Origin of the sequence: Mesorhizobium sp. M0016, assembly GCF_040324035.1 — a bacterium.
In the GTDB taxonomy this organism is placed as follows: domain Bacteria; phylum Pseudomonadota; class Alphaproteobacteria; order Rhizobiales; family Rhizobiaceae; genus Mesorhizobium.
The window spans coordinates 1-210,385 of record NZ_JAMYVM010000009.1 but is presented as its reverse complement, the minus strand read 5'-3'; the positions used below and the strand labels follow the sequence as shown (position 1 = coordinate 210,385).

General features: G+C 61.4%; 194 protein-coding genes and 3 pseudogenes. 92 read left to right on the top strand and 105 right to left on the bottom strand.

Annotated elements, in window-relative coordinates; genetic code table 11:
* The coding region (locus tag NKJ88_RS15995; RefSeq protein ID WP_352444668.1) for a beta strand repeat-containing protein at positions 1-4,687 on the bottom strand (4,687 nt) is incomplete at its 3' end.
* Positions 4,688-5,009: 322 nt separating this feature from the next.
* Between NKJ88_RS15995 and NKJ88_RS15990 the strand changes: the two genes are divergently transcribed.
* Entirely contained in the window at positions 5,010-5,948 is a 939-nt protein-coding gene (locus NKJ88_RS15990; protein ID WP_023696389.1) for a transglutaminase-like cysteine peptidase, read from the top strand.
* An 85-nt stretch (positions 5,949-6,033) separates the two neighbouring features.
* On the opposite strand, the gene NKJ88_RS15985 is transcribed toward NKJ88_RS15990, so the two are convergent.
* From NKJ88_RS15985 to NKJ88_RS15970, 4 genes are read right to left on the bottom strand one after another with little or no spacing between them, the layout of a single operon-like run.
* Positions 6,034-6,675 (bottom strand): ribbon-helix-helix domain-containing protein, encoded by a 642-nt coding sequence (locus NKJ88_RS15985; protein ID WP_023681069.1) that lies wholly within the window; start codon positions 6,673-6,675, stop codon positions 6,034-6,036.
* Positions 6,665-7,954: an HlyD family type I secretion periplasmic adaptor subunit gene (locus NKJ88_RS15980; RefSeq protein WP_023744453.1), complete on the bottom strand. Its 1,290-nt coding sequence runs from the start codon at positions 7,952-7,954 to the stop codon at positions 6,665-6,667. The genes NKJ88_RS15985 and NKJ88_RS15980 overlap by 11 nt, the downstream gene beginning before the upstream one ends.
* Before the next feature lie 43 nt (positions 7,955-7,997).
* Positions 7,998-10,130 carry a type I secretion system permease/ATPase gene (locus NKJ88_RS15975; RefSeq protein ID WP_023824761.1) on the bottom strand — a complete coding sequence of 711 codons (2,133 nt, stop codon included), beginning with the start codon at positions 10,128-10,130 and terminating at the stop codon, positions 7,998-8,000.
* Between the two features lie 37 nt (positions 10,131-10,167).
* Complete coding sequence (locus tag NKJ88_RS15970; RefSeq protein ID WP_023824762.1) at positions 10,168-11,616, bottom strand: TolC family protein; 1,449 nt, start codon at positions 11,614-11,616, stop codon at positions 10,168-10,170.
* A gap of 1,445 nt (positions 11,617-13,061) precedes the next feature.
* Between NKJ88_RS15970 and NKJ88_RS15965 the strand changes: the two genes are divergently transcribed.
* The 5 genes from NKJ88_RS15965 (at position 13,062) to NKJ88_RS15945 (ending at position 20,104) form a co-directional block, all read left to right on the top strand.
* On the top strand, positions 13,062-13,778 hold the full coding sequence (locus NKJ88_RS15965; protein ID WP_023687777.1) for a pentapeptide repeat-containing protein: 717 nt from the start codon (positions 13,062-13,064) through the stop codon (positions 13,776-13,778).
* A gap of 504 nt (positions 13,779-14,282) precedes the next feature.
* Positions 14,283-15,470, top strand: a complete 1,188-nt coding sequence (locus NKJ88_RS15960) for a magnesium transporter (RefSeq protein ID WP_352444664.1) — start codon at positions 14,283-14,285, stop codon at positions 15,468-15,470.
* Positions 15,471-15,947: 477 nt separating this feature from the next.
* Entirely contained in the window at positions 15,948-17,222 is a 1,275-nt protein-coding gene (locus tag NKJ88_RS15955; protein ID WP_023824763.1) for a tetratricopeptide repeat protein, read from the top strand.
* Complete coding sequence (locus NKJ88_RS15950) at positions 17,219-18,043, top strand: FecR family protein (protein ID WP_023687780.1); 825 nt, start codon at positions 17,219-17,221, stop codon at positions 18,041-18,043. Before NKJ88_RS15955 ends, NKJ88_RS15950 begins: the two co-directional genes overlap by 4 nt.
* A 90-nt stretch (positions 18,044-18,133) precedes the next feature.
* On the top strand, positions 18,134-20,104 hold the full coding sequence (locus NKJ88_RS15945; RefSeq protein WP_352444662.1) for a CHASE2 domain-containing protein: 1,971 nt from the start codon (positions 18,134-18,136) through the stop codon (positions 20,102-20,104).
* An 88-nt stretch (positions 20,105-20,192) separates the two neighbouring features.
* Here NKJ88_RS15945 and NKJ88_RS15940 read toward each other — a convergent pair whose 3' ends face one another.
* From NKJ88_RS15940 to NKJ88_RS15925, 4 genes are all read right to left on the bottom strand, one after another.
* Positions 20,193-21,167, bottom strand: coding sequence for a L,D-transpeptidase family protein (locus NKJ88_RS15940; RefSeq protein WP_352444660.1), 975 nt, complete (start codon positions 21,165-21,167; stop codon positions 20,193-20,195).
* Between the two features lie 314 nt (positions 21,168-21,481).
* Positions 21,482-21,736: a hypothetical protein gene (locus tag NKJ88_RS15935; protein WP_023704584.1), complete on the bottom strand. Its 255-nt coding sequence runs from the start codon at positions 21,734-21,736 to the stop codon at positions 21,482-21,484.
* Between the two features lie 224 nt (positions 21,737-21,960).
* The gene (locus tag NKJ88_RS15930) at positions 21,961-22,164 is read right to left on the bottom strand and encodes a hypothetical protein (protein ID WP_023667962.1); all 204 of its coding nucleotides are present in this window, start codon (positions 22,162-22,164) and stop codon (positions 21,961-21,963) included.
* Between the two features lie 290 nt (positions 22,165-22,454).
* The gene (locus tag NKJ88_RS15925) at positions 22,455-23,366 is read right to left on the bottom strand and encodes a LysR family transcriptional regulator (protein ID WP_023681081.1); all 912 of its coding nucleotides are present in this window, start codon (positions 23,364-23,366) and stop codon (positions 22,455-22,457) included.
* Between the two features lie 176 nt (positions 23,367-23,542).
* On the opposite strand from NKJ88_RS15925, the pseudogene NKJ88_RS15920 reads away from it, so the two are divergent.
* From NKJ88_RS15920 to NKJ88_RS15900, 5 genes and pseudogenes are all read left to right on the top strand, one after another.
* Positions 23,543-24,745, top strand: a pseudogene (locus NKJ88_RS15920) (MFS transporter).
* Between the two features lie 300 nt (positions 24,746-25,045).
* On the top strand, positions 25,046-25,873 hold the full coding sequence (locus NKJ88_RS15915; RefSeq protein ID WP_023691453.1) for a transporter substrate-binding domain-containing protein: 828 nt from the start codon (positions 25,046-25,048) through the stop codon (positions 25,871-25,873).
* A 144-nt stretch (positions 25,874-26,017) separates the two neighbouring features.
* The gene (locus NKJ88_RS15910; RefSeq protein WP_352444656.1) at positions 26,018-27,298 is read left to right on the top strand and encodes an NAD(P)/FAD-dependent oxidoreductase; all 1,281 of its coding nucleotides are present in this window, start codon (positions 26,018-26,020) and stop codon (positions 27,296-27,298) included.
* A gap of 19 nt (positions 27,299-27,317) precedes the next feature.
* Positions 27,318-28,289 carry an amino acid ABC transporter permease gene (locus tag NKJ88_RS15905; protein WP_023712239.1) on the top strand — a complete coding sequence of 324 codons (972 nt, stop codon included), beginning with the start codon at positions 27,318-27,320 and terminating at the stop codon, positions 28,287-28,289.
* A gap of 625 nt (positions 28,290-28,914) precedes the next feature.
* On the top strand, positions 28,915-29,478 hold the full coding sequence (locus NKJ88_RS15900) for a sigma-70 family RNA polymerase sigma factor (RefSeq protein WP_352444654.1): 564 nt from the start codon (positions 28,915-28,917) through the stop codon (positions 29,476-29,478).
* On the opposite strand, the gene NKJ88_RS15895 is transcribed toward NKJ88_RS15900, so the two are convergent.
* The 11 genes from NKJ88_RS15895 to NKJ88_RS15845 all read right to left on the bottom strand — a co-directional run bounded on the left by NKJ88_RS15895 (position 29,479) and on the right by NKJ88_RS15845 (position 38,451).
* Entirely contained in the window at positions 29,479-29,655 is a 177-nt protein-coding gene (locus tag NKJ88_RS15895) for a hypothetical protein (RefSeq protein ID WP_352444652.1), read from the bottom strand.
* 142 nt (positions 29,656-29,797) lie between these two features.
* The gene (locus tag NKJ88_RS15890) at positions 29,798-30,118 is read right to left on the bottom strand and encodes a hypothetical protein (protein WP_502904751.1); all 321 of its coding nucleotides are present in this window, start codon (positions 30,116-30,118) and stop codon (positions 29,798-29,800) included.
* Positions 30,090-31,097, bottom strand: coding sequence for a class I SAM-dependent methyltransferase (locus NKJ88_RS15885; protein ID WP_352444650.1), 1,008 nt, complete (start codon positions 31,095-31,097; stop codon positions 30,090-30,092). The genes NKJ88_RS15890 and NKJ88_RS15885 overlap by 29 nt, the downstream gene beginning before the upstream one ends.
* Entirely contained in the window at positions 30,997-31,974 is a 978-nt protein-coding gene (locus NKJ88_RS15880) for a GNAT family N-acetyltransferase (RefSeq protein ID WP_352444648.1), read from the bottom strand. Before NKJ88_RS15880 ends, NKJ88_RS15885 begins: the two co-directional genes overlap by 101 nt.
* Before the next feature lie 8 nt (positions 31,975-31,982).
* Positions 31,983-33,140 (bottom strand): glycosyltransferase family 4 protein, encoded by a 1,158-nt coding sequence (locus NKJ88_RS15875; protein WP_352444646.1) that lies wholly within the window; start codon positions 33,138-33,140, stop codon positions 31,983-31,985.
* A gap of 6 nt (positions 33,141-33,146) precedes the next feature.
* Positions 33,147-34,079: a glycoside hydrolase 5 family protein gene (locus tag NKJ88_RS15870; RefSeq protein WP_352444644.1), complete on the bottom strand. Its 933-nt coding sequence runs from the start codon at positions 34,077-34,079 to the stop codon at positions 33,147-33,149.
* Positions 34,072-34,833, bottom strand: a complete 762-nt coding sequence (locus NKJ88_RS15865) for a TIGR04290 family methyltransferase (RefSeq protein WP_023687791.1) — start codon at positions 34,831-34,833, stop codon at positions 34,072-34,074. Before NKJ88_RS15865 ends, NKJ88_RS15870 begins: the two co-directional genes overlap by 8 nt.
* Positions 34,834-34,836: 3 nt before the next feature.
* Complete coding sequence (locus NKJ88_RS15860) at positions 34,837-35,640, bottom strand: sugar phosphate nucleotidyltransferase (protein ID WP_352444642.1); 804 nt, start codon at positions 35,638-35,640, stop codon at positions 34,837-34,839.
* Complete coding sequence (locus NKJ88_RS15855; RefSeq protein WP_023699986.1) at positions 35,640-36,740, bottom strand: CgeB family protein; 1,101 nt, start codon at positions 36,738-36,740, stop codon at positions 35,640-35,642. Before NKJ88_RS15855 ends, NKJ88_RS15860 begins: the two co-directional genes overlap by 1 nt.
* A gap of 14 nt (positions 36,741-36,754) precedes the next feature.
* Positions 36,755-37,351 carry a histidine phosphatase family protein gene (locus NKJ88_RS15850; RefSeq protein ID WP_023667978.1) on the bottom strand — a complete coding sequence of 199 codons (597 nt, stop codon included), beginning with the start codon at positions 37,349-37,351 and terminating at the stop codon, positions 36,755-36,757.
* Positions 37,348-38,451 (bottom strand): inositol-3-phosphate synthase, encoded by a 1,104-nt coding sequence (locus tag NKJ88_RS15845; RefSeq protein WP_023736084.1) that lies wholly within the window; start codon positions 38,449-38,451, stop codon positions 37,348-37,350. The genes NKJ88_RS15850 and NKJ88_RS15845 overlap by 4 nt, the downstream gene beginning before the upstream one ends.
* A gap of 85 nt (positions 38,452-38,536) precedes the next feature.
* Here NKJ88_RS15845 and NKJ88_RS15840 point away from each other — a divergent pair, with 85 nt between their 5' ends.
* On the top strand, positions 38,537-40,351 hold the full coding sequence (locus tag NKJ88_RS15840; protein WP_352444640.1) for a hypothetical protein: 1,815 nt from the start codon (positions 38,537-38,539) through the stop codon (positions 40,349-40,351).
* Positions 40,352-40,359: 8 nt separating this feature from the next.
* Here NKJ88_RS15840 and NKJ88_RS15835 read toward each other — a convergent pair whose 3' ends face one another.
* The 9 genes from NKJ88_RS15835 to NKJ88_RS15795 form a co-directional block, all read right to left on the bottom strand.
* Positions 40,360-40,545: a hypothetical protein gene (locus NKJ88_RS15835; RefSeq protein WP_023667982.1), complete on the bottom strand. Its 186-nt coding sequence runs from the start codon at positions 40,543-40,545 to the stop codon at positions 40,360-40,362.
* 94 nt (positions 40,546-40,639) lie between these two features.
* On the bottom strand, positions 40,640-41,680 hold the full coding sequence (locus NKJ88_RS15830; RefSeq protein WP_023681096.1) for a UDP-glucuronic acid decarboxylase family protein: 1,041 nt from the start codon (positions 41,678-41,680) through the stop codon (positions 40,640-40,642).
* Positions 41,681-41,703: 23 nt separating this feature from the next.
* Positions 41,704-42,807, bottom strand: coding sequence for a CgeB family protein (locus tag NKJ88_RS15825; protein WP_023681097.1), 1,104 nt, complete (start codon positions 42,805-42,807; stop codon positions 41,704-41,706).
* The gene (locus NKJ88_RS15820; protein WP_023667985.1) at positions 42,804-43,898 is read right to left on the bottom strand and encodes a CgeB family protein; all 1,095 of its coding nucleotides are present in this window, start codon (positions 43,896-43,898) and stop codon (positions 42,804-42,806) included. Before NKJ88_RS15820 ends, NKJ88_RS15825 begins: the two co-directional genes overlap by 4 nt.
* Positions 43,895-45,025, bottom strand: coding sequence for a CgeB family protein (locus NKJ88_RS15815; RefSeq protein WP_352444637.1), 1,131 nt, complete (start codon positions 45,023-45,025; stop codon positions 43,895-43,897). Before NKJ88_RS15815 ends, NKJ88_RS15820 begins: the two co-directional genes overlap by 4 nt.
* Before the next feature lie 2 nt (positions 45,026-45,027).
* Positions 45,028-46,128 (bottom strand): glycosyltransferase family 4 protein, encoded by a 1,101-nt coding sequence (locus NKJ88_RS15810; protein ID WP_023681099.1) that lies wholly within the window; start codon positions 46,126-46,128, stop codon positions 45,028-45,030.
* Positions 46,113-47,405, bottom strand: coding sequence for a TIGR04295 family B12-binding domain-containing radical SAM protein (locus tag NKJ88_RS15805; RefSeq protein WP_023725527.1), 1,293 nt, complete (start codon positions 47,403-47,405; stop codon positions 46,113-46,115). The genes NKJ88_RS15810 and NKJ88_RS15805 overlap by 16 nt, the downstream gene beginning before the upstream one ends.
* On the bottom strand, positions 47,402-48,475 hold the full coding sequence (locus NKJ88_RS15800) for a GDP-mannose 4,6-dehydratase (protein ID WP_023696367.1): 1,074 nt from the start codon (positions 48,473-48,475) through the stop codon (positions 47,402-47,404). The genes NKJ88_RS15805 and NKJ88_RS15800 overlap by 4 nt, the downstream gene beginning before the upstream one ends.
* Positions 48,472-49,578 (bottom strand): NAD-dependent epimerase/dehydratase family protein, encoded by a 1,107-nt coding sequence (locus tag NKJ88_RS15795; protein WP_023681102.1) that lies wholly within the window; start codon positions 49,576-49,578, stop codon positions 48,472-48,474. Before NKJ88_RS15795 ends, NKJ88_RS15800 begins: the two co-directional genes overlap by 4 nt.
* 217 nt (positions 49,579-49,795) lie before the next feature.
* Between NKJ88_RS15795 and NKJ88_RS15790 the strand changes: the two genes are divergently transcribed.
* Positions 49,796-50,071, top strand: coding sequence for a hypothetical protein (locus NKJ88_RS15790; RefSeq protein ID WP_023667991.1), 276 nt, complete (start codon positions 49,796-49,798; stop codon positions 50,069-50,071).
* A 215-nt stretch (positions 50,072-50,286) separates the two neighbouring features.
* Here NKJ88_RS15790 and NKJ88_RS15785 read toward each other — a convergent pair whose 3' ends face one another.
* The 4 genes from NKJ88_RS15785 to NKJ88_RS15770 all read right to left on the bottom strand — a co-directional run bounded on the left by NKJ88_RS15785 (position 50,287) and on the right by NKJ88_RS15770 (position 53,614).
* Complete coding sequence (locus NKJ88_RS15785) at positions 50,287-50,613, bottom strand: low affinity iron permease family protein (RefSeq protein WP_023681103.1); 327 nt, start codon at positions 50,611-50,613, stop codon at positions 50,287-50,289.
* A 110-nt stretch (positions 50,614-50,723) separates the two neighbouring features.
* Entirely contained in the window at positions 50,724-51,206 is a 483-nt protein-coding gene (locus tag NKJ88_RS15780) for a DUF2269 family protein (protein WP_023824777.1), read from the bottom strand.
* Positions 51,206-52,492: an SDR family oxidoreductase gene (locus NKJ88_RS15775; protein WP_352444634.1), complete on the bottom strand. Its 1,287-nt coding sequence runs from the start codon at positions 52,490-52,492 to the stop codon at positions 51,206-51,208. Before NKJ88_RS15775 ends, NKJ88_RS15780 begins: the two co-directional genes overlap by 1 nt.
* 165 nt (positions 52,493-52,657) lie before the next feature.
* Positions 52,658-53,614: an NAD(P)/FAD-dependent oxidoreductase gene (locus NKJ88_RS15770; protein ID WP_352444632.1), complete on the bottom strand. Its 957-nt coding sequence runs from the start codon at positions 53,612-53,614 to the stop codon at positions 52,658-52,660.
* A 188-nt stretch (positions 53,615-53,802) separates the two neighbouring features.
* On the opposite strand from NKJ88_RS15770, the gene NKJ88_RS15765 reads away from it, so the two are divergent.
* The 8 genes from NKJ88_RS15765 to NKJ88_RS15730 all read left to right on the top strand — a co-directional run bounded on the left by NKJ88_RS15765 (position 53,803) and on the right by NKJ88_RS15730 (position 60,432).
* On the top strand, positions 53,803-54,144 hold the full coding sequence (locus NKJ88_RS15765; RefSeq protein ID WP_023696361.1) for a DUF768 domain-containing protein: 342 nt from the start codon (positions 53,803-53,805) through the stop codon (positions 54,142-54,144).
* Between the two features lie 157 nt (positions 54,145-54,301).
* Positions 54,302-55,336: an ABC transporter substrate-binding protein gene (locus NKJ88_RS15760; RefSeq protein WP_352444630.1), complete on the top strand. Its 1,035-nt coding sequence runs from the start codon at positions 54,302-54,304 to the stop codon at positions 55,334-55,336.
* A gap of 10 nt (positions 55,337-55,346) precedes the next feature.
* Positions 55,347-56,114 (top strand): ABC transporter permease, encoded by a 768-nt coding sequence (locus NKJ88_RS15755; RefSeq protein WP_352444628.1) that lies wholly within the window; start codon positions 55,347-55,349, stop codon positions 56,112-56,114.
* Entirely contained in the window at positions 56,114-56,785 is a 672-nt protein-coding gene (locus NKJ88_RS15750; protein WP_031238105.1) for an ABC transporter ATP-binding protein, read from the top strand. The genes NKJ88_RS15755 and NKJ88_RS15750 overlap by 1 nt, the downstream gene beginning before the upstream one ends.
* The gene (locus NKJ88_RS15745; protein WP_352444626.1) at positions 56,782-57,957 is read left to right on the top strand and encodes a lanthanide ABC transporter ABC transporter substrate-binding protein PedA1; all 1,176 of its coding nucleotides are present in this window, start codon (positions 56,782-56,784) and stop codon (positions 57,955-57,957) included. Before NKJ88_RS15750 ends, NKJ88_RS15745 begins: the two co-directional genes overlap by 4 nt.
* Positions 57,945-58,907: a PQQ-dependent catabolism-associated beta-propeller protein gene (locus NKJ88_RS15740; protein ID WP_023704603.1), complete on the top strand. Its 963-nt coding sequence runs from the start codon at positions 57,945-57,947 to the stop codon at positions 58,905-58,907. The genes NKJ88_RS15745 and NKJ88_RS15740 overlap by 13 nt, the downstream gene beginning before the upstream one ends.
* Entirely contained in the window at positions 58,904-59,629 is a 726-nt protein-coding gene (locus tag NKJ88_RS15735) for a lanthanide ABC transporter ATP-binding protein PedB/LutE (protein WP_023817814.1), read from the top strand. Before NKJ88_RS15740 ends, NKJ88_RS15735 begins: the two co-directional genes overlap by 4 nt.
* Positions 59,626-60,432 carry a lanthanide ABC transporter permease protein PedC gene (locus NKJ88_RS15730; protein WP_023681112.1) on the top strand — a complete coding sequence of 269 codons (807 nt, stop codon included), beginning with the start codon at positions 59,626-59,628 and terminating at the stop codon, positions 60,430-60,432. Before NKJ88_RS15735 ends, NKJ88_RS15730 begins: the two co-directional genes overlap by 4 nt.
* 1 nt (position 60,433) lies before the next feature.
* Here NKJ88_RS15730 and NKJ88_RS15725 read toward each other — a convergent pair whose 3' ends face one another.
* The 13 genes from NKJ88_RS15725 to NKJ88_RS15665 all read right to left on the bottom strand — a co-directional run bounded on the left by NKJ88_RS15725 (position 60,434) and on the right by NKJ88_RS15665 (position 75,609).
* Positions 60,434-60,850 (bottom strand): c-type cytochrome, encoded by a 417-nt coding sequence (locus NKJ88_RS15725; RefSeq protein ID WP_023712217.1) that lies wholly within the window; start codon positions 60,848-60,850, stop codon positions 60,434-60,436.
* The gene (locus tag NKJ88_RS15720; RefSeq protein ID WP_352444623.1) at positions 60,831-61,709 is read right to left on the bottom strand and encodes a cytochrome c oxidase assembly protein; all 879 of its coding nucleotides are present in this window, start codon (positions 61,707-61,709) and stop codon (positions 60,831-60,833) included. Before NKJ88_RS15720 ends, NKJ88_RS15725 begins: the two co-directional genes overlap by 20 nt.
* Complete coding sequence (locus NKJ88_RS15715; protein WP_023817816.1) at positions 61,706-62,047, bottom strand: hypothetical protein; 342 nt, start codon at positions 62,045-62,047, stop codon at positions 61,706-61,708. The genes NKJ88_RS15720 and NKJ88_RS15715 overlap by 4 nt, the downstream gene beginning before the upstream one ends.
* On the bottom strand, positions 62,047-62,652 hold the full coding sequence (locus tag NKJ88_RS15710; protein ID WP_023704607.1) for a cytochrome c oxidase subunit 3: 606 nt from the start codon (positions 62,650-62,652) through the stop codon (positions 62,047-62,049). The genes NKJ88_RS15715 and NKJ88_RS15710 overlap by 1 nt, the downstream gene beginning before the upstream one ends.
* The gene (gene ctaD / locus NKJ88_RS15705; RefSeq protein ID WP_023817817.1) at positions 62,649-64,619 is read right to left on the bottom strand and encodes a cytochrome c oxidase subunit I; all 1,971 of its coding nucleotides are present in this window, start codon (positions 64,617-64,619) and stop codon (positions 62,649-62,651) included. The genes NKJ88_RS15710 and ctaD overlap by 4 nt, the downstream gene beginning before the upstream one ends.
* Positions 64,616-65,629 (bottom strand): cytochrome c oxidase subunit II, encoded by a 1,014-nt coding sequence (gene coxB, locus NKJ88_RS15700; protein WP_352444620.1) that lies wholly within the window; start codon positions 65,627-65,629, stop codon positions 64,616-64,618. Before coxB ends, ctaD begins: the two co-directional genes overlap by 4 nt.
* Complete coding sequence (locus NKJ88_RS15695) at positions 65,626-66,159, bottom strand: c-type cytochrome (RefSeq protein ID WP_352444618.1); 534 nt, start codon at positions 66,157-66,159, stop codon at positions 65,626-65,628. Before NKJ88_RS15695 ends, coxB begins: the two co-directional genes overlap by 4 nt.
* Positions 66,156-67,025, bottom strand: coding sequence for a substrate-binding domain-containing protein (locus NKJ88_RS15690; protein WP_023754469.1), 870 nt, complete (start codon positions 67,023-67,025; stop codon positions 66,156-66,158). The genes NKJ88_RS15695 and NKJ88_RS15690 overlap by 4 nt, the downstream gene beginning before the upstream one ends.
* The gene (locus NKJ88_RS15685) at positions 67,006-68,883 is read right to left on the bottom strand and encodes a methanol/ethanol family PQQ-dependent dehydrogenase (protein WP_023681121.1); all 1,878 of its coding nucleotides are present in this window, start codon (positions 68,881-68,883) and stop codon (positions 67,006-67,008) included. The genes NKJ88_RS15690 and NKJ88_RS15685 overlap by 20 nt, the downstream gene beginning before the upstream one ends.
* Positions 68,880-69,662, bottom strand: coding sequence for a heme-binding protein (locus tag NKJ88_RS15680; RefSeq protein WP_023712209.1), 783 nt, complete (start codon positions 69,660-69,662; stop codon positions 68,880-68,882). Before NKJ88_RS15680 ends, NKJ88_RS15685 begins: the two co-directional genes overlap by 4 nt.
* A 273-nt stretch (positions 69,663-69,935) precedes the next feature.
* A complete protein-coding gene (locus NKJ88_RS15675) occupies positions 69,936-70,985 on the bottom strand; it encodes a chemotaxis protein CheB (protein WP_352444615.1) in 1,050 nt (349 codons plus the stop codon).
* Between the two features lie 135 nt (positions 70,986-71,120).
* Complete coding sequence (locus tag NKJ88_RS15670) at positions 71,121-72,089, bottom strand: manganese catalase family protein (protein WP_023681124.1); 969 nt, start codon at positions 72,087-72,089, stop codon at positions 71,121-71,123.
* Between the two features lie 367 nt (positions 72,090-72,456).
* Positions 72,457-75,609: a GAF domain-containing protein gene (locus tag NKJ88_RS15665; protein ID WP_023725513.1), complete on the bottom strand. Its 3,153-nt coding sequence runs from the start codon at positions 75,607-75,609 to the stop codon at positions 72,457-72,459.
* A gap of 221 nt (positions 75,610-75,830) precedes the next feature.
* Here NKJ88_RS15665 and NKJ88_RS15660 point away from each other — a divergent pair, with 221 nt between their 5' ends.
* The 4 genes from NKJ88_RS15660 to NKJ88_RS15645 all read left to right on the top strand — a co-directional run bounded on the left by NKJ88_RS15660 (position 75,831) and on the right by NKJ88_RS15645 (position 78,459).
* Positions 75,831-76,085 (top strand): hypothetical protein, encoded by a 255-nt coding sequence (locus NKJ88_RS15660; protein WP_023681126.1) that lies wholly within the window; start codon positions 75,831-75,833, stop codon positions 76,083-76,085.
* Between the two features lie 128 nt (positions 76,086-76,213).
* Positions 76,214-77,272 (top strand): alpha/beta fold hydrolase, encoded by a 1,059-nt coding sequence (locus NKJ88_RS15655; protein ID WP_023817821.1) that lies wholly within the window; start codon positions 76,214-76,216, stop codon positions 77,270-77,272.
* 20 nt (positions 77,273-77,292) lie between these two features.
* Positions 77,293-77,823, top strand: a complete 531-nt coding sequence (locus NKJ88_RS15650) for a DUF1003 domain-containing protein (RefSeq protein ID WP_023687817.1) — start codon at positions 77,293-77,295, stop codon at positions 77,821-77,823.
* Positions 77,824-78,066: 243 nt separating this feature from the next.
* A complete protein-coding gene (locus tag NKJ88_RS15645; RefSeq protein WP_352444612.1) occupies positions 78,067-78,459 on the top strand; it encodes a response regulator in 393 nt (130 codons plus the stop codon).
* 185 nt (positions 78,460-78,644) lie between these two features.
* Here the strand turns inward: NKJ88_RS15645 and NKJ88_RS15640 are convergent, their stop codons facing one another.
* The 3 genes from NKJ88_RS15640 to NKJ88_RS15630 all read right to left on the bottom strand — a co-directional run bounded on the left by NKJ88_RS15640 (position 78,645) and on the right by NKJ88_RS15630 (position 80,109).
* Complete coding sequence (locus NKJ88_RS15640; RefSeq protein ID WP_023687819.1) at positions 78,645-78,821, bottom strand: hypothetical protein; 177 nt, start codon at positions 78,819-78,821, stop codon at positions 78,645-78,647.
* A gap of 192 nt (positions 78,822-79,013) precedes the next feature.
* Entirely contained in the window at positions 79,014-79,250 is a 237-nt protein-coding gene (locus NKJ88_RS15635; RefSeq protein WP_023668023.1) for a DUF6894 family protein, read from the bottom strand.
* Between the two features lie 19 nt (positions 79,251-79,269).
* Entirely contained in the window at positions 79,270-80,109 is an 840-nt protein-coding gene (locus NKJ88_RS15630) for a Crp/Fnr family transcriptional regulator (protein WP_245274382.1), read from the bottom strand.
* A gap of 306 nt (positions 80,110-80,415) precedes the next feature.
* Between NKJ88_RS15630 and NKJ88_RS15625 the strand changes: the two genes are divergently transcribed.
* Complete coding sequence (locus NKJ88_RS15625) at positions 80,416-83,745, top strand: DEAD/DEAH box helicase (protein ID WP_352444610.1); 3,330 nt, start codon at positions 80,416-80,418, stop codon at positions 83,743-83,745.
* A 73-nt stretch (positions 83,746-83,818) separates the two neighbouring features.
* Here NKJ88_RS15625 and cyoD read toward each other — a convergent pair whose 3' ends face one another.
* The 5 genes from cyoD to NKJ88_RS15600 form a co-directional block, all read right to left on the bottom strand.
* Positions 83,819-84,229 carry a cytochrome o ubiquinol oxidase subunit IV gene (cyoD, locus tag NKJ88_RS15620; RefSeq protein ID WP_352444608.1) on the bottom strand — a complete coding sequence of 137 codons (411 nt, stop codon included), beginning with the start codon at positions 84,227-84,229 and terminating at the stop codon, positions 83,819-83,821.
* On the bottom strand, positions 84,226-84,903 hold the full coding sequence (locus NKJ88_RS15615) for a cytochrome (ubi)quinol oxidase subunit III (RefSeq protein ID WP_023748060.1): 678 nt from the start codon (positions 84,901-84,903) through the stop codon (positions 84,226-84,228). Before NKJ88_RS15615 ends, cyoD begins: the two co-directional genes overlap by 4 nt.
* Positions 84,900-86,900, bottom strand: a complete 2,001-nt coding sequence (gene cyoB, locus NKJ88_RS15610) for a cytochrome o ubiquinol oxidase subunit I (RefSeq protein ID WP_023817824.1) — start codon at positions 86,898-86,900, stop codon at positions 84,900-84,902. The genes NKJ88_RS15615 and cyoB overlap by 4 nt, the downstream gene beginning before the upstream one ends.
* A 2-nt stretch (positions 86,901-86,902) precedes the next feature.
* Entirely contained in the window at positions 86,903-87,832 is a 930-nt protein-coding gene (cyoA, locus tag NKJ88_RS15605) for a ubiquinol oxidase subunit II (RefSeq protein WP_245260110.1), read from the bottom strand.
* Between the two features lie 230 nt (positions 87,833-88,062).
* Positions 88,063-88,953: an MBL fold metallo-hydrolase gene (locus tag NKJ88_RS15600; protein ID WP_023668030.1), complete on the bottom strand. Its 891-nt coding sequence runs from the start codon at positions 88,951-88,953 to the stop codon at positions 88,063-88,065.
* Positions 88,954-89,252: 299 nt separating this feature from the next.
* On the opposite strand from NKJ88_RS15600, the gene NKJ88_RS15595 reads away from it, so the two are divergent.
* The gene (locus NKJ88_RS15595; protein WP_023824793.1) at positions 89,253-90,410 is read left to right on the top strand and encodes a hypothetical protein; all 1,158 of its coding nucleotides are present in this window, start codon (positions 89,253-89,255) and stop codon (positions 90,408-90,410) included.
* A gap of 69 nt (positions 90,411-90,479) precedes the next feature.
* Here NKJ88_RS15595 and NKJ88_RS15590 read toward each other — a convergent pair whose 3' ends face one another.
* Genes NKJ88_RS15590 through NKJ88_RS15580 form a run of 3 tightly spaced genes read right to left on the bottom strand, consistent with a single transcriptional unit; the run spans position 90,480 to position 93,366 of the window.
* The gene (locus NKJ88_RS15590) at positions 90,480-91,001 is read right to left on the bottom strand and encodes a ferritin-like domain-containing protein (protein WP_023687824.1); all 522 of its coding nucleotides are present in this window, start codon (positions 90,999-91,001) and stop codon (positions 90,480-90,482) included.
* A 47-nt stretch (positions 91,002-91,048) separates the two neighbouring features.
* Entirely contained in the window at positions 91,049-92,191 is a 1,143-nt protein-coding gene (glf, locus tag NKJ88_RS15585; RefSeq protein ID WP_023681140.1) for a UDP-galactopyranose mutase, read from the bottom strand.
* A gap of 2 nt (positions 92,192-92,193) precedes the next feature.
* The gene (locus tag NKJ88_RS15580; RefSeq protein ID WP_023729506.1) at positions 92,194-93,366 is read right to left on the bottom strand and encodes a glycosyltransferase family protein; all 1,173 of its coding nucleotides are present in this window, start codon (positions 93,364-93,366) and stop codon (positions 92,194-92,196) included.
* Positions 93,367-93,720: 354 nt separating this feature from the next.
* Here NKJ88_RS15580 and NKJ88_RS15575 point away from each other — a divergent pair, with 354 nt between their 5' ends.
* The gene (locus NKJ88_RS15575; RefSeq protein WP_023700021.1) at positions 93,721-94,638 is read left to right on the top strand and encodes a glycoside hydrolase family protein; all 918 of its coding nucleotides are present in this window, start codon (positions 93,721-93,723) and stop codon (positions 94,636-94,638) included.
* Between the two features lie 280 nt (positions 94,639-94,918).
* Here NKJ88_RS15575 and NKJ88_RS15570 read toward each other — a convergent pair whose 3' ends face one another.
* Positions 94,919-95,095, bottom strand: a complete 177-nt coding sequence (locus NKJ88_RS15570; protein WP_155922451.1) for a hypothetical protein — start codon at positions 95,093-95,095, stop codon at positions 94,919-94,921.
* A 139-nt stretch (positions 95,096-95,234) separates the two neighbouring features.
* Here NKJ88_RS15570 and NKJ88_RS15565 point away from each other — a divergent pair, with 139 nt between their 5' ends.
* On the top strand, positions 95,235-95,744 hold the full coding sequence (locus tag NKJ88_RS15565; RefSeq protein WP_023712198.1) for a pyridoxamine 5'-phosphate oxidase family protein: 510 nt from the start codon (positions 95,235-95,237) through the stop codon (positions 95,742-95,744).
* A 40-nt stretch (positions 95,745-95,784) separates the two neighbouring features.
* Complete coding sequence (locus NKJ88_RS15560) at positions 95,785-96,384, top strand: cupin (protein WP_352444603.1); 600 nt, start codon at positions 95,785-95,787, stop codon at positions 96,382-96,384.
* 1 nt (position 96,385) lies between these two features.
* Here NKJ88_RS15560 and NKJ88_RS15555 read toward each other — a convergent pair whose 3' ends face one another.
* From NKJ88_RS15555 to NKJ88_RS15530, 6 genes are all read right to left on the bottom strand, one after another.
* A complete protein-coding gene (locus tag NKJ88_RS15555) occupies positions 96,386-96,682 on the bottom strand; it encodes a SemiSWEET family sugar transporter (protein ID WP_023681146.1) in 297 nt (98 codons plus the stop codon).
* A gap of 14 nt (positions 96,683-96,696) precedes the next feature.
* Positions 96,697-97,107, bottom strand: coding sequence for a hypothetical protein (locus tag NKJ88_RS15550; RefSeq protein ID WP_050590551.1), 411 nt, complete (start codon positions 97,105-97,107; stop codon positions 96,697-96,699).
* Between the two features lie 90 nt (positions 97,108-97,197).
* Positions 97,198-97,974: an exodeoxyribonuclease III gene (xth, locus tag NKJ88_RS15545; protein WP_352444601.1), complete on the bottom strand. Its 777-nt coding sequence runs from the start codon at positions 97,972-97,974 to the stop codon at positions 97,198-97,200.
* Between the two features lie 68 nt (positions 97,975-98,042).
* Complete coding sequence (locus tag NKJ88_RS15540; RefSeq protein ID WP_245259911.1) at positions 98,043-98,255, bottom strand: hypothetical protein; 213 nt, start codon at positions 98,253-98,255, stop codon at positions 98,043-98,045.
* Positions 98,252-98,407 carry a hypothetical protein gene (locus NKJ88_RS15535; RefSeq protein WP_155923313.1) on the bottom strand — a complete coding sequence of 52 codons (156 nt, stop codon included), beginning with the start codon at positions 98,405-98,407 and terminating at the stop codon, positions 98,252-98,254. The genes NKJ88_RS15540 and NKJ88_RS15535 overlap by 4 nt, the downstream gene beginning before the upstream one ends.
* 63 nt (positions 98,408-98,470) lie before the next feature.
* Positions 98,471-98,998, bottom strand: coding sequence for a YciE/YciF ferroxidase family protein (locus tag NKJ88_RS15530; RefSeq protein ID WP_023681150.1), 528 nt, complete (start codon positions 98,996-98,998; stop codon positions 98,471-98,473).
* A gap of 423 nt (positions 98,999-99,421) precedes the next feature.
* On the opposite strand from NKJ88_RS15530, the gene NKJ88_RS15525 reads away from it, so the two are divergent.
* Complete coding sequence (locus NKJ88_RS15525; protein WP_023824797.1) at positions 99,422-100,822, top strand: phospholipase D family protein; 1,401 nt, start codon at positions 99,422-99,424, stop codon at positions 100,820-100,822.
* Between the two features lie 91 nt (positions 100,823-100,913).
* Here the strand turns inward: NKJ88_RS15525 and NKJ88_RS15520 are convergent, their stop codons facing one another.
* Together NKJ88_RS15520 and NKJ88_RS15515 are read right to left on the bottom strand one after the other, a co-directional pair.
* Positions 100,914-101,210 carry a hypothetical protein gene (locus tag NKJ88_RS15520; RefSeq protein ID WP_023668045.1) on the bottom strand — a complete coding sequence of 99 codons (297 nt, stop codon included), beginning with the start codon at positions 101,208-101,210 and terminating at the stop codon, positions 100,914-100,916.
* A 73-nt stretch (positions 101,211-101,283) separates the two neighbouring features.
* On the bottom strand, positions 101,284-102,276 hold the full coding sequence (locus tag NKJ88_RS15515; RefSeq protein WP_023748070.1) for a YihY/virulence factor BrkB family protein: 993 nt from the start codon (positions 102,274-102,276) through the stop codon (positions 101,284-101,286).
* 192 nt (positions 102,277-102,468) lie between these two features.
* Here NKJ88_RS15515 and NKJ88_RS15510 point away from each other — a divergent pair, with 192 nt between their 5' ends.
* From NKJ88_RS15510 to ligD, 3 genes are all read left to right on the top strand, one after another.
* Entirely contained in the window at positions 102,469-102,693 is a 225-nt protein-coding gene (locus NKJ88_RS15510) for a hypothetical protein (RefSeq protein ID WP_155921617.1), read from the top strand.
* Positions 102,690-103,028 (top strand): hypothetical protein, encoded by a 339-nt coding sequence (locus NKJ88_RS15505; protein WP_352444598.1) that lies wholly within the window; start codon positions 102,690-102,692, stop codon positions 103,026-103,028. The genes NKJ88_RS15510 and NKJ88_RS15505 overlap by 4 nt, the downstream gene beginning before the upstream one ends.
* A 115-nt stretch (positions 103,029-103,143) precedes the next feature.
* Positions 103,144-105,786, top strand: coding sequence for a DNA ligase D (ligD, locus tag NKJ88_RS15500; RefSeq protein WP_352444596.1), 2,643 nt, complete (start codon positions 103,144-103,146; stop codon positions 105,784-105,786).
* A 55-nt stretch (positions 105,787-105,841) separates the two neighbouring features.
* Here the strand turns inward: ligD and NKJ88_RS15495 are convergent, their stop codons facing one another.
* Complete coding sequence (locus NKJ88_RS15495; RefSeq protein ID WP_050590555.1) at positions 105,842-106,312, bottom strand: GFA family protein; 471 nt, start codon at positions 106,310-106,312, stop codon at positions 105,842-105,844.
* Positions 106,313-106,502: 190 nt separating this feature from the next.
* Between NKJ88_RS15495 and NKJ88_RS15490 the strand changes: the two genes are divergently transcribed.
* From NKJ88_RS15490 to NKJ88_RS15480, 3 genes are all read left to right on the top strand, one after another.
* Entirely contained in the window at positions 106,503-106,727 is a 225-nt protein-coding gene (locus NKJ88_RS15490) for a hypothetical protein (RefSeq protein WP_023712192.1), read from the top strand.
* A 290-nt stretch (positions 106,728-107,017) separates the two neighbouring features.
* The gene (locus tag NKJ88_RS15485) at positions 107,018-108,508 is read left to right on the top strand and encodes an alpha,alpha-trehalose-phosphate synthase (UDP-forming) (RefSeq protein ID WP_352444594.1); all 1,491 of its coding nucleotides are present in this window, start codon (positions 107,018-107,020) and stop codon (positions 108,506-108,508) included.
* 751 nt (positions 108,509-109,259) lie between these two features.
* Positions 109,260-109,523: a hypothetical protein gene (locus tag NKJ88_RS15480; RefSeq protein WP_023736053.1), complete on the top strand. Its 264-nt coding sequence runs from the start codon at positions 109,260-109,262 to the stop codon at positions 109,521-109,523.
* A 221-nt stretch (positions 109,524-109,744) separates the two neighbouring features.
* Here NKJ88_RS15480 and NKJ88_RS15475 read toward each other — a convergent pair whose 3' ends face one another.
* The gene (locus NKJ88_RS15475) at positions 109,745-109,921 is read right to left on the bottom strand and encodes a hypothetical protein (RefSeq protein ID WP_023681160.1); all 177 of its coding nucleotides are present in this window, start codon (positions 109,919-109,921) and stop codon (positions 109,745-109,747) included.
* Positions 109,922-110,037: 116 nt separating this feature from the next.
* A complete protein-coding gene (locus NKJ88_RS15470; RefSeq protein WP_023668059.1) occupies positions 110,038-110,604 on the bottom strand; it encodes a response regulator in 567 nt (188 codons plus the stop codon).
* 147 nt (positions 110,605-110,751) lie between these two features.
* On the opposite strand from NKJ88_RS15470, the gene NKJ88_RS15465 reads away from it, so the two are divergent.
* Entirely contained in the window at positions 110,752-113,865 is a 3,114-nt protein-coding gene (locus NKJ88_RS15465) for a CheR family methyltransferase (RefSeq protein ID WP_023736052.1), read from the top strand.
* Positions 113,862-114,278: a response regulator gene (locus NKJ88_RS15460; protein ID WP_023804850.1), complete on the top strand. Its 417-nt coding sequence runs from the start codon at positions 113,862-113,864 to the stop codon at positions 114,276-114,278. Before NKJ88_RS15465 ends, NKJ88_RS15460 begins: the two co-directional genes overlap by 4 nt.
* Before the next feature lie 180 nt (positions 114,279-114,458).
* On the opposite strand, the gene NKJ88_RS15455 is transcribed toward NKJ88_RS15460, so the two are convergent.
* The 3 genes and pseudogenes from NKJ88_RS15455 to NKJ88_RS15445 all read right to left on the bottom strand — a co-directional run bounded on the left by NKJ88_RS15455 (position 114,459) and on the right by NKJ88_RS15445 (position 116,589).
* Positions 114,459-114,704 carry a hypothetical protein gene (locus NKJ88_RS15455; RefSeq protein WP_023687844.1) on the bottom strand — a complete coding sequence of 82 codons (246 nt, stop codon included), beginning with the start codon at positions 114,702-114,704 and terminating at the stop codon, positions 114,459-114,461.
* Positions 114,705-114,794: 90 nt separating this feature from the next.
* Positions 114,795-115,197, bottom strand: a pseudogene (locus NKJ88_RS15450) (SDR family NAD(P)-dependent oxidoreductase); the annotation flags it as partial.
* 606 nt (positions 115,198-115,803) lie between these two features.
* Entirely contained in the window at positions 115,804-116,589 is a 786-nt protein-coding gene (locus NKJ88_RS15445) for an SDR family NAD(P)-dependent oxidoreductase (RefSeq protein ID WP_031199728.1), read from the bottom strand.
* A 524-nt stretch (positions 116,590-117,113) separates the two neighbouring features.
* On the opposite strand from NKJ88_RS15445, the gene NKJ88_RS15440 reads away from it, so the two are divergent.
* From NKJ88_RS15440 to NKJ88_RS15425, 4 genes are read left to right on the top strand one after another with little or no spacing between them, the layout of a single operon-like run.
* A complete protein-coding gene (locus tag NKJ88_RS15440) occupies positions 117,114-117,575 on the top strand; it encodes a hypothetical protein (RefSeq protein WP_245260111.1) in 462 nt (153 codons plus the stop codon).
* Positions 117,572-118,792, top strand: a complete 1,221-nt coding sequence (locus tag NKJ88_RS15435) for an NRAMP family divalent metal transporter (protein ID WP_023681168.1) — start codon at positions 117,572-117,574, stop codon at positions 118,790-118,792. Before NKJ88_RS15440 ends, NKJ88_RS15435 begins: the two co-directional genes overlap by 4 nt.
* Positions 118,789-119,151 carry a hypothetical protein gene (locus tag NKJ88_RS15430; protein WP_245260251.1) on the top strand — a complete coding sequence of 121 codons (363 nt, stop codon included), beginning with the start codon at positions 118,789-118,791 and terminating at the stop codon, positions 119,149-119,151. Before NKJ88_RS15435 ends, NKJ88_RS15430 begins: the two co-directional genes overlap by 4 nt.
* A 2-nt stretch (positions 119,152-119,153) precedes the next feature.
* A complete protein-coding gene (locus NKJ88_RS15425; RefSeq protein ID WP_023681169.1) occupies positions 119,154-119,486 on the top strand; it encodes a hypothetical protein in 333 nt (110 codons plus the stop codon).
* Positions 119,487-119,565: 79 nt separating this feature from the next.
* Here NKJ88_RS15425 and NKJ88_RS15420 read toward each other — a convergent pair whose 3' ends face one another.
* Positions 119,566-120,141 (bottom strand): GNAT family N-acetyltransferase, encoded by a 576-nt coding sequence (locus NKJ88_RS15420; protein ID WP_352444589.1) that lies wholly within the window; start codon positions 120,139-120,141, stop codon positions 119,566-119,568.
* Positions 120,142-120,343: 202 nt separating this feature from the next.
* Here NKJ88_RS15420 and NKJ88_RS15415 point away from each other — a divergent pair, with 202 nt between their 5' ends.
* The 5 genes from NKJ88_RS15415 (at position 120,344) to NKJ88_RS15395 (ending at position 124,184) form a co-directional block, all read left to right on the top strand.
* On the top strand, positions 120,344-120,664 hold the full coding sequence (locus NKJ88_RS15415) for a hypothetical protein (RefSeq protein ID WP_031194920.1): 321 nt from the start codon (positions 120,344-120,346) through the stop codon (positions 120,662-120,664).
* Between the two features lie 635 nt (positions 120,665-121,299).
* The gene (locus tag NKJ88_RS15410) at positions 121,300-121,710 is read left to right on the top strand and encodes a DUF427 domain-containing protein (RefSeq protein WP_023725490.1); all 411 of its coding nucleotides are present in this window, start codon (positions 121,300-121,302) and stop codon (positions 121,708-121,710) included.
* Positions 121,711-121,750: 40 nt separating this feature from the next.
* On the top strand, positions 121,751-122,170 hold the full coding sequence (locus tag NKJ88_RS15405) for an HD domain-containing protein (protein ID WP_023824804.1): 420 nt from the start codon (positions 121,751-121,753) through the stop codon (positions 122,168-122,170).
* A 331-nt stretch (positions 122,171-122,501) separates the two neighbouring features.
* On the top strand, positions 122,502-123,008 hold the full coding sequence (locus NKJ88_RS15400) for a YciE/YciF ferroxidase family protein (protein ID WP_023668075.1): 507 nt from the start codon (positions 122,502-122,504) through the stop codon (positions 123,006-123,008).
* A 129-nt stretch (positions 123,009-123,137) separates the two neighbouring features.
* Complete coding sequence (locus tag NKJ88_RS15395; protein WP_050590557.1) at positions 123,138-124,184, top strand: ATP-dependent DNA ligase; 1,047 nt, start codon at positions 123,138-123,140, stop codon at positions 124,182-124,184.
* 654 nt (positions 124,185-124,838) lie between these two features.
* Here NKJ88_RS15395 and ku read toward each other — a convergent pair.
* The gene (gene ku / locus NKJ88_RS33010; RefSeq protein WP_023681176.1) at positions 124,839-125,666 is read right to left on the bottom strand and encodes a non-homologous end joining protein Ku; all 828 of its coding nucleotides are present in this window, start codon (positions 125,664-125,666) and stop codon (positions 124,839-124,841) included.
* On the opposite strand from ku, the gene NKJ88_RS33005 reads away from it, so the two are divergent.
* The 5 genes from NKJ88_RS33005 (at position 125,565) to NKJ88_RS15370 (ending at position 135,571) form a co-directional block, all read left to right on the top strand.
* Positions 125,565-126,362: a DUF6894 family protein gene (locus NKJ88_RS33005; protein ID WP_460221764.1), complete on the top strand. Its 798-nt coding sequence runs from the start codon at positions 125,565-125,567 to the stop codon at positions 126,360-126,362. The two genes, ku and NKJ88_RS33005, sit on opposite strands and share 102 nt — an antisense overlap.
* A 23-nt stretch (positions 126,363-126,385) precedes the next feature.
* The gene (locus tag NKJ88_RS15385; RefSeq protein WP_023687850.1) at positions 126,386-127,006 is read left to right on the top strand and encodes a cysteine hydrolase family protein; all 621 of its coding nucleotides are present in this window, start codon (positions 126,386-126,388) and stop codon (positions 127,004-127,006) included.
* Between the two features lie 449 nt (positions 127,007-127,455).
* Positions 127,456-127,590: a hypothetical protein gene (locus NKJ88_RS15380; RefSeq protein WP_280790991.1), complete on the top strand. Its 135-nt coding sequence runs from the start codon at positions 127,456-127,458 to the stop codon at positions 127,588-127,590.
* 183 nt (positions 127,591-127,773) lie between these two features.
* On the top strand, positions 127,774-133,485 hold the full coding sequence (locus tag NKJ88_RS15375; RefSeq protein WP_031198412.1) for a HAMP domain-containing protein: 5,712 nt from the start codon (positions 127,774-127,776) through the stop codon (positions 133,483-133,485).
* A 49-nt stretch (positions 133,486-133,534) separates the two neighbouring features.
* Positions 133,535-135,571: a PAS domain-containing hybrid sensor histidine kinase/response regulator gene (locus NKJ88_RS15370; RefSeq protein WP_245261366.1), complete on the top strand. Its 2,037-nt coding sequence runs from the start codon at positions 133,535-133,537 to the stop codon at positions 135,569-135,571.
* Here the strand turns inward: NKJ88_RS15370 and NKJ88_RS15365 are convergent.
* The 7 genes from NKJ88_RS15365 to NKJ88_RS15335 all read right to left on the bottom strand — a co-directional run bounded on the left by NKJ88_RS15365 (position 135,568) and on the right by NKJ88_RS15335 (position 141,325).
* Positions 135,568-136,107, bottom strand: coding sequence for a GFA family protein (locus tag NKJ88_RS15365; RefSeq protein ID WP_502904750.1), 540 nt, complete (start codon positions 136,105-136,107; stop codon positions 135,568-135,570). The genes NKJ88_RS15370 and NKJ88_RS15365 overlap by 4 nt on opposite strands.
* Complete coding sequence (locus NKJ88_RS15360; protein WP_352444586.1) at positions 136,100-136,291, bottom strand: PPC domain-containing DNA-binding protein; 192 nt, start codon at positions 136,289-136,291, stop codon at positions 136,100-136,102. Before NKJ88_RS15360 ends, NKJ88_RS15365 begins: the two co-directional genes overlap by 8 nt.
* A gap of 26 nt (positions 136,292-136,317) precedes the next feature.
* A complete protein-coding gene (locus NKJ88_RS15355; RefSeq protein ID WP_352444585.1) occupies positions 136,318-136,635 on the bottom strand; it encodes a plasmid stabilization protein in 318 nt (105 codons plus the stop codon).
* Between the two features lie 269 nt (positions 136,636-136,904).
* Positions 136,905-137,876, bottom strand: coding sequence for an SDR family oxidoreductase (locus NKJ88_RS15350; protein ID WP_023687856.1), 972 nt, complete (start codon positions 137,874-137,876; stop codon positions 136,905-136,907).
* A 183-nt stretch (positions 137,877-138,059) separates the two neighbouring features.
* Positions 138,060-138,701: a hypothetical protein gene (locus NKJ88_RS15345; protein WP_023691383.1), complete on the bottom strand. Its 642-nt coding sequence runs from the start codon at positions 138,699-138,701 to the stop codon at positions 138,060-138,062.
* A gap of 455 nt (positions 138,702-139,156) precedes the next feature.
* Positions 139,157-140,137, bottom strand: coding sequence for a cell division protein FtsZ (ftsZ, locus tag NKJ88_RS15340; RefSeq protein WP_023702103.1), 981 nt, complete (start codon positions 140,135-140,137; stop codon positions 139,157-139,159).
* A gap of 318 nt (positions 140,138-140,455) precedes the next feature.
* Entirely contained in the window at positions 140,456-141,325 is an 870-nt protein-coding gene (locus tag NKJ88_RS15335) for a LysR family transcriptional regulator (protein WP_023668092.1), read from the bottom strand.
* A gap of 235 nt (positions 141,326-141,560) precedes the next feature.
* Here NKJ88_RS15335 and NKJ88_RS15330 point away from each other — a divergent pair, with 235 nt between their 5' ends.
* Together NKJ88_RS15330 and NKJ88_RS15325 are read left to right on the top strand one after the other, a co-directional pair.
* Complete coding sequence (locus tag NKJ88_RS15330) at positions 141,561-141,716, top strand: YjiS-like domain-containing protein (protein ID WP_023681184.1); 156 nt, start codon at positions 141,561-141,563, stop codon at positions 141,714-141,716.
* A gap of 141 nt (positions 141,717-141,857) precedes the next feature.
* Positions 141,858-142,994, top strand: a complete 1,137-nt coding sequence (locus NKJ88_RS15325; RefSeq protein ID WP_352444584.1) for a DUF930 domain-containing protein — start codon at positions 141,858-141,860, stop codon at positions 142,992-142,994.
* 83 nt (positions 142,995-143,077) lie between these two features.
* On the opposite strand, the gene NKJ88_RS15320 is transcribed toward NKJ88_RS15325, so the two are convergent.
* The 6 genes from NKJ88_RS15320 to NKJ88_RS15295 all read right to left on the bottom strand — a co-directional run bounded on the left by NKJ88_RS15320 (position 143,078) and on the right by NKJ88_RS15295 (position 149,667).
* Positions 143,078-143,821 carry a ribonuclease activity regulator RraA gene (locus NKJ88_RS15320; RefSeq protein ID WP_023702107.1) on the bottom strand — a complete coding sequence of 248 codons (744 nt, stop codon included), beginning with the start codon at positions 143,819-143,821 and terminating at the stop codon, positions 143,078-143,080.
* A 23-nt stretch (positions 143,822-143,844) separates the two neighbouring features.
* Entirely contained in the window at positions 143,845-145,008 is a 1,164-nt protein-coding gene (locus NKJ88_RS15315) for a mandelate racemase/muconate lactonizing enzyme family protein (RefSeq protein ID WP_352444582.1), read from the bottom strand.
* Between the two features lie 31 nt (positions 145,009-145,039).
* Entirely contained in the window at positions 145,040-146,137 is a 1,098-nt protein-coding gene (locus tag NKJ88_RS15310; protein ID WP_023729480.1) for an ABC transporter ATP-binding protein, read from the bottom strand.
* Between the two features lie 124 nt (positions 146,138-146,261).
* Positions 146,262-147,152, bottom strand: coding sequence for a carbohydrate ABC transporter permease (locus NKJ88_RS15305; protein WP_023729478.1), 891 nt, complete (start codon positions 147,150-147,152; stop codon positions 146,262-146,264).
* Positions 147,149-148,108, bottom strand: coding sequence for a carbohydrate ABC transporter permease (locus tag NKJ88_RS15300; protein ID WP_023824813.1), 960 nt, complete (start codon positions 148,106-148,108; stop codon positions 147,149-147,151). The genes NKJ88_RS15305 and NKJ88_RS15300 overlap by 4 nt, the downstream gene beginning before the upstream one ends.
* A gap of 80 nt (positions 148,109-148,188) precedes the next feature.
* Complete coding sequence (locus tag NKJ88_RS15295) at positions 148,189-149,667, bottom strand: ABC transporter substrate-binding protein (protein WP_023668101.1); 1,479 nt, start codon at positions 149,665-149,667, stop codon at positions 148,189-148,191.
* A gap of 205 nt (positions 149,668-149,872) precedes the next feature.
* On the opposite strand from NKJ88_RS15295, the gene NKJ88_RS15290 reads away from it, so the two are divergent.
* From NKJ88_RS15290 to NKJ88_RS15270, 5 genes are read left to right on the top strand one after another with little or no spacing between them, the layout of a single operon-like run.
* On the top strand, positions 149,873-150,583 hold the full coding sequence (locus tag NKJ88_RS15290) for a GntR family transcriptional regulator (protein ID WP_352444579.1): 711 nt from the start codon (positions 149,873-149,875) through the stop codon (positions 150,581-150,583).
* A 54-nt stretch (positions 150,584-150,637) separates the two neighbouring features.
* Positions 150,638-151,804 carry a mandelate racemase/muconate lactonizing enzyme family protein gene (locus NKJ88_RS15285; RefSeq protein ID WP_023681194.1) on the top strand — a complete coding sequence of 389 codons (1,167 nt, stop codon included), beginning with the start codon at positions 150,638-150,640 and terminating at the stop codon, positions 151,802-151,804.
* A 56-nt stretch (positions 151,805-151,860) separates the two neighbouring features.
* Complete coding sequence (locus tag NKJ88_RS15280; protein WP_352444577.1) at positions 151,861-153,219, top strand: mandelate racemase/muconate lactonizing enzyme family protein; 1,359 nt, start codon at positions 151,861-151,863, stop codon at positions 153,217-153,219.
* Positions 153,220-153,266: 47 nt separating this feature from the next.
* Positions 153,267-153,593, top strand: a complete 327-nt coding sequence (locus NKJ88_RS15275) for an NIPSNAP family protein (protein WP_023702115.1) — start codon at positions 153,267-153,269, stop codon at positions 153,591-153,593.
* Between the two features lie 8 nt (positions 153,594-153,601).
* Positions 153,602-154,804: a mandelate racemase/muconate lactonizing enzyme family protein gene (locus NKJ88_RS15270; RefSeq protein ID WP_023824814.1), complete on the top strand. Its 1,203-nt coding sequence runs from the start codon at positions 153,602-153,604 to the stop codon at positions 154,802-154,804.
* Between the two features lie 74 nt (positions 154,805-154,878).
* Here the strand turns inward: NKJ88_RS15270 and NKJ88_RS15265 are convergent, their stop codons facing one another.
* Positions 154,879-155,517 (bottom strand): MarR family winged helix-turn-helix transcriptional regulator, encoded by a 639-nt coding sequence (locus NKJ88_RS15265; protein WP_023824815.1) that lies wholly within the window; start codon positions 155,515-155,517, stop codon positions 154,879-154,881.
* 292 nt (positions 155,518-155,809) lie between these two features.
* Here NKJ88_RS15265 and NKJ88_RS15260 point away from each other — a divergent pair, with 292 nt between their 5' ends.
* Together NKJ88_RS15260 and NKJ88_RS15255 are read left to right on the top strand one after the other, a co-directional pair.
* Complete coding sequence (locus NKJ88_RS15260) at positions 155,810-157,162, top strand: MFS transporter (protein WP_352444575.1); 1,353 nt, start codon at positions 155,810-155,812, stop codon at positions 157,160-157,162.
* A 69-nt stretch (positions 157,163-157,231) separates the two neighbouring features.
* Positions 157,232-158,068, top strand: a complete 837-nt coding sequence (locus NKJ88_RS15255; RefSeq protein ID WP_023744515.1) for an amidohydrolase family protein — start codon at positions 157,232-157,234, stop codon at positions 158,066-158,068.
* Positions 158,069-158,123: 55 nt separating this feature from the next.
* On the opposite strand, the gene NKJ88_RS15250 is transcribed toward NKJ88_RS15255, so the two are convergent.
* Complete coding sequence (locus tag NKJ88_RS15250) at positions 158,124-158,909, bottom strand: SDR family NAD(P)-dependent oxidoreductase (protein ID WP_352444573.1); 786 nt, start codon at positions 158,907-158,909, stop codon at positions 158,124-158,126.
* A gap of 83 nt (positions 158,910-158,992) precedes the next feature.
* Here NKJ88_RS15250 and uxuA point away from each other — a divergent pair, with 83 nt between their 5' ends.
* From uxuA to NKJ88_RS15225, 5 genes are all read left to right on the top strand, one after another.
* Positions 158,993-160,177: a mannonate dehydratase gene (uxuA, locus tag NKJ88_RS15245; RefSeq protein WP_352444571.1), complete on the top strand. Its 1,185-nt coding sequence runs from the start codon at positions 158,993-158,995 to the stop codon at positions 160,175-160,177.
* A 201-nt stretch (positions 160,178-160,378) separates the two neighbouring features.
* Positions 160,379-161,668: a D-arabinono-1,4-lactone oxidase gene (locus NKJ88_RS15240; protein ID WP_352444569.1), complete on the top strand. Its 1,290-nt coding sequence runs from the start codon at positions 160,379-160,381 to the stop codon at positions 161,666-161,668.
* A complete protein-coding gene (locus tag NKJ88_RS15235; protein ID WP_352444568.1) occupies positions 161,665-162,837 on the top strand; it encodes an alanine racemase in 1,173 nt (390 codons plus the stop codon). Before NKJ88_RS15240 ends, NKJ88_RS15235 begins: the two co-directional genes overlap by 4 nt.
* A 79-nt stretch (positions 162,838-162,916) precedes the next feature.
* On the top strand, positions 162,917-164,629 hold the full coding sequence (locus NKJ88_RS15230; protein ID WP_352444566.1) for an aldehyde dehydrogenase family protein: 1,713 nt from the start codon (positions 162,917-162,919) through the stop codon (positions 164,627-164,629).
* A gap of 49 nt (positions 164,630-164,678) precedes the next feature.
* Positions 164,679-166,331, top strand: a complete 1,653-nt coding sequence (locus tag NKJ88_RS15225; protein WP_352444564.1) for an FAD-binding dehydrogenase — start codon at positions 164,679-164,681, stop codon at positions 166,329-166,331.
* Positions 166,332-166,569: 238 nt separating this feature from the next.
* On the opposite strand, the gene dgoD is transcribed toward NKJ88_RS15225, so the two are convergent.
* Positions 166,570-167,718, bottom strand: a complete 1,149-nt coding sequence (gene dgoD / locus NKJ88_RS15220; RefSeq protein ID WP_023714596.1) for a galactonate dehydratase — start codon at positions 167,716-167,718, stop codon at positions 166,570-166,572.
* Positions 167,719-167,725: 7 nt separating this feature from the next.
* Positions 167,726-168,466, bottom strand: coding sequence for a FadR/GntR family transcriptional regulator (locus NKJ88_RS15215; RefSeq protein ID WP_502904749.1), 741 nt, complete (start codon positions 168,464-168,466; stop codon positions 167,726-167,728).
* Positions 168,467-168,660: 194 nt separating this feature from the next.
* Here NKJ88_RS15215 and NKJ88_RS15210 point away from each other — a divergent pair, with 194 nt between their 5' ends.
* The 4 genes from NKJ88_RS15210 to NKJ88_RS15195 all read left to right on the top strand — a co-directional run bounded on the left by NKJ88_RS15210 (position 168,661) and on the right by NKJ88_RS15195 (position 172,998).
* On the top strand, positions 168,661-169,650 hold the full coding sequence (locus tag NKJ88_RS15210; RefSeq protein ID WP_023668118.1) for an arabinose ABC transporter substrate-binding protein: 990 nt from the start codon (positions 168,661-168,663) through the stop codon (positions 169,648-169,650).
* Positions 169,651-169,720: 70 nt separating this feature from the next.
* The gene (araG, locus tag NKJ88_RS15205) at positions 169,721-171,232 is read left to right on the top strand and encodes an L-arabinose ABC transporter ATP-binding protein AraG (protein ID WP_023833960.1); all 1,512 of its coding nucleotides are present in this window, start codon (positions 169,721-169,723) and stop codon (positions 171,230-171,232) included.
* An 11-nt stretch (positions 171,233-171,243) separates the two neighbouring features.
* Positions 171,244-172,194, top strand: coding sequence for an L-arabinose ABC transporter permease AraH (gene araH / locus NKJ88_RS15200; protein ID WP_023668120.1), 951 nt, complete (start codon positions 171,244-171,246; stop codon positions 172,192-172,194).
* Positions 172,195-172,218: 24 nt separating this feature from the next.
* A complete protein-coding gene (locus tag NKJ88_RS15195) occupies positions 172,219-172,998 on the top strand; it encodes an SDR family oxidoreductase (protein WP_023691358.1) in 780 nt (259 codons plus the stop codon).
* A gap of 62 nt (positions 172,999-173,060) precedes the next feature.
* Here the strand turns inward: NKJ88_RS15195 and NKJ88_RS15190 are convergent, their stop codons facing one another.
* Complete coding sequence (locus NKJ88_RS15190) at positions 173,061-174,008, bottom strand: GlxA family transcriptional regulator (RefSeq protein ID WP_023685300.1); 948 nt, start codon at positions 174,006-174,008, stop codon at positions 173,061-173,063.
* Positions 174,009-174,094: 86 nt separating this feature from the next.
* On the opposite strand from NKJ88_RS15190, the gene NKJ88_RS15185 reads away from it, so the two are divergent.
* From NKJ88_RS15185 to NKJ88_RS15155, 7 genes are all read left to right on the top strand, one after another.
* On the top strand, positions 174,095-174,802 hold the full coding sequence (locus tag NKJ88_RS15185) for a DJ-1/PfpI family protein (RefSeq protein WP_023691357.1): 708 nt from the start codon (positions 174,095-174,097) through the stop codon (positions 174,800-174,802).
* 121 nt (positions 174,803-174,923) lie between these two features.
* Complete coding sequence (locus NKJ88_RS15180) at positions 174,924-175,658, top strand: FadR/GntR family transcriptional regulator (RefSeq protein ID WP_352444560.1); 735 nt, start codon at positions 174,924-174,926, stop codon at positions 175,656-175,658.
* The gene (locus NKJ88_RS15175) at positions 175,655-176,851 is read left to right on the top strand and encodes a PLP-dependent transferase (protein ID WP_023824826.1); all 1,197 of its coding nucleotides are present in this window, start codon (positions 175,655-175,657) and stop codon (positions 176,849-176,851) included. Before NKJ88_RS15180 ends, NKJ88_RS15175 begins: the two co-directional genes overlap by 4 nt.
* Positions 176,852-176,877: 26 nt before the next feature.
* Positions 176,878-178,155 (top strand): ABC transporter substrate-binding protein, encoded by a 1,278-nt coding sequence (locus NKJ88_RS15170; RefSeq protein WP_023685297.1) that lies wholly within the window; start codon positions 176,878-176,880, stop codon positions 178,153-178,155.
* A 231-nt stretch (positions 178,156-178,386) separates the two neighbouring features.
* Positions 178,387-179,310: a carbohydrate ABC transporter permease gene (locus NKJ88_RS15165; protein ID WP_023685296.1), complete on the top strand. Its 924-nt coding sequence runs from the start codon at positions 178,387-178,389 to the stop codon at positions 179,308-179,310.
* Positions 179,310-180,158: a carbohydrate ABC transporter permease gene (locus NKJ88_RS15160; protein WP_023691354.1), complete on the top strand. Its 849-nt coding sequence runs from the start codon at positions 179,310-179,312 to the stop codon at positions 180,156-180,158. The genes NKJ88_RS15165 and NKJ88_RS15160 overlap by 1 nt, the downstream gene beginning before the upstream one ends.
* A 3-nt stretch (positions 180,159-180,161) precedes the next feature.
* On the top strand, positions 180,162-181,229 hold the full coding sequence (locus tag NKJ88_RS15155; RefSeq protein ID WP_023668129.1) for an ABC transporter ATP-binding protein: 1,068 nt from the start codon (positions 180,162-180,164) through the stop codon (positions 181,227-181,229).
* A 2-nt stretch (positions 181,230-181,231) separates the two neighbouring features.
* On the opposite strand, the gene NKJ88_RS15150 is transcribed toward NKJ88_RS15155, so the two are convergent.
* Positions 181,232-182,074, bottom strand: coding sequence for an AraC family ligand binding domain-containing protein (locus NKJ88_RS15150; RefSeq protein WP_081725414.1), 843 nt, complete (start codon positions 182,072-182,074; stop codon positions 181,232-181,234).
* 237 nt (positions 182,075-182,311) lie between these two features.
* Here NKJ88_RS15150 and NKJ88_RS15145 point away from each other — a divergent pair, with 237 nt between their 5' ends.
* The 6 genes from NKJ88_RS15145 (at position 182,312) to NKJ88_RS15120 (ending at position 191,329) form a co-directional block, all read left to right on the top strand.
* Positions 182,312-183,778 (top strand): alpha-glucosidase/alpha-galactosidase, encoded by a 1,467-nt coding sequence (locus NKJ88_RS15145; protein ID WP_352444556.1) that lies wholly within the window; start codon positions 182,312-182,314, stop codon positions 183,776-183,778.
* A gap of 98 nt (positions 183,779-183,876) precedes the next feature.
* A complete protein-coding gene (locus NKJ88_RS15140) occupies positions 183,877-186,012 on the top strand; it encodes an ABC transporter substrate-binding protein (protein ID WP_023696254.1) in 2,136 nt (711 codons plus the stop codon).
* Positions 186,013-186,114: 102 nt separating this feature from the next.
* The gene (locus tag NKJ88_RS15135; protein ID WP_031196982.1) at positions 186,115-187,122 is read left to right on the top strand and encodes an ABC transporter permease; all 1,008 of its coding nucleotides are present in this window, start codon (positions 186,115-186,117) and stop codon (positions 187,120-187,122) included.
* Positions 187,123-188,259, top strand: a complete 1,137-nt coding sequence (locus NKJ88_RS15130) for an ABC transporter permease (RefSeq protein WP_031204340.1) — start codon at positions 187,123-187,125, stop codon at positions 188,257-188,259.
* Positions 188,260-188,269: 10 nt separating this feature from the next.
* Complete coding sequence (locus NKJ88_RS15125; RefSeq protein WP_352444554.1) at positions 188,270-189,937, top strand: ABC transporter ATP-binding protein; 1,668 nt, start codon at positions 188,270-188,272, stop codon at positions 189,935-189,937.
* Between the two features lie 21 nt (positions 189,938-189,958).
* The gene (locus tag NKJ88_RS15120; RefSeq protein ID WP_031196984.1) at positions 189,959-191,329 is read left to right on the top strand and encodes an alpha-glucosidase/alpha-galactosidase; all 1,371 of its coding nucleotides are present in this window, start codon (positions 189,959-189,961) and stop codon (positions 191,327-191,329) included.
* A gap of 28 nt (positions 191,330-191,357) precedes the next feature.
* On the opposite strand, the gene NKJ88_RS15115 is transcribed toward NKJ88_RS15120, so the two are convergent.
* Together NKJ88_RS15115 and NKJ88_RS15110 are read right to left on the bottom strand one after the other, a co-directional pair.
* Positions 191,358-193,004: an acetolactate synthase large subunit gene (locus tag NKJ88_RS15115; RefSeq protein ID WP_023826427.1), complete on the bottom strand. Its 1,647-nt coding sequence runs from the start codon at positions 193,002-193,004 to the stop codon at positions 191,358-191,360.
* A 107-nt stretch (positions 193,005-193,111) separates the two neighbouring features.
* Complete coding sequence (locus NKJ88_RS15110; protein WP_023704666.1) at positions 193,112-193,999, bottom strand: AraC family transcriptional regulator; 888 nt, start codon at positions 193,997-193,999, stop codon at positions 193,112-193,114.
* 99 nt (positions 194,000-194,098) lie between these two features.
* Between NKJ88_RS15110 and NKJ88_RS15105 the strand changes: the two genes are divergently transcribed.
* Positions 194,099-194,803, top strand: coding sequence for a glutathione S-transferase family protein (locus NKJ88_RS15105; protein WP_352444552.1), 705 nt, complete (start codon positions 194,099-194,101; stop codon positions 194,801-194,803).
* Positions 194,804-194,928: 125 nt separating this feature from the next.
* Positions 194,929-195,489, top strand: coding sequence for an FMN reductase (gene msuE, locus NKJ88_RS15100; RefSeq protein ID WP_352444550.1), 561 nt, complete (start codon positions 194,929-194,931; stop codon positions 195,487-195,489).
* A gap of 160 nt (positions 195,490-195,649) precedes the next feature.
* Here msuE and NKJ88_RS15095 read toward each other — a convergent pair whose 3' ends face one another.
* The 9 genes from NKJ88_RS15095 to pcaQ form a co-directional block, all read right to left on the bottom strand.
* Positions 195,650-196,681, bottom strand: coding sequence for a hydroxyacid dehydrogenase (locus tag NKJ88_RS15095; protein ID WP_352444548.1), 1,032 nt, complete (start codon positions 196,679-196,681; stop codon positions 195,650-195,652).
* Between the two features lie 253 nt (positions 196,682-196,934).
* On the bottom strand, positions 196,935-198,380 hold the full coding sequence (locus tag NKJ88_RS15090; RefSeq protein WP_023741772.1) for an aldehyde dehydrogenase: 1,446 nt from the start codon (positions 198,378-198,380) through the stop codon (positions 196,935-196,937).
* Positions 198,381-198,469: 89 nt separating this feature from the next.
* Positions 198,470-199,255 carry a coniferyl-alcohol dehydrogenase gene (locus NKJ88_RS15085; RefSeq protein ID WP_023749942.1) on the bottom strand — a complete coding sequence of 262 codons (786 nt, stop codon included), beginning with the start codon at positions 199,253-199,255 and terminating at the stop codon, positions 198,470-198,472.
* Between the two features lie 2 nt (positions 199,256-199,257).
* Positions 199,258-200,322, bottom strand: a complete 1,065-nt coding sequence (locus NKJ88_RS15080) for a branched-chain amino acid ABC transporter permease (RefSeq protein ID WP_352444546.1) — start codon at positions 200,320-200,322, stop codon at positions 199,258-199,260.
* A complete protein-coding gene (locus NKJ88_RS15075) occupies positions 200,319-201,215 on the bottom strand; it encodes a branched-chain amino acid ABC transporter permease (RefSeq protein ID WP_023685279.1) in 897 nt (298 codons plus the stop codon). Before NKJ88_RS15075 ends, NKJ88_RS15080 begins: the two co-directional genes overlap by 4 nt.
* Positions 201,212-201,940 (bottom strand): ABC transporter ATP-binding protein, encoded by a 729-nt coding sequence (locus tag NKJ88_RS15070; RefSeq protein WP_023736026.1) that lies wholly within the window; start codon positions 201,938-201,940, stop codon positions 201,212-201,214. Before NKJ88_RS15070 ends, NKJ88_RS15075 begins: the two co-directional genes overlap by 4 nt.
* On the bottom strand, positions 201,937-202,611 hold the full coding sequence (locus tag NKJ88_RS15065; RefSeq protein ID WP_352444670.1) for an ABC transporter ATP-binding protein: 675 nt from the start codon (positions 202,609-202,611) through the stop codon (positions 201,937-201,939). Before NKJ88_RS15065 ends, NKJ88_RS15070 begins: the two co-directional genes overlap by 4 nt.
* Positions 202,612-202,700: 89 nt before the next feature.
* Positions 202,701-203,999 (bottom strand): ABC transporter substrate-binding protein, encoded by a 1,299-nt coding sequence (locus NKJ88_RS15060; protein WP_352444543.1) that lies wholly within the window; start codon positions 203,997-203,999, stop codon positions 202,701-202,703.
* Positions 204,000-204,273: 274 nt separating this feature from the next.
* Complete coding sequence (gene pcaQ, locus NKJ88_RS15055; RefSeq protein ID WP_023685275.1) at positions 204,274-205,191, bottom strand: pca operon transcription factor PcaQ; 918 nt, start codon at positions 205,189-205,191, stop codon at positions 204,274-204,276.
* A gap of 92 nt (positions 205,192-205,283) precedes the next feature.
* Here pcaQ and pcaD point away from each other — a divergent pair, with 92 nt between their 5' ends.
* Genes pcaD through pobA form a run of 6 tightly spaced genes read left to right on the top strand, consistent with a single transcriptional unit; the run spans position 205,284 to position 210,095 of the window.
* On the top strand, positions 205,284-206,093 hold the full coding sequence (gene pcaD, locus NKJ88_RS15050) for a 3-oxoadipate enol-lactonase (protein ID WP_023696241.1): 810 nt from the start codon (positions 205,284-205,286) through the stop codon (positions 206,091-206,093).
* Complete coding sequence (gene pcaC, locus NKJ88_RS15045; RefSeq protein ID WP_023685273.1) at positions 206,086-206,499, top strand: 4-carboxymuconolactone decarboxylase; 414 nt, start codon at positions 206,086-206,088, stop codon at positions 206,497-206,499. The genes pcaD and pcaC overlap by 8 nt, the downstream gene beginning before the upstream one ends.
* On the top strand, positions 206,489-207,244 hold the full coding sequence (gene pcaH / locus NKJ88_RS15040) for a protocatechuate 3,4-dioxygenase subunit beta (protein WP_023696240.1): 756 nt from the start codon (positions 206,489-206,491) through the stop codon (positions 207,242-207,244). Before pcaC ends, pcaH begins: the two co-directional genes overlap by 11 nt.
* On the top strand, positions 207,244-207,858 hold the full coding sequence (gene pcaG / locus NKJ88_RS15035; protein ID WP_023696239.1) for a protocatechuate 3,4-dioxygenase subunit alpha: 615 nt from the start codon (positions 207,244-207,246) through the stop codon (positions 207,856-207,858). The genes pcaH and pcaG overlap by 1 nt, the downstream gene beginning before the upstream one ends.
* A 12-nt stretch (positions 207,859-207,870) precedes the next feature.
* Positions 207,871-208,923: a 3-carboxy-cis,cis-muconate cycloisomerase gene (locus NKJ88_RS15030; protein ID WP_352444541.1), complete on the top strand. Its 1,053-nt coding sequence runs from the start codon at positions 207,871-207,873 to the stop codon at positions 208,921-208,923.
* Entirely contained in the window at positions 208,923-210,095 is a 1,173-nt protein-coding gene (gene pobA, locus NKJ88_RS15025) for a 4-hydroxybenzoate 3-monooxygenase (protein WP_352444539.1), read from the top strand. The genes NKJ88_RS15030 and pobA overlap by 1 nt, the downstream gene beginning before the upstream one ends.
* A 13-nt stretch (positions 210,096-210,108) precedes the next feature.
* Here pobA and NKJ88_RS15020 read toward each other — a convergent pair.
* Positions 210,109-210,282 (bottom strand): annotated as a pseudogene (locus NKJ88_RS15020) (3-oxoadipyl-CoA thiolase); the annotation flags it as partial.
* Between the last annotated feature and the right edge of the window lie 103 nt (positions 210,283-210,385).

Genomic DNA, 210,385 nt, shown 5'->3' with positions numbered 1-210,385 from the left:
TGGTGTAGTCGGCGCCGGTATCGTTGACGCTGCTCACCGCGATGGTGAACACCTGGTTGGCGGCCACGCTCGGGTCGGTGTTATGCACGTAGCCGATCAGCTGGCTGCCGACCCATGTCGTGTCGACCACAGCGCCGGCCAGCGTCTGCAGGCCCGTCGCATTGCCGGCCGTCGACAGCACAACGCCGCCGAGGGCGATATGGTCGGCGCCCAGCGTGTAGGCGATATGGCCGGTCAGCACCGGCGTGGCATCGCCTGTCGCCGTGTCGTGATTGCCGGCGGCAAGGTCGTCCTCGTCGGCGATCAGGTTCGCCGAAGCCGTCACATTGGTGATGCCGCTGTCGGAGACCCCGAACGTCACCTGCTTGGTGACCGTGTCGCCGTCCTTGTCGCTCACCGTGTAGCTGAACGTCTCGGTTACCGTCGTGGCGCTCGTCACGTGCGCCGGCGCGGTGTAGATCAGATGGCCGGCGCCGTCGATCGACAGCGTTCCGCCTGTCGCGCCCTGGTTGGCGAAGACCAGGCCTTGCAGCGTTCCCTGCAGGCCGTCGGCGCCCGCGCCGATGCCCAGAACCGTCACTGCATCACCGATGTCGTGCGCTCCGGTGCCCTCGACGAAGGTCGCTCCCGCATAGTTCTGCGCAACCGGACCATCATCCTGGAATTCGATGCTCAGGGCGACATGGGATATGGCAGTGCTGGTGTCGCCGTCGAAATCGGTGATGGTGGCCTTGACGTGCAGGTCGGCGGTGACGGTCGCGATGTCGTCAAATGCTGCGGTGCTTGAACCGTCGACATTGTGAGCGATCGGCTGATACTGCCCGATCCAGACCGCTCCGGTCGGGTCGACATAAACCTTGAACACGTCGACGTTGTTGGCAGAACCAACGAGAACGCCGTCCGAATTCGTCGAGAGCATGATCGCCGAGCCGTCGAGTGTCTTCAGGCCCGAATCGACGTTTGCTAGCGGCTTGCCATCCGCGTCGGTGACGGCAAACGAGAATGTCGCACCCTCATCCGCGCCAATCGAGGCATTGAACAGGCCGAGTTCGCTGGCTGCCGATTTTGCGTAACCGAGCGCGTCTGGCTCAGTGACCAGGGCTGGCGGGAGCAGTGCGGTGTCATCCGCCGGATTGGGATCGGCGGCGTTGTTGACGCCGGCGGATTCGTCGTGGCTGACTCGGAAGACCTCCGTCTGCGTGGTGACCGTCGTGACCTTGGCTTCGATGCCGAAGATCTTGAACGGGTTGCCGCCGGTCAGGGTCGCATCGGTCCCGCCAGCGTTGGAATCGAAGGTAAAATCGTTGTAGTTGCCCACCTTGAGCTGGTCGAACGGTGTGCTGCCCACAACTTCGACCGTCGCACCATCCGGCACGCCGGCGAAGGCATAGCCCACCTGCACGCCGCCTTCGAAAACAGCCGTACCGGCCGTCAGCACACCGTTGATGTTCACGGTGAACGGCTCGAACGTGCCACCGTCCTTGGCGCCGATGAAAAGAATGGCATTGTGAATCTGGTGAGCCTGGGAGACGTCGATCGTGAAGCTGACCGACGACACGTCATAGGAACCACCGTCGGTGTTGGTGGGGATATTGAGGTTGTTGACGAAGTCCATCGTCACGATTTCGGGGCCAGCAAGCGGTTGGGTTTCGTATCCGTCGATGATCTGGCCGTTGCCGACGCCGATCTTGGTGCCCGTGGTGTTGACCGAATCGTCGTTGTCGTTGATGTCGATGCCGCTGAGCTTGATGTCGTGATTGCCGGCGCCATCCATGCCGCGAACATCGGTGTTGCCGGCCTGCAGCGTATAGACGATCGTTTCGGTCGTGGTTGTGGTTGTCGTGCCCGCATCCCGCGCGACGATCTGCGGAACGTCGTCGAGCACCTGGACCTTGAACGTACCAGCCGCCAGTCCGATGGTGTCGCCGTCACCGTCCATGGCGATGACGAAGGCCGAAAGATCGATACCGCCATTGGCAAGCGTATTTTCGGTGTTATCGCCCGGGAGCGTATCCAGAGTCGGATGATCGATCTGGTCGATCAGGGTGAAGACATAGGAGCCGTCCGCACCGACGGTCAGGGTGAAAACGGGACGATCCGTGCCCGCCTGATAGCCGGCGCCGGCGCCTACATCGACATAGCCGGTCAGGGTCGTGCCGTCGGAGACGATGAGGACGTTGCCGCCTTTCGAATCAAATCCCGAATCCGATGGGGTGGTTTGGGTGACAAGGCCGAAGGCCGAGGTCGCATTCGGGCCGTCAGAGCCGAAGTCGACGATTGCATTCAATGCGCCGGCAGCACCGATGGCAACCGCGGAGTTTGTTCCGGTCACTTCGCCGTCGGGCTGGGCATTGTCGACATTCCCGGTGGACTGGCTGTTGTGCAGACCGTCTTCGTCGACATTCGCGGTGACCTGGGCGGTGCCAGTAACCTTCGGCCCGTCATCGTCGAAGGAGAATGCGGAGCCTTGGCCGTTGATCAGGTCGACGGTCGCCTTCTCTGTGATGGTGTCGCCGTCGCCATCCTGGCGCGTTACCTCATATTGCAGCTGAACCTGGCCGCCATTGGTCAGCGACAGATTGAGTTCGGAATCGAACTTGTTGCCGTCGGCGCCATGGTTAAGTGCCTCATAGAGCGTGGTCTGCAGCTGCTCGGCGCCAGGCGCCCCGGTGATCGCGATGGTCAGAACCTGATCGCCATGCGTGTCGCGGCCGACGATCACTCCTCCTTCGAGGAAGAGCGTGACGGCGCCGCCGTCGGTGGCGGTGAGATTCGTGGCAAGGCCACCGGCCGGAATGCCGGTAAAGCTCAGATTCCCGGTAACGGTACCAGGACCGTCCGAACCATAGCTGCCGCCGACAGTGAACAGATTGGTCAGTCCGCCTGCTACCGCGGTGTTGACCTGCGCCAGGCCCGGACCGGCATCATCCGTGTTGGCGTTGCCGCCGGCATCTTCGGTCTCGCCGATAGCGCCATTGTAGCGATCCGCGCCAACCGTCTCGTCAAGCTCGACGGAAAGCAGGCCAGCCGCTCCATCGTGGGCGCCGACCGTTAGGCTTGGCCCATCGTCGTCGAAGGAGAATGCGGAGCCTTGGCCGTTGATCAGGTCGACGGTCGCCTTCTCGGTAATGGTGTCGCCGTCGCCGTCCTGGCGCGTTACCTCATATTGCAGCTGAACCTGGCCGCCATTGGTCAGCGACAGATTGAGTTCGGAATCGAACTTGTTGCCGTCGGCGCCATGGTTGAGCGCTTCGTAGAGCGTGGTCTGCAACTGCTCTGCGCCGGGCGCGCCGGTGATCGCAATGGTCAGGACCTGATCACCCTGCGTGTCGCGGCCGACAATCTCTCCTCCTTCGAGGAAGAGCGTAATGGCCCCGCCGTCCGTGGCAATGAGATTCGTGGCAAGGCCACCGGCCGGAATGCCGGTGAATGCCAACTGCGCGGTCGTGCTGCCTGGCCCGTCGGCACCGTAGACGCCGCCAACGGCGAACAGCGAAGAAAGGCCACCCGCCAGGCCGGTCGTCACCTGGGCCAGGCCAACGCCGTCATCGGTGTTGGCGTTGCCGCCGGCATCTTCGGTCTCGCCGGCATTATAGCGGTCGCCGCCGACCGTCTCGTCGAGCTCGACCGAAAGCAACTGTGCCGCTTGCGCGGTTGCCTGGACCGAAAGCGTAGGGCCGTCATCCAGCACACCAATATTGAGGGTCGCGGTGGCCGGATCATTGTCTGTGTCTGTAACCACGACGGCAAAGCTGTCGGAAACCCCCTCGGTCGTTCCGGTCGATGACTTGTCGTGATGATCAAGAGTGTTGTCGGCAAGGGTATAAATCCAGCTATAGCCGTTCGTAGGATTGCCGGTGACCACGAGCGTGCCGTATTGCCCGGCAACGCTGCCGCCGTTGGTCACGTCCACACCGTCAATGACAAGCGTCCCGATGCCATCACCCGAGACGATGTTGAAGGTCCCTGAAACCTGCTCGGCGGTGCTGGCCGGGTCCGTCCCGTCGGAAAGCGCGGCCTCGTTGACGACAAATCCGGAGCCAATGTCGATTGTCGGCGTCGTATCTTCTTCCCTGACCCCGATCGTCAGCTCACGCGGCTCCAGCCGTCCAAATTGCAGGTCCGTCGGCGGCAACAATGCGGAAAGATCGAAGCCGTCGCCGATACCACCTGGGGGAATGGTGAAGTCGCCGCCGGCACTGCCTGGGGCGCCGCCCGGGCCGGCCGAGATCGAACCATCGGCACCGAAGGCGACATCGACGTGGCTCGCTTCAAGAGCGGCCAGCAAGGCCACGCGCGGAACTTCGACATCACCGATGATGAAGGTCGGCACGTTGAGCGCGCCATCCTTGATGAGGATGACTGAACCGTCGGCCTGTTCCAGCAACAGATTGTGGCCGTCGACCTTGATGTTGTCGATGGAGACGTCCGCCGGAAGTTTCACGATGTTGCTGGCGTCGGCCACGTATTCATGCGGCGCGGCTGCCGCCGGCGCTTTCGCCTCCGCGGGTGCTGCCGGCTGAACGGGTGCGCCACTGCCGACATCGACCGGCACCGGCTCGGCAGGCGCCGCCTGAGCGGCCTGCGCTACCTGGATGCCTGCCTGCGATGGCGAGCCGCCATGTTCATGTGAAGAGTGCTCGTCCCAAGAATTCGAGACGGTATCTAAATCGTTACTGGTCGTCATCGCCAAACCCCTCCGGCATTTCCCGGATAGAGACAGTGACGACTTCTGCTTTGCAACTGTCCCGCAATCAATTTCATATATCCCGGTATGCAAGTCTCGGCATTTTTTACGTGTGGTAAACCCGGAAGATATAATCTGATATACATTGACCGCGCCGCGCTTCGTTTATATCCGCCGGCTGAGCTGGATTGGTAAACAGAAGTATAAGTTTGAATAAAGTTTTACACAAAATAGGTATTCCCGATTGAAGGAAACTTATCCACCTTCCTTTCCAGTAATTTGAGACAAGATTGGTACCGTCCACAGTCAAGAGGTGGGCGTCATGAAAAAAGAAAAATCTGCCCTGGGAATAACCGGGCTCAGGCTCCTCCTGCTGGCAATGGCGATCGCAAGCCTGCCGCAGCCATCATCCGCGAAAGCAATTGCCGTGAATGCCGGCGCTGCCGCTGGAGTTCTGGCGGCGGTCGAAACCCCGTCCAGTCTCGGCGGCGTTTCGCTGGCTCGGCCGCAGCCATGGCAGCCGGTTTCAGCCTACCGGATCGGCATGATTTTCAGCAGCTCTGTTGCCGTTGATGAAAAGCGTGGTTCTTCGATCGCGCCGCCCGCCGCCGGGATCGACCTGATCCAGACGGCGGCGATCATTCCCGGCGTGTTCGGTTCTGTTGCCCTGTCGATGCGCAATTTCCCGGTTTCGGCGCGCTGGGCGCCGGTCTACAAGGCAATTGTCGACTGTACCGCGAGCAGCGCGTGCGAACGCAAGAACAGCGCCTTTGCCGAGATCGTCAAGGCAGCCGGGAACAAGCGCTTCATCGACAAGTTGTCCTTCGTCAACTCAAGTATAAATCGCGCCATCGCCTACAAGAAGGACAGCGTGGTTTACGGCAAGCTCGACTACTGGGCCAAGCCCCGGGAAATCCTTGAGCGGCGGGCAGGGGACTGCGAGGATTTCGCCATCCTCAAGATGGCCGCGCTGCTGCATGCAGGCATCCCGGCGCAGAGCATGTCGCTGGTCGTCTTGCAGGATCGCAAGCGCGGTTTCTTTCATGCCGTGCTGTCGGTCAGCACCGGCAGCGGCGTCTTCATTCTCGACAGTTTGAGCAATGTAGTTTCCCGCGACACAGACCTGCCGACCTACGTGCCGCTGTATTCGTTCAGCACCGATCGCGCGTGGATCCATGGCGCGAAGACCGGTTCTGCTCAAATAGCCGATATCAAGGGCGGCCTTTCGACGGTCGCGCCTGGTGAAGGTGTGCAGCCGTAAGCTCCCATCAGAGAGTCTTGAGCGCTCTATCTCTTGTTTGACGCAATTTTCCACGGAAACCGCTCGCACTTTTCCCGGAATTGCTCTAGCCGCCGAAGACGAACGCCATCAGCAGTTCCGGCTCGACCACCGGCGCCCGCACCGCGCTCAGTTGACCGCGGTAGCGGCGGTCGCCGGCGCCTATGACGAAACCGGTCGCGACCGGCGTCTCGCCATTGGCGTCGAGCCTAGCGAATATGTCGGCGACATTGAGGTCCAGCGCCAGCTTGAGATCCTGGCGCGCGTCCTCGTTCGGCGCCACCGGCAATTGCCGCCGCACCAGTTGCTGGAACGGCGCATTGAAGGTCAGGATCTTCTTCGACGATGCCAGGGCAAAGGCCGGCGAGGGACAGGCGACGAGAATGGCGCTGATGGTTTTGATCGACGCGAGCCTCTGCAAGGTGAGGTTTTGGTCGGCCAATCCACGCATGCAGGCTACGCGAATTGCCGATGTCAGGTTTCCGGCGTTGGCGTGGCTCTCTGCAATTTCCTCGATCAGTGTGCCGATCGTGCATTTGCGGCTTTCCGCCATCTGCTTCAGCGATGTCCAGAACGCCCGTTCCAGACGAATGCCGCGGCGCATGCCGCCACGCGCCACAACCCGGAACTCCAGTCCGAAATCCTCTGCCGCCAGCGGTGGCAGCAGCCGGTCGCGATCGGCAGGAAGGGAGACCGCGCTATCGCTCACTCATTGCCTCCTCTCGCGCCTTGTTGATCGGCTTCATAAGGTAGGTGAGAATCGTTTTGCGTCCGGTCTTGATGTCGACCGAACAGATCATGCCGGGGATGATCGAATAGGTCTTGCCGTCGCGTGTCAGGGTCGATTTGTCGGTGGCGACACGGACCTGATAATAGGGTTCGCCGGTCTTCTGGTCGACCAGGCTGTCGGCAGTGATGTTCGAGACCTTGCCTTCGATGCCGCCGAAGATCGAGAAGTCATAGGCGGTCACCTTGATCAGGGCATCCTGGCCCGGCCGGATGAAGGCGACGTCCCGCGGTGAGACCCGGGCTTCGACCAGCAGGGTCTCGGACGTCGGCACGATACCCGCGACGACCGCGCCGGGCTGGACGAAGGCGCCGACCGTGTTGATGTCAAGCGTGTTGACGATACCATCGACAGGCGAACGGATATCGGTACGCGCCACCTTGTCGGTGGCACCGCGTATCGTCTCGTCCACCACCGAGAGATCGGCCAGCGCCTGCGTCAGATCGCTGAGCGCTTCCTGTTGCAGCTGGAGGCCAAGTTCGTCGACCTGAAGCTTGGCTTCCGTGATGGCAGACCTGGCTTTCTTGATGGTCTCTCCGGCAAGCGTCAGCTGACCATTGAGCTCGGTCTGCTCGCGCTCGACGCGGAGCTGCTCGGTTCGCGCCATCAGGCCCTTCTTGACCATCGCTTCGACCAGCTTCGCCTCCTGGTCGCTGACGGCCAGGTTCTTGGTGAGGCGATCGGCATTGGCGTTGGCTTCGTCGAGTTCCTTCTCACGCTGATCGAGGCGCGACTTGAGAACCGACAGTTTGACTTCGAAGTTGTCGCGCCGCGCGATTAGCAGCTTCTGCTCGTTGTCGCAGATTTCCGGCGCCACCTTCTGGATCTCGGGCGGGCAGGGAAACGCGCCCTCTAGACTTCCGGTCTGTTCGAATTTGAGCCGTGCAATGCGCGTCTGCAATGCCCGCGCCTTGGCCTGCTGCTCGCCAAGGCTGGAAGTGTTGAAGGTGTTGTCGAGACGAATGATGAGGTCATTCTTCTTGACGACCTGACCGATCGTCACGGCGATTTCCTGAACCACGCCCGGCTCGCTGGCCTGGATGATCTGGGTCTTCGACGCCGGTATGATCTTGCCGTCGCCGCGTGCGATTTCATCGACCTCGGCGAAGGATGCCCAGGCTACCGAACTCGCAAAAAGCGCTCCGATAATGAATATCGAAGCCGACGCAAAAAGCGGCGGACGGTCTTCCCTGGCTAGCATTTACCACGTCCCAACGTGCTGTGTTCACGCATAATTCTGTTCGTCAGGCGCTTGTTTTCTGCAGCGCTTGTATCACCTGGTCTTTCGGTCCATCGGCAACGATCTTGCCCTGCTCGATGACGATCAGGCGGTCGGCCAGCTCGAGCATGCTGAAGCGGTGCGTCGATACGATCAGGGTCGTGTTGCGATCGAAAGCCACTTTGAGCTGCTTGATCAGCTGGCGCTCGGAAGCCAGATCCATCGAGCCGGACGGCTCGTCCAGGAACACGATTTTCGGTTTGGTCAGCAACAGGCGCGCAATTGCCATTGTCTGCCTCTGACCGCCCGAGAGATTGGTGCCGCGCTCGCCGACATTCATGTCGTAGCCTCGCGGATGGCGGGAGACGAAGTCGTCGACGCCGGCAGCCTTGGCCGCCTCGACGATCTGCTCATCGGTCGCCTCCGGGCACGCCATCAGGAGATTTTCCTTGATGGTGCCGGAAAACAGATCGTTGGCTTGCGCGACGATCCCGACCGCGGCGCGAACCTCCGATGGGTGGTATTGGCGGATGTCGATCCCGTCCAGCAGCAGCTCGCCGGAGGTCGGCAGGAAAAGCCTGCCGATCAGCCTCCCCATGGTCGTCTTTCCCGAGCCTATGCGGCCGATGATGCCAATCCGCTCACCGGGCTTCACCGAGAAATTCAGGCCGGTCAGCACTTCGTTTTCGGAACCCGGGTAGACAAAGCCGACATTCCTGAATGCCATTGCACCGTTGCGAATGGGGCGGTTGACGAAACCAACCGTGTCCGGCCGATCCTCAGGCTGCGCCATGATCGAATTCACCATTCGCAGGGACAGCATCGCCTGGCGAAGTCTGGACAAGGTGATCGCAATCTGCCCAAGCGGGGCCACCGCCCGGCCCGCCAGCATGACGGTGCCGATGATGGCGCCGGTCGAGACATGCCCTTCCGAAAAGGCATAGGCGCCGGCCACGATCAAAGCGACGGTGACCATCTGCTGGATGGCTTGCGTTATGTTGCCGGCGGCAGCCGAAAGCTGTTTGATCTTCTCGGACGTGTTGGATGCGTTCTTGGAATGCTCCGCCCATTTTCGCAGAAGGTACGCCTCTGCCCGCAGCGATTTGATCGTTTCCAGCGTGGAGATGGATTCCACCAGCAGGGCCTGGCGCTGCGAAGCCTCGTTCATGGAAGCGGCAACGCGTTTGCCGATGCGCCGTTGCGTGATCAGCCCGACGATCACCGAGGCGACAAAGGCAATGGCCGGTATGACGACCAGCCAACCGCCTATCGCATAGATGACAAGAAGAAAGACGAAGACGAAGGCTGTGTCGATGAAGACGCTGATGGTGTTCGACGTGAAAAACTCGCGCACGAACTCGTACTGGGTCACCCGATTTGCATATTCGCCGGTTGAGCCGGGCCTTGCCGACAAGGACGAGTTCAGCACCTTCTCGAAAAGCATATAGGAGATGCGAAGATCGGCCTTGCGCCCGGCATAGTCGATCAGTGACGCTCTGGCGGTCTTCAAGAGTAGGTCGAACAGAATGACCGCGCCGATCCCGATCGACAGCACCCAGAGCGTCGATATCGCCTTGTTCGGCAAGATCCTGTCGTAGACGTTCATGGTGAAGATCGGTGAGGCAAGAGCCAGCAGATTGATGAATACCGCCGACAGGATGACCTTCGAATAGGTGCGCCAGAACGGCCCCATCGTGCCGGTCAGCCAATGTCGCCGCTCGATCTTGGCCGCCGAACCGACGCTCATCGCCTCTACTGCGTTGGCATAGGTTATCGAGAACGAAACGCCGCCACTAATATAACTTCCGGAAAACTCGGATTTGCTGATTATCGTGCGGCCGTCTTCCTGGGGAGCGGTCGTAAATCCACCGTCCTCGGTCTGGGCAAGCAGCGCTACAGGCAACTGGCTGACGCGAAACAGAATGGCGGGAAGGTCGATGCGTCCGCGAAGAAAGTCGCGATGGCTGAATTCCGTGATTTCAAGACCGATGCGTTCGGCAAGATGCCGGATGGCGTCGATATCGATGCGGGTGTCTGACAGCGGCACGCCGGCAAACAGCACGGTCTCGGAACTCGGCCTGCCGAGGTACCCGGCAACAGCGGAGAAGCAGGCCTTGAACGCCTCTTTTGGGGAGAGGATTTTGGGTTGTGGGTTCACGATCGGCCCGCAGGACTATCGTTCGTCCTTGACCTTCCTACTTCTTTCTTACCGGTGCGAGGATGTCGAAAGGCAGATCGTTCGTCTGCTCCGACGGCGTGCGCGCATAGGTTTCGGTGTCGGCCGTTTCAGGCGCATTGAACTCGGCCTTGGCATAGGCGGTGGCCTGTTTTGCCGGCTGAAGATTCATGGTCTTCAGCAACTGCCCGGTTGCCGCCAGCAGCCGGTACTGCGCGAAAAGCGACGCGTAGGATGCGGTGTCGGCAAGCGTAGCTGTGTTGAACCGCGTGTTCTGCGCGTCGAGCACGTCGAGCAGCGAGCGCTGTCCGACCTTGAACTGCTCGCGATAGGACGCCACCAGCCTTTCGTTGGCGGCAGCCTGAAGCTTCAATGTCTTTGCCAGATCGGCCTGCCGGAAGCGGCGATCCCATGACGTACGGACGGCTTCCTCGATCTCGCGCAGAACCTGGTGCAGCACAAGGCGCTGCTCGCTGGTGCGGCGGACCTGCTCTTGCTCGTTGGCTTTGTCGATGCCGCCGCGATAGAGGTTCCAGCGCAGCACCAGCCGCGCCTGCAGGTCGCTAGCGTCGCCATTGTCGCCGTCGATGTCATAGCCGCCGCGGGCGCGGCCTTCGGCGATGACGGAGGGCCCGAATTTCGCCCGCGCCGCATCCACCAGGGAGGCGGCGGCGTCGATATCGCTGTTGGCCATGTGGACGCGCGGATTGTTCTGTCGCGCCAGCCCTAGCGCGTCGTCGAGCGACCTTGGCAGCGCGCTCGAGACATCGCCTGGCCTTGACGCGTTGGTCAGCGGCTTACCGACCGTCTTGAAGAACCGTATCTTGGAAGCCTCCAGTTCTTCGGTCGCCTCCTGCATACGTGCCTTGGCAGCGAACAGCCGCTCCTCGGCCTGCTGGCGATCAGCCTCGTTCAACGCGCCGCCTGCAATACCTTGCCGGATGTCGCCGAGGATTGCCTGGTGAAAGCCCAGATTCTTCTTCGCTTCCGAAACGATCGAAGCCTGCAGCATGTATTCGAGATAGTCCTGGACGACAGACAGTCCAATGAATTCAGACCGTTCCAGCACCCGGAACGATGCGCCGTCGACCCGCGACGCCTGACGGTTCAGTTCCGCCCGCCTTGCGCCGCTGTCATAAAGCGTCTGCGTGACAACGACATCGGCTTCCGACGGATAGAGCGCGTCATCCTCTATGGACAGCGAACGCCGGGAGGAATTGTCGAGACGACGAACCCCCGCCGACGCTTCGACATCGACGCTGGGAAGATAAAGTCCCTTCGCTTGGCGTAGCTCGAATTCGATTGCTTCGCGGTTTTCGATCGCTTGGCCAATTTCGGGGTTGGACTCCACCGCAACCGCCATCGCCTCCTGGAGAGTGAGCGCGCGAGCATTCCCACAACTCAATATGGCGACCGTCGTCAGCAGGCCGAGGCGCTTGCCTATCGCCGACATAGATGTCGTATTCATTTCACCCCACCCCAACGTTCCCCTGCGCCATTATTGCCAGGCGTTACAACTCAACCGTGATTGTTCACAAATTTGCAAAATATGGGAGCACTTATTGATTTAGTGACCGCTAAAACGCTAAATTCAAGCAAAATTCTATAGAATGTCGCAAAAATGGCACATAAAATACCCACTGCGGTTTTTGAGTAACAGCCGTCCGAGTTTGAACAGGCAAGCGAAACCGCTCCGGGAAGGAGGACTGCAAGGCCACCTTACGACCTATTTGCTCCTGATAGCTTGACTATTTCTGGGTGTATTTTTTCAGCGAGGTGACCGACAACATCTTGGTTGGCGGCTACAATCGGCAGGATAATCTTAGCCCGCTTGCCAGAGCCTGGAACCGACACCCCGGTCTTTCTTCGACCTGAAGCGTGGGCATAAATCCCTGAGCCGGCGAATAAAGGCCGACAACTGCTTCACTGGCCAGCGTGCCAGCATAGGGCTCATATGACGGCCGATCAACGACTCGGTCAACCGAAGAGGTGACGGTACTTTTTGAGGCGGTTCTGTAGGCCATCGAATGCCGCAAGGTCCAAAAATCGCTCCATTGAACCCGATAGCTGGTGAAACCTCAAAATAGTTCTTGCGGCGATTTTCCGTTAAAATCAAAAGCGCAATTTTTTTGACGGTTAGTGTCCGCCTTTTCGCAGCTCAGAAAAAAATCTGACTGGAATTGAGTCATACGCTGTTTAAACAATGCGGAACGAAGTGGTCGGTTGCGCCACCACTTTGCGGGACGACATACGAGAGTTGCAGGACGAGCGCGGTCAAACATCGAGGGCCGCCGGCTCGTTAGATACCACTACTCGTTCCTCCGCGCCATTCCAACAGGCTGAACTTCGAGGCAAGTGAGCCGGTCCTGGTCCGGCGCCTCGACTCGTAAATCCATTCCACCGATCACAACTGCCTGCAAGCTGCCGCTTGTTTGTTACTTCCCAAGTCTCATCGGCCATATCGAGGCGCTAGACCGTCAGCTGGTCGCGCGCTGTTGCCACAGCTGCCGATCTGCAACCGTCCCCATTTCCGCCGTTCTGGACCCTGTCTCCCAACGTTTGCAAAACGAGGTCAGCTATGGTCGGCAGTTTGGGGTCGCGGGAGCATACGGGATGATACGGGACCTTTCAGATTTTGGCCCACCAAAATCCAGCAAAATCAACAATTTCCGTTCGCCCTCCGTGCCCACCAATAACTCACGGCTTACGCCGAACTCTTTGTTTTGTGATCGCATCCGCGAAAAAGCACTCTACCGTCAAAGCTTTTCCCCACCTCTCGATAATTTCGCAAGCTGCCGCTGGCTATCGGCGGATCGTTGATGCGCAACTGTGACGGCGGTCGTTACCGTGGCTCGAGTGTCAGCAGATGTGGTAAGGCTGATTGTCGACGAGTAGCAGAGGGGTCCAGCAACAATGACTTTGAGACGAACCAGAGCTTACGGCGGATCCGGCTTGGTTCTGGCGGTTTGCACTGTATTGGCTTGGCAAAACGCCACCGCCGCTCAAGATTGCTACGCAGCCGCGACGCCTGGCGTCAATTGGCAGGAGTGTGACAAAAAGCTTCTCATCCTGGAAGGACAGGACCTGAGCGGGGCAAACCTGTTCGGTGTTGATTTCACTTCGACCGACCTCAGGAACAGCAATCTCCTTGCGGCAAATTTTGAGAAGGCAACGCTTGTGCGCGCTTCCCTGGCCGGCTCGACCGCCAAAGGCGCCCGGTTCGACAAAATCGAGGCGTACAGGACCGACTTCAGCCAGATGGACGCGCAGGGCGCTGTGTTTACGGGCGCGGAAGTGCAGCGCTCGAATTTCCAGAACGCCAATCTGGTCAATGTTGATTTCACAAAGGCGGAATTGGGGCGTGCACAGTTCCATGACGCCGATATCAGCGGCAGCCACTTTTCGTTTGCCAATCTCGCGCGGGCGGATTTCCGAGGAGCGAAGTTCACCGCACCGATAGACTTTGACGGCGCTTTTTTCTTTCTGACCCGTATCGAGGGCCTCGATCTATCCAATTCGGCGGGTCTGTCCCAGTGGCAGCTCAACATGGCTTGTGGAGACGCCCGGACCGAGTTGCCTTCTGGCATGACGAGGCCAGAAGATTGGCCCTGTCAATTCCAGCAGGAATAGCCCGCCCGTCCGCTTCCCGCCCAAAGGCTGCCGGGCGGCAAAGCGCCTCAATTCAGTCCTCGGCCGCGGGTCAAAGCACGACACTGCGGGACATTTCCGGCAATCTCATTTACCGGCGAACGACAACGACCAAATGGAGGACGGATGCCCAAGGTCAAAGGTGATACCGCTCTGGACAAGGAGCGCGCCAAAACAGAGAAGCTCCTCAAAAAGGTTGGATACACAGCCTTGAAGGAGGCCGGTGTGGTATCCAAGCGACCCGACCTCCCAAATCTAAAGATTGAAAAGCGAGGGAAGTAGCGCGGACACTCCCATGCTGACCTGACCGAAGGCACGCCCAAAATGTAGACGTCTGCTTTGCCTTCTCAAGCTAGGAGTGTGCAGGCGGCGCTTGCGACAACCACAAAGCGGACTGCTGGGGCCGGAAGAAGCTGTCGTATTTCCGCTACGGTGCGATCCGATACTTCACAACTTTTTCACTTTCCAATTGGGGGGCCATAGCAAATGAACGAAGAGACCGGCGTTCAGAAGTTGGTGCGCACGCTGCGTGCTCGAGCACCTGATGACGCAGCTGAATTGCTCGCTAGAGAGTCTCCCGAGTTCATCCGCGACACACTAAAGCTGTTGCCGGACGGGCACGCCCGTAAGGTGGCCGAGCATTTGCCACTGCATATGCGGCCCATCAGCTCTCATGACGGTGAGATGGGTTTCGCGATCCCCGAGTCGCTCGTCGACGTGATGGACCCGATCCCCGCCGGCGTTCCTGTCGGGACGACGGTTGCTGCCGCGGTGGAAGCTGTCAGAGGCGCCCAGGTGCCGACCGAGCTCACTTATCTCTACGTCACGGACGAGGGCAATAGACTGGTTGGCCTAGCGGTCCTGCGCGATCTGATGCTGAGCGAACCCGACGCGATTGTCGATCACATCATGCTGCCCAGGCCGTTCGCTCTTGATGTCGGTCTCTCTTTGAGTAACGCATGCAAGGCGGCGGTACGGCGTCACTATCCTGTCTATCCGGTGGTGGATGCGGAGAACCGGCTGCTCGGGCAGGTTCGCGGCTGGCGATTGTTCGAGCAGCAAATCATCGAGATTTCCGCCCAGTCTGGCCAGATGGTAGGCCTCCAGAAGGAGGAGCGCTCTTTTACGCCGCTGTTTTCAGCCTTCCTGAAGCGTCATCCGTGGCTGCAGTTGAATCTCCTGACGGCCTTCATGGCCGCATTCGTGGTCAGTTCGTTCACAGGCACGATCGAGAAGATCGTCGCTCTGGCGGCGTTTCTCCCGGTCTTGGCCGGGCAGAGCGGAAACACCGGCTGCCAGGCACTGGCTATGACGCTGCGTGGCCTTGCCCTGGGGGATGTGGACAAACGACCGAAGCTGCACTTGGTGATGAGAGAGGGCGCGCTCGCGGCCGCCAACGGCGTGCTCGTCGGCGTTGTTGCGGCTGCGGCGATGTGGTTCTATGCCTCGAGGCAACCGGCGTCGGCGGCGCAGGCGCCGATGCTGGCACTTGTGATCCTGCTTGCCATGTCCGGATCGTGCCTCATGTCCGGCATCTCCGGCGTGCTGATCCCGTTGGGCCTGCGCCGGGTAGGCGCCGATCCGGCGGTCGCCTCGGCGATCTTCCTCACCACCGTGACCGATATTGTAGGCATGGGCCTGATGCTGGGGCTGGCCACCATGCTCGTGCTGTAGCAAGCTGCGTGCGGTGACGCGTCCCTGGGCGTTGAGGCAATGAGCTGACCTCGCGTTCAACGAAATTGCAAGACCCGGGCCGAATCGCACACGCGTCGTGAGAAGCACCTTCCGGCAGCTCTCCGGCCCCTTGCGAAACGCGACGGAAGGCCTTTGGAGAAGCCGTGGGTGACCTTGAAGCCTGGTGACCAGATACGGAGAATCGCCCACCCAATATTAATCTTGTCGGCTGTGCGATCCACTACTGATGAGATTTGAGTTTGTTAAGCCTTGGGCCAAATACTTCAATCACGTGCAGCAATGTCGAGAAGAGTTTTTGACAATCAGCGCAGCCGAAATAGGAATAAACCCGATATCTTGTTGCGCAGCTGCAACAGCTGCTGAGGACTCGCATAAGTCCGGCGACCGTTCAGTCGCCTTTTTCTTGCAGTCGTGCTAAGTCTCTCGCACTAGTCGGGTTTGGGGTGGGTTCTCGGCATGCAATCTTCGTTTCGAACGATCTTCGGCGTCGCCGCAGCGCTGCTTTGTGCCGGCGTGTTGCCGGCCGGCGCACAAGGTCTTTTTGGGGCCTATGACGATGCGTTTGCGGCCCGCATCGCCAGTCCGGCCGACAATGGAACGCTCGCCCAATTCGTCACGGTTGCGGTCAACGCTGGGCAATACGATCAGGCGATCTCCTCGATCGAGCAGTATCTGATCCAGTACCCCCGCGATGCGCGCGCCCGGCTTGCGGCCAGCCGGTTGTATTACCATGTCGGGTCCTATGAATTGGCCCGGCGGCAGGTGCAGTACGGCATCGAAGTCGGGGGTCTGACCGCAAGTGAGCAACAGGAAGCTGTTCGCCTGCTCGCCCGCATCGAGCGCGCGTTGCGTGGCGTCACCTGGGAACTCGCCCTGACCGGCGGCGTATTCAGCGCATTCACCGATTTTGAGCCAGGCGGGGCGCAGGACGACGACAGCTTCGTCTCGCCTTACGGGCAGGCGGAAGGTTTTGTGCGGTGGGACCTCGGCACGCCAAGTGCCGACGCGCTCGTTCTTTCGGGGTCGTTGACCGCGACTGAGCGTCTTTTCACGGAAGACCTGTCGGTTCCGGGTGGCGAGAAGACTTTTATCCACGGCAACGCAGCGATAACCTGGGACAAGGGGCTGCCCAACAGCGGGATCGATTCGCTGCGCCTGCTGCTTTCCGCGTTCACCGTTACGGATCGTTTCGACAGCGACATTTACGAAACTGGTATCGGCCTCAGTGGACGTTTCGTCGTTCGCCCGACGGTCGAGACGACGCTCTTCGCCGGTGGCGGCTACATCGATCTAAGCGCCTCGCAAGGCATTTTCGCGGATAGCAGGGTCTTCTATGAGGCAGGCGGCAGCTACCGCTTCCGCAATGGCCAGGCGCTCGGCTTGCGCTTTGTCGGCTCGAATGAATTCGCTTCCGGATCGGGCGAAATCAGCCGCAGCTATACGGGCGAGGTCCGCTATGGCGGCCTGTTGATGAACGTACCGGATCTTTTCGCATGGTCGCACCAGATCGCCTTATCGGCCGGCCACAGCGACACTCCCGATCTGTCCGTCGGCATCGGCACAAATATCAAGAGCGACTTCTGGCGCATTGCCTCGGAAAGCGATTTTCAGCTGACGGAAGCGCAGAAGATCAGCGTCGATCTCGCCTACCGCAAAACCAACTTCGCCCTCGCCAACCGCGACCGAAAATCGTTCGAAATGCTCATGAGCTATACGTTGACGCTCAATTGAAAGAGGCCGCGATGAGGTATCATCAGATCGTCATTTTTATCGCCTGCCTCGCCTTCGCGGCACCATCCGCTGCTGAGACGGTCGGGTCGATGACGGCCTATCAGACCATCATCGTCCGCAATAACGGCGGGACGATGAACGTTGGCGCGGGCGTCGAACTCGGCGACCAGTTGCGCAGCAATCCCACCGGTCTCGGAATGCTGGTGTTCCGGGATGAATCGAGCGCCAAAATTGGTCCAAACACCAGCCTGACGATCGATGAGTTCGTCTACAATCCGGGCTCCGGGTCGGGAAAGATCGACATCGGGATGAACAGCGGCCTGGCACGTTTTTATGGCGGCCAGGTTTCGAAAGGGGGCGTCATGCAGGTTGCGACGCCGCACATGGTGCTCGGAGCGAGAGGCGGCATCATCGAAGTGCTGGTGGCAGCCGGCCAGACCGTCGGCATATTGCGCGCCGGCCGCATGACCTGCACGATCAATGGCAAACGGCTGGTCATCACGAACCCGGGCTACGCCTGCACGTCGGACGATGGCAAGCTTCTGGCCGGCTACGGCGGCATCGACGCCTTCCCGATCTTGGACAGTATCGACCGGATAGCGGGAACCGGCCTGCCGGGCGCACCGGGTCCTGGGTTGGACGTAAGCGCAATTTGTGCGTCGGCTCTAGGCTCCTCGCTCAAAGTCTGCGGGTCCAGGGACGGCGCACTGCCAGGAGTGGTCATGGAATTCCCTGACAGCCCAACGCCACCTGCGGGCAGCGGGGGGCGGCGGGGCGAGTGTGAGGGTGAGGGTTGCTGCTACTACTACAACTGCGATTAGGCCTGGCTGCACGAGATGAGCCACTCGGTCGGTAGGCGCTGGGCTGATTGGCGGCAAGCCGGCAGACGCAAAATATCCGGCCTTGTGGTCGTGCTCCTGCTGCTCGCTTGCCATTTGGCTTTTGACGGGCCGTTGTCGCGCCTGCGTGAGCGGACGTACGACTTCTATCAGTTTCTCGCCCCACGTCAGGCGACGAGCAATCCTGTCGTGATCGTCTCGATAGACGACGCCAGCCTCAAGGCACATGGGCGATGGCCCTGGAACCGTGGCCTCTTGGCCGATCTGGTCAATGGCATCACGCAGTCCGGTGCGGCGGTGGTCGGGCTTGCGCTGGTACTCCCCGAGGCTGACACCTCGCCTGAGGGCATGGCCGGAGACAAGCGCCTGGCAGCGGCGCTGTCCAAAAATCGAACGGCGCTTGCCGTCAGCCTGGGCAATGAAGCGACGGTTTCAGAAGCAGAACCCAAAGCCGGCTGGTCGATCGTCGGGCAAGTACCCGATACACTTCCCGGCTTCACCGGTCTTACCGGGTCGCTTGCCGAATTCTCGAACGCCGCCGCAGGCCTCGGCGTGATTCGCACCTTGCCCGATCTCGACGGCGTACTGCGCCATGTGCCGCTGCTCTGGCTTCGCAACACCCCTCAACGCGCGCAGCTGTGGCCGTCTTTCGCACTCGAGCTCCTGCGCCTTTACGCTGGACAGGACGGTTACACAGCCCGGATGAATGCAGCCGGGTTCGACGCACTCAGGATGGCAGGCGCCATTGTGCCGCTCGAGCCGGAGGGGAGCATCCGCCTCTGGGAAACCGCCACCGACACGCCTCGCCTGTCTGCCAGCACTATCCTTTCGGGCCATGGCGATCCGCGGCTGCGGGACGCCATCGCCATTGTCGACCTGTCGGCTGTGGGCCTGACGCAGTACCTGCCCACGCCGACGAGTCCAGCGCGACCAGGAGCGGAGATCCACGCCGATGCGATCGGCCAGATGCTTGCCGGGCGCTTCCTGGCAGAGCCAGCGCACGCGCGTATGCTCGAGCGGCTCTGGTTTCTCCTCAGTGCCGTCGTTTTCATCGGGGTTTCCGGAGTGCTCGCCGGGCGTGTCGTGCTTGGCGCCCTCTCCCTGGCGCTGCTGGCCGTCACGCCGTTCGTGTTCGGCGCTCTCGAGTACAGCCTGCAGGGTGCACTCTATGACCCGCTGCAGCCGGCGCTTGCAACCATCATGGTTGCGGGCTTCGAAGGCTATGTCCTCTACAGGCGCAGCGAGCAGCGCCGGTCCACCCTCACGCGACAGTTCTCCCAATATCTGTCGCCCTCCGTGGTGCAGCGCCTCGCAAGCTCGGACACCGAGGCAATCCTGTCCGGCGAGAAGCGCGAGATCACCATTTTGATCAGCGACATACGTGGCTTCACGACCATGAGCGAACAGCTCGACACCCAAGAGATCGCCAAGGTGGTCAACCATTTCCTCGGCATTGCGACCGATGAGATCCTCAAGCGCGACGGCACCATCGACAAGTTCATGGGCGATGCGGTACTGGCCTTCTGGAACGCACCGCTAGATCAACCCGATCATCGTGAGCGTGCGCTGGACGCGGGCCTTGCCCTTATCGAGCGGGTGAGGCGCGAAGACGCCGCCTTCACCGCGGATGGCCATCGATCCATCGAAATCGGCGTCGCCATCGAGACCGGCATCTGCTCGGTAGGCAATTTCGGCTCCGAACGGCGCTTCGATTACACCGCGATCGGCTCCCCCGTGAACCGCGCGGCACGGCTCGAATCGACGACCAAGAAGCTGGGCATCCCCCTGGTGCTTGGACCCGGCTTTGCGGCAGGAGCATCGATGCCGGTCGTCCAGGCGGGCGCCTTTGAACTCCAGGGTTTCAAGGGCGAGGTGCCGGTTTTCACCGTTCCGGAGATGCAAGCTGCTCAACAAGGTATGAGCCGCGAAGTAGAGAGCCAACGTGGTGAGCAATCTGGCGCCCCCGCCATGGTGGTTGGTTCGCCGCCATCCGTGCAAATGGCGCCGCTTGACCTGACACCCCGAACCCGGAGCATCCGCTGATCGGATCCAGCGGATCGCAAGATGCAATTGTCACGGGCACAGACGGACATCTTGTTTCGGCGACCATCGAGGGATGCGACGGCTTGCGTCACTCGTCCTTGAAAGTCACCTTCATATGTTTTTGGACCATCGAGGCGAGGTCCTCGGCATCCCAGTTCGTGAGCCTGATGCAGCCGTGAGAGAAGGTCTTCCCGATCTTGCCGGGTTCGGGCGTGCCGTGAATGCCGTAGCTTTCGATGGAGAGGTCGATCCAGATTGATCCCACGGGATTGTTAGGGCCGGCAGCAATGGTGAAGGGCCGCTTGGTTTTGACTCCCTTGAATGCAAAATCGGGATCGTAGTGATAGGTCGGGTTGTGCACCACCCTTTGGATCTCTGCCTGCCCACTTGGTGCCGGCTTCTCGTCGCTCCCGATCGAGGCAGGGTAGACGGCAAACGCTTTATTGGAGGGGTCGAGCACGCGCACCTGATGAGCGCCTTTGTCGACTTCGACGCCGGCAATGGTGGCGGGAGGTTCACCCCGGCCAACATCTGGTACCAGCAGCGTGGTTCCAGCTTTCCTGAATCCGGTGCCTGGGTTTAGCCTCCTGAGCAATGGTTCGCTCACATGGAAGCGCTCCGCCAGCTTCTCGATCGAGTCGTGATAGCCAAGCCTTCTCAGGCGAGCCATCCTCTCCATGCGCCCCGGAATGCGTTTGGTGAAGGGGCCGCGTACATCTTTGCGGGTCAGTTCATAGGTGATCAGAGCTGGGCTGGTGGAGGTTGCCATCAGCTTGTCCCAAGTCGCCTGGGTGAGCTTGCCATCTGGGGCCAGTCCGTTCGACGCCTGGAAGGCCTTGACCGCCTTGGCGAAGTTCTCTCCAAGGCGGCCGTCGATGAGCCCCGGTGAGAAGCGCGCACGATCCAAAAAAATTTGCGCCTTCAGCACGGCAGGATCGAGCCCTTTCGGATCGCCGGCGGAGAATTGCGCCTGATTTACAGCGGCTAGATCCAGCTTGGCCGCCTCCGTCCCGCCGCATGCGAAGGCGAATGCAATGGCGAGGAGGAGAAGGAGCCTGATCATCGATGTCACTCCTTGCGTTAAATCGCACCTGATCTGCTTCTATGACGCGCTGTGGCAGATCTGGTTCCATTCGCCGGTAGGAGGATCATAGGCAACCAGCCTTACGCCGCCGACCGGTCCGAGACGTTCGATGCCCATGCCTTGCCCCTCACGAGAGGCGTTGCTGGCCGCGCAGATCGGCAGTGTAAAAATGGTCTGGCCATGTTGACGTGAGCTTCTACCTTCAAACTGCCCACTACCTGGACCGGCAGTCAAATGGTCTCAGGGCAGCAAGTGAGGAGATGCGCTGGGAACCGGCTTGTCGGGCGGGTATTCTATTGATCTTCGGTATCGATAGATCCATGTTCCGTCGTCACTGTGATCGCGTTGTCGCCCGCGATTACTCTAGCGTATTCGAAGCGCTCCAACTTCTGTTCTGCCGATAGGCCTTTGAACATCGCGGTGGCCGAGTTCGTGATTTTGAAGTCGCCGCAACTCGGACAGCGAAACTCCCGGATGTCACCAACTGTCTCCGAATTAACGAGCGCCTGCTCATCTGTAATCGGGCAAATTGCGGCCATCCAAGCCATCGTGGTCCTCCGTCCTAAGGCCGTCCCCGATTACCCAAAAGGCATCGTCGAGTGCAAAATCCATTTCTGCCGACGCTCACCCCACCTGGAGTACTCCACCGAGTAGATTGCGCTCTCCACTCTCCAACCCAGAATGTGGATTAAAGCCAGTTCCTCGGCGAGCGATTTGCTGGTGAGCGGTAGGCGCTCTCGCTCTGGAGCCTCTCCCAAACGATCGGAGATGTTCATGTAGCGTCGGGCAGGACCGAAGGGCCGGAACGTGGCGTTTTCATCTCTTCGGCAATCACCAGTAGCGCCTCCAGAGCGACGGCGATCCCCGACATCACCGTACTTATGTCTGCGCTGCCGCCGAGCGTCGAAAGTTCGGCCGCTCGCGTTTGCATGCTTTGGCTCAGCTCTTGTAACTTCAGGCGCAGCTCGTCATCCATGGTATGTTCTCCAAGCTTGACGCTGGAGGAACGCGCCTGCTTACAACCCGTTCCGCCGGTGGCCGCAGAGAACCAGAGACACCGCAGATGCTACAACTTGCGCTGTGGCGGCGCTTAGGATGGGCGGTGGATTGAGCCTCAGCGAATGACCGTCGGCAAATAGCGGATGCTTCAGTCTCGAAAAGGTGCTGGACGGCTCGATATGCACCGCCCCTTGGCCCTGGGTGCTGGTCCCATGCACAGTAAGGCCGTGCAAGTGCGCGCGGCCTCTGGGCTCAACATTCCAGTCGTCATGGTCCAAAGTTGTCCCAAGGTGGGTTCTCACCAAAGTGGGCGGCGAGAAGCGTCACGAAGCTTTGAACTTTGGCGGAAAGATGCCTTCTTGACGGGTACATCGCGTAGATCGACCGGCTTACCGGCTTGAACTGGGGCATCACTGTCTCCAGCTGGCCCGAACGAATGGCTTCTCCAACAAGGAAAGTGGGGCAAAGTACTATGCCTGCTCCACCCAGCGCCGCATCGCGCAGGAGCTGCCCGTTCGTTGCCGTCATCCGTGCAGTGATTTTTACCGCCACTTGCCCCTTTGGTCCGTCGAACCGCCATTTTCCGCGGCTGGCGCGCAACGCGTAGTCCAGACAATCATGGTCGTGGAGATCCGACGGCTTTGTGGGACGCCCGCGTCTGTCCAGATAATCGCGCGAAGCGCAGACCACCTCGCGTGACGGCGCGATTCGGCGAGCAACCAGATTGGAAACCGTGAGTGGAGCGATGCGTACCGCGACATCCAGGCCCTCTTCCACGATGTCAACCACACGGTCGTCCAACACCAACTCAACCGACACCTCCGGGTAGACCGCGAGATATTCTGCAACGACTCTCCCAAGGTGCATCGCGCCGAAGGAGATCGGCGCGCTGACACGCAGTGAGCCGGTCGGACGTGTCTTGCTCTCGGCCGCGCTCGTACGAACTTCCTCGACATCCTCGATTATGCGCAGACTGCGCTCGTAGACGGAGGCGCCGAGCTCTGTCAGGCTGATGCGCCGGGTCGTCCGGTTGAGAAGGCGTGCGCCAAGCCACTCTTCCAGCATCTGGACATGCTTGCTCACAGCCGCTGGCGATAGTCGCATCCGCTTGGCCGCTCCAGCGAAGCTGCCTTCACCGACGACGTTGGCAAACACGGTCATGCTGGTCAGCCGGTCCAACTGCAATCACCTCTTTCATTCACGTTTCGTGAATTCACCATCCATATCTCCCTCGATTATCAATCCGCAGTGGACAGATTATCTGAAACCAGGCCGGGATCAATTGCCCGATCCGTCTCTCTAACGTTTGCCCGAAACGTTGGCGTCGAGTGCCTTCTCGCGGGCTGGAGGTGATCATGTCTCTGACCAAAGCAGCCCTTCGGGAGAAACAGGGAGCCACTTTTCGCATGTGGCTCTCCGTGCTCACTGTATCGCTGGGTATTTTTTCGATGATCACTGCGGAGCAACTCCCTGTGGGGCTGATTCCGGCAATTTCTTCCGAGTTGAATGTCTCTATTGGGAGTGGCGGTCTCACGGTGACGATACCCGGCGTAATTGCGGCGTTCGCTTCTATCGGTTTGCCGTTGGCAGTGGGGAGGCTCGACCGGCGTATTCTGATGGCGGGCCTGCTCGCGGTAATGGCTGCGGCGAGCGTGATTTCAGCGCTCGCAACGAACTTTCCCGTTCTGCTCGCGTCCAGGCTGCTCGTCGGGATCACCATCGGTGGCTTTTGGGCGATAGCCGGAAGCATCGCAGTACGCCTTGTTCCTGGACCGTCCGTGCCGCGCGCCATGACTATTGTCTTCGGCGGTGTAAGTGCCGCTGCGGTGCTGGGCGTGCCGGCCGGCACGATCATCGGTGATCTAGTCGGCTGGCGCGGCGCGTTCTGATCTCTCGCCGGCCTGAGCTTTGCCATACTGCTCGCCGCCCTGCTTGTGCTTCCGAAGCTGGAGGCGGCGCAGCCTGTGGAGGTGAAAGCCCTGCGTGCGCAATTGCGCAATCCCGCCCTCCTGTCGGGCGTGGTTGCGACCGCACTGCTGGTGGCTGCCCACTACGGTGCCTACACTTTCGTGAGCCCGGTGTTGCTGGAGGTCTCGGGCGTCACTGCAGGGAGCATAGGTTGGTTACTGTTGGGGTATGGCATTCTCGGAATGATTGGCAACGCCGTCGCAGGCGTCTGGGCCGCCAAATCCGTCGGTCGCACATTGGCCTGCATCGTCATTGGGCTCGGCGCCACGCTGGCTCTCTTCCCGTTGCTCGGGGTCACGCCGCTCACAGGAACCATCCTGCTGCTGGTGTGGGGCTTCGCGTATGGCGCGGCGCCCATCACGCTGCAGACGTGGGTGCTGAGTGCAGCACCAGAAAGCGCGGAGACCGCGACGGCCATCTACTGCTTCACTTTCAATCTTGCCATCTCCGTGGGTACCCTAGCGACCAGTCAGATCGTCGACACGATGGGCGTGAACAGGGTCCTCTGGGTCGACTCCGCCATCATCCTGCTGGTGCTGCTGCCGGTGTGCCGCGCACCCATGCTTAACCGGAACATCGGAAACTCGTAGACAGCAAGCCATCCTGTGCCGCCCATCTGGCAATGATGCTGTGTAGGTTGAAGTAGACCTTCGTTTCCTCTGTCTTGAAAGTCACGCGCATCACATCAAACGCGGGTTCCGCCGCACCGTGCGGGTGCCGATGCTTTGCGCCCCGGAGGACAACTGGCTACTTGAAAAAGGACTTGATCCCCTCGTCGATATGTGTGCTGATATGAGATCGATCTCATGCCGCGCTCTCAATTGCTGTTTCTCTACGGGAGCGCGCTCTGGGAAGCATATGTCTGAATGACGATGAAGAGGGAGGTTCAAGTGAGGAAATTGATCGCGTGGCTGGCCTTGGCCACTACCACGCTCGCGTTCGCGTCTGCGGCCTCGGCGGGTGAAACCATCAACCGGGTTACCTCGAAGAAGGCAATGGTGGTCGCCACAAACAGCGGTTGGCCGCCGCAGAGTTTCCTCGACGACAGCAATCAGTTGGTCGGCTTCGACATAGATGTCTCGAAAGAGATCGCAAGGCGCCTCGGTGTCGAGGTCAGTTTCGATACGCCGGACTGGGCGACGATGACGGGCGGCCATTGGCAGGGACGTTACGATCTGGGTGTCGGCTCGGTGACGCCGACCAAAGCGCGCGCCAAGGTGATCGATTTCGAAGGCATCTATTATTATAGCCCCTACGTTTACGTGGTTCACAAGGACAGCCCGGCCAAATCGGTCGCCGACCTGAACGGCAAGATCATCGGCGTCGAGACCGCCACCACGTCGGAGGATTTCATCCGCAGACAACTCGAGATCGATGCTCCCGGCCTGCCGCCCATCGAATACAAGCTGGAGCCCGGTGAGATCAGGACTTTCGCTGACTCAATGCTGCCGTTCGACGATTTGAGGCTCGGCGACGGCGTGCGCCTCAACGCGGTCATCGCACCAGAACAGACGGCTCAGAACGCGATAAAGAACGGCTACCCGTTGCGTGTCCTGGAAGGCGGCTATGCCTTCCGTGAGCCACTGGTGGTGATCGCGGAAAAAGGTGATGCCGAGTGGAATGCCAAGATCGGCGGCATTCTCGACGAGATGAAGAAGGACGGTACCCTCGCGAAACTGACCACCAAGTGGTACGGCAAGGATTACAGCTCTGACTGAGAGGCATCGTGGATAAAGCTTGAGCGGGGTGCATTCAATTGAACATCCCGCTCCATCTGTTTTGTTTCAGCCGCATTTCCACGACACCGGGCGGCTCCGCCTGCCTGCAAAATGCTCTAGTGCCGCCACCTCATCATATTGATCATGACATGTCCTGACACATATTACCGACGCACGCTTGCCGACAACACCATCAGACCGCCGCTGAGCGGCGTTTCCGAGTGCGAGACAGTCGTTGTCGGCGGCGGACTGGCCGGCCTGACGACGGCGTTGCAGCTGGCTCGCGCCGGCCAGCAGGTCGTCGTGCTTGAGGCGCAGCGGATAGGATTCGGCGCTTCCGGTCGCAATGGCGGCTTCGTTAATCCCGGTTTCGCCACCGGCACCGACAACATCGCCGCGATGGCCGGCGTCGACGCGGCACAAAAACTGCACCGCCTGTCCATCGAAGGCGTCGACTTCGTGCGGCAGACGATCCGCGATCTCGACGTCAAGGCGGCAGAGCCGCGCTCCGGTATATTGAGCGTGCTTCGCCACGATGGCGGCGCCGTGCTCAAGGCATATGCCGAGCAACTGGCGCGGGATTTCGACTACCGGCTCGACTATCTCGATCGCGACCAGGTGCGAGCGGTGCTGCATTCGGATCGCTACCACCAAGGCCTGCGCGATCCCAGCGCCTTCCACATGCATCCGCTTAACTATCTGCGCGCCGTTGCTGGCGAGATCGAGCGGCTGGGCGGCAGGATATACGAGAGAACGGCTGCCGTTGAAGCCAACCTTGACGGCGCCGAAAAGATCTTGCGTACCGACAGCGGCGAAGTGCGCGCCCGCCAGGCCGTAGTTGCCACCGGCGGATATACGGGGCCACTGGTCGGTCGGCTGCAGCGGGCATTCCTGCCGATCGCCACTTACGTTATGGTGAGCGAGGGGGCGCCTGACCTCATCGCCAAGGCGATTACGACGACCGACGCCGTCGGCGATAACCGTCGCGCAGGCGATTATTACCGTGTTGTCGAAGACGGCAGGCGGCTGCTCTGGGGAGGGCGCATCACCACCCGGGCAGCCTCATCGGGCGTGTTGGCGAGGCAATTGCGCCGTGAGATGGTCACCACTTATCCGCAGCTCGAACACCTCAAGACCGAACTCGCCTGGTCCGGGCTCATGTCTTATGCCCGGCACATGATGCCCCAAATAGGCCCGTTGCAGCCGGGCGTCTGGTACCTCACGGCTTTTGGTGGCCATGGCATCAACACCACGGCGATCGCCGGCAAGTTGATCGCCGAAGCCATACTGGGACAATCGGACCGCTACCGGCTGTTCACACCCTTCGGCCTTGCCTGGGCGGGCGGCCCGGCTGGACTTGCGGTTGCGCAACTCACCTACTGGAAGCTGCAGGCGCAGGATTGGTGGCGCGAGCGGACCCGCTGACCGCAGGGAGATCGAAGACGTGATCGGCCGACTATTGCTCAACCACCCGGACGCGGCGCGCCGCGTTGGCGTGTTCTTCGTGCTCGCCGCCATCGCCGCCGGCCTGTATGGGCTCGGCATCAAAGCCAGTTGGCTCGGCAAGCTCGTTCCGTGGTCGGTCGAGTGGCTCGCCGCCAACCCGGACGTCGGGCGGGCGGTCTCGGCGGTGCTGATCGCATTGATCTTGGTGGCGAACTGGAACGCGCTGCGGTATCTCAGCCGCAAACAGCAGATTGTGGCAGTTTGGATAGAGCTGTTCGTGTTGCTAATGTTGTTTTTCTATTCCTTCGACCTGTCCTTCGCGTTCATCGCCAAGAAGATCGGCTTCCTCGTCTCGAAGGGTGTGGTGACGACCCTCTACATTTCGGCCATTTCGATCGCCATCGCCACCCTCATCGCCTTCGTTGGCGCCATCGCCAAACTTTCCCGCAACGGCGTGGTCTATGGCTTGGCGACCTTCTATACCTCTCTGTTTCGTGGCTTGCCGTTGTTGATGCAGATCTACATCATCTATCTCGGCCTGCCGCAGATTGGCTACGTGATCGGCGCCGTGCCGGCCGGCATCATGGCGCTGTCGCTCTGCTACGGCGCGTACATGACCGAGATCTTCCGCGCCGGCATCGAAAGCATCTCGCGCGGCCAGACCGAGGGTGCTACGGCACTCGGCCTTAGCGCTAACCAGACGATGTTCCTGGTGATCCTGCCGCAGGCGATGCGGGTCATCGTGCCGCCAACCGGCAACCAGTTCATTGCGATGCTGAAGGATTCTTCGCTGGTCTCGGTGGTCGGGGTCTGGGAGATCATGTATCTCGCACGCACGCAGGGCCAGACCGAGTTCCGCCACATCGAGATGCTCATCACCGCCTCGATGATCTATTGGCTGCTCTCGATGGGGCTCGAGTTCCTGCAGTCGCGGATCGAGGACCGGTTCGGGCGCTCACTCAAGCGCTGATCGTCATCCGTGATTTTCGCCAACGCGAGTTGCACAGCACCGCAACAGCCAGCTTCGGAGAGCAGCTGCAGATTGTACGCCACAGCACGCCGTTCGGCGACGCCGTCAAGGGTGAATCAACCCGGTATTTCATCGGCTTAGCTTGATCGGAGGGCAGAATAGAGCAAGTGCTGGACGAGCATGTTCGTTGGCCGACTGCCCGGCAACTTCGACCGATTGCTGGATTTCACCCGCGCCAACAAATCGATAAAATCAACGACTTTAACATGTCCTCCGGGCCAACCATTATCGCTATGTATCGATGGTAGCCGAGTTCGCCACGTGGTTCGCCAATAGGTTTGTCAGGCAGTGGTTTGCGCGTTACCAGCCGCACGACTCGGTCCATGCCCTGCACAGCCAAACGCACCGGCGAGGTTCCCGGGAATGAAGCTCGGCATGGTGTTTCGTTCCTTTGAAGTGGGCGTGTTTGGGGGAAGACCGTAGTCGGCGTGTTCGCGCCCGGTGGAATTTTCGAAGAGTTGTTTCCAACGGCGGGAACGAACCAAACTTCCATGCATTTAGCTCTGGCTTCGTTCATTCACTCTTTCTTCTGGGAGCTGGACCATTGTCATCCGGAGGCTATCTCTTGGCCGACCAACAAACCAATGACGTTTCCATCGTTGATCTGATACCTGCCCTGCGGGCTTTCGCGCGCACCTTCTGCCGCGTTCCAGACGATGCCGACGATCTGGTGCAGGAAACGTTGACCAAAGGGCTCGCCAACATCGACAAGTTCGAACCTGGTACACGCATGAAGTCGTGGCTCTTCACCATCATGCGCAACACCTACTACACGCGGATCAAGATCGCTGCACGGGAAGCGCCAGGCCTTCTCGACTGCGCGTCTTCGAGACTGATTTCGGAAGCTACCCAGGAATGGACCGTTCAGAGCAAGGAAGTTCACGGCGCCATCCAAAAGCTGCCCGAACATCAGCGCGAGGTGCTGATGCTGATCGGCGTTTTAGGAGTGGGCTACGAGGAAACCGCCGAAATCTGCGGCTGCGCGGTAGGGACGGTCAAGAGCCGGCTGAATCGTGCCCGCGCCAACATCCTTGAGCTACTCGGGGAGAGCTCTCTGCAGACATTGATAGAGAGACGAAATCAGCTGTCGGATGGTCAGCTCGATATAGAGGTCGACAACCGCAGATAGTCAGCTCTTCACGTCTCGCCGACGCTTCTCGACGAGAGCGTTTTGCAATTTGATCGCCAGCTTGGACAGGCGGTCTGGTATCTTTTCCTGCTCTATGGCGGCCAGCAGGGAAGCAATCTCCCGATCCACTGCCATCTCGACAAGCAGATCCGTGGTATCGTCGCTCGAATGAGACATCACGTTCTCTTGATAGCATCCCTAGATCCAAGTCTGATGATGAGCGCTCGGCACTACAAGGCGTTGTCGACCGCCGAGAGGCTCACCGGCGGCCCTTGCACAGTTTTTCCTCCGTGCCGCGGCAAGACGCGGCGCGGTGGCGTCAGTCCTTCAGCAACCGGTTTGCGGCGTGATCCTGAAATTGATCGGACTTGATTCGATTACCGTCCAGCCCGCGCTCTCGGCCATGTTGCTTCCTGTCGCGGTTGCACAAAACCGCGTTTTCCTCGATCTTGTCCTTGTCCAAGGTGGTCATTGCGCCGGCGCCGGCACCTTTGCCTTGGCTGCCTTGTCCGAAATGCTTTTTGCTGCCGGATGCCACGATCTCCTCCTTCGAATCCAGGACACCGATCGGTGCCGACGCCCGAACCGGCATCGCGCTGTAATGTTCCGTCTCACCCAGCAAGCAGGAAGGCGTCGCCATCCCATGACCCAAACGGCTTCTCGCCGTCGATGACGACCCGCAATTGGTGAGCTTGCGCAAGACGGCCGATGTCGGCCCGGTCCAAAGAAAGCGATCCGCGATAAGAATAGTTCAGCAATGCGAGCCGGCCCGGCCGTTTGAGAACGCGCGCAATTTCATCGAAAAGCCGCTCAGCCATGCCGGCCAGGACCAGGTAGGGAAAGCTGTCGACCGCCAACACGCAATCGAAACTGTCGTCGTCGAAGTCGGCCAGATCGAGACCGGAGGTTTGGCGCAGTTCGACATTGCCGAGCGCTGCGCATTGCTCGGAGGCGATAGAGATCATCCGCGATGATATGTCGATGCCGACCATCCGCTTGAAGGAATTGGACAGCGCGCGCTCGAAACGTCCGATGCCGCAACCGATGTCGAGAATGTCTCGTTCAATTCCGGTGAATTCTCGCGCCTCGAGCCATTCAACGATTTCGTCGGTCATGGCTGTCAGCCGCTCGTCATCGCCAAGGGATCCTAACTGGACACTTGCGGCTGTCGAAATTGCTGCCGCGGCATCAAAACTCGAGGCCAGCCGCGTGACGACGGCAATATCCGTCTCGCCGTTACCGCGTTCATGCCGAACGGCGCCGCCTGTCGCTCGCAAAGTGGCAAGGACGCCCGGTCTGTGGCGCAGCAGTCCAGCGACCTTTCGCAGTCTTTCAGCATCGCCGGTATCCGCCGGACGGACTTTCAGCACGACCTTCGCCAATTCCGCCGCTTCAATTGTGGGTGGCAGGTGAAGCGCCAGCCTGACGAGAACAGCTTCGGCGCAGGCACCATCGGCCATACAATCTTCGACCGCCCGTCTGACCGATGTCCGGCGCTGCGCGTGCACACTCATGACATCAACTCCGCGTCCAGATCCTCCGCATCGTCCACCTGTCGACGGCGCCCCAGCCGTATTTGTAGGCCTCCTGGCCGCGCAGGAAGTCGAACTCGCGCGCATCTTCGCGGATCGACTCCGCGATCGCGTGGCCGATCAGGATCGCACCTGGGCTCTCCTCGGCATAAGCAGGATCGAGGCCGCCGAGATAGGCATAGGCGCGGCCGCGGTGGTGAAATCCGTAATAGGCGGCGACAGTCGTGCCATCGATCGCGAGCAACCAGCATCGGACCAGGCCGTGAGCATCGAGCAAGGGAAGTGAAAGCCCATGGAAGTGCTGCACGGCGGGGTCGGCCAATACACCACCTCCATGTCCAACCCAGCGTGCATGGTGCAGGCGGATCAATTGGTTCAGGAAGTTCTGATCGCCCCGGGCTGACGCCAACGCGAGCCGGCCGCGTCTGGACGCCGCTTGGCGCGCCCGGCGCAACTGGCGCCTGCGCCGAGCGGGAACGCAGCCGGCCAACGTGTCGTCGCCGGCAACAGCAAGCACGGGACAGGCTGCATGAATTACCGGCCTCTCGACCGTTAAACCGGGATGCGCGATCGTAAGACCGGCACTGTTTTGCGGCAGATCAGACAATATCCATTGTGACCACCCGACCGAGCAGATCGTTTCGGCAATGGTGGCGACAACCGCCGCCTCGATATCCTGGACAGCCAGGATGTCCAGATAATCACTGAGCGAAATGCCGACCGGAAGCAGCTTCGAACCGGCCGTTCCATGCTCGAGATAGAGTGGCGCCAGCCCGACCAGATCGCCGCCACGCCAGACCGCGACTGTCGCCAGTTCACCGGGTGCGAATGCGCGCCACCATGGCACCAGCCAGGCGGGGGATTGGAACGGCGTCGCAGAGGAACTCTGCTCCCACAGTTTCCACCAGTGCGGCGTCAAGGCATCGAATTTTACGGGGTCATCGATGATTTCGCTGCGCAACACTGCTTTTCTCACGGTGCCGCAGCGAAGCGCTGGCAATCTGTGCCAAGTTGTGCCAGCGCCTGATAGGCAGCCATATACGACGAGATCATCCGTTCCAGCGAAAACCGCCGTCGCGCCTCCACCCGGCACGCCTCGGCGTCCAGGCTGGGCGCCGCAAGAATGGCTTGGGCCATCTCGTCGACTGTGTTGACGAGAAAGCCCGTCCTGCCGTGCTCGATGACGTCCGCAAGCGCACCATTCGGGAATGCGACCACCGGGGTACCGCAGGCGAGGGCCTCCATGGCGACAAGCGAGCTTGTCTCGGCGGCGAGGCTTGGAATGACCAGACAGCGGGCTGCGTTGAGAAAGCGCCTCTTGGCGTTAAAACCGAGCGGGCCCAGGAAGCGGCGGCGAGCATCAAGACGGGATTGGACCTCGTCGCGAAAGTAGCGCGTATGTGTTTCGTAGGGATAGACCTTGCCGCCGATGACCAGGGGCACGCCCGCCTGTTTGGCCGCGTCCAGGGCCAGGTGAATGCCCTTTTCCGGGCAGACCCGGCTGAGAACCAGGGCAAAGTCTCGCTTCGGCTGCACCAGGTTCAATGATTCGATGTCAACGCCGTTGGGAATCGGCGCCACCAGTCTGGCCCCTGGTGGCGCCGTTTGCTGCTGGGTGGACGAGACCGCATGGAGCCACAGGTCGTCGCGCGTCGGTCGCAGAGCCTCGGCCGGATACCAGTCCAAGGGCAGGTGGAGGGTCACAAGGGTCGGGCCATCGTCGGGCAGATAGGCATCGAAATCGATGCCGTGCAGATGGACCACATCGACCGGCCATCGGGCGCGGGCAGCGGCGATCGCTTTGCGATGAGCCTGCTGCGCGCGGCTCTTCGCCGCCTCGTCGAGCACGCCGTCTTCAGCCGGTATTTCCACAAGGGTACCGCTCGCGCTGGAGCCGCGGCAGCCAATGACGATAGAGCGGTGGCCGGCGCGAACCAGCGCCCGATCGAGCATCGACAGAACCTGTTCGGCACCGCCGACAGCATCGGGTCCGACGGGTGCGAGAGGGTAGGCGACATTGAGGACAGTGAGCGCCGCGGCTGGTTGGGCCTCGGTCCCGTACGCCGCACCACCTGTCGATGGTGCCGCTAATTCGTCCAATGTGTCGGGCGTCTGATGCATCGGTAGCATGACATTTCACGCTGCCGAGGCCCGCCGCGTCGGGAGCGAATTGGACGCCATGCCGGGCGCATAGCGGCGGATCATGGTTGCGCAGAATTCCGCGAACTCCTCCGGCGCCAGTGGCGGGCTGGTGTGGTGGGGCATCATTCCGCGATGCTGCGGTGTAAAGCAAAAGGTGACCGTCACGTCGAAATCGGCGAGTGCCTCCATCTGCCGGTCGAACCAGTCCAGCGCGTTCGGCCGGAAGCTGTCTGCCCAGGAAAGCCCCGTGCGCATATTGGTGACGCCCAGCCGCTTCATCCAGGCGACGGCATCGTCCAGCCGGGGGTCCTCGAAATGAAACCACTGCACCAGCCCCATTGCGGGCGTGTAGCGCAGGAACTCCTCCAGCGCAGGTTTTGGCGTACCGTCCTGGCGCAGCAGCCCCATGTGGAAATGTCGATAGTAAGAAGAGCCCTCCGCCTCGCGATGCCGCGTCGTTGCTTCCCATTCGCGCGGAAGATCGTAGAGGCTGTACCACTGGATGCGTGGTGCGTTGCCAATCAGCAACTCGGCGGTGCGCTTGAGCCCCCAAACCTGGATTTCTTCCGCGCCGAAGGTCGATACGCCGACTTCGCTGACCCAGATGGGAAGGTTGGTGACGGTCGCGATCTCGCCGATCTTCTGTGGCCATTCGTGGATCTGCCACAGGTTCCAGTCGAGCGGAAAGCCGTGCACGGCGACGGCATCGACATGGTCCAGCACGCTGAATTCCTTCATGCGGGTGATAAAGCCCGGATCTATCGGCGAGATGCCACCGAGTACTTTCGTCAAAGACGGGTTCTCCGACGCGATTGCGTCAGCCGACAAGATCGCCATCCTGGCAAAGCGGCTCCAATCGGGATCGAGCTCTGGGTCCCAATGCGATTTGTTGTTGGGCTCGTTCCAGATCATGGCGGCTTCAATCATGGAGCTGTCCTTTCGAGGGGTAGATGGCGCCGCCGCCGGCCGGGTCCCCGGCTGCGCGGCAGAAATAGACCTCCTGCTCGGGGTGCAGAACGATCTCGAAACCGGCGCTGCGCAGCATCGCTTCGGTGCAGGCGCGGTTTGGAATCCACCAGTTGGTGGGATCGTCGGCATAGCGGTGCTCGATGAAATGCAGCTTGGGAAACTGCGGCTGGTCGAACAGGTCATGCGTCCAGAAATGATAGTTTTCCTCCAACTCGGGCAGATCCGCGCTGCCGCGCTGCATGGACTGGAAGATCATCAGGTCACGGGCGACATGTTCGCGGATCAGGTCGAGCGCGAGCAAGGGGTGGCGCAAATGGTAAAGCACCCCCATGAACAGCACGACATCGAACGTCTCGCGCAGCGACCCGACATCGTAGACCGAAAGCTTCTGGAATTCGATCTCGCAATCGGCAACCTCGGCGGCAAAGCGAGCTTGGGCCAGATAGGCGTCATCGAAATCGATGCCGAGGACACGGTCAGCACCTCGCCGCTTCATCTCGATGGAGTAAAATCCTGCATTGCAGCCGATATCGAGTACCGCCTTGCCCGTCAGATCAGCAGGAATGGCATTGGCAAATTTGCGCCATTTGATCAGCGGGTAGTTGCCCAGAAAATGGTTGGGAGCGGTTTCGACGCCGGCAAGTTCCATGTTGTGGAACCACGGGCCGAGCGCATCGATGCGGCGGCGGATTTCGGCATGGGAATGCAGCATGGCTCAGGCTCCTTCGCCAGGAACGACGGGTACATGCGACTGCGCGCCGGGCATGATCATGGTGGGCCGGCGCTGCGCGGATGAGGCGTCGTTTTCAAGCAACCGCAGAGCTGTTCGATAGCCGTTGAAAGTGCCGACATCGACATAGTCCGACCCAGCCCTGACACCAAAAGCTGTACCGCCGGCCGCAATATAGGCGTTGACCAAAGTGCCGATATATTCGTCACTGCGCTCGCGCTCACGCCAGAGTGCCGCAAGCTGATGCAGGATATGGCCCGGCATCTTGAACGCACCCCAAACCCAGTTCGTGGCGGCATCCTGTCGTTTGACCTGGATTTCGATCACGCGCTCGTGGACGTCGGTGACGACGGCGTCGAAGAATTCCGGCTGATCCACCGGGAAAAGCAGAAATGAGAGCTGATCGTCGGGCAAATGGCGGAAACCGTCCTCGGGAAACCAGATCGTATCGGGAAGGCCGACCAGGACGACCTCGTCGGGCGCGACGAGGGGCGCCGCCCGGAAGATCGCATCGCACAGACCGACGGGGTTCGGCTGCACCACGAAGAGAGCCGCCGCGTCACCGTAGCCGGCGGCGTAGTATTCAAGGATGTCGGATTTGCCCGATCCGATGATGAAGCAAATCTTGTCGACGCCGGCCTGCACCATGCGCCGTACCAGATACTCGCTCACGGCGCATGGACGCTCGATCTGTCCATCGATCCGGCTACCGACCGGCAGCAGCTCTTTCGAGAAGCCGAGCGGCTGAATGCGGCTGCCGCGCCCGGCAGCGGGTACGATGCCCAACATTAGACCGCTTCCCTCATCGGTTCGCCGGGAGATCTTTGAAAGGCCTCGTTCAGGATGCGATCCAGTTCCGCCGCGCGCCGTGCGGAAGTGTGTTCGCCCAAGACCCGGTCGCGGGCACGCCTTCGAATGCCGTCGAGCTCGCGCTCCGGCAATCGCAATGCGGCGACCACATCATCGGTGTCATGCGCCAACAAGATTTCGCGGCCGGGTTCGAAAAATTCGGCCAGGCCCGGCCATGCATCGGTGACGATGGCAGCCCCACACGCGGCCGCTTCGAAGAGCCGTCCCGACGGGCACCAGCCCTTTTGCGCCATCGCCTCCCGGGTGACGTTCAGTGTCAGGCGAGATGATGAGAAGAAAGCCGGATGGTCGGCTGGCGGAAGATGCCTGACAAAGAAGATGTTGTCGCTCCATGGGAATTCCTGCGGATATTGCGCGCCGCCAATGATGAAACGGTGGTCGGGCAGGCGCGCGGCCGGGCGGACCAGCAGCTTTTCGACGCCGGCCTGGCGATCCGCCGCGTAAGTTCCGAGATAGGACAGATCACCGGCGAATTCGGCCCGCTTCTCTGCCGGCCGGTGTTGGTCGGGATCGACATGCCCATAGAGAGGCACCACGTGACGCGCGCCTAAAACCGACTTAAGCGCCTCGATCGCAGAGCCGCCGGTGTAACTCAAAACGAGGTCGAAATCGGCAAGACCCTCAGGTCCGAAATAGGGCGGACGCTCGCCTTGCTCGATGCGGGCAAGCGTGACCGGAGTGTCGAGATCGTAGAAGACACGCAATCCGCGACCTGTCTGCTGCGCCAGCCGCGAGGCCTCCACGGCGTCGGCACAGTAGGAGGTAACGACGACGACATCCGCTTGCTTCATTGCCCGCTCCGCAACGCGACGGATGTCTTCCCAGTCCGGATAAATGACGACGTTGCCGCCATCGAGCCGATCGAGATCACGCGTCCCGGCATAGTAGGGGGTATCGCGTTCGAAGAAGGTGATGGACCATCCCAGCCGACCCAGGGCGCGGATCAGTCCGCGCCAGAGCGTGGCATGGCCGTTGCCCCATGATGATGTAACGGTGAGACCGAAAATGACCATCTGCATCCGGAAAGTCCTCGTCAGGCAGCTTCGTTCATTCGCAGGAGCTTGGAGCCCCAGTCACCCGACACGATCGTCGTGATCGAGGCTGGATCGATGTCGAAGCGGAAGCAGTCGCCGACCGGCAAGCCAAGCACCTTGCAGACGGCGGCTTTGATCACGTCGGCGTGGCTGACCAGGGCGACACACTGATTCGGATGCCGCTCGCGCACTGCGTTCATCAGTGCGACGATCCGCTCCTGGACATCCAGCATGGTCTCGCCGCTCGGTGTCCTGGCCTCCTGCCGCTGGTCGTTCCACGCCCGCCAACCGGCATCGCCATTCAACTCGTCGAAAGTCTTTCCCGACCAATCGCCGAAATCGATCTCGTCGAGTTCGGCGCAGATCGCGATTTCGCCGACGCCGCAGGCAAGCGCGATCGGCACGGCCGTCTCTTGCGTACGCTCACGCGGGCTGCACAAGATGGCTTCAATCGGCTCCCGGGCCATGCGGCCACCAAGATGCGCGGCCTGCGCCTTCCCAGCCTCGCCAAGGCAAACGCCGTCCATCCGTCCTGCAAGATAGGAGCCGACATTGTCGTGCGCTGCATGACGGATCAAAAAGAACGTTGTCGTCATTCCGCGGCATCCAGCAAAGGCTCGTCCTTGCCGGCGATGAAAGCGAGCGTGCGCTGCCGCGCTTCGGCGTCGGTGAACTGTTCGGGAGGCGACTTCATGAAATAGCTGCAGGGGCCGGTCAGTGCTCCCGCTATGCCACGATCGAGCGCAAGCTTGGCGCAGCGTATCGCATCGATCACCACGCCGGCTGAATTTGGAGAATCCCAGACTTCCAGCTTGAGTTCGGCGTTGAGCGGCACGCCGCCGAAGGTCGTCCCTTCCACCCGGATATAGGCCCATTTGCGATCGGTCAGCCACGGTACGTGGTCGCTGGGTCCGACATGAATATTGCCCGGCTCCAGGGGAACATCGAACTGGCTGGCCACGGACTGGGTCTTGGAAATCTTCTTTGATTCCAGCCGCTCGCGTTCCAGCATGTTGAGGAAGTCGGTGTTGCCGCCGAAATTCAGCTGATAAGTGCGATCGATGCGCACGCCGCGCTCGCGGAAGAGATTGGCCAGCAGGCGGTGAACGATGGTCGCCCCGACCTGGCTCTTGATATCATCGCCGACCAGCGGCAGCCCTCGCTGCTCGAAGCGCCGGCGCCATTCCGGACGTGAGGCGATGAAAACGGGTATGCAGTTGACGAAGGCGCAGCCGGCCTCGAGCGCGCATTCGGCGTAGAAGCGCGTCGCCTCCTCGGAGCCCACCGGCAGGTAAGAGACCAGCACGTCGGCGCCGCTGTTGCGCAGGATTTCGCTGACGTCGGCAACCGGCTCCGGCGCCTCCTCGATTTCGTCGCGCAAGTATTTTCCGATGCCGTCAAGTGTCGGTCCGCGCTCGACGCGAACGCCGTTTGCCGCCGCATCGGCAAAGCGGAACGTGTTGTTGGGGGCGGCGTAGATTGCTTCAGCGACGTCGAGGCCAACCTTGCTCCTGGCGACGTCGAACGCGCAGACAATCTCGACGTCGTCGACATGGTAGCCGCCGAGGTCGGCATGCATCAGCCCTGGGATTGGTTCGTTGCTTTTTGCGTGACGATAATAGGAGAGGCCCTGCACCAGGGAGGATGCGCAATTGCCGACCCCGACGATACCGACACGAACCTTTTTCGATCCCACGAAACTGCCGCCCTATGCTGTTCAAAGGTAAGTTCCTGCCGCCGAACCACCAGCGTGCCGGAATGTTCCTTGGCCTGCCGAAAAATTGCGCAAGACAGCATGGATCGAAGCAGCGCTCGCTGCGTTGCCGCAAGGCAAAGCATTGGAAAACCGATCGATGATCGTTTACGGCGACCAGAAGCGGAGGCAGAGCGCAGAACGGCTTCGCGAAGCTGCCAGCGAGATTGCTCAAAGTCTGGACCGCATGGCTCGTGGCCTCCGACGCCATGCCGCGTTGGTTGGACTATTCATCAGCGTATCGGAACTGGTTCGGGCGCTTGCCGATGTCGATTTCGAGACCAGCGGCATCGACATCTTTTCGCCGCGGCAACAGCAAGGCGCGAGATTGCTGGTTGGTCTTGCGGCCGAGGTGGCGAAGTCGTGGCGAAGCGGTTTCGCCGTGGGCGGTGGCATCGACCCAGGACTTCTCCAACTGCTGGACGGGTTGGATTGCGAGGCTGAGGTTCTGACCGGTTCTGCCGAGGGTTACGCGCATTACGCGCTTTATCCCGAAAGCTATTTGGGAGCGGCGCAGGAGTCAGGTCTCGATGCGAACACATGCGTGATCGGCATCCGCAGCATCGGCCTGGGGCTTGCCGCCATAGTGGCTGCCGCGATTGGCGCGCCGGCGCCGTTCAGCGTTCGTCCGGTCGGCCATCCTTTCCGCAGGCACATCAATGCCGATCCGCGCTCGATCGCTTCCTGGAAGAACAATCCATCGGCACGCTTCGCCGTTGTAGACGAAGGTCCCGGTCTGTCCGGCAGTTCGATGCACGCCGTCGTCGCGTGGCTGCGGGAACTGGGTATTGGTATGGACCGCATTCACCTGTTTCCCAGCCATCCTGGCGACCCGGGCATCGAAGCGTCACGGGAGGCCAGGGAGACATGGTCGCGCTGTCCGAAACATGTGGCGACGGCGCTCGAATGCACCTTCCCCGAAAGCTCGAACATTCCCACGCTTAGCGAATGGGTGGCCGAGGCGGTCGGCAGCCCCGAATTACGCCTGACCGAACTGTCTGGTGGCGAATGGAGGAGCGTCCACTACGTCGACGAAAAGCATTGGCCGCCGAGCCCGCGCGGCATCGAGCGGCGTAAATTCCTGGCGTCCGCGGGGTGTGGTCGCTGGCTCGTCAAATTCGCCGGCCTCGGCGAAACCGGACGGCGTAAGAGACGAGCCGCGGAAATGTTGGGGAAAGCCGGGTTCGGATCGCAAGTGGTCGGGCTTTGCCACGGCTTTCTGGTCGAACGGTGGATTGACGGCACCACGATGGACCAGGCGCCGCTGCCAAGAGGAAGGCTGGTCGCGGAGTTGGCGCGCTATCTAACCTGGCGGGCGCTCAATCTCCGAACCTGCGAACCGGGTGCATCATTGCTCGCACTCACGGAAATGGCTGTTTTCAATACATCTGAAGCTCTGGGCGAGAACCGAGCGGCGACGTTGCGCGGCTGGCTCTCGAAAAAAACCCCTGCGCATGTTCTGCAGCCGGTGGAAATCGACGGAAAGCTTCACGCGTGGGAGTTTCTCGTTTGTGCCGACGGCTCGGTGGTCAAGACAGATGCCGTCGACCATTGCCGGGCACACGATTTGATTGGCTGCCAGCCGATAGAGTGGGACATTGCCGGCGCCCGTGTCGAATATGGACTGTCCGACAGCGATGTGACGACATTGGTCGAGGGGATGGGGCTCGATATTGACAATGGCCACATCGATTTTTTCGAACCCTGCTATTTGGCGTTCCAAATCGGGCTCTGGAGCACGGCTGCGCAATCCGAAAATGGCCAGGAAAAAGCAAGGCTGGCCGCGACCGGAGACCGATACAGGGCGGGGCTGATACGATTCCTGGACGAATCTCAGGTGTAGCGTTTCGATCAATCCAGCCTTCGTAGCATGTCTGCTTCCTGCTCGAGAATAGCGGCCACTTCCTCGCGCTGCAGATGCGTCATCATCAGGCTGACGCAGCACTCGAGATAGGTGATCGAGGAGCGCCGCAGATAGGCAGCCGCCTCGCGTTCGGCAATCTTGTCGACATCCTTCGCGGGTCGCTTGGGTTGCATGAGGATGATCCTCCGTATCGGGTCCCTCCCGCCAAACTACAAGGTTGGATGGATGTTCCGAACGATCTCCGGGCAGGTCCGTCCGCGGCCCGCGTCATGCAGGAAGGTTCTGCAGCCCGCCTGCGGGTCTCCTTTTGGCAAGGCCTGTCATCTGATCGCCGATGCCGGTGCCTTCGAGCGCCGCGAAATAATCGATCGTCAGCTTGAGCCCTTCGTTGAGCGGCACTCTCGGCGACCAGCCGAGCAGCGTTTTCGCACGCGAAATATCAGGCTGCCTGCGCCGAGGATCGTCTTGCGGCAGGGGCAGAAATTTCAGATCCGACTTGGTGCCGGTCATCGCCTTCACCAATGCCGCCAGTCGCACGATGGTGAATTCTCCGGGATTGCCCAGATTGACCGGCTTGCCCGGATTGGGGTCGATGTTCATCAGGCGCATCAATCCATCAATCAAGTCGGAGACATAGCAGAAGGATCGCGTCTGCTGGCCGTCGCCGAATATCGTCAGCGGACGCTTCTCGAGCGCCTGCATGATCAAATTCGAGACGATGCGACCGTCGGCCGGATCCATTCTCGGACCGTAGGTGTTGAAGATGCGCGCGACGCGGACGTCGGCCTTGCCGGCCCTTAGATAGTCGAAGCAAAGCGTTTCGGCGGTGCGCTTGCCCTCGTCGTAGCAGGCGCGTGGGCCGGTGCAGTTCACATGGCCGACATAATCCTCCCTTTGCGGGTGTTGTTCCGGATCGCCATACACTTCGCTCGTCGAGGCCTGCAGCAGTCGCGCGTCATTGCGGACAGCGAGTTCGAGCAGGTTGAGGGTTCCGATCACGCAGGTACGCGTGGTGTGTATCGGGTCGGCCTGATAACGCGGCGGTGAGGCGGCGCAGGCCAGGTTGAAGATGTGATCCACGGGCTCGCCGAGATCCAATGGCCGGCAGATGTCCTGCTCGATCAACCGGAAACCCGGCCGGTCCATGATCGAGATGATGTTTTCCATGCGCCCGGTCAGAAAATTGTCGACGCAGATCACGCGCCAGCCGTTGCGGAGCAATACTTCGCAAAGATGCGAACCGAGGAAACCCGCGCCGCCGGCAACAAGCACCGTCTTTGCCCTGTGCGCCTTTCTTGTCTGTCGCATCGCTGTTTTCTCCTGTCTGCCGTTCATGCTGCACTTCCAATGTCGAGATCGAGGGCCGTCGCCGTTGGTTGGGTCAGCGCCGCCACGAATTCGCGAGCCCTGGCCCCACCGGTGTGGGAAGCGAGGACGAGTTTGCGAGCCCGGCCGGCCATGGCCAGGCGTGCGCGCTCGGACTCGCCAACGAGGATATCGATGACTTCGTCCGTCTCCGCGGCGGTGTGGATCGCCGATGCGGGAAAGAAGCTGTCGAGCCCTGGCCAGTGGTCGCTGACGATGGGCGTGCCGCAAGCCGCCGCTTCGAACAGGCGCACGCTGGGCGACCATCCTGCGGTGATCATGGAACTGCGTGTGACATTCAGCGTGTAGCGCTGACGGCTATAGAACGCGGCGTGATCGGCTGGCGGCAAATGTTCGATGCGTTCGACATTGTCCGGCCAGATGATGTCGGATGGATATTGGGAGCCGGCCACGACGAAACGGAGGTTCGGCATATGCCGTGCGGGCTCGAGCAGCAGAGCGTTCAGCGTTGTCTGCCGGTCCATGCTGTAGGTGCCGAGATAGCCGAGATCCCAGCGGATCGGATCTCCTGTCGGGTGATGCCGTTCTGGATCGACCGAACAATAGAGAGGTTCGGCATGACGCGCGCCGAAGTCTTGCGCCAGATGGTTGAGCGTTGGTCCGCCAGTGAAGGAGAAATAGACATCGAAATACGGAATTTGCCGCGAACTCAGATAATCGCAATCGTCGGCTGAAAGCTTGGCCAGGGTCACCGGGGTGTCGATGTCGTAAAAGCAGAGCTGCCCCTTGCAAAGCGAGGCGACGATGTCGATGACCTGGCGTCCTTCTGGAACAAAGGATCCGATGACGATGATGTCGGCCTGCTCCAGGCACTGTGCGTAGTCGCGTTGCAGCTCCGCAGTGGTTTCGTAGTAGCGCAAGGCGCAGAACTCCGGATCGCGCAGATCGCGGTGATTGGCGTACCAGGGCACGTTGCGCTCCAGAAAAGTCACCCGGTGACCGAGTCCGTGCAAGCCTTTCAAAAGACCCCGGAAAGTCGTGGCGTGGCCGTTTCCCCAGGATGAGGACAGCGACAGGCCGAGAAAGACGATGTCCAGTTTCTTGGTCATTCCGCTGCCTCCACGGCCCCGTGCTCGAAATGACGTTTGAAGACGGCATCCGCCACATCCGCCCGAAGCGCGTAGGTATGGTCCGCCAGCACGCGGTGAAGTGCGGCTTGGCCGATTGCCTTGGCCCGCCCGGGGGTCAGCGAGCGCATTATTTCGGCGACATCGCCGCCGTCACGCGCGACCAGGATCTCCTCGCCTGGTTTCAGGAACAGTTCCACGCCCAGCCATGCATCCGTGATGAGACAGGCGCCCGCGCCGGCCGCCTCGAACACTCGCGTGGCCGGTGAAAAACCGTTGGCGGCCATGCTGTCGCGGCTGATGTTCAACACGGCTTTTGGGGTGACATTGAAGGCGTTGTGATCGCGGGTGCCGACATGGCCGAGCCAGCCTACATTGGTGGGGAGCGGCTTGTCGCCCCAACCCGAGCCTCCGAGCAGGAAACGCTGTTTCGGCAGCTGGCTGGCGGGATCGAGGAAAAACGATTCGACACGCGCTTCACGGTCCGGCAGCCGGTTTCCGAGGAACGCCAGGTCGCAGGCAAAACGCGCTTTGCTGGCGACCGGATGGTGCGTTTCGGGATCGAGCGCATTGTAGATGGGCACGCACTCCTTGGCGCCCATGGCACGATAGGCCCAGACAACGGGATCGCCGCCACCATAGGTCAGCACGAGGTCGATCTCCTGCAGTGCACGATGGAGCGGGTGGTCCGGCTCGTCGCGCAACTGGGCAAGCGTGGCTGGCGCATCCACGTCCCAGAATACGACAAGCGCGTCGCTGCGGGCGTGGTCGAGAACGGCGCGAAGCAGCGCCTCGTCTTCGAAACCGACGCCACTCGCCTTGACGACGATGTCGGCGCCGGCGGCACGTGCCGCGACCTGCATCAGCGCATGCTGGGTCGCCTCATAAACGACGACAGTGCACCAGTCGGGAGCTTCGATGTCGCGGTTCTTCTGCCGGTCGTAGACATCGGGTTCGTAGAACGTGATCTCGTAACCCAATTGCGAAAGTGCCTTGAGCAAACCGCGATAGTACGTCGCGGCACCGTTCCAGTAGGACGACAAAAGGCTCGATCCATAGAATGCGATCTTCATGCGACGGCTTCCTTTGCGGTTGTCGGGACGGCGGTGTGTCGGTTCGCGCATTGCGTGAGCACGCCGAGCAACTCGTCGACGCGGTGGCGGCAGGTGTGCCGCGAGCGGATGGTCTCGAGACCCGAGGTCACCAGGGAGGCCGCAAAGTCCTCGTCGGACAACACCGTCCGAAGCTGTTGCCGCATTTGCGAGCCATTCTCGGCAAACAGGAAGTCGACACCGGGCCTGAAAAGCTGCTCGACATCGGACCATGGCGCTGAAATCAGCGGAATGCCGCAGGCGAGTGCCTCGAACATGCGGATCGTCGGGATTCCGGGCAACCTCTCGCGATAGGGGCGCCGTGGAACGTGAACGGTGACACGATGCGCGGCGAAGGCCTTCGGCACGTCGGCATTGGCGATCCACCCCTCATAGCGCAGTCCTGCGGTGGCCAGATCCGCAAGTGCGGTCTTGGGGTAGCGTACGCCGTGAACAGCGGCATCAAGGCCGAGATCGTGCACCGGCTCGATCAGAAACTCCTTGAGTTCGGCGGTCCGCTCATCATCGCCCCAGTTGCCGATCCAGACCAGATCGGAGGTGGGGTGGATCTCCGGGTGCGGCTTGAACAGGCGATCGTCCGCCGCTTCATGCCAAGTGAAGACGCGCTTGCCCCAGCCGGCGCGCAGATAGCTCTCGCGCAAGGTTTCGCCAAAGGCGAGAACGCCGTCATAGTGCTCCAGCCGGAGCGCCGAGAGTGCCTCGGTCGCAGACACGGCCCGGTGGTGGGTGTCGTGAAAAAGAAGGATGAAGTTGCCGCCGGCGGCCCGGGCACGGCCAATACGTGCGACAAGCTCCGGATCCGTCCACTCATGAACGATCACAACGTCGGCCTCGGCAATCCAGGCTTCGTGATCAAATCCGGCGTCGTAGGTCACCGGCATCAGTTCGGGAAAATCCTTGCGGAAGCGTTCGATGGCGAACGACCCCTTCTCAGCCAGCAGATTCGACCGGCTCCAGCCATTCGCCGGCTCCAGCGCAATAGTCTGATGCCGGCGCTGGACCAGCTCTCGCATGACGCCGCGCAGGAAATGGGCATTGCCATGGTTCCAGTCGGAAACGACCGAGTGGGTGTAAAACACAAAGCGCATGATCAGCGCTCCGCCATCGCTAAGGCCGCTTTGTCGTAGACGCCGCGCATAGCCGCTGTCTGCTTTGTCAGCCTAAACCTGCGGCTGCGTCGGATGGCTGCCTGGCCAAGCTCTCGCCGGAGCTCGGCATCGCTGGAGAGACGGTTGAGGCAGGCAGCGAGATCGTGCGGATCGCGCGCGTCAAAGAATATCGCGGCCCCGTCCCATAGTTCGCGATAGGTGGCGATATCGGAAAGCACCAGGGGCGTAGCCGACATGGCGGCTTCCAGCGCGGCCAGGCCGAATGGCTCGTAGAGCGATGGCGATACGAAAATACCCGCGCGAGCCATCAACGAACGCACCTCATCGGACGGCACTGCTCCCAGAGGAACAGCATGGCTGAAGCTGACATGCTCGCCGTTTGGGCCGTTCGTCGAACCGGCGGCAAACAGAGGCCATCGCGTCAGGGACGCCGCCTGATCGACCACCGCCGCATTTTTGCCCTCGTCCCACCAGCGGGCAGCGGCGAAGACGAGCGGTTGATGCTTTTCGGCCTTCGGCAGAGGACGGGCACCATTTGTGACCACACTCAAGCGCGCGATCGGGCCGTAGCAGGTCTCTAGCATGTCGGCATGGCTGCGGCTCGGCGCGATGACCGCGTCGGCCCGATCCATGCCGCGTCTGTTGCGCTCCTTCTGCCAGGCCCATGCCCCATCCGCCGCCTGTCCTCTGACCGCATGGAACCAGGTCGTCACGCAGGAATGGGAGACCACCACGACCGGGCATGGCGCGTCGAATCCCGCCGCCTGCGAAGGCGCGTTGAAATGGACAAGGTCGATGGCGTGGTCGCGCATGGGCGCATGCAACTCCCGCGGCAGCGCGTCGAGATCACCGCCGTTGCGGGTCATCCAATCCGGCGGCGTGTTCAGCCAGATCAGCTTCGCGAAAGCCTCCGCCTCGTCGGCCTGCTGCCTGGACGGTGGCGGACCGAGGCCGGCAAGCACCACGCTATCGCCGCCGTTGACAAGTTCCCTGGCCAGGTCGAGCGCATAGCGCCACACGCCGCCCACGGCGTCGACCGTCATCAGGATGCGCCGCGAGCGCGGCGTCAGTGTCCGCAACATGTCGCCTCCAGTTCCGCCAGCGGACGCGGGCGCCTTTCCTGGATGTCGCTGAACTTCTGGAATGATGCGAGATAGTGATCATGGGCGCGCTCCCAGGCGAGGTCGTCGGGTTCGCCCCAAAGCTCGCGATAGCTTGGCGAACTCGGATATGGATAAAGCGGTACGGGTTCATTGGCCCACACGCCGTTGTCGATCAGGTGCGTTCGCCAGTAGTCCACAAGGGCAGGGTCATCCTCGACGACGCCGATCAGATTGGCCTGTACGAACGGAACGTGACGCCTGGCATTGACGAGCAGCGCGGCAAGTTCCTCGGTACCCAGCCGGCAGCGTTTCGCCAGCATCGCACGACCTTCCACGGTCAGGCTTTCGAGGCCGGCCTCGATGGAGACACAGCCAGCCGCACCGAGCAGTTCCAGCAGCTCGGGCTTCCAAAGGTCGATGCGGGTCTGCACACCGAACTTCACGTCGCGATGGATCAACGCTTCCAGCAGCGCTTTTTGCGGCAGGAAGATTTCATCGATGAAATAAATGTAGCCGACCCCCTGGGCAATCAGCCCATCGATTTCCGCTATGACAGCCTCGTGGTTTCGGCGGCGATAGGCATCGCGGAAATCGATCTTGGCGCAGAAGCTGCAATTGTAGGGGCAGCCGCGCGATGCTTCGACCTCCGCGCCGAACCCAACCTGCTTGTCATCGAACCTGTGATGGTGATGCGAATGGGCTGCGATCCAGTCTGATGGCCATTGGAGTGGCGGATGATCGACAAACGAGCTGGCGTGGACGCCGCCGTTCAAAACCACCTTGGCGTCGCGCAGGTAAGCGGTCGAGGGGACCGCGCTCCAGTCGTCGCGCCGGGCAAGTTCCGCGACGATTTCCTCGCATTCGCCGCGCACAACAATGTCGACGCCAAGCTTGCGCAAGGTTGGCGCGGGCGTAGCCGAGCCATGCGGCCCGACCGCGACTGTGCGTCCACCGCGCCCGGCGAGACGGTTGAGGAAATCGGCCGGCACGCGCAACTCGGGTGGTGCGCAGCGCCAGAACAGATAAGTCGGGGCGGTACTGACGACCGTCATTGCAGGCGCGAAATCAGCCACACGCTCGGAGAGGTCCGAGTTGTCGAGCTTCTGCAATTGCCCATCCAGCATCAACACCTCATGGCCGGCTGTTTCGAGGAGGGATTTCGAATAGCCGAGTTCCAGCGGGAGATGTGGTTGGCGGCAGCCGAAATAGATGCTGTCGTCATAGGTCCAGAACGGGTTTACCAGGGCGATTTTCATGCGACGTACCTCACGACTTCGGGGCGAGGCTGGAGCCGGTGTTGTTGCAGCCAGTCTGCGAGATCGCGAATGCCTTCGCGCCATGAAACACGAGCTTTCCAGCCAAGCATCGCTTTGATCTTGCGGGTGTCGGCGACGAAGAAGGGCTGATCGCCGGTGCGTTCGTCATCATGGCGGATCGAAAGCTCATGGCCGGTCAAGCTACGGATCTCGCTCAACAGCATGCGCAGGCTGATCGCATTATCGGGGCCGCCGCCAAGATTGAATGCCTGGCCTTTGGTCGTCTCGATACGATCGAGCGTGGCCCTGTAGGCGGCGACCGCATCGGAGACATGCAGTATATCGCGCACTTGTCTGCCGTCGCCGTAAATGGTGATTGGACGTCCCGTCAGCGCACTCAGCAGGAAGTGCGCGACCCAGCCTTGATCCTCGGTTCCGAACTGGCGCGGCCCGTAGATGCAGCTCATCCGCAGCACCGCCGTGGGCATGCCGTAGGATTTGGCATAGTCGAGCACATATTGGTCCGCCGCGCCTTTGGAGCAGCCATAGGGCGTGCAGAAATCCAGGCCGTGGGTCTCGTCGATGCCATTCGCTTGGATGATGCCGTCGCAAGGCAGGTAACGATCGCCGTCCTCGCGCACCGCGACGTCGGGCAGGCTGCCATAGACCTTGTTGGTGCTGGCGAAGACCACCGGAACAAACTCACTGCTCAGCCGCGCCGCCTCGAGGACATTGAACGTTCCTCGAAGGTTGATGTCGAAATCCTCGTCCGGTTGGACCAGGCTCGTTGTGACGGCGGTTTGCGCGGCCAGGTGGAAGATCGCCTTGGAACTCTTCAGAACGGGCGCAAGCGCGTTGGCGTCGCGCACGTCAATCGTTTCGACCATGAGGCGGCTTCCGTGTTTCTGCGCCAGCCATTCAAGGTTCTGTTCGACGCCGGGGCGGCTGAGATTGTCGATCACCAGCACCGGCTCGCCATCCGACAACAGGCTGTCGGCCAGGTTCGATCCTATGAAGCCGCTGCCGCCGACAATGGCGACGGGCGCGTCGCGTCGATTGCGCGTATTCATGACACCAGCCCACGTTCTTCAAGCTCGCGTTTCATGTCGGCGCCGCGGTCGATGGCGGACGAGTTGCGCACCCAGGAAACGAAATCGGCGAGCGAATTCTCCAGTTGTTGCCTCGGCTCGAAACCGAGCAGCTCACGGGCCTTGGAAATATCGGCGAAGCAGTTGCGGATATCCCCGGAGCGCGCCTTGCCGAGCAACTCTGGCGAGCGGTCCGGCGTTCCCATGGCCTCGGCAAGTACCCGCGCGACGTCGCTGATAGCATAGGCTCGGCCGCTGCCGATGTTGATGACGTGACCCCTTGCCTGGCGTTGCTGCAGCGCAAGACGAAAGGCGCGGGCGACGTCATCCACATGGACGAAATCGCGTTTCTGTTCGCCATCCTCGAAGATCATTGGACGTTGGCCGTTGGCGAGACGCGAAGCAAAATTGGCCAACACGCCGGTATAGGGGTTCGATAACGCCTGGCCGGCGCCGAAGACGTTGAACAGGCGCAGCGCGACCGCATCGATGCCATAGGCTTCGCCGAAGATCAGCACGGCGCGTTCCTGGGCGTATTTCGTCAGTGCATAGATAGAGGCGAGATCGACCGGCTTTTCCTCGTCCGTCGGCAGGGGGGAGAGGGGTTCGCCTTCCGGCGACAGCGGATTCCACTGTCCGTTTTTGATGTCGCTCGCCTTGCGCCGGGCATTGTCGATGCGCCGGCCGTCCGATGTAGCATAGAGGCCCTCGCCATAGACACTCATCGATGAGGCGACGACAATGCGCTCGACCGGGTGTTTGATCAGCGCCTCAAGCAGCGTCGCGGTGCCGAGATCGTTGGTGCCGACATAGCGCGCGATCTCGTACATCGACTGTCCGACGCCGACTTCCGCGGCTAGATGAATGACCGCGTCAACGCCTTCCAGCGCCTTGGCGACCGCCTCCCGGTCCCGAATGTCGCCCTTGATCAGCTCGGCCCCGGCGGGAAGGGCGACTGTTTCGCCTGCGTGCACCTGCTCCAGCAGCACATCCAAAATGCGAACCGAATAATCCTGCTCGATGAGTTCCTGGGCGACATGCCGGCCAATGAAGCCGCAGCCCCCTGTAACCAATATCCGTTTCACGACCACTCCTCAGACAGGTAATCTTGGCGACCCGAACTTTTCGGCAAAAGGTTTGTTCCCTTGGCTTCAACAAAGTTCCTTTGGCCGGCTTCGTTCGGAAGCAGCCACATCGCGCTCGCCGCGCCGTGCCGGAACATTGCCGCGCTTGTGCTGTTAGGACGCCGGCAGCCCCGACGATGCCCGATGTTGGCAACGCCGATGATCAAAGGAGATTTCAATGTCCCAGTCGCAAACGACCACCAATCACGACGAAATCCGCAAATGGGCCGAGGAGCGGGATGGACGGCCGGCAGTGGTTCGCACCAAAGGGGCGGGCGGCATCCTGCGGATCGACTTCGGCAAACCCGAGGAAGCATTCGAGCCGGTCGAATGGGACGAGTTCTTCCGCATATTCGACGAGAACGATCTGGCCTTTCTTTACCAGTCCAAGACTGGTGACGGACAAACCAGCCGTTTCAACAAGTTCGTCGAGCGCAACCAGAAAGGCGAATGACGCACTTCGAGCCGGCCGATTTGCCTGACCTGGTTCTCGGGCAAATTTTTCTGGATGCAGTGGAACAATAGAGGGCTCCGATCCTTCGGTCGCTGAACCACAGCCGCAGCAAGGATCGAAGGCCTGGGCCTGAGCGCAGGAGGCGGCGGGGCTGGATAGGCGTCAAAAGCTGGAAACCCGCTACTCGTCCTGCCGTGAAACCAAAACGCCGCTCATCAGTCGTCCTGCTGCCTGCGGTGGCGGTGTTTTTCGATTTCCTCGGGCTCTTCATCGTCGATCCGCGTGATGTTCGAGGCATTGTGGTCTGATCGCAGGATCTCATCCAGTTTGGCGTGAATGGCCTGAGTGTCGCGGTGCTCGGCACGCTGGATGAACAGCGTCATGGCCCACGTAAACAAGGTAGCCGCTCCATGCCAGTCCAGGGTCTGTCGCTCGAAGATCATCCAAAGGATTGCGTAGACCAACAGGATCAGGAATGCCGCGGGGCGGGAGGTTAATGTGCCGATTGAGGTAAGCACGCCGGTGACGGGATGATTGGCCATGCGAAAGAACTCGCGGCAGTGACCGTGGTTCCCGACCGCAGTGCATCGCGCCGGCACGAGCCAGCTAGGCGCGACGGATGAATTCACGGCGCAGTGCTTGCCGATCGCAGCTAGAACGATGACCACTCGATTGCCGGGCGCGCAATCATCAGCCAGAAAATGGCGAGCACGGCGCCGAAAGCTGGGAAGCCGAAGACAAACCAGCGTCTGAACAGCTGATGGTAGCGCTCGGGAGGAGGTTGGTTGGAGAGTGCGGCCTGTGTGGCTAGATTTCGCATCTCGATCTGCATCCACACGACAGGCAGCCAGAACAGGCCCGTCAAGATGTAGAGCAGGATCGAGAGAACGATCCATCCTTCGGACAGCGAATACCCCGCAACCCTAGCGAGGCCCAGTCCGGTCAGAGGTTGTGCGATAACGGCCGTAGCCGTGAACAGGAAATCAGCCAGCACGACAATGCGGGCGACGGCTGCGATCGTCGCGGCATTCCCGGTCCGGTGTGCCAAAAGCATGAAAAAAGCAATGCCGGCACCAGTTCCGAGCAGCACAGCAGCGCCGATCACGTGCAGGTATTTAAGCACGAAGTACGTCATCAGCGTTCCTCCAGAATGGCCAGCGCTGCAAAATGCAGAACGAGGATCGGGAGGATTTTGATCAACGGCCCGAGTGGCTCAAGCCAAAGATCCGGCCGCAGAATGCTCCCAGCGATCGCATAGAAAAGCGATACCGCGATTGCGCCGAAAAGACCAAGCCGGCTGGTTGGGCGCCAGGCGATAAGCGCCCCGACGGCGATGTCAGCCAGCGCGCCGGCGACTACCGCCGGTTCGGCCAAGGGGCCGGCAGCAGTGCCAATCAGCAAATCAACTCCGCTGCGCCAGCCGGCAGTGAGGGAAATGATGCCCGTCATGACCCAGAAGAGCGGCAAGATGACAAAGAGCGCCGGCTTGACGAAGTAAAGACCGGCGAACCATCGCTCCTGCACCGCCGCAGGATTTAAACGCAGTGCAGATGTAAGACTTGATGGTTGAATGCCGGTCGCCGTCATCCAGGGTTGGGGATCGCCGACAGCGCCACGGGCAATCTCTTTTGCTGCATTGCTGCGCATCGGCGGGCGCCAGCCCAGCTGAGCCGCGGCATCCCCGAACCTGTACAAGATAGCTGCGGCCCAATTGGGCAAGATGAACTCCCGAGCACTGCTCCATCCGAACCAGCGGCGATAGCGACCCACGACCTCGCTCATCGAAAGTGCCTCGGGCCCAGCCAGGTCCAGCGTGAGGTGCGATGGGCTGCCGGGTTTGAGGAAGAACAGGACGGTGGAGATCACGTCATCGAGTTGGACGACTTGGAGACGGCCCGTGTCGGGCATCAACGGCAAGAGCGGCAACGCCGCGAGGCCGCGAAAAAGTGCACTTGCGCCGAAGGCCGGCCTTCCCAGTACTACGGAGGGGCGCAGGATGACCCAGTCAAGGCTACGTGCCATCAGTGCCTCATCGCCGGCGAGCTTGCTGGCGGAAAAGGCGGACGGCTGCTGGCGATCGACCCCGATGGCAGAAAAGTGGATCACCTTATTCACACCTGCGTGCTCACACGCGGTGAAGAGAGCCGAGGCGCCGGTAGAATGGACATGCCGGGTGTTTTCCCGGGCACTATCCTGCAGGACGCCGGCACAGTTTACGACGGCGTCCACACCGGCGAGATAGGGGGTCCAGTCCTGAGGTCGCAAGGCCCGCGCCATATCCAGGGAAACGGTTTGGATCTCCGGGTGGACGCCAGTGTCTGCGTGGTGAAGCACGCGGACCACTTCATGACTCTCGCCGGCCAGGCGCGCGCAAAGCGCGGTTCCAATCAGACCTGACGCGCCGGTGACGAGAATTTTCATTCCTTCCTCCAGCCGTTCGCCAGCGCGTGCCCGTCCATCAACCCAGCGGCTGCGCCTGGGAGAACTCTAGCAAAGCCGAAGCCGGTAGTCTCACGCCGGGTGGAACAGGTTCCGGGCATCAACGCAGCCAAAGGTGAGCCGGTACGGTGCGTTCGCATCTGCAGGTCAACTTCGCCGGAAGTTCGTCGCCGGCTCGGCGCAATCGCGGAGGTCGTTATGAATGTGAGTTGCAGCCTTGGCGGCGTCTCCGAACGCAACAGCAATTTGATTGAGCCCCTCGGCCACGTCGCCAATGGCATAGAGTCCTGGCGTTGAAGTCTCAAGGTGTCGGTTGACCAGGACATAGCCTTCTGCGTCACAGTTAGCCCCCAGAGCAACCGCGAGTTCGGAGCGTACGTCGCTGCCCATCGAAGGGTACACCACATCGATGTTGCGCATCGGGGCGCCCTCGGCCATGACGACATCGAACCCGGTTCGTCGAGGGATCAGGTCATCGACAGCGTCCCAGATTTCAACTCCGCCTGCCAAGGCGGCGCCGCGGGCAGCTTCGGAAACATCATCCTGGTTATTGGCGAGCAAGGCGACCTGACTGCCATATCCCTTCAGGAACAGAGCCTCCCTGACGGCGAGATGCTCCGGACCAACAACGCCGATGCGGCTACCCCGGGCCTCATATGCATCGCAAACCGGGCACAGTCTGACAATGCCGGTTGCGATCGCCTCCTCCAGTCTTTCAATGGGAGGTGCCTTGTCCACAATGCCCGTTGCCAGAATCACGCGCCTTGCTTGGACAATCCCGCAGGTGGTCGTCAGGACAAAAAAAACCTCGCGTTTTTCGGCGTGGCCTACGCAACCATGGACAAGGCTCGCGCCGTATAGCTGTGCCTGGGCTCGTAGGCGGCCGAGCAGTTCTTCCCCGCTGATGCCGTCGGGGAAGCCGGGACAGTTGCGGGATTTTGGGATGAGCTTGGCACGCGCATGCCCCGCGTCGAGCGAGATCACCGAACGCAGAAACCTGGCTAAATACATGGCTGCAGCGAGCCCCGCGGGGCCGCCGCCGACGATGGCAACGTCAAAAACTTGTTCGCCCGAAAAACTTGGTTCGCCCGAAAAGCTTGGCATAGGGCCTAACTTCAACTCAACAAGCTTGTTCCACAGGGTCGAAATGGACGCAATCAGGATGCACACTGCGCGATAAGAGTGAACTCCAATCGAGTCGTGAAGAGAAAGGCCACTGCCTCATCAAGCCTGCAAAAACCTCGTGGCACCCAACGCTGTGAGTACAGCGCCACTGGGAAAGTGAACGCATCATGGAACTTCGGCTCACCGTCGCGCTTAGTTTGGCGAAAGGGTGGTCTGAGATGAGCGCGACCAGAGAGTTTTTTCAAAACTGGCTACAGGAGAATGTCGGCACACTTCCTGGTCGAGAGGAAGTCAGCGTCGCGGTGCTCGCTCAGCAATTCGAGCAAGATGCCGAGGTGGCTGGTTATGGGCGTGAAGTAAGGGAGGACGAACTCGGAAACATCGAAGATGCTATCGTTCAAGCGATCGAGAACGCCGGGTCCGGGGTGCAGAGCCCGAGCTCCGAAAAGAGCGATCCGGCACCTGTAATGGACGCGTTGGAGGTCGATGATGCCAAGAGCGGACCGTAGCCCCTGACACCTTCTTCTGTTCGCCTGAACAAGCCCCCCGGGCTGCCATACGAGCTGAAAAACGGACCTTAGGTGCTTTCCCGTTAGTTCCATGCACCATTGAGGAACATTCCTGCCGCCACGGCGTTAGGAAAGTTCCTTCACACCCGGTGCGCCCGTGCTGACTGCTACCCTTCCAGGCGAATGGCTGACCCGGCATGATCAGGGTCACATCTCGCGGCGGGCCGCTCTTGCGGGTATTTGTTGCTGGCTATTGGGTGCTTCCGCAGAAGCCGCGCCACAGCCATCGCCGCTCGTGCGATTTGGCGTGCTGGGATTTGGCACCGCCGCCTGGGAAGTTGACGTCATGCGGCGACATGCGTTGGACACTGTGCACGGCGTATCAATCGAGGCTCAGCGGCTTGCCGGTACCGAAGCCGGTAAGACCGCATTGCTGGCGGGCAGCGTCGACGTCATCGTTTCGGACTGGGTGTGGGTCATGCGCCAGCGCAGCGAAGGCGCTGATCTGGTCTTCTATCCCTATTCTCGTGCCGTCGGCGCGCTGGAACTGCCGCAAGGCTCGCCCATTCGAACTCTTGCGGACCTCAAGGGCAAAAGGCTGGGGATCGCAGGTGGTCCGCTGGACAAAAGCTGGATCCTATTGCGGGCGCTCGGCCTCCGTCAGGTGAAGCGCGATCTTGCTGAAGAGGTGGAGCCAGTGTTCGGCGCGCCGCCTTTGTTGGAGCAGGAATTTCTGGCGGGGCGACTGGATGCACTGCTGACGTTCTGGAATTTCGCCGCCCGTCTCGAGTCAGAGGGGGCAAGGCCTCTGCTCAGTGTCGCGCAAATCCTGCAGGGGCTTGGCGTATCCGTGGACTTGCCGATGCTCGGCTACGTCTTCCATGAAAGCTGGGCGCGGGCCAACCCGATAGCCCTCGCGCGATTCACGAGCGCGACCGCGGCAGCGAAGTCGCTGCTCGAGTCTTCGGACGACGAATGGCGGGTGCTCGCGCCCCAATTGGGCACGGACGATCCTCACCTACAGGCGGCGTTACGCGCCGCCTATCGAGCCGGAATCCCTCGTCGGTTCGGCAAAGACGAACGTGATGGCGCGGCCCGGTTGTTTGCAATCCTGGCCGAACTGGGCGGCGAGGATCTGGTCGGCAAGGCGACGAGCCTCGATCCTGGTGTCTTCCGGGCCATACCGGCTTGAGCTCGCGCCAATGACCGATGTCCCAGCGTTCCCCATCACAATGCAGCGTTCGCAATCCACTGCGGCATTGCTGACCATGGTGCTCGTCTGGCAGATTGCATCATTGATCGCCGCCGATCGGCTGTTTCCTGGTCCGGTCCAGGTTGTTTCGGTTCTCCTGCACGAAGCGGTTCGGGGCGAGCTGTCATACCATTTGGGCATCTCGCTTGCGCGCGTCGTGGCAAGCCTCGGGTCGGCAATCGTCATCGGCGCGGCCCTTGGCTACGCGGCAGGCCGCTCGCACAGAGCCGACATATGGATGAGGCCTTGGATCGTGTTACTCCTCAACATGCCGGCGCTGATCACGGTCATTCTAATTTATATCTGGCTTGGTCTTGCCGAGACCGCGCTTGTCCTTGCGGTCGCGCTCAACAAGATCCCCAATGTCGTGGTGACTATTCGTGAAGGCGCCAGCCGGCTGGACAAGGACTTTGCCGAAATGGCTGAGCTCTATCGCTTCGGGCGTGCTGCAAAGCTGCGGCATCTCGTGCTGCCGCAATTGGCGCCGTTCTTTCTCGTCACCCTGCGCAGCGGGCTGGCACTAACGTGGAAGATCGTGTTGCTCGCCGAACTGCTCGGCCGCTCCAACGGCGTCGGGTTCCAGCTACAGGTCTATTTTCAGAACTTCGACGTCACCCACATCCTTGCCTATGCGATCAGCTTCGGCGTTGTGATGCTTGCCATCGAGTATGGACTGCTTGTGCCGTTGGAACGCCGTCTGTTCGCCTGGCGACGCTGATGCTGAGGATCAGGATCGAGGACAAGACTTTCCCCGGTGACGACGGCCAGCGCCGGACGATCTTTCGCGCGCTGTCGCTTGATATAGCCGACGGACAGGTCTGCGTCCTGACCGGCCCTTCCGGTGTCGGCAAGTCGACGCTGCTGTCGATCGTTTCGGGCGTCGACCGCGAATTTCGCGGCAGCGTGAGCGGACGACCGCTTCCGATAGGCATGCTGTTCCAGACACCGAGGCTGCTGCCCTGGCTCACCGCCTTGCGCAATGTAGAGATGGCCATCCCGGATCGCGCGCCCGATGCGGCCCGGTGGCTTGCCGCTGTCGGCCTGAAAGGCAATGAGAAGAGCTATCCGCAGCGACTCTCGGGCGGCATGGCGCGGCGCGTAGCGCTTGCCCGGGCGCTCGCCGTGGAGCCTGCGCTCCTGCTCCTCGACGAGCCATTCGCTTCACTCGACGAGGCGACCGCACAAGACATGCGCCGCCTGCTGCAGGATTGTTTCGCCAGTCGGCGGACTACCACGCTGCTGGTTACGCATGATCTCGCATATGCCTCGTCGCTGGGTGATCGGGTTATTGTTCTGGAGGGATCGCCGGCGCGCATCGTGCGCGATGTCGCAATCTCTGGTGGCGATGAAGCGGGATCGTCGCGCTTTGGGCTGGGGGCGACACAATGAGACTGTTGCTGGGCCTTCTCTTTCTTTTGCTGATCACCGGCCCTGGCGCCACCGAGCAACAGACGATGGTGATCGGGTATATCGGCCAGGAGCGCAAACCGGCTCTGCCCCTTGGACCCCTTGATGAAACCGTCACCGACGACGGCCTGCAAGGCGCTCGGCTGGGCATTGCCGACGACGAAAGCACCGGCCGGTTTCTTGGGCAGAAATTTCGGCTGGAGGAAAGAATATTGAAACCAACCGAAACGCCGGACGACGCGGTAAGACAATTCGCCGATGCCGGCATCGCCTTTGTCGTCGCCGATCTCGACGCCAGTCAGCTTCTACAGGCCAGTGCCGCGCCGGGTGCCGAGCAGATGACGTTGCTCAACAGCCGGGCGCCGGACGACGTGCTTCGCCAACAGGACTGCCGTCGGAACGTCCTGCACACGATCCCGAGCCGCGCCATGCTCGCCGACGGGCTGGCGCAATATCTCGCCTGGAAGCGCTGGCAGCGTTGGTTCCTGCTTGTGGGGCCGCATTCGCAGGATCAGGCGATGGCTGCGGCCTTTCGACGGGCGGCGGCTCGCTTCGGAGCCGAGATCACGATCGACCAGCCGTGGACATTCAGGCCCGCCAACGGACGTGCCGATACAGGGCATGTCACGCTGCAGACCGAAATACCGGCGGTCACGCAGGTCAGCGACTATGATGTGCTCGTGGTCGCCGACGAGGCGGATGAATTCGGCGCCTATCTGGAGGGCCGCACTGCGCTGCCGAGAATCGTCGCCGGCACGCAAGGGCTTGTCGCCATAGGCTGGAGCGCTGTCAGCGAGGAATGGGGCGCCACGCAACTGCAGGACCGTTTCCACAGGCAGGCAGGGCGCTGGATGTTGCCCAGCGACTACGCGGCCTGGCTCGCTGTGCGCAGTATCGGCGAAGCGGCGACGCGCCTGCACAGTCTCGATCCCTCGGCAATCGGCAGATATATACGCGGCGACGCGTTTCTTCTCGCTGGCTTCAAGGGGCAGGGGCTTAGTTTCCGTCCCTGGGACGGACAGATGCGCCAGCCCATTTTGATCGCCGGGCCTCGCCTCTTGATTTCCAGCTCACCGCAACCGGGTTTCCTGCATCAGCGCACGCCGCTCGACACGCTGGGCATCGACCTGGAGGAGAGCACATGCAAGTTCTGATGACGCTGTTGTTGGCAGCGTTCGCTCTTGCTGCTCCCGCCGCCGCCGAGACCATCTACGTTTCCAATGAGCAGGATAATACCGTCGCGGTCGTCGACGGCGTGACAATGACTTTGCTGGCGACGATCGATGTCGGCCGCCGTCCGCGCGGGCTGGCGCTGTCGATCGACAACAAGATGCTTTTCGTCGCGGAAGGCGACGACAACCGCATCGACGTGGTCGACGTCGCGAAGCGGCGGGTCGTCGGGGAACTGCCTTCGGGAGCCGATCCGGAATTCTTCGCAGTCCATCCCGATGGCAAGCGGCTGTTCGTCGCCAACGAGAATGACAATCTGGTGTCGGTGGTGGACATCGCCGCGGCCAAGGTCATCGGCACCGTGGATGTCGGCGTCGAACCGGAAGGAATGGCGGCCAGCGCCGACGGCCGCTATGTCGCCTGCACTTCGGAGACCACCAGCATGGTGCATCTGATCGACGCAGGCACGCTTGAACTCGTCGACAATCTGCTGGTCGATACCCGGCCGCGCGCGGCTTTATTCTCGCCGGACGGTAAGCAATTCTGGGTGTCCTCGGAGATCCGGGGCACCGTCACCGTCTTCGACACGGCAACGCGCGCGCAGACCGGCAAAGTCGAGTTCGAGGTGCCGGGTATACGACGCGAGGGTGTGCAGGCGGTCGGCATGGCGACGTCCCGCGATGGCACGACCGTCTATGTGGCGCTCGGCCCCGCCAACAGGATTGCGGAAGTCGATGTGAAAACGTTGACGGTCCGTCGGCTCTACCTTGTTGGTCAACGACCCTGGCACGTGGCGCTCTCCGGCGACCAGAAGCGCCTGGTCAGCGCAAACGGGAATTCCGGCGACATCTCCTTCATCGATCTGGAAAACCAAGAGGTGGTGAAATCGCTGCCGGTGGGGCGGGGGCCGTGGGGCGTCGTGATCGGGCCATGAACGCCTTGTCGGTCGAGAATCTGGGCCATAGTTTCGGAAACCGGCGGGTTCTCGACGGCGTCTCTTTCTCTGTGACCCAAGGCAGGATGTGCATCTTGCTAGGCCGCAACGGCGCCGGCAAGACGACGCTGTTCTCGCTGATCACCGGTCTTTATCACGCCCGCTCCGGCTCGGTGCATGTCTTCGACCAGGCGATGGATGTCAACCCGTCCGCCGCGTTGGCGCAGATGGGCGTCGTCTTCCAGTTGCCGACCCTCGATCTCGATCTGACAGCCGGCGAGAACCTGCGTTACCACGCGGCCTTGCATGGGCTTAGCCAGGCCTTGAGCAAGGAGCGCTCCATCCACGAACTCGGCCGGCTGGACGTGCTGGACAGGATCGACGATCCTGCCCGAGCGCTTTCCGGGGGGCAGCGTCGCCGTGTCGAGATAGCACGCGCTCTGATGCATAGCCCACGCCTTTTGCTGCTGGATGAGCCGACCACCGGGCTCGACGTGCCGGGCCGCCGCGCGCTCGAGCGGCACGTGCGGGAGCTTTGCCGCGAGCGCGGCATTGCCGTCCTGTGGGCAACACATTTTCTGGAAGAACTAACGGCGGATGACGATGTGGTGGTGCTGCATCGAGGCACAATGCGGTGGGCCGGCCGCGCCGATCGTCTGGCTGCCGATCTCGGTGTAGCGAGCACGGGCGAGGCCTTCGCGTCGCTGACGGAGTCCGAATGAAAACGTCTCACGCGGTGCGCGCGCTCAACGGCATCCTGCGCAGGGAGATGCTGCGCACGTTGCGGCAACGCGGTCGGCTGCTCTCGGCGATGGTGCGGCCGCTGGTCTGGCTGGCAATCTTTGCCGCTGGCTTCCGCTCCGTTCTCGGTCTGTCGATCACGCCACCCTACCAGACCTATGTTCTCTATGACGTGTATGTGGTGCCCGGGCTAGCGGCCATGATGCTGCTCTTCCATGCCATGGCGAGTTCGCTGGCCATGGTCTACGATCGCGAGATGGGCAGCATGCGCTTGTTGCTGACCGCACCATTGCCGCGCTGGTACCTGCTTGCGGCGCGCCTGCTGGCCAGCGTGATCGTTGGCGTGCCGCTGGTCTACTTGTTTCTGTTGATCGCGCGTTTCTGGGATGTGCGGCCGCCCGTTCTCGGCTACGTCGCGGTATTTCCGGCGCTCGTGCTGGCGGGCCTCATGCTTGGCGCGTTCGGACTGCTTGTCTCCTCGGTTTCGACACAGATGGAGAACTTTGCCGGTGTCATGAATTTCGTCATCTTTCCGGTGTTCTTTGCCTCGACGGCGCTCTATCCGCTGTGGCGGCTTGCCGAGGCGGGACCGGTGCTGGCAACAATCGCCGCCTGGAACCCGTTCAGCTCGGCGGTCGAGCTGATACGCTTCGCGCTCTATCTGCGGTTCGATCCTGTCGCGGCGATTGTGGTCCTTGGCTGCCTCATCGCCTTCTTCCTCGCGGCGGTCATCGGCTATGACCCCGGCCGGGGCTTGTGGTCCCGGCGCGGCGGCGAGGGCTGATTTACCTCAAAGCATAGAGATAAGCGGCGATGTCCCGCGCCTGTTGCTCGGTGATCCTCGTCGACGGCATGGCCGTGTGCGGATTGACTTCCCTCGCCGAGCGTATCCAGCGGATCATGTTCTCCGGATTGTTTGCCAGCAGGCCACCGATAAAGACCCTGTCGGCAAGGCCACCGTCCAGGCGGGGTCCGACCTGGCCTTGCGCACCCGGCACGCCGGGTATCGTATGGCAGCCGGAGCAGCCATTCGCCGTCATGATCGGAATGGCGCGAGCGCCTACGCCCCCGGTCGCCGCATCCGACTCGTGCCGGACACGGTCGCGCCGGTCGGACCACAAGGTCGCCGCTGCTACAGCCGCGGTCAGCAGCAGGATTGCGGCAAGGGCGCCCCCGATCAGCCTACCCAGGTCGGAGCGCATGTGTTGCCTCCCTGGTTGCGCTGCTGCTTATCCACAGGCCGGCGAGCAGCAGGGCGGCGCCGCCATAGATCAAGCCGGCCGGAACCCACATTACCAATCCGGCAAGTTGCTGGTCCTCGATCGCGGTCAGGCCCCACAACGCGGCGCCGGCGCCATTCTCCGGATACCAGAGTTTGGGCGACATCAGCAGCAGGACACCGAGCAGGCCGGTATGAAGCGAGGTGAAGAAAAGATGCATGACGGAGCTGCCATAGGTCTGCTGTCGACCGGGGCGCGGAAGGAGCGCCCACCAGAACAGCAAGGCTGTGCCGAGGAAGCTCGCATGCTGGGCATAATGAAGAAAGCCCTGCTGGAGCGCTGCCTGGAACAACGCCGGAATGTGCCAGATCCAGATGGCGACGCCGTGAATGATCGTCGCGCTGAGGGGGCGGATCACCAGGGCCCAAACCGATTGCAGCGTCTTTGCGCGCGTGAGCTTGCCCGTTCCGCGGCGAAGTGAGGCCGGCAAGGACCAGAGCAGGACTGCGCCTGGGCAAGCGGCGACAAGGAGGGGCGCCGCCACCGCCATCAGCAGTTCATGCTCGATCATATGGGCGGCAAACACCCGCTCGCCGAGCGCGTGGATGGGGCTGACCAGTGCTGCCGTCAGCACGCCCCAACCGGCGGCGAAAAACAACGCCTGCCGCATCCGCTCGGGACGGCCTCGGCTGCTGCGGCGCCACAACCGAGTCGCTCCGATGGAATAAAGGAAGGCAATCGCGGCCAGCGGAAACGTGATGGGAAATGCGAGCGTCCATCCGGCCTCGGGCGCGCCGGCGCCGTAGCAGATCGAGGTCGAGAAGAACGCGTCGAAGCTCATCGCAGGCACTCGTCGAGAATGAGAGCCGCGCTGCCTTGCACGATGATGACGAGGGCAAACAGCAATGCCGCAAGCATGCCGAGATCGGCGACGAACTGCTCGGTGCTGCGCGTGCGCTCAGGCTTGAAGGCGGCGCCGCCCTGCCGCTTCGCCCGCCATGACAAGGCACCGCCGAGCAGCGAAAGCACGGCGAGCACCAGTGCCACGGGAAGCACCACCGGCACCTGGCGGTTGCACTGCCATGGTACGAGTGCGTAGTTCAGCTGCGTCGAGATTGCCCAAGCCATCGGCCCCGACAGAAGACCAGCCCAGGACGTTCCCATTTTCAACGCACGCATCAGCCTAGCCTCGGCATCCAGTAGATGAGCAGATAGATCGGGATCCAGGTCAGCACCACGAAATCCCAATAGAAGACATTGTCGCCGACATCGCCGAAGCGCCGGCCGCTATAGCCATGGCGTGTGAACATCAGCACCGTCAAAACGATGGTGTCGCCGACATCGGTGATCAGGTGTGTGGTGTGCAGCCCGAGCAGCACCCAGAGCATCGAGCCATAGGCGTTCGTGTCCCAGTAGATGTTCAGCGCCGGGAATTCGAACCAGCGCACGACAAGCGGGGCCAGACCGAGCAGCGACATCACCACCAGCCCGATCCGCACCGGCACGATCGCGCATTGCTTGGCGTAGCCGTGGAGGATGTGGTTCGGCACCACGCTGATGATAAACAGGATGGTGACGATCGTCCCGGGCCAATGGTTGGGTTCCGGGGCGCTTAGACGCCAATTGGGCCACAAGGTCGCGAGATAGAGATAAGCGCCGGCGGCCAACGCAAAGCCCATGCCTTCCAGCGCCATGAAGCCGAGCGTTCCCCACCAGGTCGGGCTGCGCGGACCATGTCCAAAGGTTGGGAGGTCCGAAAGATCCAAGCTGGGACGCTCACTCATCCCTCATCCTCCGGGTCGTCCTTGGGCCAGAACCAGCCGATCAAGGTGATGGCGATCGGCGCGGCGCCCCAGACGATCGCCCAGGGCGTGAAGATCGAGTAGACAAACGTACTGCCGACGGCGATTGCCGCCAGCAGCGGCCAGATCGACGGTGTCGCCGATTTCTCGCGAATGTCGGGGTGGGCTTCCGCCACGGTTGAGATCAATAGCTCACGGACATCGACGCGGAGTCCGGTCGCCACAGGCAGCGCCTCCCGTTCGGCCCAGAGCGGCTCGACATGTGTGACAATCGGTATCCGCGCGAAATTATAGCTTGGCGGCGGCGAAGACGTCGCCCATTCGAGCGTACCGGCATCCCAGGGATTGTTTCCGGCCAGCGCGCCCTTCAACGCGCCGTGTACAAGATTGAAAGTGAACAGTACGAAGCTGAGGAAAAAGAGCACCGCGCCAGCGCTGATGAACATGTTGATGTTGCCCCAGCCAAGCTCGGCCGGATAGGTGTAGACCCTTCGTGGCATGCCCCAGAGCCCGACGAGATGCATTGGAAAAAAAGCCGCGTTGAAGCCGATGAAAGCCAGCCAGAAATGCCAGCGCCCGAGACGCTCGCTCATCATGCGGCCGCTGATCTTGGGGAACCAGAAATAGGCCGCGCCCAGCAGCGGGAAGACCGAACCGCCGATCAGCACGTAATGGAAATGGGCGACGACGAAATAAGTGTCGTGCACCTGGAGGTCCAGCGGCACCGAAGCGAGCATGACGCCGGTGAGGCCGCCGATGACGAAGATGAAAAAGAAGCCGAACACGAACAGCAGCGGCGTGCGGATCACCGGCCTGCCGTCCCACAAGGTCGCCAGCCAGCAGAAGATCTGAACGCCATTGGGGATGGCGATCAGCATGCTCGACGCGGTGAAGAAGCTGGCGCCGAGCTTGGGTAGCCCCGTCGCGAACATGTGATGGACCCAGAGGCCGAACGAAAGGAAACCGACGGCGATCAGCGACAAGACCAGCCCGAGATGCCCGAACACGGGACGCCGGGCGAAGACCGGGATGATCGCGGAGACCATGCCCGTCGCCGGCAGGAAGATGATGTAGACCTCGGGATGGCCAAAGAACCAGAACAGATGCTGGAAGAGCAGTGCGTCGCCGCCCTCGGCGGGGTTGAAGATATGTGTGCCGACCAGCCGGTCGAGGATCAGGAAGGTCGAGGTGATCATCACCGCGGGCATGGCGAAGACGACGACGAAGGAGGTAACCAGCATTGCCCAGACGTAGAGCGGAATCCTGTCCAGCGACATGCCGGGGGCTCGCTGCTTGAACACGGTGACGATGGTTGCCACCGCGACCGCCAGCGAGGATACTTCTGTATAAGTGATCATCTGGGCCCAGACGTCGGCCCGCTTGCCCGGCGCGAATTCGGGGCCTGACAGCGGCACATAAGCAAACCAGCCGACGTCGGGCGCCATGTTGAGCGCGAAAGACACCCAGGCAAATATACCGCCCGAAACATAGATCCAGTAGCTGAACGCGTTCAGGCGGGGAAAGGCGATGTTGCGGCTGCCGACCATCAGCGGGACGAGATAGATGCCTGTCGCCTGCACGATGGGCACGGCGAACAGGAACATCATGGTCACACCATGCATCGTGAACAGCTGGTTGTAGAGGTCCGGGCCGATCAGACCGCGCTGCGGCCCTGAGAGCTGGATGCGCATGGCGACAGCGTTGAGCCCGCCCAGGCACAGAAACACGAAGGCGGTGATCAGATAGCGCCGTGCGACGACCTTGTGGTCGACGCTCGACAGCGCGCCGATGATGCCGGGGGGCGTGCGCCATGTCCGCGCCAGCCAGCGATCCAGGCTGGCATCGTCCATGCCGGTGTCGCGCGGTCCGTCATGCTCGGGTGCGACGTCGCCTGTGGCGGGCGTTTCGCGCGGCAGGTCGCGTTCGCTTGTGAGGTCCGCGCTGCTCATTTAAGCGCCTCGAGGTAGGCGACCATGGCGTTGAGTTCGTCGCCGCTGAGCTCCACCACCGGCATGTGGGATCCGGGCTTGATGCCCTGTGGGTCGGCTATCCAGGCGGCGAGATTGCCGCGGCTCATCGTCAATGTCCCGGCGGCAAGCGTCTGCCGGCTGGCTATATGGGTGAGGTCAGGGGCGACCGTTCCTCCGGCAGGCGTGCCGCCTATTCTGTGACACATCACGCAAGGGCGCTTCAGAAACAGATCCTGGCCGGCCTTGGCCTCGTCCCCCGTCGGAGTAGCTGCCGGCTGCAACTGGTCGTTCCACCAGGCGTCGAACTTCGCACGCGGCTCGGCGATGATGAAGGTGCCCATGTTTGCGTGCTGCGCCCCGCAGAACTCGGCGCATTGACCTCGGTAAACACCAGGCTTGTCTGCCTTGAGGTCGAGCACGTTCATGTGGCCGGGAATGAGGTCGAGCTTGCCCGAAAGGCTCGGAATCCAGAAGGAATGGATGACGTCGGTCGAGGTCAGAAGAAGCTTCACCGGCTCCCCGGCGGGGATATGGATCTCGTTCGCCGTGGTCAGGATCCGGCTTGGCGTGGCATCCTCATAGCGCACCTCCCACCACCATTGATGGCCGGTGACCCGAATGGTCAGCGCGGCATCCGAGCCGATCGCGGCGAGCGTCCTGTTGGCGAAGAAGCTCAGCAAGGTCAGTCCGATCAGGACAATGGCGGTCAACCCGACGGCGGTCATCACCGCGCGCAGCTTCCGGTCGTCGGCGCCGGCCTTGATCGCGAGCGGCTCCGCCTGCGCGCGCGACCGCATCATCAAGGGCACGACGAGGGCGATCATCACCAGCACCCACACCACGGCGCAGAGCGCGGTGAAGAACCAGATCAGCCATGCCAGTTCGCTCGCCGCGGGACCTTTCGGGTCGAGGGCGGATTGCCAGCCCGCGCATCCCTGGAGCAACAGAGCCCCGGCGGTGGCGAACGCCATCGAGACGAGACGTTTCACGGCGACTTCCCCAGCGTGGCCGCGTCGGGCATGCGGTTTTCCGAAGGATGCGCCATCATGTCGTCATTGCGTTGCGGCGCGGCGGAAGACGGTGCGTTGCCGCTCAGCGAGCGCACGAAAGCCGCAAGCTCCCAGATCTGGTCGTCGGGAATCTTGTCGCGGAAGCTCGGCATGCCGTTTGGCCGACCGTCGCGGATCGTGGCATGGATGCTTTCGATCGAGCTGCCATAGAGCCACTTCTGGTCCATCAGGGCCGGCCCCATGCCGCCGCCGCCATTGGCGTGGCATCCCGAACAGTTGAACCAGCCGAAAAGCCTTTTCCCTTCGCTCATGTGGAAGGCGTTGGCCTCGAAGCTCGCCGCCTTGTTGTCGCTGGCGGGGGGCCGCTGTCCGCCGGGCTCCAGCGTGGTCACAGGCGTCAGCTGCTCGCCCGATCCGAGCCCCGATTGCGGGCGCGTGTCACGTTCCTCGCGCTGGCAGGCAGCGAGCGCCAGGACTGGAAACAGGAGCATGGCCACAACGGCTCTCATCGCACCGGGCTCCCCGAGGCATCGAGGCGCGGCACGCCATACTGTGACAGCAAGGCATCTATCTCGACCTTGTGCCTGGACAGGGCGCCATTGACATCGCCGCGCAGCGCATCGTCTTCGCGGCGGACGCCCATTGAGATGTCGTAGATCATCGGCAGTTGCGGTCCGTCGATGCGGGGCGCAACCGGCGTGATGCGGAGCGGCACCTTCTGCCTGGCGGCGAAGTAGCCGGCGAGGGGGCCCCAGACCACGGCAAGGTCGATCTCGCCACTCGCCACCGCTTCGACGATGCGCGCCGGCGGGTTGGGGGCGGAATAATCGCCATAGACCGGATAGCCAACGAGGTGCCCGACGATACCGCGGCGGCCAAGCGCCTGGACCGGAGGCGAATTGGCGCCATCGTCGCCGATGAGCTGAACACCGATCCGCATGTCGCGCAGCCGCGGATCATTGAACGATGCTACGTCGGGGCCGTCCCTGCGGGTGACGAAGACATAGGACGATCGGTAGTAGGGCGTGGTGGTGCGCAGCATTTCGAGGTTGCTCGGCGTGCCCGGCACGAGATCGCACAGGCCCGCCTTCAGCGTGTTGCGGATGAAGCCGCGACGCTGCGCCCACCAGGTATAGGTCAGCTTGGCGCCGAGATCGGACGCAACGATTTCGGCGATCCTGTTCTCGAAGCCCTGACCTGCCGCGTTGGAGAACGGCAGGTTGTTCGGATCGGCGCAGACCCTCAGCTCACGTGCGTCGGCTGTGGCCGTCAAGAACACGAAGGCGATCGCGGCCATGCCGATCGCCAGCCGTTGACACCCCTTTCGCGCCGGACCTACGGTCAAGTACAATCCATCAAGGCAGCCGGAACACATAAAGCGTGCCTCCCGAGGTTGTCGCGTTCTTCAGATCCTTCATGGCATTGACGAAACCGAGCGCGGCGGTGGCGTCACGCGGGTCAAGATCGCCCGATACAATGGCGCCGGCCCAGCCGCCGACACCTGAGAGGATGGCGACATATTGGTGCCCGTCGGGACCGCGATAGGTGATGGGCTGGCCGATGATCCCGGACGAGGTCTTGAACTGCCAAAGCAGGTCTCCGGTCTTGGCGCTAACCGCCTTGAACCAGCCTTCCATCGTGCCATAGAAGACAACGTCGCCGGCGGTCACCACCGCGCCGCTCCACACCGGGAAATTCTCCTTGAGGCTCCAGGCGGGTTTCTCCGCGGCGATGTCCCAGGCGGTGAAGGCGCCGCGATTACCGCCGGGCCCTGGTATCATGCGGACGTTCATGCCCACATAGGGCGTGCCGGCGATGTAGTTCACCTCGACGCCTTCTTCATCCATGCACAGATTGTTGTGCGGGATGTAGAGCAGGCCGGTCTTCGGCGAGAACGCGGAAGGCTGCCAGTCCTTGAGGCCCGACGCCGTCGGACAGATATCGCGAACGACCTTGCCGGTGCCGGTCTTCTTGTCCGGGTTTACGATCAGCCGACCGGTTTTCAGATCCACACCTTTGCTGGAGTTGACCGGACCAAACGGTTTTGCCGACAGCACCTCGCCGGTTGTCCGGTCGAGGATGTAGAGATAGCCGTTGCGCTCCGGCCGGATCAGCACCTTGCGCGGCTTGCCCTGCCAGGTCATGTCGAGCAGGATCTGCTCGTTGATGCCGTCATAATCGTGGAGGTCATGCGGGCTCCACTGATAGAACCATTTCGCCGCGCCGGTGTCGGGATCGCGCGCGAAAATGCCAGACGTCCACTTGTTGTCGCCCGGCCGCAAATCCGGATTCCATGGTCCGGGATTGCCGGTGCCGTGGAAAATCAGGTTCAGATCGGGATCATAGGAAATCCAGCCCCACATGTTGCCGCCGCCGATCTTCCAGGCTTCCGGCGGCCACGTCGTGACGCCAAGATCCTTGCCTTTGTCCATGTCGTAGTGCGGCTTGAAGTCCGATCCGATCAGCACGTCCTTGTCCGGCCCGGTGCTATAGGCGATCCAGACGACATGACCGTCGCCGGCGTCGAGCGCCTTTACCCAGCCGCGAACGCCCATCTCGCCGCCGGAATTGCCGACCAGCACTTTGCCCTTCACCACAAGCGGCGCCATGGTGATGGTCTCGCCGATGTTGATGTTGCCGACATGAGTGTTCCAGATCGGCTTGCCCGTGTTCGCATCAAGGGCAATCGTGTGGCCGTCCAGCGTATTGAAAAAGATGCGCCCGTCGGCGAATGCCACCCCTCGGTTGACGACGTCGCAGCAGGCCACCCCCTGTGCCGCCGGCTCGGGATTGGGTTCGTACTTCCACTTCATCGGGGCGCCGGGCTTGGAGAGATCGAGCGCATAGACGAAGTTGGGAAAGGGCGTCACGATATACATGGTGTTGCCGACGACCAGCGGCGCTGCTTCCTGGCCCTTGTTCACGCCTGTCGAGAACGTGAACGCGACCTGCAGGTTCTTGACGTTGCCTTCGTTGATCTCGGAGAGTTCGCTGAAGCGCGTCGACGCGTAGTTCTTGGCCGGCATCGTCCATTGGCCGTCATCGGGTGGCGAGGCTGCGGCTGGTGGTACGATCGCTGGTGTTTTAGGTGGCTCGGACGCAGCGCCCAAAAGCGGCAGGCAGGCGAGCAGCGTCACCAGAAGGATAGCGCCAAAGGAATTCCCGGCAGCCAATTTGCGGGTATGGCGTTCTACGTCAACGCGCGTTAATGCCAACTGCGGCATAGCTTTCATTTATTGATCGAGCCTCCCACGCCGGCGCCGAGTTCGGCCGCGATGTCGGCCTCCGTTCCGGCACAAAGCGGATGGCCCCAGCCCGAAGCGCTTTTGCCGCCGGGGTCCAGATCGTAGACAATGGCATCCTTGCGATTTGGATTGACGCCTGCCGGGACCTTGTCGAAGCCGAGCGCCGCGCGGATACGCCAGGCCACATTGTGATCGGCGCATGAGGAGTCGCCTGAAACGCCGAGGCCGCCGACAATGCTCTTGCCGTCGTAGAGGGCAAGCCCGCCGCCAAACACCACGACGCCTCCGATCGGCTTGCCGACGAGCGGGTCGCCGGCGCTTCCGAACGTTTTGGGATCGCCCGTATAGGCCGCGGCCTGGTTGACGGGATTGGTCTCCTGCAGGCCAAATAGCGGCCCGCCCGGCTGCACCCCCGCATAGAGATTGGCCGTAGAGAGGGCCATCTGAGCCAGGCTGAGACCGTTGGCCGTGTTGGCTTTCTCCGCTGCTATGAGCCGACTTCCCGGCCATTGCGAGTCGGGGGTGGGGCCGCTGAACGCAATCGCGCAGACAGTGCCGTCACGGGCAACGATGGCTGCCCATTCGTTGGTCTCAAAGCCGCCATTGGCTGGTCCGCCGCTTGCCTTCACGTTGGCTTTGAGGGCTGCAAGCAGCTTGTCGTGGTCGGCCGGACAGGGTTCCTGCGCCATGGCCTCGTGCCCGTGGAACAGGCCACCCATCAGCAACAGCAGGCCAAAAAGAGGTACGAAAAGCTGCGAGCGATACATTGTCCTGGCATTCGTTTACAAAACAAGGACCACCCAGGCAGACCGCAGAATGCGAGGATACGTCCAATGGGTCAGTGCCTAACTCGCGTAATGCTTCTATGTTCCTGCTTTGCATAAAATTCGTGCAGTTGGATTTGGGTGCAGGTGTTCAATCAAAGCATGGGACCTGGATACCCGTGGCCACAGGCCAAGCGGTGAGGCAACGCGGCTGATCCAGGAAAATGCGATCGGGATGGCGCAGACGCACCCGCCCTGACAAACGCTGTTGCCTTGTCACGGCGTTCGACGATGGATGATCTCTTCAATAAGTTTCGCGTCGGCTTCGTACTCCGCGGCCCGCGCAGCCATTTGGCTAGCCAGGCTGTGTCTTTCCCGCGCGGCTTCGCGTTTTGCCGTACGTTTCGCCAACTCAGCCCGCTGCTGGTGCGCTCTTAAAAGGCTCCAAAGAGCCTGTTCCGCATCGTCAGCCTGGGCCTGCATTAAAACGTCCGCTCCGAACGCATGTCCGGTGTGGCAGCGGTAACGGGTAATCGGCCCCTCTTCGATCTCCCATAGGGGGCCATGACATTCGGGGCAGACAAATGTCGAGGGGGCGCCAAGCTGGCCTTCGGTCAATTCCATTGTGCTGTGCTCCTGAGCTGCAATCGCTGCCTCAAGGCGGATGCCGGACGGGATTTCTGGTGTCGGTCCTGCGATTTCGGAAGCAAGCCTGTGCAACAGGCCAGCCATTTCGGACAGAGGGACGCAATGGTCGATTTCCACATTCTGCAAGGCGCTCAGCGGCATGTCGGGTACTGCAGCGTCGCCGGGGTCCTGGACTACGCTGACGCCTCCGCACATCTTGATTGCGTGCAGGCCGGCGGTGCCGTCGGAGAGGCTGCCTGTGAGCACGACGCCGATCACGCTGCCGCCAAAGCTGCAGGCCGCCGATCGAAACAGGGGGTCGATGGCGGGGCGCGCCAGGTTCTCGCGCGGCCCGCGCCGCAGCAGCATATGATCGTCGTGTAACAGAAGGTGAGCTCCCGGCGGTGCAACGAAGATGTGCCCGTTTTTAACCTTCATGCCGTTGGAGGCATTTGCAACGGGCATGTTGGCAGCGCGACCGAGAATGTCGCCGAGGTAACTCGTGGGACCAACGTGCTGTACGACGAGGAGAGCCGCCGGGATGTCCGGCGAAAGATCGCGGACAAGTCTCTTCAGCGCGTCGACGCCGCCGGCCGATGCTCCGATTGTCACGATGCACCGGTTCTCGCAACCGTCGGGACGGACCTTATCCGGCTGGCCCGCACGCTCCGAATCTGGTCGTGGTGCGGCGGTGGCCATGGTTGCTTCACCCACATTCAGCACAGATGTCGATGCGAGCGCTCCGGCCAGTCCGTTGCTGGTCGGATGCCCTGCCTTCGTCGGTGTTAGCTTCCGGCCGCATCGCGGAACATAGATGCCCGCGTCGGCTCTGTGCTAACGCCTACGTGCGCGTTTGACGGCAGCCTCTGCCACGGCCGGGGCCTCCTGAATGCTTGCCGCGCCGCCGAAATCGGCGTTCTTGGTACGGCCAGCTCCCGGGCCTGCTCCTAGATCAGCGCCTGTTGTCGGATCGGAAGCCGGATCGGAAAGCGTACGGTCGGCCATCCTGGCCACCACCTTCATGTCTTTGGCCCCCAGCTTGACAGTTGCCAGGCCGTCTCCGCCGTCGACGGGCATCACCTCTTCAAGGTCATCGATCCGATCCCACTCTTCGCCGGAATTCCATGGGCCAGCGACATCGCCGTCGCCTTGAGAGGTGTTGACATACATGCTGGCGTACTTCTCTACGCCTGGGAGCTTGCCGGAAGGGAAATTGTTTTCGATCGCGTAGAGTGCTTTCTCAAACGACTTCTGGTGCGCGATCTCGCGGGTCATCAGGAAGCCGAGCGCGTCCTTGATTCCCGGGTCGTCGGTGATGTTGATGAGGCGTTCGTAAACGATCTTGGCGCGGGCTTCGGCGGCGATATTCGACCGCAAATCCACCGTAGGTTCACCGCGCGAGTCGACATAGGCCGCGGTCCAGGGAACGCCGGCTGAGTCGCACAGCGCGGGAGCGCCGCCGAACAGAATTGATTCCTTGGCTGTTGTGCCGCTGGCGCCGATCATCAGGTAAAGGTCGGCTTCCTTCATTTGGCCCTCGGCCAGCTGTGCCTTGAGCCCCTTGTTGAGCATGGTGACGATTGATCCCACCACTTCGAGATGGCTGAGTTCTTCGGTCGCAATATCGAGCAACATGTCGCGACGGCCAAGATCGTCCTCGCCAAGCCCTTGCGTGAAATAGCGCATGGCCGCTGCAAGCTCGCCATCGGCGCCGCCGAACTGTTCCATGATCATGCAGGCCAGGCGAGGATTCGGCTCCGAGACGCGAACGGTGTATTGCAGGCGCTTGTTGTGCATGAACATGGACATCTCTCCGGTTAGACCATCCGAACATCCCGGCAAGTTGATTGTTCCATCCGGCCATCGGCCAGCGAGCATTTTTACGGCAGCTTCAGTGTTGAGCATCGCAGGGAGCCAGAGGCGGCATTTATTTCTCCGACCGGTGACCGGCGGCAACGAGATTTCGATCGTGCTGCGCCATCACGGCAATGAGCAAGGCCGCGGATGGGCAAGAGGTAGACAAAATCTGGAGGGATATTGGCTCGGAAAAGTGAAGCCGGGCCATATTAATACGATGTCGGTGTCGACACCTTCGGCCCGTTTCGCCGCACACCTTACGCGGCAAACGCCGGGTTCGGTCACACGGCGAGCGTCGCGGGCTGTTGCCCGTTCACTTTCGATCCAGCACCTTCCGGACTTTCTCTGCCAATTCGTCGATCGTGTAGGGCTTGGTCAAAAGTTCGGTTCCGAAATCGAGCGTGCCGTTGTGGACAATCGCATTTCGTGTGTAGCCGGTGGTGTAGAGCACTTTTAGCGACGGGTGCATTGTCTTGACCTGATCCACCAGCTCCCGGCCCGACATCTCCGGCATCACCACGTCGGTGAACAGAAGCGACGGCACTTGCCCGCTTTCGACGGCCACCAGCGCTTCGCGTGGACCTTGCATTTCCAGCACGGAGTAGCCCAGTTCCCGCAGCGCTTCCGCGGCCATCAGCCGGACGCGATCTTCATCCTCGACAACCATGATGATCTCGTCTGCACAGCCGGGGTGCTCGCCTGCCACGACGTCGATTTGGCTGTCGAGCACGCCATGGTGCGAACGCGGCAAATATATTTTCAAGGTGGTTCCGATGCCCTGCTCGGAATAGATCTTCACACTGCCGCCGGACTGGCGAACAAACCCATAGACTTGGCTGAGTCCCAGCCCGGTGCCTTTGCCGACCCCCTTGGTGGTGAAGAACGGATCGAAGGCTCTTGCGACAACATCAGCAGTCATGCCCGTTCCTGTATCGGTGACCGCTATCATCACATACTGGCCGGAGGGGATCGCGTTCTCCCTGGCATAGCGATCGTCGACGTGGGCGTTTGATGTCTCGATCGTAAGTTTGCCGCCAGCAGGCATGGCATCCCTTGCGTTGACGCAAAGGTTGAGCAGCGCGCTTTCCAATTGCCCTGCGTCGGCCTCGACATGCCATAACCCCGCGGCGAGCACGGTCTCGATCTGGATGGTCTCGCCAAGCGTCCGGTTCAGCAATTCGCTCATACCGGAGACGAGGCGATTTGGATTCAGCCGCTTCGGCGCCAGTGGTTGCTGGCGGGAAAAGGCGAGCAGTCGCCTGGTAAGTTCTGCGGCACGTTGTGCTCCATCGATCGCGCCGGTTACGAATTGGTGGACGTTGGTATCGCCGTTTCTGAGCTTGCGCTGCACAAGGTTCAGGCCGCCGATGATGACGGCCAGCATATTGTTGAAGTCGTGCGCGATGCCACCGGTGAGCTGTCCGACAGCTTCCATCTTCTGGGCTTGGCGCAGGTGCTCTTCTGCTCTGGCGCGTTCCGCTACTTCATCTTTGACACGCTGTTCGAGCGTACCGTTGAGTGTCTGCAGCGCCTTGAACAGTCGGGAGTTGTCGATGGCCGTGGCGGCATGGCCCGCAAGCCCCAGCAAGGCCGCTTCTTGCTGTTCGGCGAACACGCCGGTCTCTGAATGACCAAGGAAGAGGCCGCCCAGGACCTCGCCCGAACGCGAGACGACCGGCACGGCGAGATAGGAACGCACCGGCAGATGGCCCTCCGGCATTCCCTTGCGGGGCCAGTTCTTTCCGTAACGCGGATCGGTGAGGATATCGTCGGAACGCACCACGCTTGTGCCGCGGAAAGTGGGCTCGAACACCGCGGTGTTGCGCGGCATGGGAAAGTTTTCGAAAGCAGAACGAGGTGCCCCCGAAAGGGCGTAGAGCACATAGCTGTCGCCCTTGTCGTCGATCACATTGTAGAAGAAAGCTCCGAATTGTGCGCCCGACAGCACCACGCCGGCATCGGTTACCGTCTGGACAATTCGCTCTACGTCAAGCTCGGCCGCCACGGCTGCCGCAGTAGCGTTCATCAACTGAAGCTGATGCTCCACCCGCTTTCGCGCGGTGACATCAACCACGGTGCCGATGAAGCGGATCGCACGGCCGGACTGGAAAAGCGCTTCCCCCGTTGCGGCAATCCAGCGCTCCTTGCCATCCCGAAGGCCGATCGTCCGGTATTCGATGTCGTAGCGGGAGGGGGTGCCCGGCGCGAGCGACTGGCGTACGGCCTCGTCGGCCCGTGCGCGATCTTCCGGGTGGAGGCCCGCCAGGAAGGCGCTTTCATATGTCACCTCCGCGTCCGGCGGCAAACCAAAAAGGGCTTTGCACCGGTCGTCCCAACGCAGCACTCCGCTGATGGGATCGTAATCCCAGGTGCCAATAGCGGCCGCGTCGGTGGCAAGCCTCAGCCTCTCCTCGCTGGCCCGTGCCGCCTGTTCCGAGCGAACGCGCTCGATGTGAGCCCAGGACCGCTCCGTCACCTCGGTCAGCAAGGACAGTTCGCGTTGCGACCAGACGCGGCGCTGCTTGTCGTGGATGGCCATCAGGGCAGTCAGTCGGCCTTGTTTGACCAAAGGCATACAGATGGTTGCCGTTATCCCGATATCCTGAAAGGTCTTCGCTTCCTCGGGAGCAATTTCCTCAAGGTTGTTGTTGATGATAAGCGGCTTGTTGGCGCTGAGGTTGGTGACAGCCAGGCGACCGAAATCGGCAAGACTGTAATATCCCCTGATGCTGGGCGAGCCAGGTGCGCTCCAATCGCCGCGGATGGTGAAATGGTCTTGGTCCTGCTCCATGTCGGCGTAGGCGCAAATCGAGACGCCAAGATGTTCGCCGAGGAGCCGAGTGGTGATCTGCATGACAGCATCGGCGTCGGCCGCGAGGGCTATCTCCCTGCCGAGGCGGTCGAGAAAAGCAAGGCGTTCGGCGTTCTCACGCAGGGCCAGTTCGGCGCGAAGGCGTTCTATCGCCGTACGCGTCCGGTCAGCGACTGCCGAAATGAGGGCTACTTCCTCCGTCGCCCAGCGTCTGGGCGCGGAGTGGTTCAGGTATAACAGCGCCACCAGCCCGCCATGCTCGGTGACGGGCATGTTGATGACGGATTGGGCGCTGATGGCTTTGAGTGCCTCCGCATGGCCGCTGGTTCGCGGATCTGTCTCGGCGTTTTCAAAGACAACGGTTTCGCCTCGCTTCAAATCCTCGATATACGAGCCGTAGTTCCTGAAATTCAGCGTCCCAGCCAGGCTTTTGATGCCTGGCGCGTTCCAGTCCCTGTCGATGGTGATCGTTTCTTTCTCTAGATCGATCGTGCCGTATCCGGCTCGGCTGATGCCAAAATGGTTCCCCAGCAGTTCCGCGGCTGCGTAGGCCAGTTCTGCGGGATCCGTAATCTCGCGGATACGGTCGCCCAACGCTGCCAAAAGCTCGAAGCGCTGCAGTTCAGATCGCGGATTGCTTGAAGTGGCCCCCATTTCGCCCCCGTTTTGCCCGGACTTAAATGCAGTCTGCGGCCAAGAGTTCCCCGCAGGACGGCAGTTTCTTTGGCGGGCCGGTCAGCCGAACACGCCGCACCGGTCATAGGTTAATGACAGCTTGGCGCGCTGTGGCGGATAAAGGGGAAACCAGCGGGCACTTGACGAGCTCCCGCTGGCTGGGTGCCCGAACCGCACTTCACTCGTTTGGAGACGTTTTGATGCTTGACCGACCCATTCTTACGAATACGGACGCTCTCTATCCAGACGACCTGAAAACGCTTCGGTCGGTTTTCGACGCGCTGTGTGAGGAATTTGAGATTTCGTCGGACACTACCGCGGCAGAATCCATCGCGAGAGAGCTGGTCAGACTTTTCCAGACCGGGATGACGGAAGCGGCCATGCTGATCATTGCCGTGCGCGCACGTTGGCAGGGTGATTGGAAAATGGGAGGCAGCAGCGCTGCCCAGGCTTAACGGTCCCAACTCCATGGAGAAGGCCTACTTTAGCCGCTTGAGCCGGTTGTACAGCGTTGTCTTGTCTGGCGGAACAAGCTTTCGCCCCGAGAGTTGGGGTCGGGAGATAGTTTCCAACAGGCACGGGCATGGCGTTCGACAGAGATGGACCGAAACTCGCGACCGGGTTGCTCGCGGCCTCGTTGGCGGCGCTGGCGGCATACAACGCCATCCGCGCCAAACGTGCGATTGCCGGCCGGGCATGCGGACGTGTGATGGAAATCGATGGTGTGCGCCTGCATTTTATCGAAGCCGGAACCGGCATGCCGCTGCTTCTCCTGCATGGCAATGGATCCATGGCGGAGGATTTCAAGTCGAGCGGCATCTTCGATGAGGCGGCAAAGACCTACCGGGTGATTGCATTTGATCGTCCCGGTTTTGGGCGAAGCTCACGGCCGCGCGGCCGGCGTTGGTCCGCTCGCGACCAAGCCGACCTTATACATGCCGCCGCCTGCGGGCTGGGTATAGAGAAATACCTCGTGCTTGGACATTCCTGGGGAGCTTGGATCGCCCTCGAATTGGCGCGCAGGCATTCTCAATCGGTCGCCGGCATCGTGCTGGTCTCGGGTTACTACTATCCGCCACCGCGGCTGGATCTTGCACTGGCCGCACTCCCTGCATTGCCTGTGATCGGCACCGCGTTTCGTCACACCTTGCTGCCCCCGCTTGTAAGGCTTGCTTGGCATTGGGCAATGGAGAAGATCTTTAAACCCGCCGTCGTCGCCGGCGACTTCGCCGCACTGGCCAAAGATGTCGCCAGCCGCCCTTCCCAACTGCGGGCGGTTTCTCTGGAGACAGCATCGATGCTGGCCGCGTCCCTCTTGGGAAAAGCCAACTATAGGGACATTGCCGTGCCCACCGGCATCATGGCGGGATCCGGGGACCGGTTGTTCGACGCGCAACGCGATGCACGACGCTTGCACGTGGAAGTCGGTGGGTCTCTCCTTGAGGTGGTTCCGGGCGCCGGCCATATGGTTCATCAGAGCGCCCCGCAAGCGGTGGTTGGCATGGTGCACACTATTGCAGGCCGGCACACCTTGTTCCAAGCGGGCCGTCGGCAGCGACCCAAGTCTCGTGCCGTCGAGTTCAAGGCAGATCCGGCCTCGCGGGAGCCACCGGCGATAAGCGACGCCGCTTGCACGGAATGATCTCCAAACGGGGCTTTCAAATGAGCGACCAACGTCCAGCCGACATGCAGTCGGTGCTCCACCAGAACATACAGGCCCTGGTGGAGCACAGGCGGCAGCAAGAGGAGCACCAAGGCGTTCAAGCGTGGGTCGCCGGCGCTGTTTCGCGCTTCGCGGGAAGCATGACTTTCGTCTATCTGCACCTTGCAATTCTTGTCGTCTGGGTCCTCGCAAACCTTGGCGAGATACCAGCCGTCCCAGCCTGGGACCCGACTTTCGTGATCCTGGCCATGGTCGCCTCGGTTGAGGCAATCTTCCTGTCTACCTTTGTGCTGATCAATCAGAACAGAATGGCCGCCCACAGCGAGCGCCGAGCCGAACTGGATTTGCAGATCAGCCTTCTAAACGAACATGAAACCACGCGGCTGATCGAGATGGTGGCTGCCTTGACGGCGCGTCTGAATATCTCGACCCCGGCCGACAAAGAGCTGCCGGAACTCGCCGAGAATGTGGATCCCCAAAAGGTGATGACGCAGATCCAGCAAGCTTCTGGAGATCAGGAGAACGCTTGATCAAAGCGACCTCGTCGGCAACGGTTAAGCGTCGGCTACAACCTGTAATTCAACCTCATTGTCCAAGGCTGTCGAAGCAGCTAAGCCGGTGTCGGCCTTTTCCAGGGTGGCTTCCCGACGTCACAAGTCCGCCGCGCAATCGAGGCAGCGTAGAGCTTCGATAACCAACAGGCTGCTGCGCGTCAGATGGAACCAAGTTGACGCCGAACTCGTATTAGCGGTGGCGGCTTGGGGAGATTCCGGATGAGCGAAGGTGCTGTTCTGATCGTCGAAGATGAGACAATGATCCTGCTCGACCTCGAGTCAGCTTTGGAGGAGGCCGGCTTCCAGGTCGTCGGCACTCGGAGTGCCGCCGACGCGCTGGCGGCTTTCGACCCCGATCCGACCAAGTTCAAGGCCGTGCTCACGGACATCCGTCTGGGAGCAGGACAGTCGGGGTGGGAGGTCACTCGGCACTTGCGAAGGTCCAACTCGACCATCCCGGTTGTCTATATCAGTGGCGACAGCGCGGTACACTGGGGAGCGGAAGGCGTGCCCAACAGCATAATGATCACCAAGCCCTTTTTTCTGCCGCAGATCATAACTGCCGTTTCTCAACTTTTAAACGCGCAGCAAGGTGCAGAAACTCACCTCTAGGAATCCGACCGCGGCTCCACGAAACCACCGAACATCCTTTCTTCGGCCAATCGGCGCCGTCCGGCGTAAAGCGTTCGCGTCTGCTTCGGTCAAATGTCGGCGGCCTCAACCAGATGTCGACCTCAGCTCCTTTCCCTCGCCACCGGCTCGCATCCACTCGGAAGCCCTCCCGAAAGCAGGGGCGCTCATTGGTTGAGCTTTCGGTCGAGTTCGTCAAGCAATGACCGATGCTCGCTGGGCATGTCCGCATCTGTCGGCAGATCCAGCAACTGGCGAAGCTGGCGACGATTGGCGTCCGATGAAATCCACTCCCGTATGAGGCGGGCTATGACCTTTTGTTGTGCCTTGCCGATTTCTTCCATGTCAGATTCCGAGCTTGTCCGTTGGACGAACTCGGCGGCTCTTTGATGGTTCCCCGTCCTGTACACAAATCGAGGCACAATCTATGGGTTAATGCATGTCGCTCAAAAGTGGCCATGGTTTTGAGACACGACATGCCAGTGGATGTTTGCAGTCCCAGTCCGCTCGCCTAACGCTGCGCGTAGAGTGCAAATTTATACGTTCGATTTTACCCGAAGCGAGAGGCTCAGCCGCAAAATCTTGGCGCCATTTTCATCGCGCACTTCGATAAACAATTGCTGCCCGTCGACGCTCTTCAGTGACTCTCTCGTGAGGTCGACAAGGCCCTCGAATCCCGCGCGGCGGACCTCCTCGAGCCCAGCGCATTCGACACCTATTTCGTCCTCGAAGATGAGATCGCCATCGCCGCTGTCGAAGAAAAATCGTGCCATCGGAGAGCTTCCGTCACTGCTAATCTGCGGGGTTCCTTTGGTGCAGGTAGGTCGTGTCGAAATCTCCTGCGTGAGTGAGGCCAGCCCAGTCCAGTGCGTGAACTTTTGATCCCGAGGTGGCAATGAGGCCTCTGCGTCGTAGTTCCTGGAGCATCCGGTTGACGTGGACCGTGGACAAACCCAGTGCATCGCCAAGGGCCGCCTGTGTAATGGGGATATCCGCCACGTGATCCTCAATGCGCCCCATGGAGCGCAAGCGAAAAATCAGTTCGCACAGGATGTGAGCCATGCGGGTGTATGCCTCGCGTCTTCCCACATTGATGACCCACTCCCTGTAGATCGCGGCATCTATCAACGTCGACCGCCAAAAAGCGGTGGCGATGCGAGGGTGCTGGTCGCAAACGGCGCGCAGAGTGTCATGCCGCATGAAACCTATTCGCGCCGGCGTAAGGGTCGAGAAGTTACAATCCATGACCGACAGATGCAGCCCATGCAGATCAGGAATGTCGCCGGCGACGAAGAATGATGTGATTTGTCGCTTTCCTTCGCCCGTATGTTTGGTGGAACCGACCAAGCCATCAAGAACGATAAACGAGTAAACAGGACGGTCGCCCTCACGCACCAGATCGTGGTTGGCCAAATATTCCTTCTCCTGGATCGGAATGCCTTTCAGAACGCCGATGTCGGCCTCTCGAAGATCCGAGATGGTCTGAAGCTTGCGAATGAGTACATCCGAGGATGAGGTGGGGAACAAATTGACTACCTGGCTGATGTTGGTGATCGAACTATTATCCGCGCCAAAAGTTCCGATTGGCATGGGGACATATGCGCGGCGGCAGAAGGCGCCGCCGTGCGGCATGGTCCCATGCCTGGAGCGTTCTGCCAGCGTCGAGGGTGGTTGAAGATCCCGGAATGATCGAAGCACCAGTTTTTTAGGACAGCCATAGGTGAGCCAGGCAGCAATGCATTAACCTATGACATAGGCTCGGTTAGAAATGTCCCGCTGGGCAGCCAGCCCCAGGAGTTCGCCGATCACGGCGCAGCTTTGACCCTTCGCTCCGCCCTTTCGAGGGCTGCACCCGCAGCCCGTCCTGGAACTCTTTGATGCGCCACCAGGAACGGGGTGGCTCCGCTGACGTTGTCTCAGTGGCAAGGTGAGATTTCAGTGAACAGGCATATTTCGCGGACGGATGTCGAACAAATCGATCACACGGATGACAGCGGGTCTGCCATAGGGCACGGCGGACCGCCATCCTCAGCAATCGCGGTAGCGCTGGCCCGTGGCCTGGAGACCAGTCGGGACAAGCACATCATCCATATAGCTCCCTCGGAACGCAGTGCCGAGGAGATCGCCGGCGCCTTGCGTCAGTTCCTGCCTGACGCGGATATCATCTTGCTGCCGTCCTGGGATTGCCTGCCCTACGACAGGGTGTGGCCCACACGCGCCAATATGGGGCGAAGGCTTCGTGCGTTGCGTGAGATCGCAACGAAGCCGGATCGCCCGCGCGTCGCTGTGATGTCGCTCGAAGCCATTCTGCAGCGGGTGCCGCCTGCTCCGGTCATCGCTGGCGGTTTCACAATTCTGGAGGTGGGACAAAAGCTCGACCGTGACGATTTCAGAACCAGGTCCGAAGCCATTGGCTATGTCGTCGACGAGAGGGTCGACGAACCGGGTGAGATAGCCTTTCGGGGCGATCCCATCGATATTTTTCCTGCTGGCGCGGACGGCCCCGTTCGCATCATCGTTGGTCCCGATGCCTGCATCCGCCAGCTCAAGACCTACGACCCGCTCAGTCAGCTCAGCGATCAGGTTCGAGACTCGATTACGGTCGGACCGGCATCCGAGCTGATCTTTAAAGCTGGTGAGCATCCTGAGTTGACAGCGATGCGCGCGACGTCGATGGAGGAGCGCCTGGTCGCATCGTATGGCGCTATGCCATCCGTCTTCGATGCGGCATCCAGCGCTTCGATCTCCTTCCTTGAAGGGACCGACGGGCAGCCGCTCGGCAGAATTCTGGATCTGGTCGAGGATGCACGTCGTGCCAGGCAGGAGGCAGCCGGAACGAAAAAACCTTTGCCCGGACGATTTTACCTATCCCGTGAAGAGTGGGACGCTGCTCTGCTTAACCGCTGCTGCGTGAGACTTGCCGTTTCTGCCGTGGGAGTTCCCAAATTCTTCCGCCAGGCCCGACCCGGGCATGATTTCGCGGAATTCGTCACAAGGCAGACGAGCGCCGGAGTCAGAGTAGTGTTCACCGGCGATGCCTCTGAACTGCAGCGAGCAGATCGCCTGCTCGATAGGAGACTAGGCCGGCGGGCAGAGGAAGCGGCCGACTTGCCGCAAATCCTTTCGGCCGCGAGGGGCTCTGTTCTCAAGGCTGAATTCGTCCTCGACGAAGGGTTTGTCGACGCGCAATCCAATATCGCCGTGGTGGCCGCATCCGACCTGTTTGGGCCCGCGTTAAAGGCGAGCGGGAGCGCGACCACGGGCATACTCGAACCCGAGTTGCGCATTGGCGATGTCGTCGTCCATGAAGACCATGGCCTGGGCGTGCTCGCCGCGGTCGAACAGGTCGAGTTGGCTGGCCAGCAACAGGATGTCGTCAGACTGGAATATCATGGCGGGGCTTCCTTGCTGGTTCCGGTCGACGACTTTGGACGAATATGGCGCTACGGCTCGGAACCGGAGGCAGTGTCGCTTGATCGCCTCAAAGGCGAGGGCTGGCCGAAGCGACGCGAAGCTGCGTTGCGCGAGATCGACAGGCTGGCCAAACGCCTCTTGAGTCTTGCCAAAATCAGGTCCAGCCAGCCTGCCGAGATCATAAAGCCCTCCCGCACGGACTTGGCCCGTTTTGCGGCGAGATTTCCCTATACGGAGACGCCCGACCAAGCGGCCGCCATCCGCGCTGTGCTCGATGATCTTTCGTCGGGAAGAACAATGAACCGGCTCGTCTGCGGCGATGTCGGCTTCGGCAAGACAGAGGTCGCCCTGCGTGCTTGCGCCGCCGCGGCTTTCTGCGGGAAACAGGTTGCTATCATAGCGCCGACAACGGTGTTGGCACGACAGCACTATGAGACGTTCAGCCGCCGCTTCGCAGGAACCGGCCTGCAGGTCGCCCACCTTTCAAGAATGGTCGGGGCAGCGGACGCGAGAGCGGCAAAAGAGGGTCTGCGGAGCGGCCAGGTTGCGGTCGTTGTGGGTACTCAGGCCCTGGCGTCCAGGAGCGTCACCTTCGCCAATCTTGGACTGCTGGTGATCGACGAGGAGCACCGGTTCGGGGTCAAGTTGAAGCGGGCCCTGCGGACCATGACGCCTTGCCTCCATACGCTGAGCATGACCGCCACACCGATACCCCGGACGCTGCAATCGGCGTTGTCAGGCATCCAGGACGTCAGCGTTCTAAACTCTCCGCCCGCCAAAAGACGTCCCGTTCGCACGATCTTGGCAGCTTTCGATCCAGCATCGGTGCGCGCGGCCCTCCTGCGTGAATTTCACCGGGGTGGACAGAGCTTCTTCGTGGTCCCGCGGATCGAGGATATTGACCCGGCCTGTGACCAACTGAACAGACTGGTGCCGGAACTCCGGGTCAAGACGGCGCATGGTGAAATGAAGGGGAGACAGCTGGACGAAGTCATGGTCGGATTCGCCGACGGTGATGGCGACATTTTGTTGAGCACCGACATCATCGAGAGCGGCCTCGATGTGCCGCGGGCCAACACCATCATCGTTTGGCGCCCCGACCGGTTCGGTCTGGCGCAGTTGCACCAGCTGCGGGGCCGGGTCGGAAGGGGGGCGGTGCAGGCCGTAGCGTTTCTTCTGACCCAACCTGGCGTTGAACTGGCCGACGGTACCAGGGCCCGGCTTTCGACGATGCTTGCGCTCGATCGGCTCGGCTCCGGCCTGGCGATCAGTCAAAGAGACCTCGACCTGCGTGGCGCCGGAGATCTTTTCGGCGAAGACCAGGCCGGGCATATGAAGCTGATCGGAGTGGGCTTGTACGAGCACTTGCTGGAGCGGGCGGTCTCGGCGGCTGGCGGAGGGCCCGACTTCGGCAAGCAACTTGCCGAGATCAATGGCTCGGGAAAGGGGGCTTTTCCCGAGAGCTATGTCGACGAGCCTACGGTGCGCGTTGGCCTCTATGCGCGGCTCTCCCGCATCCGTTCGGAGCCGGACCTCGATACATTCAGCGAAGAGCTCGAGGACCGCTTTGGAGACATGCCTGGCGAAGTAGCCCTTTTGCTGGAATTTACCAGGTTGCGAATAGCAGCGTCGGAATTGGGCGTCGGCAAAGTCGATGTGGGTCCCGAGGCCATCGCGATCACCCCTCGGAACAAGCCGTCGGCGTCCCAATGGCGGAACAGCAAGGCGTTGGGCCTGGACTACCGGAACGGCCGCCTGATTTTCAGGCCGATCCAGCCCAGCGTCTCAGGCATCGATGCGGTTCGCTTAGCGCTTGATGCCCTACGCGCAGCCCAGCCAAAGCACGAGATCTGACGAGCCTTTTGTCTCCTGGGGCCATCGGTGCGAATGGTGCACTGTGGGCGGCCGTGCGTTCGCAGGGCAGCGTTCAAGGCATGGTTCCGGCTTGATGGGGTGTCATGGCAGCCATGTTTTCATTCAGATGGGCCATGATCCAGATAGAGCCCAGAACCACCAGCGCGACGATCAGCACGCCGAAGGCCAGGGCCAGGATGTTGTTGGTGTTGTCCGGCCCGGTGGTCAGGTGCAGAAAGAAGACAAGATGCACGCCCATCTGCGCAACAGCGAGCACCACCAGGGCCGAGATGACCGCGGGCTGGTAAATCAGATCGGTTCGCGCCGCCAGGAATGTCGCCATTGTGAGCAGGATGGCCAGGCCGAAGCCGAGCACATAGCCCGAGAGGCCCCCAGCCGTTTCGTGCTCGCTTATGTGTTCCTCGCCCGGCGCTGAATCGCGGGGGTCCTGCAACTCGCCGGTCTTGCTCTCGATCTCGGTCATGGCGATGCTCCCAGCAGATAGACCAGGGTGAAGATGGCAACCCAAATGATGTCGAGGGCGTGCCAGAAGAGCCCGAAGCAGTGGAGCCGCCGCAAGATGTCGGGCCGAAAGCCCTTGACCCACAGCTGCGCCATCATCGTTCCCAGCCAGAGCAGGCCGAGACCGACGTGGGCACCGTGGCAGCCAACGAGCGCAAAGAAGGCAGAAAGAAATGCGCTGCGCGAGGGGCCTGCCTGCTCGCCGATCATTGCCGCGAACTCCTGCAGTTCCAGGAACAGGAACGCTGCCCCGAGCAACCCCGTGACGAGAAGCCAGAACTGCGTGGCAGCCATTGATCTGCGAAGGGTGGCGAGTGTTGCCACGCCGCCGGTGAAGCTCGAAGTGAGCAGAAGGCCCGTCTGGACCGCAACGCGTGTCGGTTCGAACAGATCCTTGCCTGTCGGTCCGCCGGCGGTTGCCTTGGCGAGCACGGCGTAGGCGGCGAAAAATGCCGAGAACATGATGATGTCGGACAGGAGAAAGATCCAGAAGCCGTAAGTCACTGTGACGAACTTTGAGGCCGGGCCGCCTTCTCCGTGGCCGGTCGCAGAGCGCACCGCGTGCCGACCGGTGTGATTGAGCCGATACGGGTCCCGTGCCTGGGTGCCGACGCTGGAGAATGCATGATCGCTCATGCCGGGCGCTCCCACCCGCGCAGCCAGGCAAACTGGGCTGCCTTGTGGTCATGGTCGATGCGGGCGACCTCGTCGACAGGGATCTGGTAGTCTCCATGATCGCGCCAGGCGAATACGACGAAGGTTGCGTAGGCGCCGATGAAGCCGACGATCGCCAGCCACCATATATGCCAGATCAGCGCGAAGCCGATCAGTGTGCTGAAGAAGGCGGTGACGAAGCCAGTCGGGCTGTTGCGAGGCATCTCGATCGGCTCATATGCCTTTTCCTCGTCCGAGCTCTGTTCGATCCCTCGTTGCTTGATGCTCCAGTAGGGCTCTTCGTCTTCCACGTGAGGCAGCCGTGCATAATTGAAGACAGGAGGAGGAGAAGATGTCGACCACTCCAGCGAACGCCCGTCCCACGGGTCGCCGGTTTCGTCGCGAAACTTGTCGCGATGCCGGATCGAAACGAAAAGCTGTGTGATCTGCAGCGCCGCGCCGGCGATCATCACCACCACGCCGAAAGCGGCCACCACCAGCCACGGTGCCCAAAGGTCCATATCGATATGTTGCAGGCGCCGCGTCATGCCGAGCAGACCGACAATATAGAGCGGTACGAAGACCAGCATGTAGCCGGCCAAGGTGACCCAAAATGCCGCTTTTCCCCAGCCTTCGTGCAAACGGAAGCCGAACGCCTTGGGGAACCAGTAGGTGAAGCCGGCGAATGCTCCAAACAACACGCCCGAGATGATGACGTTATGGAAATGCGCGACGAGGAAAAGGGAATTGTGTAGCACGAAGTCGGCCGGCGGGACGGCAAGCAGGACGCCAGTCATGCCGCCGACGGTGAAGGTGGTCACGAAAGCCAGTGCCCAAAGCATCGGCGTGTCGAAACGAACGCGCCCGCCATACATGGTGAAGAGCCAGTTGTAGATTTTCACACCGGTTCCCACGGCAATGACCGACGTGGCGATGCCGAAGGCGGCATTAACGTCCGCTCCGGCACCCATAGTGAAGAAGTGATGCAGCCAGACCATGAACGAGACGATGCAGATGAACATCGTGGCCGCGACCATCGAACGGTATCCGAACAGCGGCTTCGATGAAAAAGTCGAGAAAATCTCGGAAAAGATTCCGAAGGCGGGAAGCACCAGGATGTATACTTCGGGATGGCCCCACGCCCAGATCAGGTTGACGAACATCATCTGATTTCCACCGGCTTCGTTGGTGAAGAAGTGGAAGCCGAGATACCGGTCCAGCGTCAGCATTGCGAGCGTGGCGGTAAGGATCGGGAAGGCTGCGACAATGAGCAGGTTGGACGCGAGCGAGGTCCAGCAGAACATCGGCATTCGCAGATAGCCCATTCCCGGCGCCCGCATCTTGAGGATAGTCGTCACCAGGTTGACACCGGTGAGCAGCGTGCCGACGCCGGAGATCTGGATCGCCCACAGATAATAATCGACACCGACGCCCGGCGAGTAGGTGGTTTCCGACAAAGGGGCATAGGGCAGCCAGCCGGTGCGCGCGAACTCGCCGATCACAAGCGAGATGTTGACCAGCAGGGCTCCGGAAGCCGTCAGCCAGAAGCTGACGCAATTGAGCGTCGGAAAAGCGACATCGCGTACGCCAAGCTGCAGCGGCACGACGAAATTCATCAGGCCGATCATGAACGGCATCGCGGCGAAGAAGATCATGATCGTGCCGTGCGCGGAAAAGATCTGGTCGTAATGCTCCGGCGGGAGGTAGCCCGGCCCGTGAATCGCCAGCACCTGTTGTGTGCGCATCATGATAGCATCGATAAAACCACGAAGAAGCATGAGCATCGCCAGCACAATGTACATCACGCCGATGCGCTTGTGGTCGACCGAGCTTATCCACTCGCTCCACAGATATGGCCAGTACCCCTTCACCGTTATCCAGCCAAGCACGGCGGCTGCTGCCAGAAAGACGCCAAGGGCTGCGCCGAGGGGGATGGGTTGATCGAAAGGAACGGCCGACCAGTCGAGCTTGCCCAGCATCGTCATTCTGCGCCTTGTGGATGATGGGTCATCGTTGCCGCCGCCGCGGGTAATGCCCTTGGGCTCACCTGTGGCTCGCCGCTGGCTGCGCTCTCAGCAGGCCCCGGACCCGGTGGGAGCGTCTGCTGAACGACCGCTTCGAACAGCCCAGGCTGGACATGACCGAAGGAAGCCGGCGCCACATTTGTGCTTTGCCGGGCGAGTTCGCGATAGGCGTTGGCGTTGAGCACGCCGCCCCCGCCACGCAGCGATGACGCCCAGCGGGTGAAGGCATCGGCTGAAACCGCGCTCACACTGAAATTCATATCCGAGAAGCCGTCGCCGCTGAAGTGCGCCGACTGGCCGAAAAAGCTGCCCTCGCGGTCGGCCTGCAGATGCAATTCGGTCTGCATGCCGTTCATGACGTAGACCATGCTGCCAAGCTGGGGCACGAAGAACGTGTTCATCACGCTGGCCGAGGTCAACTTGAAACGCACTGGAACACCGGCGGGAATAACCAGTTGATTGACAGCGCCCACGCCCTGCTCGGGATAGAGGAACAGCCATTTCCAGTCGAGCGCCACCACCTGAATGTCGAGCGGCGGCTGGCTAGAAGGGATCGGTTTGCGCGGATCGAGCTGATACGATCCGTAGTAGATCAGACCGCCAATGAACAGGATGGTGAGCGTCGGGATCGACCAGACGATCAACTCCACGCGTCCCGAATAGGTGAACTCCGGGTTATAGCGGGCGTTGCTGTTCGAGGCGCGGAACTTCCAGGCGAATGCCAGAAGTGCAACAAGCGTGGGAACAACGATCACCAGCATCACCGCCAGCGAGTTCAAAAGGATCGTGCGATTACCGACACCAATTGGTCCTTGGGGATCGAGCACTCCCCCCGCGCAACCGGGCAAGAATGCGCCTCCGACGATCCAGAGCAGTTGGCGTGTCAACTTAGGGCTGGATGGCAAGAACACCGGCTCTGCAATCTCTCTTTGCGGGAACGCGGGCTAGAGGCATGCGTTCGTCGGGTTTCCATCTGAGCCTCCCCATGGCGCGGAACCTCGCGGCACTTCGCAGGGTGTCGCCACCTGAGCGAGTGCCCCAACTGTCGCCGGCCGGGTTTGTTCCGCCGGACCGAGTTACTCTGTCCGATGGTCCCGCCTTGGCCCAATCTGGCCATTCAGAACGATGGCGGCTCGATTGGCCTAGCTATCGGCGACGCTGGCTCCCGCACGAATTTCAATTTCGGCGGGACGGCGAATACCCTGAATCGCTCAGCCAGATTATCGAGAGCCTGACGCATGCCCACTCCCGCAGCAGCCGCACCGTGTCCACTGATGACCATCTGGGGGCCCAAGGCAGCCAGATGCTTCACGGACCTTTCCGCTGCATCCCAGTCTGGCGTGAAATAGCGCGGCGGACCGTGCATCTCGAGATCCTGAATGGCGACTTCATAGACCGACTCCTGACCGGTGGTGATGAAAGCGTCTCCTACGATGAGCGAGCGGTCTTGCTCGCGCCAGAGCGAGATATGCCCAGGGGCATGTCCGGGTGTGTGCAGCCATTGCCATCCGGGCATTCCGGGGATCGATCCATCGGCGGGCAAGGGTTGCAAACGGCTGCCAAGATCGATTGGCCCGCGTGGAAAAAGCGGTGAAAGCAGCGCCATCAGTCCACCCCCAACCCAGGGATCCGGTGGCGGATAGGATGTGGTTCCGTCCAAATAGGGGTGCTCGAGTGGATGGGCGAAGACAGGCACGTCCCAGCCATTTGCGAGTTCTAGAACCGTTCCCACATGGTCGAAATGGCCATGGGTCAGGATGATTGCAGCCGGCCGTGCGTTGACGCCGAACCGCTTTTCCGCGACCGCTAGAATGCTGCTGCGAGACGTCGGCAACCCGGTATCGATCAGCACCCAGTTCCGATCTCCGCTGCCCGGTGCGCCGAAGAACACGACATTGACGATTGCTAGCCGCAAGTAACCCAGGTCCGGTGCGATGCTCCAAGCGCCGTCGCCACGATCCTCGCGCCTGGCGTGGTCGATCTCGGAAAGTCGAATCTGAACGGTCATGTGATCCCATGCCTCTGTTGTTGCCGAGCAGCCGCTCGAGTGGATGACGGCGGCTGTACATCGCCCCGAACTTGGGACGGGCCTCCTTGTTCCTCATTTGCACGCGGCGCCCGGACAGTTCACCACCGGAACAAAGGCTCTACCAATGGGTTCGGCACTACCCGGCCACGCAAGGACGAGCTGGACTGAGCAACGAACATGGGGCGCGCCCGACTGAATTCGGTATTTCGCCAACGCGGTTCCCGGTCCGGACAAGGCGGCCGAGTTCGAAGCCGATTGCCCAAAGGAGACTTCGAAAAATGAGCGAAGTGGGACGCCAGACGGAGGCCTCGGTTCCGGAAGCTTCGCGCTTCGCCAGTTTTTTCATGGCAGGCTTTGAATGCTCCTCGCACCGGCGCAAGGACGGCGTTCGCCTCGATCTTATTCGTGCGACCTCGCATAATTTGCATGCCCTGGGCGACTACCGCGGCTGCGCCGAACTCGGCCTTCGCACCATCCGCGACGGCCTGCGTTGGCATTTGATCGAAACCGCTCCCGGAACCTATGACTGGTCAAGTTGGGCGCCAATGGTCGAGGCAGCCCGATCGGCAGGTGTTCAGGTAATCTGGGACATCTTTCACTACGGATCTCCGGACCATGTCGATCAGGGCTCGCTGCATTTCATCGACGCCTATGCCTCGTTCGCGGCAGAAGCCGTCAAGGTACACCGTTCGATCACCGGAACATCGCCTCTGTTGTGCCCCATCAACGAAATCTCGTTTTTCGCATGGGCTGTCGAGGTCGGCTATTTCCCGCGCGTGGGGCCGAACAAACGTGGATGGTTCAAGCGGCACCTCGTCAAGGCCGCCATCGCGGGTGTTCGTGCAATGCGGGAGATCGATCCCGCCTGCAGATTTGTCTGGGCCGAGCCGCTTATCCATATCGCCCCTCGTGACCGGACCCGCAGCGAACGGCGCCGGGCCGAAAACGCCCGACAGGGACAGTTCGAAGCTTACGACATGTTGCTGGGCCGCGTCGAACCTGAGTTGGGCGGGAGCGAAGATGTTGTCGATGTCGTGGGCTTGAATTTTTACCCGCACAATCAATGGTACGTAAACGGGCCGACGATTCCGATGGGACACCACGAGTACCGCGCCCTGTCGGAAATGTTGCTAGAAGTTGCTCACCGGTACGGCAAGCCGATGTTCATTGCGGAGACCGGCTCCGAGGGATCCGGCGGGCCGGCTTGGCTCCACTATGTCTGCGACGAGGTGCGTTCCGCAATCAGTCTCGGAGCGCCGATCGAGGGAATTTGCCTGTACCCGATAACGGCCTACCCGGGCTGGGACAATTCGCGACATGCCGAGGTCGGTTTGTTTTCCGTCATCCAGGCTGACGGCAGGCGACACCTGCGCAAACCCACAGCAGATGAACTGGCCCGTCAGCAAGCTCTTCTCGTCGCGGACACGATGCCTTGAAGGGGCCTCAAACGAGGGAGGGGCGGGCGGGCGTCTGTTTCGAAACGCCGCCCGCGCCGGTGCGGTGCATCAGCTTTTTGCAGTCGCCCCAGCCTCGCGCAGCCTGGCATATCGCATGGTAACGTCGCTCAGATTTTCCTTGAGCCAGTTGGCCATGGCTTCCTCTTCGTTCAGGTTCTGCTTGAGGGCCCTTTCAGCATCCTGGAAGCCCCCGGCGTCGGCCAGTACCAGCAGCGAATTGTAGGCAGCAATCTCGTAGTTCTCGAATGCGAAATTCGCCAGGCTGTTCTTGATGATCTCGTCGCCGGCCATCGAATGTCCAATGGCGGCCACGCTGCCAACCATCGACAAGGCAGTGTCCTTGAGGGTGGAGTGCTCCTCACCAAGGCCCTCCAGGACGGACTCGAGTCTCGTGATCTGGCCTTCGGTTTCCTGAATGTGCCGGCGCAAGCGATCGGCCACCTCCGGATAGTTCTCTATACGCTCGACCTGAGGCTTCATGATCGACAGCGCTTGATTTTCCATGGCGTGCGCGTTGCGCAAGCCGACGATAAATATCTCGCGGCTTTCCGAGTTGAAGTTTGTATCCATCGAGTTTCTCCTTCTGATACCCGCCCGATCTTCCGTCTTGGAAGAAACTATCTTCTCGGCTCGGCCAACAACGGCTCCTCCGTGCGTGCCCAGGCCGGGAGGCTTTTTTGGATGCGCGCGAAAGTGGCCAGAGCCTGTCCGACTACCTGGTCCATGTTGTAATAGCGGTAAGTTGCAAGCCGGCCGACAAACCACACGTCTGGGCAGCTTGCCGCGAGCGCTTCATAGCGCTTGTAGAGCACTTCGTTTTCGGGCCGGGGCACGGGATAGTACGGGTCCCCGATGTCCGTGGGGTATTCGTAGGTCAGGCTGGTCCGCGAACTCTGCTGGCCGGTCAGATGTTTGTACTCGGTAATGCGCGTGTAATCTTCCGTCTGGGGATAATTGACCACGGCAACCGGCTGAAATTGCTCGCAATCCAGTGTAACGTGCTCGAAACGAAGCGAACGGTACGGAAGGTGCCCGAGCTGCCAGCCGAAATATTCATCGATCGGGCCGGTATAAACCATGCGCCTGAACGGTATCTTCTCACGAATTTCACGGAAGTCGGTCTGCAGCATGATCTTGATGTTCGGATGATCGAGCATGCGTTCGAACATCCGCGTGTACCCGCCGGCCGGCATTTTCTGGAAGCTGTCGCTGAAATAGCGGTCGTCACGGTTGGTCCTGGTCGGCACTCGTGCCGTCACGGATTTGCTCAGCTGACTGGGATCGACGCCCCATTGCTTTCTTGTGTAGCCGCGGAAGAATTTTTCATAGAGCTCGCGCCCCACGGTGCTGACGACGACGTCCTCAGCCGTTCGGACATCCTCCACCGTTTCGCGTCGCGACGCGAAGAAATCCTCCAGCTGTGCCGAGGTCAGGTCTAGCCCGTAAAGCCGGTTGATGGTGTCGAGATTGATCGGGATGGGAACCAGTTGCCCGTCCACGGCCGCCAACACCCTGTGCTCGTACGGCCGCCATTGCGTGAACTGCGAAAGGTGGTCCACGATCGTTTGGCTGTTGGTGTGGAAGATGTGCGGGCCGTAGCGATGGATGAGGATGCCGGCTTCATTGTAGCAGTCGTAGGCGTTGCCTCCCACATGGCTGCGGCGATCGATCAGCAAAACGCTTTCCTGACGCTGCGACGCTATCCGTTCGGCAAGCACACTGCCGGCGAAACCCGCGCCGACGATCAGCCAATCGAACATGGCTATGCACTCCTGCGAAGGGGCACGACCTTCTTGCGTTGGTAGGCGCGCTCAATGTGAGCTGCCATGGCATTCCATGTCCGTTCCCACGACATGTCCGCAAGATAGGCATCGACTTGCTGCAGGAGCATCTGACGCGGTCGCGAAAGGACGGAGCGCAGCTTGATTTCCAGATCGTCACAGTCGGCGATTTCCACCAGCCCGGCAGCACCGTAACTGCGCACCACGTCGACGATTGCCGTCGAGATCACTGGCAGACCCGCCGCGAGAAATTCCGGCGTCTTGGTCGGGCTGATGAAACGCGTCGCCTCGTTGAGGGCAAACGGCATCCATCCGGCGTCCCAATGGCGCAAATAGTCGGGCAGATCGCAGTAGGCTTTCGGGCCAAGCCAATGCAGGTTTTCGGCTTGCGGCAGGCTTGCAGGGTCGATCTTGACGACCGGACCGAGCATGACGAAATGCACGTCCGGCATTGTCTTTGCCGCTAGCGCCACGAGATCGACGTCCAGCCGCTCGTCGATGACGCCGAAATATCCAACCCTCGGGGAAGGAATGCCCGCCTGGTCGGCTGGGTCCCTTCCTGGCTGTCTTGCGGTGTGAAAGTGCCTCACATCGATGCTGCTCGGAAATGGAAAGATGGCGGGATGGAGGTGACGCTTGGTCTCGAACAAGCTTAGACCACCGGTGAAAACGAGATCCGCGCGGCGAAGAAGCGCCTTTTCCATCTGGCCCAGCTCGGGGGGCGCATTCCTGAACGCAGAGAGTTCGTCCATGCAGTCATAGACGCATATGTCTGGGTCGAGGAATTCCGTAAAGCGAAGAGCCATTGGGGTGTAGTACCAGGCGATCAGCCGGCTATGCGGCATAGAAGCGATGGTCTGCTGCACAAATCTCCGCTGGACGGCATCTGCTTTCGCGGCCGACGTGCCAAGCGGCAGCACTGGTGTGACAATCAGAATGTTTTCCGATGCCACGCTCGTCCGCATCAGCGGCTGCGGCAATTCTTCGAAAACGGGTTCTTCAAAATAGACCACTCGCTGCTGAGCGGATGCAAGGGTGAGGAGATGCTGCGGACGCTGGTGAACAAAATTCCATCGTAAGTGGGAGAAGCAAACCAGTATATTTTCGCGACGAACATATTGACTGCCGGTTACCCCGCCAAAGGCCGCTTCCATTGACATACTCCCTCTGTGACACTATTTATGTTACGATTAACATTTGTTAATCGCGAATGGAGAGAACTACTTAGTTCCAGCTCCTAACTTTCGATCAGGTGAGTTGTTCCAACTGAAATGAAGAAGGCCCGGTCGCCCGCCTTGGTCCACGCACGAAGCGGGATCTGGGTGCGGAGGCGAGGGCGGCTGTCGGAACCCGGCCGCCACTGAAAGCGTGGTTCAACGAGGAATGCTGGTGGACAGCGGCATTGCCGTATTTGCGTTGAACTCGTTGGCTATAGAATGTGCCTAACATCAATGATTCGCCTGTATCTCTGCGCGTCTCCGACTGCCGAGGCGAATTCCGGGGCTGACATGAACATCAACTTTGAAACCAACGTTTTTCCACTGTTTCATCCGCAAAGCGTGGATGATCTCAAGGACCCGTGTCCTGTCTTCGATGGCCGTGTCTGGCACGTCTTCGGGTCAAGCGGCACGGTCACCACCGAGACGTGGAGAATCTTGCATGCCACGGCGCCCGATCTTTATGGGCCGTGGGCCGAGCATGAGCCGATCGAACTTCCAATCAACGGTACTGGTGTTGCGGCTCCCGGTGTGACCCACGAGTGCGGCGTCTTCCACATGTTCATCCAGACGGAATTCATGAAGTCGGGTGGCCGTTGCGAGCATGCGGTTTCCAACGACGGGTTCCATTGGGTAGTCCTCAGTCCGGCCATTCTGGCCATCCCGGACACGGAAGAGGACGGCATTTACGATCCGCATCCAGCAGTCATTGGCGGTGGGCGCTACCTGGTTTATTCGGCTATGCCAAAATTCACGAGGGTGCCTCAGCCCGACATCTATCTGGCACGTAGCCAGTCCGACTCGTGGTTCGGTCCGTGGAAGCGGATCGGCAAAATCCTCGACCACAACGATGTTCCCCACCATAACACCAGAGATGATCCCGACTACGAATGGGGCATTGAGGGCGCGCAACTGATCGAGCTGCCGGACGGCCGGGTGCTTCTCAACGCCACTTGCTTTCTTCCGAATGGCCTTCGGGGAAACCGGCAACGGGTGTTTTTTGCCATCGCCGACGAGGTCAGCGGGCCTTACGTTTCGATCGGCCCGGTGCTGGAGCCAGGTCAACCGGGCGAGAACGGCCACTCGACGGTGATGATCGATGGCAGTCAGCTTTCACTGTTCTACCAGAGCCGGGTTGCCACAACCGATCACCGATGGCGCTATGGTTTAGCCAGATGCGACGTCGCTCTCTTTTCAAAGGTCGCGTGATTTCCAGGCTGCCATTAGCGCCTTGAGGCCGATGCGCGTCATGCAACTCCGGAGGGTTGAAGGTGATCCGCGTCGGTGACGGTAGCAAAGTGTCATCCGACGCAGTAGGAGACACGACATGGCCGATGCGGATCGACGATTGCCGCGATCGCACTGGCGGGAGGCAAGTCGGGAACGCCGGCCTTAACTCTGTCGCTTTTAGCGCAATGACTTGAGCCGTTCGTCAATTTTCTCAGTGGCATTGATGACACCGCCAGATGCCCTGCCAATGAGCTCATAGCTATTTCTTCGGTCCCTTGACAGGGAATGTCGCGTCGCCGTCTTTTTTGCCGGAGATCACCCGCGGATCGGCGCTGGCGACGCCATCGTTTCCGCCGCCCTTGTGGTCCTTTTCCGACTGACCCTTAGCGTCTTGCTCGGGTGTCCGTCTTGATGTTCGAAGCGTCTTGTCCGCCATCATGGCCTCGCGTTTGCCATCCAAACTTCCGGCAATTTCGAAAGTTCCACCGCTTTAGCAAGCCGAAGGACCAGTGAGTTGGAACGTCGTGGCGGGACGTGAGTTGTAAGCGAGGATATTCACCCGCAGGAGGACGCTTATGGCTAACCGCCGAGAGCAGCAGACGGACCTCACGCCCGCCGAGGCAACAGACCGCATCTGGGAACTCGCCGAGGACATCGACGTCTGCATGTTTGTGACCTGGGACGGCGAGTACAATCGAGCCCGTCCGCTATCTGCGCGTGTGGTCCGTGAGGAAAACGCCATATACTTCCTCGTCAATGACGACAGCGCCAAGAGCAAGCAGCTGTCGACCTATCCAAAGGTCACATTGGCCTGGAGTGACAACAGCCACTACAAATACGTCACGATGTCAGGCCCGGCCACAGTGACAAATGACAGGGAAAAGATCGCCGAGCTCTGGGAGAAAACTGACTCAGCCTGGTGGGATAATGCCGATGATCCCGAGATTCGTCTGATAACGGTCAAACCCGACGAAGGCGAATTGTGGGACAGCCCGGGGCTAATGATGGCTACCGCAACGATGGTGTTTGCGGCCGTTACCGGCGCCAAGCCGAATGTGGGCGACAACGCAAAGGTCGAGCTCTGAGCGAGCGGCTAAACTAACCTCTGCTTTAGAGGCAGCGTCGATGAGCATTTTGGAAACCAGCAAGAAAGTGATCGAGAACGTCACCGGTTTCGCAAGACCGCGCAAGCAAGCTGTCGCCGGATTTGTGAGGCAGCGAAAGTCGAATGAGTTCTGGTTCAAGGATGATGGACTTGTACCCAATCATCCAGCATGGCCGCTCGTCGTTTATCGCGGCGCCGTCGAATTGCCCGAAGGACTTGATCCAGCAGCCGTCATGGAGGTGCTTTTCGATGCAAACGGATGGGGCGATAGCTGGCGAAACGGCATCTATGATTACGTTCACTATCATTCGCAAATACACGAGGTTCTGGGAATTGCGCGCGGAAATGCTGAAGTCCGGTTTGGCGGCAAGAAAGGACGAACGCTGTCGCTGAAGGCCGGTGACGTCGCGGTCCTCCCGGCAGGCACCGGGCACCAATGCCTCTCGGCATCCGATGATTTTTTGGTTGTCGGCGCGTATCCTCCGTTTGGGAATTATGACAAATGTAGGAGCAAGGATCAGCATAGCGATGCGCTCGCAACCATCCCCAGCGTGGGGCGTCCGCGCAAGGATCCTGCATATGGCAGCCAAGGTCCGCTGCTGAAAAGTTGGAAGCGTTAATTTAGTCGTCGGGGTCGAAAGCCTTGGCAACTGCATCTTTCTCAGCCTGCGGCAGGACTGTCATTGTGAGAATGAACGCTGACAGCAGGAGACAAACGCCATTCGTGATTATGATCGGCCACTCTGCCTTCATGATGCCGAAGGCCAGCCACAAGGCGAACCCCAACACAGTGATGGCATACGTCGGTGCGGAGATGCCGCTTGTCTCTCGTGTCCTGATGATTTTCCAGGCTTGCGGGGTGAAACTGCTCATCGAGCAGACGGTCGCGAGATAGCCGATGAGCGTGACTGTCTGCATGGAAGCGGCCTGCCCTACGTCGCAGATACGCGCTTGAGATCAGATACGCGGACCACGCCGTGCTGGCTGACAAAGGTCAGGGTGGAGTCCGTGCTCTGGCTCTGCGAAACACCGGATATGCGATGGTCGCCTGTGTCATAAATCTCCATCTTTCCATGATCGTCGATGACCAGGCGGCTTCGCTCAGGAAACGCTGCGTAGCGCATATTGTTTTGAGAACCAGCGGCAGACGGGCTCCCAAACTCCTCAGGCCACCATGAGCCGGCGTGGGCCATGGCGGGATGATCGAGCAGGTGGGACGAGAGCTCCGCCGCGATAGCGTTGAGCTTCGCCTTGAGGCTGTCATTGAACATGTCGCCGACCATCGTCATGCCGGAGGACCATTGTGACATTCCTCCGAAGTCGACGTGGCTGAACTGGGCCATGGTTCCACCACCACGCCGCAACGCCTACATGCGGCCAAATCTAATCACGAAGGAGCGCCACCAGGTCTTCAGGCTCCTTGCCGAGGAAGCTCAATCAAGTTCTATCCAGGCTGGCGCATGATCGCTCGGCTTGTCCCATGCACGCGTTTCGGCATCTACTCCGGCATTCTTCAGGCGATCCAATAGGGATGAACTCAGCAAGAGATGGTCCATCCGGAGCCCGGAACTCCGATCGTACCCGCCGCGGTAGGAGAAGTTCCAATAGGTGTAAATTCCTTTTTCTGGATGAATGCGACGAACCGCATCGAACCAGCCCTGAGCAAGCATTTCGGCGTACGCGCTCCGGCTCTCGGGGAAGTAAACGGCATCGCCAACCCAGCGCCCCGGCACCGCCGCGTCGATCGGGCCTGGAACGACGTTATAGTCGCCGCACAGGATGGTCGGTGAGCTATAGCCGAGCAGCACCTGGCCATAGGTGATCAAACGTCGGAACCAGCGAAGTTTGTAGTCGAACTTCGGCCCCGGCGCTGGATTGCCATTGGGCAAATACAGGCAGCCGACAACAAGCCCATTCACATCTGCCTCGATGTAGCGGCTGTGCGAATCGTCGGGATCGCCCGGCAGACCTCGACGACGTTCCAGCGGCTCAATCCCGCGAGCGAGGATTGCCACGCCATTGTAGGACTTCTGTCCGTGCCAGATTGCGCCATAGCCGGCGTTTCTAATCGCATCGACGGGAAATTTTTCGTCAGAGGTCTTCAGTTCTTGAAGGCAGACGATGTCATAGCCGGTTTCGCCAAGCCACTTGAGAAGCACTGGCAGTCGGCTGTTGACGCCATTGACGTTGAAGGTTGCGATGCGGGTCATCTCGACGATTTAACGTCTTTGCGCCGCTTCGATGCGACATAGAGTCGGTAGCCAAATCTTGCCTTTTGTCATCGTCCATCTGCATTTTTGCTCGAAGCATTGGTGCTTTGACCGGAAGCAGCGGATGTCTTTGCATCTTTGGAATGCGCGGCAATCGCCGGACCCGCGCCGGTAGCTTTACGCATATCGCCGCTCCCCTTGCCGTCAGTCGATTTCTTGCTCAACAGTCCTGAGAAATATTTTCCAAAGAAGCCCATCCGACTCTCCATCTTGGCGCTCATTCGGCGACTTTGCGGGCCCTGAACTCATCTCTGCGCTGTTCTCGCAACTGCCGAGGATCGCTGCGCGAACCACCAAGGGCGCGGCGCCTGACCAGCGCGGCCGAACACTCAAGCAGGAAACATTCCAGTCCTTTGTAGATATGCGTGATCATGTCCTTCATCTCCCGGGACCGCCTCGGCACATAGGTCGCCGAGGCGGTTGGGTAGGCGATCAATCAAGCCGCTTTCCGTTCTGCCGCTCGTTCGTTGACGCCGGCTTCACCGAGGGCAGTCAGCGCCTCGTCGGTGGCCTTCTCCTCCTCAAGTGTCGCATTGAGGAGCGCAACCACGTCATCCTTGCCGAGCGTCGTAGCCCAGGCAATCAGGGTTCCATACCTGGCAATCTCATAGTGCTCTACGGCTTGCGCGGCACCGACGAGCCCTGCATCGAGCGAAGTCGAACCCTTGTACTCCTGAAGGATTTCAGATCCTTCCTCCAGGATGCCGTCGATCGCCGGGCAGGTTTTGCCGCGCGCGGCCGCGCCGAGAATCTCGAAGACCTCCTCCAGACGTTCGACCTGCCCCTCGGTTTCAGCGAGGTGCTTCTCGAATGCTGCCGAAACTTGCTCTTCGGATGCGCCTTTGGCCATCTTCGGCAAGGCTTTCAGAATTTTCTTCTCGGCATAGTAGATGTCTTTGAGGCCATCGAGGAAAAGGTCCTCCAGGTCCTTGTTGTTGCCATTGGCTTTCTTGGCAGTGGGCATTGTGCCGTCTCCTCTGTTGAAAATTGCCCGTCGCGAGCATTTTCTTAACTCGGAAACCCGAACCCGGTTCCGGGATAATGGAGATATCTAAATTTAAAGGGTCCTGCGCTTCACTGAGAACAACGACCACGTCATTCTCGTCGAAGAGCCGCGGCGGGGCGCACGCCATCGGGCTCCCGCCAACGGTCGTGCGGTCTGAGGGCCTGGCACTACAGGAGAAGCAAGTTCCGCGGCGGCAGCAGAGCAGTCGGGGCAACGCCTCTCAAGCCTCCTTACCGCTCTGCAGCCGCTTGATTGCTGGGCCCCGCTTGCATCCAGGAATTGGGTGATTGGACGCTGCGTATGCAACCAGAATACCTCAGAATGGTTCTAGCTATGATTTAAGCGGGATGGCGCGAGCGCCGTCCAAAGGTGGCAATTTTCATGGACGTATCGCTTTCGCGAACCGCAGACGACAACATCAAGGCCGGCAAGAGCGGCTTGCTGCTTGTCTCGGACAATTATGACGCTTTCGCCGTGCGCGTGCTGGCGGCAAGGAGCGCTGAGCGCAGTCTCGACCTGATGTATTACCTTTGGCATGATGATCACACCGGCCGCTTGCTGCTTCGCGAGGTTTTTCGAGCTGCTGAGCGCGGTGTTCGGGTGCGCATGCTCCTTGACGACGTCAATCCGCGTAAAAATGATGCGGCATATCTGGCGCTGAACAACCATCCAAACATCGAATTGAAGTTGTTCAATCCGAGCGGTATCAGGCGCGGTCGGATCATGCGTGGTGTGGAAGTGCTGTTGCGGCTCTTTGCATTGACGCGACGGATGCACAACAAGGCTTGGATCGTTGACGACAAATTTGCCATTGTCGGCGGTCGGAATGTTGGCGATGCCTATTTCGATGCGGCAGAAACCAATTTCCGGGACCTCGATCTGCTGCTCCTGGGGCCTGCGGTACGGCAAACCGCGGCGATATTCGATGCCTTCTGGGCTTGCAATGAAGCCAAGCCAATCAAAACCTTGGGATCAGTGGCTGAGCATGAGCATGCCAAATGGCTTGAAGGAAGCGATACCGGCCCCGATCCCAAATTCTTGAACGGCATCGGCAACCGGGGCTCGATCACAGAGTTTATTGCGGCCAGCAACGACGTTCATTGGGTGGATGGCGTGCGGGTCATTTCCGATCCGCCGGAGAAGGTTCGTGGTTGGAGACGTCGCAACTGGCTTATGAAAGAGCTGCGTCCCATCATCCAGTCGACGCGCGGGTGTCTGGAGATTGTGTCGCCCTATTTCATTCCCGGCAAAAGGGGCACAGCGATCTTGCTGGACCTTGTCGGCGCCGGTGTTGACGTTTCGGTTCTGACCAACTCCCTGGCCGCCACAGACGTCGCCGCAGTCCATGGCGCTTACGCAAACTATCGCAAGCGGCTGCTGAGGAATGGCGTCAAAATTTTCGAGCTTCAGCCGTTCAACCGGCGCTCGGCAATCTCGGTGTTTGGCTCGAAGGGCGCCAGTCTGCATACGAAAGCTTTCACCGTCGACGACAAGATCGGTTTCGTCGGTTCCTTCAATTTCGATCCACGGTCAGTGTCCTTGAATTCGGAAATGGGCGTGCTGTTTGAGGATCCGAAATTGGTCGCCGAGCTGCGGCATCGATTCCAATCAGAGATCTCTCCGGAAACAAGCTATCGGCTCGAACTGAAGCACAATGTTCTGCATTGGCATGGATGCGGCGAAGGCAAGATTCAGGACTATACGCATGAACCAGAAGCCGGATTTTTTCGCCGTATCCTGGCGGTCTTCGTCCGTCACCTCCCGATCGAATCTCAGCTCTAGCATCTGACGATGGGCGAGGACCTCGCGTTCTCAGCGAATTGCCGTGCCGGGGATCGCGTGAGCGAAACGTGAAACCCTGATCTACCACGGGTCAGCCAGACCGCATCACACCCGGTTCTTCGACAACCGCGTCGCCAATCCCATGCTGTCCGGCGTCCGGATCACTCGGCAACACGTCGGAAAAATTGACTGTGGCGACCAGGTATCCGGCTTCATCGTAGACCTTGATAGTCGATCCCGATTGCTTGGTTCCTGACCCAGGATCCGCCGCCACCGCTACGCGCGCCATCTCTATTGCTCTCGGACTGGCCATCTCCGCACTCGCTAGCTCTTCCTCGAGAGCGGTAGTCTGGCCGGATACTGTCGTCTCAAAGCGGAATTTTGGCATGGGCAACCTCCTGTTCCTATGCAATTCCGGTGTCCGGGTTGCGTTCCAAAGAAACAGAATTGGTGGGAAGCAGCTAAGATCGCCGCGATGGCCAGACCCGTGTCGCCACGAAGGTCAGCAAACCCGTGATCACAATCCAGGCCTGCACCTCGCGCTGGATGGTTGGCCCAGGGTTCGATGTCTGTCGCGACGGGCTCTCTGCCTCCACTATCGGTTGAAGGTCGGACCGACTGCCGAGACGGACGGAATAGGCCCGCGTGAACTCGGCGCCGAGCAGGAATATCTCAGACGAATAGTAAACCCAAAGCAGCACGACCAGCAGTGCACCCGCCGCGCCATAGGAGGATGCGATCGCGCTGGTTCCGATATACCAGCCAATCAGCGACTTGCCGATGGTGAAGAGCAAAGCGGTCACTGCCGCGCCAATTGCGACATCGCGCCAAGCGAGCGACCGGTCCGGCAGGATCTTGAAGATCGCGGCAAACAGAGCGGAAATCAGCACGAATGATACAATGCCGTTTATCGACGCGAGAATGATCGTGCCGAACGGCAGATGGGCGTTGATGACAGCGCCAAGCGCGGAAATGGCGGCACTCGCCGCCAACGACACAAGCAGTAGAAATCCCAACGCTGCAACCAGACCCAGGCTGGCCGCCCGCGCCCGCACCAATCGCGACACAGACATGGGTGGTGGGTCAATCTTCCAGATTGTGTTGAGCGAAAGCTGCATTTCGCCAAACACCCCGGAGGCTGTCACGAAGAGGGTGACGATGCCCACCAAGGTGGCAACAGTGCCGGCGGTTCTGTGAGAAGCGCTTTCGATGGTGCTGCGCAGAAGGTCGCCGGTTTGCGATCCCATCACGCCTGCGATTTCGGCCGACAGAGCGAGTTGAGCTGCTTCATGCCCAAAGACAAGTCCAGCAATCGCAACAACGATCAACAAGATCGGGGCCAGGGACGTAACGGCATAGAACGCCATCGCCGCACCGTGGCTGAGGGCATTGTCGTTGATGAATCCGAGGATGCTCTCCTTGCCAAGAACCCAGGCTTCGCGTGCCACCCGCATGGGGAATTCCTTTTGCCTCACGAGCAACCTAGTGCTGTCGGCAACGAAAGCGAGACCTGCCGCCAGTGCGCGAGGCGCGATTGCCGAGACACGCCCGCTTGTCTCTGCACGAACGGCCAGAAATGTTCCATGCGGCGCCGGAACTCGCCGGGCTCGTAATGGTTATCGGTCATCCGATTGGAGTGATCAAAAATGCCTGATAATGAAAACCGTCGCGAGACCGGCGCAACGAAGTACCCGGCTAGAACAGGTCCTGATCCTTCGGATGCGTTCTCTCAGGATGCGGCCGGCAACAAGAAACCCAAGAGTGGGGTCGGTCTGACGCGGCCAGTCAATGAGGTGGATGACAAGACGCACCAATCCGATGGCCAGAACGCCCCGGCGAGGCCGGGCGGCGGAAACACGGTCAAGCCATGAACGTTGCCAATCTTCAGCTTGAAGGGTTGATGATGGCGGTCGCGTCAATCAACAACCTGCTCGTTCACAAAGGTCTGCTGTCAATTGACGAGATCGATACCGCCCTGCGAAAGGCAGAGGCGTCCATGACAGGTGACGAGCGGACCTACGAAGACATGTCACCGGCCAACCGTGACGCGATCTGCTTCCCGATCCGGCTTCTGCAGATCGCAAACAACGCGCAAGGCGAACTGGACATCCCACCATTTTCAGAGCTTGCAAAATGGTTGGGCAAACCAAGGAACCTTAACGTCAGCGGTGACGACACCTGTAGTCTCCGTGAAGGCCTCATTTGACGCCGATGCCACTCTGAGCGGAAAAGCAGCGTCGGCGTCGTCTCGGCTATGAACCGAACCAAATCTCACCCACTGCGTTGAGTCCCGGCGTTGCGTCATTAGTCGGGGCACTTCCATGAAAACGGGCGAGCTTTCAACCTACCGGGCCAAAAGGGATTTCGCGAAGACGAAAGAGCCCAGCGGCGAAAGCTCGATTGCGGGTTCGAACCGACTCCGGTTCGTCATCCAAAAACACGCGGCCACGCGGCTGCACTATGATCTTCGCCTCGAGCTTGGCGGGGTCTTCAAATCATGGGCTGTGACCAAAGGTCCATCACTGGATCCTCACGACAAACGACTTGCCGTGGAGGTTGAGGACCACCCGCTGGAGTACGGCGACTTCGAAGGCACAATTCCCAAAGGACAATATGGTGGCGGCACGGTGCAGTTGTGGGATCGCGGATATTGGGAACCGGAAGGCGCCATGTCTCCCGAAAAGGCGTTGGAAAAAGGCGACCTGAAATTCACGCTGCAGGGCAAGCGCCTGCATGGAAGCTTCGTCCTCGTGCGCATGAAGCATGACCGCAATGGCGGGAAGCGGACCAACTGGCTGCTGATAAAACACCGCGACAAATACGCGACAGAGGGCAATGGCGATGCGGTGCTGGCTCAGGATCGATCCGTCGCCTCGGGTCGGAGCATGGAGAGGATTGCAGCGGGGAAGGGGGCAGGTCCGAAGCCGTTCATGATGAAAGGTTCATCGTTGGCCGATGCGGATGCCGTTTGGGACAGCAAGCGCGGCCATGCCGACAAGCGCGCCGCCAAGTCGGCAAAGCCTGCTCCGCGGCCGAAGCGAGCCGCTGGTGCCTCAGCGGCGAAGATGCCCGACTTCATCCCACCACAGCTTTGCGCAACGCTTTCCCGGCCGCCGGCCGGGACGAACTGGGTTCACGAAATCAAGTTTGACGGTTATCGCGTCCAGTTGCGCGTGGAAGACAAGGACATCGCCCTTAAGACCCGCAAGGGTCTTGACTGGACGGAGAAATTTGGCGCCATCGCAAAGGAGGCCGCCAGCCTCCCCAACGTCATCATCGACGGCGAAATCGTAGCGCTTGACGAGAACGGCGCGCCCGATTTTGCCGCACTGCAGGCGGCGCTGTCGGAGCGCCGGACGAAAGACCTGATCTACTTTGCTTTTGACCTGCTCTTCGCTAATGGCGTCGATCTGCGAAAGATGCCTCTCTCACAACGGAAGGAACGTCTGAGCGAGATGCTCGGCGAAGTCGATCGCGGCGCGCAAAATCTCATCCGCTATGTCGAGCACTTCAGCAATGGCGGCGACGCGGTGCTGCGTTCTGCCTGTCGCCTTTCGCTTGAGGGGATTGTCTCCAAGAGGGCCGATGCAACCTATGTTTCGGGGAGGACCGACACCTGGGCCAAATCGAAATGCCGCGCCGGGCATGAGGTGGTCATCGGCGGCTGGTCGACGACCAACGGCAAATTCCGGTCATTGCTCGTCGGCGTCAATCGCGGTGAACATTTCGCCTATATCGGCCGTGTGGGGACCGGATTCAGCGAGGCAAAGGTCAAGCAGCTGATGCCCAGGCTGCAGGAGATGAAAGCCGCGACGTCGCCGTTTACCGGCGATGGCGCACCGAAAAGGAATTCAACCGTCTTCTGGACGAAGCCGGAATTGGTCGCGGAAATCGAGTTCGCCGGCTGGACCGGGGGTGGCAATATCCGGCAGGCCGCCTTCAAAGGCCTGCGTGAAGACAAGCCCGCAAAAGACGTCGAGGCCGAGCGTCCAGCTGATCCTCAAGAGACGCCGATTGCCGACCCTGCCAAGGTGACTGGCAAGACAGGAAAAAGCCCGGTTGTCATGGGCGTCATCATTTCCAAGCCGGACAAGCCGCTTTGGCCGAATGCCGGCGACGGTCAGCCCGTCGACAAGCTCGATCTTGCAGAATATTTCGAGACCGTTGGCCCCTGGATGATCAGACATATCAAAGGTCGTCCCTGTTCACTCGTGCGCGCGCCGGATGGCTACGCCGGCGAGCAGTTTTTCCAGCGCCACGCAATGCCAGGCACATCCAATCTGCTGGAACTGGTAAAAGTCTTCGGCGATCACAAACCGTATCTGCAAATCGACCGCGTCGAGGGTCTGGCCGCGATCGCCCAGATAGGCGGCCTTGAGCTTCACCCCTGGAATTGCCAGCCGGGTCATCCCGAAATACCTGGCCGACTTGTCTTCGACCTTGACCCCGGTCCGGAAGTCCCTTTTGCGAAGGTGGTCGCGGCAGCCAAGGAAATGCGCGATCGTCTCGAAGATCTGGGCTTGGTGAGCTTCTGCAAAACCACGGGGGGCAAAGGCTTGCATGTCGTGACGCCATTGGCGGCCGAACGCAGCAAGACGACATGGGCCGAGGCCAAGGCCTTCGCAAAGGCCGTCTGCATCCAGATGGCGGCAGATAGCCCGGATCTCTACCTCGTCAACATGGCCAAGAAGCTGCGGACATCCCGGATTTTTCTCGACTATCTCAGGAATGATCGCATGGCGACAGCCGTCGCCCCTCTCTCCCCTCGCGCCAGGGAAGGCGCGACTGTATCCATGCCGCTGACCTGGAGTCAGGTGAAGGCGGATCTCGATCCGAAAAAATACACCGTTCGCACGGTTCCGGGCCACCTGAAAAAGACCGTCGCCTGGGCCGACTACGACGATGGCGAACGGTCGATCAGCATCGCCATCAAACGGATCGGTTCAGCAAAGCTCGCCGCATGACGACGTCGGTTCGCGCTGGCTTGCAGGTACGAGGCCCAAAGTCCAACCTCCTGCCTCACCGGTCTCTGGGATTGCCCAGGGCGGGGTCGCGCGCCCGGGTGTAGCCCTCGACGCGAGGCAAACCGTCATCCATCCTGATAAACGGCAGTCGCATTTCCCAATAGGCTTGAGCTTGGGGATGGAACTTCTCGGGCGCGTCCATGAATCCGATCGAGATGTAGAACTCGTTTGGCAAGCCTTCATCGGTGTACCCAATCGAGGTGCCACATTCCGAACAGAAGGAGCGCACGACGCCCCTGGTTTTCGAGAATGTTTTTGGTTTTGGGCCGAGCCAATCGACCTGATCTGGACGATAGCCAATCCAGATCGTCAGTGGGCTGCCGATCGCTCGTCGGCAGTCATCGTCGTGGTCGAAACAAATCCAAAAGGGATCGCCACTGAATTCAGCTGTGATGGCTCCGCAAAAGCAACGCCCTCGATCAATCCGGGCCGGTTTTCTGATCGTCGTTCGGGGTTTGTCGTCCATGGTAATCTTCCGGCCAGCGTGGTGGCGTAACGCCGCGGACGGCAAGCAGTTCCTTTGGACGTCAGAGAGCCGCAGACGCGCAACCGGCGGGCTGCTCGTCAATATCATTTGAGGCAGGTCAGGCCTTAATTTGTTGGGAACATTTTTTCAGGTCCGCACTTTGTTCGCCGTCTGACCAAAGGAGGCGACCTTGAAAACACGACGCATCGACAGGGAAAAGATCGAGAGGGCGGATCGAGAAGCCAAGTTGCTGTTGCAAGCGGAGCGGCATGCCAGGGAAGCCAAGACGGCGCGGCTTAGAGAACAGCGACAGTTATTGGAGGCATCGATAGCGCAGACCCCGCCCGCGCCCGCAGCGGTAAAGCCGCCGCCCCGTCAACGAAAGCCGACGCGCAAGGTAATCGAGGTGGACTGACGGTTTGGTCAGTTGACGCTTTTGCCAAGGTGGGGAGTTGATATGACAGGGCAGGAGATCCGGCAGCATGAATACCAAAGCGGTAAGTCCGGCCGTCGCCAAAGCCACGGCTGCTCGGCATGCTGGATCAAGGCCTCATCACCGGTGCGTCCGACGACGATCCTGCGAGAGCCGCTGAAAAAGGCGCCCGAGCGGGCCGAGAACCAGCGAATCCGGCTGGACACTTACGTCGGGAACAATCGCACGCGCGGACCGTTCCCCAAGCGAATCTTCACGCTCAGGATTTGCTCTTGTTGCAGCGACCGGACGAAATTCTCAACGAGGCCTCGCAAACGGTTGGTGATCCCCTTGAGCGCGACGCCGTAGGTGGGGAGGCTGAGCTAACGGGCGATCGCGCCATCCCGCGTCGTCTGGTTGTCGTCTCGAACAGGCTGGGGAACATTCGCGATCTGCAAGCCGGCGGACTTGCTGTAGGCATCGGGGATGCGTTGGCCGAGCGTGGAGGCCTATGGCTAGGAGCAAGCGCCGAGTATCAGGACTACGCCGCGAGCGACGAACCGCTGATCCGCTTGGAACGCGTGGGAAAGATCGAGACAGCTGCGCTTACCCTGCCGTATGAGGAGTATTCGCTCTATTACAATGGCTATGCCAACAGCACGCTGTGGCCGCTTTTTCATTACCGACTGGACCTCGTGAACCACCGGGCAGAGTTTCTACAGGCTTACCGGCAGATCAATGCGCGGTTCGCGAAGGCGCTCGCAGGACTGCTGTCGGGCGACGACGACCTGGTGTGGGTTCACGACTACCACCTTATCCCCTTGGCCGCCCAGTTGCGGCGGCTGGGAGTCCGGAATCGGATCGGGTTTTTTCTTCACATACCGTTCCCGCCGCCTGACCTGTTTGTAGCCACGCCCGATCATAAAGAACTCATCGATGACCTGCTTCAATATGACGTCGTGGGGTTCCAGACCGAAACGGACGTGGGGAATTTCCGGCGCTCAGTGCAGGCGGCCAACTCCACTACTTTTGATATCAATGGTTCGGCTGAGATGAACGGCCGCACGGTGTTATCGAGGTGTTTTCCGATAGGCATCGACGTCGATTCAATCGCACGCATGGCCAATGAGGCGGCGGAGGATGTGCAGATCGATTCCATGCGCCGCCAGATTCTGGGCCTCAAGCAAATCATCGGCGTCGATCGGCTGGACTACTCCAAGGGTCTCCCCGGCCGCATGCAGGCTTTCGCTCGTCTTTTGGAAAGGCATCCGGAACACGAGCGAGCGGCAACCTATTTGCAGATTGCGTCGCCGACGCGCGAGGAGGTCAGCGCCTATGCCGACATCCGGGCCCAGCTTGAGGCAACCGCCGGCGCGATCAACGGAAGATACGCGGATTTGGCTTGGACCCCGATCCGCTACATCCACCGTGCCGTATCACGCTCTCGGCTTGCTGGCCTGTTGCGCGCTAGCCAGGTCGGATTGGTCACGCCCCTGCGTGACGGAATGAACCTCGTCGCCAAGGAATACATAGCCGCGCAGGACGAAGCCGATCCCGGAGTGCTGGTGTTGTCGCGCTTTGCAGGTGCGGCCGAAGAACTTGCCGAATCCTTGATCGTGAACCCGTATGCGGTCGACGAGGTTGCCGATGCGATCGCAAAAGCGCTCGCGATGCCGCTTGAGGAAAGAATTGCAAGGCATAGTGCACTGCTCAAGCGCATCACGCGCAATGACGCAGCAGAATGGCGGCGGTCATTTCTCGCCACGCTCGCGGGTGAGAACTAGCGCCTGGCATCGATGCCTGAACCCGTCCGTGTGTCACGCGTTCCCACACGGTCATAGCCCGGCCATAACCCGGCTTGCCTAGCAGTTCGAAAGGCCTTGAAGCTGATCGTGTATCTTGTCCGTCCGCATCAGAACCTTTTCGCTCGTTTGACGGAAGCGCGATAGCCCGCCTCAATCGGTGGACTATCGAAGGTCCCAGGGAACACACCGCCGGTCCGGTCGTTTGGGCTCTGATAGGAGATCTGCGATGACAAGGAACCCCACGCGAAAGGACAGAGATCTCTCTGAACAAGAGGCAATCAAGTTGGCCGAAGCCACCGACGTGTCACCCGGGCAGGCCAAAGAGCTTGCAGCCGAGCACGGCAAAGCCGGCGCCAAGAAGGAAGCAAGAAATTACAAGGCGGAGGGCTGACTATGGCGGCCAGTGGATCCGCAAACGACAGAGACGCACGAGCCACCCTCTACGCACAAGGAGTAATGGAAGCCGAGCGCAAAGCGCGGGAAGAGAAAACGGCGCGATTGCGCAAAGCCCGTTTGGCGCACGAGGCGATCAATCCGCCTGCACCCGAGCGGCAACCGACAGTGCCGAAAGCGCCAAAGCGGGCCGCCAAACCAGGCAGCCGAAAAGCTGGAGAAGATTAGCTTCAGCTTCTTCGGCTGTGCCGGCGGAACGCGTCGGGGAAGAGCAGACCGTGCGGTCGATCTGCACGATAAATTTGTATCTCATCGAATGACACAAAGGAGTCCAGTGATGACGGAGCATGTGTCCCGGAAGGAAGAACAGCGTGGCACCCGAAATGTACTCGGGTGGGGCGTCGTCATTGCGGCTGTTATCTTCGTCGCCCTGCTAGCCTTCTTTGTGTTCATACCCCTTTCAGGCGGATCGTGGCAGACATCGCCGGTAAAGCGCACCCCGGAACAGAACCAAGGCGGCAATGCCCCCGCCGAGACATCACCCGCGGCCGGCGTCAAAAAGAGCCCGCAAGAAAATACCGAGATGCCAGGGCAGCAATGATCGACCTCGGGCTGCGACCCAAGTCGGCCCTGATTTTCCAGGTCGTCTCATCGGCGCCATGATGGGATCAGGGCTTTCTGGGCGCAGAACGGCTGAGCTATTGAGACTGGGCTTTCGCCCACATCGAGCGCTGAAAGATTACCGCACCAGGGGTCTGGCGAACGAGGCGATGACGCCATCGTGGAACTCGAGGCAAATCAAGATGCCTAGCTGCAGGCCGTTCAGTTGGGGTTTTTCAGCTGCTTTGACAACAGCAGTTGCTGCTGCAGCTCAAGGGCGAGCTTCAACAGCCGTTCAGGTGTTTCCTCTTCCGCGATTTCGTCGAGCAGCGCTGCGAGTGCGTCGCCCTCAACAGGATCGCGGAATGAGTCAGGTTTGGTTTGCGGAGGTTTGGCCACGACGATTTCTAGCAGGAATGCGGCCGTATTTGCAAGACGAAGCGAAGCGCTCTTGGGGGAGGGGTACCGTGGCGGGGGCGGTCGACAGACGGCCTGCGGCAAACCATCGGACAATCTTAATTCATGATTCCAGACCTGTCGTTGCGGAGCACCTCCTCCATGAGCGTATTGAGCCATTCGCTCAAGGGAAGGTCATGCCGCGTCGACAACCGCTCCTCCAGCGCCGCCTTCAATGTCCGTTCGACGAGGCGATCGGCCGCCTGTGGGTCGCCCAGCAGCAGCCGCGCGGACAGCCTCAGTTTTGGAAGAGCGCGGAAAACGTTGTCTTCGCCAAGCGCTGTTGATTGCGCGGCGAGGATCCCGGCAACCGTCCTGAACCCGGCCGGCTTGGAGAGGTTTTGGGTGTACCGGAACCGCTCCGGCAGGGTGATCTGATCGTTTCCGGAGAAGAATACGAACGGGATGCCTCTGTCCGTCAGCTCATCGGCGAGGGGAAAAACAGTCTCACCGTTGAGGTCGATGTCCAGCACCGCCCCATCCGCTGAATCGATATATCGTCGAGCCCGGCTGACTGACGACACCGGCCCCAAAACGGTCGCCCCACAATCGCTGAAATAGGAGGCAAGTTCGCTTGCCAGCAAGAATTCGTCCTCGACGAGCAGAATTCGCATGCCTAATAACATAGCAGCCCTCCGGGCCTTAAACGGCGATCGCGTCCATCGGTTCCGTGGCTATCGGCGGTGCGGGATGGGAATTCGACCAGGAACGGTTTACACATTGGGATCGAAATCAGCGCTGCCGCGTTGCATTTCACTGAAGCAGGACAATTGATGCAAAAGCTGCCGAGGTTCCCCATAGTCGGTATCGGCGCCTCTGCGGGCGGCATTGCCGCCATGGAGGGATTTTTTCGCGGGATGCCGTCTTCGAGCGGGATGGCGTTCGTGATCGTCACGCATCTCAGCCCGGAACGGGAAAGTCTGCTGCACGAAGTGATTGCGCTTTACACCGGAATTCCGGTTCGTGTCGCTGAAGATGCAATGGATATCCATCCTGACACCGTCTACGTGATGCCGCACAACGCGATCCTCACCATTGAAAATTCCAGCCTAAAGCTGCGCCAACCGAATTCGGTGTCCAGGGAGCGCAAGCCCATCGATATCTTTTTCAGCGCGCTGGCCGAGGATCAGGGCGAATACGCCGTCGGCGTCGTCCTGTCGGGCGGCGATTCCGACGGTACGTTGGGCATCAAGGCAATCAAGGAGCATGGCGGCCTGACGCTGGCGCAACTCTCCGACGAGTCGGGTCCGAGCAATCCCGACATGCCGCGCAGCGCGATCAGTTCCGGTCTGATCGATATCGCCATCCCAGCCGATGAGATGGGTGCGAAACTCATGGAATTTGCCCACAGCTTTGAACTGCTCGACGAGCTTGAAGCTGACGATGGCAAGGCCAGTGCTTTGAAACTCCGCAAGGGCCAGGAGGAAATCTACGCGATCCTGCGCAGCCATTCGGGACATGATTTCTCGGGCTACAAGGCCAAGACGTTCTTGCGTCGCGTCAGGCGACGCATGCAAATAACACAGAACACCGCGATCGATGCCTATATAGAGTTGCTTCGTTCAAATGCGGAGGAAGTGCGGTCGCTGTTTCGCGACCTGCTGATCAACGTGACAAATTTCTTCCGCGACACGGACGCTTTCAAGACCCTGGAAGAAACCGTCATCCCCAAACTTTTCGAAGGCAAGGACGCCAACGATACGATCCGCGTCTGGGTGCCCGGCTGCGCAACCGGCGAGGAAGTCTTCTCGATCGGAATGCTGATGCGCGAGCATATGGATACACTTTCGGCTGTGCCGCGCATCCAGATTTTCGCCACGGACATCGATGACGCGGCGCTGGGCATCGCACGTTCGGCGCGCTATCCGGAGTCATTGCTTGCGGGCGTTTCGCCTGGACGTCGCGAACGCTTCTTCAGCAATGACGGCACAAGTTTCATCTTGAGCAAGAGCGTACGTGATCTCTGCATCTTCTCGGCGCACAGCGTCATCCGCGATCCACCCTTCTCGCGCATGGACATGGTGTCGTGCCGGAACCTCCTGATCTATTTCGGCCCCGATGTGCAAAAGCAGGTTATTCCGACCTTCCACTATTCGCTGAAGCCCGGTGGCTATCTGTTCCTTGGCACCTCCGAAAGCATAAGCCAGCATGCCGACCTGTTTGCACCGGTCGACAAGAAACAACGGATCTTCAAGGCACGAGAACATTCGGCGCCGCCGCGGCTGCCGATCTTGTTGAATGCTGCGCCTGCAACCAACTTTTCCAGCGCCAATGACACACATGCCCGCCGCGGCTTGTCTTATTCCCTAAGGCAAACCGTTGAAGCGCAGGTTCTCGAACGCTTCGCTCCGGCTCACGTCGTCGTCAATGGTGATGGAGATGTCGTCTATTACTCGGTCCGAACCGGCAAATATCTCGAGCCGCCGCAAGGGGTGCCGAGCAGACAATTGCTCACAATGGCACGCAGCGGCCTGCGTCTGGAATTGCGCGGCGCTTTGCGGGAAGCCGCCGAGGGCCGGCGCACGGTTGTGCGCGAAGCGATAGCCATTGAAGAAGATGAAGATCGTGTCCAATTCGTCACATTGACGATCGAGCCCTTGACTGATCGCGGCAGCGGCGAGCCGCTGTTTCTCGTCCTGTTCGAGCCGGTGGGCCAGCCGCAGCCGCGGCTGGAGGCTCTAAAGGTTCGACAGCCGGTGGCATCTGGGATTGCTGATTTCGAACGCGAGCTCCGCGATACGCGCGAGCGCCTGCAATCGACGATCGAAGAATATGAGACCGCGTTGGAGGAGTTGAAATCTTCCAATGAGGAACTCGTCTCGGTCAACGAAGAGGCCCAGTCCTCCAATGAGGAGCTCGAGGCCTCCAAGGAAGAAATGCAGTCCCTCAATGAGGAATTGAACACCATCAATGCCGAACTGGTTTCCAAGATCGAGGATCTCGATCGTGCCAACAGCGATCTGAAGAACCTGTTCGAGAGCACACAGATCGCGACTGTTTTTCTCGATACCAAGCTGGTTATCCGCAGCTTCACGCCGGCGGCGTCTTCGTTCTTCAACTTGCTGCCGACCGACATCGGAAGACCGCTGACCGATCTTGCCAGCCGGCTCGATTATCCGCACCTGCGCGACCATATTGCCCAGGTTTTCAGGGCCGGCGAGATGATCGAGCACCAGCTGCCGCGCGATAGCAACGGCATCCACTATCTCGTGCGGCTGATCCCCTACCGCGACAGCGCGCGGAAAATCCAGGGCGTGGTGGTGACCTTTGTCGATGTGACGACCATGGCTGAAGCCGAAGCCCACCAGCGGGTATTGATCTCGGAACTCAACCATCGGGTCAAGAACATGCTGGCTGTTACGGTCAGCATTGCCAGTCAGACCCTGAAAAATGCTCCCTCTTCGGAGGCTTTCGCCGAAGCGCTCATCGGTCGCCTGCGCGCCATGGCGCGGGCCTACGGAGTGCTCTCGCGCGAAAGCTGGAAAGAGGTCTCGGTCGAGGAAATCGTGCGGCAGGAAGTCGAGCCGTTCGGGCTGGAACGCATCAACACCACAGGCGAGGACATTCGGCTCAAGCCTCAGCAGGGCCTGTCGCTTGGCATGGTGATCCATGAACTTGCCACGAATGCTGGAAAATATGGCGCCTTGTCCGTGCCAAACGGCGTGGTGTCCGTGACTTGGTCGGCGTCGGATCACGGTTTTCAGCTTGAATGGTTAGAAAGCGGCGGTCCCGCTGTCAGTCCGCCTGAGAAGACGGGATTTGGTCTTTCGCTGGTGAAGGGCGAAATTGAGTATCGGCTTGGCGGAAATTTTGAAACATCTTTCGGTTCCGATGGTTTGAGCTTGCGGATTGAGTTTCCGTTTGATCATCGGGAGAGCGAAACGTGACTGCATCTCGTATCCTTATCGTCGAAGATGAATGGCTGGTCGCGGAGGAGCACCGCGCAATTCTGGAAGAGGCCGGCTTCGCCATCGCCGGGCCAGTGCCGTCCGTTGCTCGCGCGAAAAAGCTGATCGAGAGTGAAGTCATATCTGCCGCGGTTCTGGACATTGGTCTCGGCGGCGAGACCAGCGCTGCCCTTGTCCCTCTTCTAGCGCAACGCGGAATTCCGTTTGTTTTCGTCAGTGGGTACACGGCATCCGACATCCCGCAAGATTTGCGTCATCACAAGATGCTGTCAAAACCCGTGTGGGCTGCTGCGCTGGTCGAGGCCGTGCGAAATATGCTCGGTGTTCAACCGACAGCTTTGGCAAGACACCAGGACAGCGGAACGGTGCCAACCCAACGAGAAGCCCGGTAACTGCACAAAGACACTGGTTTTCATCAGATATGCGACGACATTCGGGTCCAGGCCCGAGACGGCGTCGCCGGCAAGTGCCTGCGATCCGGCCGGCACGATTGGCATGCTCCCGGTCTGGCGTACTCCAGCGCTGGGCGAAACTTCGCCACGGCGCGACGATTGGTCAGGTCGATGAGCCTATCAAACGACGGGCAGTTCGCCCTCGGTTTGCCTCGCGTCGAATAGGACGCCAAGGCCGTAAGTGACGGCGCCAGCGGCTATCATCTCTGCCAACGCTGCGCTTGACACCGGGCAATGCGGCATGACCGCCTTGATCGCGAGTTCGGCATTCGCGATCGACACGAAATCGTGCCGTCGCTTACGGGTCTCGAGATATTGTTCGATCAACATCTGCAGTCGCCTTCTTTCTATTTCATCGCCAGCCATTGGTTCCTCCTGTAGACAGTCTGAAAGCCCACCACGCCTAAGGAGCGGTGGGCCTGGCGGCCCTTTTTGAGGACCGTTGACTCGAGTGAGGCGGGCAGCGTTGCTGACCAGGATGTCGAGACCGCCGAGGGGCGTTGCTGCTTCATCGACCAGCTTTCTGCAAAAGGCCTAATTGCGGATATCGCCGGCAAGCCTTTTGACCTGCCGCTTTTATTAGGTCCACCAGTTCGTCGGCGTCTTCCTGTTCTTCGGGGAGGTAGCCGAAAGCAACGTCCGCACGCTCGCGCGCGAATGCAATCGCCGCCGCACGACCAATACCGGAATCGCCGCCGGTTATCAGCGCTTTGCGGCCGGCAAGCCTGCCTGATCCTTTGTAGGTCGTTTCGCCGTGGTCCGGGCGCGGCACCATCTTGCTGGCCAAACCCGGCCACTTCTGTTCCTGTGGCTTGAAAGGCGGCTGGTGATATTGCGTCACCGGATTCTGTTTGAGCATCGGGCTCGCAGGGCCTGCTTTAGCAGGCACTGTTCCCGTATCGGCTGACGCCGTGGAAGCATAAGCGGCGAGAATTCCTCCCGCCATGCTTCCGACGACAAGTCTACGCGCTGCGTCTGGTACATTGTCATGCTGGTCGTGGTTCATCATGGGCTCGCTTTGACGGCAGGTGACCGTTACGGAAGTGGCACCTAACCGGCCGTCGACGCGAATGTTCCCTTGTGATTGCAGTGAGGTGTGGGTCGCCTTTGCCCGTCTCGGCCGTGAGGCCGCATCACCACTTTGACACAACCTCCTGATTGTCGCGGAACGTCTTGTAGAGATCCGGCCCTGCTTTCAGATCGGCCCGGTGGGTAATCACAAGGAGGGATCGATTGCGCCGCTCTGGACCATGGCCAAAAGAGGTTCCAGGTAGCGTTGCGTATGCGTCTGGCCCATCCGGAAAGCCGGTCCCTCATTCATCGCCGCCAAACGGGATGTGATCGACCAGGCCAACACAGACGCCGGGAACCGAGATGGTGCCGCCTTGCGGCAGCGATAGATTGCCTCGCGCAGCACATGCGGTCTCTGCGAATGCCAGCCCGTTTGATGACGCGAAATATCAGCTCAGTCGCTGGACGCCGACCCCGGCTCGGCCATCCTACGGTGCTGTTCGGCCAAAGTGGCTGCCGGCGTGACATGCGCGGCGGCAACCTGCAGCTTGTTTTTCCAACCGCTGACGACCTGTTCATCACCGGCCATCATCGCCTCGTAACCCGTTTTGGCGACATCGGCCGGATTGTCCTTTTCATCGGTGCCGATCTTGGTATCCATCATTTCAGCGCGCTCGAAGAATCGCGTCTGCGTAGGGCCAGGCATCAGCACGGTGACCGTCACCCCGCTATCTTTCAGCTCATGGCGGAGCGCGATCGAGAAGGAATCGATGAACGCCTTCGTGCCGTTGTAGACGGCCTGGAATGTGCCGGGCATGAAGCCGGCGATCGATCCGGTGAACAGGATGCGCCCGCGACCTCGCCGGGCCATCTTGGCGCCGAGCTCATGCGCCAGATAGACCGTTCCAGTGACATTGGTGTCGATGATCCGGCGGACTTTTCGCCAGTCCTGGTCGACGAAGCCGTTGCCGAGCCCGCGTCCCGCATTGAGAAACAACAGGTCGATATCGCGATCGCCGATCTGGGAGATCAACCGATCGGCGCCCTCGACGGTCGCCAGATCGGCCTCAATGGCTTCGACCGTTACATTGTGGGTCTCAAGTGCCTCTGCCGCCTGCCGGATAGCCGGCTCGTCGGCGGCGATGATCAGGTCGTAACCGTCTTTAGCGCACAGCTTTGCGAGTTCCTTTCCGATGCCACTCGAGGCGCCGGTCACCACAGCGAGTTTGGCGTCCGTCATCATATCCTCCATCTTCGTGCCATCGGAACCACGAGCGGGCACAATTGTTCCGCGGCGTTTGGGCTGGATTGATCGTGCACTGTCATGACGGTCAGGCGACGGTCGTCGTCGCGGTCCTTGCGCGCATTCATAGAGAGCCGTTGCGACAAAAACCGTTCTACGCCATGAGAACTCGCCATGGCCTACCTTCAAAAAAAGGCCCCCCGAACGCATGGATTGAGTACTCAGAACGGATCAGTTGAAGTTGGAACAAGTGGCCCGGTTGGAAGTTCGAACCGTGCAGCGTTGTTGCCCTCCCATGTTGATGCTGCGCGATCGGGTCATCCCCTCAGCCCGATCTCCCGCGCTTCTCCGCGCCAAAGAGAAGCGCGGGCCTCCCTCTTTCACGGCTGTCCGGGATGAGCGTTTTGTTACGTTGACTAGCCGACCTCACAGGCTCGTCGTCGGTTTCGTTGACGAGCTCTCCGAGGGCTCTAGATCATTGATGCCGGACGCAGTTGGTTCGGGCCGGGGAGGAAATCCGCGTGGTGCATACAACGCGCGCTGTACCCCATAACGACCGTCATTTTCCGGTTGGCTGCCTGTGCTTGCTGCTGATTCTAGCCGGGTTGGCCGGATGCTCGTCTTCCAATCAGGTGGCGCAGCAATCACGAAGCGCGGCCTCCGCGGCACAGACCGTATCGATGGTGCTGGATGCCTGGGGGGAGGGAGCGGCACCGTCCGCCTATGCCACGGCCGCACTGCACTCGGTCGGAAAAACGCTGGCCGATGTCGAGGCGGAAATTCGATCGGCCGAGACCGCTGAACCAGCCGGGCGAGCAGGACTGACGGCAGCAGTCAACAGTTTGTCGGTTGCGGTGGCGCATGCCGAGGCGGGATTGCGGGTGAACAATCGCACTGAGGTGAAAAGCGCACAACAGGATCTTCGGGCGGCCATGCGCTCGCTCGCCGCCGCTTACACCAGCGCTTTCGGACCAAAGCCGTGAAGAAGCTTCTGGAAATATCGCTTGGCGTCGTCACCAGTGTCGGAGGTTTCCTCGAAGTCGGGTCGATGGCTACGGCGGCGCAGGCGGGTGCCGCCTTCGGATTCCAGCTGATCTGGGCCATAGTTCTCGGCACCATATGCATCATCTTTTTGGTTGAAATGGCCGGTCGGTTCGCCGCGATGAGCCATCACACGATCTCAGAGGGCATTCGTGAAAGATTTGGGTTCAACGTCTTCCTATGGCCGTTGCTCGTCGTCCTTCTCGTCAATTTCATGGTGCTGTCCGCTGAGATCGGCGGTGTGGCCATCGCACTCGAACTTGCCACCGGCATAGGCTTCCAGTGGTGGGCACTGCCGGTGGCGTTGCTGGCATGGCTGCTGCTGTGGAAAGGCACGTTTGGCTTTATCGAGAAAGGCGTTTCGGTCCTCGGCCTCGTGACGCTGTGCTTCGTGGTTGGTGCGGTGTTGTTAAAGCCCGACTGGACAGCGGTCGCTGGCAGCGCCGTGCCTTCGCTGCCGGCTCACGATGCCATCAATTACTGGTTCATGGCGGCCAGCATTCTCGGCGCGTCGATATCGCCTTATCTTTTCATGTTCTATTCCTCGGGAGCTATCGAGGACAAATGGGATGAAAGCCACCTGGGAGCCAATCGTGCCATCGCCGGGCTGGGCATGACCTTCGGTGGGACCATTTCGATCGGCGTGTTGATCGTCGCTGCTCTCGTTCTCGCGACGCGCGGCATCGACCAGGTGGACGACTATCACCAACTGCCGTTGATGCTGATCCCTATATTCGGCTTCTGGGGGTTCGTTCTATTCGTTGCCTCGCTCGCCATTGCCTGTTTCGGCGCCGCACTCGAAGTCGGGTTGCAACAGGCATATCTGGTGGCACAGGGCTTTGGCTGGACCTGGGGGGAGGATCGCAAGCCGCGCGATGATCCGGGCTTCAGTGCCGTCTATACGGCATCATTGTTTTTGGCCGCCATTCCGATCATGCTTGGCCTCGACCCACTGAGGCTGACCATCTTTTCCATGGCGGTAACGGCGGCGAGCCTTCCGCTGACGGTAGTTCCATTTCTCTTCCTGCTGAATGACGAACGCTATGTCGGCGAACATCGCAACGGCATCATTTCGAATGCCGCCGTTGTCTTCATTATCGCGCTTGCCTTCGTGCTCGCCGTGGTGACGATTCCGCTGCAGATATTCGGAGGCACATGATGGAATTGATGCGTGATCTCCTGGACAAGCAGGTGTTCGACCGCCGGCGGGTCAAGATCGGCAAGGTCGACGGAGTGGTGGCCGAGTTGCGGCGGGGCAAACCACCAAGGATTGTCGCGATAGAACTCGGCTCCATCACTTTGGCGCGCCGCCTTGGCGCGCGGCCCGGGGAATGGATGGCGCAACTGGCGACGAGGGTGGGTGGCAAACGCCACGCCGAGCCACACAGGATTGCGTGGAAAAAGGTGCAGGACAACGGGCTCGACATCGAATGTGACATCGAGGTGGGCGAGACGTCGATTTTCGCCTGGCAGGACTGGTTGCGCGATCATGTCATCGGGCGCATCCCAGGAGCGTGATGATGAGGACAGTCAACCTCGAACATCTTGCCGGGCGACGCGTGCTCTCGCAGCGTGGAAAGAGCATCGGTCACATCGAAGAGATTCTCGCCGAACAGCGTGGCGACGAGCTCGTCGTTACTGAATTCCACGTTGGCATCTACGCCGCGTTCGAGCGTCTGTCGGCTTCGACCATCGGCATCGCGATGCTCGACCTGTTTCGGCTGCGCCGTCGCGACGGCCTGTACCGCATTCCCTGGGATAAACTCGATATCTCCGATCCGGCGCGACCGCGGCTGCTATGCCCGATGACCGAGCTTCCCGGATGGAAAGGGCAAAAGGACCTTCGGGAGTAGATGGCTACGGCTGGGAGGGCTAAGGCGCCGGCGTTTTGCCGGCGAACAGCCGTTCGTGCAGATGGCGCCTCCGCAAAGATTACTGCAGGTTCTTGCGAAGGAAGATGCGGGCGTGTCCTGGAATAGCGAATTCGACTTTGCCGAATTCCTCAAACCCATGAAGCCGGTAAAATTGAGGCGCCTGGAAACTGCTCGTCTCGACGACGGCTCTCTTGCATCCACGCCTAACGGCTTCCTCCTCAATCGCTATAGGAAGCTGTGATCCATAGGATCGGCCACGCAATTTTTCAGGCAAGAAGAACATGTCGAGAAACAGGAGCCCCAGTTCCGTTCTGCCCCAAATTCCACCCCAGATCTTTCCCGAGGGGTCGGTAAGCTCCGCGCCGATCACTGCCCGGTCATCGATTCCGGTTTGTTCGATGTTGTGTCGATAGAGCGCAGCGGCCGCCTGCGTTCGTGCATCCCCGTTGTGAGCCAGAGCGATTGTAAATCCTTCGGATCGAGCCGGCATGCGTTCTGCTCCTGCGTCGGAATGGTCTTGAGATTCAACCGTCAGATTAACATCAAGGCGGCCGGTTCGCTCGCAGCTCTGATCGCCGCTTCTGTTGTAACCCGTCTTGCCCACATTCCGCATCGCGATCCGCGTCGGATGCATGCAGCCGCGCCCAACATATCGCTTTGGTGTTGAACAAAGCCCATCCTGCCCTTGTCAGGTCTCATCACAATTCGTGCGCCGTCAAGAGTGTCCACCTCGACGAAGGCTGCTGCGGATCACAATCCATTACGCCGGGAACAATGAGAAAAACCTGTCGTTGGGAAAGCGATCGCAATTCGGCGATTCAAACACGGAGACTGCAATGTTGAAGAAAATTCTAGCTGCGTCGGTGCTAACTATTGCCTTGGCCGGTTCCGCCTTGGCGCAGACAAATGGAACGGGTGCTGGCGGCACGGCTGGCACGGGTAATGGAACTGGTACTGGAACTGTTGGCAGCGGCGGCGCCGCTGGCAATGGAACTGGCAGCGGGAATGCGACCGTGCCAACCGATCCGAATTCCACAAACTCGACTACAAAATCGAACGGCATGACCGACCGTTGCAAGGACGCCGCAGGCAATGACATCGATAACAACACTGCAAGTGGCGCAACGACCTCGACCGTGCAAAACTGCAACAAGTAGCCGATGGACCTAGCGGCTTCGGCCGCCCGAAGGCCCGCCATCAAGACAATGGCGGGCCTCCGAATACGTGCCTCGCATGCTGCCTGGATATATAGGAGCACATGTGTCCAAAGAGACCCGGCGGGCCAAACTCGATCGCTTAGCAGCCTCGATTCCGAAGCACGAATTCGAATTCCTAATGAAGATTGCAAAGCTAAGCCGTCATGACCTACTTGGCCTGATCGCTAAACACGATGGCGGCAGGGGCAAGGTCTATAGGGACCTTGCGGCCCACTTGGCAGCAACTCAGGCCGCCCCGGAGCCCGTGCGTGAGGCGGCAGCTGACGACGGCCAAACAGCTGGAGCATCTCCAGCCACGAACTCGCCCGCCGGCAAGTAGCGGCGAAGATCATTTCGGTGCCAGCCCTGACGCTCCACGGAAGCGACGACCGTGTCGTCCTTCTAAAGTCTTCGAATGGGTTGGACGAGCATTTCACCGCCCCCTTACCGACGAGTACTGCTGGATACGGCAAGCGGTAGGCGCTTAAGGCCGGCTGCCATTCAGCTTCATCGGACATGCCGGAACCTGAAGCGCCGCCGCGCATTTCGTCTCCAGGCATGACCGATCTTGCGGTAATCCCCAGGGAGAAATTCAGATGCAAACTTCAGGCGCAACTTCACAACACCACCTTGGCCGATTGGCCATAGAACCGTTTTCCGGCACGGTGACGGTGCGGTTTTCCGACGCCATCGTCGCGGCTACGGAGCGGGCGAAGGTCCTGCGTGAAGACGGCCACGAGCCCGTTTTCTATATCCCCTTCGAGGACATCTATTTCGATCTTTTCGAAAAGACCGACACCACCACCCGGTGCCCGCTTAAAGGCACCGCAAGCTACTGGCGTGTCCACGCCGTCGGCAGTTCTTCCGATGATTTCATGTGGGCCTACGAAACGCCCGATGCGGCTGCTCTGGCTATTGCAGGTCACGGCGCTTTCGATCCGGAAAAGGCCCGTATCGATGTCGACCCTGCCGAGGACAAGCGACACACGCCACATATCGTGGAATAGGTTTCATCAGGCAGAGACAATCACGGTAACGACAGGCGCGATGAGCATTTTCTACCAGGCGGCAAAGATTGCGGAGGAGGTTCACGCGTCGCAGCGCGATAAGACCGGGCGGCCCTACATCGAGCATTGCCGCCGTGTCGTCGACGCTGTCGAGACAATCGATCAGAAGACTGTTGCCTACCTTCATGACGTTCTGGAGAAAGGCGAAGGCTGGACCCGCGCCAAGCTCGAAGAAGCAGGCTTCGGACCTACAATTAGCGCGGCGGTCGATGCCATGTCGCGCAGGCCGGATGAGGAGTATTTCGCCTTTGTCCGGCGGGCTGCGTCGAACCCAGTGGCGCTCCCCGTAAAACGCGCCGATTTGGAGGACAACATCTGGCAGTCGAGGCAGGTCGGAGCGTCGGCGGCCAAATATGAAGAGGGCCTTCGCATACTTGACCAAGAGTTCTCCCGACAATAGTGCGCGCCCGACGCTGGCATTGCATTTGTCGAGGCAGCCATCGCCTGCGAGAGCTTGCGGCGCAGAGCACGTTTCGGCTCTCCTGGCCGTCAGTTTTCCGCGCCGGCGGGCGCCTGAGGGTCGTCGTCTGGGCCATGGAACGTGTGATCGGGTCAAAGCTCCTCCGGAGATTGATCGCAGCGTTTCGAAAAGGAGTAACGGCCCGGCTCGGAATCAGGAACTCCTCCGGCACCGGCGCGTTGACCAGCAAGCCGGGACGAGTTCCCGGCCTCCGCGGGTGGCGGGCAAGCCGCCGCCGAACCCGAACTTCTGCACAATGAAAGGTAAAGCCATGGGCTTCTTTTCGAAGGACATCAAGACACTCGACGATCTCTTCGTGCACACGCTGCGCGACATCTATTACGCCGAAAAGCAGATCGAGAAAGCGCTGCCGAAGATGATCGGCAAGGCAACCGATCCGCAATTGAAGGCCGGATTCGAAAAACACCTCGAGCAGACCAAAGGCCATATCGAGCGCGTCGAACAGGTGTTCGAATTGCATGGCGTCAAGGCCAAGGAGGTCAACTGCCCGGCGATAGACGGCATTCTGGAGGAAGCCGACGATGTGAGCGGCGACGTCGACGACAAGGAGGTCCTAGACGCGGCACTGATAGCCTCGGCGCAGGCGGTCGAACATTATGAGATGACCAGATATGGCACGCTCATCGCTTGGGCCAAGCAGCTTGGCCGCAGTGACTGCGCCAACGTATTGGCCAAGAACCTGAAGGAAGAGCAGGCGACCGATCGCAAGCTCACCGAAATGGCGGAAAGCAAGATCAACATGCAGGCTGCCGAGTAGACCGTCCTAGGTCATGATGAGATTTGGTTGAAATCTCATCATGACCTAACCCTGTTGAAGCATGATTTTTTCCAAAGCCGGCACCAGTGCTGCGTTGAGTCGATCTCCATCGTTGTCCACGGAACTTTCATGACGGGCGAATCTGCCATCTCTCGCGATCTGCCGACGAGTGTAAAATCGTCTTTCGGCGTGGCGTTGAGCACGGCGCCGATGGAAGCAAAGGCTGCCGACACGTTGCCGGCCGATGCTGGCCGATGGCAATACGAACCCAAATGGGACGGGTTCCGCTGCCTGGCCTTTAAAGCCGGCGCGGCCGTGGAGTTGCGTGCAAAATCCGGCAAGCCGTTAGGGCGGTATTTCCCGGAAGTCGTCGCGATGTTGCATGAACTGAAAACAAAAGAGTTCGTGGTCGATGGTGAGATCGTCATCGAAATTGCAGGCTCTCTTTCTTTCGACGCCTTGCAGATGCGGCTGCATCCGGCGGAAAGCAGGATCCGGAAACTGTCGGTCGCGACGCCGGCAAAGCTGATCCTCTTTGACATGTTGGCGACCTCCGAGGGCGCCTTGATGCAACAGCCGCTCTCGGTTCGGCGCGCTGCACTCGAACTGTTCGTAAAGTCGGCCGGGCGAAAGGATCTCGAACTGTCTCGGGCAACGCTTGATTTGGCGGCGGCAGGCAGATGGCTTGGCCAATCCGGGCAAGGTTCGACCGACGGGGTCGTTGCCAAGCTTCTCGATGACGAATATCGACCCGGCGAGCGCGCCATGGTCAAAGTCAAGCGCCTGCGCACGGCCGATTGTGTCGTCGGAGGGTTCCGCTACCTGGCGAATTCGGGTGAAGTCGGCTCCCTGTTGCTCGGCCTGTACAATGACCAGGGGCAACTCGACCATGTCGGGTTCACTTCGACGATCGCCCGGGAGGACAGGGCCAAGCTTACGCGACAACTTGAAGCTTTGCGATCGGCTCCTGGCTTCACGGGAAAAGCGCCGGGCGGCCCCAGTCGGTGGAGCACGGAAAGAAGCGGACAATGGGAGCCATTGCGGCCCGAACTGGTGGCGGAGGTGCGGTTCGATCATGTCACCGGCGATCGTTTCCGTCATGGCACCAAATTTCTGCGATGGCGTCCTGACAAAAGCCCGAAGCAATGCACGTTCGAACAGATACTTGGAAAATGAGGCTTGGCGAGGCGTCGATAGGTCCACACCATCGAGACCAAATCCGTCAAGCATTCGGCGCAGCCAAATCCAGTCGCATTTCACTGGCGATCTTGAACCCGGCGGCGAGATAAACGCCTTTGCAGGAGGATGCCGGACCAAACTCGTTGTTCAGTCTGTCACCACGCCTCGCTTTGGCGGATCACGGTTCTCGTCCGGATTAGGAACTGGCACTTCGTCGGGAAGAAGATCCGGCTCAGGCTCGCGTATGTCCGGCGTCCACGTCGGCGCATCCACTGGCGGCTCTTCGGTTGGCTCTGGTTTGGGGGGCACATCTATTCTCCGGGTTTCGCTTGGGCGTGGGGTTCGGCCCGCCACAGGTCGCGCGTCGCCGCGTCTGGAGGCGAAAGGGTCTTTTCACACCCCATGTATTTTTACCGATGGCCAGCGGTCCTGGGGCTTGTCGGCGCCCGATCAGAGTCCTGCGTTCCGGCTCCTTTGAGCGCAATGTTGGCATCCGCTGCCTCTGGCTCTTTGAGGACTGCCCTGTCGACGTTCTTGATCTCGGCCATAAGGAATCGTCCTTGGTGGCCAACGGGCAACCGCGAGAATTGTTCCGAGCTATTAAGGGCGGCTGGAGCTGCTGTGCGGACCTTCTGGCTGGGCAGTTATCAACTATGCTGTCTTGCGTTTCGGTGAGGCTCTCTTTGTGGATCTCGCCAGCCCTTCCTGTTTGAGGCTCTTCTTCAGCACCTCAGCGAGGTTGATGACATTCTCCTGTGGCCTTGGTGCGGGCTTCGGCAGCTTCTTGCCTTTGCGCTTTGCATCGATCATGGCGATCAGCGCGTCTTCATAGGTGTCTTCAAATTTCGAGGGATCGAAGGTCGTCACTTTTTTGTCAATAAGCATGCCGGCGATTTCGAGCAGATCGGGGTCGTATTTCTGCTTGGCCAATCCATCGAACACAGTGCTTTCCGAAACCATTTCGTTGTGGTTGCGAAGCTCGGTCATCACCATGCCCTTGCCATAGGGCTGAATCAGCACTTCGCGGCCGCGCTGGTAGAGCACCACGCAGGATCGAGCGGCCACGCCCTTGTTCTTCATGGCATCGCGGATCACTCCGTATGCTTCGATTGCGGCGCCGTCGGCCGGGATCAGATAGTAGGGCTTCTCGAGATAGCGCGTATCGATATCGTCAATCGATACGAATTCGCCGACTTCGAGCGTGTGCTTCGACGTCAGCTTCAACGCCTTTATGTCGTCAGGTTCGATCTGGAGAAATTCGTCTTTTTCGATCTCGAAACCCTTCACCTGATCCGCTGCATCCACCAGCTTTCCGGTCTCCTCGTCGGCGTAGACGCTCCTGACCGGCAGACCGTCCTTGCGGTTCAAAATCTTGAAATGGATCTTGGATGCTTCGCTGGTTGCGCCGACAATCTTCACGCCGCAAGTAACCGAACCAACCTTCAAGAAGCCCTTCCAGGCAGCACGTGGCGCGGCCATTTTGCGCTTATCCCGTTTCCAGCTAGGGCAACGCGTTTCCGTTCGAATTGTTCCTGCGGCGGGGGCTCGGTGCACGTCAATGTCCGGCGGGGAAGTCCTGTCGGTCTCGACAGCCGGGCCGGCGCCTGCATCCGCAGGAACCGAAAGCGCACCATGAACATTGTCAGACACAGGCAGGAGAGTGTCATGCAAGTCGTTCGGACCGAAGTGGTGAATGCCAGGGCGCCAGACGGGCAGTCGGTTCGCCGGGTGATATTTTGCGGCGAGGGCGGCGACTGCGTTACGGTGGACATGGCAAACGTCGGGATACAAGCTGAAGATGACGTGCTTGCCCGCGCAAAGGCAATCCTGGTCCAGACAGCGACCTTTGATCTCGCAGCCAATGAATATGACGCGAGCAGCAACGGCAATTTCGACCAGGTCGAGATAACCTCTGCAAGCGACGGCGCCGGCGACGTATATGTCTTTGAGTATCGCGATGGCGAAACCAGCCGACGCATACCGCCGTCGAGGATGGCGAGCCTTGAGGCGGCCCGGTCCGAAGCTATCCGCTGCGCAATCGATCTTCTCGCCGACCTGCAGCCTGGCACGGACGCTCTGTCCGGCTGGCTTGTGAGGGTATCCAACGAAAACGGTGAATTGCTTTACACTGTTGATGTGGCTGAGGCCGATGCAGCGCGGCAGGCAGGCCAGTAACCCAAACCCGACGGAATCCACCAGTGGCCGCCCAAGGATTGATTCACGGACCAATAGGCGACGATGGCCTGCATCTGTGCGTCGACATGCAGCGCCTGTTTGCGCCGGGTGGACCTTGGCCCGTGCCGTGGGCTGAAAAGGTGGTCCCGGCGATCGAAGAACTGGTCGCCAGACATGCCAGCCGTACCCTGTTCACGCGCTTCATTCCTGCCGCCCGCCCGGGCGAGGCGCCGGGAATGTGGGCAAACTACTATCGTCGGTGGGCGGAGGTAACCCTTTCCAACATCGATCCGCGCCTGATCGAGCTGATGCCTCAACTTGCACGATTTGTACCGCCGGCGACGGTGGTCGACAAACATGTCTATTCGCCCTGGACCGAGGGGCGGCTCGACGCGCTGCTGAGTGGCTCCGGCGTGCGTGCGCTCGTGATCACCGGTGGCGAAACCGACGTTTGCGTTCTCGCGACCGTGCTTGGCGCCATCGATCGTGGCTTTCGCGTCATTCTCGTCACCGATGCCATCTGCAGCTCTGCCGACCAGACCCATGACGCACTGATGGAAGTCTACCATTCCCGCTTCAGTGAGCAGATTGAGGCGGCCAGCATGGCGGAGGTGTTGGAGTGTTGGCCACAACTCACTCGCTGATCTGGGGGGCTTCAAGTGAAAGGGCCGACAATCGTCATTCTGGTCGGGCGGACTGTTTCAGTTGGCGGACGGCACTACAGTGAACCGGAAAACGTATATGAACGGCACGATTGCCTGATCTGCTCGCTCGCGTGAATCAGTGTCTGGAAGCGTACAAAGCCTTGCAGAGCTATCGACAGCGCGGCCAACCGTCATAGAATGGACAGGATACAGCGCCGAAGACTCGATGCCGGCATCTAGCAATCTTTGCGAGACATCCGGCGCCTCTGCCGTCGGCCTTCCGCTGGGAGGGTGATTTGCTGAAAAGCGAAGTCATTGACCTTGAAACCTAGTCGCTGGCAATCGCGCTGACGACATTGTGTCGACGGCGTTTGCGGTCGATGGAATCCGCGCAAGTTTCCTGAGTGTCGCTGCGACGACGAGGAATTGTCGGGCTTATGGTCCATGCCATGTCCGGCAAGAAAATTGCCGTGAGCTTCGACCACCGGGTGGCTGCCTCGCCTTCCGAGTTGCGCAACGCAATTCATGCCTCTCTGGCAATGGCAAACGGCTATGACGTGTCGTGGTCGGCTGAAGCACGATAAATCCACAACCGCATCATGAAAATCCGGCGTTCAAACCAAGGCGCAACCGTCGGCCTGGAATTCACGGCACGATGGAACAAAATTGAAGATGCCGCGTTTGGGGTCTTGCGGCGCGATCCACCATTGGCCGCGGGGGCAACTTTATCCGTATAAATCCATAGGGCTGGGAGTGGCGCTGTGACCGTGCAGGCATCCAAGAAGCAATTGGACCGTCGAAGCATCCTGAATTCTCTGAAAGCCTTCCGGCGCGGCGATTTCTCCGTCCGCATCGACAATGTTTATGAAGGCCTCGATTCTGAGATAGCTGAGACTTTCAATGAGATCGCTGACCTCAACGACCAAGTGACGCGCGAGTTCGAGCGCTTGAGCCGGGTCGTCGGCAAGGAAGGGCGGATAGGCGAGCGCGGCCGGGTTCGAAATGCCACCGGCAGTTGGGAATCCAGTGTCCGTTCAGTCAATGATCTCATCGAAGACATGGTTCAGCCAACGGCTGAGGTTGCGCGCGTTATCGGCGCCGTCGCCAAGGGCGACCTGTCGCAGACCATGATGGTCGAAATTGACGGCCGACCGCTGCGCGGCGAATTCCTGCGCATCGGCAAGATCGTCAACACCATGGTCGGCCAGTTGGCCTCCTTCGCCTCCGAGGTGACGCGCGTGGCGCGCGAGGTCGGTACGGAAGGCAAGCTCGGCGGCCAAGCCCGGGTCAAGGGCGTCGCCGGCACGTGGAAAGATCTGACCGACAACGTCAACGCGATGGCCACGAACCTGACCGGGCAAGTGCGCAACATCGCGGAGGTTACGACCGCAGTCGCCTCGGGCGACCTGTCGAAGAAGATCACAGTCGATGTCAAGGGCGAAATCCTAGAACTGAAGAACACCATCAACACGATGGTGGACCAGCTTAATTCCTTCGCTTCCGAAGTGACGCGCGTGGCGCGCGAGGTCGGCACTGAAGGCAAGCTTGGCGGCCAGGCGCGCGTTGAGGGTGTTGGTGGTACGTGGAAGGATCTGACCGACAATGTGAATTCCATGGCCGAGAACCTGACTGGCCAGGTGCGCAACATCGCCGAAGTGACGACCGCAGTGGCTTTGGGCGACCTGTCGAAGAAGATTACGGTCGACGTGAAGGGCGAGATTCTCGAGCTGAAATCCACGATAAACACAATGGTGGACCAGCTGAATTCATTCGCGGGCGAGGTCACGCGCGTGGCACGCGAGGTTGGCACCGAAGGCAAGCTTGGGGGCCAGGCGCAGGTGCGCGGCGTCGCCGGCACCTGGAAGGACCTCACCGACAACGTCAACTCGATGGCCGAGAACCTGACCGGTCAGGTGCGCAATATCGCCGAGGTGACGACGGCGGTCGCGTCGGGCGATCTGTCCAAGAAGATCACGGTCGCCGTGCAAGGCGAAATCCTGGAACTCAAGGACACCATCAACACGATGGTCGACCAACTGAACTCCTTTGCCTCGGAAGTGACGCGCGTGGCACGCGAGGTCGGCACCGAAGGCAAGCTGGGCGGCCAGGCAGAGGTGAGGGGCGTCGGCGGCACATGGAAGGATTTGACCGACAACGTCAATCTCATGGCCGCCAACCTGACTGGCCAGGTTCGAAACATCGCAGAAGTCACCACCGCCGTGGCGCGCGGCGACCTGTCGAAGAAGATCACCGTCGACGTCAAAGGCGAGATCCTGGAGCTCAAGGACACCGTCAACACGATGGTCGACCAACTGAACTCCTTCGCCTCTGAGGTCACGCGTGTGGCCCGCGAAGTGGGATCGGAAGGCAAGCTTGGTGGCCAGGCGCATGTCGAAGGCGTCGGTGGCACCTGGAAGGATCTGACCGACAACGTCAACGCGATGGCCGGCAATTTGACGGTGCAATTGCGCGACGTGTCCAAGGTGGCAACGGCCATCGCGACCGGCGACTTGACCCAGAAGATCACTGTCGACGCGCTGGGCGAGATCTTGCAGATCAAGGACGTCATCAACACGATGGTCGACCAGCTCAATTCCTTCGCTTCGGAAGTGACACGTGTGGCGCGCGAGGTCGGCTCCGATGGCAAGCTCGGCGGCCAGGCCCAGGTGCGCGGCATCGGCGGCACGTGGAAGGATCTGACCGAAAACGTCAACGCCATGGCGGCCAACCTGACCGGCCAGGTGCGCAACATCGCCGAGGTGACCACCGCCGTGGCGCTCGGGGACCTTTCGAAGAAGATCACCGTCGATGTCCGCGGCGAGATCCTGGAGCTGAAGGACACCATCAACACAATGGTGGACCAGCTTAATTCCTTCGCTTCGGAAGTCACGCGCGTGGCACGGGAGGTCGGCACGGAAGGCAAGTTGGGAGGCCAGGCGCAGGTGCGCGGCGTTGCCGGCACGTGGAAGGATCTCACAGACAATGTGAACTCGATGGCAGAGAATCTGACCGGCCAGGTGCGCAACATCGCCGAAGTCACGACCGCCGTGGCGCGCGGCGACCTGTCGAAGAAGATCACCGTCGATGTGAAGGGCGAAATCCTGGAGCTCAAGTCGACCATCAACACCATGGTGGACCAGTTGAACTCCTTCGCCGGCGAGGTCACCCGGGTCGCGCGTGAGGTTGGCACCGAGGGCAAGCTTGGTGGCCAGGCGCGCGTCGAAGGTGTTGCCGGTACCTGGAAGGACCTGACCGACAACGTCAACCTGATGGCGACGAACTTGACCAATCAGGTGCGCGGCATCGCCGATGTCGTGACGGCGGTCGCGCAAGGCAATCTCAGGCGCAAACTGACGGTCGACGCGAAGGGAGAGATCGCCCTGCTGGCCGACACCATCAACGGCATGATCGAGACGCTTGCCACCTTTGCCGACCAGGTGACCAACGTCGCCCGTGAGGTGGGGATCGAGGGCAAGCTCGGCGGTCAGGCGCGTGTGCCAGGTGCCGCCGGCCTCTGGCGCGACCTCACCGACAACGTCAATCAACTCGCTGCCAATCTGACCACCCAGGTGCGTGCCATCGCCGAGGTTTCGACGGCGGTGACCAAGGGCGATCTTACCCGTTCGATCAGCGTCGAAGCGTCCGGCGAGGTCGCCGCGCTAAAAGACAACATCAACGAAATGATCCGCAATCTGAAGGATCAGACGCTGAAGAATGCCGAGCAGGACTGGTTGAAGACCAATCTCGCCCGGTTTTCGCGCATGCTGCAAGGCGAGCGCGACCTTGCCACCGTCTCGCGGCTCATCATGTCCGAACTCGCTCCTCTGGTGAACGCCCAGTATGGGGTGTTCTACGTCACCAATCGCGACGAGGAGGAATCCTATCTTGAGCTGGCGGCTTCCTATGGCGCCGAGAGCAAAGCTGCCATCAAGCAGCGGCTTGATCTGCGAGAGGGCCTGGTTGGGCAAAGTGCCGCCGACAAGCGCGCCATCATGCTGGACAATGTGCCGCCAGAATTCCTTCGGGTCACATCTGGTCTTGGCAGCGCCTCGCCAGCCAATGTCATCATCCTGCCTGCCCTGTTCGAGGATGAAGTCAAAGCCGTCATCGAGCTCGCCTCGTTCGGCGAGTTTCGTGACACACACCAGTCGTTCCTCAACCAGCTCATGGAATCCGTCGGCATCGTTCTCAACACCATCGCTGCGACGATGCGCACGGAGGGCCTGCTCAAGCAGTCGCAACTGCTGACGTCGGAATTGCAAGCGCGTCAAACCGAGCTGACAAAAAAGCAGGAAGAGCTGCATGCGACGAACGAGGAGCTGCAGGAAAAGGCGCAGCTGCTCGAGAACGAAAAGAAGCAGGTCGAAAACAAGAATCTCGAAATCGAGATGGCGCGACGCGCGCTGGAGGAGAAAGCCGAGCAACTGGCACTCACGTCGAAATACAAGTCCGAGTTCCTGGCCAATATGAGCCACGAACTGCGCACGCCGCTCAATTCGCTGCTCATTTTGTCAAACCTGCTGGCGACCAACCAGCACGGCAACCTCAACGAAAAACAGGTAGAGTTCGCCCGCACCATCAATTCGGCAGGAACCGATCTTCTCAGCCTCATCAACGATATCCTCGATCTGTCGAAGATCGAGTCGGGCACTGTTTCCATCGACATCAACGATATGCCGGTGACGCATCTTCGCCAGCATATGGAACGAACTTTTCGTCAGCTGGCAGCCGACAAGGGACTTGGCTTCACCATCAAGGTCGATCCGGCGCTTCCCGACACGGTCCGCACAGATGAGAAACGCTTGCAGCAGATTGTCCTCAACCTGCTTTCCAACGCATTCAAATTCACCTCGGAAGGCGAGGTCAGCCTGAACTTCCGGGTTGAGAAGGCCGGCCGCCGCAATGGCGCGACGCAGCCGGTGAAGGCTCTCGCGATCGCCGTCACCGATACCGGCATTGGCATTCCAGAAGACAAACAGAAGCTGATTTTCGAGGCCTTCCAGCAGGCCGACGGCACCACCAGCCGCAAGTATGGTGGCACCGGCCTTGGGCTCTCGATCAGCCGCGAGATCGCTCGCTTGCTTGGCGGCGAATTGCGGGTCGAAAGCACGCCGGGCAAGGGGTCGACATTTACCCTCATCATCCCGTTCGACGGCCCCCGCGTAACGACAGTACAGTCGACCTTGGCTCCGGCGGCGGAGGCGGTTGCTGCGACAGCTCTGCTCAGCAGTCCGCCCTCGGCAGAGCTGATCGACGACCGCGATTCAATCCTACCCACCGATCGGATCGTGTTGATCGTCGAAGACGATCCGACCTTTGGCGGGTTGCTGCTTGGCCTCGCCCGGTCGGCCGGGCTGAAAGGCGTTCTGTCGACTGCAGGTTCCGGCACGCTGGCATTGGCCCGCAAGCTCGTTCCCGACGCAATCACACTTGATCTCGGACTTTCGGATATCGATGGCTGGGTGCTTTTCGATCTGCTGCGGCATGACCAGAAGACGAGGGGAATTCCCATCCATGTCATCTCGGGTGCCGAAGACATCGACAGTCTCGCACGCAAGGGGGCGTCCAGCATTTCCACCAAGCCCGTTTCCTCGGACGAGCTGATGAAGGTGTTTCAGGATATCCACTCGAAGAAGCTCCGCGTTCAGCGCCGCGTTCTGGTCGTGGACCCTGACCCGGAGCGGCGTCTGGCGCTGGTCGAGGCAATCCGCGACGGCGTAACGTCGGTCACCGCGATCGGTCGTGTTGCGGCAAATGCAGAAGACGTTGGCCTCGCCTCCTATGATGCCGTCGTGCTCGGCTTTGGACGCTCCGCCAAGGACAACGCAAAGGCGCTGGACGAGATCACCGGCCAATTCGGCGAAGCCTTGCCGCAGCTGCTGTTCTTTACGCCTCACCCGGACGCGCTTGAACAGGTGCTGGCATTGAATCCGGCCTTGGCGGAAGCACCGCGGGCGGAGAACTTCGCTCAATTGGCGCTGCATATTTCGGCAACGCTGCCGGGAGAAGGTCGCCAAGAGGCCTGGGCAGGAACTGAACACAACGGCAAGTCCGATCTCGCCGGGGCGAAAGTTCTCATCGTCGACGACGACATTCGCAACATCTATTCGCTCACCAGTGTTCTGGAGACCTATGACATACAGGTTCTGCATGCCGAGCGGGGCCGTGATGGCATCGCGCTGCTTGAACAGGCGCCCGATGTCGACGTGGCATTGATCGATATCATGATGCCGGAGATGGACGGCTACGAGACGATGCGGCGGATTCGCGGCACACCGGCGATTGCTCATATCCCGCTGATTTCCGTCACCGCAAAGGCGATGAAGGGGGATCGGCAAAAATGTCTGGATGCCGGGGCTTCCGACTACATCGCCAAACCCGTCGACCTGGATCTCCTGCTGGCGCTGCTTCGTGTCTGGATCGGGCGTGCCCGATCCCGTGTCGAGAGCCCGGAAAAAATTCTCCTGGCAGCGAACTGACGGCCGTTCGATGCAAAAGCTGGCAAGAAACAGGGTAAGGAAACTTGAGGTGGCAGCTCTTGCCGAAGGGCCGGCAAGAGCCCGCATCCTGGCGGTGGACGACGATGAGCGCAATCTGCTGGCGATCAGCGAAGTGCTCGCGACTATCGGAGAGGTCATCTGCGCCCAATCGGGCGAAGAGGCTCTGCGCTTTCTGCTGAAAGAGGAGTTCGCCGTCATTCTCCTGGATGTCCTCATGCCAGGGTTGGACGGGTATGAAACGGCCGCACTTATCCGCCAGCGCGAGCAATCCAAGCGCACCCCAATCATCTTCTTGACCGCCATCAACAAGGAGGATGCGCATATGCTGCGCGGCTACGACGCCGGCGCAGTCGACTATGTGTTCAAGCCATTCGATCCGATCATGCTGCGTTCGAAAGTCGCGGTTTTCGTCGAACTCCACGAGAAGACGCTCGAGATCCAGCGCAAGGCGGAGGTCGAGCAGGGACTATTGGCGCAGGCGTTGCAGGCGCACAAGGACAAGCTTCAGGCCGAACGCGCGCTGCGCAGCGCCGAGCAACGGCAGGACGCCATCCTGAATTCGTTGCCGGTCTGCTTTCATGCTCGGGCAGCCGAGCCGCCCTTTGCGGCGCGCTTTGTTACGGAGGGCGTCGAGCGCTTGACCGGCTTTGCGCCTGAATACCTGACATCGGATCCAGAGTTCGGTCTCAGCCGCGTTCATCCGGACGACCTGCCGCGATTGAGGGAAGCGCTGCTGGCGGCAAAAACCACCGGCTCCTATACGTGCGAGTTCCGCTGGCAATGCGCCAATGGCGAGTATCGCATCTTTCTCGACCAGGGGGTGATGTCGGACGGCTCAGATGGCCGTGAACCGGAAATCATCGGCACATTGCTTGACATCACCGAGCGGCGCGGTCTTGAGGATCAGCTGCTTCAATCCCAGCGCATCGACGCTATCGGCAAGCTAACCGGCGGCCTGGCGCATGATTTCAACAACCTGCTCGCCGCAATTCTCAGTGGGTTAGGGCTGCTTGAACGCCGAGCCACGTTGGATGATCAGGCGCAACAGGTACTCGACCTGACGCGGCGTTCTGCAAAACAAGGCGCTGACCTTGTGGCGCGAATGCTGGCATTCTCGCGGCGCCAGACCCTGAAGCCGGAAGCGGTGCGCCTTGCTGCGCTGGGCGACACGATGAATGGATTGGTGGCGCCCGTACTGGGGGGGTTGATCCGTTTCGACTGGCAGATCGATGACACGATCTGGCCGGTGCATGTCGATGCAGGCCAACTTGAATTGGCCCTGATGAATCTGGTTTTCAACGCGCGTGACGCCATGCCCTCTGGCGGGACAATAACCGTGCATGCGCAGAATCGATCGATCGTGACGCAAACAGAGGATATTCCGCCGGGCGACTATGTCCTGATCGCCGTCAAGGACACCGGATCCGGCATACCCCCCGATCTTGTCGCCAAAGTCGTCGAACCGTTCTTCACCACCAAGCCGGTCGGTAAGGGAACGGGCCTCGGCCTCAGCACGGTCTACGGCTTCATGAAGCAGTCAGGTGGGACACTTCGCATAGAAAGCGTCGTCAACCGCGGAACTACCATGCAACTCTGGCTGCCACGTTCGACCGAACAGCCGGTGGATCCTGCGGTGGAACCCGACATTGAACGAGCGTTCGCCGATGCCGGAATGGAGCACCCATCAATCCTCCTGATCGACGACAGCCATGTTTTGCGGCAATTGACCGCCGAGTCCCTTCGCCAGCGCGGTTTCGAGGTGACCTGCGCGGGAGGAGGGGCGGAGGCGCTGGCCATGATGGAGCGCACTCCCGACAAGTTCGACGTCATTATCACCGACTTCGCCATGCCACTCGTATCCGGCGTCGACGTAATCCGCTTCGCGCGCAATTTGCGCTCGGACTGGCCAGCGGTCATGATCACGGGCTATGCCGATGCCCGGGAGATTGCCGATCGGCCAGCCGACGTGCCCTTGCTCGGCAAGCCCTTCCGCGACGAGGATCTGTTCGAAGCGATTTTCTTCGCGATAGAGAATGCGGCCCCCCAAAGGATCAAAACCGGCTAGCGCTTAGGGATTGTCGACGGTCTGGCGACGTCGGCAGGCCGGGCAGATCGAGACCGCACTTTCGGGGCACGGCGACAAGGGCCGCATTCCTGATCGGCAATCTGGGTCGTTCGCGGCGCTACCAGCGCTCCTCGGTGTCGCGGTCCGGTAGGTCTATTCCGCAGCACACCCAACCAAGGCGCTGCGCTGAACCGTAGTTGTACCGAGGCACCAGGTGAGCCGGTACCGACGTGCAGCGCGATCTCGGTTGGCGACGCGTCGTAGCAAAGGCTGAGCGGCGACCCGCATTCTGGGCAGAAGCCTCTTTGCGCGATCGGCGAAGACCTTCGATATGTTGGCGTTCCGGAATTCCAGCTCAGGCTTTGGCAGGGCATCCAGGCAAGAACTGCAAACGCGCTGCCGGTCGCTCGTCTGCACATATCGCAGTGGCAGTAGTGAACCCTCGGTTCGATCCCGGCGCTGAATCGGATCCTGCCACAGAGACATCCGCCCTTGATGGCCAAGGAGCCGGGTAGGCGCTTGCCAACCTCACGCATCAATATCGATCAAGGCGGCGCCGAACGCTCCGATCGCAGTCAAAGAGGCACTGCCGATGTTCTTGTCGGCGATGCTCTTGTCGGTTGCGAAGGCGGTCAGCGCGGCGAAGCCTTCGTCGCCGAGGTCGAGCACCACGACGAAAATTCTTTGCCCGCTGACCTGATTGACGAGCTTGGGTTTCATGGCGTTCCGAACCTGTTGCGGGGCAGTTAATGGGCATGGTGCTCGGCATTCCGCTTGCGTGTTGCCGCTGCCTTCTTTGCCGATTCCGATCGGCTTGCGGCTGACCGTGAAGCCGATGCCTTGCCGCCGCTTTTCCCACCCTTGTGGGCCGCGGGGTGTCCGGTGTGTTTACCACGACCCGAGCCGCCTTCTTTCTTGCCGCCGCCATCGTCCTTGTTGACGGTCGCCCATGCCCGGCGCTCGGATTCCTTCTCGGAAACACCGCGCTTCTCAAAGCCTGCGGCAATGTGGTCGGCTTTGCGTTCCTGTTTGTCACTGTATTTCGATTTGTCGCCTCGTGGCATGGTCGTTCTCCTGGCTCAATGATGTTTGAACGGGATGCCGGCGGGAGAGTTCCAAGCGAAAATTCAGAAAACTGAAAACGCGGGCGAGGATTTCGACCAACGCGGAGCGCTATTGCTCCGGAGCCGTGGCGGGTGCCGTGTAGCGGCGGCGCACGGCACCGATCACGCGTTTCTTGAAGCGACCGAGCACGGCAAGCGTCTCCCTGGAGACGACGTCGTCGCGTGCCGTCTACTCGGTAGCCCAATGCAATGAAATACGTTCCGCGACCTCAGTAGCCACCGACCACCGGCAGGATCTCTCCCGTGATGTAACTCGAGCAATGCGACGAGGCGAGGAACACGTAAGCCGGGGCAAGTTCTTCCGGTTGCGCTGGCCGTTTCATCGGCGTATCCGCGCCGAATTTCGAGACGTCGTCGGCTTCCTTGTCCGAAGGGTTGAGCGGCGTCCACACCGGACCTGGCGCGACCGCGTTTACCCGGATGCCCTTGCCGATCAGATTGCCCGAAAGCGCTCGCGTGAAGGCATGAATGCCGCCCTTGGTCATCGAATAGTCAACCAGTTGTTTGGAACCGTCGATGCCGGTCACCGAACCGGTATTGATGATCGCGGAGCCCGGCTCCATGTGCGGCACGCTCTCCTGCGCCATATGAAAATAGCCGTAAAGATTGGTCTTCAGCGTCGTGTCGAAATGTTCCTCGGTCAGGTCGTTGAAGTCACTGGAATGGATTTGGAAAGCGGCGTTGTTGACCAGCACGTCGATCCTGCCGAATTTTTCGACCGTCAGCGCCACGGCGTTGCGGCAATGCTCGCGTTCACTGACATCGGCTTTTATCAGTATGCAACGCCGGCCTTCCTTTTCGACGGCGTTTTTGGTCGCTTCGGCGTCCCTGTCTTCACTCAAGTATACGATCGCAATGTCGGCGCCCTCGCGGGCGAACAAGACTGCCACCGAACGGCCGATGCCGGAATCACCACCCGTGATAAGCGCTACCTTGTCGTCGAGTTTTTTCGATCCGAGGTAGTAAGGCGCATCGTAGAGCGGAGCGGGCTCGATCGCCCATTCATGCCCCGGTTTGGGTTGATGCTGCTCGGGAAAAGGCGGCTCGGGATATTTGCGGGCGCCGGCTTGCATCGCTTGTTGCATTTTGCCATTGCTCTTCGTCTCGTCTTTGGCGTCGATACCACGCTGGATATGGCGTTGCTTGGCGGCTTCAGCTGAAGTCTGCGACTTAGTCTGCATGGCTTTCTCCTGTGCTCGGAGAACGAACAACGCATGCCGGGCAAAAAAGTTTGCGCAAATATCTCGATCCCGAAAGGGCTCGCCATTGCGAACAGCCCGCGAAGAGCGTGGAGCATTGGTCGTCAATGAGACCGGAATTGCCATGCCGGTGGCGTTCAGACAAACACCACATTCGTTACCCGCTCAAAGCACGCTCTTTTCAGAACCATAGGGTTTGGCAATGCGGACCATGCCTTTCGTCCGAAGGCGCTGGTATAAATAGAAAATCGTCATCAAGCCGATTGCTGTTCCGGCACCAAGACACAGCGCGAGCAATAGTTCTGCACCGACACGAAACGCAAGCAGAGTAACGCCGGCCGCAGCGACGATGGCATTTATGAATGCGATCATAGTCGCTGCGGTGGTCAGGTACGCCAGGAGAGGCCCAGTACGAAGAGAAGGTTCGGCGTCATTTTCGGGCCAGCGACCGAATTCCTTGGAAAACTGGAAGGCAGCCTCGTCGCCCAAAGTTCGATAGTAGGCTCTGATCCGGGCAATGCCGATATGGGCCTGCATGTTCTCAGCGGCGATGTCGACCAACCTCAAGACGGTAAAGGCACCCAGTAAAAAGACCGATGGCAGCACAACCGCGACAAACGGCAGGAAGAACTCGGAGGACTGCGTAACAAAGCCCGTTGCCACCAGAGCGCTCGACAGAGCCATAATGTAGATGGTCGTCCGCGACGCCATTTCACTTATGGACGTGCTGATCGCTGTCTGCTGCACGAAATGCTCTGTCGTCAGGGCCGCGAGAAACGAAGCATCGGGTGTCGGCGTGTCAGCCATGGAGTATGCTCCTGTCGGGTCGACCTGAGTTTTTCTTCGATATAGCGCTTGCGAGGCTGGCCGCCACTGGATGCTCCCGACGTCTGACCCATGCCGGTTTTATTGTGCCATATCCAGCGAGCCCGCATCACCGATCAGAAAGGGCCGATCATGTGGTCAGCAGACGCTGGCCATATCGCAGGCGAAATGTCTGCCGCGGTCAATCTGTATGGCCTCCTGTTGGGGATCCGGGTCGAAGCGCATTCGCGGCGCGGTTGCAGTTGGGAGCGGTTCCGCGGCGGCGCTGATGCGAGTTCGCGCATTCGTGGCAGCGGCCTCGAAACAAATTCGGTCTCTAGGCCGGCAACGCGAATTCACCGGCAAGTTCACTGGTGCGGGCTTGCGGGCCGACTTTTCGGTGGCGAAGCCCATGACCACGGTCCACCAGACTCATAAATCAGCAGCCCGGATCCTGCCTACTGCGGTATCTCCAGGCCCTGCCGCAATCCTGTCGCGACGACTGAGACCCTGAATTTTCCGGCGAGTGCCCGGTCGAATATGGCGCCGACGATGATGTCGGCGTCGGCGTCGACCTCCTCGCGGATGCGGGTGGCGGCCTCATCGACTTCGAACAGCGTCATGTCCATGCCGCCCGAGATCGAGACCAGGACGCCCTTGGCGCCGATCATCGAGGCTTCGTCGAGAAGCGGGTTTGCTATCGCCGCTTCGGCGGCCTTCCTGGCGCGGTCCTCGCCCGTGGCTTCCCCGGTACCCATCATTGCGCGACCCATGTCGCGCATCACCGACTTCACGTCGGCGAAGTCGAGATTGATCAGCCCCTCCTTGACGATGAGATCGGTTATGCAGCCGACGCCGGAATAAAGGACGCGATCAGCCATGGCGAAGGCGTCCGCGAAAGTCGTCTTTGCGTCGGCGATCCTGAAGAGGTTCTGGTTCGGAATAACGATCACGGTATCGGCGCATTCGCGAAGCTGCTCGATGCCCTCTTCGGCGGCTTGCATGCGGCGCTTCCCTTCGAAGGTGAACGGCTTGGTGACGACGGCCACGGTCAGGATGCCGGCTGCCCGTGCAGCGTTCGCTATGACGGGCGCGGCACCGGTTCCAGTTCCGCCTCCCATGCCGGCGGTCACGAAGCACATATGGGTTCCCGCAAGGTGGTCCCTGATCTCGTCGATCGATTCCTCGGCTGCCGCGCGGCCGACCGCGGGCAGCGACCCGGCGCCCAGGCCTTCCGTGACATGGGCACCCAGCTGGATCAGCCGCGATGCTTTCGACATGGTCAGTGCCTGGGCATCGGTGTTGGCGACGATGAACTCCGCACCCTGCAGATTTTCGGCAATCATGTTGTTGACCGCGTTGCCGCCGCCACCGCCCACACCAATGACGGTTATCTTCGGCCGCATTTCCGAGATGACGGGCCTTGCCGCGGTGCTCATCGTCTTGTCTCCTTGGAATTGATCGACAAAAAAGTTCCCGGAACGCGCCGCTTGAACACGCCAGGTGCAAGAATCAGGTTCCATCGCCTTGGCACAGGGAATCAGAGGGTGAACTTTGCGGCAAGACAAGATGTGGGACTTGTACCATATACGCTGAACGAGCCGACCTTTTGGACGAGTCTCCAGCCAATTTCCGGAATTGGCCCGGCTCTCTGGCCAGCGAAAATCCACAATCCGGGATCCAACCCCTTCAAGCTTCACGCGCCCGCCTCACGCGCCAGAACCTTGAGAATCTGGCGGCCGATCGACGCCTGACGCTTAGCGGATCGGCATCTTGCCGCGAAACAACGGCTGATGGGCCCGCATCAGAGCGGCAATCCGGTCGGCAATCTTTCGTACCGGCGGGGAGTGGCGTTCCTCATGGTGGGTGACGATCCACTGGTCGGTTTCGAGTTCTGGGATAGGATGAGCGACGCGAACCAGCCGCGGATCGCTGTCACCGACGAAGCACGGAAAGATCGAAAGGCCGGCGCCTGCGGCCACCAATTCGCGCACTGAATGGGTGTTGTTGCCGCGCACGGCGATGCGATCGCCGTGATGGGCTTGCAGCCAGCGCGCCGAGGCAATGTTTGCCCCTTCGCCGGTGACGCCGACGAACAACCCGGCGGCGATGCCGTTGATCAGGTGGCGTCCGGAATAGATGGCATACGCGACCTTGCCGCTCTGACGGCCGGCCAGCCACTGTTCGGTCGGGCGCTCGCTGCGGATGCCGATATCGGCGGCGCGGCGACCGATGTCGACCCGGTCGGTGGTGGTGACGAGTTCCACCCTGATGCCGTCATCGACGGTCCAGATTTCGCCGATATGGGTGGAAACGAAGGCCGAGGTCCATGGCCCGGCCGAGACGCGGACAATGCGGTCGGGCAGGTTTCCCTCGCGCCAGCGGGTTAGCGACTGCATTGCTGCTTCGACGTCTTCGGCGCGCCGCAGCAGTTCTTCACCGACCGGGGTTAGTCGGTAGCCGGTCTGCTGACGTACGAACAGCGCTTCGCCGATCTGCTTTTCGAGCGCGGTGACGCGTCGTCCGAGTGTGGCTGCGCTGAGGCGCGTGGTTGCCGTCGCCGCGCTCAGGCCACCCAGCCGCGCAACGTCGAGAAACAACCTCAGATCGTCCCAGCCAATATCCATTTTGCAGAAATGAAAAACTCCTTGCGACCGTGGCTGTAGCGCGAAGCGGCCATCACGCGCAAGTATATAGGCATCGGAAACGCTTGATAATTCTGCCCTGGCGGGAAAATGACAGGCACCTCGGTTGGCCAGGCAGTCAGCGCAATCCGTTCGATCGTGCATACGCTTTGCGCGATTGCTTTGCGTTTTCGACCAATCCAAGAACGTGGGTATCCCGCTCGCCAAGGAGACGATCATGTTGCATGAACTTCGACACCGTTTCGCCCGCTGGCTTGCCTATCGCCAGACGCTTGCGAGCTTGAGGCGGCTTCCAGACAGCATATTGGCGGATGCGGGCCTTTCTCGCGAAGAGCTCCGCGAGCGTGCCCGCGACGCCAGCCTGCGACGCTGAGATTGGAGGCGGGCATGCAGAGAATGGAGCCGGCGGCGAGAAGCAATCAGGCGTCGTCTCCTCACTGTTGAGCTGCGGCTGAATGCGCCAATACGGTTGCCACGCTTGATGCCGCCGCAGTTTCGCTCCACATCGTGAGGGATGAAGACCGAGAAATCCGAGCGGCGTCGGACTTTGCTGTGGGCCTTGCCCGCATCGCTGGTCCTGCATGCGCTCATCACCGCATTCCTGGTCTATGGCCTGCCCGTTCCTGCCCAGCAGCCGCAGGAGGAGGAACCGGTCAATGTCGCACTCGTCCCGCCACCCGAACCGCCGAAGCCTGAGCCCCCGCCGCCTCCAAAGCCTGAAGCGCAAAAGCAACCGGAACCGAAAGTAGAAAAGCCTATAGCGGAAAAGCCGCCGGCGCTCGAGGTGCTGAAACCTGTATTCCAGTTCGGCGACAAGGATACCGGCCCCAGGAAATCCCTGGATGGAGCCAGCGCGCAGGATAATTCGCCGACACCGGTCAAGGACAAGGATACGAAGCCGCCAGGTGAGCCGAAGGACGTCGAGAGCAAACCCGCCGCGTCGCCAGACTCCGGGGAGCCGGCGGGTACGACCAAGACCGAGGAGAAGCCGGCAACCGCAGCCTCCGAGCCGACCCAGGAGAAGCAGGCAACCGAGGACGCGAGCAAGCAGGGAGCAGACAAACGAGAGCCGCAAGATGCTGACAAGCAGGCAGCCGCGACGCCGTTGGCCACCCCCGGCGATGATGGTGAGATCGAGCTTCCTGCATCGGCCCAGGCGCCGAAGGCCAGGCCCGAAAACGCGCCGAAGCGCAGCCCTGCAAAGGTCTCGAAGCCTGGAGGCGGAGGCGCCAGGAAGCCTAGCTCCACGGAGGTGGCCTCAGCCGGGGCTTACTCGGGCCTTCCGGGCGTCCGCGAGCTCTTCTCGCACGGCGCTACCGGCAATGCATTCGGCACCACCGCGACCGACGGCATGTCTCGCGGTGAGCGCGTTGCCACACTTTGCGCCAACGTGTTGGCCGAGGAGCTGAAGGGCGCCGAGTTTTCTCCCGAGTGGCTACCAATGAGACCGCTGAAGTCGGGCAATATTGTTATAGATCCGGATGCGGCCTTTCGCGCAACGATCGGGTGGTACCATGTGAGCTTCCGGTGTGAGGTCGACACCGACGCGACGCGAGTATTGTCCTTCGACTCTCGTGTCGGGTTTGCCGCCTCGCCAGCCGAAAGCGCTCAGCTTGAACAGGAACTTCGCCGGCAGCATTCGGGGGGATAGCCTGCGCGTTATCATGCCCACGCGCTGGGCGACTGGTTTATGTAGCACCAAGGCGCTGTGATTGGGTGCCGCGTGGTTGCATCTCAATCCGCCGGGCGGTTGGCCTTGCGCCACTCCTCATATTCGCCGCGGGCATCGTCATGCAGCGGATAGTAGCGCTGCAGCGGTGCGCCCTGCATCAGCTTCTCTCGCGAGAACTCTTCCCAATCGTGATGCTTCCGGGATTCCTCGATCACCTTTGCGGCCATTGCGACGGGAAGCACTACCACCCCGTCGTCGTCCGCCACTATGATGTCGCCGGGGATAACCGTGACACCGCCGCAGGCGATCGGAACGTTGACGGCGTTCGGATAGATGCTGGTTTGCACATGGTAGTTGGGCGTCCAGCCGCGCAGCCATAGGGGCAGATCGAGCTTCTCGACATTGGGCCGGTCGCGCATGCATCCATCGATGACGATGCCCGCGCCGCCTCTGCCCTTGAAGTAGGTCGACATCATATCGCCGAAGACGCCCGAGCTCATGTCACCGCGCGCGTCGACGACGACCACATCGCCTTCCTGAGCGTGGTAGAGCACGTGCCGGTGCAGTTGCGTTTCCGGGTCGGCGTATTCTCCCTCGCTGAAGAGGTCCGGCCGCTGCGGCAGGAACTGCAGCGTCAGCGCCGGCCCGACGATCGACTTCCCATGGTTCTGCGCCACCGGACCGACCATGTGCGGATTGCGGAAACCCATGTGGCCTAGCGTGCCGGCAACCGTCGCGGCGCCGATTTCCCTCAGGGCGTCAATGAGGTCTTTGGGCGGTCGCGTGATGTCAGGGGTATGCGTCATTGTGGACTCCGGATAAAAGGGGACTACCAGTTCGTAACAGACCCGTCGCGGCGCCTGAGGTGAGGCGCTTCCCAGAAACGAAAAGCCTCCGCCTGGACCGCCGCTTCGTTGACCTCGACGCCGAGGCCCGGCAGGTCGCTGACCGGATAGTCGGCACCGTCAAGCCGTGGCTGCACGGGGAAGAAGTCGGAATTGTCGAAGCCCAGCTTCGTCTCGGGTTCCCTGGTCTCGAGCCACGCGAAGTTGGGTACGGCGGCGGCGAGATGCAGGGTCGCGGCCGTGCACACCGGACCAAGCGGATTGTGCGGCATCAGGTCGACATAGTGCGCCTCGCTCCAGCCAGCGACCTTCATCGCCTCGGTAAGCCCGCCGACATTGCAGACATCAAGCCGGTTGAACTGATGGATGCCGCGCTCAATGTAGGGCAGGAACTGCCACTTGCTGGCAAATTCCTCGCCGGTGGCAAACGGGATGTCGGTCATCCTGCGCAGGGATTCGTAGGCTTCAGGTGTCTCGTCTCGTATCGGCTCCTCGAGGAAATCCAGCACGCCGCGGCCGAGCTTGTTGCAGAAGCTCGCCGCCTCTGCCACCGACAGCCGATGATGATAGTCGATGCCGAGAACGACGTCGTCGCCAAGCGCCTCGCGCGCCTTGTTCAGCATGCTCGCGGTAGCGCCGATCGACTCGCGGGGTTCGAAGATGTCCCTGCTGCTTTGCCCTGCGGGGAAGAAGCGGATCGCCTGCCACCCCCGTGCGCGCAGCTCCCGGGCTCGTTCGATGGCGACGTCGCCCTCGGCCTCGTCTCCGGTCGAGGCGAAGGTGGGGATGCGGTCGCGCTGCTTGCCGCCCAGCAGTTCGTAGACAGGCACCCCCAGCGCCTTGCCCTTGATGTCGTGCAGGGCGACGTCGATGGCGGAAATCGCCGCCTGCAGAACGCGCCCGCCTTCGAAGTACTGGCTGCGATATGTCTCCTGCCAGATCCGCCCGATCTGCATCGGGTCGCGGCCGATGAGAAACTCGCGATAATGCTCGACCGCGCCGGCAACGGCCTTTTCGCGCCCGCTCAAGCCGCTCTCGCCCCAGCCGAAGACGCCTTGGTCGGTCTCGATCTTGACGAGCATCTGATTGCGCGTTCCAACCCACACAGGATAGGGTTTGATCGCGGTGATCTTGAGCTTTTCAGCCATCCCCAACGTTCCCAATGAACCCCGTCTTGTCTCAGCCGGCCTTGAGGGCCAGTTCAGTTTCGCCATCGAACAAATGCAGCCGCTCCTGGTCGAACTCGAGCCAGATCTGCTCGTCAGGTGCGACCGCGATGTTGGGGGACACGCTGATGTTGACGATGGCGCCTGACAGCAACGCCTGCACAAAGGTGACGTCTCCGGTCGGCTCCACTGTATAGGCCTTGGCCGGGACGCTGCCTGGCACCGCGCTCTTGTGCAGCCTGATGGTCGAGTGACGTGCGCCGAGCACGACTTTCCTCGACGTTGCCCCCGCAACCTTCCGGGCGTTGAGCGGCGAGAGCTCAAGGCTCCAGCCCTCCGCGCCGGTCAACGCAGTGTTGCCGTTTGCTGTCGATGCCTCCAGTGGAACAAGGCTCATCGCCGGGCTGCCGATGAAGCTGGCGACGAACATGTTCACCGGATGGGCAAAGACCTGCGCCGGAGAATCGTATTGCAACAGGTAGCCGCCGTTCATCACCGCCATCTTGTCGGCCATGGTCACGGCTTCGAGCTGGTCGTGCGTGACATAGATGATGGTCGCCTTGAGGTCCTGGTGGAAGCGCTTGATCTCCGAGCGCATCTGGACGCGCAGTTTGGCGTCGAGGTTGGAGAGCGGCTCGTCCATGAGGAAAACGGCAGGGTCGCGGACGAGGGCGCGCCCCAAGGCGACACGTTGCTGCTGCCCGCCTGAAAGTTCGCGCGGCTTGCGCTCGAGCAGGTGCGTCATGTCGAGCACGCGCGCCGCTTCCTTGACCTTCCTGTCGATCTCGTCCCTGGGCAGCTTGCGCATCTGCAGCGGGAACGCCAGGTTCTTGTAGACCGATTTCTGCGGGTAGAGCGCGTAGTTCTGGAACACCATCGCGATGTCCCGGTCCTTGGGGTCGAGGTCGTTGACCACGCGGTCGCCGATGACGATGTCGCCCGATGTGACCGGGATCAATCCCGCGACAAGATTGAGCGTGGTTGTCTTGCCGCAGCCCGAAGGGCCGACGAGCGCAACGAACTCGCCGTCATTGACCGTCAGCGAAACGTCGTTGACAGCTTTGAAGCCGCCATAGGTCTTGACGAGATCTCTCAGGACCACGTGGGCCATCGGCAACTCCCTACGGCATGATGCCGAAAAGTGTGAAGCGGTTTTCGGACGACATCATGCTCTATCTCTTTGATTTAGAGGCGGATTCAGATTTGAGGTCGAACAGACCTGAAATCATCCGGCTCTAGTGTTTGACCGCGCCTTCTGTAAGGGCGCGTACGAAGTATCGTTGCAGGAGGAGGAACAGCACCACGACGGGCACGCTCATCATGAAGCTGGCCGCCATCAGGCCCGGAAAGTCCGTCGTATTCTCCGAGAAGAAACGCTGTATGCCGACCGGCAGGGTCAACTGCTCGTTCTTGGAAAGGAAGGTGTAGGCATAGATGTACTCGTTCCAGGCGCCAATGAAGGAATAGATAGCTGTGGCGATGATTCCGGGCGTCGAGAGAGGCATCACGATCAGGATGAAGGCCTGGAACCGGGTCGCCCCATCGATCCGCGCCGCCTGCTCGAGCTGCACCGGAATGTTGTCGTAAAAGCCCTTGAGCAGCCAGATCGCCAGCGGCAGGCCGAAGGTGAGATAGGTGAGAATGAGCGAGCCATGCGTGTTCACCAGCCCGATCGCGCGCATCAGGATGAAGAGCGGCACGAGAAAGATCACCGCCGGGAACATGTTGCGCAAAAGCACGGTGAAGAACAGGAAGTTTCGTCCGGGGAAACGAAAGCGCGAAAAGGCGTAGGCCGCAGGAACGGCCACGATCACCGAAAGGATTGTGGTGACCGTGGACACGTAGAGGCTGTTCCAGAAAAAACGCAGGAAGTCCTGGCCGACGCTGTTTTGCGGATCGAGCAGCTTCTGGTAGCTGGCCAGGGTAGGCTCTTCCGGCCACCATTGCGGCGGGAACTGCATCGCCGCGAAGCCGGACTTGATCGAGGTGATCAGCATCCAGATCATCGGCAACGCGGTGTAAAGCAGCATGAACACGAGGAAGATGCGCCCGGCCCAACGCCATCCGTCGATGCGCATGCGGCGCCGGGCCGGACGTTGAGGGACTGTCTCGACGATCGTGCTCATGCGCTCCCCTCTTTGCGCTCGTTGCCGGCCAGCGCACGGACGTAGAAGTAGCCCAGCACCATCAGCATGAGGAACAGGAGTACCGAATAGGCCGATGCGACACCCCATCGCTGCCGGCCGAAGGCGAGCTCATAAATGTGGGTGATCCAGATGTGCGAAGCGTTCGACGGCCCGCCACCGGTCATGATCCACGGGATGATGAAGGAATTGAAATTGGCCACTGCGAGCAGCAGGATCGTCACCGTCGAGACGTTGCGCAGATGCGGGAAGGTGACGTGCCAGAAACGCTGCCATGCATTGGCCCCGTCGACTTCCGCGGCGCGCAGCAACTGGTCGGGGACCGTCTGCAAACCGGCCATCATCATGATCATGGCAAACGGAAACTCGCGCCAGATATTGACGACGATCAAGGAGGGCAGCACCGTGCTGACGTTGTCGATGAAGTTCGGCGGCCGGTCAGCCAATCCGAGGCCGACCAGCACCGCGCCGATGATGCCGAAGTCCGAATGGTAGATCCACTTCCAGATATAGGAGGCGGCAACCGCGCTGATGACCCAGGGAATGATCAGGATAGCGCGCAGGACACCCCGGCCGATAAACTCGCGGTGGAGGGCCAGCGCGGCGGCAAATCCCAAGGCAAAGGCAACGAAGGTAGATGCGATCGTCCAGATCAGGGTGTTCAAGGTGACTTTCCAGAACACCTGACTGGTCAGGATGGCCGTGTAGTTGTCTAATCCGATGAAGGTCTTGTCGCGGAGCTGCAGGCCAGGCGGCGTCTTAAAGAACGACAGCTCGACCGTGTAGTAGATCGGATAGGCGATGACGATGAGCATCACGGCGATCGCTGGAAGCACGTATGCGTAGTCGGCGCGATGCTCCCAGATATTCCGCAGCACCCCGGAGCTACCGGATTGCAATCTTCGGCGAGCCTCGGCCTTCCCGGTCACGATCGTCACGATGGCGTGCCCTTGTTCTTCGGAGCAAAGCGGCTGCACGCACTATCGGCACAGCCGGTCGGATCGCAGGTCAGCCCGGACTAGAGTCCGTCCATCAGGTTCTTCACCTTCTCGGCCGCGTCGTCCGCTGCCTGGTCGACGGTCATCGCTCCGGTCAGGGCGTTCTGCAGCATGTCCGGGACGATGATATTCATGATCTCGGGGGATTGCGGCAGCGCCGGAAACGGAATGCCGTATGGCAACATCGAGGTCGTGACATCGAGGAACTTGATGTTGTCCAGACGTTCCTTCATCCATTTGGTCTTGAAGCCGTTGAGGTTGCCTGGGTTCGAGCCGGCATACGCCATCTTCAACGACCATTCAGGGCTCGTCCACATGCAGATGATGGCCTTTGCGGCCGGCTCGTCCACCTTGCCGCCCTCGACATATTCGGGCTTCAGGATGTGAATGTTCGAGCCACCAAACACGACCGCCCGCTTGCCGTCGGGGCCGGTCGGAATCAGGCCATAGCGCATGTTGTCGATGACGGTCTGCGCCTTGTCCTTGTCGGCGCCCGTTGCCTTCTTCTGCAGGTCGAGCATGACGTTATAGTCGGACGGGTGCGAGACCATCATGCCGAGTTGGCCGGCGACGAACAGGGGCTGGTTATCGGCCTGCTGGTTGGTGAGGGCCGAAACCGGAACCGACTTGTCGCGAACATACATGTCGTAGGAGGCTTGCAACGCCGCCTTGCTCTGCGGGCTATTGAGCTCGACCTCCTTATAGGTCGGGTTCGCGGAGGCTTCGTCGAAGACACCGCCGCCATAGGCCCATAGCTGCGGCATGAAGCGGTACGGCGTGTTGCCGGCGTTCTTGCGCGCCACGAGGCCGTAGCCGGCAATGCCGAGCTTGTCATGGATCTGCTTGGAATATTTGACGACGTCGTCCCAGGTAGCCGGAGCCTTGTCCGGATCGAGGCCCGCACGCTTGAAAATGTCGGCGTTCCAGATGAACGCCATCGTCTCATTGTTGGTGGGAATGCCGTAGGTCACGCCATCCCAGGTTACCGCCTTCATGGCGCCGGGCCAGAAATCCTCTGTGGGATAGCCCACATCTTCCGGCTTGAGCGGCTGCAGATAACCCTTCGAGGCGAACTCGGTTCCGCCCAGGATTTGCAGGCGGACCGCCATCGGCGCGGCGTTGCCCAGCAGCGCCGTGCGGAATTTGTCGAGAAGGTCGTTGTAGGTGAGGGCCTGATCCTCGAGCTGGATGTTCGGATAGGTCTTGCGGAACGTCTCGAAGAAATCCTTGTAGTACTGACGCAGCAGGTCGGGGTCGCCCTCGAACACGCCCTGATACCAGAACGTCAGTCGCCCTTTGTAGTCGAGCGGGGTGACCTTGCCGCAATCGGCGGCCGTGTCGAAATCCTGTGTGCCGGCGATGGAGCGCACATATTCCGGCGACCACTTGCTCAAATCGACTGGCGGCGAACCCAGCGCCGATCCCGACATGAGCGACGCCATCAAAGCAGTGGCGACAGTGCCGCGCAGGACGGCACCGCCGAGTGTAATCCTCGTCATAGTATCCTCCCAGATTCTCCCATGCCGCTGTGCGCCAAGGGGCTCGTCCGACCGTGCGGGATGCGTCCTTCTGCTCAATGTATCCCTTCGATCATCTGGTACGTTTTCAGATCGTGGATTGCCTGTCAACGCACCCGATCGTACATTGTTTGCAAAACGCGTGTATGATATCGAGCATGCGATGTACTAATCGGGGGAGCCGGCTTTGGCCGAAACAAGTGATTTCAAAGCAGAGCCACCCGTGGGGATTGATCCCATCGGGGCGTCCAGCGAGGGCGCCTCGCTTTATGAGCTGATCCGGGAAGACATCATCGAGGGACGGCTCGCCGCCAACGAACGGCTTGTGGTCACCGATCTCGCCCGGCGTCACGGCACCTCGACCAACCCCGTACGCGAGGCGCTGCAGCTGTTGCGAGGGGAGGGCTTCGTCACCTTTGTCGCCAACCGTGGCGCGCGCGTCCGGCCCATAGACCAGGATTTTATCCGGGATATCTACGAGATCGGAGTCCTGATCGAGCCGGCCCTGACGCGATGGTTCGTGAACATGGCGACCGGCGAGGACATCGCCGAACTCGAACGCATCCAGGCTCTGATCGAAGAGAACAACTTCACCGACACATTGCGGCACAGTGAACTGGATACCGCCTTCCACACCGTGATGTACCAGCGCCACTACAACCGCCATGCCGCCGAGCTTTGGTGGAAGCATCGCGAAGTGCTGCGAGCCGTGAGCCGGCGTTTCAATTTCACGCTCGCGCGGCGGGCCGCCATTATGCGTGAACACCGCGAGCTCATCGCGCATATCAGAGCGGGAAATGCCGACGAGGCGGCCGAACTCATTTCCCGCCATGTCGAGGGTTCCGGTCGGCACGTCCTCGAACAGATGCGTGCGCGCAATGCCGCTCGGGCCGGATAGAGTTTCCAGCCCAGAACATCATTGGTCCAGCCATCAGACAGAGGTAGTTGAGAGATGAAAATCACGAGCGTTCGGCCGTGGCTGATCAAGTCCGATGCTTCCTATTGGGGAGAGTTCCTGTTCGTCGAGGTGACGACCGACGAAGGGGTGAGTGGCTGGGGGGAAATCACCACCACCACAAGGCTCGCCAACCGCGCGCTGTGCACGATCCTGCGGCAGATCGGTGTTGCCGTCACAGGTGAGGATCCGGCGCGCATCGAGCATCTCTGGCACAAGATTTTCCGCAGCTTCACCTATATGGGCAGCCGCGGCGCCGCAGTCGAATGCGTGAGCGCTATCGACATAGCGCTCTGGGACATTCGCGGCAAAGTTCTAGGCAAGCCGATCTACGAGCTGCTGGGCGGACCGGTGCGCGATGAAATCGCGCTCTATACCCATCCCAACCAGGCCAAGTTTACCAGCAAGGAGGCTGTGGTCCGCGAAATTCGAGACATCGTCGAATCCGGACACACCGGGCTGAAGTTCGATCCTTTCCCCCACCAGGGCCGCATCGCCGATGGCTTGGCGCGCGAACAGCGGGACGGCTACCTCGATGGCAGCATGACCCGCAAGGACGAGCGCGAGGCTGCCGAACTAACGGCTTTGATCCGTGAAACGGCGGGGCCCGATGTCGACATTCTCATCGACGCGCATGGCCGCTTCGACGTCCCCACCGCCATTCGCCTCTGCCGAAGCCTCGAGGAAGCCGGCCAGATCGACTGGTTCGAGGAGCCATGCCCGCCAGAAAGCCTCAATGCTCTCAAGCAAGTGCGTGAGAAGGTCAGTGCCGCCATCTCGTGGGGCGAGCGCGGCCACACCAAATGGGATTTCGTGCCGGTGCTCGAGAACAGGCTTGCGGACTACATCATGCCGGACGTTACCTGGACCGGCGGCATTACCGAACTGAAGAAGATTTCCGCCCTGTGCGAAGCCTACTACATCCCGGTCTCGCCCCATGACGCCGCGGGACCGATCAATGTGGTTGCGGGAGCGCAGGTGATGATGACGGTTCCCAACTTCTACAAGCTCGAAACGTCGGAGTGGAACCTGGACAAATATAATCACCTCATCGACGAGCCACTCGATGTCTCGAACGGCAGCCTCAAGCTGGCGTCGAAGCCGGGTCTCGGTGTCGAGATGAACCGAGACTACCTGCAGGCCCACGAGATAGAGCTTGGCTAGCAACGCTTATGCAGGCCGGGGGTGCGGGGCGCCACCAATCAGAACGAGGATAAGCCATGGCAAAGACGGGTAGCGCCGGCGAGGCGCTCAATCGGGTAAATACGAACTCCAGGCCGAGCGACCTGCGCATCACCGACCTGCGCGTTGCCGAGATCGTCGGCGCGCCGTTCACCTCCGCGCTGGTCAAGATCTACACCAACCAGGGCATTGTCGGCCTGGGCGAAGTGCGCGACGGCGCCAGCGCGACCTATGCGCTGATGCTGAAGAGCCGGTTGCTGGGCGAGAACCCTTGCGACGTCGACCGGCTGTTCCGCCGCATCAAACAATTTGGCGGCCATGGGCGGCAAGGTGGCGGTGTCTCGGCAATCGAGATCGCGCTTTGGGACCTCGCCGGCAAGGCGTATGGCGTGCCGATCTACCAGATGCTGGGAGGACGGTTTCGCGACAAGGTGCGTGTCTATTGCGACACCGACGCGGACAAGCCCAGCGGCACCGAGACCGGAAAGCGGCTCAAGGCGCGGATGGATCTCGGTTTCACCTTCCTCAAGATGGATCTCGGTCTGGCGCAGATTTCGCACATATCGGGCGCAGTGGTGGCGCCGGCCGGCGTGCTCGACGGTTTCCGCAGCCATGCCGCGCGCGGTCCGGCACGCACGCTGGACGAGCGCCGGGCGCGTAATGCCGCCTATGACGCGCAAAACGTGCCGCATCCCTTCACCGGCCTCCACTTCACCGAAAAGGGCATCGACCTGCTCGACCAATATATCCACGAGGTCCGCGAGGTGATCGGCTACGAGGTTCCGCTCGCCATCGACCATGTCGGCCACATCTCGCTGCAGGACGGCATCCGTCTGGCCCGGCGGATCGAGAAATACGCACCGGCCTGGCTCGAGGACGTGATCCCCTGGCAGTACACCGAGCAGTATCGGCAGTTGCAGCAGGCGACCTCGGTGCCGATCTGCACGGGTGAGGACATCTACCGCAAGGAAGGCTTCGAGCCGCTGCTCAACGCCGGCATCTCGGTCATCCATCCGGATCTGCTGACCACCGGCGGCATTCTCGAGACCAAGAAGATCGGCGACGCGGCGCAGGAGCATGGCGTCGCCATGGCCATTCACATGGCGGAAAGCCCGATCGCGGCAATGGCCGCCGCGCATGTCGCGGTGGCGACGGAAAACTTCATGGCGCTCGAATATCACAGCGTCGAAGTCGACTGGTGGGACGATATCGTCACCGGCCTGCCCAAGCCGCTGGTCAAGGACGGCTTCATCACCGTGCCCGACAAGCCTGGTCTGGGCATCGACGACATCGTCGACGAAGTGATCAGCCAGCACCTGCAGCCCGGCGTCACCGGCATCTGGCAACCGACCGATCACTGGGACGACGAATACTCCTGGGACCGCACCTGGAGCTGACTCTACACTTCTCTCCTCGGAGGGAGAGGTGAACAGAAGGATGGACCATGATCTACGAACTTCGCATTTACGACTGCGTGCCGGGCCAGCTGCCGGCGCTGCTCAAGCGTTTCAACGACCATACCTTGGCGCTGTGGGACAAGCACGGCATCCGCCAAGCCGGGTTCTTCACCACGGTGGTCGGCGAAAGCAGCAATCGACTGACCTATTTCATCGCCTGGGAATCCCTTGCCGAGCGCGAAGTGAAATGGAAGGCCTTCACCACCGATCGGGCATGGCTCGAGGCCCGCGACGAGTCTGAGCGCGATGGCCCGATCCTGGCCAATATTTCCAGCCAGTTTCTCGCGCCAACCGCCTTCTCGTCGGTGAAATAGAGGACATCATGAAGATCACCGATCTCAGGTGCGCCGTCATCGGCAGGCACCCCATCGTGCGCATCGTCACCGACGAAGGCCTCCATGGCCTCGGCGAGGTCGAGTACACCAAGCCTTATCTGAAACCCTGGGTGCTGCATTTCCGCGACGCGCTGATCGGCGAGGATCCGACGGATGTGGAACGTTGCATGCTGAAGATCCGTCAGCGCGGTTCGTTCAAGCCCTATGGCGCCGCCGTCAGCGCCATCGAGCACGCTCTGTGGGACATCGCCGGCAAGGCCGCCGGCGTCCCGGTCTACAAGCTGCTTGGCGGCAAGGTGCGCGACAAGGTTCGGGTCTATAACGGTTCCATCCGCAAGAAGCGCACCGGCGACAGGCCGGAGGATTACGCGGCCGACGTCAAATGGATGATGGAGCGGCCGGAAAACTTCTTCATGGTCAAGCAAGGCATCAGCTTTCATTCCAACATGAAGACCAGCGTCCCCGACTTCCACTACGGCGTGCGTCAGCCGCCGACCTATCACGGCGCGATGGACCAGGGGCAGATCAGCGAGCGCGGCATGGCGCATATGATCGAATGCGTCATCGCCATGAAGGAGGTGCTCGGCGACACGGTCTCGCTGGCGCTGGATTGCGGCCCCGGCTGGTTCCTGCCCGACGCCATCCGCTTCGCGCGGGCCGTCGAAAAATACAATCTGATGTGGCTGGAGGACATGTTGACCGGCGACTATGTGCCGTGGGTCAACCCGCAAGCCTACCGCGAACTCACCACATCGACGTCCACGCCCATCCACACCGGAGAGCAGATCTATCTGCGTCATAATTTCAAGGAACTGATCGAGACGCAGGCGGTTCGCGTCATCGGTCCGGATCCCGCCGACATCGGCGGCATCGCCGAGCTCAAATGGGTGGCCGAGCACGCCTACATGCACTCGATCATGATGGCGCCGCACGGCACGGCGAACGGTCTGCTGGGCCTCGGTGCGCTGATCAATGTCTGCGCCACGCTGCCGGCCAACTACATCGCCTTCGAATATCCCAGCGCCTCCGACCCCTGGTGGGAGGACATCGTCATCGGCCTGCCCAAGGGGCAGATCGTCAGGGACAGCATGGTGGATCTGCTCGAAGCCCCGGGACTCGGCCTCGACATCGATGCCAAAGCGGCGAAGAAATACCTGGCGGAAGAGGACGCCGGTTTCTTCGGCCGATAACGATCCTACGCGACCTGAGCGTCAAGGGCTATCGAAGGGCTCGCATACATGGGTGAGCGTCCACGCCGTGCCGCCTATTTCGTTTCGGGCAGCATCTCGTCCATCAACTGCTTGACGGCGTCGGCGGATCTTTTCATCCCGGCTTCGTCCATGACCCATCCCGCGAAACGTTCCAGCAAGGTGGCGAACGTTACCAGCTCCTGCTCATCCCATTGTGCCAGCGATCCGGCGAAAATCCGCCATTTGGTCTGGCGCACCGCCGCCACCAAGCGCTCGCCCTTGGGGGTGAGTTTGAGGCGGATGCGCCGGGCATCGCGTTGCGATGCGACACGGCATGCATAGCCGCGCTCGACGAGGTCGGCCGAGATGCGGCTGGCGCGCGACGGGTCGATCTCGAGGCGCTCGGCGATGAGGCCAACCGTCACCTCGTCCTGCTGGTTATCGCTGAAAACCGGATTGTTCGCGATGGCGCCGATCGCATCGAGATGGCTCACTTCCAGCGAAGGGTCTACGCGCGCCAGGATCATGCGGCCGAAGTCGCGGCGCTGGATCGAGCGGCGCACCTTGCCCATCACCGCATCGATGGCGGCCACGGCCTCGGCCGCCGGTTCGGACAGGCCGCTGCCGCGCGCCAGATCGGCGAGATCCCGGTCGCCGCGCGTCTGGAACAGGGCTGGAAATCGATCCGGATTGCCGGATGCGTTGATGCTCATCCCACAGCGCGTTAGCAATAATATATGCTCGTGTCAATTATATGCTACGCGCACATATCTGGTTGACACCTCTCGGCTGTGGGCACATAAATCGCGCCCAAGCTACGGAGACACCGATGACTGTCGAGCAGACGCTGCCGAATGCAGCGCCCGTTGAGGCCGAAGCCAGGCCCGACCTTACGACCTTGATCGTCTATTTCGGCGCGTTGGTCGCGATGTTCATGGCCACCATCGATATGCAGATCGTCGTCACCGCCTTGCCAACATCGCGGGCGAACTCGGCAATCTGCGTTTGTTCGGCTGGGTCGGTGCCGCCTACCTGCTCTCGACCGCCGCGGTATCGCCATTCTACGGCAAGCTTGGCGACATGTATGGCCGCAAGAATGTCGTGCTGACGGCGATCGGCCTGTTCCTGCTGGGCTCGCTGGTCTGCGGCATGGCATGGTCGATGGAGAGCTTGATCGCCGCGCGCGTGCTGCAGGGTATCGGCGGGGGTGGGTTGATGGTTTCGGCCTTCGCCATGATCGGCGAACTGTTTTCGCCGCGCGACCGCGCCAAATATCAGGGCTACAGTTCGGCGGTGTTCGCGCTGTCGTCGGTGCTCGGCCCGCTGGCCGGCGGCTACATCACCAGCCTGTTCGGCTGGCGTTGGGTGTTCCTGGTCAATTTGCCGATAGGGATCATCGTGCTGGCGGTGCTGGCCTTCGCCATGCGCAGCCGGTTCAACGAAAAGCGGCACCGCATCGACTATCTCGGCGGCGTGCTGCTCGCCACCGGCACGACGGCGATCGTCTATTGGGGCTATCATGTGCTCGACCCCAGCGGGCCGGACCTGCTCACCTTCGTATTGCCACTCCTCGCGCTGGTCGCCATCACCTTGTTCATCATGGTGGAGCGCCGGGCCGAAGAGCCGATCGTGCCGTTGCGGCTGTTCGGCAATTCGACGGTCAGCATTGTCTCGGGCGTGTCGCTGGTCGCCGGAACGGTGACGCTGGGCATGTTCTTCTATTTGGCCCTCTACATGCAGACGCTGACGGGTCTCAGCCCGGCCGAAGTCGGCTTCCTGTTCCTGCCGGCGTCGCTGACATCGATGGTCATCTCGATCGTCGCCGGGCGGGTAATTGCCGCAACCGGACGCTACAAATGGATGCCGGTGGTCGCCATGGGTATTGGCGGGTTTCTGATGCTGGGCTTTGTCCTCACCAACCAGCACACGCCGATCTGGGTGCTGGCGACGATGATGGCTGTGTTCGGCATCAGCATGGGCCTGCAGTTCCAGGTGCTGATCGTGGCGATCCAGGCGGCAGCACCGCTGCAGGATATCGGCGCGGTGACGTCGCTGATCACCCAGGCGCGGACGCTCGGAGCATCGCTCGGACTGGCGCTGAATGGCGCGGTGATGATCTGGGCGCTGAACCGGCAGACAGCCGAGCTTCCTGCAGACGCCGCCGCCCGGCTGCCGGGTGGCCTGAACGGGTTGACGCCGCACCTCGCATCGAGCCTGCCGGGCGCGATCCGCGAAGTGGTGCTCGACCATTACTCCAGTGGCTTCAACGTGATGTTCATCTGGGTGGCGGCGCTCTATTTCGTCGCCATGGGGCTGACGCTGCTGCTCGAGGACAAAGAGATCCCGAAGCGGGCCTGAGCCAAAGCTTGTGTCATGCGCTGGGTTTAGGCATTTGGCGATGATCTGAAATCACCGAGGAGGACAGCCATGATCATCGACACTCATCTGCACCTGATCGACCTGTCGGCGCTGCGCTATCCCTGGCTCAGCCGCGAGCCGGCGCTCAACCGCGATTTCCCGCACGCAGAATATGCGATCCAGGCCCGCCGGGCCGGCATCGAGGCCGCGCTGCATATGGAGGTCGACGTCGATGAAGCCGACATCCAGGCCGAGACCAGCCATGTGAAGGCGCAGTCGCTGGAGAAGGGCAGTCTGTTGCGCGGGGCGATCGCCTCCTGCCGCCCGGAGGAGGCCGGTTTCGCCGCCTATCTCGAGCGCCAGCAGGCCGATCCCTTCGTCAAGGGGTTCCGTCGCGTGCTGCACGTCATGCCGGACGAGCTTTCGGACAGCGCGCTGTTTCGCGAAAACATCAAGCGGCTTGCCGGCACCGGCCTGACCTTCGACCTCGTCGTGCTGCCGCATCAGATTCCGCTAGCGATTGCGCTTGCCGATCTCGCGCCGGACGTACAGTTCGTGCTCGACCATTGCGGTGTGCCCGACATCAAGGGCAGCAACGAGCATCCGTGGCGCGAGCATATGACCGAGATCGCGCGGCGTCCCAATGTTATCGGCAAGATCTCCGGCGTCGTCGCCTATGCCGATGCCGGCTCATGGACCGTCGAGACCTTGCGCCCCTATGTCGAACACACGATCGGCTGCTTCGGCTGGGACCGCGTCGTGTGGGGCAGCGACTGGCCGGTGTGCACGCTTGGCGGTGGCCTTGCGACCTGGGTGACAGCGACGCATGCGCTGATCGCGGGAGCCAGTCCCGACGAACGGGCGAAGCTGCTTTCGGGCAATGCCAGGCGGACGTGGAAGCTATAGAGGCGGTACATAGCGCTCGAGATCGCCGGCAAGCGTGCAGAGCACGATCAGTGCTCTATCTGACGCCGATGCCGGCGGTCAGTCCGCCATCAATCCTGTAGTCCGCGCCGGTGCAGAAGCCGGCCTTCGACGAGCAAAGGAAGGCGATGAGTTCCGCCACTTCCTCCGGTTCGCCGATGCGGCCGAGCGGATGCGCCGCGCCGAAGCGCTTGTAGGCCTCTTCGACATCGGCATCGCTGCCGCCGTCGCCGCGCGCGGCCTTCTCCAGGATCAGCGTGCGGATCGAGCCCGGGCTGACCGAATTCACCCGGATGCCTGATGCCGCATAGTCGAGCGCTAGCGAGCGGGTCAGCGTGTGGATGGCCCCTTTGGTCGTGGCATAGGCGGCGACGTTCTGCTGGCAGGCAAAACCCTGCACCGAGGCGACGTTGACGATGGCGCCGCCACCGCGCTTGATCATTTCCGGGATACCGAAATGGGCGGTCAGGTAGATCGAGCCGACATTGACCGTCATTGCCCGGTTCCAGCTTTCCCAGTCGGTGGTCGTCGCGGTGCCATAGGGATGGACGGCGGCCGAGTTGACGATGACATCCAGACCGCCGAACCTGGCGACGCCAGCCGCCACCGCGTCGCGCACCTGGTCGGAGACGGACACATCGGTGTCGATGACCAGCACCGCGGCACCAGCACTTTCCAGTTGCGCTTTCATCGCCGCATTGGCGGTGCGGTCGATGCCGCAGGCGATGATTGCGGCGCCACCGGCCGCAAGGCGCTTGGCGGTTGCCAGGCCAATGCCGGTCGTTCCCGTCACCAGGGCGACCTTGCCGTCGAAATCCGTCATTTTTAAAAACTCCTCCATTTTCTATCGACTCCCATCGCGGTCCAACAATAAGTTGCCAACCTCTCGCAGAAGGAAAGCCGAAAATGGAACAATGCTGGCGCTGGTATGGACCCGACGACCCGGTGACGCTCGATCATGTCAAGCAGGCGGGCGCCACCGGCGTGGTCTCGGCGCTTCACCATATCTATGACGGCCGGGCGTGGCCTGAGGCCGAAGTGCTCGAACGCAAGCGCATCATCGAGGAAGCCGGACTGACCTGGTCGGTCGTCGAGAGCATTCCGGTCCACAATTCCTTCAAGATCGGTGCGCCGGAACGCGAGCGCTATGCCGGCTACTATCGCGATTCGATCCGCGCGCTGGCCAGGGCCGGCATCGCCACGATCTGCTACAATTTCATGCCGGTGGTGGACTGGACCCGCACCGATCTAGCCTACCGTCTGCCGACGACAGGCTACGCCCTGCGTTTCGACGCGATCGATTTCGCCGCCTACGATCTGTTCGTGTTGAAGCGCAAGAACGGTGCGGCAAGCTATACGCCGGCGCGTATTGCGCAGGCGGAAGCGCGGCTGAAGGAATTGTCGCCTGAGAGGATGGACCAGATCGAGCGCAACCTGATCGCCGGCCTGCCGGCGACAGAGCGCAAGTATGACCGCGACAGTTTTCGCGAGGCGCTTGCGGACTATGACGGGATCGGGCCGAAGGAGTTGCGCGACAACCTCGCGTGGTTCCTGCGCGAGATTATTCCGGTGGCCGAAGAGGAGGGGGTGCGCATGTGCATTCACCCCGACGATCCGCCGTTCTCGCTCTACGGCCTGCCGCGCGTCGTTTCGACCGCCGAGGATGCACGTTTCATTCTCAATGCCGTCGACAGCCAGGCCAATGGGCTGACGTTCTGTACCGGGTCCTACGGCACGCGCGCCGACAACGACATCGTCGCCATGGTCAAGGAATTCGCCGACCGCATCCACTTCGCCCATCTGCGCAACATCACCATCGAGGATGACGGCTCGTTCTACGAGGCCGAGCATCTCGAGGGCGGCACCGACATGGCGCATGTCATTCTGGCGCTGATGCAGGAGGAGGCGCGCCGCCGCAAGGAGGGCCGCGCCGACTGGCAAATCCCGATGCGGCCGGACCATGGCCACCTGCTCGCCGACGATATCGGCAAGACAAGGATCAATCCCGGCTACTCGCTGATCGGCCGCCTGAAGGGCTTGGCCGAATTGCGCGGCATCATGCGGGCCGTGGAAACGTTTGGGCTGGCTTGAAGGGGCAACGAACTGCGTTCAATGCCGACGCCGGCTCAGCGTGCGTCGCTGTAGATAATGCGGCCGGCGCGGACGCAAGACACCTCCGATTGCCAGGTTGACAGAAAGCTGACAATGTATCATATCCGAAAGCTGAGTATGTATCATATTATTTAGCGCTAGGAGAAAGACCGGCAAAGCCGGCGTCCCAGGGAGGCAATTTTGGGAGAGGCTATCAGCCAGTGGAGCAATTGGTCGGGCTATGTCACGGCCACGCCGCAGGCTTTTGCCGAACCGCAGAGTCTCGATGAGCTGAGTGGTGCCATTCGCAACGCGCCGGGACCAGTTCGATTCGCTGGCACGGGCCATTCCTTCACGCCTCTGGTTAAGAATGACGGGACGATCCTGTCGCTTGATCGCTTCGAGGGCCTGAGGTCGCACGATCCCGAAAGGCTGACAGCACGGGTCGGCGCCGGCACCAAGATCGGCGCGCTGGCAAAGCTGTTGCACGGCGTCGGCCAGGCGCTGCCGAACATGGGCGACATCGACAAGCAGGCGTTCGGCGGGGCGCTGGGCACCGCCACCCACGGCTCGGGCATCACGCTTGGCGCGTACCACACCCAGCTCGAGGCGATGCAGATCGTCGACGGGCGCGGCGAGGTCAAGGAGTTCGACTGCGCCAAGAGCCCCGACATGATCGAAGCCATGGGCGCTTCGCTCGGCGCTTTCGGCGCCGTCACCGAAGTGACGATCCGCAACGTGGCGAGCTACCGGATGCGGCACCGCCGCTGGACGGCGCCGATCGCCGATGTGCTTGCGCAATTCGAAAGCACCATGACGGCGCATCGTTCGGCCGAGTTCTACTACGTGCCGTTTTCCGGCCAGGCGCTGCTGATTGCCAGCGACATCACCGAGGCGCCGGCGACGGTGCGTCCGCCGACGGAAGACGACGATGCGGTGACGACGCTGAGAAAACTGCGCGACTATCTCAGCTGGCTCCCTTGGCTGCGCCGCCGTCTCATCGGCTCGGCCTTCGCCAAGGTGCCGGCCGAGGATTATGTCGAGGAGTGGCTGAAGGTCTTCACCTCCGAGCGCAACGTCAAGTTCAACGAGATGGAATACCACCTGCCGTTCGAGGAAGGGGCGGCCGCACTCAGCGAAATCATTGCGCTGCTCGAGACGCGGTTTCCAGAGGTCTATTTTCCGATGGAGGTGCGCGTCGTCGCGCCCGACAATGTCTGGCTCAGCCCCTTCTACAAGCGCCCAACCTGTTCCATCGCCATCCATCACGGCGTCGAGCGCGATCCGATGGCGTTCTTCAACGCCGCCGAGCCGATCTTCAGGAAGCGCGGCGGCCGCCCGCATTGGGGCAAGATGCACAGCCTGACATCAAGGGAATTGAGCGCGCTCTATCCGCGCTGGAACGATGCGATGGCGGTCCGCCGCGGGATGGACCCGGACAACCGCTTCGTGTCGCCCTATATTGCCAGGCTGCTCGGCGTCGCGGCATGAGCCTGACCGACACCTATTTCGCGGAAATGTCGGGCGCGCTCAGGGCAGCCGGGATCTTTCAGCCTTGCCTGGTGCTCGATCTCGACCGGCTCGATCACAACATCGCTGCGATCAAGGCGAAGTTCGCCACGGGCCTCGATCTGCGCCTCGTCGACAAGTCGCTGCCATGCCTGCCGCTGATCGACCATATCCGCGCGGCGTTTGCGACCGACAGGCTGATGACCTTTCATCTGCCGATCAGCGCCGAGATGCTGAAAGTGTTTCCCCAAGTCGATCTCCTGTTGGGCAAGCCGATGCCGGTTGCCGGCGCCAGGCACGCGCTGACGAAGGGCGTTCTCGCCGGGCTCGGCGAAGCTACGTCGCGCATCGTCTGGCTGATCGATACCGAGGAGCGGCTGGCCGCCTATGGCTCGCTTGCCGCCGAGCTCGACCGCGAGCTGCGCGTCTGCTTCGAGGTCGATGTCGGCCTTCATCGCGGCGGTATCAGCGCCCCCGACTCACTGGCCCGGGCAGTTTCCGCGTTGGCGAATTACCCGCGGCTGAAATGCGAAGGCGTCATGGCCTACGAGGCGCATATCGGCCATATCCCCAAACTGCTGGGAGGACCGGCCAAGGCGCGCGTCAAGGCGATCAGCCTGTTTCGCCAGTATGTCGCTTGCCTTGCCGCCGACCAGCGCAAGATCCTCAATCTTGGCGGCAGCAGCACCGCATTGCTCTATGACAGCTGGGTCGGCGCCAATGAATTGTCCATCGGATCGGCTTTTATGCTGCCGACCGATTTCGATGTGCCGAGCCTCAGCCAATTGCGGCCTGCCGCATTCATCGCGACGCCGATCCTGAAAGTGGTCGATGTCCAGGCGCCGGGCCTCGACCAGCGCTCCTGGCTGCTGCAGAAGCTCGGGCTGTTGCCGCGGCGCGGCTGTTTTCTCTATGGCGGAAAATGGATGGCGAAGCCCGTCCATCCCGTGGGGATGAAGACCGACAAGACGTTCGGCTTTTCGACCAATCAGCAATTCATGGCGCTGCCCGACAACGTCAATGTCGGGCCTGACGACTACGCCTTCCTGCGTCCGACGCAGAGCGAATTCGTGCTACAGCAGTTCGGTTCGATCCAGGTCTATTCCGGCGGGAAATCCGTCGAGCAATGGGCCGCACTGCCGTTTTCGTAGAGCAATTCCAGGGAAAGTGTGAAGCGGTTTTCCCACAGGAATTGCGTCAAACAAAGAGATCGAAGTGGAGGAGGATAGGATGGTTGCCAAGGCAGTCAAAACCCAGCCCGTGCAGCCTGAATGGGCAGCCGAACTCGACCTCGCGCTCACCGATCTCGACGCCAGGAAGGACGACTGGGCGCAGACCTCGAATGGCGAGCGGATCGCCTTGCTGCGGCAGGTCAAGGATCACATCCGCGAGGTCGCCGAGGCGTGGGTCAAAACCGCGACGCGCAAGAAGGGCATCCCGACCGGCTCGCCGCTGGAAGGTGAGGAATGGCTGGCTGGCCCGGCGGCGCTGATGGATGGCTGCAACCAGTTCATCCACACGCTCAGCCTGATGGAGGGCAAGAAGTTCCTCGACAGACTGCCGGTCCGCACCTTGCCTAGCGGACAGGTGGCGGTGACGGTGGTTCCGAATTCGCTTTGGGACAAGGTGCTGTTCACCGGGCTGAAGGCAGAGATCTGGATGCAGCCCGGCGTGACTAAGGCGAACCTCGCCGCAAACACCGCATCGGCCTATGACGCGCCGCGCACCAGCCGCAAGGGCAAGATCGGCCTCGTGCTCGGCGCCGGCAATGTCGCCTCGATCGCGCCGCTCGACTGCCTGCACAAGCTTTTGGTCGAGCACCAGGTGGTTCTGCTCAAGATGAACCCGGTCAACGACTATCTGATCGATTTCCTGCGGCCGGCGCTGCGGCCGCTGATCGAATTCGGTGTGCTGCGCATCGTGCGCGGCAGCGCCGATGTCGGTGCGTATCTGTGCAACCACGATCTCGTTGACGACATCCACATCACCGGTGCCGCGGCCTCGCATGACGCGATCGTCTGGGGGCCTGGCGAGGAGGGCCGCAAGAACAAGGCGGCGGCCAAGCCGCGCAACAGCCGGCGTATCACCTCTGAGCTTGGCGGCGTGGCACCCACCATCGTGGTGCCCGGCCCATGGTCGGATGCCGACATCGCCTACCATGCCGAACTGATCGCCACACAGAAGCTCAACAATTCCGGTTTCAACTGTATCGCCTGCCAAATGCTCGTGTTGCCCGAAGGCTGGGACAAATCCGACGCGCTTCTGGCGGCCCTCGAAAAGGTGATGCAGAAAGCCCCGTCGCGCCCGGCCTATTATCCCGGCGCGACCGAGCGCCTCGCCGCCTTCGAGGCGCATGCCGACAGCGTACAGAAATTCGAGCGGCCCGGCGGGCCGGCCTGCGTGGTGGTGCCGTTCCGGCCGGGCACGGATACCTATCTCGAAAATGCCGAGGTGTTCGCGCCGGCGCTCAGCGTCATGCGGCTGCCGGCGGGCAATGCGGAATCCTATCTGCGCGCCGCTGTCGCCTACGCCAATGAAAAGCTGCACGGCACGCTTGCCGCCAACATCCTCATCCATCCCAGGACGATCGCCGAGATCGGCCGGCAGCGCTTCGAGGAAATCATTGCCGAACTGCGCTATGGCGGCATCGGCATCAATTCCTGGAGCGGCGTTCTGTTCGCGCTGCTGCGCCCGACCTGGGGTGCTTTCCCTGGCCACACGCTCGACGATGTGCAGAGCGGCATCGGCGTCGTCCACAACACCTATTTGTTCGACAGACCAGAGCGCAGCGTGCTCGAAGCGCCGTTCCGCATCATGCCGAAGCCGGCCTGGTTCCTGACCCACAAAAGGGCACACATGGTCGGCCGCCTGATCACCGAGTTCAACTACCGGCCGAGCCTCATGAAGCTGCCGCGCATCATCTGGAACGCGCTGCGCGGCTAGCAACGAGCATCCGATCTCGAAAACAAAAGCCGGCACAGGAGCTACGACAATGGCTGACGCGGATGCAATCATCGTTGGCGGCGGGCTGGCCGGCCTGGCCGCAGCCGCGGAACTCGGCGATGCCGGCAAGCGCGTGATCATCGTCGAGCAAGAGGGTGGCGGTTTTCTCGGCGGCCAGGCATTCTGGTCGCTCGGCGGCCTGTTTTTGGTCAACACGCCCGAGCAACGCCGCCTGCGCATCAAGGACAGCCGCGACCTCGCCTGGCAGGATTGGCTGGGCTCTGCCCAGTTCGACCGGCCCGAGGACCATTGGCCAAGGAAAGTGGCGGAAGCCTATGTCGATTTCGCCGCCGGCGAGATGCGGCCGTGGCTCTACGCCATGGGCATGCGCTGGTGGCCGGTGGTCGGCTGGGCCGAGCGCGGCGGCGCGCTGGCCAATGGCCACGGCAATTCAGTGCCGCGCTTCCACCTGACATGGGGCACTGGGCCGGGCGTGGTCGCGCCGTTCGAAAGGCGCGTGCGCGAGCACGTCGCCAAAGGGCTGATCACTTTGAAATTCCGTCATCAGGTCAGCCGGCTGATCAAGACCAACGGCGCGGTCACCGGCGTCGCGGGCGAAATTCTGGAGGCATCCGATGTCGAGCGCGGCAAGCAGTCGAGCCGCACGGCCGTCGGCGATTTCGACCTTTCGGCCGGTGTCGTGATCGTCACCTCCGGCGGCATCGGCGGCAATCATGAGTTGGTTCGCAAGGTCTGGCCGGTCGGGCGGCTGGGGCCGGCGCCGAAGCGTATGGTTGCCGGCGTGCCGCACCATGTCGACGGCCGCATGGTGGCGATCACCCAGGACGCCGGCGGGGCCGTCATCAACGCCGACCGCATGTGGCACTATGTCGAGGGGATCAAGAACTGGGATCCGATCTGGCCGAACCACGGCATTCGCATCCTGTCGGCGCCGTCGCCGCTATGGTTCGATGCGCTCGGACAACGCATGGAGGCGCCGTTCTTCCCGAGTTTCGATTCGCTCGGCACCTTGAAGCGCATCCTGTCGACCGGCCACGATTATTCCTGGTTCGTGCTGAGCAAGACGATCGTCTCGAAGGAGTTCGTGCTGTCGGGTTCGGAGCAAAACCTAGACTTTACGGCCAAGGATTGGCGGGCCGTGCTCAAGAACCGGCGCGGCGGCAAGGCGCCACCATCGGTGGCAGCGTTCCTGGAAAAGGGCGAGGACTTCGTCGTCCGCGACAACCTGGCCGACTTGGTCGCCGGCATGAACGCGCTGTCAGGCGACAATCTGCTCGACTACGACCGGCTCAAGGCGCAGATCGTGGCGCGCGATCGCGAGGTCGACCATGCCTATACCAAGGATGCGCAGGTCACAGCCGTCCGCGGCGCCCGCAACTACATTGGCGACAAGATCTTCCGGGTGACCAAGCCGCACAAGATACTCGATCCCAGGCACGGGCCGCTGATCGCGGTGCGCCTCAACATCCTGACGCGCAAAACGCTTGGCGGCCTGCACACCAATCTCAATTCGCAGGTTCTCGACGGCAATGGCGAACCCATTGCCGGGCTCTATGCGGCAGGCGAGGTGGCCGGCGGCGGTGGCGGCGGCTATCACGGCTACAATGCGCTGGAAGGGACATTTCTCGGCAGCTGCATCTTCTCCGGCAGGAACGCAGGCCGGCACGCCGCGGGCAGGTGACGCGGCTGGCGGGCCAAGAAAAGGTCGATGAGAACAGGACATCCGCCATGTTCCATGGATAGCGACTGCTTTCGATCGCTTGCCGCAACCCAGGCGGTCAGCCAGTTGCGGCTTGCCGGCGCCGACGGTTCCCATGCGCTGGTGCTCGGCGCTGCGGCACATCAGAGGCCTGCGTTACGCTGGCGCCACCGCGAAATCGACCCGAGGTCCTGAAGGCCTGGCCGCAAGGTCGGCCGAGCTACCACTCGGCGAAGGAGCCGTCCTTGTGACGCCAGACCGGGTTGCGCCAGCGGTGGCCTTCCTTGGCGCGTTCCTTGACGTAGTCCTCGTCGATTTCGACGCCGAGGCCGGGACCATCGGGGATTGCGACATAGCCATCCTCGTAGCGGAAGACGTCCTTGTTGGCGGCATAGTCGAGCAAATCGTTTGCGGCGTTGTAGTGGATGCCGAGGCTCTGTTCCTGGATGAAGCAGTTGTAGCTGACGGCATCGAGCTGCAGGCAGGCGGCGAGCGCGATCGGGCCGAGCGGGCAGTGGGGCGCCACCGCAATGTCATAGGCCTCGGCCATCGCTGCGATCTTGCGGCATTCGGTGATGCCGCCGGCATGCGACAGGTCTGGTTGGATGATGTCGACGGCGCCTTGTTCGAACACCGATTTGAAATCCCAGCGGCTGTAGAGCCTCTCGCCGAGTGCGATCGGCGTCGAGCCGAGGGCGGCGATCTCCTTCAGCGCCTCGCGATTTTCGCTCAGCACCGGCTCCTCGATGAACATCAGCCGGTAGGGTTCCAACTCCTTGACCAGCATGCGCGCCATCGGCCGGTGGACGCGGCCGTGGAAATCGACGGCGATGCCAATGTTGGACCCAACGGCCTCGCGCACCATGGCGACTCGTTCGACAGCCGCATCTATTCTGTCATGGCTGTCGACGATCTGCAGTTCCTCGGTGCCATTCATCTTCAGCGCCTGAAAACCGCGCGCCACCACTTCCCTGGCGCCATCAGCCACTTCCGCCGGCCGGTCGCCGCCGATCCAGGAATAGACCTTGATGCTGTCGCGCAGCTTGCCGCCGAGCAGTTCGTGCACAGGCACGCCGAGCGCCTTGCCCTTGATGTCCCACAGCGCCTGGTCGATGCCGGCAATGGCGCTCATCAGGATCGGCCCGCCGCGGTAGAAGCCGCCGCGATGCATCACCGTCCAATGGTCCTCGATCAGGCGCGGGTCCTTGCCGATCAGATAATCGCCAAGTTCCTTGACCGCTGCCTCGACCGTCAGCGCACGGCCTTCGACCACAGGCTCGCCCCAGCCGGTAACGCCGGCATCAGTCTCGATCTTCAGGAACAGCCAGCGCGGCGGGACGATGTAGGTGGTGAGCGAGATGATTTTCATGCTGGTCTCAGTTGTTCTTGAGTTTCTTGGCGCTGACCAGGTTGCGCGCCGCAAGGTCGAGGATCCGGCCTGCCGCCGCACGCGCCGCCGCGGCATCGCGCATGCGCAGCGCCTCGACCACCTCACGGTGCGCCGCCACCGCTTCCATGCGCCGGGCGAGCGAAATGGTCGCAGTTGCTTCGAGCGAGAATTTCAGCCCGGTGTCGATAAGATTGCCGATCTGGCGGAAGATCGGGTTGTGGCTCGCGGCATAGACGATCTGGTGGAAAGTGATGTCCGAGCGCGAGAAGGCGGCGAGATCCTCGCCGGCATTGGCCATGCCGCGCCAGGCGGCTTCGAGATCGGCGATCTCCTGCAGCGTCGCACGAGTCGCCGCCAGTTCAGCTACCAGCGGCTCGATGGCGCGGCGCGTCTCGAGGATGGCGTCGAACAATTTGTCGTCCAGTGCATGCGGCGCGTGCCAGGCCAGCACCTGCGGGTCGATGATGTTCCAGTTGTCCTGTTCACATACAACCGTGCCGATGCGGGGCCGCGACAGCACCAGCCCCTTGGCGGCCAGCACCTTCAAGGCCTCGCGGATGACGGTGCGGCTGACGCCATATTCGACGCCGAGTTCGTTTTCGGTCGGCAGGGACGAGCCGGCGGGATAGCGTCCGGAAAAGATGTCTGAGGCAAGCGCCTTGGTCACATCGGGCATGACGCGCGGGCGGCGGGTGTCGCCTGATGCCTTCTTCGAAGTGTCGGTCACCTCAGCCCTCCTCCAAGGCGGCGAAACCACTGATCTCGCGTCCCCGGCCTTACCGGATGCGGATGATTTGCGCCAGCGATCCCTGGTCAGAGCATGTAGCTCAATTATCATACCAGATCAATTGACGAGTATGATAAAAAGAATTAGAGACTCTGCATCCGGGCTGAGCGCCCGGCCATCGCTGGGAGGTAATCATGCGACTTCTGAAGACCGCGCTCGTCGCGGGCGCCCTTGCCGTGCTGTCCGTCACGACCATCGCTGCATATGCTCAGGACACCAAGATAGGTTTTATCGTCAAACAGCCCGAGGAGCCGTGGTTCCAGGACGAATGGAAGTTCGCCGACCAGGCCGCCAAGGAGAAGGGTTTTACCCTGGTCAAGATCGGCGCCGAGGACGGTGAGAAGCTGATGTCGGCGATCGACAATCTCGGCGCGCAGGGCGCGCAAGGCTTCATCGTCTGCACGCCTGATGTGAAGCTCGGCCCCGGCATCGTCGCCAAGGCCGCCGCCAACAATCTCAAGCTGATGACGGTTGATGACCGTCTGGTCGGCGCAGACGGGAAGGCGCTGGAAGACGTGCCGCATATGGGCATTTCGGCGACCAAGATCGGCGAGGCCGTCGGCCAGGCGATCGTCGACGAAATGAAGGCGCGCGGCTGGAAGGCCGACGAGGTTGGCGCCATCCGCGTCTCCTATGATCAGTTGCCGACCGCCGTCGACCGGGTCGAAGGCGCCATTTCGGTGCTCAAGGCCAACGGCTTCAAGGCCGAAAACATCTTTGACGCGCCGCAGGCCAAGACCGATACCGAGGCTGCGCTCAATGCGGCGACGGTGGTACTCAACGCCCATGCCGACATCAAGAAGTGGGTCTCCTTCGGCCTCAACGACGAAGCCGTTCTCGGCGCCGTGCGCGCTTCCGAAAGCGTCGGCATCCCGGCCGAAAACGTGATCGGCGTCGGCATTGGCGGCGCGGATTCGGCGATCAACGAGTTCAAGAAGCCGACCGCCACCGGCTTCGTCGGCACGGTGATCATCTCGCCGAAGCGTCACGGCTACGAGACTGCGCTCAACATGTATGACTGGGTCGCCAACAACAAGGAACCCGAGAAGCTCATCCTGACCGCCGGTGCGCTGGCCAAGCGCGACGACTACCAGACGGTCCGCAAGGGTCTCGGCATCGAATAATCCTCCCTGTACAAACAGGCGGCGGCTCACAGTCGCCGCCTGTTTGGCATGGCAAAAGGATAGGCGCCCCATGTCCTTTCTCGACTTCTCGGAAATCACCAAGACCTATCCGGGCGTCAAGGCGCTGTCCGGCGTCTCGTTCAGCGTCGACAAGGGCGCCGTGCATGGCTTGATGGGCGAGAACGGCGCCGGCAAATCCACGCTGATCAAGATCCTGTCGGGCGACCAGCATGCCGATGACGGCGAGATCCTCATCGACGGCAAGATGCAAGCCTATGCAACGACGCGAGATGCCTTCGACAATGGCGTCATCGTCATCCACCAGGAGCTACAGCTGGTTCCTGAGCTCACTGTTGCCGAAAACCTCAGCCTTGGCCGCTTCCCCACCAACGCCGGCATCATCGCCCGCGCCAGAATGCTGGAAGACGTCGGCGCCAAGCTGAAATCGGCGGGCATCGACATCGATATCAGCCGCAAGGTCAAGACGCTGTCCATCGGCGAACGGCAGATGGTCGAGATCGCCAAGGCGATCATGCTCGACGCGCGCGTCATCGCTCTGGATGAGCCGACCTCGTCATTGTCGTCGCGCGAAAGCGAAATTCTGTTTGCCCTGATCGACCGCCTGCGCGGCGAGGGCAAGGTCATCATCTATGTCTCGCACCGGCTGGACGAAGTGTTCCGCCTCTGCGACAGCCTGACCGTGCTGCGCGACGGCAAGCTCGCGGCGCACCATGCGTCACTGAAAGACGTCACGCGCGATCAGGTCGTCGCCGAAATGGTTGGCCGCGAAATCTCCGACATCTGGGGGTTTCGCCCACGCCCGGCTGGCGATGTCCGGCTGAAGGTCGACGCTGTTTGCGGAGTAAAACTGACGACGCCCGCCAGCTTCGAGGCGAGGGCGGGCGAGATCGTCGGCTTCTTCGGTCTGATCGGCGCGGGCCGCTCCGAACTGATGCGGCTGGTCTTCGGCGCCGACCCGCGCTCAGGCGGCACCATTACCGTTGATGGCAAGGTCGTTCATGCCACCGATCCGCATGACGCGATCCGCGCCGGCATCGTTTTGTGCTCGGAAGACCGCAAGCATGACGGCATCATCCAGGGCCGCTCGATCGAGGAGAACATCAACATCTCGTCGCGGCGTCATCACACGCGCTTCGGAATCCTGAACCGCGCCAGCGAGATCGCCACCGCCGAGACCTTCATCAAGAAGCTCAAGGTGCGCACGCCGTCGCGCAAGCAGGACATCATCAACCTCTCCGGCGGCAACCAGCAGAAGGTCATTCTCGGCCGCTGGCTGTCGGAGCAGGGCGTGCGCGTGCTTATCGTCGACGAGCCGACACGCGGTATCGACGTCGGCGCCAAAGCGGAAATCTACGAACTGCTCTACCAGCTTGCCGAAGACGGCATGGCGATCGTCGTCGTCTCGTCCGAATTGCCGGAAGTGATGGGCATTTGCGACCGCATCCTGGTGATGTGCGGCGGGCGGGTCAGCGCCGAACTCGCGCGCGACCAGTTCGCCGAAAAAGCGATCCTGGCCGCCGCTCTTCCCGATCAGAAAACCCCCGACGCGATCGCATCCTGAGGATCTTTGCCATGACCGATCAGTTGAAGAAGATCCTGCTCGGCGAACAGGGCCTCGTCGTGATCTTCATCGTCGCCTTCGCGCTGGTGTCGCTGCTGGTGCCGAATTTTCTGACTGACCGCAACATGCTCGGCCTGCTGCAGTCGGTGGTCACCGTCGGCATTGTCGCCTGCACCATGATGTTCTGCCTTGCCGCGCGCGACTTCGACCTCTCGGTCGGCTCCATCGTCGCCTTTGCCGGCATGGTCGCGGTGATGGCGTCGAACTATACCGGTTCGATCCTGCTCGGGCTTCTCGCGGCAATCGCCTGCGGCGCCTTCGTCGGCTTCATCAATGGCGTCGTCATCGCCAAATTCCGCATCAACGCACTGATCACGACGCTTGCCACCATGCAGATCGTGCGCGGCCTTGCGCTGATCGCATCGGACGGCCGCGCCGTCGGCATCAACAGCCCGGATTTCTACCAACTGGCGCTGTCGAAGCTGTTCGGCATTCCGACGCCGGTCTGGGTCCTGGCCGTGCTGTTCTGCATCTTCGGTTTTGTCCTCAATCGTACCGTGTTCGGCAAGAACACGCTGGCCATCGGCGGCAACCCGGAGGCTTCGCGCCTGGCCGGCGTCAATGTCGACTGGACGCGGATCTGGATCTTTGCTCTGCAGGGCGTGGTCTGCGGCATCGCCGGCATCCTTCTGGCCTCGCGCATCACGTCGGGCCAGCCCAATGCCGCGGTCGGGCTTGAACTCTCGGTCATCTCGGCCTGCGTGCTCGGCGGCGTCTCGCTTGCCGGCGGCCGCGCCACCATGTCGGGCGTCATCGTCGGCGTGCTGATCATGGGCATCGCCGAAAACGCCATGAACCTGCTCAACATCCCGGCGTTCTACCAATACATTGTGCGCGGTGTGATCCTGCTGCTTGCCGTTTTGCTCGACAATCTGCGTTCGTCGGCACTGGGCCGGCGCTGACCATCTTCCAGTGGAGTGACAGCCATGGCTGAGCGCCTGTCCGGCAAACGCATCTTCCTCACCGGCGCCGCGCAAGGCATTGGGCTTGCCATCGCTGAAGCTTGCCTCGCCGAAGGGGCAAGGCTGTTCCTGGTCGATCGCGACGGCGCGCTGCTGGACAAAGCGGTCGCCGGCCTAGCAGCGCCGCAGGGCCATGTCGGGCATGTCTCAGCCGACATCAGCGACGGGGCCGCGATTGCCGCTGCCGTCAGCCGGGCGACCGACGCGATCGGGCCGATCAACGCGCTGATCAACAATGCGGGGATGAATGTGTTCTCGACGCCGCTCGAGGCGACTGAGGAGGAGTGGAACCGCAATTTCGATGTCAACGTCAAAGGCGCCTGGAACTGCGCCAAGGCGGTGCTGCCGGCAATGATCGCAAATGGCGGTGGCGCGATCCTCAACATCGCCTCGACGCACAGCTTCACCATCATCCCTCATACCTTCCCCTATCCCGTGGCCAAGCACGCGCTGCTTGGGCTGACCAAGTCGCTGGCGCTGGAATATGCCGGGCAGGGCGTGCGCGTGAACGCGCTGGCGCCCGGTTATGTCGAGACGCAGAAGGCAGCCGACTATTGGAACAGTTTTGCCGATCCGGTTGCGGCGCGCGCCAGGACGCTGGCGCTGCATCCCGGCGGCCGCATCGCCTCGGCGCGCGAGATCGCGCTGGCCGCTGTGTTCATGATTTCCGAGGAGTGCCCGTTCATGAACGCCGCGACCCTCGTCGTCGATGGCGGGCTCAGCCAGCTACAGCATCCCGCCTGAATGCTAGAGAGGCTCTATTTCTACGGCATCGACCGCCGGCCTAATGGAGCAAGCAGTCGCGATCAGAAACGCTCGCGATAGGCGCGCGGATTGGTGCCCAGCACGCGCAGAAAGCCGCGCCGCATGGTTTCTTCCGAGCCGAAACCGCAGCGGCGGGCCGTCTGGTTGACGGGCTGGCCACGCTCCAGCATCCGCCGCGCCGCCTCGATCCGGATCTCCTCGATCGCGCGGGCAGGTGTCCGGCCGGTGGCCTCGCGATAGCGCCGCGAGAAGCTGCGCGGGCTCATATTGGCGTGGTCGGCCAACTGCGTGAGCGACAGGTCACCGGCCAGATTTTCGAGGATCCAGCCATGCAGCCGGTCGAAGCGCCCGTCGCCTTGCTGCAGCTTGAGGGTCTGGCTGAATTGCGCCTGGCCACCGGGACGTTTCAGGAAGACCACCAACTCGCGCGCCACGCCGAGCGCCGTGTGCCGGCCAAGGTCGGCCTCGACGAGGGAGAGGGCGAGATCGATCCCCGCCGTTACGCCGGCGGATGTCCAGACATTGCCGTCGCGGATGAAGATCGGATCGGGTTCGAGCCGGACCGCGGGAAAGCGCCGGGCGAACTCCGCGCAGCGTCCCCAATGGGTCACCGCGCGGCGGCCGTCGAGCAGGCCAGCCGTCGCCAGCAGCATGGCGCCGCTGCAGACGGAAGCGGTTCGGGTGGCATCGCGCGAGCGACCGGCGATCCACTGGACCAGCACGGGATCGTCGCAGGCCGCGTTGACGCCCCATCCTCCGGGGACAAGCAGCGTGTCGATCTTACCTCCGTGGGTTGGCAGCACTGCTGCCTCCAGCACGAGACCGGCCGATGTCCGGATGCGCGGTGAGGCGGCGACGACCACGACCTCGTAAGGAGCCGGTTCGCCGGCCTGCCTTTTGAAATCATTGGCGCTGGCAAAGACCTGCAGCGGTCCGCTGACGTCGAGGAGCTGGATGTCGGGATAGGCAAGTACTTCGATACGGCGCATTGGTTTGGCCCGAAGCGAGGGATGAATGGCAATCGTGCCAAACCATGATGCCGTAGATTGCCGGAAGTCAACCCACGGAGATTTCCATGCCCCTTCGTTTCGGCATCCTCGTATTCCCCGACGTCCAACAACTCGACCTCACCGGCCCATACGAAGTCCTGGCATCGGCCAAGGATGCCGAGGTGGAACTGATCTGGAAGGATCGCAACCCGGTGACGTCATCGACGCGCCTCTCGCTGACGCCAACCGCGACCTTTGACGATTGCCGGCCCCTCGACGTGCTGTGCATTCCTGGCGGGGGCGGGGTCAACGCGCTGCTGGAGGACCAGACAGTCCTCGATTTCGTGTGGGAGCGCGCGGGGCAGGTGCGCTACATCACCTCCGTTTGCAGCGGTGCCCTGGTGCTTGGGGCGGCCGGACTGCTGAGGGGCAAGCGCGCGACCACGCACTGGTATGCGCATGATTTCCTTGAGGAGTTCGGAGCGATCCCGGTCGACGAGCGTATCGTCGAAGACGGCAAGCTCATCACCGCCGGCGGCGTCACTTCGGGGATCGACTTCGGCCTGGCGCTGGTTGCGAGGCTGCTTGGACAGGAGGAGGCCGAGATCGTGCAGCTCTCGCTCGAATACGCCCCGGCTCCTCCCTTTCGGTCCGGCACGCCCGCCGAGGCGTCGCCTGCGGTGCTGGCGCAGGCAAAAAAGCGCCTCTCTGGTTCGAGGCGGGTTCGCGAGGCAATCTTCGCTCGCTGGCGCGAGGCTCGCGCCGCCGCTGCGCCGGCGCGCATCCACGGCTGAAGCAGCAAGGCCGAAGGTGCATCCCCTGGCCCTTCGGCCTTGCTGCGTTTCCACTGTTGACAGGTCCCTTCGTCTGTGCAGAAATTGGTTGGACCATTGAACCACTTCGGTAATAGCCCCGGTGACCCAATTCAGCCTTCCGCCGATCCAGACGACGGCCCGCGACGACGCGGTGCTGAAGGCGTTGGCCGGCTTCGTCATGCGCGAGAAGCTGGAACCCGGTGAGAGGCTGCCGACCGAACGCATCCTCGCTGAGCGTCTGAAGGTCAGCCGCAATACGGTGCGCGAGGCGCTGACGCGCTGGGAAGGGCTTGGCCTGGTCGAGCGCCGGCAGGGCTCGGGCACCTATCTCAAGGCCGCCGTCTCGCTCGACATGCTGCACATGCCGCTGACGCTTGCCGGCGGCAATGATTTCACCGGCCTGATGCGCACGCTGGAAATCCGCCGCGCGCTGGAAGCGGAAGCCGCCGCCCTTTGCGCCATTCGTGCCGACAGGGACGACCTCGCCGAGATCGAGCGCAAGCTCGACATCATGGAGGAAGAGTTTCTCAGCCGCGCCGGCATGTCGTCGGAAGAGGACTGGGAATTCCATCAGGCGATCTACCGCGCCTGCGGCAATCCGCTGTTCGAGCAGATTATCGCCGCCATGCACGAACTGTTCCACCGCTTCTGGGAACATCCGCTCGGCGTGCGCGATTTCGGCCACGCAAGCTTTCCCTACCACCGCACCATGTTCGACTGCATCGCCGCGCACGATCCGGAAGGCGCCCGGGCCGAAGCGCTGAAACTGATCGCCACGGTCGAGAACGATTTGAAGCGCGGCGCCGCCAACCTCAAACTTTCGGTCCGCACATGAACGAGCACAGCTTCGACCCAGGCATTTCCGGCAGCGACTATCTCGCCGAGGCGGCGACGCTTCTGGCGCATGACGACCCGTTCCCTGGCAATGCGGTGGTGCCGCCGATCTACCAGACCTCGCTGTTCACCTTCGCCAGCTATGCCGACATGGCCGACACCTTTGCCGGGCGCAGGAAGCAGCCGATCTATTCGCGCGGCGACAACCCGACGGTGATGGAATTCGAGTCACGCGTCGCAGCGCTCGAAGGTGCGGAAGCCGCGCGCGGATTCTCCAGCGGCATGGCGGCGATCAGCGCGACATTGCTTGCCTTTGTCGGCGCCGGCGAGCGCATCGTTGCGGTGCGCAACTGCTATGGTGACGCCTACCGACTGTTCGAGCGGTTGTTCCCGCGCCTGCACATCAAGGTCGACTATGTCGACGGCTCCGATCAGGATGCGGTGGCCGCGGCTCTTCCCGGCGCCAAACTGCTCTACCTGGAAAGCCCGACCTCGATGACGTTCGAGCTGCAGGATCTCGAACATCTGACGCGGCTGGCGAAAGAGCAGGGCATCGTCACCACCATCGACAATTCCTGGGCGACGCCGGTGTTCCAGAAGCCGATCCTGCACGGCGTCGATCTGGTGCTGCACTCGGCCTCGAAATATCTCGGCGGCCACAGCGATACCGTCGCCGGTGTGGTGGCGGGCTCGGCCGCCCATATCAAGCACATCAACGACCAGACCTACTCGCAGCTTGGCGCAAAGCTGTCGCCCTTCGAGGGCTGGCTGCTGTTGCGCGGCCTGCGCACGCTGCCGCTGAGACTGCCGCATCACATGAAGAGCGGGCTCATCATCGCCGAGCGCTTGAAGGCGCATGACAAGGTCGAGCGGGTCAATCATCCCGCCTATTCCAACCATCCCGGCAAGAAGACGCTTGCCGGCTATGCCGGGCTGTTCTCCTTCGAGGTGACGGAGGATGTCGACATTCCCGCTTTCGTCGATGCGCTGAAATTTTTCCGCATCGGCGTCAGCTGGGGCGGTCATGAAAGCCTCGTCGTGCCGGCAAAGGCCTCGCTCGAGCAGACACCGGGTCTCAATTCGATGGCGCGCTTCGGCGTCAGCCCCCGAACCATCCGCTTCAATGTCGGATTGGAAAGCGTCGAAGACCTCTGGGCCGACATCGGCCAGGCCTTCGACAAAGCAAAAAAATGACTGGGTTCAAAATGGGAGTTCTGAACATGAAACGACTGAGCATCATGCTTGCCACCGCTGCCGGCCTGGCGATGTCCGCCAGCGGCGCATTGGCCGACACCACCCTCAAGCTGGTCGAGGTCATCACCAGCCCGCAGCGCACCGAATTCCTGAAGAAGCAGATCGCCGAGTTCGAGGCCGCCAATGCCGGCGTCAAGGTCGAGGTGGTCTCGCTGCCCTGGGGGCAGGCCTTCGAGAAATTCCTCACCATGGTGCAGGCCGGCGATACGCCCGACATCGTCGAGATGCCGGAGCGCTGGATGGGCCTGTACGCGACCAACGGCCAGCTCGAGGATCTCGGCCCTTACATGGCCAAATGGGACGACGCCAAGACGCTGGGCGACCGCGCCAAGCAATTCGGCTCGACCGTCAACAACACCCAGTTCATGATCCCGTACGGCTACTATGTGAATGCGCTGTTCTGGAACAAGAAGCTGTTCAAGGAGGCCGGTCTCGACGGCCCGCCGGCGACGCTCGACGACTTCATCGCCGATTCCAAGAAGATCTCCGCCATTCCGGGCAAGTACGGCTACTGCCTGCGCGGTGGCCCGGGCGCCTTCAACGGCATGCACATGTTCATGAACATCGCCGCTGGCAAGGGCGGCTACTTCAACGAGGACGGCACCTCGACCATCAACGAGGAGGGCTCGGTCAAGGGCCTGCAGATGCTGGCCGACATGTACAAGGACGGGCTGGCGCCCAAGGATGCGGTGAGCTGGGGCTTTAACGAGACCGTCACCGGCTTCTATTCCGGCACCTGCGCCATGCTCAACCAGGATCCGGATGCGCTGATCGGCATTGCCGACAAGATGAGTGCCGACGATTTTGCCGTGGCGCCGCTGCCTGTGGGGCCAAGCGGCAAATCCTATCCGACGCTGGGCTATGCCGGCTGGGCGATGTTCGCCAATTCGCAGCACAAGGACGATGCCTGGAAGCTGATGGCGACGCTGTTGTCGCCCAAGGACAATCTCGAATGGGCCAAGGAAGTCGGCGTCGTGCCGATCCACAATGGCGCCGACCAGGATGCCCACTTCAAGACCGAGCAGTTCAAAGGCTGGTTCACCGAACTCAGCGACACTTCCAAATATGAAATGGTGACGCCGCCGACACATCTGGAGAACCTCGGCAATTTCGTCGACCAGGTGGCGATCAAGAATTTCCAGGAAGTGCTGCTCGGCCAGAAGTCGGCCAAGGACGTTGCCGATCAATGGGCCGCGTTCCTGACCAAGGAACAGCAGGACTGGCTGGCCAAGAACAAGAAGTAGTTCTTCCACCTTCTCCCCGTTTACGGTGAGAAGGTGGCCCGAATGCATATCGCCCAAAAGTGCGTAGCGGTTTTGGGGCAACGACATGCACAGACAGGCCCGGATGAGGGGCAGCGCGAGCACCCCAAGGCTGGCGCCGCCCCTCATCTGCCTGCCGGCATCTTCTCCCCGTGAACGGGGAGAAGGGTGCTGTTGCCGCTGTCGGCACCCACCCATGATTGTTGAGCGCTAATGACTTATGCCGTGTCCGAAATACGATCCGCCGGCCGGCCGCGAAAGAAGCGGCTGACGCATGCAGCAATCGAGCCCTGGCTTTATCTCAGCCCGGCGATCGTTCTGCTGGTCGTGGTGCTGCTGGTGCCGCTGATCATCGGCATCAGCTATTCGTTCCGGAAGTTCTCCGCCTTCAAATCCGAATATGTCGGTCTAGGCCAGTATCAGGCGATGCTGACCGACCAGGTGCTCGGGCAGGCGCTGGTCAACACGCTGTGGTGGACCGTCGCCAGCCTGTTCTTCCAGTTCTTCCTCGGCCTGGGTCTGGCGTTGCTGCTCGACAAACCGTTTGTCGGGCGCAAGTTCGTGCAGGCGGTGGTGTTCCTGCCCTGGGCGGTGCCATCTTTCCTGTCGGGCCTGACCTGGGCGTGGCTGTTCAATCCGATCATCGGACCACTGCCGCATTGGCTCTTCACGCTCGGGCTGAAGGCCGAGCCGACCAATGTGCTGTCCGATCCGGCGACCGCCATGTGGGGGCCGATCATCGCCAACATCTGGTTCGGCATTCCGTTCTTCGCCATCACGCTGCTGGCGGCGCTGAAGTCGATCCCGTCGGAACTGCATGAGGCGGCCGCAATCGACGGCGCTTCGCCTTGGCAGCGCTTCACCAAGGTGACGCTGCCGTTCCTGGCGCCGACCATCGTCATCACCGTCATGCTGCGTACGATCTGGATCGCGACCTTCGCCGATCTGATCTTCGTCATGACCGAGGGCGGGCCGGCCGGCTCGACCAGCACGGTGCCGGTCTACATCTATGTCAGCGCCTTCAAGTCGCTGGACAAGGGCTATGCCTCCGCGGTGGCGGTGCTGCTACTGGTACTGCTCATCGCCTATGCGATCGCGCTGATCGCCATCCGCCGGTTGCTGGTGAGGCACGTCTGATGATTGCCGGACGCTCTACCTCCTCGCGCATCTTCAGCGGCGTCGGCCTCTACGCGGCGATTGCCGCCTATATGATCTTCGCCCTGTTCCCGATCTTCTGGACGCTGAAGATTTCGGTGACGCCGGAGCGGCTGCTCTATTCCGAGGGCATCACGCTGTGGCCGTCGCAGACGACCTTCCGCAACTTCATCACTGTCCTGGAAGCCTCTGACTTCCCCCGCTATTTCCTCAACAGCGTTATCGTCTCGGTGTCGACGGCGGCCTTGGTGACAGTCATCGCCACGCTCGCCGGCTACGCCATGTCGCGCTTCACCTTTCGCGGCAAGGCAACGCTGGCGATCATGCTTTTGCTGACGCAAACCTTCCCGCTGGTGATGGTCATTCCGCCGATCTACCGCGTCATGGGCGAGCTTGGCCTGACCAACAGTCTGGTTGGTCTGATCATCATCTACACCGCCTTCAACACCGCCTTCGCCACCTTTCTGATGCAGTCCTTCTTCGACGGCATTCCGAAGGATCTGGAGGAAGCGGCGATGATCGACGGCTGCACCCGGGCGCAGGCGATGCGCAAGGTGATCGTGCCGCTGACCTTGCCCGGCATGGGCGCCACGCTCGGCTTCGTCTTCACCGCCGCCTGGAGCGAATTGCTGTTCGCGCTGATGCTGATCTCCAGCGACGACCAGAAGACCTTTGCCGTCGGCCTGCTCACCTATATCGGCAAGTTCGCCGTGGACTGGGGGCAGATGATGGCGGCGTCGATCCTGGCGCTGATCCCGGTCTGCATCTTCTTCGCCTTCCTGCAACGCTATCTCGTCACCGGCCTCACCGCCGGCGCGGTCAAAGGATAATCGATGGCTTCCGTCACGCTGCAAAACGTCGAGAAGGACTACGGTTCGCTGCGCATCCTGCACGGCGTCGACCTCGAAATCGCCGATGGCGAGTTCGTCGTTCTGGTCGGCCCGTCCGGCTGCGGCAAGTCGACCCTTTTGCGCATGATTGCCGGGCTGGAGGAAGTGTCGGGCGGCGAGATCCATATCGGCGATCGGCTGGTCAACGATGTCGCGCCGAAGGACCGCGATATTGCCATGGTTTTCCAGTCCTACGCGCTCTATCCGCACATGGACGTGTCGTCGAACATGGGCTTCAGCCTGCTTTTGAAGAAGGCGGAGAAGACGACGATCGACGGCAGGGTAGGGGCGGCGGCCAAGCGCCTCGGCCTCGACAGTTTCCTCGGACGTCTGCCCAGGCAACTGTCCGGCGGCCAGCGCCAGCGCGTCGCCATGGGCCGCGCCATCGTGCGCGATCCCAAAGTGTTCCTGTTCGACGAACCGCTCAGCAATCTCGACGCCAAATTGCGCGTCCATATGCGCGCCGAGATCAAGGCGCTGCACCAGCAGCTCAAGACCACATCGGTCTATGTCACCCACGACCAGATCGAAGCCATGACTATGGCCGACCGCATCGTCGTCATGCATGACGGTTACGTCCAGCAGGTCGGCCATCCGCTCGAACTCTACGATCGGCCGATCAACACTTTTGTGGCCGGCTTCATCGGCTCGCCCGGCATGAATTTCTTTCCGGCGACAGTCGCCAAGGGCGGCAAGGTGGATGCGGTGCTGGCCGACGGCCAGAAGCTGAGATTGCCTGATGGCTTGCCATCGAAGGATGGGGATGTGCTCACCGTCGGGCTACGGCCGGAGCACATCCAGCTTGCCGACGATGGTCCGCTCAAGGCAGAAGTCGAGGTGGTCGAGCCGCTCGGCCTGTCGACGCAGTTCTATGTCCGGCTCGCCAACCAGCTGGTTTGTGTCTTCGTCATGGGACGCAGCACTATCCGACCGCGCGATACGGTGCGGCTGTCTGCCGATCCGGCGGCGCTGCATCTGTTCGATCCCGCAAGCGGCAACCGCATCGGGTAATCCTATCGAAGGCTGCCCAGGCTGGCATACATGCCGGTGGTACGGAACTGCGTCGGGTTGATGCCGTAGAGCCGGCGGAAGACTTTCGAGAAATAGTTGGCGTCCTCGAAGCCGCACAGGATGGCGACCTCCTTGACCGGCAGGAAATCGGCTTTGGTTAGCAGCTTCGCCGCCCGCTGCAGCCGCTGCTGCAGCACGAACTCGGCCGGCGGAACGCCTTCGCTCTCGGCGAAGCAGCGCGAGAAATGGGCGCGGCTGAGGCCGCTGATCTGGACGAGCTCGGCCACGGGCAAGGGCTTGTCGAGATTGGCGTTGATATGATCGATGACCGGCTGCATGACGCTCTGTTTCTCAGTGAAGGCGTGCGAGCCGAAGACATCGTCGTAAAGCGCCATCGCCGCCTCATAGGCGATTGCCGAAGCAGCGCCAGGCGAAGCGCCGCCCTTGATCAGGCGCAGGCTGCAATCGGCGAGATGATCGATCGTCTCCGGCTGCAGCCGAAACACCGGGCCGGAGACGCTGAGTATGGATTTGTGGACGCGCAGCGCCTCCTCGCCATTCATCGAGATCCAGAAATATTCCCAGCGGTCGCCCTTCTCCAGCCAGTAGCGATGGTTGTGTGGCACCAGCACCAGCAGCGTGTCGTTGGCCTGCAGGCGATAGTTGCGGTTCTCGTAGCGCAGCTGGCCGGTGCCGCTGATCGTGTGCTGCAGCACGGTGAACGGTGTCTGGCCGCGCTTGCGCCCATCCCAGTCGTAAGTCACGCCCTCGCGTACTTCATAGCCGGTGCTGGTTGGCATGGCATGCAGGCGCTGGCGGCCGCGCGGCAGCGAGATGGTGCGCATCAACTGTCCGTTGGCGATCAGATCATGCAGCACAAAATTACCCTCGAAAGCATAATCGTTCTCTGGCCGCGCCCTGGAATAACGGCATAATCCAAATCCTGAGAACGCGAAAGACCCGCGGTCGAGGAGCGGGCGGGGAGGAGAACGAGCCGGAATTCCGGCTCGAATGGCATGCGCGCCAAGGCGGGCCGCCATTCCCTTTCCTGTACGGCATTCGAATGGATCGAGGTGAAGGTGATGAGTTTCAAAATCGCTATTATCGGCGCGGGCAGCGTCGGCTTCACCAAGAAGCTGTTCACCGACATTTTGTGCATCCCGGAATTCAGCGACATCGAATTCGCGCTGACCGATCTCAGCGAACACAATCTGCAAATGATCAAGGCGATCCTCGACCGCATCGTCGAGGCCAACAAGCTGCCGACCAGGGTGACGGCGACGACCGACCGCCGCAAGGCGCTGGAAGGCGCGCGCTACGTCATCAGCTGCGTGCGGGTGGGCGGGCTCGAAGCCTATGCCGACGATATCCGCATTCCCTTGAAATACGGCATCGACCAGTGCGTCGGTGACACGATTTGCGCCGGGGGCATCCTCTACGGCCAGCGCAACATCCCGGTCATCCTCGACTTCTGCAAGGACATATTGGAGGTCGCCGAGCCAGGCGCCAAATTCCTCAACTATGCCAACCCGATGGCGATGAACACCTGGGCGGCGATCGAATATGGCAAGGTCGATACGGTCGGCCTCTGCCACGGTGTCCAGCACGGCGCCGAACAGATCGCCGAAGTGCTCGGCGCCAAGTCGCACAGCGAACTCGATTATGTCTGCTCCGGTATCAACCACCAGACCTGGTTCATCGATTTGCGGCTCAACGGCCGCAAGATCGGCAAGGACGAACTGGTGGCTGCCTTCGAGGCGCATCCGGTCTATTCGCAGCAGGAAAAGCTGCGCATCGACGTGCTGAAGCGCTTCGGCGTCTACTCCACCGAAAGCAACGGTCATCTCTCCGAATATCTGCCCTGGTATCGCAAGCGGCCGGACGAAATCACCCGCTGGATCGACATGTCCGACTGGATCCATGGCGAGACCGGCGGCTATCTTCGCTACTCCACGGAAACCCGCAACTGGTTCGAGACGGAATATCCGCAATTCCTCGAAGCGGCGTCGAAGCCGCTCGACGTATCGAAGCGCTCGAACGAGCATGCCAGCCATATTCTCGAAGCGCTGGAGACGAACCGCGTCTATCGCGGCCACTTCAACGTCAAGAACGCCGGCATCATCACCAATCTGCCGCAGGACGCGATCATCGAATCGCCCGGCTTCGTCGATCGCTTCGGCATCAACATGGCGTCAGGCATCACGCTGCCGGAAGCCTGCGCGGCCACCTGCATGGCTTCGATCAACGTCCAGCGCATGTCGGTGCATGCGGCTGTTACGGGCGACATTGACCTGCTCAAGCTCGCGGTGCTGCACGATCCGCTGGTGGGTGCGGTGTCGACGCCGGAAGAGGTCTGGCAGATGGTCGACGAGATGGTCGTCGCCCAGGCGCGTTGGCTGCCGCAATACGCCGATGCCGTGCCGGCCGCCAAGGAGCGGCTTTCGAAATCGATGGTGAAAACCCGCGACTGGGCGGGTGCGGCGCGGCGCAAAGTGCGCTCGATCGAGGAACTGCGCGCCGAAAAAACGGCCCTGAAACAGGCCGGCTGAGAATGCTGGCAGGCGGACAGCGGGAGGCCGGTTCGCCAATCAGCCGTCATGAATAGATGCGGGCAGCAGCAGACGTCGAAACATCTGGGAGGAACACAATGAGGAACTTTCGTGGAATTGGCATTCTCGCCGGGCGAAGAATTGGCATTCTCGCCGGGCGAAGAATTGGCATTCTCGCCGGGCTGGCGCTGAGCGTCTCGGCATCGGCGCTTGGCAGTGCATACGCGTCCGAGCCGACCACGCCGCCGGCGCCGGCGGCGTTTCCCGCCGAGGGCAAGATCAAATACGTCGCCCGCGATTCCATCCTGGAGTTCAAGGCGCTGCCCGAATATCACGAGCCCGAGTGGGTCACCGAGAAATACGTCAAGACTGGCAAGCTGCCGCCGGTCAAGGATCGCCTGCCGAAGGAGCCGCTGGTGTTCAAGACCGGCAACATGCCGGACGGCATCGGCGTTTATGGCGACACCATGCGCCACGTCATTGGCGGCCGGCCGGAAGGCTGGAATTATGGCGCCGGCCAGACCCAAGGATGGGGCGGCATCGACATCGGCCTTTCGGAATGCCTGACGCGCACCGCGCCTTTGTTCCAGGTCGAGGCCAAGGACACCGAGCCGCTGCCCAACCTCGCCAGGAGCTGGGACTGGTCGAAGGATGGCCACACGCTGACCATGCACCTGGTCGAAGGCGCCAAATGGTCTGACGGCGTTGCCTTCAATGCCGACGATGTCATGTTCTACTGGGACGATGAGGTCGTCGACCCCAATGTCTCGCCGTTGAACGGCGCCACAGCGGAAACCTTCGGTGTCGGCACGACGCTGAAGAAGGTCGACGATTACACCGTCGAGTGGACCTTCAAGGACGCTTTCCCCAAACAGTATCTCTACGCCATGGCCTATGGCACCTTCTGCCCCGGCCCAGCGCATATCCTCAAGCCGCAGCATCCGAAGTACTCGAAGAATACCTACGAGCAGTTCAAGAACGCGTTCCCGCCGGAATATATGAACATTCCGGTGATGGGCGCCTGGGTGCCGGTGGAGTATAGGCCTGACGACATCATCGTCTTGCGCCGCAATCCCTACTACTGGAAGGTCGACGAGAAGGGCAACCAGCTGCCCTATCTCAACGAACTGCACTACAAGCTGTCGACCTGGGCCGACCGCGACGTGCAGGCGGTGGCAGGGGCCGCCGACTTCTCCAACCTCGAGCAGCCGGAGAATTTCGTCGCTTCGCTGAAGCGAGCGGCGGACAAGGACGCGCCGGCCCGGCTCGCCTTTGGCCCGCGCCTGATCGGCTACAATCTGCGCATGAACTTTTCCGCCAATGGCTGGGGCAATCCCGACGAACGCGGCCAGGCGATCCGCGAGCTCAATCGCAATGAGGACTTCCGCAAGGGCATCACCATGGCGCTCGACCGCAAGGCGCTCGGCGACTCGCTGGTCAAGGGGCCGTTCACCGCCATCTACCCCGGTGGCTTTTCCTCGGGCACCAGCTTCTATGACCGCAACTCGACCGTCTACTATCCCTTCGACATCGAGGGCGCCAAGGCGGAACTGGCCAAGGCTGGTCTCAAGGATACGGATGGCGACGGCTTCGTGAACTTCCCGGCCGGGACCGCCGGCGGCAAGAATGTCGAGATCGTGATGCTGGTCAACAATGACTACGGCACCGACAAGAGCCTCGCCGAAGGCGTCGTCGGCCAGATGGAAAAGCTTGGCATCAGGGTCGTGCTCAACGGCCTCAACGGCACCCAGCGTGATGCCTCGCAATATTCCGGCCGCTTCGACTGGCTGATCAGGCGCAACGAGCAGGAGCTGACTTCCGTTGTGCAGAATACCGTGCAACTCGCGCCCGTCGGACCCAAGACCAGCTGGGATCACCGCGCGCCCGAAAGCGGCGTGGTCGACCTGATGCCGTTCGAAAAGGAGCTTGTCGACATCGTCAACAAGTTCGTCTCCTCGTCGGACAATGACGAGCGCGCCAGCCTGATGAAGACGTTCCAGAAAATCTCGACGGAGCATGTCTACAATATAGGACTGACCGAATACCCCGGCGCCCTGATCATCAACAAGCGCTTCTCCAACATCCCGCAGGGAACGCCGATCTTTATGTTCAACTGGGCCGAGGATTCGATCGTGCGCGAACGCGTCTTCGTCGCCGCCGACAAGCAGCAGAAATACGAACTCTTTCCCGACCAGCTTCCCGGCAAGCCCGGCGACAAGGGTCCGACGAACTGAGTTTCCTCCCCTGGCTGACGCCCGGCCGCGCTGCGCGCGCGGCCGGGACGGAGTAAGGTCAGCGGCGGACAACCCTGAAACCTGCAACAAGGAGGCGAGACGGTGCTGCGATTCCTGGCCATGCGCATAGCATCGGCGGTGCCGGTCATGGTCATCCTGAGCCTGGTCACCTTTGCCATCATCCAGGCGCCGCCGGGCGACTATGCCGACTATATCCGCTCGCAGCTGATCAACCAGGGCGGGGCGTCTTTTGCCGAAGCCGACGCGCAGGCGCAGGCCTATAGGGTCGAGCACGGCCTCGATAAACCGCTGCCGGTCCAGTACCTGAACTGGATCGCCGGCATCGTCACCCGCGGCGATTTCGGCTACAGCCTCTATTACAACAAGCCGGTCGCCGCCGTGGTCGGCGAGCGGCTGCCGCGCACGCTGCTGCTGGCGCTGGTCTGCCATCTGCTGGCCTCGGTGCTCGGCATCACCTTCGGCATCTGGGCGGCGACCAGGCAATACACATGGATTGACTCGGCGCTGTCGGCCATCTCCTTCCTCGGCATGACGGTGCCGCGCTTCCTGATGGCGCTGATCATCGTCTATCTCCTGGTCTTCCAGTTCAACGTGTCGGAGATCGGCAGCTTCTTCTCGCCGCAATATGGCGGCGCGCCGTGGTCGTGGGCGAAATTCGCCGACCTCGTCAAGCATGTCTGGCCGGTGGTGGCGATCGCCACCTTCGGCGGGCTCGCCTACAATATGCGCGTCATGCGCGGCAATCTGCTCGATACGCTGAACGCGCAATATGTCGAGACGGCCAAGGCCAAGGGCCTGACCGGCAGCGCCGTCGTCATGCGCCATGCCGTGCCCAACGCACTGCACCCGCTCATCATGTATCAGGGCGTGGTGCTGCCCTACATGCTGACCGGCGAGATCGAGACGGCGATCATCTTTGCGCTGCCGACGGTCGGGCCCGCCATCGTCGGCTCGATGGCGGTCGGCGACGTTTATGTCACGGCGACCTTCATGATGGTGCTGTCGGCAACGCTGATCGTCGGCAACATCATCGCCGACATGCTGCTCGCGCTGCTCGATCCGCGCGTACGCCAGTTCAGGGAGAGCTAGATGCTGGCGCGTGACCCATCCCCGCCGCCGCCCCCGGCTGAAGCAACCGCGATTGCGACCCCACGCGGCAATGAGAGCTATATGGCGCTGGTCTGGCGCCGGCTGAGGCGCTCCTGGACCGGCATGGCCGGGCTGATCCTGGTCGTGCTTCTGGTGCTGATGGCGCTGTTTGCCGATTTCTTCGCGCCGATGGACCCCAAGGTGACCGATGTCGCCTTCGCCCCGCCGCAAGTGATGAGTTTTCACGACAGAGACGGGAATTTTGTGCTCCAGCCGCGGGTCTATGCGCTGGCGGATTCTGCAGACCTCGACCCGGTCACCTTCCAGCCGGTCGTCGGGCCGGATTACGAGCATCCGCGCCTGCTCGGCTTCTTCGTCAAGGGCGCCGACTACCGGCTGCTTGGCCTGATCCCCGCCAACCGGCATTTCTTCGCTTCGGCCGACGGCCAGCCGGTGCATTTTCTCGGCACCGACAAATTCGGCCGCGATGTGCTGTCGCGCGCCGTCCAGGGCTCGCGCGTCTCGCTGATGATTGCGCTGACGGTGGTGTTCATCATCACCGTCATCGGCACCACGGTCGGCATGGTCTCGGGCTATTTCGGCGGCCGCTTCGACGTCTGGATGCAGCGCTTCGTCGAGTTGGTGCTCGCCTTCCCGCAATTGCCGCTTTATCTTGCGCTGACGACGCTGATCCCGGTGACCGCGCCGACCAACGTCTTCCTCGCCTTCGTCATCATCGTCATGTCGGCGCTGGGCTGGGCGCAGATGTCGCGCGAGGTGCGCGGCAAGACGCTGGCGCTGGCGCGGATCGACTATGTGCGCGCCGCCATGGCGGTCGGCGCCACCGACATGCGTATCATCATGCAGCACATTTTTCCCAATGTGATGAGCCACGTCATCGTCGCCGTGACGATCGCGATCCCGACGGTGGTACTGCTCGAAGCCTTTCTCGGCTTCCTCGGCTTCGCCGTGAAACCGCCGCTGATCTCATGGGGGCTGATGCTGCAGGACACGGCTACCTATTCGGTCATCGGCACCTATCCGTGGATCCTGTCGCCGGTCGGCTTCGTGCTGATCACCGTCTTTGCCTTCAACGCGCTGGGCGACGGCCTGCGCGATGCCGTCGATCCCTATTGAGGTGGCCGGGATGACCGTAGCGCTCGCAGCCACCTTCGCACCAGCCGTCCGGTTCGACCATGCCGGCCGCCACGACCAACCCATCATCGATGCCCGCAACATCGAGGTCGCCTTCAAGGTCGAGCACGGCGTCGTCGACGCGGTGAAGGATGTCTCGTTCCAGCTCTATCGCGGGGAGACGATCGCCATCGTCGGCGAGTCCGGTTCCGGCAAGTCGGTGACGGCGCGCGCTGTCATGGGGCTCTTGTCGAAACGGGCCACCGTGTCGCCGAACTCAACCATCGACTATTGCGGGCAGGACATACTGAAATTCCCCGAGAGCGCCCGGCGCAAGCTGCGCGGCAATCGCATCTCGATGATTTTCCAGGAGCCGATGAGTTCGCTCAACCCGATCTATACGGTCGGCAGCCAGATCGTGGAGGCGATCAGGGTGCATCGAAAGCTCAGCCGCAAGCAAGCCTGGGCGCGGGCGCTCGAGCTTTTGCGGCATGTCCAGATCCCCGAGCCGGAAGCGCGCATCAAGCAGTATCCGCACCAGATGTCGGGCGGGCAGCGCCAGCGCGTGATGATCGCCATGGCGCTCGCCAACGACCCCGATGTGCTGATCGCCGACGAGCCGACGACGGCGCTCGACGTCACGGTGCAGGCGCAGATCCTCAATTTGATCCGCAATCTGCAAAAAGAACTCAGGATGGCGGTCATCCTGATCACCCACGACCTCACCGTGGTGCGGAAATTCTCGGACTATGTCTATGTCATGCAGCATGGCGAGATGTGCGAGCACAACGTTACCGAGCGGCTGTTCGCCGACCCGCAGCATGCCTATACCAAGCGGCTGCTCGCGTCCGAGCCGCACGGCAAGCCGCAGCCGCTGCCGGAAAACAGCGGCACCATCCTCGAGGCCCGCGATATGCGCGTCTGCTTCATGCTGCGCCATGGCAGCTTCCTGAAGCCGGACTGGCGCGAGCTGGTCGCCGTCGACGATCTTGGCCTGAAGCTTTGCCGCCACGAGACACTGGGGCTGGTCGGCGAATCCGGCTCCGGCAAGACCACCTTCGGTCTCGCCTTGCTCAAGCTCACCGAGGCCAAGCGCGGCGAGGTCAGCTTCGACGGCCAGCCGATCCACGGCCTGTCGCGCGCCGGGATGCGGCCGCTGCGCTCGCGCATGCAGGTCGTTTTTCAGGATCCGTTCTCGTCGCTCAACCCGCGTATGACGATCGGCCAGATCATCGAGGAAGGGCTGGTCGTCAACAGGATCGGCGCGACACGGCGCGAGCGGGTCGGTCGGGTTCGCGACGCCCTGGTCAGCGCCGGCATGCCCGGCGATATCCTGTCGCGGTTCCCGCACGAATTTTCCGGCGGCCAGCGGCAGCGCATCGCCATTGCCCGAGCCATCGCGCTGGAGCCCGAATTCATCCTGCTCGACGAACCGACATCGGCGCTCGACCTTTCGGTGCAGGCGCAGATCATCGACTTGTTGCGCAAGCTGCAGGACGAACGCGGCCTTAGTTATCTCTTCATTTCGCACGACCTCAAGGTGGTGCGCGCGCTCTGCCATCGCGTCATCGTCATGCAGAACGGCAAGATCGTCGAACAGGGGCCCGTCGACGAGGTCCTCACCCATCCCAAGACCGCCTACACCGAACGGCTCGTCAGGGCCGCCTTCGACGTGGCGTAGCAAAGTGCCGGAGGTTTAATAGTGGCAAGACATCCCAGGATCACCTTCATTGGCGCGGGTTCGACCGTGTTCATGAAGAACATTGTCGGCGACGTGCTGCAGCGGCCATCGCTGTCAGGCGCGACGATCGCGCTGATGGACATCAATCCGCAGCGGCTGGAAGAGAGCGCCGTCGTCGTCAACAAGCTGATCGCGACGCTGGGCGTGAAGGCGAAGGCCGAGACCTATTCCGACCAGCGCAGGGCGCTCGCCGGCGCCGACTTCGTCGTGGTCGCCTTCCAGATCGGCGGCTATGAGCCCTGCACCGTCACCGATTTCGAGGTGCCGAAGAAATACGGCCTGCGCCAGACCATTGCCGACACGCTCGGCGTCGGCGGCATCATGCGCGGCCTCCGGACCGTGCCGCATCTGTGGAAGATCTGCGAGGACATGCTGGCCGTCTGCCCCGACGCGATCATGCTGCAATACGTCAACCCGATGGCGATCAACACCTGGGCGATTTCAGAGAAATTTCCTGACATCAAACAGGTCGGCCTCTGCCATTCGGTGCAAGGCACAGCGATGGAACTGGCGCACGATCTCGACATTCCCTACGAGGAGATACGCTACCGCTCGGCCGGCATCAACCACATGGCCTTCTACCTGAAGTTCGAGCACCGGCAGCCGGATGGCTCTTACCGCAACCTCTATCCGGACCTTGTCCGCGCCTATCGCGAGGGCAGGGCGCCGAAGCTGGGCTGGAACCCGCGCTGCCCCAACAAGGTGCGCTACGAGATGCTGACGCGTCTCGGCTATTTCGTCACCGAAAGCTCCGAGCATTTCGCCGAATACACGCCCTATTTCATCAAGGAAGGCCGCCCCGACCTGATCGAGAAATTCGGCATTCCGCTCGACGAATATCCCAAGCGCTGCATCGAACAGATCGAGCGCTGGAAGGGCCAGGCCGAGGCCTATCGCTCGGCCGACCGCATCGAGGTCGAGCAATCGAAGGAATACGCGTCCTCGATCATGAACTCGGTGTGGACCGGCGAGCCTTCGGTGATCTACGGCAATGTCCGCAACAATGGCTGCATCACCTCGCTGCCGGACAATTGCGCCGCCGAGGTGCCGTGCCTGGTCGACGGCTCCGGCATCCAGCCGACCTATATTGGCGAGCTGCCGCCGCAACTCACCGCGTTGATACGCACCAACATCAATGTGCAGGAATTGACGGTGCAGGCGCTGATGACCGAAAACCGCGAGCACATCTACCACGCGGCGATGATGGATCCGCATACGGCCGCCGAACTCGATCTCGACCAGATCTGGGCGCTGGTCGATGAGTTGCTGGCGACACATGGCGACTGGCTGCCGACCTGGGCGCGTGGGAGCGCCAAGGTCCGGGCCGCCTGAGCGCGCTGCGGCGGTATCTACTCCACCGTCAGGCCTCCGGTGGCGCCGGCAACCGGTGGCGCAGTTCCTCGACCAGCACGCGCTCGTTCTCCGAATAGTCGATCGGAACGACGACGAGATGGACGCCACCGCCGGCAAAGGCCTGTTCAAGCGTCGATTGTATTTCTGAGACGGCGCCGACCCTGGTTCCCTTGGCGCCATAGGCCTCGGCATAGCGGACGAAATCGGGATTGCCGAAGGTCATGCCGAAATCGGGGAACTGGTCGACCGCCTGCTTCCAGCGGATCATGCCGAAAGCATTGTCCTCGATGATCAGCACGACGAGGTTGAGCTTCAGCCTGACGGCGGTTTCCAACTCCTGGCTGTTCATCATGAAGCCGCCGTCCCCGCAGATCGCCATGACGCGGCGGCCGGGATAGAGCATCGCCGCCGTCATCGCCGACGGCAGGCCGGCGCCCATCGTGGCCAGGGCGTTGTCGAGCAGCAAAGTGTTGGCGACGCGCGTGCGGTAATTGCGCGCAAACCAGATCTTGTACATGCCGTTGTCGAGCGCCAGGATGCCATCGGCCGGCATCACCGCGCGCACATCGTGCACCAAGCGCTGCGGCGTGAAACGGTCTTCGGTGGCGCGGATGGCAATGCGGCTCAAAATCCCTTCGCGCAGCGGCAGTAGCGCCTGCGCGTTGGGGATCTTGCCCTCGATCCGGTCGGCAAGCAGCCTGAGCGAAGCGCCGATGTCGCCGACCACTTCGGTCTGCGGGAAATAGACCTGCTCGACATTGGCTGGCTGGTAACCGACATGGATCACCTTCGGTCCCTTGTCGCCCATAATGAAGGGCGGCTTCTCGATCGTGTCGTGGCCGATAGTGATGATGAGGTCGGCCTGTTCGATGGCCTCATGCACATAGTCGCGCTCGGACAGCGCGGCGGTGCCCATGTAGAGCTCGGTTCCGCCAGGCACCGTGCCCTTGCCCATCTGCGTGGTGAAATAGGGAATGCCGGTCCTGATCACGAACTGGGCGAGGTCGGACGTCGAGCGCGGCCGCGATGCGGCGGCGCCCAGCATCGCCAGCGGCCGTTGCGCCTTGATGATCATCTCGGCGGCACGGTCGAGCGCCAGCGGGCTGGCCAGCGGAAGCTCGACCGGATGCGGCGGGATCAGCGCGACATCGTCGCACTCCTCGGCCGCGATGTCTTCGGGCAGTTCCAGATGCACCGGCCCCGGACGCTCCTCTTCGGCAATCCGAAACGCTTCGCGCACCACGGCGGGAATGGTCTTCGCCGAGATGATCTGGCGTGACAGCTTGGTCAGCGGCTTCATCGCGGCGACGATGTCGACGATCTGGAAGCGGGCCTGGCGCGACGACCGGATGCCCTTCTGCCCGGTGATCATGATCATCGGCATGGCGCCGAGCAGCGCATAAGCGGCACCCGTCGTCAGGTTCAGGGCGCCGGGTCCCAGCGTGGTGATGCACACACCTGGCTTGCCGGTGAGCCTGCCATGGGTGGCGGCCATGAACGCCGCCGCCTGCTCATGACGGGTGAGGATGAGCTGGATCGAGGATTTGCGGATGGATTCGACGACGTCCAGGTTTTCTTCGCCGGGAATGCCGAAGATGCGATCGACGCCCTCATTCTCGAGGGCGGCAACAAGCAGGTCAGAACCTTTGGGCACGAAGCATCTCCTGGGCAAAGCGGCGGCGAACCGCGTCGGGATATGATCAGACATAGTGCTGGCAAAGCCCTAGCGCGAGGCGCGGCCGCCGCCAATATCGCTCTGCCTTACAGATCCTTCCGTTTCCTGAATTGGCCGGGCGAGACGCCGGCGTGGCGCCTGAAGGCGGTGGAGAAGGCGGCTTCCGAGCTGTAGCCGACCGCCTCGGCGACTTGGCCCAGGCTCTTGCCCTCGTGCAGCAGCCGGCTAGCCTGCCGCATGCGGCAGCCGAAGAGATAGGCCATGGGCGCTTCGCCGACGAGATCGCGAAAGCGGGCGGCAAAGGTTGCCCTGGAGAGCCCGACCGCGCGTGCCAGGGTCTCGATCGTCCAGCCGTGGCCATAGGCTTCATGCAGGGTCGCGAGCGCTCTGGCGATCGCGGGGTCCTGCAATCCCCTCAGCCAACCTGGATTGTCCATGCTTTCCAGACCGGAGCGCAAGGCGCGCGTGACGATGGCCCCAGACAGGCGAGCCATTACTACGTCGCTGCCGGGACCTTCGTCGGTCGCTTCCACCAGCAAGGCCTCGACATAGCCACGCAGCCATTTGGGCAGACGGCCATTCGATCCCCGGATGTGAACGATGCGCGGCAGGCCGGCAAGTGCCGGATGGTCGGCGTCGCGAAAGGCGAAGGCGCCGCACAGGATGACGGTCTTTTCGCCTTCGCCGCCGCTGCGAATACGCCCGGCTGCGGTTTGGGTCGCCAGTTCGGCGGCGGGGACGTTCGCGCTTTTGAGCGCGCCGGGCGACCGCAGCACATGCGGATCGGCGCGCGGTGCAATGATCAGGTCGCCGGCATCGAGAGGCTCGACATCTTCCTCACCGAACACCGCCTCGCATCGCCCCTTGATGACGACGTGAATGCCGCGAAGTCCAGCCTGGCTGAACGAGATCGCCCAGGGCGCGGCCAGTTCGAGGCGCCGGTACCCGGCGGCTGCGAAGTGCAATTCGCGCATGAGGGTAGCCAGGAGATCCACGCTTCGCTCCAGAAACAGACGATCGATAAATCAATCCAGACGCTGTCGAATAGCGCGCCGGCCTTACTGGACCTAGCTATGCCCGACAGGCCGCTTGCCGGCGATAACGAAACTCAGGAGTTATTCATGCCGCCAATCGAGCTTTTTGTCGCGCAGCTTTGTCCCTATGCGCACCGTGTCAGGCTCGCCCTTGCCGAGAAAGGCCTGCAGGCGACGGAAATCGAAATCGATCTGCGCAACAAGCCGGCGTGGTTCCTGAAACTCACGCCGACGGGAAAGGTGCCGCTGCTGCGCCATCAGGGGCAATATGTCAGGGAGTCGGCGATCATCTGCGAATATCTCGATGATGCATTCCCCGAACGGCCGATTTTCCCCAGGGATGCTCATGCCCGCGCTGAGGCGCGCATCTGGATCAGCTTCGCCGACACGCAGCTTTACGCCAGGACGGCAACCATGATGCACAGTTCCGACGCTATGGTTCATGAGCGGATCAAGGCCCAGCTTGGCGACGCCCTGCGCTTTGTGGAACAGCATGCCTTTGCGAGGCGAGGGGCGGACGAACGGTTTTTGCTGGGCTCGGAATTCAGCGCCGCCGACGTCGCCTTCTATCCCTGGTTCGAACAGCTGTGCGTGCTTGAGAAATATCTGGGCTTTGCCATGCCGACCGAATGCGAGCGCCTGCTGCGGTGGCAGGAAACGGTTGCCGCCAGGGAGGCGGTGCGGACCTGCGCAAGGTCGCCCGGCTTCTACCTGGAATCCTATGGCCGGCTTCTCGCGGCCTGAGACGAGCGGGCAAACGGAAAAAAATTCCTCACTATGGTGCTGCAAGGTCAGTCATTTGCTTCTTGCGGCAGGCGCAAGCCTGTAAATATGCGGCATCAAGCAGGTCCGCGAGAGGTGAGAGAAACATGCCCAATCCAACCGTCGTCGGGTTTTCCGGCAATTTCACCCGGCCGTCCAAGACGCGCGGCTTCGTCGACCAGGTCGTCAGGGACATTGCGCGCCAGCATGGATTGTCGGCGAGTACCTACGACATCGAAGACCTCGGCCCCTCACTTGGCGCTGCCAAATGGGCGCGCGATCTCGACGGTCAGGCGCGGGCAATCTTCGACAGCGTCGTCAATGCCGATGTGCTGGTGGTGGGGTCGCCGACCTACAAGGGCAGCTACACCGGCCTGTTCAAGCACTTCTTCGATCTGTTCGATCCCGCTTCCTTGCGCGGCAAGCCGGTGGTGCTGCTTGCCACCGGCGGTAACGATCGCCACGCGTTGATCGTCGAGCACCAGTTGCGGCCGCTGTTCGGCTTCTTCGAGGCGCTGACGCTGCCGACAGGGGTCTATGCCACGGACAAGGATTTTTCCGATGGCGTGCTGCGGGCAGAACCCATCCTGAAGCGCGTCGAGCAGGTCGTCGGCGAGGTCGGGCTGGTGCTGGCCAATCGCTCAGCTGCCGGCGTCGCGGCCGGATAGCACGCAGATTTTTACGTGATCCGCAAATCAATACCCCGCCGGCCAGGCCTGGCGGGGTATCGCCGTGCAAAGGTTCCCGCGCTTGCGGTCATCCTGAGCGACGATGACAACGCGGCTTGGCTAACTCCGAAATCCATTTCAGACGGATTTATCGCGATAACTAGTTCCTGTCCGCCGGCTTCGAACGCATCCTTGACACGGTCTCGCGCTCGGCGCGCTTGGAGCGCAGCGGCGGCAGGCCGCGGTCGATCAGGTCCATGTCTTCCAGAACCATGTCGCCCATGCGCTTGAAGGCGATGTCGAGCGCGCCGGCGCGATGGGCGGAGCGCAGGAAGCCGGGGATCGCACGGACCGGATGGTCCGCCGCCAGCGGCTCTTCGGGGAAGACATCGCTGGCGGCAAGGATGTGACCACTCTTCACCGCCGCCATCAAGGCCGGAAAATCGACGACGCCGGCGCGGCTGAGCAGGATGAAGGCGGCGCCCTTGCGCATGCTGGCAAAAGCATCGGTGCCGAGAAAACCCTGGTTCTCCGAGGTCACCGAAGCGACGACGAAGACGAAGTCACTGGTCGACAGCACCTCGTCGAGCGAGGCCGGTTCGACGCCATTGTCGATCAGGATCGATGGCGGCAGCCAGGGATCGAAGACCTTGGTGCGGGTACGAAAGCCCGACAGCAGCCGGTTCAGCGCACGGCCCAGATCGCCGAAGCCGATGATGCCGACATCGGCGCCGGACAGAAGCCGCGCCGTCAAATTGCCATCGCCGCCCCACAGCTCCTCGCCTTTGCGGAAAGCGAGGTCGGCATCGACAATATTTCGGGCAAGGTTGAGCGCCATGGCGAGGCCAAGCTCGGCCACCGGCTCGGCGAAGACGAGGCCGGTGGTGACGACATGGATGCCGCGCGCAAACAGCGTCTCATAGGGCATGTTGTTGATGAGGTTGGTCTCGACATTGAAGACGCAACGCAGCGCCTGCATCCGGTCCAAGGTCTCGGGCGAGATCGGCGGCTGGCCGATAATATAGCGGGCTTCGGCAAGCACGTCGGCGGGCAAGTTCGCCACGCCCTCGGCCGTCGTCTCGACGACGCGGTAATGCGCCTTGAGGCGCGCCAGCTGCGGTGAGGTGAAGATCAGGTCGAGCGTGCGTGGTTCCGGCGCGCTGATGACCAGCGGCAGGGCCTTGTTTGGCATGACGATTCCTCCCCGGCGCGATCCGTATCGCGTATTTTGCTTTGCACTTGCGGTAGTCCCCAAAACCGCTTGCCGCCGTCCGGCGGCATGTGCTTGAGGGGTAAAATACCCACGATTAAACGATTTACAACTCCGGGAGGGGCCGCCGATCGCGTGGCTCGAGCCTTGCCGGGTTTTGATGCGGGAATCCCTTGGCTCGCCAGGCAACGGCCCTGAGGGCTCCTTTCCTTCTCCCCTGTGAGAGAAGGTGGAGTCAAAACGGATAGTGCTGCCCCGGATCCTCGATGGTCAGCCAGCGCAGGTCGGTGAACTCGGCAATCGAGGCCTTGCCGCCGAAGCGGCCGTAGCCTGAACCCTTGACGCCGCCGAACGGCATTTGCGCCTCGTCGCCGACGGTCGGGCCGTTGATGTGGCAGATACCGGCTTCGATGCGCGCGGCAACCGCCATGGCACGGCGGATGTCGCGGCTGAACACGGCTGAAGACAGGCCGTATTCGGTATCGTTGGCGACACATACCGCTTCGTCCTCGCCCTTGACGCGGATCACCGGCTTGACCGGGCCGAAGGATTCTTCCGAATAGACGCGCATCGCCGGCGTCACGTGGTCGAGCAATGTCGCCTCGACCACGGTTCCGGTGCGCTTGCCGCCGGCCACAAGCCTGGCGCCCTTGGCGACGGCGTCGGCAACCAGTTCTTCCATCTTGTCGGCGGCTTGGTCGCTGATCAGCGAACCGAGCACGACATGGCCGCGCGGGTCACCGGCAGGCAGCTGCGCCGCGCGGGCGGCGAGCTTGGCGACGAACTCGTCGGCGACCTTTTCATCGACGACCAGACGCTCGGTCGACATGCAGATCTGGCCCTGATGCATGTAGGCGCCGAAGGTCGCCGCATTGACCGCCGCATCGATGTCGGCATCGTCGAGCACGACCAGCGGCGCCTTGCCGCCGAGTTCGAGCAGCGCCGGCTTCAAGTGACGGCCGGCGAGTTCGGCAATGATTCTGCCGACCTTGGTCGAGCCGGTGAAGTTGACACGCCTGACTGCAGGGTGCGCGACCAGTGCCTCGACGATTGCCGCTGCGTCCTTGGGGTCATTGGTGACGACATTGATGACGCCCTTGGGCAGGCCCGCCTCGACCAGCACCTGGCCGATCAGCCGGTGTGTGCCGGGGCACATTTCGGAGGCTTTCAGCACAACCGTGTTGCCGCAGGCGATCGGCATGGCGATGGCACGGGTACCGAGGATGACCGGCGCATTCCACGGCGCGATGCCGAGGCAGACGCCGGCCGGCTGGCGGATCGCCATGGCCAGCGTGCCGGGCTTGTCGGAGGGAATGACCTCGCCCGAAATCTGCGTCGTCATGGCGGCTGCCTCGCGCAGCATTTTGGCGGCGAGCATGACGTTGAAGCCGGCCCAGGGGCCGGTCGCGCCGGTTTCTTCCATCATCAATTTGGTGAATTCGCCGACCTTGGAGTCCATGACATCGGCCGCCTTGGACAGCAAAGCGCGGCGCTCGCCCGGACCGGTCTTCGACCACGTCTTGAAAGCGGCAGCAGCGGCTTCGACCGCGGCATTGGCGTCGGCGATGCTGGCTGCGGCAGCGCGGGTCGCCAGCTTGCCGGTGAACGGGTCCATGCGCTCATAAGAGGCTGAGCCGGAGGCATCCCTTTTATCACCGTCGATCAGAAGTCCGATGTCCATTGTTCTCTCCCTCGCTCGCCGTGGAGCGTCTTTTCTATATTGACCACGATCTTATCAGAAAACCGGCTCCCACTTTTCGGGATGATGGTCTAGAAGCCGAGCACCTCGGCATTGATCGATGCTTCAAGCCCACCGTCAACCGGCACATTGGCGCCGTTGACCCAGCGTGCGCCGTCCGAGCACAGGAACAGCACGACAGGCGCGATGTCGCCCGAGCTTCCGGCGCGTCCGACCCTGGCGATGTCGCTGTCGACGCGGGCGTCACCCAGCACATTGCGGAACTGTTTGAGGATCGGCGTCTCGACCGGGCCGGGGCTCACTGCATTGACGCGGATGCCGCGGCTCCTGAACAGGTCCTGATGCGCGGCGCGCTGCGTCCACAACAGCAGCAGCTCCTTGGAAACGGGATAGCCTTCCTCGTTCTTCACCTGATGGTCGGCGATCATCTTCGCCACATCGGGAAAGCCTTCGATGCCGACCATCGATGCCGCGCGGTTGAGATTGGCGCGCCAGCCATAGCCGGCGATCGAGGCGACGTTGACTACGGTGCCGCCTTCACGAAGTCTTGGTGCGAGGCCTTCCGAGAGCGCGCGCAGGCCGTAGAAGTTGACGGCCAGTGTCGACACCGCACCGGTGTTGCCGGGGAGGCCGGCGACATTGCAGAGCGCATCGATGCGCTGCGGCAGGCGCCCGAGGAGATCGTCGACGCCGGCCTTGGATGAGATGTCAGCCTTGACGAAACTGCCGGCCGATGCTGCCGGTTCACGCATATCGACGCCGATCACGTCAGCGCCCAGTTGGCCGGCAAGTTCGGCCGTGCGAGCGCCGATACCAGAGGCGACACCGGTGATGAGGATGGTCTTGCCGAACAGCATGGTCACGCCTTTTCACTATGCGTTGCGGCCTGTTGCGGCGAAGGCGTCGCGTCACTATCGCCGGCGTTTGCCGGCAGCCTGACCCGGTAGCCGACCGGTAGCAGGCGCAGGCCAAGGCGCTCCTCCAGCGTTCCCCACACGCCGCGCGGCAGGAACAGCGAGAACAGCACCGCCGTGGCGCCGAGGCCGATCAGATACCAGACGCCGGTGCCGCCGAACCAGGTCTCGATGAGGAAGAACAGCAGCGCACCCAGAATGGCGCCCTCGAAGGTGCCGATGCCGCCGACCAGCACCATGAAGATCATGTAGGCGGTCCACTGGACGTTGAAGTAGGTTTTCGGCTGGAAGGTGATCGACGTGGCCAACCACAGCGCGCCGGCCATGCCGATGCCGAAGGCGGCGAGCACGAAGAGCAGCCGCTTGGTTCCGGTGACGCGCACGCCGACCGATGCCGCGGCCTCCTCATTGTCCCTGATGGCGCGGATGGCCGCACCCGTGCTGCCACGCAGCAGGCTAAACAGGATGGCAAGGAGCGCCGTCATCGCGGCCAACGCCAGCCAGTAGATCGTCGCCCGCCTGGAACCGGCGTCATAGATGTTGAGCGAGATCAGCGACGTCCCGGTCTCGCCTTGCACCAGCCGGTCGAGATTGACCAGCAGATGGGTGAGCGCCGCGATCACCCACATGCCGATGGCGAACTCGCCGTTCTTCAGCTTCAGCATGAACAGCGACATTGGCCAGGAGATCGCGCCGACGATGATCGCGGAGACGAACAGCGAGGCGAACGGGTTGAGGCCGGCATCGGCCAGACGGATGGCGAAATAGGCGCCGAGGCCGAAGAACACTTGCTGTCCAACCGAAACCAGCCCGCCGAAGCCGGCCAGCGCGTTCCACATCGCTGCCAGGATCACATAGATGAACAAGGCGGTAAGGCGGTCGACGGCGCCGGCCGACAGGAAGTGCGGCGCGATGCCAAGCAGCGCGATGATGACGACGACCGCAATCGCCGAGATGCGCGAGGCGGAGGTGCCGCGCTCGATGACGGGGTCGTTTAAAACCGCGCTCATGATGCTTTCCTCGCGGGCAGGCGCAGCAGGCCGCGCAGGCCGAGGCCGGAGGTGGAGAGCCGGATGAACAGCACGATCAGGAAGGCGACATGGCCGCCGATCAGAAAACCTTGCGGATGGATCTGCGCGCCGAGCGTCTGGGCGAGCGCCAGAACGATGCCGCCGACCAGCGTGCCCCATAGCGAACCGGCGCCGCCGATCACCGCCGCCTCGAAAGCGAACAGCAATTGAGGTGCGCCGGTATAGGGATCGAAGGTGGCGCGCATGGCGAGGAAGGCGCCGGCCAGCCCAACGGTGACCATGGCGATGGCGGCGGCGAGGGCATTGGCGCGGCGCGCATCGACGCCGACGAGACCGGCCGTGTCGGGATCTTCCGACGTGGCGCGGATCGAGCGGCCAAGCCTGGTGCGGGTGAGGAACAGCTGCAGTCCGCCAAGCAATATGACGGCGGCGGCGAACATGATCACGGCAAGCTTGCCGACATAGATGCTGCCCGGCCATTCCCAGGAATCGTAGGAGAGGCTGCCGATATAGGGCGCCAGCGAACGTGTGTCGGCGCCGAACTGCTCGAACAGCGCATTGTCGATGACGATGGCGAGGCCGAACGTGGTCAGGATCGGCAGGAGCGCGCCGCCGCGGGCGCTGCGCTCGAGCAGGAAGCGCTGCAGCGCCCAGCCGATGGCCGCCATCAGCGGCAGCACGATGAGCAGGCCGACGAAGGGCGAGATATGGAATTGCGAGGCGAGCCACCACAGCGCATAGGCGGAAAACACGGCCAGGCTTCCATGTGCGAGGTTGATGATGCGCATCACCGAAAACATGAAGGAGAGGCCGCAGGCGATCAGCGCGTAGTAGCCGCCGAGCAGGATGCCCTGGACGATCTGGTTGCTCATGCCGGCACACTCCCGGCGCTTTTTCTGTGCAGACCGAAATAGGCTTTCGTCACTTCATCGCGGGACATGCCCTTGCTCGGGCCTTCCAGCGCGACGCGTCCTTCGAGCATGCAGATGACCTTGTCCGAGACCGAGAGCGCGCGATTGAGGTCCTGTTCGACCAGGATGATCGTCGTGCCGGAGCTGATCAGGCCTTGCAGCGAAGCGTATACGCGATCGACCACCAGCGGCGACAGGCCGAGCGAGACCTCGTCGAGCAGCAGCAGTTCGGGATTGCTCATCAAAGCGCGGCCGATGGCGGTGGCCTGCTGCTCGCCACCGGAGAGATGCCCGGTCTTGGCATGGCGGCGCGGCTTCAGATTGGGGAACGTGTCGAGCACTCGTTCCACGCTCCAGTCGCCGGGACGGCCGGCGGTCTTGCCAAGCAGGAGGTTCTCCTCGACCGTCATCTGCACGAACAGTTTTCGCCCTTCCGGCACCAGCGCGACGCCCATGCCGACGCGCTTGTGCGAGGGAACGCCGGTGATATCGGCACGATTCAGCAGCACGCGGCCGGCCGTCGGCTGGTGCGCGCCGGCGATCGCCCGCAGCAGGGTCGTCTTGCCGGCGCCGTTGGCGCCGACCAGCGCCAGCGTTTCGCCGCGCTCGATCGAGAAGTTCACGCCGCGCACCGCCTGCAACAGGCCGTGGCGGACGACCAGATTCTCGATTGCGAGCAGGCTCATTTCGGGCCTCCGCCGAGATAGGCCCGCACGACTTCGGGGTCGGCCATCACCGCTTGCGGCTCGCCGTCGGCGATGATCTTGCCGGCGTCCATGCAGATCAGCCGCTCGGCCACCTGCAGCAGGATGTGGACGATGTGCTCGATCCAGACGATGCCGATCTTGCGCCGACGCAATTCCTTGATGGTATCGACAAGTTCGCTCGCCTCGCCATCGGTCAGGCCGCCGCCGATCTCGTCGAGCAGAAGCAGCGTCGGCCTTGCCGCGAGCGCGCGGGCAAGTTCTAGCCGCTTGCGGTCGAGCAGGCCGAGCGTTTCGGCGCGCCGGTTGGCCACGCCCAGCATGCCGCACAGTTTCAGCGACGCCAACGCCTCTTCATAGGCCTCGTCGCGGGCGAGACCGGCGCCATGCGATGCCGCAACAAAAACGTTCTCGAACGTGGTCATGCCGCCGAACGGTTTCGGCACCTGGTGCGTGCGCACCAGGCCGAGCCGGCAGCGCTGCGTTGCCGGCAGCGCCGTCACATCGCCGCCCTTGAAGACGACCGTGCCGGCGCTCGGCGGGAAGGCGCCTGACAAGATGCTGAGCAGCGTCGTCTTGCCGGCGCCGTTCGGGCCGACGATGCCGACAGCCTCATCGGCATTCATGGCGAAGTCGATATCGTCGAGCACCACCAGCGCGCCGAAGCGTTTCTGGATGCCGGCAGCGCGGAGGATCGCGGCGTTTGCTGAACCGTTCACGATGCGATCCCCGTAGCCGTCCGTCAGCCGTTATACGGCTGGAGCTTGGCCTCGACCGGAACCTTCGGGTCGGTGGCGTTCTCGGTCACGACGTAGTCGAACGGGAATTTGCCGCCTTCCTTGGCCGCCACCCATTGGGTGCCGATGATCGGGCCGGGAGAGACATTGGCGACCGGGCCGCTGGTGAAGTCGACCTTGCCGATCATGGTCTCGGTGTTGAGCGTGCTCAGCGCCTTGGCGACGGCCGCCTTGTCCTTGGCGTCGGTGCTTGCCTTCAGCGCCTCGAAGCCGGCGTCGAGCAGCGACATCGAGGCGCCGAGCTGCTGCGTCCATTGCTTGCCGCTGGCGGCCTCATAACCGTCGGCCAGTTCGGTCCCCGAAACGCCGGTCAGCGGCGACTTGTAGGGGAAGGCCTTGTGCCAGTACGCGGCGCTCGAAATCTTGTTGCCGAGATCGCCGAGCGCCTCGATGTCGGACGGGAACAGCCCGGTCTTGGCGACCTGGCAGATCTTGATCTGCTTGATCAGGCCTTGCTGCGCGGCCTGGCGCCAGAAGGCGGCGAAGTCCGGCGGGATCGGGAAGGAGTTGAAGATCTCGACGCCTTCCTGTTTGAACAGTGCGATCTGCGAGGAATAGTCGGTGGTGCCGGTCTCGTAGGCGCCGGGATCGACGATGGTGAAACCCTGCTTTGCCAGCAACGGCGCCAGATGGGTGCGGATGGCATTGCCGTCGGCGTCGTTGGGATACATGACGCCGACCTTCTTGTTGGTCTCGATCAGGCTCCATTGCGAGATGTAGGTCCGGAAGAACTCGTCGACGCCGAAGCCGAAATGATAGGTCCATTTGAACGGCGAGGGTTCGCCGGGCTTGGCGCCGCGGCCGAAATACCAGGCCTCCCACGGCATGACGGTGGAGAGGCAAGGGACGCCGGCGGCTTCGCAGGCGTCGGCGACCGGGTTGATCACCTCCGGCGTCGACACCGCCAGCATCAGGTCGACGGTCTGGTTGTTGATGAGGTCCTTGGCGAGCTGGCCGGCGCGCGACGGGTCGGATTGCGTGTCCTGGTCGATGATCTCGACACTGTATTTCTTGCCGCCGATGTCGAGGCCGTTGGCGAGCGCCTTGCGGGCGAGATCGAGCACATAGCCGTCGGTCTGGCCGAAGCCGGCGAGCGGCCCGGTGCGCGGGCTGACAAAGCCGACCTTCAGCGTGTCGGCGGCCTGCGCGAATGCCTGGCCGCGGCTGAGCGCAAGTGCCGCGCCGCCGGCGAGCGATGTGGCGATGAACTGGCGCCGCGAGACGCCGGATTTGCTTGAGGTCATGCTGGTATTCCTCCCTTTCCTGACGGCACCTGGAGGTCACCGCCGGCCTGCTCAAAATCGATGCCGCCCGTTCTTAAGATCGGAGATCGCCCCGGCAGGCCTTGAGGCGGCAGCGGAACGCCGCCAATGCCGATAACGGCACGATTTCGATCCTCCCATCGTCACAGTGCCCTAGGTGTTTGGTTTGGTAAAATGATATTTTGCGGTGTTTCGTTAACCAACAGGTTATGGAAATACGGCTGAAGGCCCTCTGCGCCAGATTGGCGAAAGGTGCTCAGGCGTTCTGGCTGGCCGCCTCGCGAATGGTCTGCAGCAGGATGGTGAAGGCCGGCGAAGGCGCAGTGTCGGTCCGCATCGTCAGGCCGACCGGCCCTTTGGTTTCCTCGGTGTTGACGGGCAAGGCGACGAAGGCGCCGCTGGAGAGTTCGTTGGCGACGACGCCTGTCGATATGATCCAGACCGCATTGCTTTGGCGCAGGAAGGCACGGCCGAAGGAATCCGAGACGGTCTCGATCTCGGTCGCAGGCGCCGTCATGCCGTTGGTGATGAACAGGCGGTCGACGAACGGGCGGATGACCGACTCCCGCGTCGGCATCAGCACCGGGAATTCATCGAGCCGGGCGAAGATGTCCTGGCCCGGCTGCAGCAGCGGATGGCCGGCCCTCACCACGAACAGCACCGGTTCGGAATAGAGATGCTCGAAGAAGAAGCCGGTCATGTTTTCCGGCGCCGCAAGCCGGCCGACGACTAGATCGAGCGCACCGACGCGCAACTGTTCCAGCAGGACCGCGTTCTCGCCGGTGACGATCTTGATCGCAGCACCGGTATTTTCACTCAGGAACAGGCTTATGGCGCGTGGCATCACCTTGGCCGACACTGTCGGGAGCGCGCCGATGCGGATCGGATGCCGGTTGATGGCGCCGTCCTGGCGGACGGAATCGACGCCGCGCTTCAGTGCCGTGATCGCCGTGCCGGCATGGCCGAGAAAGATTTCGCCAAGCCGCGTCACCCTGATGCCGCGGCCGTCGCGTTCGACGACAGCGATGCCAAGCGCCTCCTCCAATTCGCGCAACGTCTTGGTCACGGCCGGTGGGCTGACATGGAGAAAGTCGGCCGCCCTCGCCACGCTGCCTTGCCGCGCTACCTCAAGGAATGCCTGCAGGTGACGGAACCTTATGCGGCTTTCGGACATGTTCTCATAACCTAGCAGTTAATGAAACGGCGTAAAATATCATTTTACCAAACCAAATGCCTTGTGCAATGTGAACACGGAGGATCGAAATCGTGCCATTCGTCAACATTGGCGGCATCACGCTGCACCATCGCCATATCAAGGCGAAGGGAAATGCGCGGCCGATCGTGTTCATCAATTCGCTGGGCACCGACTTCCGCATCTGGGACGAGGTGTTGTCCGAACTGGGTGGCGAAATGCCTGTGTTGGTCTACGACAAGCGCGGCCATGGCCTGTCCGACATTGGTGGCGTCAGCTCGATCGACGAGCATGTCGATGATCTGTCGGGCCTGATCGATCATTTCGAACTGAACAATGCGGTGCTGTGCGGCCTGTCGGTGGGCGGCCTGATTGCGCAAGGGTTTTATGCCCGGCGCCCCGAAATCGTCGACGGCCTCATCCTGTGCGACACCGCCCACAAGATCGGCACGGCCGACAGCTGGAACACCCGCATCGAAACGGTCGAAAGCAAAGGCATCCAGGCCATCGCCGATGCCGTGCTCAAAATGTGGTTTACGCCTGCCTTCCACGCGGACCGTGTCGCCGAGCTCGACGGTTACTGGAACATGATGACCCGGCAAGCCGTCGCCGGCTATGTCGGCACCTGCGCCGCGGTGCGCGATGCCGATTTCACCGAGGCCGCGCAGGGGATCGCGGTACCCACGCTTTGCGTCGTTGGCGACCAGGACGGCTCGACGCCGCCGGATCTCGTCCGCTGGCTGGCCGATCTGATCCCAGGCGCACATTTCGAAATCATTCGTGACGCCGCGCACATCCCTTGCGTCGAACAGCCCAAGGCGCTGACCACCCTGATCCGCGATTTCGTCGCGGCGCTTCCCCTGAGAAAGCAGACCCATGGATGAACTGCCCAAAAACGAAACCAGATACCAGACAGGGCTGACCGTCAGGCGCTCGGTGCTCGGCGACCCGCATGTTGATCGCAGCGAGGATGCCGTCACCGATTTCGACCGGCCGTTCCAGGAGCTGATCACCGAGGCAGCCTGGGGCACTGTGTGGGCGCGTCCGGGCTTCAGCAGGCGCGAACGCTCGATCGTGACGCTGGCATTGCTGGCCGCCCTTGGCCATGATGAAGAGGTCGCCATGCATGTGCGCGCCACCGCCAACACCGGTGCGTCGCGCGACGATATCTGCGAAGCGTTCCTGCATGTCGCGATCTATGCCGGCGTGCCGGCCGCCAACCGCGCCTTCAGGATCGCCAAGGAGGTGTTTTCGGAAATGGACGGAAGCAGGGCTGGCCATGCCAGCTGATGCCGGCTCGAACCGCAGGCCCGAGAGCGGAGCCTTCTTCCAGCGCGACCGCGGCTGGCATCCGCCGGCGCTGACGCCCGACTACAAGACGTCGGTGCTGCGCTCGCCGCAAAAGGCGCTGCTGGCCTTCGACAACACGGCGTCGGAAATCACCGGTCCGGTGTTCGGCCACGCCATGCTCGGCGAACTCGACAATGACCTGATCCACAACTTCGCCAAGCCCGGCGAGAGCGCAATCGGCGAGCGTATCATCGTCTATGGCCGCGTGCTCGACGAGCGCGGCCAGGGCGTCTCCGGCGCGCTGCTCGAATTCTGGCAGGCCAATTCAGGCGGCCGCTACCGCCACAAGAAGGACGGCTATCTCGCGCCGCTCGATCCGAATTTCGGCGGCTGCGGCCGCACCATCACCGATGCCGACGGCGGCTATGCCTTTCGCACGGTGAAGCCAGGTCCCTATCCCTGGCCGAACGGGCCCAATGACTGGCGGCCGTCGCACATCCATTTCTCGGTGTTCGGCCACGGCTTCGCACAGCGGCTGATCACCCAGATGTATTTCGAGGGCGACCCGCTGATCTGGCGGTGCCCGATCGTGCGCGGTATCCGCGACAAGGCGGCGATTGAGACGCTGGTCGCCGCGCTCGACATGCAGGCGACGATCCCGTTCGACGCGCGCGCCTACAAGTTCGACATCGTGTTGCGCGGACGCCGCGCCTCGCTGTTCGAAAACCGTCCGGAGGGCAATTGATGGCGCAATCGCTGACCCGGCTGAAGGAGAGCCCGTCGCAGACCGCCGGGCCCTACGTGCATATCGGGCTGACGCCGAATTTCGGCGGTATCGGCGGCGTCTACCCGACAGACCTGGGCGCCACGATGCTCAACGACAACGCCAAGGGCGACCGCGTTGGTTTGCGCATTCGCGTGCTCGACGGCACCGGCACGCCGCTCAGGGATGCCTTGATCGAAATCTGGCAAGCGGATGCCAATGGCTTCTACAATTCGCCGGCCGAATTGCGCGGCGATGCCGATCCGGATTTTCAGGGCTGGGGCCGTCAGCCGACCGACATGGAAACCGGCCTGTGCAGTTTTCAGACGATCAAGCCGGGACGCGTGCCGTATGGCGACGGGCGGCTGATGGCGCCGCATATCAGCTTGTGGATCGTCGCGCGCGGCATCAATATCGGCCTCCACACGCGGCTCTATTTCTCAGACGAGGCCAAGGCCAATGCCGAGGATCCGATCCTGGCCCGCATCGAGCACAAGGTGCGAGTGCCGACGCTGATCGCCGAGCGGCAAGGCGACAACTATATTTTCGACGTCCATCTCCAAGGGGAGAAGGAAACGGTCTTCTTCGACAGCTAGGAGACCAATGACATGAACGTATCGCCCTTCGACCATCCGCTGCTCTCCGGCCTGCTCGGCGACGAGGAGGCGGCTCGGCATTTTTCGGTGGATGCGGAAATCGCCGCCATGCTCGATTTCGAGCGCGCGCTGGCGCAAGCGGAAGCCGAAAGCGGGACTATCGGCACGGATGCCGCCGCGGCGATTGTACCTGTCCTGTTGTCATACAAGCCGGACACCGCGCGGCTGCGGGCCGGTGTGGCGAAGGATGGCGTGATCGTGCCCGAACTGGTGCGCCAGTTGAAGGCAGCGGTCGGGGCGCCGCACGACGCCGGCGTGCATTTCGGCGCAACCAGCCAGGACGTCATCGACACTGGCCTGGTGCTTCGGCTGCGCCGGCTCATTGAACATCTCGACCTGCTGCTGACTGAAAACATTCTGCGGCTGGTGGGGCTGGAAGAACGTTTTGGCAGCCGTGCATTGACAGCGATGACGCGCATGCAGCCGGCGATCCCAATTCAGGCGTCGGACCGCGTGGCGGTGTGGCGCACGCCGCTGCAACGGCATCAGCAGAGACTGTCGGAGCAATCCAAGCGTCTGCTCGTGGTGCAGTTTGGCGGCGCCGCCGGCACGCTGGAGAAGCTGGGCGACAAAGGACCTGCCGTGCGCGCGGCCCTTGCCGCAAAGCTCGGCCTTGGCGACGCGCCGCAATGGCACAGCCAGCGGGATGCGCTGGCCGAATTCGCCGGGCTGCTATCGCTCATCACCGGCAGCCTCGGCAAGTTCGGCCAGGACATTGCGCTGATGGCTCAAGATAGAACCGACATCAAGCTGTCCGGCGGCGGCGGCTCGTCGGCCATGCCGCACAAGCAGAACCCGGTGAAGGCGGAAGTGCTGGTGACGCTGGCGCGCTTCAACGCCACCCAGCTTTCCGGCATGCATCAGGCGCTGGTGCATGAGCAGGAGCGCTCCGGTGCTGCCTGGACGCTGGAATGGCTGCTCTTGCCGCAGATGGCGGTTGCGACCGCGGCTGCGCTACGGCTCGCCGCCGAACTCGCCGGACAGATCGAAAGCCTGGGACACTGATGCGCACCCGGATTGTCATTGTCGGCTCCGGACCGTCCGGGCTGCTGCTTGGCCAGCTTCTCGGCACCATTGGCGTCGAGACGGTGATCCTCGAACGTTCGAGCCGGGAGCATGTGCTTGGCCGGGTGCGGGCAGGGGTGCTCGAACAAGGCACCGTCGAGTTGCTCGAAGAGGCGGGCGCAGCTGCAAGGCTGCATGCCGAGGGCCTGCTGCATGCCGGCATCTCGCTTGCCTTCGGCGGCGGCCTGCACCGGCTCGACCTCACGGCACTGACTGGGGGAAAGCATGTCACCGTCTATGGCCAGACCGAAGTGACGCACGATCTGATGGACAAGCGCGAGGCGGCCGGGCTGACCACCGTCTATGAGGCGGCCAACGTCGCGCTGCATGGTTTCGATGGCGAGGCGCCTTACGTCACCTATAGCAAGGACGGCGTCGGCCATCGCATCGACTGCGACTTCATCGCCGGATGCGACGGCTATCACGGCGTCAGCCGCAAATCGGCGCCCGAGCGGGCGCTGAAAACCTTCGAGCGGACCTATCCCTTCGGCTGGCTCGGCGTGCTGGCCGAAGTGCCGCCGGCCGATCACGAACTGGTCTACGCCAACCATGAGCGGGGCTTTGCGCTGTGCTCGATGCGGTCGACGCATCGCAGCCGCTACTATGTGCAGGTTCCCGCTGACGAACAGGTCGAGACCTGGAGCGACGATCGCTTCTGGGACGAGTTGCGCAGTCGCCTGCCGGAACCGACCGCAGCCGCCGTCGTTACCGGCCCGTCCTTCGAAAAATCGATCGCGCCGCTGCGCTCCTTCGTAGCCGAACCGATGCGCTTCGGCCGGCTGTTCCTGGTCGGCGACGCCGCCCATATCGTGCCGCCGACGGGCGCCAAGGGGCTCAACCTCGCCGCCAGCGACGTGCGCTATCTCTTTGCCGGGCTTCGCGAATTCTATCTGGACAAGTCGCCGGCCGGGCTCGACGCCTATTCAGCCAAAGCGCTGGCTCGGGTGTGGAAGGCGGTGCGCTTCTCCTGGTGGATGACGACGATGCTGCACCGCTTTCCCGATACGGGCGAGTTCGGCCAGCGCATCCAGGAAGCCGAGCTCGACTATCTCATGCATTCGCAGGCGGCGTCGACCGCGCTGGCGGAGAACTATGTCGGTTTGCCCTATTAAGGGCAGTGCGATCTCAAACCCGTTCGAGCGCCACTGCGATGCCCTGGCCGACGCCGATGCACATGGTGGCGAGCGCATAGCGGGCGCCGCGCTCGCGAAGTTCCAGCGCAGCCGTGCCTGCAATGCGCGCGCCCGACATGCCCAAGGGATGACCAAGCGCGATGGCGCCGCCATTGGGGTTGACGTGGGCCCCAAACAAGGGCGGGCCGCCGTGTGCGGGGCCCCCCCCGCCTTGGTGGGGGCATGGGTGGTGTTTGTGGGGTGTTAAACAAAGGCCCAGGCGACCCCCA

Bases quoted from the DNA above. Each gene is read 5' to 3' on its own strand.
- NKJ88_RS15990 (WP_023696389.1), top strand. From the start codon at position 5,010: ATGAAAAAAGAAAAATCTGCCCTGGGAATAACCGGGCTCAGGCTCCTC.
- NKJ88_RS15980 (WP_023744453.1), bottom strand. From the start codon at position 7,954: ATGCTAGCCAGGGAAGACCGTCCGCCGCTTTTTGCGTCGGCTTCGATA.
- NKJ88_RS15970 (WP_023824762.1), bottom strand. From the start codon at position 11,616: ATGAATACGACATCTATGTCGGCGATAGGCAAGCGCCTCGGCCTGCTG.
- NKJ88_RS15965 (WP_023687777.1), top strand. From the start codon at position 13,062: ATGACTTTGAGACGAACCAGAGCTTACGGCGGATCCGGCTTGGTTCTG.
- NKJ88_RS15960 (WP_352444664.1), top strand. From the start codon at position 14,283: ATGAACGAAGAGACCGGCGTTCAGAAGTTGGTGCGCACGCTGCGTGCT.
- NKJ88_RS15955 (WP_023824763.1), top strand. From the start codon at position 15,948: ATGCAATCTTCGTTTCGAACGATCTTCGGCGTCGCCGCAGCGCTGCTT.
- NKJ88_RS15940 (WP_352444660.1), bottom strand. From the start codon at position 21,167: ATGATCAGGCTCCTTCTCCTCCTCGCCATTGCATTCGCCTTCGCATGC.
- NKJ88_RS15935 (WP_023704584.1), bottom strand. From the start codon at position 21,736: ATGGCTTGGATGGCCGCAATTTGCCCGATTACAGATGAGCAGGCGCTC.
- NKJ88_RS15930 (WP_023667962.1), bottom strand. From the start codon at position 22,164: ATGGATGACGAGCTGCGCCTGAAGTTACAAGAGCTGAGCCAAAGCATG.
- NKJ88_RS15910 (WP_352444656.1), top strand. From the start codon at position 26,018: ATGACATGTCCTGACACATATTACCGACGCACGCTTGCCGACAACACC.
- NKJ88_RS15895 (WP_352444652.1), bottom strand. From the start codon at position 29,655: ATGTCTCATTCGAGCGACGATACCACGGATCTGCTTGTCGAGATGGCA.
- NKJ88_RS15890 (WP_502904751.1), bottom strand. From the start codon at position 30,118: ATGGCGACGCCTTCCTGCTTGCTGGGTGAGACGGAACATTACAGCGCG.
- NKJ88_RS15885 (WP_352444650.1), bottom strand. From the start codon at position 31,097: ATGCGCGCGAGTTCGACTTCCTGCGCGGCCAGGAGGCCTACAAATACG.
- NKJ88_RS15875 (WP_352444646.1), bottom strand. From the start codon at position 33,140: ATGCTACCGATGCATCAGACGCCCGACACATTGGACGAATTAGCGGCA.
- NKJ88_RS15870 (WP_352444644.1), bottom strand. From the start codon at position 34,079: ATGATTGAAGCCGCCATGATCTGGAACGAGCCCAACAACAAATCGCAT.
- NKJ88_RS15865 (WP_023687791.1), bottom strand. From the start codon at position 34,833: ATGCTGCATTCCCATGCCGAAATCCGCCGCCGCATCGATGCGCTCGGC.
- NKJ88_RS15860 (WP_352444642.1), bottom strand. From the start codon at position 35,640: ATGTTGGGCATCGTACCCGCTGCCGGGCGCGGCAGCCGCATTCAGCCG.
- NKJ88_RS15855 (WP_023699986.1), bottom strand. From the start codon at position 36,740: ATGCAGATGGTCATTTTCGGTCTCACCGTTACATCATCATGGGGCAAC.
- NKJ88_RS15850 (WP_023667978.1), bottom strand. From the start codon at position 37,351: ATGACGACAACGTTCTTTTTGATCCGTCATGCAGCGCACGACAATGTC.
- NKJ88_RS15835 (WP_023667982.1), bottom strand. From the start codon at position 40,545: ATGCAACCCAAGCGACCCGCGAAGGATGTCGACAAGATTGCCGAACGC.
- NKJ88_RS15830 (WP_023681096.1), bottom strand. From the start codon at position 41,680: ATGCGACAGACAAGAAAGGCGCACAGGGCAAAGACGGTGCTTGTTGCC.
- NKJ88_RS15825 (WP_023681097.1), bottom strand. From the start codon at position 42,807: ATGACCAAGAAACTGGACATCGTCTTTCTCGGCCTGTCGCTGTCCTCA.
- NKJ88_RS15820 (WP_023667985.1), bottom strand. From the start codon at position 43,898: ATGAAGATCGCATTCTATGGATCGAGCCTTTTGTCGTCCTACTGGAAC.
- NKJ88_RS15815 (WP_352444637.1), bottom strand. From the start codon at position 45,025: ATGCGCTTTGTGTTTTACACCCACTCGGTCGTTTCCGACTGGAACCAT.
- NKJ88_RS15810 (WP_023681099.1), bottom strand. From the start codon at position 46,128: ATGTTGCGGACACTGACGCCGCGCTCGCGGCGCATCCTGATGACGGTC.
- NKJ88_RS15805 (WP_023725527.1), bottom strand. From the start codon at position 47,405: ATGAAAATCGCCCTGGTAAACCCGTTCTGGACCTATGACGACAGCATC.
- NKJ88_RS15800 (WP_023696367.1), bottom strand. From the start codon at position 48,475: ATGAATACGCGCAATCGACGCGACGCGCCCGTCGCCATTGTCGGCGGC.
- NKJ88_RS15790 (WP_023667991.1), top strand. From the start codon at position 49,796: ATGTCCCAGTCGCAAACGACCACCAATCACGACGAAATCCGCAAATGG.
- NKJ88_RS15785 (WP_023681103.1), bottom strand. From the start codon at position 50,613: ATGGCCAATCATCCCGTCACCGGCGTGCTTACCTCAATCGGCACATTA.
- NKJ88_RS15780 (WP_023824777.1), bottom strand. From the start codon at position 51,206: ATGACGTACTTCGTGCTTAAATACCTGCACGTGATCGGCGCTGCTGTG.
- NKJ88_RS15775 (WP_352444634.1), bottom strand. From the start codon at position 52,492: ATGAAAATTCTCGTCACCGGCGCGTCAGGTCTGATTGGAACCGCGCTT.
- NKJ88_RS15770 (WP_352444632.1), bottom strand. From the start codon at position 53,614: ATGCCAAGCTTTTCGGGCGAACCAAGTTTTTCGGGCGAACAAGTTTTT.
- NKJ88_RS15765 (WP_023696361.1), top strand. From the start codon at position 53,803: ATGGAACTTCGGCTCACCGTCGCGCTTAGTTTGGCGAAAGGGTGGTCT.
- NKJ88_RS15755 (WP_352444628.1), top strand. From the start codon at position 55,347: ATGACCGATGTCCCAGCGTTCCCCATCACAATGCAGCGTTCGCAATCC.
- NKJ88_RS15750 (WP_031238105.1), top strand. From the start codon at position 56,114: ATGCTGAGGATCAGGATCGAGGACAAGACTTTCCCCGGTGACGACGGC.
- NKJ88_RS15745 (WP_352444626.1), top strand. From the start codon at position 56,782: ATGAGACTGTTGCTGGGCCTTCTCTTTCTTTTGCTGATCACCGGCCCT.
- NKJ88_RS15740 (WP_023704603.1), top strand. From the start codon at position 57,945: ATGCAAGTTCTGATGACGCTGTTGTTGGCAGCGTTCGCTCTTGCTGCT.
- NKJ88_RS15735 (WP_023817814.1), top strand. From the start codon at position 58,904: ATGAACGCCTTGTCGGTCGAGAATCTGGGCCATAGTTTCGGAAACCGG.
- NKJ88_RS15730 (WP_023681112.1), top strand. From the start codon at position 59,626: ATGAAAACGTCTCACGCGGTGCGCGCGCTCAACGGCATCCTGCGCAGG.
- NKJ88_RS15725 (WP_023712217.1), bottom strand. From the start codon at position 60,850: ATGCGCTCCGACCTGGGTAGGCTGATCGGGGGCGCCCTTGCCGCAATC.
- NKJ88_RS15720 (WP_352444623.1), bottom strand. From the start codon at position 61,709: ATGAGCTTCGACGCGTTCTTCTCGACCTCGATCTGCTACGGCGCCGGC.
- NKJ88_RS15715 (WP_023817816.1), bottom strand. From the start codon at position 62,047: ATGCGTGCGTTGAAAATGGGAACGTCCTGGGCTGGTCTTCTGTCGGGG.
- NKJ88_RS15710 (WP_023704607.1), bottom strand. From the start codon at position 62,652: ATGAGTGAGCGTCCCAGCTTGGATCTTTCGGACCTCCCAACCTTTGGA.
- ctaD (WP_023817817.1), bottom strand. From the start codon at position 64,619: ATGAGCAGCGCGGACCTCACAAGCGAACGCGACCTGCCGCGCGAAACG.
- NKJ88_RS15695 (WP_352444618.1), bottom strand. From the start codon at position 66,159: ATGAGAGCCGTTGTGGCCATGCTCCTGTTTCCAGTCCTGGCGCTCGCT.
- NKJ88_RS15690 (WP_023754469.1), bottom strand. From the start codon at position 67,025: ATGTGTTCCGGCTGCCTTGATGGATTGTACTTGACCGTAGGTCCGGCG.
- NKJ88_RS15685 (WP_023681121.1), bottom strand. From the start codon at position 68,883: ATGAAAGCTATGCCGCAGTTGGCATTAACGCGCGTTGACGTAGAACGC.
- NKJ88_RS15680 (WP_023712209.1), bottom strand. From the start codon at position 69,662: ATGTATCGCTCGCAGCTTTTCGTACCTCTTTTTGGCCTGCTGTTGCTG.
- NKJ88_RS15675 (WP_352444615.1), bottom strand. From the start codon at position 70,985: ATGGCCACCGCCGCACCACGACCAGATTCGGAGCGTGCGGGCCAGCCG.
- NKJ88_RS15670 (WP_023681124.1), bottom strand. From the start codon at position 72,089: ATGTTCATGCACAACAAGCGCCTGCAATACACCGTTCGCGTCTCGGAG.
- NKJ88_RS15665 (WP_023725513.1), bottom strand. From the start codon at position 75,609: ATGGGGGCCACTTCAAGCAATCCGCGATCTGAACTGCAGCGCTTCGAG.
- NKJ88_RS15660 (WP_023681126.1), top strand. From the start codon at position 75,831: ATGCTTGACCGACCCATTCTTACGAATACGGACGCTCTCTATCCAGAC.
- NKJ88_RS15655 (WP_023817821.1), top strand. From the start codon at position 76,214: ATGGCGTTCGACAGAGATGGACCGAAACTCGCGACCGGGTTGCTCGCG.
- NKJ88_RS15650 (WP_023687817.1), top strand. From the start codon at position 77,293: ATGAGCGACCAACGTCCAGCCGACATGCAGTCGGTGCTCCACCAGAAC.
- NKJ88_RS15645 (WP_352444612.1), top strand. From the start codon at position 78,067: ATGAGCGAAGGTGCTGTTCTGATCGTCGAAGATGAGACAATGATCCTG.
- NKJ88_RS15640 (WP_023687819.1), bottom strand. From the start codon at position 78,821: ATGGAAGAAATCGGCAAGGCACAACAAAAGGTCATAGCCCGCCTCATA.
- NKJ88_RS15635 (WP_023668023.1), bottom strand. From the start codon at position 79,250: ATGGCACGATTTTTCTTCGACAGCGGCGATGGCGATCTCATCTTCGAG.
- NKJ88_RS15630 (WP_245274382.1), bottom strand. From the start codon at position 80,109: ATGCCGCACGGCGGCGCCTTCTGCCGCCGCGCATATGTCCCCATGCCA.
- cyoD (WP_352444608.1), bottom strand. From the start codon at position 84,229: ATGACCGAGATCGAGAGCAAGACCGGCGAGTTGCAGGACCCCCGCGAT.
- NKJ88_RS15615 (WP_023748060.1), bottom strand. From the start codon at position 84,903: ATGAGCGATCATGCATTCTCCAGCGTCGGCACCCAGGCACGGGACCCG.
- cyoB (WP_023817824.1), bottom strand. From the start codon at position 86,900: ATGCTGGGCAAGCTCGACTGGTCGGCCGTTCCTTTCGATCAACCCATC.
- NKJ88_RS15600 (WP_023668030.1), bottom strand. From the start codon at position 88,953: ATGACCGTTCAGATTCGACTTTCCGAGATCGACCACGCCAGGCGCGAG.
- NKJ88_RS15595 (WP_023824793.1), top strand. From the start codon at position 89,253: ATGAGCGAAGTGGGACGCCAGACGGAGGCCTCGGTTCCGGAAGCTTCG.
- NKJ88_RS15590 (WP_023687824.1), bottom strand. From the start codon at position 91,001: ATGGATACAAACTTCAACTCGGAAAGCCGCGAGATATTTATCGTCGGC.
- glf (WP_023681140.1), bottom strand. From the start codon at position 92,191: ATGTTCGATTGGCTGATCGTCGGCGCGGGTTTCGCCGGCAGTGTGCTT.
- NKJ88_RS15580 (WP_023729506.1), bottom strand. From the start codon at position 93,366: ATGGAAGCGGCCTTTGGCGGGGTAACCGGCAGTCAATATGTTCGTCGC.
- NKJ88_RS15575 (WP_023700021.1), top strand. From the start codon at position 93,721: ATGAACATCAACTTTGAAACCAACGTTTTTCCACTGTTTCATCCGCAA.
- NKJ88_RS15570 (WP_155922451.1), bottom strand. From the start codon at position 95,095: ATGGCGGACAAGACGCTTCGAACATCAAGACGGACACCCGAGCAAGAC.
- NKJ88_RS15565 (WP_023712198.1), top strand. From the start codon at position 95,235: ATGGCTAACCGCCGAGAGCAGCAGACGGACCTCACGCCCGCCGAGGCA.
- NKJ88_RS15560 (WP_352444603.1), top strand. From the start codon at position 95,785: ATGAGCATTTTGGAAACCAGCAAGAAAGTGATCGAGAACGTCACCGGT.
- NKJ88_RS15555 (WP_023681146.1), bottom strand. From the start codon at position 96,682: ATGCAGACAGTCACGCTCATCGGCTATCTCGCGACCGTCTGCTCGATG.
- NKJ88_RS15550 (WP_050590551.1), bottom strand. From the start codon at position 97,107: ATGGCCCAGTTCAGCCACGTCGACTTCGGAGGAATGTCACAATGGTCC.
- xth (WP_352444601.1), bottom strand. From the start codon at position 97,974: ATGACCCGCATCGCAACCTTCAACGTCAATGGCGTCAACAGCCGACTG.
- NKJ88_RS15540 (WP_245259911.1), bottom strand. From the start codon at position 98,255: ATGAGCGCCAAGATGGAGAGTCGGATGGGCTTCTTTGGAAAATATTTC.
- NKJ88_RS15535 (WP_155923313.1), bottom strand. From the start codon at position 98,407: ATGATCACGCATATCTACAAAGGACTGGAATGTTTCCTGCTTGAGTGT.
- NKJ88_RS15530 (WP_023681150.1), bottom strand. From the start codon at position 98,998: ATGCCCACTGCCAAGAAAGCCAATGGCAACAACAAGGACCTGGAGGAC.
- NKJ88_RS15525 (WP_023824797.1), top strand. From the start codon at position 99,422: ATGGACGTATCGCTTTCGCGAACCGCAGACGACAACATCAAGGCCGGC.
- NKJ88_RS15520 (WP_023668045.1), bottom strand. From the start codon at position 101,210: ATGCCAAAATTCCGCTTTGAGACGACAGTATCCGGCCAGACTACCGCT.
- NKJ88_RS15515 (WP_023748070.1), bottom strand. From the start codon at position 102,276: ATGCGGGTGGCACGCGAAGCCTGGGTTCTTGGCAAGGAGAGCATCCTC.
- NKJ88_RS15510 (WP_155921617.1), top strand. From the start codon at position 102,469: ATGCCTGATAATGAAAACCGTCGCGAGACCGGCGCAACGAAGTACCCG.
- NKJ88_RS15505 (WP_352444598.1), top strand. From the start codon at position 102,690: ATGAACGTTGCCAATCTTCAGCTTGAAGGGTTGATGATGGCGGTCGCG.
- ligD (WP_352444596.1), top strand. From the start codon at position 103,144: ATGAAAACGGGCGAGCTTTCAACCTACCGGGCCAAAAGGGATTTCGCG.
- NKJ88_RS15495 (WP_050590555.1), bottom strand. From the start codon at position 106,312: ATGGACGACAAACCCCGAACGACGATCAGAAAACCGGCCCGGATTGAT.
- NKJ88_RS15480 (WP_023736053.1), top strand. From the start codon at position 109,260: ATGACGGAGCATGTGTCCCGGAAGGAAGAACAGCGTGGCACCCGAAAT.
- NKJ88_RS15470 (WP_023668059.1), bottom strand. From the start codon at position 110,604: ATGTTATTAGGCATGCGAATTCTGCTCGTCGAGGACGAATTCTTGCTG.
- NKJ88_RS15465 (WP_023736052.1), top strand. From the start codon at position 110,752: ATGCAAAAGCTGCCGAGGTTCCCCATAGTCGGTATCGGCGCCTCTGCG.
- NKJ88_RS15455 (WP_023687844.1), bottom strand. From the start codon at position 114,704: ATGGCTGGCGATGAAATAGAAAGAAGGCGACTGCAGATGTTGATCGAA.
- NKJ88_RS15445 (WP_031199728.1), bottom strand. From the start codon at position 116,589: ATGACGGACGCCAAACTCGCTGTGGTGACCGGCGCCTCGAGTGGCATC.
- NKJ88_RS15430 (WP_245260251.1), top strand. From the start codon at position 118,789: ATGATGGAATTGATGCGTGATCTCCTGGACAAGCAGGTGTTCGACCGC.
- NKJ88_RS15425 (WP_023681169.1), top strand. From the start codon at position 119,154: ATGAGGACAGTCAACCTCGAACATCTTGCCGGGCGACGCGTGCTCTCG.
- NKJ88_RS15420 (WP_352444589.1), bottom strand. From the start codon at position 120,141: ATGCATCCGACGCGGATCGCGATGCGGAATGTGGGCAAGACGGGTTAC.
- NKJ88_RS15415 (WP_031194920.1), top strand. From the start codon at position 120,344: ATGTTGAAGAAAATTCTAGCTGCGTCGGTGCTAACTATTGCCTTGGCC.
- NKJ88_RS15410 (WP_023725490.1), top strand. From the start codon at position 121,300: ATGCAAACTTCAGGCGCAACTTCACAACACCACCTTGGCCGATTGGCC.
- NKJ88_RS15405 (WP_023824804.1), top strand. From the start codon at position 121,751: ATGAGCATTTTCTACCAGGCGGCAAAGATTGCGGAGGAGGTTCACGCG.
- NKJ88_RS15400 (WP_023668075.1), top strand. From the start codon at position 122,502: ATGGGCTTCTTTTCGAAGGACATCAAGACACTCGACGATCTCTTCGTG.
- NKJ88_RS15395 (WP_050590557.1), top strand. From the start codon at position 123,138: ATGACGGGCGAATCTGCCATCTCTCGCGATCTGCCGACGAGTGTAAAA.
- NKJ88_RS33005 (WP_460221764.1), top strand. From the start codon at position 125,565: ATGGATCTTGGATGCTTCGCTGGTTGCGCCGACAATCTTCACGCCGCA.
- ku (WP_023681176.1), bottom strand. From the start codon at position 125,666: ATGGCCGCGCCACGTGCTGCCTGGAAGGGCTTCTTGAAGGTTGGTTCG.
- NKJ88_RS15380 (WP_280790991.1), top strand. From the start codon at position 127,456: ATGTCCGGCAAGAAAATTGCCGTGAGCTTCGACCACCGGGTGGCTGCC.
- NKJ88_RS15365 (WP_502904750.1), bottom strand. From the start codon at position 136,107: ATGCGTGAGGTTGGCAAGCGCCTACCCGGCTCCTTGGCCATCAAGGGC.
- NKJ88_RS15360 (WP_352444586.1), bottom strand. From the start codon at position 136,291: ATGAAACCCAAGCTCGTCAATCAGGTCAGCGGGCAAAGAATTTTCGTC.
- NKJ88_RS15355 (WP_352444585.1), bottom strand. From the start codon at position 136,635: ATGCCACGAGGCGACAAATCGAAATACAGTGACAAACAGGAACGCAAA.
- NKJ88_RS15350 (WP_023687856.1), bottom strand. From the start codon at position 137,876: ATGCAGACTAAGTCGCAGACTTCAGCTGAAGCCGCCAAGCAACGCCAT.
- NKJ88_RS15345 (WP_023691383.1), bottom strand. From the start codon at position 138,701: ATGGCTGACACGCCGACACCCGATGCTTCGTTTCTCGCGGCCCTGACG.
- ftsZ (WP_023702103.1), bottom strand. From the start codon at position 140,137: ATGAGCACCGCGGCAAGGCCCGTCATCTCGGAAATGCGGCCGAAGATA.
- NKJ88_RS15335 (WP_023668092.1), bottom strand. From the start codon at position 141,325: ATGGATATTGGCTGGGACGATCTGAGGTTGTTTCTCGACGTTGCGCGG.
- NKJ88_RS15330 (WP_023681184.1), top strand. From the start codon at position 141,561: ATGTTGCATGAACTTCGACACCGTTTCGCCCGCTGGCTTGCCTATCGC.
- NKJ88_RS15325 (WP_352444584.1), top strand. From the start codon at position 141,858: ATGAAGACCGAGAAATCCGAGCGGCGTCGGACTTTGCTGTGGGCCTTG.
- NKJ88_RS15320 (WP_023702107.1), bottom strand. From the start codon at position 143,821: ATGACGCATACCCCTGACATCACGCGACCGCCCAAAGACCTCATTGAC.
- NKJ88_RS15315 (WP_352444582.1), bottom strand. From the start codon at position 145,008: ATGGCTGAAAAGCTCAAGATCACCGCGATCAAACCCTATCCTGTGTGG.
- NKJ88_RS15310 (WP_023729480.1), bottom strand. From the start codon at position 146,137: ATGGCCCACGTGGTCCTGAGAGATCTCGTCAAGACCTATGGCGGCTTC.
- NKJ88_RS15305 (WP_023729478.1), bottom strand. From the start codon at position 147,152: ATGAGCACGATCGTCGAGACAGTCCCTCAACGTCCGGCCCGGCGCCGC.
- NKJ88_RS15295 (WP_023668101.1), bottom strand. From the start codon at position 149,667: ATGACGAGGATTACACTCGGCGGTGCCGTCCTGCGCGGCACTGTCGCC.
- NKJ88_RS15285 (WP_023681194.1), top strand. From the start codon at position 150,638: ATGAAAATCACGAGCGTTCGGCCGTGGCTGATCAAGTCCGATGCTTCC.
- NKJ88_RS15280 (WP_352444577.1), top strand. From the start codon at position 151,861: ATGGCAAAGACGGGTAGCGCCGGCGAGGCGCTCAATCGGGTAAATACG.
- NKJ88_RS15275 (WP_023702115.1), top strand. From the start codon at position 153,267: ATGATCTACGAACTTCGCATTTACGACTGCGTGCCGGGCCAGCTGCCG.
- NKJ88_RS15270 (WP_023824814.1), top strand. From the start codon at position 153,602: ATGAAGATCACCGATCTCAGGTGCGCCGTCATCGGCAGGCACCCCATC.
- NKJ88_RS15265 (WP_023824815.1), bottom strand. From the start codon at position 155,517: ATGAGCATCAACGCATCCGGCAATCCGGATCGATTTCCAGCCCTGTTC.
- NKJ88_RS15255 (WP_023744515.1), top strand. From the start codon at position 157,232: ATGATCATCGACACTCATCTGCACCTGATCGACCTGTCGGCGCTGCGC.
- NKJ88_RS15250 (WP_352444573.1), bottom strand. From the start codon at position 158,909: ATGACGGATTTCGACGGCAAGGTCGCCCTGGTGACGGGAACGACCGGC.
- uxuA (WP_352444571.1), top strand. From the start codon at position 158,993: ATGGAACAATGCTGGCGCTGGTATGGACCCGACGACCCGGTGACGCTC.
- NKJ88_RS15235 (WP_352444568.1), top strand. From the start codon at position 161,665: ATGAGCCTGACCGACACCTATTTCGCGGAAATGTCGGGCGCGCTCAGG.
- NKJ88_RS15230 (WP_352444566.1), top strand. From the start codon at position 162,917: ATGGTTGCCAAGGCAGTCAAAACCCAGCCCGTGCAGCCTGAATGGGCA.
- NKJ88_RS15225 (WP_352444564.1), top strand. From the start codon at position 164,679: ATGGCTGACGCGGATGCAATCATCGTTGGCGGCGGGCTGGCCGGCCTG.
- dgoD (WP_023714596.1), bottom strand. From the start codon at position 167,718: ATGAAAATCATCTCGCTCACCACCTACATCGTCCCGCCGCGCTGGCTG.
- NKJ88_RS15210 (WP_023668118.1), top strand. From the start codon at position 168,661: ATGCGACTTCTGAAGACCGCGCTCGTCGCGGGCGCCCTTGCCGTGCTG.
- araG (WP_023833960.1), top strand. From the start codon at position 169,721: ATGTCCTTTCTCGACTTCTCGGAAATCACCAAGACCTATCCGGGCGTC.
- araH (WP_023668120.1), top strand. From the start codon at position 171,244: ATGACCGATCAGTTGAAGAAGATCCTGCTCGGCGAACAGGGCCTCGTC.
- NKJ88_RS15195 (WP_023691358.1), top strand. From the start codon at position 172,219: ATGGCTGAGCGCCTGTCCGGCAAACGCATCTTCCTCACCGGCGCCGCG.
- NKJ88_RS15190 (WP_023685300.1), bottom strand. From the start codon at position 174,008: ATGCGCCGTATCGAAGTACTTGCCTATCCCGACATCCAGCTCCTCGAC.
- NKJ88_RS15185 (WP_023691357.1), top strand. From the start codon at position 174,095: ATGCCCCTTCGTTTCGGCATCCTCGTATTCCCCGACGTCCAACAACTC.
- NKJ88_RS15175 (WP_023824826.1), top strand. From the start codon at position 175,655: ATGAACGAGCACAGCTTCGACCCAGGCATTTCCGGCAGCGACTATCTC.
- NKJ88_RS15170 (WP_023685297.1), top strand. From the start codon at position 176,878: ATGAAACGACTGAGCATCATGCTTGCCACCGCTGCCGGCCTGGCGATG.
- NKJ88_RS15165 (WP_023685296.1), top strand. From the start codon at position 178,387: ATGACTTATGCCGTGTCCGAAATACGATCCGCCGGCCGGCCGCGAAAG.
- NKJ88_RS15160 (WP_023691354.1), top strand. From the start codon at position 179,310: ATGATTGCCGGACGCTCTACCTCCTCGCGCATCTTCAGCGGCGTCGGC.
- NKJ88_RS15155 (WP_023668129.1), top strand. From the start codon at position 180,162: ATGGCTTCCGTCACGCTGCAAAACGTCGAGAAGGACTACGGTTCGCTG.
- NKJ88_RS15150 (WP_081725414.1), bottom strand. From the start codon at position 182,074: ATGCGCACCATCTCGCTGCCGCGCGGCCGCCAGCGCCTGCATGCCATG.
- NKJ88_RS15145 (WP_352444556.1), top strand. From the start codon at position 182,312: ATGAGTTTCAAAATCGCTATTATCGGCGCGGGCAGCGTCGGCTTCACC.
- NKJ88_RS15140 (WP_023696254.1), top strand. From the start codon at position 183,877: ATGAGGAACTTTCGTGGAATTGGCATTCTCGCCGGGCGAAGAATTGGC.
- NKJ88_RS15130 (WP_031204340.1), top strand. From the start codon at position 187,123: ATGCTGGCGCGTGACCCATCCCCGCCGCCGCCCCCGGCTGAAGCAACC.
- NKJ88_RS15125 (WP_352444554.1), top strand. From the start codon at position 188,270: ATGACCGTAGCGCTCGCAGCCACCTTCGCACCAGCCGTCCGGTTCGAC.
- NKJ88_RS15110 (WP_023704666.1), bottom strand. From the start codon at position 193,999: ATGCGCGAATTGCACTTCGCAGCCGCCGGGTACCGGCGCCTCGAACTG.
- NKJ88_RS15105 (WP_352444552.1), top strand. From the start codon at position 194,099: ATGCCCGACAGGCCGCTTGCCGGCGATAACGAAACTCAGGAGTTATTC.
- msuE (WP_352444550.1), top strand. From the start codon at position 194,929: ATGCCCAATCCAACCGTCGTCGGGTTTTCCGGCAATTTCACCCGGCCG.
- NKJ88_RS15095 (WP_352444548.1), bottom strand. From the start codon at position 196,681: ATGCCAAACAAGGCCCTGCCGCTGGTCATCAGCGCGCCGGAACCACGC.
- NKJ88_RS15090 (WP_023741772.1), bottom strand. From the start codon at position 198,380: ATGGACATCGGACTTCTGATCGACGGTGATAAAAGGGATGCCTCCGGC.
- NKJ88_RS15085 (WP_023749942.1), bottom strand. From the start codon at position 199,255: ATGCTGTTCGGCAAGACCATCCTCATCACCGGTGTCGCCTCTGGTATC.
- NKJ88_RS15080 (WP_352444546.1), bottom strand. From the start codon at position 200,322: ATGAGCGCGGTTTTAAACGACCCCGTCATCGAGCGCGGCACCTCCGCC.
- NKJ88_RS15075 (WP_023685279.1), bottom strand. From the start codon at position 201,215: ATGAGCAACCAGATCGTCCAGGGCATCCTGCTCGGCGGCTACTACGCG.
- NKJ88_RS15070 (WP_023736026.1), bottom strand. From the start codon at position 201,940: ATGAGCCTGCTCGCAATCGAGAATCTGGTCGTCCGCCACGGCCTGTTG.
- NKJ88_RS15060 (WP_352444543.1), bottom strand. From the start codon at position 203,999: ATGACCTCAAGCAAATCCGGCGTCTCGCGGCGCCAGTTCATCGCCACA.
- pcaQ (WP_023685275.1), bottom strand. From the start codon at position 205,191: ATGTCCGAAAGCCGCATAAGGTTCCGTCACCTGCAGGCATTCCTTGAG.
- pcaC (WP_023685273.1), top strand. From the start codon at position 206,086: ATGGATGAACTGCCCAAAAACGAAACCAGATACCAGACAGGGCTGACC.
- pcaH (WP_023696240.1), top strand. From the start codon at position 206,489: ATGCCAGCTGATGCCGGCTCGAACCGCAGGCCCGAGAGCGGAGCCTTC.
- pcaG (WP_023696239.1), top strand. From the start codon at position 207,244: ATGGCGCAATCGCTGACCCGGCTGAAGGAGAGCCCGTCGCAGACCGCC.
- NKJ88_RS15030 (WP_352444541.1), top strand. From the start codon at position 207,871: ATGAACGTATCGCCCTTCGACCATCCGCTGCTCTCCGGCCTGCTCGGC.
- pobA (WP_352444539.1), top strand. From the start codon at position 208,923: ATGCGCACCCGGATTGTCATTGTCGGCTCCGGACCGTCCGGGCTGCTG.